The organism is Streptomyces himalayensis subsp. himalayensis (genome assembly GCF_013778455.1).
GTDB lineage: Bacteria > Actinomycetota > Actinomycetes > Streptomycetales > Streptomycetaceae > Streptomyces > Streptomyces himalayensis.
The window spans coordinates 230,687-431,066 of sequence record NZ_JACEHE010000003.1 but is presented as its reverse complement, the minus strand read 5'-3'; the positions used below and the strand labels follow the sequence as shown (position 1 = coordinate 431,066).

The 200,380-nt window shown below is 70.3% G+C and carries 173 protein-coding genes, 1 tRNA gene and 7 pseudogenes (1 of these 181 only partly in view); 104 read left to right on the top strand and 77 right to left on the bottom strand.

Annotated features, from left to right (window positions below; genetic code table 11):
* Positions 1-602 precede the first annotated feature (602 nt).
* The 3 genes from H1D24_RS08345 to dgoD all read left to right on the top strand — a co-directional run bounded on the left by H1D24_RS08345 (position 603) and on the right by dgoD (position 3,789).
* Positions 603-1,652, top strand: a complete 1,050-nt coding sequence (locus tag H1D24_RS08345; RefSeq protein WP_181656732.1) for a LacI family DNA-binding transcriptional regulator — start codon at positions 603-605, stop codon at positions 1,650-1,652.
* The gene (locus H1D24_RS08340) at positions 1,649-2,416 is read left to right on the top strand and encodes an SDR family NAD(P)-dependent oxidoreductase (protein ID WP_181656731.1); all 768 of its coding nucleotides are present in this window, start codon (positions 1,649-1,651) and stop codon (positions 2,414-2,416) included. Before H1D24_RS08345 ends, H1D24_RS08340 begins: the two co-directional genes overlap by 4 nt.
* 227 nt (positions 2,417-2,643) lie before the next feature.
* On the top strand, positions 2,644-3,789 hold the full coding sequence (dgoD, locus tag H1D24_RS08335; RefSeq protein WP_181656730.1) for a galactonate dehydratase: 1,146 nt from the start codon (positions 2,644-2,646) through the stop codon (positions 3,787-3,789).
* 425 nt (positions 3,790-4,214) lie between these two features.
* On the opposite strand, the pseudogene H1D24_RS08330 reads toward dgoD, so the two are convergent.
* Together H1D24_RS08330 and H1D24_RS08325 are read right to left on the bottom strand one after the other, a co-directional pair.
* A pseudogene (locus H1D24_RS08330) lies at positions 4,215-4,606 on the bottom strand (NADPH-dependent FMN reductase); the annotation flags it as partial.
* 49 nt (positions 4,607-4,655) lie between these two features.
* The gene (locus tag H1D24_RS08325; RefSeq protein WP_181656729.1) at positions 4,656-5,627 is read right to left on the bottom strand and encodes a pirin family protein; all 972 of its coding nucleotides are present in this window, start codon (positions 5,625-5,627) and stop codon (positions 4,656-4,658) included.
* Positions 5,628-6,056: 429 nt separating this feature from the next.
* On the opposite strand from H1D24_RS08325, the gene H1D24_RS08320 reads away from it, so the two are divergent.
* Complete coding sequence (locus H1D24_RS08320) at positions 6,057-6,524, top strand: MarR family winged helix-turn-helix transcriptional regulator (RefSeq protein WP_181656728.1); 468 nt, start codon at positions 6,057-6,059, stop codon at positions 6,522-6,524.
* 91 nt (positions 6,525-6,615) lie between these two features.
* Here H1D24_RS08320 and H1D24_RS08315 read toward each other — a convergent pair whose 3' ends face one another.
* Complete coding sequence (locus H1D24_RS08315; RefSeq protein ID WP_181656727.1) at positions 6,616-6,987, bottom strand: DoxX family protein; 372 nt, start codon at positions 6,985-6,987, stop codon at positions 6,616-6,618.
* Between the two features lie 369 nt (positions 6,988-7,356).
* Here H1D24_RS08315 and H1D24_RS08310 point away from each other — a divergent pair, with 369 nt between their 5' ends.
* The 4 genes from H1D24_RS08310 to H1D24_RS08295 all read left to right on the top strand — a co-directional run bounded on the left by H1D24_RS08310 (position 7,357) and on the right by H1D24_RS08295 (position 10,956).
* Positions 7,357-8,364, top strand: coding sequence for a pirin family protein (locus H1D24_RS08310; RefSeq protein WP_181656726.1), 1,008 nt, complete (start codon positions 7,357-7,359; stop codon positions 8,362-8,364).
* 314 nt (positions 8,365-8,678) lie between these two features.
* A complete protein-coding gene (locus H1D24_RS08305; RefSeq protein ID WP_181656773.1) occupies positions 8,679-9,146 on the top strand; it encodes a MarR family winged helix-turn-helix transcriptional regulator in 468 nt (155 codons plus the stop codon).
* Between the two features lie 145 nt (positions 9,147-9,291).
* The gene (locus tag H1D24_RS08300) at positions 9,292-10,398 is read left to right on the top strand and encodes an LLM class flavin-dependent oxidoreductase (protein WP_181656725.1); all 1,107 of its coding nucleotides are present in this window, start codon (positions 9,292-9,294) and stop codon (positions 10,396-10,398) included.
* Between the two features lie 126 nt (positions 10,399-10,524).
* Positions 10,525-10,956 (top strand): tetratricopeptide repeat protein, encoded by a 432-nt coding sequence (locus H1D24_RS08295; RefSeq protein WP_181656724.1) that lies wholly within the window; start codon positions 10,525-10,527, stop codon positions 10,954-10,956.
* A 268-nt stretch (positions 10,957-11,224) separates the two neighbouring features.
* Here H1D24_RS08295 and H1D24_RS08290 read toward each other — a convergent pair whose 3' ends face one another.
* Positions 11,225-11,605, bottom strand: a complete 381-nt coding sequence (locus H1D24_RS08290; RefSeq protein WP_258563916.1) for an HAD family hydrolase — start codon at positions 11,603-11,605, stop codon at positions 11,225-11,227.
* Positions 11,606-11,818: 213 nt separating this feature from the next.
* Here H1D24_RS08290 and H1D24_RS08285 point away from each other — a divergent pair, with 213 nt between their 5' ends.
* The 4 genes and pseudogenes from H1D24_RS08285 (at position 11,819) to H1D24_RS08270 (ending at position 16,122) form a co-directional block, all read left to right on the top strand.
* Positions 11,819-11,956 (top strand): hypothetical protein, encoded by a 138-nt coding sequence (locus H1D24_RS08285; RefSeq protein WP_181656723.1) that lies wholly within the window; start codon positions 11,819-11,821, stop codon positions 11,954-11,956.
* A gap of 229 nt (positions 11,957-12,185) precedes the next feature.
* Positions 12,186-13,313 carry a LacI family DNA-binding transcriptional regulator gene (locus H1D24_RS08280; RefSeq protein WP_181656722.1) on the top strand — a complete coding sequence of 376 codons (1,128 nt, stop codon included), beginning with the start codon at positions 12,186-12,188 and terminating at the stop codon, positions 13,311-13,313.
* Positions 13,314-13,689: 376 nt separating this feature from the next.
* Positions 13,690-13,913 (top strand): annotated as a pseudogene (locus H1D24_RS08275) (carbohydrate ABC transporter permease); the annotation flags it as partial.
* 34 nt (positions 13,914-13,947) lie between these two features.
* Positions 13,948-16,122, top strand: a complete 2,175-nt coding sequence (locus tag H1D24_RS08270) for a beta-galactosidase (protein WP_181656721.1) — start codon at positions 13,948-13,950, stop codon at positions 16,120-16,122.
* Between the two features lie 137 nt (positions 16,123-16,259).
* Here H1D24_RS08270 and H1D24_RS08265 read toward each other — a convergent pair whose 3' ends face one another.
* Together H1D24_RS08265 and H1D24_RS08260 are read right to left on the bottom strand one after the other, a co-directional pair.
* On the bottom strand, positions 16,260-16,652 hold the full coding sequence (locus H1D24_RS08265; protein WP_181656720.1) for a VOC family protein: 393 nt from the start codon (positions 16,650-16,652) through the stop codon (positions 16,260-16,262).
* Entirely contained in the window at positions 16,649-16,951 is a 303-nt protein-coding gene (locus H1D24_RS08260) for an ArsR/SmtB family transcription factor (RefSeq protein WP_181656719.1), read from the bottom strand. Before H1D24_RS08260 ends, H1D24_RS08265 begins: the two co-directional genes overlap by 4 nt.
* A gap of 401 nt (positions 16,952-17,352) precedes the next feature.
* Between H1D24_RS08260 and H1D24_RS08255 the strand changes: the two genes are divergently transcribed.
* Positions 17,353-19,134, top strand: coding sequence for a hydroxysqualene dehydroxylase (locus H1D24_RS08255; RefSeq protein ID WP_181656718.1), 1,782 nt, complete (start codon positions 17,353-17,355; stop codon positions 19,132-19,134).
* Positions 19,135-19,403: 269 nt separating this feature from the next.
* Here the strand turns inward: H1D24_RS08255 and H1D24_RS08250 are convergent, their stop codons facing one another.
* From H1D24_RS08250 to H1D24_RS08235, 5 genes are all read right to left on the bottom strand, one after another.
* Positions 19,404-19,964 (bottom strand): TetR/AcrR family transcriptional regulator, encoded by a 561-nt coding sequence (locus tag H1D24_RS08250; RefSeq protein ID WP_309484248.1) that lies wholly within the window; start codon positions 19,962-19,964, stop codon positions 19,404-19,406.
* Positions 19,961-21,397 carry an MFS transporter gene (locus tag H1D24_RS08245; RefSeq protein ID WP_374064183.1) on the bottom strand — a complete coding sequence of 479 codons (1,437 nt, stop codon included), beginning with the start codon at positions 21,395-21,397 and terminating at the stop codon, positions 19,961-19,963. The genes H1D24_RS08250 and H1D24_RS08245 overlap by 4 nt, the downstream gene beginning before the upstream one ends.
* Before the next feature lie 178 nt (positions 21,398-21,575).
* Entirely contained in the window at positions 21,576-22,607 is a 1,032-nt protein-coding gene (locus H1D24_RS08240) for a DNA polymerase IV (RefSeq protein WP_181656716.1), read from the bottom strand.
* Between the two features lie 67 nt (positions 22,608-22,674).
* Positions 22,675-22,800 carry a hypothetical protein gene (locus tag H1D24_RS42205; protein ID WP_258563915.1) on the bottom strand — a complete coding sequence of 42 codons (126 nt, stop codon included), beginning with the start codon at positions 22,798-22,800 and terminating at the stop codon, positions 22,675-22,677.
* Positions 22,797-24,026, bottom strand: a complete 1,230-nt coding sequence (locus H1D24_RS08235) for an HTD2 family dehydratase (protein WP_258563914.1) — start codon at positions 24,024-24,026, stop codon at positions 22,797-22,799. The genes H1D24_RS42205 and H1D24_RS08235 overlap by 4 nt, the downstream gene beginning before the upstream one ends.
* 189 nt (positions 24,027-24,215) lie before the next feature.
* On the opposite strand from H1D24_RS08235, the gene H1D24_RS08230 reads away from it, so the two are divergent.
* Positions 24,216-25,418 (top strand): acyl-CoA dehydrogenase family protein, encoded by a 1,203-nt coding sequence (locus H1D24_RS08230; RefSeq protein WP_181656715.1) that lies wholly within the window; start codon positions 24,216-24,218, stop codon positions 25,416-25,418.
* Between the two features lie 408 nt (positions 25,419-25,826).
* On the top strand, positions 25,827-26,933 hold the full coding sequence (locus H1D24_RS08225; RefSeq protein ID WP_181656714.1) for a sugar ABC transporter substrate-binding protein: 1,107 nt from the start codon (positions 25,827-25,829) through the stop codon (positions 26,931-26,933).
* A 101-nt stretch (positions 26,934-27,034) separates the two neighbouring features.
* On the opposite strand, the gene H1D24_RS08220 is transcribed toward H1D24_RS08225, so the two are convergent.
* Genes H1D24_RS08220 through H1D24_RS08205 form a run of 4 tightly spaced genes read right to left on the bottom strand, consistent with a single transcriptional unit; the run spans position 27,035 to position 30,935 of the window.
* Positions 27,035-27,784: a triose-phosphate isomerase gene (locus H1D24_RS08220; RefSeq protein ID WP_181656713.1), complete on the bottom strand. Its 750-nt coding sequence runs from the start codon at positions 27,782-27,784 to the stop codon at positions 27,035-27,037.
* Between the two features lie 9 nt (positions 27,785-27,793).
* Positions 27,794-28,252 (bottom strand): ribose-5-phosphate isomerase, encoded by a 459-nt coding sequence (locus H1D24_RS08215; protein ID WP_181656712.1) that lies wholly within the window; start codon positions 28,250-28,252, stop codon positions 27,794-27,796.
* Positions 28,249-29,991: a dihydroxyacetone kinase family protein gene (locus H1D24_RS08210; RefSeq protein WP_181656711.1), complete on the bottom strand. Its 1,743-nt coding sequence runs from the start codon at positions 29,989-29,991 to the stop codon at positions 28,249-28,251. Before H1D24_RS08210 ends, H1D24_RS08215 begins: the two co-directional genes overlap by 4 nt.
* A complete protein-coding gene (locus H1D24_RS08205) occupies positions 29,988-30,935 on the bottom strand; it encodes a sugar phosphate isomerase/epimerase family protein (protein WP_181656710.1) in 948 nt (315 codons plus the stop codon). The genes H1D24_RS08210 and H1D24_RS08205 overlap by 4 nt, the downstream gene beginning before the upstream one ends.
* Before the next feature lie 115 nt (positions 30,936-31,050).
* Between H1D24_RS08205 and H1D24_RS08200 the strand changes: the two genes are divergently transcribed.
* From H1D24_RS08200 to H1D24_RS08180, 5 genes are all read left to right on the top strand, one after another.
* The gene (locus tag H1D24_RS08200; RefSeq protein ID WP_181656709.1) at positions 31,051-31,788 is read left to right on the top strand and encodes a GntR family transcriptional regulator; all 738 of its coding nucleotides are present in this window, start codon (positions 31,051-31,053) and stop codon (positions 31,786-31,788) included.
* 285 nt (positions 31,789-32,073) lie between these two features.
* The gene (locus H1D24_RS08195) at positions 32,074-33,039 is read left to right on the top strand and encodes a tripartite tricarboxylate transporter substrate binding protein (protein ID WP_181656708.1); all 966 of its coding nucleotides are present in this window, start codon (positions 32,074-32,076) and stop codon (positions 33,037-33,039) included.
* The gene (locus tag H1D24_RS08190; RefSeq protein WP_181656707.1) at positions 33,036-33,578 is read left to right on the top strand and encodes a tripartite tricarboxylate transporter TctB family protein; all 543 of its coding nucleotides are present in this window, start codon (positions 33,036-33,038) and stop codon (positions 33,576-33,578) included. Before H1D24_RS08195 ends, H1D24_RS08190 begins: the two co-directional genes overlap by 4 nt.
* Positions 33,575-35,227 carry a tripartite tricarboxylate transporter permease gene (locus H1D24_RS08185; protein WP_181656706.1) on the top strand — a complete coding sequence of 551 codons (1,653 nt, stop codon included), beginning with the start codon at positions 33,575-33,577 and terminating at the stop codon, positions 35,225-35,227. The genes H1D24_RS08190 and H1D24_RS08185 overlap by 4 nt, the downstream gene beginning before the upstream one ends.
* Entirely contained in the window at positions 35,224-36,240 is a 1,017-nt protein-coding gene (locus H1D24_RS08180) for a 4-hydroxythreonine-4-phosphate dehydrogenase PdxA (protein WP_181656705.1), read from the top strand. The genes H1D24_RS08185 and H1D24_RS08180 overlap by 4 nt, the downstream gene beginning before the upstream one ends.
* Positions 36,241-36,356: 116 nt before the next feature.
* Here H1D24_RS08180 and H1D24_RS08175 read toward each other — a convergent pair whose 3' ends face one another.
* From H1D24_RS08175 to H1D24_RS08135, 9 genes are all read right to left on the bottom strand, one after another.
* On the bottom strand, positions 36,357-37,109 hold the full coding sequence (locus tag H1D24_RS08175; protein WP_181656704.1) for a FadR/GntR family transcriptional regulator: 753 nt from the start codon (positions 37,107-37,109) through the stop codon (positions 36,357-36,359).
* Between the two features lie 10 nt (positions 37,110-37,119).
* Positions 37,120-38,166, bottom strand: a complete 1,047-nt coding sequence (gene denD, locus H1D24_RS08170) for a D-erythronate dehydrogenase (protein WP_181656703.1) — start codon at positions 38,164-38,166, stop codon at positions 37,120-37,122.
* A complete protein-coding gene (otnI, locus tag H1D24_RS08165; RefSeq protein WP_181656702.1) occupies positions 38,163-38,966 on the bottom strand; it encodes a 2-oxo-tetronate isomerase in 804 nt (267 codons plus the stop codon). The genes denD and otnI overlap by 4 nt, the downstream gene beginning before the upstream one ends.
* Before the next feature lie 35 nt (positions 38,967-39,001).
* Complete coding sequence (locus H1D24_RS08160) at positions 39,002-40,306, bottom strand: MFS transporter (RefSeq protein ID WP_181656701.1); 1,305 nt, start codon at positions 40,304-40,306, stop codon at positions 39,002-39,004.
* Between the two features lie 50 nt (positions 40,307-40,356).
* A complete protein-coding gene (locus H1D24_RS08155; protein ID WP_220136486.1) occupies positions 40,357-41,067 on the bottom strand; it encodes a class II aldolase/adducin family protein in 711 nt (236 codons plus the stop codon).
* Complete coding sequence (otnK, locus tag H1D24_RS08150) at positions 41,064-42,344, bottom strand: 3-oxo-tetronate kinase (protein WP_181656700.1); 1,281 nt, start codon at positions 42,342-42,344, stop codon at positions 41,064-41,066. Before otnK ends, H1D24_RS08155 begins: the two co-directional genes overlap by 4 nt.
* A gap of 1 nt (position 42,345) precedes the next feature.
* A complete protein-coding gene (gene ltnD / locus H1D24_RS08145) occupies positions 42,346-43,263 on the bottom strand; it encodes an L-threonate dehydrogenase (protein ID WP_181656699.1) in 918 nt (305 codons plus the stop codon).
* A gap of 278 nt (positions 43,264-43,541) precedes the next feature.
* Positions 43,542-44,924: an acetamidase/formamidase family protein gene (locus H1D24_RS08140; RefSeq protein WP_258563912.1), complete on the bottom strand. Its 1,383-nt coding sequence runs from the start codon at positions 44,922-44,924 to the stop codon at positions 43,542-43,544.
* 194 nt (positions 44,925-45,118) lie between these two features.
* The gene (locus H1D24_RS08135) at positions 45,119-45,856 is read right to left on the bottom strand and encodes a FadR/GntR family transcriptional regulator (protein WP_181656698.1); all 738 of its coding nucleotides are present in this window, start codon (positions 45,854-45,856) and stop codon (positions 45,119-45,121) included.
* Between the two features lie 801 nt (positions 45,857-46,657).
* Here H1D24_RS08135 and H1D24_RS08130 point away from each other — a divergent pair.
* The 5 genes from H1D24_RS08130 (at position 46,658) to H1D24_RS08110 (ending at position 57,097) form a co-directional block, all read left to right on the top strand.
* Positions 46,658-49,420, top strand: coding sequence for a SpoIIE family protein phosphatase (locus H1D24_RS08130; protein WP_181656697.1), 2,763 nt, complete (start codon positions 46,658-46,660; stop codon positions 49,418-49,420).
* Positions 49,421-49,555: 135 nt separating this feature from the next.
* A complete protein-coding gene (locus H1D24_RS08125) occupies positions 49,556-52,054 on the top strand; it encodes a SpoIIE family protein phosphatase (RefSeq protein WP_181656696.1) in 2,499 nt (832 codons plus the stop codon).
* 189 nt (positions 52,055-52,243) lie between these two features.
* Positions 52,244-53,032: an SDR family oxidoreductase gene (locus H1D24_RS08120; RefSeq protein WP_309484246.1), complete on the top strand. Its 789-nt coding sequence runs from the start codon at positions 52,244-52,246 to the stop codon at positions 53,030-53,032.
* Between the two features lie 74 nt (positions 53,033-53,106).
* The gene (locus tag H1D24_RS08115; protein ID WP_181656695.1) at positions 53,107-54,903 is read left to right on the top strand and encodes an acyl-CoA dehydrogenase; all 1,797 of its coding nucleotides are present in this window, start codon (positions 53,107-53,109) and stop codon (positions 54,901-54,903) included.
* Positions 54,904-55,255: 352 nt separating this feature from the next.
* Complete coding sequence (locus H1D24_RS08110) at positions 55,256-57,097, top strand: ABC transporter ATP-binding protein (protein ID WP_181656694.1); 1,842 nt, start codon at positions 55,256-55,258, stop codon at positions 57,095-57,097.
* A 177-nt stretch (positions 57,098-57,274) separates the two neighbouring features.
* Here the strand turns inward: H1D24_RS08110 and H1D24_RS08105 are convergent, their stop codons facing one another.
* The 3 genes from H1D24_RS08105 to H1D24_RS08095 all read right to left on the bottom strand — a co-directional run bounded on the left by H1D24_RS08105 (position 57,275) and on the right by H1D24_RS08095 (position 59,687).
* Positions 57,275-57,973 (bottom strand): 2-phosphosulfolactate phosphatase, encoded by a 699-nt coding sequence (locus H1D24_RS08105; protein ID WP_181656693.1) that lies wholly within the window; start codon positions 57,971-57,973, stop codon positions 57,275-57,277.
* Positions 57,974-58,057: 84 nt separating this feature from the next.
* Positions 58,058-58,666, bottom strand: a complete 609-nt coding sequence (locus H1D24_RS08100) for a nitroreductase family protein (protein WP_181656692.1) — start codon at positions 58,664-58,666, stop codon at positions 58,058-58,060.
* A 466-nt stretch (positions 58,667-59,132) separates the two neighbouring features.
* On the bottom strand, positions 59,133-59,687 hold the full coding sequence (locus H1D24_RS08095; protein WP_258563911.1) for a cupin domain-containing protein: 555 nt from the start codon (positions 59,685-59,687) through the stop codon (positions 59,133-59,135).
* Between the two features lie 263 nt (positions 59,688-59,950).
* On the opposite strand from H1D24_RS08095, the gene H1D24_RS08090 reads away from it, so the two are divergent.
* The 13 genes and pseudogenes from H1D24_RS08090 to H1D24_RS08030 all read left to right on the top strand — a co-directional run.
* A complete protein-coding gene (locus tag H1D24_RS08090) occupies positions 59,951-60,418 on the top strand; it encodes an RrF2 family transcriptional regulator (RefSeq protein WP_181656691.1) in 468 nt (155 codons plus the stop codon).
* Positions 60,415-61,350 (top strand): DsbA family protein, encoded by a 936-nt coding sequence (locus H1D24_RS08085; protein ID WP_181656690.1) that lies wholly within the window; start codon positions 60,415-60,417, stop codon positions 61,348-61,350. The genes H1D24_RS08090 and H1D24_RS08085 overlap by 4 nt, the downstream gene beginning before the upstream one ends.
* A 703-nt stretch (positions 61,351-62,053) precedes the next feature.
* Positions 62,054-63,676 (top strand): ABC transporter substrate-binding protein, encoded by a 1,623-nt coding sequence (locus H1D24_RS08080; protein WP_181656689.1) that lies wholly within the window; start codon positions 62,054-62,056, stop codon positions 63,674-63,676.
* On the top strand, positions 63,673-64,788 hold the full coding sequence (locus tag H1D24_RS08075; RefSeq protein WP_181656688.1) for an ABC transporter permease: 1,116 nt from the start codon (positions 63,673-63,675) through the stop codon (positions 64,786-64,788). Before H1D24_RS08080 ends, H1D24_RS08075 begins: the two co-directional genes overlap by 4 nt.
* Complete coding sequence (locus H1D24_RS08070; RefSeq protein WP_181656687.1) at positions 64,785-65,831, top strand: ABC transporter permease; 1,047 nt, start codon at positions 64,785-64,787, stop codon at positions 65,829-65,831. Before H1D24_RS08075 ends, H1D24_RS08070 begins: the two co-directional genes overlap by 4 nt.
* Positions 65,815-66,993, top strand: a complete 1,179-nt coding sequence (locus tag H1D24_RS08065) for an ABC transporter ATP-binding protein (protein WP_309484245.1) — start codon at positions 65,815-65,817, stop codon at positions 66,991-66,993. Before H1D24_RS08070 ends, H1D24_RS08065 begins: the two co-directional genes overlap by 17 nt.
* Entirely contained in the window at positions 66,990-68,105 is a 1,116-nt protein-coding gene (locus H1D24_RS08060) for an ABC transporter ATP-binding protein (RefSeq protein ID WP_309484244.1), read from the top strand. Before H1D24_RS08065 ends, H1D24_RS08060 begins: the two co-directional genes overlap by 4 nt.
* A 76-nt stretch (positions 68,106-68,181) precedes the next feature.
* The gene (locus H1D24_RS08055) at positions 68,182-69,339 is read left to right on the top strand and encodes an LLM class flavin-dependent oxidoreductase (RefSeq protein WP_181656685.1); all 1,158 of its coding nucleotides are present in this window, start codon (positions 68,182-68,184) and stop codon (positions 69,337-69,339) included.
* Positions 69,336-71,807: a molybdopterin-dependent oxidoreductase gene (locus H1D24_RS08050; protein WP_181656684.1), complete on the top strand. Its 2,472-nt coding sequence runs from the start codon at positions 69,336-69,338 to the stop codon at positions 71,805-71,807. The genes H1D24_RS08055 and H1D24_RS08050 overlap by 4 nt, the downstream gene beginning before the upstream one ends.
* On the top strand, positions 71,804-73,183 hold the full coding sequence (locus H1D24_RS08045) for an acyl-CoA dehydrogenase family protein (RefSeq protein WP_181656683.1): 1,380 nt from the start codon (positions 71,804-71,806) through the stop codon (positions 73,181-73,183). Before H1D24_RS08050 ends, H1D24_RS08045 begins: the two co-directional genes overlap by 4 nt.
* Positions 73,184-73,185: 2 nt before the next feature.
* Positions 73,186-74,325, top strand: coding sequence for an LLM class flavin-dependent oxidoreductase (locus H1D24_RS08040; RefSeq protein ID WP_181656682.1), 1,140 nt, complete (start codon positions 73,186-73,188; stop codon positions 74,323-74,325).
* Positions 74,322-75,110, top strand: coding sequence for a serine aminopeptidase domain-containing protein (locus H1D24_RS08035; protein ID WP_181656681.1), 789 nt, complete (start codon positions 74,322-74,324; stop codon positions 75,108-75,110). Before H1D24_RS08040 ends, H1D24_RS08035 begins: the two co-directional genes overlap by 4 nt.
* Before the next feature lie 112 nt (positions 75,111-75,222).
* Positions 75,223-75,300, top strand: a pseudogene (locus H1D24_RS08030) (hypothetical protein); the annotation flags it as partial.
* 49 nt (positions 75,301-75,349) lie between these two features.
* On the opposite strand, the gene H1D24_RS08025 reads toward H1D24_RS08030, so the two are convergent.
* Positions 75,350-75,859 carry a P-loop nucleotide/nucleoside kinase family protein gene (locus H1D24_RS08025; RefSeq protein ID WP_181656680.1) on the bottom strand — a complete coding sequence of 170 codons (510 nt, stop codon included), beginning with the start codon at positions 75,857-75,859 and terminating at the stop codon, positions 75,350-75,352.
* Between the two features lie 158 nt (positions 75,860-76,017).
* On the opposite strand from H1D24_RS08025, the gene H1D24_RS08020 reads away from it, so the two are divergent.
* Positions 76,018-77,169, top strand: coding sequence for an acyl-CoA dehydrogenase family protein (locus tag H1D24_RS08020; protein ID WP_181656679.1), 1,152 nt, complete (start codon positions 76,018-76,020; stop codon positions 77,167-77,169).
* Here the strand turns inward: H1D24_RS08020 and H1D24_RS08015 are convergent.
* The 6 genes from H1D24_RS08015 to H1D24_RS07990 form a co-directional block, all read right to left on the bottom strand.
* Positions 77,163-77,717 (bottom strand): PaaI family thioesterase, encoded by a 555-nt coding sequence (locus tag H1D24_RS08015; protein WP_181656678.1) that lies wholly within the window; start codon positions 77,715-77,717, stop codon positions 77,163-77,165. The genes H1D24_RS08020 and H1D24_RS08015 overlap by 7 nt on opposite strands.
* A 16-nt stretch (positions 77,718-77,733) precedes the next feature.
* Positions 77,734-78,708 (bottom strand): LLM class flavin-dependent oxidoreductase, encoded by a 975-nt coding sequence (locus H1D24_RS08010; protein ID WP_181656677.1) that lies wholly within the window; start codon positions 78,706-78,708, stop codon positions 77,734-77,736.
* Positions 78,705-81,146 (bottom strand): bifunctional acetate--CoA ligase family protein/GNAT family N-acetyltransferase, encoded by a 2,442-nt coding sequence (locus tag H1D24_RS08005; RefSeq protein WP_181656676.1) that lies wholly within the window; start codon positions 81,144-81,146, stop codon positions 78,705-78,707. The genes H1D24_RS08010 and H1D24_RS08005 overlap by 4 nt, the downstream gene beginning before the upstream one ends.
* Positions 81,147-81,181: 35 nt before the next feature.
* Positions 81,182-82,261, bottom strand: coding sequence for an amidohydrolase family protein (locus tag H1D24_RS08000; protein WP_181656675.1), 1,080 nt, complete (start codon positions 82,259-82,261; stop codon positions 81,182-81,184).
* A 145-nt stretch (positions 82,262-82,406) separates the two neighbouring features.
* Entirely contained in the window at positions 82,407-83,369 is a 963-nt protein-coding gene (locus H1D24_RS07995; protein ID WP_181656674.1) for an electron transfer flavoprotein subunit alpha/FixB family protein, read from the bottom strand.
* Between the two features lie 114 nt (positions 83,370-83,483).
* Entirely contained in the window at positions 83,484-84,245 is a 762-nt protein-coding gene (locus H1D24_RS07990) for an electron transfer flavoprotein subunit beta/FixA family protein (RefSeq protein WP_181656765.1), read from the bottom strand.
* Positions 84,246-84,409: 164 nt separating this feature from the next.
* Here H1D24_RS07990 and H1D24_RS07985 point away from each other — a divergent pair, with 164 nt between their 5' ends.
* Genes H1D24_RS07985 through H1D24_RS07955 form a run of 7 tightly spaced genes read left to right on the top strand, consistent with a single transcriptional unit; the run spans position 84,410 to position 91,407 of the window.
* Positions 84,410-85,732 carry a phenylacetate--CoA ligase family protein gene (locus H1D24_RS07985; RefSeq protein ID WP_181656673.1) on the top strand — a complete coding sequence of 441 codons (1,323 nt, stop codon included), beginning with the start codon at positions 84,410-84,412 and terminating at the stop codon, positions 85,730-85,732.
* Positions 85,732-86,463, top strand: a complete 732-nt coding sequence (locus H1D24_RS07980) for a hypothetical protein (protein WP_181656672.1) — start codon at positions 85,732-85,734, stop codon at positions 86,461-86,463. Before H1D24_RS07985 ends, H1D24_RS07980 begins: the two co-directional genes overlap by 1 nt.
* A gap of 2 nt (positions 86,464-86,465) precedes the next feature.
* Positions 86,466-87,377, top strand: a complete 912-nt coding sequence (locus H1D24_RS07975; protein WP_181656671.1) for an SDR family oxidoreductase — start codon at positions 86,466-86,468, stop codon at positions 87,375-87,377.
* A 1-nt stretch (position 87,378) separates the two neighbouring features.
* Complete coding sequence (locus H1D24_RS07970; RefSeq protein ID WP_181656670.1) at positions 87,379-87,912, top strand: Zn-ribbon domain-containing OB-fold protein; 534 nt, start codon at positions 87,379-87,381, stop codon at positions 87,910-87,912.
* Positions 87,909-89,057 carry a thiolase family protein gene (locus H1D24_RS07965; RefSeq protein WP_181656669.1) on the top strand — a complete coding sequence of 383 codons (1,149 nt, stop codon included), beginning with the start codon at positions 87,909-87,911 and terminating at the stop codon, positions 89,055-89,057. The genes H1D24_RS07970 and H1D24_RS07965 overlap by 4 nt, the downstream gene beginning before the upstream one ends.
* 17 nt (positions 89,058-89,074) lie before the next feature.
* Entirely contained in the window at positions 89,075-90,295 is a 1,221-nt protein-coding gene (locus tag H1D24_RS07960; protein ID WP_181656668.1) for an acyl-CoA dehydrogenase family protein, read from the top strand.
* On the top strand, positions 90,292-91,407 hold the full coding sequence (locus H1D24_RS07955) for an acyl-CoA dehydrogenase family protein (protein ID WP_181656667.1): 1,116 nt from the start codon (positions 90,292-90,294) through the stop codon (positions 91,405-91,407). Before H1D24_RS07960 ends, H1D24_RS07955 begins: the two co-directional genes overlap by 4 nt.
* A gap of 62 nt (positions 91,408-91,469) precedes the next feature.
* On the opposite strand, the gene H1D24_RS07950 is transcribed toward H1D24_RS07955, so the two are convergent.
* From H1D24_RS07950 to H1D24_RS07925, 6 genes are all read right to left on the bottom strand, one after another.
* Positions 91,470-92,627: an acyl-CoA dehydrogenase family protein gene (locus H1D24_RS07950; protein ID WP_181656666.1), complete on the bottom strand. Its 1,158-nt coding sequence runs from the start codon at positions 92,625-92,627 to the stop codon at positions 91,470-91,472.
* Between the two features lie 28 nt (positions 92,628-92,655).
* Complete coding sequence (locus tag H1D24_RS07945; RefSeq protein WP_181656665.1) at positions 92,656-93,198, bottom strand: DoxX family protein; 543 nt, start codon at positions 93,196-93,198, stop codon at positions 92,656-92,658.
* Positions 93,195-94,106, bottom strand: a complete 912-nt coding sequence (locus H1D24_RS07940) for an SDR family NAD(P)-dependent oxidoreductase (RefSeq protein WP_181656664.1) — start codon at positions 94,104-94,106, stop codon at positions 93,195-93,197. Before H1D24_RS07940 ends, H1D24_RS07945 begins: the two co-directional genes overlap by 4 nt.
* A 3-nt stretch (positions 94,107-94,109) precedes the next feature.
* The gene (locus H1D24_RS07935; RefSeq protein ID WP_181656663.1) at positions 94,110-95,276 is read right to left on the bottom strand and encodes a CaiB/BaiF CoA transferase family protein; all 1,167 of its coding nucleotides are present in this window, start codon (positions 95,274-95,276) and stop codon (positions 94,110-94,112) included.
* 113 nt (positions 95,277-95,389) lie between these two features.
* Complete coding sequence (locus tag H1D24_RS07930; RefSeq protein WP_181656662.1) at positions 95,390-96,169, bottom strand: enoyl-CoA hydratase/isomerase family protein; 780 nt, start codon at positions 96,167-96,169, stop codon at positions 95,390-95,392.
* A gap of 11 nt (positions 96,170-96,180) precedes the next feature.
* Positions 96,181-96,936, bottom strand: a complete 756-nt coding sequence (locus H1D24_RS07925; protein ID WP_181656661.1) for an SDR family NAD(P)-dependent oxidoreductase — start codon at positions 96,934-96,936, stop codon at positions 96,181-96,183.
* An 85-nt stretch (positions 96,937-97,021) separates the two neighbouring features.
* Between H1D24_RS07925 and H1D24_RS07920 the strand changes: the two genes are divergently transcribed.
* The 6 genes from H1D24_RS07920 (at position 97,022) to H1D24_RS07895 (ending at position 103,748) form a co-directional block, all read left to right on the top strand.
* Positions 97,022-98,164, top strand: coding sequence for an acyl-CoA dehydrogenase family protein (locus tag H1D24_RS07920; protein ID WP_181656660.1), 1,143 nt, complete (start codon positions 97,022-97,024; stop codon positions 98,162-98,164).
* A 111-nt stretch (positions 98,165-98,275) separates the two neighbouring features.
* Positions 98,276-99,766, top strand: a complete 1,491-nt coding sequence (locus H1D24_RS07915; RefSeq protein WP_181656659.1) for an aldehyde dehydrogenase family protein — start codon at positions 98,276-98,278, stop codon at positions 99,764-99,766.
* 38 nt (positions 99,767-99,804) lie between these two features.
* Positions 99,805-101,409, top strand: coding sequence for an AMP-binding protein (locus H1D24_RS07910; protein ID WP_258563910.1), 1,605 nt, complete (start codon positions 99,805-99,807; stop codon positions 101,407-101,409).
* Positions 101,410-101,413: 4 nt separating this feature from the next.
* Complete coding sequence (locus H1D24_RS07905) at positions 101,414-102,565, top strand: thiolase family protein (RefSeq protein ID WP_181656658.1); 1,152 nt, start codon at positions 101,414-101,416, stop codon at positions 102,563-102,565.
* Positions 102,562-102,981 carry a Zn-ribbon domain-containing OB-fold protein gene (locus H1D24_RS07900; protein WP_181656657.1) on the top strand — a complete coding sequence of 140 codons (420 nt, stop codon included), beginning with the start codon at positions 102,562-102,564 and terminating at the stop codon, positions 102,979-102,981. Before H1D24_RS07905 ends, H1D24_RS07900 begins: the two co-directional genes overlap by 4 nt.
* 17 nt (positions 102,982-102,998) lie before the next feature.
* Entirely contained in the window at positions 102,999-103,748 is a 750-nt protein-coding gene (locus H1D24_RS07895; RefSeq protein ID WP_309484243.1) for a FadR/GntR family transcriptional regulator, read from the top strand.
* Between the two features lie 27 nt (positions 103,749-103,775).
* Here the strand turns inward: H1D24_RS07895 and H1D24_RS07890 are convergent, their stop codons facing one another.
* From H1D24_RS07890 to H1D24_RS07880, 3 genes are read right to left on the bottom strand one after another with little or no spacing between them, the layout of a single operon-like run.
* Positions 103,776-104,798: an LLM class F420-dependent oxidoreductase gene (locus tag H1D24_RS07890; RefSeq protein ID WP_181656655.1), complete on the bottom strand. Its 1,023-nt coding sequence runs from the start codon at positions 104,796-104,798 to the stop codon at positions 103,776-103,778.
* Positions 104,795-105,955: an acyl-CoA dehydrogenase family protein gene (locus H1D24_RS07885; RefSeq protein ID WP_181656654.1), complete on the bottom strand. Its 1,161-nt coding sequence runs from the start codon at positions 105,953-105,955 to the stop codon at positions 104,795-104,797. Before H1D24_RS07885 ends, H1D24_RS07890 begins: the two co-directional genes overlap by 4 nt.
* 34 nt (positions 105,956-105,989) lie before the next feature.
* A complete protein-coding gene (locus tag H1D24_RS07880) occupies positions 105,990-106,787 on the bottom strand; it encodes an enoyl-CoA hydratase/isomerase family protein (protein ID WP_258563909.1) in 798 nt (265 codons plus the stop codon).
* A gap of 77 nt (positions 106,788-106,864) precedes the next feature.
* On the opposite strand from H1D24_RS07880, the gene H1D24_RS07875 reads away from it, so the two are divergent.
* The 3 genes from H1D24_RS07875 to H1D24_RS07865 all read left to right on the top strand — a co-directional run bounded on the left by H1D24_RS07875 (position 106,865) and on the right by H1D24_RS07865 (position 110,965).
* The gene (locus H1D24_RS07875) at positions 106,865-107,743 is read left to right on the top strand and encodes a crotonase/enoyl-CoA hydratase family protein (protein ID WP_181656653.1); all 879 of its coding nucleotides are present in this window, start codon (positions 106,865-106,867) and stop codon (positions 107,741-107,743) included.
* 33 nt (positions 107,744-107,776) lie between these two features.
* Positions 107,777-109,378, top strand: a complete 1,602-nt coding sequence (locus H1D24_RS07870) for a GMC family oxidoreductase (protein WP_181656652.1) — start codon at positions 107,777-107,779, stop codon at positions 109,376-109,378.
* A gap of 171 nt (positions 109,379-109,549) precedes the next feature.
* The gene (locus H1D24_RS07865) at positions 109,550-110,965 is read left to right on the top strand and encodes a family 1 glycosylhydrolase (protein ID WP_181656651.1); all 1,416 of its coding nucleotides are present in this window, start codon (positions 109,550-109,552) and stop codon (positions 110,963-110,965) included.
* Here H1D24_RS07865 and H1D24_RS07860 read toward each other — a convergent pair.
* Together H1D24_RS07860 and H1D24_RS07855 are read right to left on the bottom strand one after the other, a co-directional pair.
* On the bottom strand, positions 110,944-111,444 hold the full coding sequence (locus H1D24_RS07860; RefSeq protein ID WP_181656650.1) for a MaoC family dehydratase: 501 nt from the start codon (positions 111,442-111,444) through the stop codon (positions 110,944-110,946). The two genes, H1D24_RS07865 and H1D24_RS07860, sit on opposite strands and share 22 nt — an antisense overlap.
* A gap of 25 nt (positions 111,445-111,469) precedes the next feature.
* Entirely contained in the window at positions 111,470-112,291 is an 822-nt protein-coding gene (locus tag H1D24_RS07855; protein WP_181656649.1) for an enoyl-CoA hydratase/isomerase family protein, read from the bottom strand.
* Between the two features lie 109 nt (positions 112,292-112,400).
* Between H1D24_RS07855 and H1D24_RS07850 the strand changes: the two genes are divergently transcribed.
* The 4 genes from H1D24_RS07850 to H1D24_RS07835 are packed head-to-tail and all read left to right on the top strand — an operon-like array spanning position 112,401 to position 116,011.
* Positions 112,401-113,519, top strand: coding sequence for an acyl-CoA dehydrogenase family protein (locus H1D24_RS07850; RefSeq protein WP_181656648.1), 1,119 nt, complete (start codon positions 112,401-112,403; stop codon positions 113,517-113,519).
* A gap of 34 nt (positions 113,520-113,553) precedes the next feature.
* Positions 113,554-114,732: an acyl-CoA dehydrogenase family protein gene (locus H1D24_RS07845; protein WP_181656647.1), complete on the top strand. Its 1,179-nt coding sequence runs from the start codon at positions 113,554-113,556 to the stop codon at positions 114,730-114,732.
* Positions 114,729-115,256, top strand: a complete 528-nt coding sequence (locus tag H1D24_RS07840) for a nuclear transport factor 2 family protein (RefSeq protein WP_309484242.1) — start codon at positions 114,729-114,731, stop codon at positions 115,254-115,256. The genes H1D24_RS07845 and H1D24_RS07840 overlap by 4 nt, the downstream gene beginning before the upstream one ends.
* Complete coding sequence (locus H1D24_RS07835; RefSeq protein ID WP_181656646.1) at positions 115,256-116,011, top strand: SDR family NAD(P)-dependent oxidoreductase; 756 nt, start codon at positions 115,256-115,258, stop codon at positions 116,009-116,011. Before H1D24_RS07840 ends, H1D24_RS07835 begins: the two co-directional genes overlap by 1 nt.
* Before the next feature lie 146 nt (positions 116,012-116,157).
* Here the strand turns inward: H1D24_RS07835 and H1D24_RS07830 are convergent, their stop codons facing one another.
* A complete protein-coding gene (locus H1D24_RS07830) occupies positions 116,158-117,369 on the bottom strand; it encodes a CaiB/BaiF CoA transferase family protein (RefSeq protein WP_181656645.1) in 1,212 nt (403 codons plus the stop codon).
* A gap of 147 nt (positions 117,370-117,516) precedes the next feature.
* Here H1D24_RS07830 and H1D24_RS07825 point away from each other — a divergent pair, with 147 nt between their 5' ends.
* The 6 genes from H1D24_RS07825 to H1D24_RS07800 all read left to right on the top strand — a co-directional run bounded on the left by H1D24_RS07825 (position 117,517) and on the right by H1D24_RS07800 (position 122,416).
* Positions 117,517-118,008, top strand: coding sequence for a PaaI family thioesterase (locus H1D24_RS07825; protein WP_181656644.1), 492 nt, complete (start codon positions 117,517-117,519; stop codon positions 118,006-118,008).
* Positions 118,009-118,012: 4 nt separating this feature from the next.
* Positions 118,013-118,858, top strand: coding sequence for an enoyl-CoA hydratase-related protein (locus H1D24_RS07820; RefSeq protein ID WP_181656643.1), 846 nt, complete (start codon positions 118,013-118,015; stop codon positions 118,856-118,858).
* Positions 118,859-118,943: 85 nt separating this feature from the next.
* A complete protein-coding gene (locus tag H1D24_RS07815) occupies positions 118,944-119,396 on the top strand; it encodes an FAS1-like dehydratase domain-containing protein (protein ID WP_181656642.1) in 453 nt (150 codons plus the stop codon).
* Positions 119,393-119,815 (top strand): MaoC family dehydratase, encoded by a 423-nt coding sequence (locus H1D24_RS07810; RefSeq protein ID WP_181656641.1) that lies wholly within the window; start codon positions 119,393-119,395, stop codon positions 119,813-119,815. The genes H1D24_RS07815 and H1D24_RS07810 overlap by 4 nt, the downstream gene beginning before the upstream one ends.
* Before the next feature lie 26 nt (positions 119,816-119,841).
* Positions 119,842-121,299, top strand: a complete 1,458-nt coding sequence (locus H1D24_RS07805) for a class I adenylate-forming enzyme family protein (protein ID WP_309484241.1) — start codon at positions 119,842-119,844, stop codon at positions 121,297-121,299.
* Positions 121,292-122,416 (top strand): serine hydrolase domain-containing protein, encoded by a 1,125-nt coding sequence (locus H1D24_RS07800; protein ID WP_181656639.1) that lies wholly within the window; start codon positions 121,292-121,294, stop codon positions 122,414-122,416. The genes H1D24_RS07805 and H1D24_RS07800 overlap by 8 nt, the downstream gene beginning before the upstream one ends.
* Positions 122,417-122,489: 73 nt before the next feature.
* Here the strand turns inward: H1D24_RS07800 and H1D24_RS07795 are convergent, their stop codons facing one another.
* A complete protein-coding gene (locus H1D24_RS07795; RefSeq protein ID WP_181656638.1) occupies positions 122,490-123,671 on the bottom strand; it encodes an amidohydrolase family protein in 1,182 nt (393 codons plus the stop codon).
* 116 nt (positions 123,672-123,787) lie between these two features.
* Positions 123,788-124,591 (bottom strand): FadR/GntR family transcriptional regulator, encoded by an 804-nt coding sequence (locus H1D24_RS07790; protein WP_181656637.1) that lies wholly within the window; start codon positions 124,589-124,591, stop codon positions 123,788-123,790.
* 208 nt (positions 124,592-124,799) lie between these two features.
* Here H1D24_RS07790 and H1D24_RS07785 point away from each other — a divergent pair, with 208 nt between their 5' ends.
* Both H1D24_RS07785 and H1D24_RS07780 read left to right on the top strand, forming a co-directional pair.
* Positions 124,800-125,606, top strand: a complete 807-nt coding sequence (locus H1D24_RS07785; RefSeq protein ID WP_181656636.1) for an enoyl-CoA hydratase-related protein — start codon at positions 124,800-124,802, stop codon at positions 125,604-125,606.
* On the top strand, positions 125,603-125,989 hold the full coding sequence (locus tag H1D24_RS07780; RefSeq protein ID WP_258563908.1) for a DUF2889 domain-containing protein: 387 nt from the start codon (positions 125,603-125,605) through the stop codon (positions 125,987-125,989). The genes H1D24_RS07785 and H1D24_RS07780 overlap by 4 nt, the downstream gene beginning before the upstream one ends.
* 295 nt (positions 125,990-126,284) lie before the next feature.
* Here H1D24_RS07780 and H1D24_RS07775 read toward each other — a convergent pair whose 3' ends face one another.
* Together H1D24_RS07775 and H1D24_RS07770 are read right to left on the bottom strand one after the other, a co-directional pair.
* Positions 126,285-127,646: a 6-phospho-beta-glucosidase gene (locus tag H1D24_RS07775; RefSeq protein ID WP_181656635.1), complete on the bottom strand. Its 1,362-nt coding sequence runs from the start codon at positions 127,644-127,646 to the stop codon at positions 126,285-126,287.
* Positions 127,643-128,395, bottom strand: a complete 753-nt coding sequence (locus H1D24_RS07770; protein ID WP_181656634.1) for a DeoR/GlpR family DNA-binding transcription regulator — start codon at positions 128,393-128,395, stop codon at positions 127,643-127,645. Before H1D24_RS07770 ends, H1D24_RS07775 begins: the two co-directional genes overlap by 4 nt.
* A 329-nt stretch (positions 128,396-128,724) precedes the next feature.
* Between H1D24_RS07770 and H1D24_RS07765 the strand changes: the two genes are divergently transcribed.
* Genes H1D24_RS07765 through H1D24_RS07755 form a run of 3 tightly spaced genes read left to right on the top strand, consistent with a single transcriptional unit; the run spans position 128,725 to position 131,889 of the window.
* Complete coding sequence (locus H1D24_RS07765) at positions 128,725-130,002, top strand: extracellular solute-binding protein (protein WP_181656633.1); 1,278 nt, start codon at positions 128,725-128,727, stop codon at positions 130,000-130,002.
* A gap of 1 nt (position 130,003) precedes the next feature.
* Positions 130,004-131,059, top strand: coding sequence for a carbohydrate ABC transporter permease (locus tag H1D24_RS07760; RefSeq protein ID WP_181656632.1), 1,056 nt, complete (start codon positions 130,004-130,006; stop codon positions 131,057-131,059).
* 50 nt (positions 131,060-131,109) lie between these two features.
* Entirely contained in the window at positions 131,110-131,889 is a 780-nt protein-coding gene (locus H1D24_RS07755) for a carbohydrate ABC transporter permease (RefSeq protein ID WP_181656761.1), read from the top strand.
* 17 nt (positions 131,890-131,906) lie between these two features.
* Here the strand turns inward: H1D24_RS07755 and H1D24_RS43530 are convergent, their stop codons facing one another.
* Positions 131,907-133,178: an acyl-CoA dehydrogenase family protein gene (locus H1D24_RS43530; RefSeq protein WP_181656631.1), complete on the bottom strand. Its 1,272-nt coding sequence runs from the start codon at positions 133,176-133,178 to the stop codon at positions 131,907-131,909.
* Between the two features lie 113 nt (positions 133,179-133,291).
* On the opposite strand from H1D24_RS43530, the gene fabG reads away from it, so the two are divergent.
* The 5 genes from fabG to H1D24_RS07725 are packed head-to-tail and all read left to right on the top strand — an operon-like array spanning position 133,292 to position 138,796.
* The gene (gene fabG / locus H1D24_RS07745) at positions 133,292-134,038 is read left to right on the top strand and encodes a 3-oxoacyl-ACP reductase FabG (protein ID WP_181656630.1); all 747 of its coding nucleotides are present in this window, start codon (positions 133,292-133,294) and stop codon (positions 134,036-134,038) included.
* Positions 134,039-134,088: 50 nt separating this feature from the next.
* On the top strand, positions 134,089-135,339 hold the full coding sequence (locus H1D24_RS07740; RefSeq protein WP_220136484.1) for an acetyl-CoA C-acetyltransferase: 1,251 nt from the start codon (positions 134,089-134,091) through the stop codon (positions 135,337-135,339).
* A gap of 1 nt (position 135,340) precedes the next feature.
* Entirely contained in the window at positions 135,341-136,780 is a 1,440-nt protein-coding gene (locus H1D24_RS07735) for an OB-fold domain-containing protein (protein ID WP_181656629.1), read from the top strand.
* Positions 136,777-137,985: an acetyl-CoA acetyltransferase gene (locus tag H1D24_RS07730; RefSeq protein WP_181656628.1), complete on the top strand. Its 1,209-nt coding sequence runs from the start codon at positions 136,777-136,779 to the stop codon at positions 137,983-137,985. Before H1D24_RS07735 ends, H1D24_RS07730 begins: the two co-directional genes overlap by 4 nt.
* A gap of 16 nt (positions 137,986-138,001) precedes the next feature.
* A complete protein-coding gene (locus H1D24_RS07725; protein ID WP_181656627.1) occupies positions 138,002-138,796 on the top strand; it encodes an SDR family NAD(P)-dependent oxidoreductase in 795 nt (264 codons plus the stop codon).
* A 100-nt stretch (positions 138,797-138,896) separates the two neighbouring features.
* On the opposite strand, the gene H1D24_RS07720 is transcribed toward H1D24_RS07725, so the two are convergent.
* Positions 138,897-141,656: an ABC transporter permease subunit gene (locus H1D24_RS07720; protein WP_181656626.1), complete on the bottom strand. Its 2,760-nt coding sequence runs from the start codon at positions 141,654-141,656 to the stop codon at positions 138,897-138,899.
* Positions 141,657-141,859: 203 nt separating this feature from the next.
* On the opposite strand from H1D24_RS07720, the gene H1D24_RS07715 reads away from it, so the two are divergent.
* From H1D24_RS07715 to H1D24_RS07700, 4 genes and pseudogenes are all read left to right on the top strand, one after another.
* Positions 141,860-143,098, top strand: coding sequence for an ABC transporter substrate-binding protein (locus tag H1D24_RS07715; RefSeq protein WP_181656625.1), 1,239 nt, complete (start codon positions 141,860-141,862; stop codon positions 143,096-143,098).
* A 289-nt stretch (positions 143,099-143,387) separates the two neighbouring features.
* Positions 143,388-144,005 (top strand): annotated as a pseudogene (locus H1D24_RS07710) (ABC transporter ATP-binding protein); the annotation flags it as partial.
* A gap of 99 nt (positions 144,006-144,104) precedes the next feature.
* Positions 144,105-144,566 (top strand): PaaI family thioesterase, encoded by a 462-nt coding sequence (locus tag H1D24_RS07705; protein WP_258563907.1) that lies wholly within the window; start codon positions 144,105-144,107, stop codon positions 144,564-144,566.
* Positions 144,567-144,689: 123 nt separating this feature from the next.
* Complete coding sequence (locus H1D24_RS07700) at positions 144,690-146,033, top strand: hypothetical protein (protein WP_181656623.1); 1,344 nt, start codon at positions 144,690-144,692, stop codon at positions 146,031-146,033.
* A 28-nt stretch (positions 146,034-146,061) separates the two neighbouring features.
* On the opposite strand, the gene H1D24_RS07695 is transcribed toward H1D24_RS07700, so the two are convergent.
* Positions 146,062-147,258 carry an RNA-guided endonuclease InsQ/TnpB family protein gene (locus H1D24_RS07695; protein WP_181656622.1) on the bottom strand — a complete coding sequence of 399 codons (1,197 nt, stop codon included), beginning with the start codon at positions 147,256-147,258 and terminating at the stop codon, positions 146,062-146,064.
* A gap of 156 nt (positions 147,259-147,414) precedes the next feature.
* On the opposite strand from H1D24_RS07695, the gene H1D24_RS07690 reads away from it, so the two are divergent.
* On the top strand, positions 147,415-148,836 hold the full coding sequence (locus H1D24_RS07690) for an acyl-CoA reductase (RefSeq protein ID WP_181656621.1): 1,422 nt from the start codon (positions 147,415-147,417) through the stop codon (positions 148,834-148,836).
* A 14-nt stretch (positions 148,837-148,850) separates the two neighbouring features.
* Here the strand turns inward: H1D24_RS07690 and H1D24_RS07685 are convergent, their stop codons facing one another.
* Complete coding sequence (locus H1D24_RS07685; protein WP_181656620.1) at positions 148,851-149,267, bottom strand: AzlD domain-containing protein; 417 nt, start codon at positions 149,265-149,267, stop codon at positions 148,851-148,853.
* Positions 149,268-149,282: 15 nt separating this feature from the next.
* The gene (locus H1D24_RS07680) at positions 149,283-149,546 is read right to left on the bottom strand and encodes an acyl-CoA-like ligand-binding transcription factor (protein WP_374064185.1); all 264 of its coding nucleotides are present in this window, start codon (positions 149,544-149,546) and stop codon (positions 149,283-149,285) included.
* A 278-nt stretch (positions 149,547-149,824) separates the two neighbouring features.
* Here H1D24_RS07680 and H1D24_RS07675 point away from each other — a divergent pair, with 278 nt between their 5' ends.
* Complete coding sequence (locus H1D24_RS07675; protein WP_181656619.1) at positions 149,825-151,093, top strand: CaiB/BaiF CoA transferase family protein; 1,269 nt, start codon at positions 149,825-149,827, stop codon at positions 151,091-151,093.
* Between the two features lie 76 nt (positions 151,094-151,169).
* Positions 151,170-152,339: an acyl-CoA dehydrogenase family protein gene (locus H1D24_RS07670; protein ID WP_181656618.1), complete on the top strand. Its 1,170-nt coding sequence runs from the start codon at positions 151,170-151,172 to the stop codon at positions 152,337-152,339.
* Positions 152,340-152,385: 46 nt separating this feature from the next.
* Here the strand turns inward: H1D24_RS07670 and H1D24_RS07665 are convergent, their stop codons facing one another.
* The 4 genes from H1D24_RS07665 to eno form a co-directional block, all read right to left on the bottom strand.
* Complete coding sequence (locus H1D24_RS07665; protein WP_181656617.1) at positions 152,386-153,324, bottom strand: LysR substrate-binding domain-containing protein; 939 nt, start codon at positions 153,322-153,324, stop codon at positions 152,386-152,388.
* Positions 153,325-153,472: 148 nt separating this feature from the next.
* Entirely contained in the window at positions 153,473-154,570 is a 1,098-nt protein-coding gene (locus tag H1D24_RS07660; RefSeq protein ID WP_258563906.1) for an alcohol dehydrogenase catalytic domain-containing protein, read from the bottom strand.
* 30 nt (positions 154,571-154,600) lie between these two features.
* On the bottom strand, positions 154,601-155,104 hold the full coding sequence (locus tag H1D24_RS07655) for a carboxymuconolactone decarboxylase family protein (RefSeq protein ID WP_258563934.1): 504 nt from the start codon (positions 155,102-155,104) through the stop codon (positions 154,601-154,603).
* Positions 155,022-156,344 (bottom strand): phosphopyruvate hydratase, encoded by a 1,323-nt coding sequence (gene eno / locus H1D24_RS07650; protein WP_258563905.1) that lies wholly within the window; start codon positions 156,342-156,344, stop codon positions 155,022-155,024. The genes H1D24_RS07655 and eno overlap by 83 nt, the downstream gene beginning before the upstream one ends.
* A 570-nt stretch (positions 156,345-156,914) precedes the next feature.
* Here eno and H1D24_RS07645 point away from each other — a divergent pair.
* Positions 156,915-157,481 carry an NADPH-dependent FMN reductase gene (locus H1D24_RS07645; RefSeq protein WP_258563904.1) on the top strand — a complete coding sequence of 189 codons (567 nt, stop codon included), beginning with the start codon at positions 156,915-156,917 and terminating at the stop codon, positions 157,479-157,481.
* A 153-nt stretch (positions 157,482-157,634) separates the two neighbouring features.
* Here the strand turns inward: H1D24_RS07645 and H1D24_RS07640 are convergent, their stop codons facing one another.
* Positions 157,635-158,690 (bottom strand): LacI family DNA-binding transcriptional regulator, encoded by a 1,056-nt coding sequence (locus H1D24_RS07640; RefSeq protein WP_181656613.1) that lies wholly within the window; start codon positions 158,688-158,690, stop codon positions 157,635-157,637.
* Between the two features lie 659 nt (positions 158,691-159,349).
* Complete coding sequence (locus H1D24_RS07635) at positions 159,350-160,618, bottom strand: MFS transporter (protein WP_181656612.1); 1,269 nt, start codon at positions 160,616-160,618, stop codon at positions 159,350-159,352.
* 770 nt (positions 160,619-161,388) lie between these two features.
* On the opposite strand from H1D24_RS07635, the gene H1D24_RS07630 reads away from it, so the two are divergent.
* From H1D24_RS07630 to H1D24_RS07615, 4 genes and pseudogenes are all read left to right on the top strand, one after another.
* Entirely contained in the window at positions 161,389-162,393 is a 1,005-nt protein-coding gene (locus H1D24_RS07630; RefSeq protein ID WP_181656611.1) for a C-terminal binding protein, read from the top strand.
* Positions 162,390-163,466: a phosphotransferase family protein gene (locus H1D24_RS07625; protein ID WP_181656610.1), complete on the top strand. Its 1,077-nt coding sequence runs from the start codon at positions 162,390-162,392 to the stop codon at positions 163,464-163,466. Before H1D24_RS07630 ends, H1D24_RS07625 begins: the two co-directional genes overlap by 4 nt.
* A gap of 114 nt (positions 163,467-163,580) precedes the next feature.
* Positions 163,581-164,111, top strand: coding sequence for a cupin domain-containing protein (locus H1D24_RS07620; protein ID WP_181656609.1), 531 nt, complete (start codon positions 163,581-163,583; stop codon positions 164,109-164,111).
* 35 nt (positions 164,112-164,146) lie between these two features.
* Positions 164,147-164,592 (top strand): annotated as a pseudogene (locus H1D24_RS07615) (beta-xylosidase family glycoside hydrolase); the annotation flags it as partial.
* 22 nt (positions 164,593-164,614) lie between these two features.
* Here H1D24_RS07615 and H1D24_RS07610 read toward each other — a convergent pair.
* Positions 164,615-165,043, bottom strand: a complete 429-nt coding sequence (locus tag H1D24_RS07610; RefSeq protein WP_181656608.1) for a PPOX class F420-dependent oxidoreductase — start codon at positions 165,041-165,043, stop codon at positions 164,615-164,617.
* Between the two features lie 215 nt (positions 165,044-165,258).
* Here H1D24_RS07610 and H1D24_RS07605 point away from each other — a divergent pair, with 215 nt between their 5' ends.
* On the top strand, positions 165,259-166,512 hold the full coding sequence (locus H1D24_RS07605; RefSeq protein WP_181656607.1) for a serine hydrolase domain-containing protein: 1,254 nt from the start codon (positions 165,259-165,261) through the stop codon (positions 166,510-166,512).
* A 454-nt stretch (positions 166,513-166,966) separates the two neighbouring features.
* Here the strand turns inward: H1D24_RS07605 and H1D24_RS07600 are convergent, their stop codons facing one another.
* A complete protein-coding gene (locus H1D24_RS07600; protein ID WP_181656606.1) occupies positions 166,967-167,746 on the bottom strand; it encodes a glucose 1-dehydrogenase in 780 nt (259 codons plus the stop codon).
* The gene (locus tag H1D24_RS07595) at positions 167,743-168,915 is read right to left on the bottom strand and encodes an LLM class flavin-dependent oxidoreductase (protein WP_181656605.1); all 1,173 of its coding nucleotides are present in this window, start codon (positions 168,913-168,915) and stop codon (positions 167,743-167,745) included. Before H1D24_RS07595 ends, H1D24_RS07600 begins: the two co-directional genes overlap by 4 nt.
* Before the next feature lie 213 nt (positions 168,916-169,128).
* On the opposite strand from H1D24_RS07595, the gene H1D24_RS07590 reads away from it, so the two are divergent.
* Positions 169,129-169,689, top strand: a complete 561-nt coding sequence (locus H1D24_RS07590) for a PadR family transcriptional regulator (RefSeq protein ID WP_374064184.1) — start codon at positions 169,129-169,131, stop codon at positions 169,687-169,689.
* Between the two features lie 99 nt (positions 169,690-169,788).
* On the opposite strand, the gene H1D24_RS07585 is transcribed toward H1D24_RS07590, so the two are convergent.
* From H1D24_RS07585 to H1D24_RS07570, 4 genes are all read right to left on the bottom strand, one after another.
* On the bottom strand, positions 169,789-170,871 hold the full coding sequence (locus H1D24_RS07585; RefSeq protein ID WP_181656603.1) for a mechanosensitive ion channel family protein: 1,083 nt from the start codon (positions 170,869-170,871) through the stop codon (positions 169,789-169,791).
* 255 nt (positions 170,872-171,126) lie between these two features.
* Positions 171,127-171,789: an HhH-GDP family DNA glycosylase gene (locus H1D24_RS07580; protein ID WP_181656602.1), complete on the bottom strand. Its 663-nt coding sequence runs from the start codon at positions 171,787-171,789 to the stop codon at positions 171,127-171,129.
* 78 nt (positions 171,790-171,867) lie between these two features.
* Entirely contained in the window at positions 171,868-172,203 is a 336-nt protein-coding gene (locus H1D24_RS07575; protein WP_181656601.1) for a DUF3140 domain-containing protein, read from the bottom strand.
* A gap of 50 nt (positions 172,204-172,253) precedes the next feature.
* Positions 172,254-172,736, bottom strand: a complete 483-nt coding sequence (locus H1D24_RS07570; protein WP_181656600.1) for a Dps family protein — start codon at positions 172,734-172,736, stop codon at positions 172,254-172,256.
* Positions 172,737-173,071: 335 nt separating this feature from the next.
* On the opposite strand from H1D24_RS07570, the gene H1D24_RS07565 reads away from it, so the two are divergent.
* From H1D24_RS07565 to H1D24_RS07545, 5 genes are all read left to right on the top strand, one after another.
* Positions 173,072-173,452: a VOC family protein gene (locus H1D24_RS07565; protein ID WP_181656599.1), complete on the top strand. Its 381-nt coding sequence runs from the start codon at positions 173,072-173,074 to the stop codon at positions 173,450-173,452.
* A gap of 119 nt (positions 173,453-173,571) precedes the next feature.
* Positions 173,572-174,600, top strand: a complete 1,029-nt coding sequence (locus H1D24_RS07560; RefSeq protein WP_181656598.1) for an NAD-dependent epimerase/dehydratase family protein — start codon at positions 173,572-173,574, stop codon at positions 174,598-174,600.
* 103 nt (positions 174,601-174,703) lie between these two features.
* Positions 174,704-175,399 (top strand): type 1 glutamine amidotransferase domain-containing protein, encoded by a 696-nt coding sequence (locus H1D24_RS07555; RefSeq protein ID WP_181656597.1) that lies wholly within the window; start codon positions 174,704-174,706, stop codon positions 175,397-175,399.
* Positions 175,400-175,770: 371 nt separating this feature from the next.
* Positions 175,771-176,544 carry a sulfite exporter TauE/SafE family protein gene (locus H1D24_RS07550; RefSeq protein ID WP_181656596.1) on the top strand — a complete coding sequence of 258 codons (774 nt, stop codon included), beginning with the start codon at positions 175,771-175,773 and terminating at the stop codon, positions 176,542-176,544.
* A 215-nt stretch (positions 176,545-176,759) separates the two neighbouring features.
* On the top strand, positions 176,760-177,500 hold the full coding sequence (locus H1D24_RS07545) for a cobalt-precorrin-6A reductase (protein ID WP_181656595.1): 741 nt from the start codon (positions 176,760-176,762) through the stop codon (positions 177,498-177,500).
* 36 nt (positions 177,501-177,536) lie between these two features.
* Here H1D24_RS07545 and cobF read toward each other — a convergent pair whose 3' ends face one another.
* Both cobF and H1D24_RS07535 read right to left on the bottom strand, forming a co-directional pair.
* Positions 177,537-178,319, bottom strand: coding sequence for a precorrin-6A synthase (deacetylating) (gene cobF, locus H1D24_RS07540; RefSeq protein WP_181656594.1), 783 nt, complete (start codon positions 178,317-178,319; stop codon positions 177,537-177,539).
* 221 nt (positions 178,320-178,540) lie between these two features.
* Positions 178,541-179,080, bottom strand: a complete 540-nt coding sequence (locus tag H1D24_RS07535; RefSeq protein WP_181656593.1) for a DUF309 domain-containing protein — start codon at positions 179,078-179,080, stop codon at positions 178,541-178,543.
* Positions 179,081-179,507: 427 nt separating this feature from the next.
* On the opposite strand from H1D24_RS07535, the gene H1D24_RS07530 reads away from it, so the two are divergent.
* Positions 179,508-179,581: transfer RNA gene (locus H1D24_RS07530), tRNA-Pro, on the top strand.
* Between the two features lie 31 nt (positions 179,582-179,612).
* Here H1D24_RS07530 and H1D24_RS07525 read toward each other — a convergent pair.
* The gene (locus H1D24_RS07525; protein WP_258563903.1) at positions 179,613-181,013 is read right to left on the bottom strand and encodes a tyrosine-type recombinase/integrase; all 1,401 of its coding nucleotides are present in this window, start codon (positions 181,011-181,013) and stop codon (positions 179,613-179,615) included.
* A 194-nt stretch (positions 181,014-181,207) separates the two neighbouring features.
* On the opposite strand from H1D24_RS07525, the gene H1D24_RS07520 reads away from it, so the two are divergent.
* Together H1D24_RS07520 and H1D24_RS07515 are read left to right on the top strand one after the other, a co-directional pair.
* Positions 181,208-181,444 (top strand): FitA-like ribbon-helix-helix domain-containing protein, encoded by a 237-nt coding sequence (locus H1D24_RS07520; protein ID WP_181656592.1) that lies wholly within the window; start codon positions 181,208-181,210, stop codon positions 181,442-181,444.
* Positions 181,441-181,839: a type II toxin-antitoxin system VapC family toxin gene (locus H1D24_RS07515; RefSeq protein WP_181656591.1), complete on the top strand. Its 399-nt coding sequence runs from the start codon at positions 181,441-181,443 to the stop codon at positions 181,837-181,839. Before H1D24_RS07520 ends, H1D24_RS07515 begins: the two co-directional genes overlap by 4 nt.
* A gap of 293 nt (positions 181,840-182,132) precedes the next feature.
* Here the strand turns inward: H1D24_RS07515 and H1D24_RS07510 are convergent, their stop codons facing one another.
* From H1D24_RS07510 to H1D24_RS07495, 4 genes and pseudogenes are all read right to left on the bottom strand, one after another.
* Positions 182,133-183,395 carry an SWIM zinc finger family protein gene (locus H1D24_RS07510; RefSeq protein ID WP_181656590.1) on the bottom strand — a complete coding sequence of 421 codons (1,263 nt, stop codon included), beginning with the start codon at positions 183,393-183,395 and terminating at the stop codon, positions 182,133-182,135.
* A complete protein-coding gene (locus H1D24_RS07505; protein ID WP_181656589.1) occupies positions 183,392-186,328 on the bottom strand; it encodes an SCO1167/SCO6262 family helicase in 2,937 nt (978 codons plus the stop codon). The genes H1D24_RS07510 and H1D24_RS07505 overlap by 4 nt, the downstream gene beginning before the upstream one ends.
* Entirely contained in the window at positions 186,325-188,685 is a 2,361-nt protein-coding gene (locus tag H1D24_RS07500) for a plasmid pRiA4b ORF-3 family protein (protein ID WP_181656588.1), read from the bottom strand. Before H1D24_RS07500 ends, H1D24_RS07505 begins: the two co-directional genes overlap by 4 nt.
* Positions 188,686-189,133: 448 nt before the next feature.
* Positions 189,134-189,981: pseudogene (locus H1D24_RS07495) on the bottom strand (helix-turn-helix domain-containing protein).
* Positions 189,982-190,209: 228 nt separating this feature from the next.
* Here H1D24_RS07495 and H1D24_RS07490 point away from each other — a divergent pair.
* A complete protein-coding gene (locus H1D24_RS07490) occupies positions 190,210-190,749 on the top strand; it encodes an NADPH-dependent FMN reductase (RefSeq protein ID WP_309484240.1) in 540 nt (179 codons plus the stop codon).
* Here the strand turns inward: H1D24_RS07490 and H1D24_RS07485 are convergent.
* Positions 190,736-190,879: a hypothetical protein gene (locus H1D24_RS07485; RefSeq protein ID WP_181656587.1), complete on the bottom strand. Its 144-nt coding sequence runs from the start codon at positions 190,877-190,879 to the stop codon at positions 190,736-190,738. The two genes, H1D24_RS07490 and H1D24_RS07485, sit on opposite strands and share 14 nt — an antisense overlap.
* A 630-nt stretch (positions 190,880-191,509) precedes the next feature.
* A complete protein-coding gene (locus tag H1D24_RS07480) occupies positions 191,510-192,151 on the bottom strand; it encodes a tyrosine-type recombinase/integrase (protein WP_181656756.1) in 642 nt (213 codons plus the stop codon).
* On the opposite strand from H1D24_RS07480, the gene H1D24_RS07475 reads away from it, so the two are divergent.
* From H1D24_RS07475 to H1D24_RS07450, 6 genes and pseudogenes are all read left to right on the top strand, one after another.
* Positions 192,130-192,600 (top strand): aminotransferase class I/II-fold pyridoxal phosphate-dependent enzyme, encoded by a 471-nt coding sequence (locus tag H1D24_RS07475; protein ID WP_309484239.1) that lies wholly within the window; start codon positions 192,130-192,132, stop codon positions 192,598-192,600. The genes H1D24_RS07480 and H1D24_RS07475 overlap by 22 nt on opposite strands.
* Positions 192,601-192,618: 18 nt before the next feature.
* A complete protein-coding gene (locus H1D24_RS07470) occupies positions 192,619-193,293 on the top strand; it encodes a 4-carboxy-4-hydroxy-2-oxoadipate aldolase/oxaloacetate decarboxylase (RefSeq protein ID WP_181656586.1) in 675 nt (224 codons plus the stop codon).
* A 476-nt stretch (positions 193,294-193,769) separates the two neighbouring features.
* Positions 193,770-195,323, top strand: a complete 1,554-nt coding sequence (locus H1D24_RS07465; protein WP_181656585.1) for a purple acid phosphatase family protein — start codon at positions 193,770-193,772, stop codon at positions 195,321-195,323.
* Positions 195,324-196,508: 1,185 nt separating this feature from the next.
* Positions 196,509-197,045 (top strand): annotated as a pseudogene (locus H1D24_RS07460) (Gfo/Idh/MocA family protein); the annotation flags it as partial.
* Between the two features lie 265 nt (positions 197,046-197,310).
* Positions 197,311-198,210 carry a sugar phosphate isomerase/epimerase family protein gene (locus tag H1D24_RS07455; protein WP_309484238.1) on the top strand — a complete coding sequence of 300 codons (900 nt, stop codon included), beginning with the start codon at positions 197,311-197,313 and terminating at the stop codon, positions 198,208-198,210.
* A gap of 108 nt (positions 198,211-198,318) precedes the next feature.
* Positions 198,319-200,380 carry the 5' portion of a PQQ-dependent sugar dehydrogenase gene (locus tag H1D24_RS07450; RefSeq protein WP_181656582.1) on the top strand. Its footprint extends 62 nt past the window's final position, so the window shows 2,062 of its 2,124 coding nt (coding positions 1-2,062); its start codon is at positions 198,319-198,321; its stop codon lies off the right edge, out of view.

Here is a 200,380-nt window from a genome sequence, read left to right as displayed (position 1 = left end):
CCCCGAGCCGTCATCGACGGAAGCGGCACAGCCGGACAGCGCGGCCGCGCCGAGCGCGGCACCGGAGAAGGTGAGGAAACGACGTCTGTCGAGAGACCCTGTGGTCGGGACGGACATAACTGGACAGCCTTTCGTGCGGGACGTATGGGAATGCGGAGTTGCCGCGGGGAGGAGCGGCAAAGGGACACGGGGTAGGGGCGTGGGGACGGGTATCGGGCGCGAAGCGCCGGGCTAACTCGGCCGTGGCGCGAGATGTCCCGGACCGGGCGCGCACACGGCTGTCGTGCACGTGTGTCGGCACCGCATCGTCCGACCGCGACGGCGACGGTGGTCGCGTCCGCGGTGACCTCCCGGGGTGCCTTGTAGCGCACCCCGCCCATGGCCGGTTATCCGGCGTTGACACTGCTGCGTTCACATGGGCAGGTTTATGCGGCTCTGCCCAGACAAGTCGTCTATTTCCGTCCGAGGAAACCGGTTGACTCGAACTTTGGCGAACGTTAAGTTGCAGCGCCAGAAGGTGTCAAGAGGTCACTAACGGATCAGAACGCGCCACCGCCGCACACGCCGAGCGGCCCCTGGCGCTTACCGGAAAGGGGGTGTACATGCCGGAACAGCCCGTCAGGGCCAGGCTGGTGGACGTGGCGGAGAGAGCCGGAGTCTCCAAGGCCACCGTGTCCAAGGTGCTCAACGGCAGGCAGGACCTGTCCGTGCGGCCGGAGACGCGCCGACGCGTCCATGAGGCCGCCGAGGCGCTCGGTTACCGGCCCCATTCGGGGGCCCGGGCGCTGGCCGGCGCCAGCACGCACGTACTGGCCCTGCTGGTCCCCGCCCTCGGCAACCCCACGTACGTCACCATCGCTCGCGGTGTCTACCAGCGCGCCCGTCAGCTCGGCTATCTCTCCCTGCTGGCCGAGGACTTCGACGGTCAGGAAGCCGACGAGTCCTTCAACGACCTGGTGCAGGAGGGCAGGGTCGACGGGCTGCTCGTCGCCTCGGCCCGCCCCGGCCACCCTTTGCTGGACACCCTGAGCCGCAGCCCGGTCCCCCACGTCTTCCTCAACCGCGCCGTGGCGGGATCCGGCCGCAACGTCACGATGGATGTCGCCCGCTCCAGCGTGACCGCGCTCGACCACTTGCACGGCCTCGGTCACCGCGCAGTCGGCCACATCGCGGGTCCGCCCGGGATAACGCCCAGCGAGGTCCGCAAGGAGGCGTTCCTGCGCCACGCCGACGCACTCGGGCTGGATGCGGCTCCGGTCGCCTCCGGGGACTTCACCGAGGACGGCGGCGGTTTTGCGGCGCGGGAACTGCTGCGCCCCACCGACGGTGGCGAGCGCCCGCCGGTCACCGCCGTCTACACCAGCTCGCTCGCCCAGGCGATCGGTGCCATGGCCGCGATCCGGGAGCTCGGCCTGAGGATTCCGGAGGACGTCTCCGTGATCGGCAATGACGACCTGCCCGTGGCCGCGCACCTCCATCCCCCGCTGACCACCGTGGCGATGCCCCTGTACGAGCTGGGTACCGCGGCCGTGGACGCCCTGGTGGCCACCATCGAAAGTGCGCCGGTGGGAGACGTCGTCGTACCGACCGAGCCGCGGCTGGTGCTGCGCGGCTCCACGGCCAGACCGCCAGGACCAGGAGTAACGCCATGACCGTCGCCGCCGCACCGGCGCGTTTCACGGGCCGTACGGCCCTGCTCACCGCGGCCGCCTCCGGCATCGGGGCGGCCACCGCCCGTCGGCTGGCGGCGGAGGGAGCGTCGGTCCTCGTCACCGACGTGGACGCCAAGGGCGCCCATCGCGTCGCCGAGGAGATCCGCGCCGCAGGAGGGCGGGCGCAGGACCAGCGCCTCGACGTCACCTCGCCGGGCCAGTGGGCCGAGGCCGTCGCCGAGGCCGAGTCCTGGACCGGGCGCCTCGACGTGCTCCACCTCAACGCCGGCCAGAACCTGCCCGGAGCGGCACACGAACTGGACGACGCCGTCTGGCACCACCAGCTGCGGCTCTGCCTCGACTCCGTCTTCTACGGTGTCCGGGCCGCCGTGCCCCTGCTCAGGACAGCCAGGGGCGCGGTGGTGATCACCTCGTCCGTGCACGCGGTCATCGGCTTCAAGGGCTTCCCCGCGTACGCGGCGGCCAAGGGCGGGATCGACGCCCTCGTCCGCCAGCTCGCCGTCGAGTACGGCGGGCAGATCAGGTTCAACGCCGTCCTGCCCGGAGCCGTGGCCACCGGCCTGTGGGCCGAGGTACCCCCGGAGTACAAGGCGCAAGCCATCGCACGCACCCCCGTCGGCCGGCTCGGCGCCCCCGAGGACATCGCCGCCGCCGTCGCCTTCCTCGCCTCCGAGGACGCCGCCTTCGTCACCGGCCAGAACCTGCTCGTGGACGGTGGCCGCAGCATCAGCTCCCAGGAGTAGGCCGCCCTCGCTCGTTCCTCGCGGGACCCCTGCCCGCTCCAGGCACGACCCGGCCTCCGCATCCCGGGGGCCGCCGGCGCCCACACAGCAGCCACTTCCTCACAGCTCAACTCTCCTTCCGGAGCGGGCAGTTCCTCTCACCCGCCCCAACCACACCGACTCACCCGCCCGCCGTCTCGCCCAGGCCCCGCCCGGCCGTACACAGCACAGGACCGGAGGTCCACCCCATGAAGATCACTGGATACGAGCTCTTCCTCGTCGAACCGCGCTGGCTCTTCCTGCGCGTCGATACCGATGAGGGCATCTCCGGCTGGGGCGAGCCCATCGTCGAGGGCAAGGCCCAGACCGTCGCCCGCTGTGTCGAGGAGATGTTCGACTACCTGGTCGGTCAGGACCCCGCCCGCATCGAAGAGCACTGGCAGGTGCTCGCCAAGAGCGGCTTCTACCGCGGCGGCGTCGTCCTGAACAGCGCCCTGGCCGGCATCGACCAGGCACTGTGGGACATCGCCGGCAAGACCCACGGCGTCCCGGTCCACCAGCTCCTCGGCGGCCACGTCCGCGACCGAGTGCGCGTCTACGGCTGGGTCGGCGGCGCAACCCCCGAGGAACTCTTCGAATCGGCTGCCGCGCAGGTCGCCAAGGGCATGACGGCGGTCAAGCTCAACCCCTGCGGCCAGCTGGAGCCCCTCGCCGCGCCCGCCGCGATCAACGCCATCGTGGACGGGGTGACCGCGGTCCGCGAGGCCATCGGCCCGGAGCGCGACCTGGCACTCGACTTCCACGGCCGGTTCAGCGGGGCGATGTCCCGCCGCGTACTGCCCCTGCTCGAGCCCCTGCTGCCGATGTTCGTCGAGGAGCCGGTGCTGCCGGAGTTCTCCCAGGACCTCGGCGCCGTGGTGCGCTCCACCTCCATCCCCATCGCCACCGGCGAACGGCTCTACTCGCGCTGGGACTTCCGCTCGGTACTCTCCGACGGCATCGCCGTGGCCCAGCCCGACATCAGCCACGCCGGAGGCATCTCCGAGACCCGCCGGATCGCCGCGATGGCCGAGACCTACGACGTCCTGGTGGCCCCGCACTGCCCGCTGGGCCCGATCGCCCTCGCGGCCAGCCTCCAACTCGACTTCGCGATCCCCAACTTCCTCATCCAGGAACAGGCACTGGGCATCGGATACGGCGACAGCAGCGGACTGCTGGACTACCTCGTCGACACCACGCCCTTCACATTCCGCGACGGCTACATCGACCGCCCGACCGCTCCCGGTCTCGGCATCACCATCGACGAGGACGCGGTCCGGTCCGCCGCCGAACGGGGCCATCGCTGGCGCAACCCGGTCTGGCGCAACACGGACGGCTCACTGGCCTCCTGGTAGCCCGGGACAGCCCCGCCCGGGCGGTCGCATGAAGCCGAGTCCGGCCCCCAGGGCGTCCGCCCGCCAGGTTCCGGGACCACGGTCGGGAACCCAACACCGGTCCGGACGTATCACCCGCCGCGGCGAGAACGCCGAACAAGAGGCCTTGCCTTTCGAACAAGAGGCCTTGCCTTGGCGGTGGGGGCGTGGGGTGGGGCGGGCTGGATGCTGATGCCGAGGGTTTCGCAGGCGAGCGGTGAACGCCCGGGAGAGGAAGACCTTGCCCCCGGTCCACGACGATCGTCTCCGGCAGGACGACCGGCCGGGCCGCCGCTCCCGCTAGGCGCTCGTCAAGGCTCGTCAGCTGCCGGTGAGGCAGCGCCCGGCTATGGTCCATGCGCAGGATGTTCGGCCAGGTGGCGCCGGGGCCGGTGAGGGACGGTGCCGCCGACGACCAGCCGCAGGTGCTCCACGGCCCAGGCGCCGCCGACCCCGCCGTACGACACGAAACCGGCCGCCTTGTTGTTCCACTCGTTGTACAGGTAGTCGATGGCGTTTTTGAGCACGCCGGACGTGCTGTGGTTGTACTCCGGGGTGACGAAGACGAACCCGTGAAGCAGGCGGTCTTCTCCGCCCACTTCTTCGTGTGCTCGCCCTGGTACTGGCCCATCGACGCGGCAGCGGCTCAGTCCAGGTGCGGCAGCGGGTAGTCACGCAGGTCGACGAGGTCGAACTCCGCGTCGTTGCGCCGGGAGGCGATGTCGTAGACCCACTTGGCCACCTGCTCGCCGTTGCGGTTGGGGCGGGTGCTGCCGAGGAGGATGCCGATCCTGGTCAATGAACTCCCCCTTGACGGTGTTCCTGGTTGGGCTGTCACGTACGGAAGTTCAGGAAGTGTGGGGAAGATGCTGGGCGGGGATGACGCCGAGTCGGCCCGCCTGATAGTCCTCAAAGGCCTGTTGCACCTCTTCGGGCGTGTTCATTACGAACGGCCCGTACTGGACGACGGGTTCGCGGATGGGGCGGCCTCCCAGTACGAAGAGCTCCAGCTTGGCGGCGCGGGACTCCTGGACATGGTCGGCGGCCAGGCGCAGTGCGTCACCCGCGCCGAAGGCGGCGAGCCGGCCCTCCCGGATCGGGCGGGCTTCGCTGCCGACCCGTCCGTGGCCCGCCAGGGCGTAGACCAGCGCGTTGTAGGCGGGGTCCCACGGCAGGTCGACCTGGGCGCCGGGTTCGATGGTGAGGTGGGCGACGGTGATCGGGGTGTGGGTGACGCCCGGGCCGGTGTGCCCGGCGATGTCGCCGGCTATCACGCGGATCAGCGCGCCGCCGTCGGGGGTGGTGACCAGTCCGGCGTGTTTGCCGCGGATGTCCTGGTAGCGGGGCGGACTCATCTTCTTTGCCCGGGGCAGGTTGACCCACAGCTGCACACCGTGGAACACCCCGCCGCTCCTGACGAGCCGCTCCGGCGCCTTCTCGATGTGCAGGATCCCGGCCCCCGCGGTCATCCACTGGGTGTCGCCGTCGGTGATGAGGCCGCCGCCTCCGTTGGAGTCCTGGTGTTCCACGGCGCCGTCGATGAGGTAGGTGACGGTCTCGAATCCGCGGTGCGGATGCCACGGGGTGCCCGTGGCATCTCCCGGCGCCTGCTCGACCTCGCCCATGTGGTCCATGTGCACGAACGGATCAAGCTCCGGCAACGGCACCCCGGCGAAGGCCCGGCGCACCGGAAATCCCTCACCCTCGAAGCCGTGCTGCGCCGTCGTCAGGCGGCGGACGGGCCGGTAGCCCGTGCCGACCGGGTCAAGCTCCGGCAGGCGCGGCAGGACCAGCACGTCGTCCACGGTGATGGCAGGCATGGGTGTGTCCCCTCTCTTGCGGTTGCGTCAGGCCGTCAGGCCATCAGAAGGCGTGCGGTCCGAACCGGCCCCAGGCGACGAGGCTGGGCAGAGCTGGATCACCTCGGCGCCGGCGCGGTCACCGGTCTTGCGGACCAGGCAGCCGGCCAGCAGGCGTGGGCGGGGTGAAGGCCGGAGCGCGCCAGGCCCCGGTCCGTGACGAGCGCGAACCATCACCTCGGGTGGACCGGTCGGACCTGCCGGTCCCAGGGTGTCGGAGGAAGGGGAATGGGCCCGGAGGCGCGGCCGGGACGGTCAGGGCGGACAGGTCATGCCGCGCCTCCGGAGTCGTGGTGCTGCCCTTGGAGGGCCCTGCGGGGCTGGGGCGATCATGTGCCGCCAGACCCGTGGCAATTTTGGTGAAGTGTCAACTACGTTTACACTTTCTTCATGGAAGAGACGGTGCGGTGGCTGACGCCAGACGAGCAGCATGCATGGCGGAGCTTTGTCCGGTTGCATGAGAGGCTCGGGGGTCGTTTGTCGCGTTTGTTGCAGGCCGAGTCGAGTTTGTCGGCTGCTGACTTCGCGGTGCTGGTCAATCTGACGGACGTGCCGGAGGGGCGGCAGCGTTATCAGGATCTGGCCCGTGCGCTGGAGTGGGAGAAGAGCAGGATGTCCCATCACATCGCGAGGATGGCCGGCCGGGGGCTGGTGGTGCGGGAGGAGTGCGCTGAAGACGGGCGCGGCGCGTTCGTGGTGATCACGGAGGCGGGGCGTGCGGCGATCGAGGCTGCTGCCCCGCTTCATGTCGAGGCGGTGCGCGAACTGTTCCTCGACCATGTCACGCCGGCAGAACTGCGAGTGCTGGCCGAGGTCTCTGATCGCGTAGTGGGCAAGCTGGACGAGGACGTGTCCTGACCCGGGAAGACGGCCGGCCGGACCCGGTGATGCGTGGTCCGGGTGTACCGTACCGGCCGTCGCCGAGTGGCCGGTACGGCCCAGGTGCAGGTCACATCGCGAGCCCGAGCGTCACGGCAGTGGCCACTGAGACGGCAATGAGAACGAGGGGGGCCATGGCGTTCCCCCGCGTGGCCGGGTCGGCGTAGTCGCCGGTCTTGGCGTGGAAACCCACGGCGCCGACCATCGTGATGGCGAAGCCGATGGCGGCCGCGATGCCGAGCGGCTGCCAGAAGAGGCCAACGATCAGGCCCACCGCGGCGGCGACCTCGGCCAGTCCGATGAAGCGGACGAGGCCCGCGCTCAGCCCCATGTGCGACTGCAGCCCGGCGGAGACGTCGCCCTTGAGGAGTGCCTTGGGTGCACCCGCGGCCAGCGTCACAAGGGCGAGGAGGACGCTGAGAACAGCGGCGGTGACGTACATGGGGTTGTTCCTTCCGTGCGGCCCACGCCGGGACGGAGTGGACGCAGTGGTGGTTGATTCATCAACCAGAACTCTAGGAAAGGCATAGATGACTCGTCAATAAAATTGCGAGCCATTTCGTCGTGTCCGGTGATCCGGCGGTGCGGTGGGCGAGCCCGTGTGCCGGTGGTGCCTACTCCTCGCGGAGTGGCCGGCGCCGGACGCTTGGAAGATCCCGCGCAGTGCGGGTCCGGGTGGTGGAGTGCTCACTGTGGGAACCCTGCGCGCCCGCCGAGGCCGGCCCGCGCGCCGGATGCGCGTTGTGGCCATCAGCCTGCCCTCGTGGCATGGTAGTTGATGTGACAACTAGACCGTGTGAAAGGTGGCCCAGTGAGCAATGTGGAAACGGAACCTGCGGAGCTGAGGTGCGGAGCCCTGGCGGACGACGGAGCCCTGGGGGACGACGGCCGGCAGGCCGGAACGCCCCTGGTCCATGTGCTGTCGGCGCGGGAGGTGCCCCTGGGCGGTCCGCGTGCGATGCGCGTGCGGCGGACGCTGCCACAGCGGACCCGGACGCTGATCGGAGCCTGGTGCTTCGCGGACCACTACGGCCCCGACAATGTCACCACGACGGGCGGCATGGACATCGCCCCGCATCCGCACACCGGTCTGCAGACGGTGAGCTGGCTGTTCAGCGGGGAGGTCGAGCACCGCGACAGTCTCGGCACCCGCGCCTTGATCCGGCCCGGCGAGATGAACCTCATGACCGGCGGATACGGCATCTGCCACTCGGAGATCTCCACCTCGCGCACCACCGTCATCCACGGCGTGCAACTGTGGGTGGCGCTTCCTGAGGAGCACCGGAACGCCGATCGGGACTTCCAGCACTACGTTCCCGAAACCGTGCGGATCAACGGGGTGGAGATCAGGGTCTTCCTGGGCTCGCTCGCCGGAAGCACCTCCCCGGTGCGGACCTTCACGCCCCTGGTCGGTGCAGAGATCACCCTCGAACCGCTTGCGGCGATCACCCTCGCCGTGGACACCGCCTTCGAGCACGGCCTTCTCGTCGACAGCGGGGACGTCCGCCTGATCGACACCGTGCTGCGCACGGCCGAACTCGGCTATGTTCCCTGCGGCGCCGACGCTCTGACAGTGGTGAACGAGTCGGACGGTCCGGCGCGGGTGATCCTGCTCGGGGGTCCTCCTTTCGAGGAGGAGATCGTCATGTGGTGGAACTTCATCGGACGCAGCCACGAGGACATCGTCCGGGCCCGAGAGGACTGGGAGGCATCCTCCGGCCGTTTCGGCGCCGTCGAGGGCTTTCCGGGTGATCGCCTTCCCGCGCCGACCCTGCCGAACGCCATCATCACCCCGCGCCGGAATCCCCCGCACCGCTGACCTCCTGCGAGAGGCACTTCATGAGCCAGTCTCCACCCCCTCGGATCGTCGAGCGGGTGGACGCGGAGCACCGGTACGAGATCCTGGTCGACGGCTGGCGTGCCGGTCTGACGGCCTACGGCGTCCAGGCATGCCGAGTTCGCCGACATCACCGACCCCGTGACCCCCGACGCCCCTGCGGTGGCTGGCGCCGGACCTGGGCTGACGGGGAGGGCTGCGTGCCGGCAGGCCGCGCCCTCCAGTCCCGGCCGCCGTTCCGTTCCCTCAGGATGTAGGTGACAAGTCAACGATCGGATAGACTCGTACTCGTGCCTATGAAGGAGACGCCACGATGGCTCACTCCGGCGGAGCGGGACGGCTGGCGTGGCCTGACCCGGATGTGGGAAAGGCTCAGCGGTCGGGTGGCTCGCCACTTGCAGTCGGAGTCCAGCCTCTCCACCGCCGAATACACGGTGCTCGTCCACCTCACGGATGCGCCCGACGGCCGTAGGCGCACTGCGGATCTGGTCGGCAGCCTGGAGTGGGAGAAGAGCCGGATGTCGCACCAGGTGTCCCGCATGATGAAGCGGGGTCTGGTCGTCCGGGAGGAGTGCCCTCAAGACGGGCGCGGCGCGGTCGTGGTCATCACCCCGGCGGGACGGGATGCGATCGCGGCGGCCGCGCCCCGCCATGTGGAGGCCGTTCGCCGTCTGTTCGTCGATCCACTGACTCCGGAGCAGCTCCGGGCGTTCGCCCGCATAGCGAACCGCGTTCTCGAGCAATTGGATGAACGGCCCATGTAGGACGGGTGGCCGGGCGGGCCGGTTGGCGTCCGGGCGGACCGGTTGGCGTCCGGGCGGGCCGGTGGGGGTGGAATAGGGACGCCTCGGGGCGCGTTGCAGAGGCATAGTTGATTCGTCAACCGCATGGAACGAAAGGCTGAGGACGATGCAGTTCGGCATCTTCACCGTGGGTGATGTGACCAGTGATCCGACCACGGGCCGTGCGCCGACCGAGCACGAGCGGATCAAGGCGATGGTCACCATCGCGCAGAAGGCCGAAGAGGTGGGGCTGGACGTCTTCGCCACCGGCGAGCACCACAACCGGCCGTTCGTGCCGTCGTCCCCGACCACGATGCTGGGGTGGATCGCCGCGCGCACGGAGCGGATCATCCTGTCCACGGCCACCACGCTGATCACCACCAACGATCCGGTGAAGATCGCCGAGGACTACGCGATGCTGCAGCACCTGGCCCACGGCCGCGTCGACCTGACGATGGGCCGCGGTAACACCGGCCCCGTCTACCCGTGGTTCGGCAAGGACATCCGCGACGGCATCAACCTCGCCATCGAGAACTACGCCCTGCTGCACCGGCTGTGGCGCGAGGACATCGTCGACTGGGAGGGGCGCTTCCGCACCCCGCTGCAGGGCTTCACCTCCACGCCGCGGCCCCTGGACGACGTACCGCCGTTCGTCTGGCACGGGTCCATCCGCTCCCCGGAGATCGCCGAGCAGGCCGCGTACTACGGCGACGGTTTCTTCCACAACAACATCTTCTGGCCCAAGGAGCACACCAAGAAGCTGATCAACCTGTACCGGGAGCGGTACGCGCACTACGGCCATGGCAGCCCCGAGCAGGCCATCGTCGGCCTCGGTGGCCACGTCTACATGCGACCCAACTCCCAGGACGCCATCCGCGAGTTCCGCCCGTTCTTCGACCACTCACCGGTGATGGGCGGCGGGATATCCATGGAGGAGTACATGGAACAGACTCCGCTGACCGTTGGTACCCCCGAGCAGGTCATCGAGAAGACGCTCACCTTCCGCGAGCACTTCGGCGACTACCAGCGCCAGCTGTTCATGGTGGACGGCGGCGGAGTCCCGCAGAAGGCCGTGCTGGAGCAGATCGACATGCTCGGCGAGGAGGTCGTACCGGTGCTGCGGAAGGAGTTCGCCAAGAACCGGCCGGCCGACGTGCCCGACGCCCCCACCCACGCCTCGCTGCTCGCCGCGCGCGACGCGGAGCGCGCGCCGACCGCCGAACCGGCGGCCTGAGAACCGCACGACCAGAGACCGCACGTACGGATGTCTCCGAGGAGTGGGGCACGGCCGATGACGGGCGTACCGACGGTCTCGCTTCCCGGATCGTCCCGTGTACGCAGCAGTGGGAATGGAGGAACGATGACCGACAACTTCAACGAATACCTGGCGAACGACGGAGTGGCACCCGACCGGTGGGCCAGCGCCCTGCACCTGTTCGACAACGGCGCCGGCGTGCCGCATGAGGAGACCACCGCCGAACGCTGGGAGCGGGCCCAGCTGCTGTTCGAGGCCAGGGACTACATCGGTGCCGCCCGGCTGCTGGCCGTCGTCGTCGAGGAGGTCCCGGAGCAGACCGGCCCCCGGCTGCTGCTGGCCCGCGCCTACTACCACTCCGCACAACTGCGGCGCGCCGAGGAGCAGTTGCGCGAGGTCATCGAGCGCAATCCGGTGGAGCACTACGCCCACCTGATGCTGGGCCGCACCCTGCAGCGCCAGGGTCACCAGGACGAGGCGGAGCCCTGGCTGCGCATGGCCGCCGCGTTCGCGGGTGAGTTTCCGGACGACGACTGAGGGCGCGGGCGATGCGTTTGTGGGCGGCGGACACTGGTTGACCAGTGTCCGCCGCCCACATGTTGCCGTGACATCGGAACGTGGAGGCGTCGCTCCTCGATGGGTCGGTGCACGATGTGCGCGCGGTACCGGGATGCCGCTCGATGTGGAATCGCCGTACCCCGGACCGCCGATGTCATGACGACCGCCGCACGATCGGCCCCGCGGGCGGTCACCGGGGCCCGTCGGCGGGGCTCTCGCCGACGGGCCGCACGGCGGTCTTCCGGGGCTATCGGTGTGCGCGCGCGTCGACGAACCCTTCCAGCACCTGCGCCACACCGTCCTCGTCGTTGGAGGGCGCGCGATGACGTGCGGCCGCGAGGACGTCCGGGTGGGCGTTGGCCATGGCGTACGAGCTTCCGACCGCGGTGAGCATGGGGAGGTCGTTGGGCATGTCGCCGAAGGCGGCGATCTCGTGGCGGGCGATGCCGAGGCCGCTGCTCCACCGGATCAGGGTGGTGGCCTTCGTGACGCCAGGCGCGCTGAACTCCACCAGCGACAGTCCGGTGGAGTGGGTGGTCTCGGCGGTCAGGCCGGCGATGCGTCGTGCCTGCTCGTAGAAGTCGTCGAGCGGGAGTGTCGGGTGGTGGGCCAGGACTTGATGACACATCAACCATCATTGACGTGTCAACTACCCTCTTGGCTATTGCGTTGGTGGACTCGGCCGTCCGGCGATCAGCTGTCGTGTCGGTTTCGTATTGGATTTCGCGGCGCCTCCCGGTCTTGCGAGAACGCCTCCTGTGGGACTCGTGTGGCCTGCTTGCCATGCCGCGCCACTGAGAGTGGTTGATGCATCATCCTGCTGAAACGGATCTGGCCCACCGTGGAAGCACAGATCAACCTCGCCAGCACGGTCGACGAGATCACCCGGTCCGACCCCGACCGCGCCCTGCATGTCGCAACGCTTGGCCCGGGACGCTGTGGCGCCGAGCGCAAGGGGGTCGAGGGTGGCACGGGCTGACGTGCGTGGGCACGGCGCCCTGGGGGTGTTCGTTCCTGCCGGTGGCTCGCGAACACGTTGGATCGTGCCGGCGGGCTTGCCGTAATGGTGCGCGAAGTCTTGACACGTCCTGTTCCACTGCGTAGATATGACACCGCAGTCATGACAGCGCAGTCACACGGTTGACCGGCTGTAGGACGACTGGCCGTGACTGGCTGGGATTCGAGCCACCGGACATCGGGAGACTCCTATGACGCGAGTGGGAGGACGGGGCGGGAGTGCTGCCGCGCCGCGCAGCGTGGACGTGGCCCGGTTGGCCGGCGTCTCGCAGAAGACGGTGTCGCGGGTCTTCAACGGCGAGCGGTACGTGTCCGACGAGGTGCGTCGGCGGGTGCTCGAGGCCGCCGAGGATCTCGGCTACCGGATGAACAGCGCGGCCCGGGCACTGGCCTCTGGCCGCTCCCGCACCATCGGCGTGGTCACGCTGGGGACCGCCTTGTACGGACCCGCCTCGTTGCTCATCGGCGTCGAGCGGGCCGCCCGGGACGCGGGGTATGCGGTCCGGGTGGTCAACACGCTGGAGGGCGACCCGGGGGGCGTCGCCGGGGCCGTGGAGTCACTGCTCGAGCAGGGCGTGGACGGCATCGTCGTATCCGAACCGATCGACGAGGGATCGGTCTCGCTCAGCGTCGACGTGCCGGTCCTCGTCCTCGGTGCGCCCGCGGCGTTCGGCGGCTCCCGGACGGTGGCCGCAAGGGTCGGCGCCGAGTCCCTGGCGAGGGCGGCCACCGAACACCTCCTGGAGCTTGGACACATGACAATCCATCATCTCGCCGGTCCACAGCGGTGGTTCGCCGCCCGGGATCGTCTCGAGGGCTGGCGAGCGGCATTGTCGGCACGCGGCAGGGAACAGCCTCCCGTGATCGCGGGCGACTGGTCGGCCGCGTCCGGCTACGCGGCGGGCCGCGAGTTCGCCTCCGCCGGTGACGTCACCGCGGTGTTCGCCGCCAACGACGACATGGCCATCGGTCTGATCCGCGCACTGACGGAAGCCGGCCTGCGGGTGCCGGACGACGTCAGTGTCGTCGGCTTCGACGACATCCCCGTCTCCGCCTATGTCACTCCTCCACTGACCACGATGCGCCAACCCTTCGACGCCGTGGCGCACGAGGGGCTCCGGCTCCTGGTGCAGGCCATCGAGAAACCGGACGCGGAGCCGGCACCGGCGAACGATCCGCCGGTCGAACTCGTCGTCCGCGCCTCGACCGCACCCCCACCGGCCCGGAAGGCCCCGGCACGCGGGCGGCGCACGGCTTCCCGCTCGGGCGGCTCGGCACACGCACCGCCGGCCGGGGACGGACCGCCCACCACCGACTGATCAGCGCTCATCGGCCCGAGCGGCACCCGCTCGTGGCCGGGGGTGAGCCGCCTGCGCTCACCGCCACTCACAAAGCTCCCCGACCGTGGACTTCCGCTGTACGGCACGGGACGCGCGTGCCGGCCACCACAGCCCGCGCGACGCAGTCCCGAACATGGCGACCCCCATGCCCGGTAGCGACGTCGGTGCCTCACCCTCCTCACATCTCTCCCTTCCCCACCCGTTCGACACGCCTTCGCCAGGCGCTCCGTCCCTCTGCCCACCGGCGGGAGTTCACCATGTCCCGATCCTTCGTTCCCACGTCCTCCATGAGCCGTCGTCGGTCCCTCGCCACGACCGGCGCGGTGTCCTTCGGCGCCGCGCTCGCCGCGTGTAGTTCCTGCCGCTGATCATGCTCAACGACCCGAACCTGTACCCCATCACGGTCGGCCTCTCCTCCTGGGCCGCCCAGGCGCAGAACAGCGGCGCCGGCGCCAGCAGCGACATGCTCCGCTCGTCGTCACCGGCTCCCTGATCTCCATCGTCCCGCTCGTCATCGCCTTCCTCCTGCTCCAGCCCCACTGGCAGAGCGACCTGGCGACCGGAAGCGTCAAGCAGTAGCCCACTCATCACTCGTTCCTCTGGAGGCTCCTCCATGGCGGATCTGCCCGCCCGCGTCCTGTTCGGCGCCGCGTACTATCACGAGTACACGCCCGCGTACGACACTGAACTCCGGCCCGACGAACGGCTCAAGACCGACCTCGACCTGATGGCCGAGGCAAACTTCACCGTGATCCGGGTGGGCGAATCGGTCTGGTCGACCTGGGAGCCGGAGAACGGGCGCTTCGACCTCGACTGGCTCCAGCCGGTCCTCGACGGCGCCCACGAGCGCGGCATCTCCGTCATCATCGGCACCCCGACGTACGCGGTGCCGCCGTGGCTGGCCCGGCAGTACCCGGAGATCGCGGGGGAGTACGCCACCGGGAAGCGCTTCGGCTGGGGCGGGCGCCAAGAGGCCGACTTCACCCACCCCGCCTTCCGCTTCCACGCCGAGCGGATCATCCGGAAGATCGTCCCCCGGTACGCCGACCATCCGGCGGTCATCGGCTGGCAGGTGGACAACGAACCGGGCGTGCACCTCTTCCACAACCAGGGCGTCTTCCAGCGCTTCGTCGACCATCTGCGCGACGAGTACGGGGACGTCGAGACCCTCAACCAGGAGTGGGGCCTGGTGTACTGGTCCCACCGGCTGTCCACCTGGGCCGACCTGTGGACGCCGGACGGCAACGCCCAGCCCCAGTACGACGTCGCCTGGCGGGAGTTCCAGGCCCGCCAGGTCACCGAGTTCATCGGCTGGCAGGCCGACATCGTCCGCGAGTACGCCCGCCCCGAGCAGTTCGTCACCACCTGCATCTCCTACACCAGGCAAGGCGTGGAGGACGACGAGCTGTCCGCCCGGCTCGACATCGCCTCCGGCAACCCGTACTACGACATGCAGGACGGTCTCCTGCTCCCCGACCCCACACCTGACGACCACCAGCAGATCTGGAAGACCACCGGCGTCTGGTCGATGTACCAGACCGCGGACTGGATGTTCTCCTCCCGCCAGGAGCCGTTCCTGATCACCGAGACCAACGCCCAGTGCATCGGCGCCCCGTGGGACAACCGCCCCGCCTACGACGGTCAGTGGCGGCAGGCCGCATGGGCGCACGTGGCGCGCGGCGCGCGTATGATCGAGTACTGGCAGTGGCAGACGCTGCGCTTCGGCGCCGAGACCTACTGGGGCGGTGTCCTTCCCCACAGCGGCCGGCCCGGCCGCGCGTACGCCGAACTCGCCCGCTTGGGCGCCGAGTTCGAGAAGGCCGGCCCACTCGTCGCCGGGCTCGAGCCGGACGCCGACATCACGATGGTCTACTCGACGCCGAGCAAGTGGCTGATGCAGAAGCACCCACCGCTCGCGACCGCCGACGGCGACCCCGACCCCGCCGCCTACCACCGCATCTTCGACCCCTTCTACCGGGGCGCGTTCGAGGCCGGCCGTCAGGTGCGGATCGTGCACGCCCGGCAGCTGCACGACCCGCGCGGCGAAAAGGAGGGCATGGTGCCGGATGAGGCCGTACGCCGTCACCCCGTGCTGGTCGTACCGGGGTTGTACATCGCCGCCGACGCGACCCTCGACTGGCTCGCGGCCTATGCCGAAGCGGGCGGCCACCTGGTCCTGGGCCCGCGTACGGGATACGCCGACCACGAGGCCCGGGCCCGGCACGAAGCGGTACCCGGACGCCTCACCGAGGCCGCGGGAGTCACGTACGACGAGTTCAGCAACCTCGCGCGCGACATCCCGGTCCACCCCGTGACCGGCAACCCGCTGCAGCTGCCGCAGGAGGCGACGGCGACCCGCTGGGCCGACGGCCTGACCGTGACCGACGCCGAGACGCTGGCCGCATACGACCACCCGCACTTCGGCCGCTGGCCGGCCATCACCACGCGCCGCCACGGCGAGGGCCGCGTGACCTACGTCGGCACGATCCCCGGCCGGGCCCTCGCCCGCGCGCTGGCGACATGGCTGACACCCTCCGCACGCCACGGCTGGCGGGACCTCCCGGAATCGGTCACCGCGACGACCGGTACGTCCCCCGACGGGCGCCGCGTCCACGTCGTCCACAACTGGAGCTGGGAGCCCGCCCGTGTCGCCGCCCCCGTGGAGCTGACCGACGTCCTGGACGACAGCGCGGTCGCTGCGGGGGCCGAACTGGAGCTCGGTGCATGGGACGTGCGGGTGTTCGCCACGGGGCGCGCAGGCGGCCCGGTCGAGAACGAGCTCGTCTGAACTGCGGTCCGAAGGGCGTCACCGCGACGGACGACGAAGAACTGAGCATCACCCCTGGTCATGGCCCACGCCGCCGGCGAGTTTCAGGGCGGGGGTCCAGTCGCCACCGCGGCATGGCCCCGCACGCGGCCGACCGCCTACTGCGGCTGTGTCGCGATCTGGATGAGGTTGCCGCAGGTGTCGTCGAAGACGGCGGTGGTGACGGGGCCCATCTCCAGGGGCTCCTGGATGAAGCGGACGCCGAGGTCGCGCAGGCGCTCGTACTCCGCCTTCACGTCGTCGACGGCGAACTGGGCGAGCGGGATGCCGTCCTTGACGAGCGTGTCGCGGTAGGTCTTGACGGCCGGGTGGCCGGCGGGCTCCAGGAGGAGTTCGGTGCCGTCGGGCTCGTCGGGCGAGACGACGGTCAGCCACCGGCCCTTCTCGCCCACCGGGACGTCGTGCTTCTTCACGAAACCGAGGATCTCGGTGTAGAAGCGCTCGGCCTTTGCCTGGTCGTCGACGAAGACGCTGGTCAGACGGATCTTCATGAGGTGCTCTCCTCCGGTTCGGATGTGTCGGGCACGAGCCATCGCTCGGCGATCTGCCGCAGCGGGGCCGTGTTCAGGTCGTGGAACTTGTAGCGGCCCTCCCGCCTGGTCTCGACGAGCCCGGCGGCCTCCAGCACGGCGAGGTGCTGGGAGACCCCCTGGCGCGAGATGCCCAGCTGATGCTTCATGCTCAGTCGCGAGCAGATCTCGAACAGTGTCTGTCCCGACTTCTCCGCGAGCTCGTCGAGGATGGTGCGGCGGGTGGGGTCGGCCAAGGCTTTGAACAGGTCGTCGGCCACGACCACAGGATAGGCAATTGCTCACTTGCCTATCAAATCGAGGTGCGCCGCGTCCCGAGTCGGCCCGCCGTCGGCGGGCGCAGGCCCGCGGGCAGCGAGGACGCGCTAGGTGGACCGGGCGGCTTCGGGGCGGCCGGTGGCGAGCTGGACGGGGATGAGCTGCTGGTCGAGGGCCTTGTTGGTCGTTCTGCGCTGAACGGCATCGGCACCCTTCCCGGTGAATCTTTGCCCCGTCAGCCAGGGGTATCGGGGGACGCGGCACGTGCACAGGGCCTCCGTGCGTGCGAGGCTCGTGCAGATCAAGTGCCGCACTGCGCCCACTGGTTCACCGACGTGCGAAAGATGCGAACGTGGCGAGACAGGCGTTCCCATCTTGCGGGCGCTTCTCTAGCGTCCCGGCGATGACGTCGTCGAGCGGGGAGGACACGATGCCGGGACGCAGGCAGGTGCTGGGCTGGGGTGGATCACTGGCGGCAGCCGGGGCACTCGGACTCCGGCCCGCGAAGGCGACCGCGGCGCAGCGGACCCGCACGAGAGTGGCCGTACTCGGCGGCGGTATCGGCGGCCTGACCGCCGCCCACGAGCTCGCCGAGCGCGGCTTCGACGTCACCGTGTACGACCGGCGCGCGGAATGGGGCGGTAAGGCGCGCAGCCTCCCGGTGACCGGCACGGCCACCGGTGGCCGCCGCGACCTGCCCGGTGAACACGGCCATCGAGGCTTCTTCGGCTTCTACTCCAACCTTCCGGACACCATGCGACGCATCCCCTTCGGCGACCGCACACACGGCGTCTGGGACAACCTCGTCACCGTCCCCTACTTCGCGTTCAACAGAGACAACGGCAAGGGCGACCTCTACCTCCCCACCATCCCGCCCGACAGGCGCACCCTCGACCCCGCCACCCTCCCCCTCGTCATCGAGGGCCTGTTACGCACCATGCCCCAGCTCCTGCCGCACGAATGCGCCTTGCTCGGCCGGAAACTCGCCATCCTCATGACGAGCTGCGACGAGCGTCAGTTCGGGCAGTGGGAGCACACCGGCTGGCTCGACTTCATCGAATCCGAGGGCAAGTCGGACTTCTACCAGGTGATGTGGGGCGGCTCGGCGAAGGTCATCCAGGCTCTGCGCCCCGAGACCGCCAGCACCCGGACCTGCGGGCAGGGCATCTCGAAGATCCTCTACTCCATGCTCGGGATGGGGCCCGACGGCCCCTTCGACCGGATCCTCGACGGCCCCACCAGTGAACGCTTCATCGACCCGTGGGTGCGGCACCTCACATCGCTGGGAGTCCGCTTCGTCACCGGGCATCTCGTGGAGTCCCTCGAACTCGGCTCCGACGGCCGTATCACGGCCGCCCACGCCCGCACCGCGGCCGGTCCCGCCCGGATCGACGCCGACTGGTACGTGGCCGCTCTCCCCGTGGACCGCGTACGGCAGTTGTGGTCTCCCGAGATCCGGGCGGCCGATCCTCAACTCGCCAGGATGGACCGACTGCGCACCACGTGGTGCCAGGGCATCATGTACTACCTCAAGGAGACCTTCCGCGGCCCCATCGCCCACCTCAGCCTCATGGACTCCCCGTGGGCACTGTGCCCGGTCGGGCAGTCCCGCTTCTGGTCCGAGCCCTTCACCGAGACCTGGGGCGACGGCGTGGCCGCCGAATCCCTCTCCGTCGTCATCTCCGACTGGGACACCCCCGGCCCCCTCTACGGCAGACCCGCCAAGGAATGCACCCCGAAGGAGATCTCCGAGGAAGTCTGGGCGCAGATGAAGGCAGGCCTCGAGGACGACGGCGACGTCGTCCTCCCCGACGGCATCGTCCACTCCTGGTTCCTCGACCCGGCCGTCACCCGGACCGCCGGCGGCAGGCTCGAGAACGACGACACCTACTTCCTCAACGACGTCTCCTCCTGGGAACTGCGTTCCGAGGCCGTCACCGCCATCCCCAACCTCTTCCTCGCCGGCGACCACGTACGCGCCCACAGCAACCTCGACTTCACGACCATGGAGACCGCCAACGAGACCGGCCGCCGCGCCGCCAACGGCGTGCTGGAGGCCGCCGGAGCCGACGGCGCCGACGAGGTCCGTCTCTTCGGCGGCGCCGAACCACCTGGCTTCGCCGAGCTGAAGGCTGCCGACCGGATCCGCTACCGGCTGGGCCTGCCGCACGTCCTCGATCTCTGAGGACGAAGCCACCGCGTAACGGCTGCCCGTGCTAGGTGATCGTCTGCGGCTGAGGATTCCGATTCGGGCAGGGGTGTCTCCGGTTTCGGGCGACCTGGGGACCTCATCGGGCCCTCGGAATGGTGCACCCCTCGGATGTCTCCTGCACGACGGCACACTGCAACGGCACCCCCCAAGCCCCGTGGCTTGCCCGCTGTCCGAACGCCGCCTGCTCGTCGATGACGCGGGCCGGCCTCCCCTACCGGCGGATTGACGGATCTGCCGGCTGGTCAGCCCTCGCCGGCGAGCGTGTCTCGCAGCAGCGTGACCAGGTCACCGGATTCGGCTCGGCCGAGTTCATCGAATGCGCCCGATCGGCGTCCCAGCAGTACCCCGATGAATGCCGCCACGACGATCTCGGCCCGCAGCCGCGGCCGGTCCAGCCCCTCGCGGGTGAAGCGCTCGAGCAGCGGCTCGACCAGTCGGGCGTGCAGTGCCGCTCGGGCCGCGTCCTGGGCCGCGGGGTCGCTGTGCGGCTGGACGGCGACCTGGGTGATGGGGCCGGGGCCGCGGAGGTCGACCCGCTCGAGCAGTTCGAGGAGCCGGTCCGGGTCCAACAGGTCGGTGGGAACCGCGTCGCCGGTCGCGTTCTGCAGCGTGGCCACGTACAGCTGCGTCTTGTTGCCGAAGTAGCGCGCGATGAGCGCCGCGTCCACTCCCGCGCGCTCTCCGATCTCGCGGACCGTGGTGCGGTCGAAGCCGCGCTCGGCGAACAACTCGCTCGCCGCCTGCAGCAGCAGCTCACGGCTGCGCGCGGCGTCGCGGCGGCGCGCCGGCATGTGGTCGCTCACCGGTCGACCGAGGTGTGTCGCGGGCCGCCCGCCTGGGGAGGCAAGGGGCCGGCGTCCGCCTGCTCCGCCGGCTTCTGCGTACCCGCGGTCAGCACGGTCCGCGTGCCGCCGCGACGCGACCGGATCAGGAGGTAGCTCACCAGGGCGGCCGTGGCCACCCACACAGCGCAGGCCAGCAGTCCGGCCGACCGGTACCCGTCGTTCGAGGGCAGTGCCTCGCCCGCGGCGGTGTGGGCCTGGAGCACCACCGCGCTGAGCGCGCTGCCGGTCGAGTAGCCGATGTACTTCACGACGTGATTGAAACTCATCGCGCTGCCGGTTTCCTGCGCCGGCACCGCACCCACGATCAGTGCCGGCATGACCGAGACGGTGATGCCGATACCCAGCCCGGCCAGGGCCATGGTGACGAACACCTGCCACAGGCTGTGGCGGGCGAACACGAAGGACAGCACGGCCACGAGGGAGATAAGGCAGCCCAGGGGCAGGAGCAGGGCGAGCGGGACGGTGCGGCTCAGGACGCGCACCAGCCGGCCGGCCAGCAGGCTGCCCGCCGAGAACGGAACCAGCACCAGGCCGGTGACGACGACGGAGGCGCCGAAGCCGTAGCCGGCGCTCGTCGGCGTCTGCACGAAGCGGGTCACCAGTGACATCAGCAGGTACATTGCCACGCCGCCCACCACCGCGGTGAGGTTGGCCGCGAGCACCACCCGGTCCCGGACCAGCCGTACGTCCACCAGGGGATGCGGCGTACGCAGCTCATGGGCGACCCACCAGACCAGCAGCAGGACCGACACGACGGCCAGTACGAGCAGACGGGCCGACGACCAGCCCCAGTGCCCGCCCTGGGTGAGCGCGAACAGCAGCCCGGCCATGCCCCCGGCCAGCAGCGCGGCGCCGAGCACGTCCAACCGGTGCGCCGGGCGCTGCGGCGACGGAGGCAGTACGACGATGGCCGCTGCCAGAGCCACGGCCGCGGCGATCGCCGCGAACCAGAACCCGGCGTACAGGCCGAAGTACTCCGCGAGCAACCCGGTCACGGGATAGCCGAGACCGATGCCTGCGGCGGCCGTGAGCGACAGCGTCGCAACCGCCGACCGCGACCGCTCCGGCGGCAGGGCGTCACGGGCGGTGGCCATGGCCAACGGCGTGAGCCCGATCCCGAGACCCTGGAGCGCCCGGCCGGCGATCAGCGCGCCGAAGCCCAGCGGCAGAGCCGCCAGCACGCTGCCCACCAGCACTGCGGCCAGGCCGGTGAGGATCACCTTCCGGCGGTGCGGCCCGTCGCCCAGGCGCCCCATCGTCGGGGTGGCGACGGCGCCCACGAGCATCGTCACCGTGAGCGACCACTGCGCACTGGACATGGACACGTGGTTCACCGCAGCGATCGTCGGGATCAGCGGAGCGCCGAGGCTGCTGACGATCGCGACGAGCATGCCGAGGCAGATGAGTACCGGGACCAGTGCCCGTTGCCGGTGGGGGGATGGGGTGCGTGTTGGTTGCACAGAGGGGCCAATCTTGTCATCAAGTGATGTCATCGCCTGATGACATACTACCGCGCCATCGCGGCAGGGCGGTCTCCCCCAGTGGCTCAGCGCTCGTGGATGACTTGTCCTACGTCTCGCGGAATTCGGCGCGCACGCCGAGGAGGCGTACCGGGCGGTCGTGCTCGAACAGTTCCAGCACTGCCAGCGCCGCGCGCTCGATCTCGGCGGGGTCGCTGGTCGGCGTGGGCAGGGTGACGCTGTGGGTCTGCGTGAGAAACGGCGCGTACCGCACCTTCACCGCGACGCGTTGCGCCGGTCGGCCTTCGGTGGCCACATCCTGTGCCACGCGTCTGGCCAGGGTGGCGACGTGTTCGCCGATCTCGGAGCGGTCGGTCAGGTCGTGCTGGAAGGTGATCTCGCGGCTGCGTGAGCGCGGAACGTAGGGAGCGCCACTGACCTCGGTGTCACCCGCACCCAGTGCGAGCATCCGGTACCACGGCCCCTGCACCGGGCCGAACCGGGCGGCGAGCTCGTCCGGGTCGGCCCTCGCCAGCTGGGCGACGGTGAGCAGGCCCGCCTCGGCCAGCCTTCTCGCGGTCTTGCTCCCGATGCCCCACAGCGCGTCGGTCGGTCGCTCCGCCATGACGGCCGCCCAGTTGTCCCGGGTGAGGCGGTACGTACCGGCCGGCTTGGCGAACCCGGTGGCCAGCTTGGCACGCAGTTTGTTGTCTCCGATGCCCACCGAGCAGGACAGCCCGGTCGCGACCCGCACGGCCTCGCGTATCTCGGCGGCCATGGCCTCGGGGTCGTCGATGTGGGCTCCGAGGAATGCCTCGTCCCAGCCGAGTTCCTCGACGACCACCGGAAACCGGCGCAGCGTGGCCATGAACTGGTCGGAAACCCGTTGGTAGGCCGGCGGATCCGAGGGCAGGAACACCGCTTCGGGGCAGCGCTTGGCCGCCGTACGCAGCGGCATGCCGGATTGGATGCCGAACTCGCGCGCCTCGTAGGAGGCCGTGGCCACCACCCCTCGCTGGGTGGGGTCGCCGGAGCCGCCGACCACCACCGGCCGTCCACGCAACTCAGGCCGGCGAGCCATCTCCACAGCGGCGATGAACTGGTCGAGATCGACGTGCAGCACCCAGTCCCTGCCGGACACGCAGTTCAGTATGCGTCCTCTGCCCGTGTCGCGCCCGCCGCGCCAGCCCTGACGGACCGCGTTTGGATCAGATCGTGGGGCACCCGAGGTCGGCGCCGGAGGAGGCTGCCTTGGCGAAGCGGTCGGGCCGGTCGCCGGGGACGAAGAGCAGGGTCTGTGCGGCGGCGATACGGTCGCTGTACGGGTGGATCATGCGAAGGTCACCTCGGCGGTGGCGTGCCGGGGCTCGCGGTGGGTGGCGATGCGCAGCCGGGCATGGTCGTCGGTGGGCGTGCCGTCGGCGAGGAGGTGCTCGCCGACGAACGCCGGCCGGTGCAGCCGGTACGACAGCGACCGTACCTGGCGTTCCGGGGCGTTTGTGCGGACCAGGTCCAGCATGAGCAGGGCCAGCAGCGGGCCGTGCACGACGAGGCCGGGATAGCCCTCCACGTCGCGGACGTACGGGGTGTCGTAGTGGATGCGGTGGGCGTTGGCGGTGAGCGCGCTGAACCGGAACAGCAGGGTCTCGTCCGTGTGCAGGCGTAGCTGCCACGGGCCCTCGGGCTCGGGTACGGCCGAGTCGTCGAGCGCGGCCGGGTGCTGCGGCGCCGAGCCGTCGCCCGACCGGTAGACGATGTCCTGCTCCTCGACCAGGCAGGTACGGCCCTTCTGCCGGAACTCCTGGCGTTCGGTGACAAACAGCAGTTCGCCGCTGCGGCCCTGCTTGGGGGTGACTGCCGCTAGGCTGCTGACGCGTTCGGCCGGTTCGCCGAGGCGCAGGGGCTCGATGATCTCGCACCGTCCGCCGGCGAACATCCGCCGCCGGTCGGGGATGGGTGGCAGGAAGCGGGCGTCGCGCAGGTGTCCGTCAGGGCCGAGCGCCTGCTGGGGCGCCCAGTGCAGGAAGTACAGCCACTGCCACAGCGGCGGCAAGGGATCACCGGACTCGGCGGCGGTGTCGGGGAGGTCCAGCAGCGCGGACAGGGCCGCTGCCGGACCGGGCTGCAGGGCGTCCTCGTCCGTGACCCGTTCGGGTTGCCATGACTCCACGTAGGAGGCGAGGGGGGCGGGCATGGGCTTCTCTTCCTTGTGCGGAGGGGAGCGGTGCGGTGGGCAGGTCAGTGGAGCGGTCGTCGGTGGAGCGGCCGTCGGTGGGGCGGGCGTTGTGGGGACCGCCCCCGTCTCCTCCAGCAGGGAGGTGCGGGACGGTTCGCGTACGACAAGGGTGGCAAGGAAGGTCAGGCCGATGCACGCGGTGACGTACCAGAAGAACACGGTCTCGTGTCCGCCCTTCTTCAGAGCCAGCGCGATCGGTTCCGTCAGTCCGCCGAAGGTGGCGGTGACCAGGGCGTGCGGCAGGCCCACGCCCAGCGCCCGGACCTTGGTGGGGAACATCTCGGCCTTGATGATGGCGGCCAGCGTCGAGTACCCGCCCCTCATCCCGCCAGTTGATCTGGTCGGCGCGGCCCCCCCGCATGGGTGCCGTCCCGGCCGAGGGTGAGCACACCGAGAGCATCCTGGCCGAACTCGGTTACAGCGGGGACGAGACGGCTCGTCTGCGTGCCGAGCACCTCGTCTGACCATCTGCCCGCGAGGCGTCAGGGCCATCCAGCAAGGAGGCGTCACAGCATGAGCACCCTCGACATCCTGTCCGAGGACGAGCAGTTCATCGTCAGGACGGTGCACGACTTCGTCGACAAGGAGGTCAGGCCGGTCGTCCAGGAGTTGGAGCACGCCGACACCTACCCCGAAGCCCTGATCGAGCAGATGAAGCAGCTCGGGATCTTCGGCCTCGCCGTCCCCGAGGAGTACGGTGGCACGCCGGTCTCCACCCCTTGTTACGTGCTGATCACCGAGGAGCTGGCGCGGGGCTGGATGAGCCTGGCGGGTGCGATGGGCGGGCACACCGTGGTCGCCAAGCTGCTGCTGCACTTCGGCACCGAGGAGCAGAAGCGGCGGTACCTGCCGAGGATGGCCACCGGGGAGATCCGGGCGACCATGGCGCTGACCGAACCAGGCGGCGGCTCGGATCTGCAGGCCATGCGTACGGTCGCCCGCAGGGACGATGGGGGTACCTCCCGCGCGAGCGAAGCCGAGCGTGGGGGAGGCTATGTGGTGAACGGTGCGAAGACATGGATCACGAACTCCCGCCGCTCACAGCTGATCGCGCTGCTGTGCAAGACGGACCCGGCGGCGAGCCCCGCACACAAGGGCATCTCGATTCTGCTGGCCGAGCACGGACCGGGTCTGACGGTCTCCCGCGACCTGCCCAAGCTCGGCTACAAGGGCGTGGAGAGCTGCGAGCTGTCCTTCGAGGACTACCGGGCTCCGGCCGACGCCGTACTGGGCGGCGTGGAGGGTAAGGGCTTCGCGCAGATGATGAAGGGCCTGGAGACCGGCCGCCTCCAGGTCGCCGCCCGCGCCCTCGGCGTCGGCCGGGCGGCATTCGAGGACGCGCTCGCCTACGCGCAGGAGCGGGAGTCGTTCGGCAAGCCCATCTGGAAGCACCAGGCCATCGGCAACTACCTGGCGGACATGGCGACTTCACTGACCGCGGCCCGCCAGCTCACCCTGTACGCGGCACGGGAGGCGGAGGCGGGACGGCGGGTGGACATGGAGGCGGGGATGGCGAAGCTGTTCGCCTCCGAGACGGCCATGCAGATCGCCCTCAACGCCGTCCGCATCCACGGCGGTTACGGCTACTCGACCGAATTCGACGTGGAGCGTTACTTCCGCGACGCACCGTTGATGATCGTCGGCGAGGGCACCAACGAGATCCAGCGGAACGTCATCGCGAGCCAGCTGGTGAAGCGAGGAGGACTCGACGCATGAGGATCGTCGTCCGAGTGACAGCACGGGCTGCAGATCTCCGAGAACTCCAGGACATCGCAGGGCGTGCGACACAGGCCGCGCAGCTGCCGCGACAGCTCGGCAGGCCTCAGCCCGCGCCCAGGCCGTTGCCGCACGCGCGGCAACCGCGCGGAGCCCGCGCGCACCGCGCAGCTTCGCCGCGGGGGAGCGGGTCGCGTGCGCCGGGCCTCCGCGTGGCGGAAGGGCGGGGTGGATGCCGTGGCATCCGCCCGCCGGTGCCGTTGCACGCTCCGGCCTGACCGCCAGCGGGCACCGCGCGCCGGCACAGACACCGAGCCGGGGGCGACAGACGCCCCCTCCGGTGCTGGTGCGCGTGCCCGCTGGCGCCGGGGCCACTCGCGCGGTGGACTGGTGGGGGAGGCGGGTGACATGCATGCGCGTCTGTGGGGTGCTGTCCGCGTCGTGGCCGCTGTGTCGTTGGCCGTCGGCCTCGGCGCCTGTGGGCAGTCCGACGAGTCCGGCGGTTCGGGCGAGAACGCCTCCGGCAAGCAGTTGAAGATAGGGCTGCTGCTCCCGGGTTACGGGGGAGCCACCCGCTGGGCGCAGTTCGACAAGCCCCTGGTCGAGGCGAAGATCAAAGATCTGTGCGGCGACTGCACGGTGGCATACGCCGACGCCGGGCTGAACGCGGCCAGGCAGCAGCAGCAAGCGGAGGCGATGATCATCAAAGGAGTCGACGTCCTGATCCTCGCTTCCGTCAACTCCGAGACGATCCGCTCCACGATCAACAAGGCGCACGAGGCGGACATCCCGGTCGTCGCCTACGACCACCTCGCGGAGGGGCCGATCTCGGCATACGTCGGCTTCGACGCCCGCCGCATCGGCGAGCTCCAGGGCGAGGCACTTCTCAAGGCGCTGGGCGACAGGGCTCATGACAGCCAGATCGTCATGATGAACGGCGACCCCATCAACCCGGACGCAAGAGAGTTCAAGATGGGTGCACTCTCTGTCCTCGAGGGCAAGGTGAAGATCGGCAAGGCCTATGACACGCCCGGGTGGGAGATCGAGACCGCCCACGGCAACATGACCGACGCCGTCGCCGACCTCGGCGCGGACAGGGTCGACGGTGTCTACGCCGCCAACGACTGGCTCGCCTCGGGCGTCATCTCGGCCCTCAAGGCCGCCCATATCAAGCCGCTGCCGCCCGTCGTCGGCCAGGACGCCATTCTCTCGGCCTTGCAGCGCATCGTCAGCGGTGAGCAGTACATGACCGTCTACAAGCCCTACAAGCTTCAGGCCGGCGCCGCGGTGGAGATGGCCCTGGCCCTGGGCCGCGGCGAAGGACTGGACCGCATCGCAAAGGACACAGTCAGCAGCCCCACCACCGAGGACATCCCTGCCGTCGTGCTCACCCCGGTTGCCGTGACCCGGCACAACATCAAGGACACCGTCGTCAAGGACGGACTGTACACGATCGACCAGATCTGTACCCCGGAGGTCAAGCGGGCTTGCGATGAGGCCGGACTGACGTCGTAGGCCACAATCCTCCGGTGGACACGCTGACTGTGCCCGGCTGACTTCCGTGGGGTGTCGTCGCAGTGCTCCGCCCGCTCTTCTTGGTGGGCTCCGCGCGGCCCTCAGCCGCCCACCACCGCCCGTGCGGTGGCCAGAATGGACAGGAAGCCGTCCACGTCCCAGGCGGCCCGGCCGACGAACAGCCCGTCGACGCCCGGTACGCGCAGCAGCGTCCCGGCGTTGGACTGATCGACCGAGCCGCCGTACAGGACGGCGGCGACCCGGTCGCCCCACTTGGCGCTGAGCGCCGCGATGACGTCGGCGATCTCGTCGGGGCGCGGCTGACGGCCGTGCTCGCCGATCGCCCACACCGGCTCGTACGCGATGAGGACGCGGGAGGTGTCAGCCAGCCCGTCCAGGGCCTCGGCGACCTGGCCCAGGACGTGCTCCACGGAGTCACCCCGGGCGAACACGTCCGCGCTCTCTCCGCAGCACAGCAGCGGGATCAGGCCGTGCCGCAGGATCGTCCGCACCTTCAGCGCAACGGTGGCGTCCGTCTCCCCGAAGTGCTCGCGCCGCTCCGAGTGGCCGATCTCGACGATGCGGGCACCGGCGTCGGCTGCCTGCGGCACCGAGATCTCACCGGTCCACGCACCGGCGTCCTCCCAGTGCGCGTTCTGCGCGCCGACGAGCACAGGTGAATCGCCGCCGAGCACCGCGGCCACCTCGGCGATCGACGTCGCAGAGGGGATCACGAACGGCTGGACGCCGGGGACGCCGTCCCGGCCGACTTCCGTGCGCAGCCGCGCGGCGTACTCCGCGGCCTGCGCCCTGGTCTTCGTCATCTTGAAACTAGTTCCGATCCACAGCATGACGGACCGTCACCTCCGGTCGTACGAGCAGATCGCGGCGACCTTCGCGGCGGACGGCGACGTGTCGTCGAAGCGGTAGCCGAGCCACTCGCGAGCAAGTCGGCGCGCGAGCTCCAGGCCGACGACGCGCTGGCCGAAGCACAGCACCTGGGCGTTGTTGGAGAGCACGGCCCGCTCGACGGAGAAGGAGTCGTGGGCGGTGACCGCGCGGATCCCCGGCACCTTGTTGGCGGCGATGGCCACGCCCAGACCGGTGCCGCACACCAGCAGGGCGCGGTCGGCCCTGCCTTCGGCGACGAGCCGCGCGGCGTCCACGGCGACGTGCGGGTAATCGGTGTCCTGTCCCGCGCTGATGCCGACGTCGACGACCTCGGCGACGGCCTCGTGCGCCTCCAGGTCCTTCTTGAGGGTTTCCTTGTAGTCGTAACCGGCGCTGTCGGAGCCGACGACGATACGCAGGGGCTTCATCGGGATTCCTCCGTGAATTCGGAGCGAAGGGTGTCGCCGAGGGCGGTGACGACCAGCGCGAAGGAGACGGCACCGGCGTCCGGGGTGCCGAGGCTGCGGTCGCCGTGGGTGCGGGCGCGGCCGCGTCGGGCGGTGATCGCGGCGGTCGCCTCGGCGGCCCGGGTGGCCGCCTCCGCGGCCTGCGTCCAGGCGGCGCGGAAGCCGGCCCCCGGCAGGGCGGCCTCCAGCCGGTCGACGAACGGCACGGCCGCGTCGACCAGTGTCTTGTCGCCGGGCGTGGCTCCGCCCAGCCGCATCACCACGTCCACGGCGGCGCGTACGCCGGCGGTGATCCGCTCGGGACCGGGCGTGTCCGTGTCGCCCAGCAGGGCGCCGAAGGCGGTGAGCGCGGCCCCCCACAGGGCACCGGAGGTGCCGCCGGCCCGCTCGGACCACGCCGCACCCGCCCTGGCCAGAGTGGTACGCGCGCCTGCCCCCAGGCTGACGGCCTGTGCCGCCGCTTCCGCGGCCGCCTCGGCCCCGCGCCGCATGCCGATGCCGTGGTCGCCGTCCCCGGCCACGGCGTCGATGTGGCCGAGGCGCGCTTCGTGGGCGGTGACGGTGTCGCGTACCACGCGCAGTGCGTCGGTGATGCGGGCCGCGGCTGAGTGGGAGGCCTTGCTGCCGGCGACGACCGGGGGCAGTTGGTGGATGTGCGAGAGGTCGTCGGTGCGCTGTGGACCCGGGGTGACCGCGCCGCGGCGGAAGGCGGGGGTGAGCGCGGGCGCCGTCCACAGGTCCCGCAACTCCTCGTCGAGGAAGGTGAGACTGAGCGACAGGCCGGCCATGCCCAGACTGGTGACCTGCTCGCCGACCTCGGGAGCGACGACGTCGATTCCTTCGGCGGCGAGGCGTTCGGACACGCGTCGGAAGACGATGAACAGCTCCTCGTACTTGGTGGCGCCGAGGCCGTTGAGGACCACCGCGGCCCGGTCGGCGCCGCCGACCGCTGCCGACGCCTGCTTGGCCTCCGCCAGCAGCCCGTCCACGAGCAGGTCGGCGACCTCGTCGGCAGACGGCAACGCCCGTTCCTCGATGCCCGGCTCGCCATGGATGCCGAGACCCACGCCCATACGCCCGGACGCCACGGTGAACAGCGGGCCGTCGCCGCCGGGAAGGGTGCAGCCGCTGAACGCCACGCCGAAGGAGCGGGTGGCGTCGTTGGCCTTGCGGCCGATGCGCTCCACCTCGTCGATGGCCATGCCGCTCTCTGCCGAGGCGCCGAGGACCTTCATCACGGGAAGATCGCCGGCGATGCCGCGGCGCCTTGCGGGGTCGTCGGCGGGGCCGGATGCGATGTCGTCGGTGACGCGCAGCACGCGTACGTCGATGCCCTCGGCGCGCAGCTGCTCGGCGGCCTGCCCGAAGTGCAGGACGTCCCCGGCGTAGTTGCCGAAGGCGAAGACCACGCCGCCGCCGGTGTGACAGGCCCGGGCGACGGAGCAGATCTGGGAGGCCGAGGGTGAGGCGAAGATGTTGCCGCAGGCGGCGCCGTGGGCGAATCCCGGGCCAACCCAGCCGGCGAAGGCGGGGTAGTGTCCTGTGCCGCCGCCGATCACCACGGCCACCTGGCCGGCGGGCGTGGCGGTGGCGCGTACGACGCCTCCGTGGACGGTGTGTATCAGGTCGCGATGGGCGGCGGCGAAGCCGCTGAGGGCCTCGTCGGCGAAGGACCGCCGGTCGTTGTGCAACAGGGTCATGACCGCTCCGCCAGCTTCACGGAGAGGATCTTCCGCAGGTAGTCACGGTTGCGGGCGGACACGCTGAGGCCGTCGCCGCCGTAGTGCTCGACGCAGATCGGGCCCTCGAAGCCGGCGTCCAGGGCCAGCTCGACGGCCTGCCGGTAGTTGATGACGCCGGACTCGGCGGGGGCGGGCACGGTGAAATAGGCGCCCGTGGCCGGGTCGTGGTCGCGGTAGTAGTTCTTGATGTGCCAGTAGTTGGCGTACGGCAGCACGGGGGTCAGAAGCTCCTCCCAGTGCGGCACGGGGCGGTGCAGCCGCACCAGGTTGGCCACGTCCGGGTTGAGGCCGACGTTGGGCAGACCGATGTCGCGGACCATCCGCACCGCGCTTTCCGGCGACCCGAGGTAGGTGTCCTCGTACATCTCCAGCGAGATCTGCACGCCGAGCCCGGCGGCGCGCTCGCCGACGGCCCGGAACCTCTCGACGGCCAGGGCCCGTATCCGCTCGTCGCCGTCGGGGTCCCGGCCGCCCTGTTCGTGCCAGAACCACACGGCCTCGCGCTGAGCGGACGTCAGGGGCCGGTGCAGGCCCGCACACACCGTGCCGACGCCGAGTTCGGCCGCGGCCTCCACCGTGCGCAGCAGGTACTCGAGGTTTGCGGCGGCGGTGTGGGGATCGGGGTCGATGACGCTGCGGCGGGCCGTGGTGACGGCCGTGAGGCCCAGCTCTGCCTCCTTGAGAGTTCGGGCGAGCTCCGTCAGGCGCTCGGGGGAGAGGTCCCCGGGGCGCAGCCAGGTGTCGGTGAGGTCGACATGGTCGAAGCCTGCGGCGGCGACCTCGCGGAACACGCGTGCCCAGTGCCGGGCTGGGGCGTCCTGGACGCTGCGTCCGTCCTTGGTGGTGTTCGGGAACTGCAGTAGCGCCGCGCCGATGGGCCAGCTGTCTGCCGAGTAGGACATCGTCGTCTCCGTCGATCCGCCGTCCGAGCGAGCTCTTGGATCGTGGACCATATAGGATCTTTTATGTTCTCGATAGAGCAGGCGGAAGGATTTCCTCGCGTAGGATCACCTCGAGATGAACAGAAGCGACGCGAGCAGGGAGGGCACCGGCCGGAGCCCGAACAGGGCGCCCGTGGTGCCCCGGCGTGCCCTGCGTGACGGTGTGTACGACGCGATCCTGGAGAAGCTGCTCGACGGATCGACCCCGCCCGGCAGCTCCATGTCGATCGACTCCCTCGCCCGCGAGCTGGGGGTGTCGCCGACGCCCGTGCGCGAGGCCCTGGTGCAGCTGGAGAACACCGGGCTGGTCTCCCGCGTGGCCCTCAAGGGCTACCGCGTGGCGGAGCCGCTGTCACCGGGCCAGATGGCCGAACTCCTCGATGCCCGCACGGTGCTCGAGGTGGCCGCCGTCGAACGGGCCGTGGCCCACACCGATGACCTGGTGCCGGAGTTGCGCGCCGCCCACGCCCAGCATGTGCTCAGCGCACACCGGGTGAGGAAGCTGCGTGGCGAGGGGGGCCAGCCGCCCGACTATGCCGACCTGCGCGAGTACTTCACGGCGGACTGGGAGTTCCACCTCACCATCATCCGCGCCGCCGACAACGGATTCCTGCTCCAGCTGGTCGAATCGCTCAGCGCCCATGTGCACCGGCTGCGCCAGACGGTCGACCACGGCGACATGGACCTCGACGAGGCCGTGAGCGAGCACGCGGCCATCCTCGCCGCCTTCGAGTCCGGCGATCCGCAGCGCCCCGTGGAGGCGATGCGTGCACACATGTCGGCGCTGGCCCGGCGAGCGGCCGTCGATCTCTAAGCGGTCTCGGGGCGTGCCTCACTTCCCCGAGACCGCTTAGCCGCACCGCGGCACCACACACGCGAGGGGCGCGCCAACAGGGCGCGCCCCTCTGGTGTTGCGGGTGCCGTGATGCGTTCGCGCGACGCCGGGCGCCGGCCCATCGGATTTTCCTCGGGCTCGCCTCTTGTCACGCCGATGGGGGCACCGTACCGTCAAGCCGCATATCCAATAGGATCTCTGATGTTGCGTGGTAAAAGCAGTCGCTCAGGGATCCCACACCTTCCCGACGCAGGAAGGCTGACGATGAAGTCACCGCTGCGCATCCCGCTCGTCCTGACGAGCGCCACCATGCTGCTCACCGGATGCTCCTTGGCGAACGCCAAGACCCCGGTGGGCGAGGACTGGAAACCACGAGGCTCGGTGTCGGCGCTGGTCGCCTTCGCCCCGGGCGGCGGGAGCGACCGCTCGGCCCGGGTGCTCGCCCAGAGCCTCAACGAACTCGACGCAGGGTTCGACGTCAATGTCGAGAACAAGGAAGGCGGCTCCGGGGCGGTCGGCTGGGCCACCTTCATGTCCGAGAAGGGAAACGGAAACGCCCTGCTCGTCGCGGAATCGGCGCTGAACACACTGCCGATCGTCTACGACGTGCCGTTCACCTACCGCAGCTTCACACCTCTGGTGATGTTCGCCAAGGACTCCCGGATCGTCGTGGCCCGCAAGAACTCGCCGTACTCCACCTGCGCCGAACTCGTCCGGGCGAGCGCGAAGAAGGCGGTCAAGACCGGCTCCAGCGGCAAGACCGGCGCGGACTCACTCGTCATCGCGGAGTTCAAGAAGAGCGGAGGAAAGTTCTCCGTCGTTCCCTACGGCTCCACGGGAGAGGTCCTGACGGGCCTGCTCGGCGGGCAGATCGACGTGGCCCCGGCCAGCGCCGCGGCAGCCAAGCCGTACCTGGAGAGCGCGGACTTCAAGGCCCTGTGCACGCTGACCGCGAAGCGCTACGACGACCCCGTCCTCAGCAAGGTCCCCACCGCCAAGGAGCAGGGACTCGATGCCGAGGTCCTGATCTGGCGAGGTGTCTTCGCCCCCGCGGGCATCAGCGATGTGCAGCGCCGCTACTGGATCAAGGCCATCCAGCGCGCCCTGAAGTCCGGAACCTACCGCGACTACATCAAGACCGACCTGCTCATCCCCGCCGACACGGACGGGCAGGACTTCGCACGCTACCTCGACGCCTATGACAAGCAGGTACGGGAGGTGTTCAGATGAGTACCCCGGCCGGTACGGAGCGGCCCGCCCGCCGCCGACCCGTTCTCGTCGCCTACTGCGTCCTCGCCGCTGTCGGCGGTGCGTTCTTCCTGGGTTCCTTCGCCTATCCATGGACGAATCCGGAGGACGGCACGATCGGGGCCGGTGCCCTGCCCCGCGTTGCCGGGCTCCTGATGTTCGTCCTCTCCCTGGCACTGATCCGTCAGGAGACCGGCACCGGGTCGGTGCTCGAAGGCGACGGCCATGTGGCCGAGACCGCCGAGCACACCCCGGAGGAGGCCCGCCGCATCCGCGCCAAGCTGCTCGTCGTCACCCTGACCATGGCGGCCACGGCGCTGTTGATACCGGTCCTCGGCATGCTGCCCGCCCTGACGGTGATGACCCTGTTCCTCACGGCCGTTGTCGAGCGCCTGCCGCTCCCGCGGGCCGCCGCGGTGTCGGCGGGTGTGTTCGGGGTGTCGTACCTGCTGTTCATCGTGGTGCTGCAAGTCCCGCTGCCGTTCGGCCTGTTCGACGCCACCACCTGGAGCGTGCTGTGATCGACAACATCGTCACCGGCTTCGGGGCGGCGCTCAGCGCGGAGAACCTCCTGTGGTGCTTCGTCGGCGTGCTGCTCGGCACCGTCATCGGCATCCTGCCGGGCCTGGGTTCCGCCACCGGTGTGGCCATCCTCATCCCCGTCACGCTCACCTTCGACCCGCTCACCGCACTGATCATGCTCGCCGGCATCTACCACGGTGCGCAGTTCGGAGCCACGATCACCGCCATCCTCATCGCGACGCCCGGTGAGGCCTCCTCCGTGGTCAGCACGCTCGACGGCTACCGGATGGCGCGCAACGGCCGGGCCGGGCCCGCCCTGGCCGTCTCGGCGCTGGGAGCCTTCGTCTCCGCGATGGTCTCGCTGGCTGCCCTGGCGGCCGTGGCGCCGTTCTTTGCCCGGCTGGCACTGGACTTCGGGCCGCCGGAGATGCTGGCGGTGATGATCCTGGGGCTGTGCACCATCGTGGTGTTCTCCGGGAGGAACCTCCTGCTCGGCATGGGCCTGGGGTTGCTCGGTGTGCTGATCGCCTGCATCGGCGTGGACGTCGGCAGCGGCACGCCGCGGTACACCTTCGGCCAGATCTCCCTGTTCGGCGGTGTGCCGTACGTCGAGGTCATGATCGGCCTGTTCGCCATCGGCGAGCTGCTGAACCAGCTGCACATCGGACTCGCCGAGCCGGTCAAGGCCCGGTTCCGGGATCTGATGCTGACCAAGGAGGACCTGAAGCGGGCCGCCCCGTCCACCGCCCGCGGCACCGTCGTCGGCTTCCTGCTGGGCTGCCTGCCCGGTGCCGGCACGACGCTCGCCTCGTTCATGGCGTATGGCGTGGAGAAGAAGCTGTCCAGGAACCGCCGGAAACTCGGCAGCGGAGCCATCGAGGGTGTCGTCGCTCCGGACGCGGCCACCAACGCCGCCTCCAACGCGAACTTCGTTCCCACGCTGGTGCTCGGCGTGCCCGGCGGCGCCACCACCGCCGTCCTGCTCGGAGCCTTCCTGATCTACGGCATCCAGCCCGGGCCGCTGCTCTTCGAGAACCAGCCCTCCCTGGTGTGGGGCCTGCTCGCCTCGTTCTTCATCGGCAACGTGATCCTGCTGGTGCTGAACCTGCCGCTGGCTCCCGTCATGGCGCAGCTGCTGCGCGTGCGCTACTCGATCATGTACCCGCTGATCATCGCCACCAGCCTCATCGGCGCGTACTCGGTCAAGAACAGCATGCTCAGCGTCTGGATCGTGATCCTCTTCGGTCTGGTTGGTTACGCGATGAAGCGCCTGAACTTCCCGGTGGCTCCCCTCGTCCTGGGACTGGTCATCGGACCACTGTTCGAGAAGGCTCTGGTGCAGACCTCGGCGCTGGCCGCAGGGGACAGCCTGGTGCTGCTCTCCAGCCCGACCGCCGTGGGCATCCTGGTGCTCGCCCTCGTACTGGTGGCCGGACCGGCCGCCGTCAAGAGCCTTCGCCCGGGCCGCCGCGCCACCCATCCCGCCGAAGCGGACACCGGATCAGATCCCGCAGCCGGTGACACCGCTCCGCTTGTTGCGGAAGCCGCCCTCGGGGCCGGTCGGGCAAGGGGCGACGACGACAGCACGCACCCGCGCCCCGACCGCGACCGCGATCGCCCCGACACCTCGACCGAAAGGCGCTCATGAACACCGCACAGGCCACCGAGCTCCGGCCCCGCGTCGCCGTCACCCTCGGCGACCCCGCCGGCGTGGGACCGGAGCTGATAGCCAAGCTCCTGTCCCGTCCCGAGAACGTCGCAGCCGCCGACATCCTGCTGATCTCCGACGAGACAGAGCTGCGTGACGCCGGTGAGGACGCGAAGTGCCCCATCGAGTACGTCACCGAACCCACCCCCGGAAAGCCGCTGCTGTACGACAACAGTGCCGGGCGCCCGGTCGAGGTGTTCGAACGTAGGGCGGCCACCGAGGCCGGCGGCCGGTGGGCGCTCGGCAACCTGCGCCATGCCCTGGAGCTCGCGAAGAAAGGCGACGTGGACGCCATCCTCTTCGCCCCGCTCAACAAGTCCTCACTGCACCTGGCCGGCATGCGGGAGAACGACGAACTGCGCTGGTTCGAAATCATTCTCGGCGCCGAGGACTACACCTCCGAACTCAATGTCCTGCCGGGACTCTGGACGGCCCGGGTCACCTCGCACGTCTCCCTGGCCGAGGTCGACGCCGGCATCACCCGCGAGAACGTGGCCGCCGCCGGCCGGCTGCTGGACAAGGTACTGCGCGAGTCCGGCATCGCCGCGCCCCGCATCGGTGTCTGCGCCCTGAACCCGCACGCGGGTGAGAACGGCAAGTTCGGCCGCCACGAACTCGACATCATCGCCCCCGCGATAGGCGACATGGAGCGAGACGGCATCGACGCCAAGGGTCCGTTCCCCTCGGACACGATCTTTCTCCGCGCCAAGGCCGGCGACTTCGACGGCATCCTGACCATGTACCACGACCAGGGGCAGATCGCGATGAAGCTCATGGGCTTCGACGGCGGCGTCACCGTCGCAGGCGGCCTGTCCGTTCCCATCTGCACGCCCGCACACGGCACGGCCTTCGACGTCGTCGGCAAGGGCATCGCCACCACCGGTTCGATCCAGAACGCCTTCGACCTCGCGGTCAAGATCGGGGCCCGCCGCCGGGCTGCGTCCTCGCTCTGATCCCTGAATCCCTTGCGTCACAGCCGAGTTGAAGACGCCCACCGGTCCCCGGCTTTCCATCAGGGGACCGGTGAGTCACTGGCTCGTGGCCCGCGTCCGCGCCGGACGCCCGCGCGTCAGGGAGCGGCGTCGAGATCCACGTCGAGGTCCTCGGTCTCGGTCCAGAACCTCTCATCCGCATCCTGGAGCCGAGCCGCGGCGTGCTTCATATGGTGCCGCGCGGCGTCGCGTGCCGCTGTGGCGTCGCCTGTTTCGATCGCGGCCACGATGGCGTGGTGCTCCTGCCGGACCGCTTCGATGAAGTCTCGCCGTCGCGCCTCGTTCGCGCGCGTGACGCGGATCCCGCTGCGCATCACCTCGCCGAGGTAGCGCACCGTCGAGACCATCACGGCGTTCCCGGTCGACTCGGCGATGGAGCGGTGGAAGGCGAGATCCTCGTCCACGCCGTCGCCGCCGGCCGCGACCGCCGAGTCGATCGCGTCCAGGGCTTCCCGCATCCGGGCGACGTCGTCAGGTGTGGCGCGCTCGGCCGCGAGACCGGCGGCCTCGCCCTCCATGGCGCGGCGTACCTCCACGATCTGCAGCACTTTGATCTTGGTGCCGGCGGCCTCGGCCTCGATGTCGAGCGGGCGTGTGCGCCGTGGCATGACGAACACGCCGAGACCCTGGCGCGGTTCGACCAGGCCCGCGTTGCGGAGCCTCGACACGGCCTCGCGCACCACCGTGCGGCTGACGCCCAGCTGCTTGACCAGCTCGACCTCGGTCGGCAGCTTGTCGCCCTCGGCCAGGCGCCCCGACTCGATCTCCTCCGCGAGGACAGCGGCGACCCGGTCCGCGAGCCGGACCGGACCGGTCACCTTGGAAAACATGCTTGTCAGTCTATCGATCCGTCCCCGACCGCCCCGCCGCGAGGTGTGTGCCGACCACGACGGCGTCGGCGTGGTCGGCGAGGTAGTCCCGCACCACCGATTCGAAGCCCGGGTCGGGCTGCAGTCCGAGCGCGGTGGCGCGCGCGTTGTCGAAGACGGCGGGCCACGAGCCCACGAGGGCCTCGACGCCTGCGTCGGGTGTGATCGTCACCAGGTCGGCGACGGCGTCCCCGGCGACACGCCGCAGCGTGGCCAGCATCTCGGCCACCGAGACCGTGAGCGCCGGAAGGTTGACCGGCAGCCCGCCGTCGAGCCGGCCCGGTCCCGTACCGCGCTCCACTTCGGCGACGCGGAGGATTCCCTCGACCGTGCGCCGTGGCGAGGCCAGGGCCACCCGCAGGCCGGGATGGACCGGGCAGGTCGCCGGGAGGCCCGCGAGGGGCTCGCGGATGATGCCCGAGAGGAAGCCGGAGGCGGCCGCGTTCGGTTTGCCCGGCCGTACCGACACGGTCATCAGGCGGGCGACGCGTCCGTCGACGAAGCCGCGGCGGGTGTACTCCGCGACCAGCTGCTCGCAGACGAACTTCTGCGTCCCGTAGCTCGACCTCGGCGTGGGCAGGGTCGACTCGCTGACCACCGGGGGCAGCGGCAGCGCCGGGTCGGAACCGTAGACCGCGACGCTGCTGGAGAACACCACCCGCGGCGTCGGACCGCCCGCAGCCGACTGTGCCCGGGCGGCTTCGAGCAGCGCGCGTGTCACGTCGACGTTGGCGCTCATCCCGAGGTCGAAGTCGGCCTCGCACTCGGCCGAGACCGCGGCGGCGAGGTGGATCAGCACATCCACCGGCTCCGCGAACACCTCGTCGAGACGGTCGATCAGATCGCCCTGAACGATGTCCACGAGCGGGTCGGCCGCCGCCGGCGACTCGGACGGCACCATCCGGTCGGCCAGCACCAGCCGGTCGATCGGTACGCCACGGAACGTACGCGTCTTGAGCAGCGTGCCGGCGACGAGCCGTCCCAGGAAGCCGAAGCCACCCGTGATGACGATCCTCATGCGTTTTCTCCTCGGTAGTCGGTCAGCCAGGCGAGACCCTCGCTCGTGCCGGCGCGGGGGATGTACTCGCAGCCGATCCACCCGTCGAAGCCCAGGTCGTCGATGACGCCGAACAGGTGGCGGACGTTGAGCTCACCCACGTCGGGCTCATGGCGGTCGGGCACGCCCGCGATCTGCAGATGACCGACCCGCCCGGTCGGTACGTCGCGGCGCAGGGTCGCGGTGAGGTCGCCCTCGACGATCTGGCAGTGGTAGAGGTCGAGCTGCACCTTGAGATTCGATGCGCCCACGTCCCGCACCACGGCGTGGGCGTCGGCCTGCCGGTTCAGGAAGTAGCCCGGCATGTCGCGGCCGTTGATGGGCTCGACCAGGATGTCGACGCCCATCGTGGCGGCCCGTTCCGCGGCCCAGGCGAGGTTGGCCAGATAGGTGTCGCGGTGCTTGGCCGACTGTGCCGGCGTCGCGTCCGGCTGCACCAGCCCGGCCATCACGTGCACCCGCGTGCAGTCCAGCTCTGCCGCGTACTGCAGAGCCAGGTCGATGCCGGCGCGCATCTCCGCCTCGCGTCCGGGCAGTGCAGCGATCCCGCGCTCACCGTCATCCCACGCCCCGGGGGGTGCGTTGAAGAGCACCTGCCGCAGGCCGTTGTCGTCGAGCCGGCGGCGCAGCTCCTTGGCGTCGTACGCATAGGGGAAGAGGTACTCGACGGCCTCGAAGCCGTCCGCCGAGGCCGCGGCGAAGCGGTCGAGGAAATCGTGTTCGGTGTACATCATGGACAGGTTCGCGGCGAACCTCGGCATGCTGGCTCCTGTGTTCGGACCGAGACCGGACTCGGTCAGCGGTTGACGACCTGCTTGTTGGTGGTGAGCACCGCGGCGGCGCCGACGACGAGGGTGAGCGCCAGGATGTACATGGGGAGCGACGTCGAGCCGGTGGCGTCCTTGACCGCGCCGATCATGTAGGGACTCACGAAGCCGGCGAGGTTGCCCACCGAGTTGATCGCGGCGAGGCCTGCCGCGGCGGCGGCGCCGCCCAGGAACGCCGTGGGGAGCGACCAGAACAGCGGTGCGCAGGTCAGCACGCCCGCCGCGGCGAAGGACAGCGCGGCCAGGGACAGTGCGGTCGAGCCGGCCCACCCGGCGGCCAGCGAGAATCCGACGGCGCCCATGAGGCACGGGATGACCAGATGCCACCGGCGCTCGCGGCGCTTGTCCGCCGACCGGCTGAACAGGTTCATCGCGACGAGTGCCGCCAGGTACGGGATGGCACTGAGCGCCCCGATCGCCAGGTTGCCCTTGATGCCGGTGGACTCGACGAAGGTCGGCATCCAGAAGGTCAGGGCGTACTGGCCCATCACGAAGCAGAAGTAGATGAGGCACATCAGCCACACCTTGGGCTCGCGGAAGGCGTCCCAGACCCGGCCGTGCACCGTCTGGTGCGCGGCGTCCTCGGCGATGGCCCTCTCGACGACGTCCTTCTCCTCGTCGGTGAGCCACTTCGCGCTGCGCACACTGTTGTCGAGGTAGAACAGCGTGACCACACCGATGATGAGTGCGGGGATCGCCTCGAGCAGGAACATCCACTGCCATCCCTCCCAGCCGTTGACGCCCTGGAAGCGGTCCATGATCCAGCCGGAGAGCGGGTTGCCGAAGATGCCGGCCACCGGGATGGCCGACATGAACATCGCGATGACACGGGCACGACGGCGGGACGGGAACCAGTAGGTGCAGTAGAGGATCACCCCCGGGTAGAACCCCGCCTCCGCGGCACCGAGGAGGAACCTCAGGACGTAGAACGTCGCCTCGTTGGTGACGAACATGAACGACGCCGAGACCACGCCCCAGCTGATCATGATGCGGGCGATCCAGGTGCGGGCGCCGACGCGCTGCAGCATCAGGTTCGAGGGGACCTCGAAGAAGAAGTAGCCGATGAAGAACAGGCCGGCACCGAGGCCGTACGCCGCCTCGCTGAACCCGAGGTCGTCGGACATCTGCAGCTTCGCGAATCCGACGTTGACCCGGTCCAGGTACGAGACGACGTAGCAGAGGATGAGGAAGGGGACGATGCGTCGTACGACCTTGCGGAAGACGGCGTTCTCGCGGGCGAGGTCGGTGACCTCGGTGGTTATAGGCATGGACATGACCGAATCCTTTTGTGCGGCTCAGGGGATTCTGACGGGCGAGGAGCTGGTCACCACGCGGCGGCGAACGTGGACCTCAGTTCGTCGAGTGCGTGGGTGGGGAGCGGCTCGGGTCGACGGTCGGTCAGGAGCCAGAGACGTGCCGTCTCCTCGAGTTCTTCGAGGACGGCGAGGGCGGTGGCCGCGTCGGGGCCCCAGACGACGGGGCCCAGCCGGTCGAGCAGCACGGCCCTGATCGGCGTCCCGGTGCTCGCGTGGTCGGCGATCCGGGCGGTCACCAGGTCGGCCACACGCGGGTCGCCGGGCCGGTGGTAGGGGATGAGCGGGACGTGCCCGACCTTCATCACGTAGTAGGGCGTGATGGGCGGGAGCACGTCGTCCTGGCTCCACACGCCGGCCAGGGTGAGCGCGACCAGGTGCGTGGAGTGGGTGTGGACAACGAACCGGGCCGTGGGGTCGGCGGCGTAGATGCGTCGATGGAGCGTGAGGGTCTTGCTGGCGCGGTCGCCCGCGATCTGCTCGCCACGGGCGTCGACCAGCGCGAGGCGGTGGGGTTCGAGAAAGCCCAGGGCGGCGTCGGTGGGAGTGATCAGATGGCTGTCGCCGATCCGGGCACTGATGTTGCCGGCGCTGGCGTGGACGTAGCCCCGGGCGAACAGGCTCGTGCCCACCCGGACGATCTCGTCGCGTGCCTCGTCGACGCCCTCGTCGCGTATGTCATCGCCTGTCTCGTCGAGGGCGATGCCCGGGTACTGCGTCATGAGGCCTCCTCGTCCAGGAGGGCGAACGAGGTGGTGAAGAAGTCGGGGCCGCCGAAGTTGCCCGACTTGAGCGCGATGTGGAGCGTGTCCCCGCCGGGAAGGGGAGCCGCGCACCACGGCACACCGGGGGCGATCTGCGGTCCGATACGGAGCCCGGTGATGCCGAGCGCCTGAACGACGGCTCCCGAGGTCTCGCCGCCCGCGACGACGAGTTGGCGGACCCCGCGCTCGACGAGCCCCTCCGCGATGCGGGCAAGGGTCTGCTCCACGAGCTCACCGGCCTCGGCGGCGCCGAGCCGGCCCTGGACGGTCCGGACCATGTCGGGCGACTCGGTGGAGTAGACGAGCACCGGCCCGTCGTCCAGGTGCGCATCGGCGAGGGACAGGGCCTGGCCGACCACGTCCTCCCCGGCCGCGACACGCAAGGGGTCCACGCTGTACGCGGGCCGGCCGCTGCGCAGGTACTGAAGGACCTGACGGTTCGTGGCGACGGAGACCGATCCCGAGACGATGGCCCGGCGGCCGCCTGCCTGGGGCAACCGTGCTGCGGCGCTGGACGGCTTGAAGCCCCAGTTCGCGGGCAGGCCGATCGCCAGACCCGAGCCGGCGGTCACCAGGGGCAGCCCCTGGACCGCCGCGCCGAGGCGCAGGAGGTCGTCGTTGGAGACGGCGTCGACGACGGCCATCCCGGCGCCGTCCTCGCGAAGGGCGTCGATACGGGCCCGGATCGCCTTCGCGCCGTCGGCGACGACCCTGTGGTCGATGAGGCCGACCGCTCGCGTGGTCTGCGCGCCGAGGACGGAGACCAGGTTGGAGTCGGTCATCGGCGTCAGCGGGTGGTGGCGCATGCCGCTGTCGCTCAACAGCACGTCACCGACGAAGAGATGGCCCTTGAAGACCGTGCGTCCGTTGTCGGGGAACGCGGGCGTCGCGATCGTGAAGTCGGTGCCCAGTGCGTCCATCAGTGCCTCGGTGACCGGCCCGATATTGCCGGCCGGCGTCGAGTCGAAGGTGGAGCAGTACTTGAAGTAGATCTGCTCGGCACCCATGGACCGCAACCAGGCGAGTGCCCGGAGCGAGGCCTCGACGGCGTCGGCGGCCGGGACGGTCCGCGACTTGAGGGCGATGACCACGGCGTCCGCGTCCATCGTCTGCTCGGCGTCGGCCGGCGGCACACCGATCGTCTGGACCACGCGCATGCCCGCGCGCACCAGGTTGTTGGCCAGGTCCGTGGCGCCGGTGAAGTCGTCGGCGATGCACCCGAGTCGGATCCCCATGTCAGCCCTCCACCGGCTTGGGCAGGTCGACCCCGGGGAAGATCTTGATGACCGCGCTGTCGTCCTCGGCTCCCAGACCGGACGCCGATGCCTGGAGGAACATCTGGTGGGCGGTCGCGGCCAGGGGGAGCGGGAACCGCTCCGGCCGGGCGGAGTCGAGCACGAGTCCCAGGTCCTTGACGAAGATGTCGACCGCGGAGAGGGGCGTGTAGTCACCGGCGAGCACGTGCGCCATGCGGTTCTCGAACATCCACGAGTTGCCGGCGCTGTGCGTGATGACCTCGTAGAGCGCCTCGGCGGGAACGCCGGCCTTGATGCCGAGGGCCATCGCCTCGGCTGCCGCGGCGATGTGCACACCCGCGAGCAGCTGGTTCACGATCTTGACCTTCGAGCCGAGTCCGGCACGCTCTCCCAGGCGGTAGACCGTGCTGCTCATGGCCTCGAGCACGGGGTCGGCGACCGCGTACGCCGCGGTGGAGCCCGACGTCATCATGGTCAGCTCGCCGACCGCCGCACGCGCGGCGCCACCGGAGATGGGAGCGTCCAGGTAGAGCACGCCCTTCTCGGCCAGGCGCCCCTCGAGTTGGGCAGACCAGGCCGGGTCGACCGTGGAGCACATCACGAAGACGGCGCCCTCGCGGAGCCGGTCGGCTGCCCCGTCCGCGCCGAACAGCACCGACTCGACCTGCGCAGCGTTGACCACCACGCTGAGCAGGACGTCCACCGCGGCTGCCAGGTCGCCGGCGGTGGCGAACGCGGTCCCACCGTCACGGGCGAAAGTCTCGGCCACATCCGGTCGCAGGTCGTGGACCCCCACGTCGTAGCCCGCGTTCCGGAGGCTGCGGGCCATGCCCAGACCCATGGCTCCGAGTCCCACCACGCCCACGCGCGGCCGTGCAGGCCTGTCCTGGTCGTTCATGCCAAATCCTCATCTTGCTGCGCCGTGGCGCAACCGGCTCGGTGAAGAGATCAGGTCATATGATGACCTGAGGATCTTGTTTGGCATACTGTGATGTCGGTCACATGGATGGTGGTCGAGGGAGCGGGGATCAGACCGCCCGCCGTTCGGCTGGCGTCGTCGTCGACGAGCGAGGCGCAGCAGGGGCCGCCCTGCTGGTGCACGAGTGAGGGCCGGCCTGCCCCCGGATGACCAGGGGCCGGCCTGCCCGCGCATGACCGGCCCCTCGCGCGCGGTGTTCAGGCGTCGAAGTGGCCCTTGCTGATGACCCCGTGGACGCCGACGGTGCGGTCGACGACCTGGGACACCTCGAAGTCGGCGGCCGCCGACAGGTATGCGTACGCCACCGGGCGTTCCATGCCGAGGTCGTGCTCGAGGAAGTCCAGTGCGTTGACCACGGCGCGCCGCATAGCGGTGTCGAGGTCGTTGCCCTGGCCGTTCTGGATGCCGTCGGGGTCGGACAGGCCCACGGCCACCCATGCGTCGGGGGTCTCGGCGAACGGGTAGTGGAATGCGACGGACGGGGCGTCGCCGGAGCCCTTCTTGCACACGGTCAGCCGGAAGGTGGTGCGCAGCGAGCCTTCCATGGCCGTGAGCGCCACCTCGCCGTTCCCCATGGCCATGTGCGGGTCACCGGTGTAGAACAGCGCACCCTCGGCGAAGACCGGGACGTAGAAGGTCGAGCCCTGCGTGAGCAGGTTGATGTCGATGTTGCCGCCGCCGAGGGTCGGCGGTATCGAGTTGAGCTCGGGTGCCGTGAGGCTGTCCGCAGATGCGAAGGCGACGCCCATCATGCCCATGTGAGGGCGCAGCGGGAAGGCGACTTCATGTGAACCGCCGTACGTCATCACGCCGTTGATAGCTCCGCCGCTGCCCCGCCGGACCGGTGTGAACAGCGAGACGTTGCCATAGCGTTCGGGGTCACCGGTGGACCGTCCGTCGGTCGAGACCGGAGGCATGACCTCTTCGGGGGTGATGCCCGCCGGAGCCGAGCCGCCCGCCTGGCGGGCCAGCGCGCCCTTGCCGTGGCGGCTCGACACGACGCCGTAGGGCACGCGCGGCATGAGGGACAGCATCTCGATCTTCAGTACGTCGCCGGGCTCGGCGCCCTCGACATGGATCGGGCCGGTGACCACGTGGGGACCGTCGACATCGAAGTTGCGGGTGGTGCGCTCGTAGTCGCGGGCAATGGCGACCGCGTCGTCGAGCACCTGACCGGCGGGCACACCGTGACGCGCGAAGTAGGCCTTCGGGTCGCGCCCTTGGTCCTCGAGAAGGCCCTCATGGGAGAGCGTGTCGACGGTCACCGTCTCGCCGGAACGCATGCGCAGCACCGGCTTGCTGCCGAGCGAGGGAACGTACCCCCAGCGGACCTGCTCAGGGAGAGAAGGAAGGTAGTGCCTGCCCTGCACCGGCCCCTTGCCGGGCTGGAGAATTTCCTTGGGGAGCACGGTCGCGGGCGCCTTCGCAGGCTTCGCCGTCTGTGCCATCGCCGTGGAGGGAAGCGTCGCCGCGGCGCCCGCCGTGGTCACGGCGGTGGCGGCGGCCAGGAACCTGCGGCGCCCGAGCCGGGAGACGAGCAGCTCCCGAGCCTTACCGGGATCCATGGGGGAGGTGTTCATGAGCCATCCATTCGTGGTGTGGAGTGATCGGTTCCCGGCATGGCTTGGCGCACGTGAGCAGTCCCGTATCGATGGCGGGTGCGTGCAGGCGTAATTGCCGGGGATCGCGCGGCCGTGCGGGGTGGTCGCGGGGGAGCGGACGCGGGCGAGGAAAACGCGGGGAGAAAGGGTGAGACGAGTGAGAAGGGGGGAGGTCAGTCCTGCTCGGCGGAGGCCGCGCCGTCGTGGCGCGTGCGCCGGATCACCTGGTCGATGTCGGCCAGATGCATGATCATCGCCTGGGATGCCGCTACCGGGTCACGGGTCTCGACCGCGTCACGGATCGCCTGATGACCGGCCAGGGACTTACGGCGGCCCGCCCGTGTGCTGTGGGAGTCCTTGCGCACCGGGGTGGTCCATGAACTGACCATCGTGGTCAGCGCGGTGAGCAGCGGGTTGTGGCTCGCCCTGGCCAGGGTCAGATGGAACTGGATGTCCAGTTCGAGCGATTTGGCCGCCAGCAGGTTCTCGTCCGTGGCGTGCAGGATGTCGTCCATCTGCAGCAGGTCGGCGCTGGTCGCGCGCACTGCGGCGAATTCGGCGATCTTCGGCTCGATGACCGTCCGCAGCTCGGCCACGTTGGCCAGTTCCCGGTCGTCCTCGGCCACGTCGGCCAGCCTCGCGTAGAGATCGTCGACCTGGGTGGGCGGTGCCAGCACGATGGTGCCTCTGCCCTGCCGCCGCTCGATGAGGTGCTTGGCCTCCAGCTGGTGCAGGGCTTCCCGGAGCGAGGTCCGCGACACCGACAGCGACTCGGCCAGTTCACGCTCCGCCGGCAGCCTGTCGCCCGGTCCGAGTTCACCGAGTGCGATCAGCTGTTCCAGGTGGGCGACCAGCGCGTCGCTGACGCTGTGGGCACGGCTGCGCAGTGGCGGAACCTTCGCTACTGCCATGCCCTCGACCTCCTTGCCCAGAGTGCAGCCAGCGTACCGTGCCCGATCACCCCGGCCAGGTGGTCCCACCGGCGATGGCGTCCCGTACCGGCAGTGATCCACGATCATGTGCACCCCCCGAAGGCGCTCTTGCGGATCAGGCAATGGACACCTTTGGGCAGGAGGAGGCGCATGGAGGGGTCCTCTCAGGTGACAGGTGCAGGGGATCGATGCATTGGTCGGACCAATCGCGTAGTCACCATAGGCGCACCTCGCGGGCGCGACATCGGTCGGACGTCAATCGTCATGGTGTTCTTACTCGGGCGTAACAGACTTCGGAGGTCAAGCGGGGTTCCCCGCTCCCGGGCGGGATCTGGATCACGAGCCAGCGGATTTTTCTGGTTGCCTCCGCGCCCGGCGCAGTGCAAGACCCGATGCAGCTCAGAGGTGGCGTATGCAAGGTCGACCGGTATCCGACCCGGGGCCTGGGAGTGACAGAAAACACTATTTAGTGTATGAAAAACGACATTCGACATTCTGTTCTGGGTGCACCTCGCGGTCATCCGGTCCAACACTGTGATGATCAGAGCCGACGGAGTGCCTGTGAAATGGCTGAAACCCCCTCGGGACTCCCGGGGCGTCCCCGCGGTCCGTAGCGCGGGGACGGAGCAGGAGCACGATGGCCCCACCCCGTCCGGCAGGACGGCCGATGATCTCGCCAGGCAGTTCAGGACGGCCGATGATCTCGCCAGGCAGTGGCGGCACGCCGGCGCGGATGCCGCCGAGCCACTCGTGCGGACGCTCCAGAGCGCCGTGTCCGGCATGAATGCGCAGGGAGCCGCCGTACACCTGCTCGAACGCCATCGGCCGCGGTTGCGCCTGCTGGCCATGGCCGGTCTGCCCCCGGCCTTCGCCGAAGCCTGGGACCAGGTGTCTGTCGACCGGAATCTGGCACCGGCGGAAGCGGTGCGGCGCAGCTGCCCGGCAGGGCGGACGGACGCGCCCGACCAGCTCGGCAGCATTCCAGGCCCTGATGCACCCTGCCCTCGCGGCGCCCGTGTCCTCGTTGTGCCGCTGGGTCCGGACACGGCCCCGGTGGGAACCCTGTCGGTGCTGCTGGACCGCGGGCAGGAGCCGGGCGAGGCCCGGCTTTCCCTACGGGCGGCGGCCATCCGGCTGCACGGCCACCTCGCAGGCCCGCCCCGAGGCCGGGGGCCCACGACAGCAGACACGCCGTCGGGGTCCGGCGAAGGGCAGGGGTGGATGCTGGATGCGGCCCAGGTCGGCACGTACGACTGCGATGTCCGCACCGGTCAGCTCTTCCTCGACGAGCGTGCCTGCCTGATCCTCGGCCTGAACCCGGAAACCTTCGACTCCAGGTACGAGACGTGGGCGCAGATGGTGCACCCGGAGGACCTTTCCCCGGTCTCGTTGCCCAAGGCGGTGGTGGGGCGCTACGACTGCGAGTACCGGGTCACGCGCCCGGCCGGTGACATGCGCTGGATACGGGCCGGCGGGCTTGTCCTGCCCGGGCCCGACGGCCGGCCGGGTCGTGCGGTGGGGACGCTCTTCGACAACACGGGGAGCCACGCGCCCCCGGACGGCATCGCGTACAAGCTGGAGCACCCTGCCGACGGCGTGGTCCTCACCGGCGCCGACGGGCGGATCACCTACGTCAACGTCCAGGCCGAGGGGATGCTCCGGACCTCGCGGAGCGATCTGCTGGGACGGATCCTGTGGGAGGCCGTGCCGTATCCGGGCGAGCCCGGTCTCGAGGCCCGTTGCCGTGAGGCCGCCGCCACCGGTCTGCCCACGGAATTCGACGTGCATGTCCCGGCTCTGGGCACGTGGTACGGCCTTCGGATCACCTCGCGCGAGGACGGACTGACGCTGTCGCTCAGCGACATCACCGAGTCGCGGTTGCGGGCGGCGGAGCGGGTCCGGGTCGAGCACGGGGCGGCGCTGCGGACCACGAGGACCCAGGAACTGACCGCGGCGTTGTCCGAGGCGGTCACCGTGCAGGACGTCGTGGACGCCGTCGGCGATCACCTCCTCACCCCGTTCGGGGGGACCGGTCTGGTGGTCCAGACCCTGGAAGGGGACCGCCTGCGTGTGGTCGGTCACGCCGGCTACTCGGAGAGTTTCCTGAGCGTGCTCGAGTCGGCTCCCGTGACCCAGGTGTCGCCCACCTCCGACTCACTGCGCACCCGCACCCCCGTCTTCATCGGCTCGGGCGCCGAATACGGCCGTCGCTATCCCCACCTGAAGTGGCGTATCGGCCCTTCCGGCATGCAGGCGTGGGCCTTCCTGCCACTGATCGTCTCCGGAAGGCCCATCGGCTGCTGCATCATCGCCTTCCGGGAGCCGGGGCAACTCGACGAGGAGGAGCGCGCGCTGCTCGCCGCGCTGAGCGGCCTGGTGGCGCACGCCCTGGAACGAGCCCGGCTCTACGACGCCGAACATGCCCGCGCCGTGGAACTGCAGCGCGGCCTGCTGCCCCAGGTCCTCCCACAGGTGCCCGGCGCGATCACAGCGGTCCGCTACCTGCCCGCCAGTGAGGGCCTGGAGGTCGGCGGCGACTGGTACGACGTGATCCCGCTGTCCGGCGACCGGGTCGCCCTGGTCATCGGCGACGTGATGGGGCACGGCCTTCCCGAGGCGGCGACCATGGGCCGTCTCCGTACCGCGGTCCACACGCTCGCGGACCTGGAAATGACGCCCGAGGACCTCCTCACGCAGCTCAACGACCTGGTCTCGCGCCTCGGTGAGGACTTCTACGCCACGTTCCTCTACGCGATCTACGACCCCACGGCCCGCACGGCGACCTTCGCCCGGTCCGGGCACCCGCCCCCGGCGCTCGTCCATCCGGGCGGAGAGATCGACATCCTGGATCTGCCGAACAATCCGCCCCTCGGCGTGGGGACCCCGCCGTTCGAGACGGTCGAGCTGGAGCTTCCCGATCAGAGCCTTCTCGCCTTCTACACCGACGGACTGGTGGAAACCCGCGGCCGGGACATCGAAAGCGGCATCAACGCGCTCAGCACAGCTCTCACGGACGCACTCGCCGACCCGCTGACAGGTACCGAGACCACTTCTCAGCTCGACCGGCTGTGCGAAACCCTCACCACCGCGCTGACCAGCCCGAACGGCGCGGAAGACGACGCGGTCCTCTTTCTCGCCAGGCCATGCGGCCTGCCCCGCGAGCACGTCGCCGACTGGGCACTGCCCGACAGCCCCCTTGCCGCCGGCGAGGCACGGAGCCTGGCAGCCGCCCAGTTGAGGGCCTGGCGGCTCGAGCCTCTGGTCGACATCACCGCACTGCTCGTGAGCGAACTGGTCACGAACGCCGTCCGCCACGGACGGGGCCCCATCCGGCTCCGCCTGCTCCGCAGCCAGTCGCTCGTCTGCGAGGTGTCCGACGGCAGCACGACCACTCCCCGGGTCCGCCGCGCGGCGGAGACCGATGAGGGCGGACGTGGACTGGCCATGGTCACGCTTCTGGCCCAGCGCTGGGGCACCCGGCACAGCACCCACGGCAAGACCATCTGGGCGGAGCAGCCCCTCCCACCCGCGGCCGTGCAATAGCCGATCACAGGGTCCTGCGGCGGCTCCGGCACCACCTGGCATGTGATCAACCGGCATGTGATCAACGACCGGGGCGAGCCCGTACAAACCGAGCCATAGACTGGGAAAGAGCGTTGCCACCCGACAGGGCCGACCATGAGCGCAACCCGATCGAGGCGGCGCGTCGGATGGGGCCTGACGCGCCTTACGGTCGTCGCGACCAGCCTGCTCGCACTGCTGATCGGCCTCGCTTTCAGCGTGCTGCTGTGGGCGATCAGTGATACGCGCGAGGCCGCGGGCGCGAGGAAGCAGGTCCGGGCGGCACTCTTCGAGTCCGGGCACCTCGAAAGGCTCGTACTCGACGTCGAGACGGGCGAGCGCGGCTTCCTCATCACCAAGCAGGAGCGCTTCCTCCAACCGTGGGAATCGGCCAGGGCTGCGTTTCCCGGACAGGCAGAGGAGCTGTTGCGCGACACCGAGGGCTCTCCTGAGCTGCGGACCCTGGCGCATGGGATCACCCGTGACGCGGAGTCCTTCATCCAGGACTACTCCGTTCCCCTGGTCGATGCCGCAAGGCAGGGCGATCCCGCCGCATCGAGTGTGGAGACGACGGACGAGGGCAAACGGCGCGTCGACGCGTTGAGGGCCCAGTTCGACCGTTTCGAGATGGACGCGCGCTCCCTCCTGGCGGCGCGGGAGCAGGCCGCCGAGGACAAGCTTCAGTTGGCGATCGATGCGGCGACGGCCGGACTCGCTGGATCGGTCGCCCTCGTGGTCGCCTACACCGGATATCTGACACGCGCGGTCGTCCAACCTGTCCGTAAGGCGGCGTCCGTCGCGAGCCGCCTCGCGGGCGGAGACCTCTCAGCCCGCATGCCCCAGACCGGTGGCGGGGAGATCGGCGAGCTCGCGGTCGCGTTCAACGCCATGGGGGATTCGCTGGAGGAGAGCCACAGGCTGACAGAGGTCGCGCACCGACGCCTCAAGCTGCTGTACGACGCCAGCGTGGCGGTGGGCACCACCCTCGATGTGAGACGGACCGCGCAGGAGCTCGTGCAGGTCGTGGTCCCCGGGTTCGCCGACTTCGCCACCGTCGACCTGGCCGTGTCGGTCGTGCGGGGCGACGAGGAGCCGCCAGGGGAGCGCGCGACCATGAGCCGGGTCGCCGTCGGCGGCATAAGGGACGCCCCTCCACTTCACCCGGAGGGCGCGCTCGTCACATGGGCTCCGATCACGCCCCAGGCCCGCAGCTTCGTCAGCGGGCTCGCGACGGTCGAGCCCGATCTGCGGGCTTCCGCCGCATGGCAGTCCGCCGACCCGGAAGGGGCCCGCCGGATCCTGGACCACGGCATCCATTCGCTCATCACGGCTCCGCTGTGCGCCCGGGGCGTACCCATGGGCGTCGTCACCTTCTGGCGCTCGCGGCAGCCCAGGCCGTTCGAGGCCGCCGAACTGTCCTATGCGGCGGAGCTGGCCGCCAAGGCCGCCGTGGCGATCGACAACGCACGGCGCTACACCCGCGAGCGCGACACCGCGCTGACCCTGCAGCGCAGTCTGCTGCCGCAGCGGCTCCCGGCGCAGTCGGCGCTGGAGATCGCCTCCCGTTACCTGCCTGCGGGCTCACAGGCCGGAGTGGGCGGCGACTGGTTCGATGTGATCCCGCTGTCCGGCGCCCGCGTCGCCCTCGTCGTCGGGGACGTCGTCGGCCACGGCATCCACGCCTCCGCCACCATGGGCCGACTGCGCACCGCCGTACGCACCCTGGCAGACGTCGACCTGCCACCCGACGAGCTCCTCACGCACCTGGACGACCTGGTCATCCACTTCACCGGCGATGAAGAGGCCGATATGGCACACGGCGACGCGGCCGCATTCGGCGAACTGGGAGCCACATGCCTGTACGCCGTGTACGACCCCGTCTCGCGCCGTTGCACCCTGGCCACAGCCGGCCACCCGCTGCCTGTCGTCGTGGCTCCCGACGGCATCGTGGAGCTCGTGAAGGGCCCCATCGGCCCGCCACTCGGCCTCGGCGGCCTGCCCTTCGAAACGATCGAGCTCCACCTGGCCCCGGGGAGTGTGCTCGCCCTGTTCAGTGACGGCCTGATCACATCCCGCGGCCGCGACGTCGACCAGGGCATCTCCGCCCTGTGCCGCGCGCTGGCCCTGCCCACGGCGTCGCTGGAGGAGACCTGCGACACCGTGACCGACGCCCTCCTCGACGGCCGCCCGGCCGACGACGTCGCCCTTCTCGTCGCGCGCACCGGTGCCCTGTCGCCGGACCGGGTCGTCACCTGGGACGTCACAGCCGACCCGGTTCAGGTCGCACACGCCCGGACGCTCGCCACCGACCAGCTCCACGCATGGGGGCTCGCCGAAGTCGAGTTCATCACCGAACTCGTGGTCAGCGAGCTGGTCACCAACGCCATCCGTTACGGCGCTCCCCCGATTCAACTGCGGCTGATCCGCGACCGCGCGCTGATCTGCGAGGTCTCGGACGGCAGCAGCACCGCACCCCATCTGCGGCGGGCCCGGGTCTTCGACGAGGGCGGCCGCGGCCTGCTGCTGGTCGCCCAGCTCACCCAGGGCTGGGGCACCAGACAAACCGCCTCCGGCAAGACCATCTGGTGCGAACAGACACTGCCGGGCAGTGTCTGAGGAGATCGGCAGCTACGAGCTTCGCGACTTCGCCGTTGTGCTCGACGGCGCCAGGTGACCGCCGAGCACCAGGGGGACGTCACCGTCGTCGCCGCGTCGCGGACGGGCTGGTTGACGCGTTCTAAGCGACTGCTTAGTATCCGAGGGAGTTCGCGTCTGCCTGCCCCATCACCGCCCCTGGAGTCCGCCGTGACCTCACTTTTCTCCGTCTCCGGCAAAACCGCCCTGGTCACCGGAGGGTCCCGCGGTATCGGACTGATGATCGCCCGTGGCCTGGTCGAAGCCGGGGCCCGGGTCTACGTCAGTTCCCGCAACGCCGCCGCGTGCGAGGAAGCCGCACGTGAGCTCTCCGCGCTCGGCGAGGCGAACGAGGCGAACGAGGCGATCGCGCTGCCCGCGGACCTGTCGCGCGAGGAGGAGTGCCACCGGCTCGCCGCGGAGATCGCCGACCGGGAGGACCGGCTCGACATCCTGGTCAACAACGCCGGCGCCACCTGGGGCGCACCCCTGGACGAGTTCCCGGTCAGCGGCTGGGACAAGGTGATGGACCTCAACCTGCGCAGCCCCTTCCTGCTGACCCAGGCGCTGCTGCCGCTGCTGCGCAAGGCCGGCTCCCATGACGACCCGGCACGCGTGATCAACGTCGGCTCCATCGACGGTCTCCACGTGAGCCCCCTGCCGGCCTACTCCTACGCGGCGAGCAAGGCCGGACTGCACCACCTGACCCGGGTCCTGGCCAAGGAACTCGGCCCGCAGGGCATCACCGTCAACGCGATAGCCCCCGGCCCGTTCGAGTCGAAGATGATGGCCGCCACACTGACGGCGCACGGCGACGCCCTGGCCGAGTCCGCTCCGCTGCGCCGGATCGGACGCCCCGACGACATGGCCGGTGTGGCGGTCTACCTGGCCAGCCGGGCCGGAGCGTACGTCACCGGCGCGGTGATCCCCGTCGACGGCGGCATCGGCACCACCGTCTGAACCGCCGCCAGGACACGTACTCGTACCCGTTCCCCGTACCCGCTGCCGCCGCCCTCCCCGATCGGACCCACGCCATGGACTCCCTGCTGCTCTCCCGCCGCGACCTCGACTTCCTGCTCCACGACTGGCTGGACGTCACGGCCCTGACCGGCCGCGCCCGCTACGCCGACCACGACCGGGACACCTTCGACGCGGTGCTGGACCTCAGCGAGGCCATCGCGACCCGGCACTTCGCCCCGCACAACAAGAAGAACGACGCCGAGGAGCCCCGCTTCGACGGCGAGCGCGTGCACATCATCCCGGAGGTCAAGGAGGCGCTGAGCGTCTTCGGCGAGGCAGGCCTGACCGGCGCCGCCATGGACTACGAGGTCGGCGGGCAGCAACTGCCCACCGTGGTCGCCAACGCGTGCACGGCCTGGTTCCAGGCCGCCAACGTCGGCACCGCCGCGTATCCGTTCCTCACCATCGGCAACGCCAACCTGCTGCTCGCGCACGGCAGCAAGGAGCAGATCGACACCTACGTGCGGCCCATGGTCGAGGGCCGCTTCTTCGGCACCATGTGCCTCTCGGAGCCGCAGGCCGGCTCGTCGCTGGCGGACATCACCACGCGGGCGGTGCCGGGGGACGACGGTACGTACCGGATCACCGGAACCAAGATGTGGATCTCCGGTGGCGACCACGAGCTCAGTGAGAACATCGTCCACCTGGTGCTGGCCAAGATCCCCGGCGGGCCGGCGGGCGTGAAGGGCATCTCGCTGTTCATCGTGCCCAAGTTCCTGGTCGAGCCGGACGGGGACCTGGGGGAGCGCAACGACGTGGTGCTGGCCGGCCTCAACCACAAGATGGGTTACCGCGGCACCACCAACACACTGCTCAACTTCGGCGAGGGCCGGCACACTCCGGGCGGCCCCCCGGGCGCGGTGGGCTACCTGGTGGGTGAGGCCCACCACGGGCTCGCTTACATGTTCCACATGATGAACGAGGCCCGCATCGGCGTCGGACTCGGCGCCACGGCGCTCGGCTACACCGGCTATCTGCACGCCCTCGACTACGCACGCACCCGCCCGCAGGGCCGCCCGCTGACGGGCAAGGACGCAGGCGCCCCGCAGGTCCCCATCATCGAGCACGCCGACGTGCGCCGGATGCTGCTGGCACAGAAGAGCTATGTAGAGGGCGCCCTCGCGCTCAGCCTCTACTGCAGTCGCCTGCTCGACGAGGAGCGCACCGCGGAGCAGGAGTCCGAGCGCGCCCGCGCCCGGCTGCTGCTCGACGTCCTGACGCCCATCGCCAAGAGCTGGCCGTCGCAGTGGTGCCTGGCCGCCAACGACCTCGCCATCCAGGTGCACGGCGGCTACGGCTACACCCGCGAGTACAACGTCGAGCAGTTCTACCGGGACAACCGCCTCAACCCCATCCACGAGGGCACTCACGGCATCCATGGGCTGGACCTGCTCGGCCGCAAGGTCGTCATGGGCGGCGGCGCAGGCCTGAAGCTGCTGCTTGAGACCCTCTCGGCAACCGTCGCCCGGGGCACGGAGACCGGTGGCGAGGCGGCTGAGCTGGCCGCCCGCCTGGAGCAGGCCGCGGCCCGCGTCGAGCGGACCACCGGCAAACTCTGGTCGACCGGAGACCCCGCGACCGCCCTGGCCAACGCCTCCGTCTATCTGGAAGCCGTCGGCCACGTGGTGCTGGCCTGGATCTGGCTGGAGCAGTTCCTCGCGCTCAAGGACGACGCGGACGACTTCCACGAGGGCAAGCGACAGGCGGCCCGGTACTTCTTCCGGGTGGAACTCCCCCGTACGGGGCCGCAGTTCGACCTGCTTTACAGCCTGGACCGCACCGCGGCGGAAAGCCGTACCGAGTGGTTCTGATCCATGGCCCCGCGGGACAGCTGTCCTGAGTGGTACTGATCCACGGCCCCGCGGTCCCTGTCATCCCCAGGGATCGCACCTTTGTGCGGCGTGCCGCCGGCTGAGAAAAACGCTTGGACTCCGCGGGCGCCGTCGCGGGAGACTGCGGTTTCTGCCCCGCGCGTACTCGCACGGTGGCGCCGCCCGCGCCACCCGCGAGCTGCGCGCGGGCTCCGTCGTCGTGCCCCGGTCATCGGAGGACGACCCGAGCGAGGGCACTCACTCGAACCGAAGCTCCGCGCGGCCAGTGAGGGCAACGGCTTCTCCGCGGAGAAGCATGTGGCGGGCTGCCGCACGACCACAAAGGGTTGGGATGGGATCGCCTGAATCGCGCGAGGTTCCGCCGGGCAAGGGCTCGGTGCTCCTCGCACTTCGTTATTACGGACGGGAGTTAGCCCGGCTCCGGCGGTGGACGGTGCCCGCGCTGCTGCTGCCGGCGCTGGGCAACATCGGCCTCAACTACATCGCGCCGCTGGTTGTCGCGAAGCTCGTCGGCCGAATCGCCGGCGACGCCGGTATCACCATCGGCTCGACGCTGCCCTACGTACTCGGCTTCGCGGGCGTCCTGCTGCTCGCGGAGGCGCTGTGGCGCATCGGCCTGCACTGCCTGAACCGCCTTGACGCCCTCGGTATCGAGCATCTGTACGTGATCGGTATGGACGAGTTGTTCGCCAAGGACGCCGTGTTCTTCCACGACAACTTCGCCGGGTCACTGACCAAGCGGGTCCTGAGCTTCGCCTCCCGCTTCGAGGAGTTCGTCGACACGCTGACGTTCTCGGTCGTGGGCAGCTTCGTGCCGCTGATCTTCGGGTCGGTGGTGCTGTGGCGCTACGAACCGCTGCTCGTGGTCGGGCTCCTGGCGATGATCGCCCTGACGGCGCTGTGCGTGGTGCCCCTCATCCGTCGGCGCCAGGCGCTCGTTCGCCAGCGCGAGGAGGCGATCGCCCGGGTGTCGGGCCACGTCGCCGACAGCCTGATGAACATGGACACGGTCCGGGCGTTCGCCGCCCAGGAACGCGAGGCAGCCGAGCACCGGTCCCGCGTCGCGGAGTCGCGGCGGCTCACACTGCGGTCGTGGGACTACGGCAACCTGCGCATCGACACGCTGGTCGCGCCGATGTCCGTGCTGACCAACGCCCTGGGCCTGCTGCTCGCGGTCGCGCTCGCCGGGGGCGGACACGGTGTGGAGGCGGTCGTGGTCGCCTTCACGTACTACACCAACGCGACGCGGATCATGTTCGAGTTCAACCAGATCTACCGTCGCCTGGAGAGCTCGATGACGGAGGCCGCGCAGTTCACCGAACTGCTGCTGAAGCCGCCGACCGTGCTCGACCCGGAGTCGCCGGAGCCGCTGAAATCGCGGGGCGCCGCCATCCGCTTCGAGCAGGTTACCTTCGCCCACGGGGGAGGGAAGCCGCTCTTCGAGGGCCTCGACCTGGCTGTGCCCAGCGGGGCGAAGATCGGTCTCGTCGGCAGGTCCGGCGGCGGCAAGACCACGCTCACCCGGCTGCTGCTGCGCATGACCGACATCGACGGAGGGCGGATCCTGATCGGGGGCCAGGACATCAGCAGGCTGCGCCAGGCCGACCTGCGGGGCCTGATGGCCTACGTGCCGCAGGACCCGGCGATGTTCCACCGCACGCTGCGGGACAACATCGCGTTCGCCCGCCCGGACGCCACCGACGCCGAGATCCGCCGCGCGGCCGAGGCGGCGCACGTCACGGAGTTCGCCGACGCGCTGCCGGACGGCTTCGACACCATGGTGGGCGAGCGCGGTGTCAAGCTGTCCGGCGGACAGCGCCAGCGGGTGGCCCTCGCCAGGGCGATCCTGCGCGACGCGCCGATCCTGCTGCTCGACGAGGCGACCAGCGCCCTGGACTCCGAGAGCGAGATCCTCGTCCAGGAGGCGCTGTGGCGGCTCATGGAGGGGCGGACGGCGCTCGTGGTGGCGCACCGGCTGAGCACGGTCGCCACCATGGACCAGCTCGTCGTCCTCGACCGCGGACGGATCGTCGAGCAGGGCTCGCACCAGGAGCTGCTCACGGCGGACGGCGCCTACGCGAAGCTGTGGCAGCACCAGTCGGGCGGCTTCCTCGACGACAGCCCTGCGCGGGCCGACAGCGCCGCGCGGGCCGACCTGCGCTTGAAGTTCTGACCCGGGTCGCACCGGGTCAGAACCCGCCCTCCGAGGCGATCAGCGATGGGGCGGGGCCGATGTCGAGCTGGTCGACGCGGACGGCGTATGGCATGGGTAATGTGACGGGGCGTTCGGTAGTGGGGGGATAGGCCCGGATGGGTCACCTGGTCCTGGTGCTGGGTGGGATCCAGACTGCTACGAACCCGGTGCCGGCGGCATCACCGGACGTACGACCATCAGAGAGTCCTCCCGCGACGCCCTCAGCGCAAACGGGAACGCGTCCACCTCGAGGCACAGCGCGACATCGTCGGGATGAATCCCTTGGTATCCACGGCGCAGGCCGTCGGTGAGATCGGCGGCCGCCCGGGACCGCCCGGCCCGGCTGACGAACTCGGCGGCCTCGGCCCGGACATCGCCGATCCGTCGAGCGACATAGTGCGCACACGCCAGGTCTTCGTCGGCGTTCCCGTCCTCGCCCGTGATCACGAACGTCACATCCTCACAACGCTCGGCACGCAGCAACCGGGCCGTCGCGTCCGCCACCACGAAGCTCGCACACAGCACCAGCGAGGCGTCCCCGACAGCCAGCGCACCCACCGTTCCAGCAGTGGTCTTCTGCACCACGGTCCGGCCCGTCAGGTCCATGTCCCGTACCAGGCCTGGTGAGTTGACCGCGTCGAAACCCGGAACAGGCGCACCGTCCTTGAGGGCAACCCAGTCCGGATTTCCGCGCGTCAGCTCAAGGGCCGCATTCAGGGTCTCCGCGAGGACGATCTTCTCGGCTCCCCGCGCGAACGCCCAGGCCGCCACAGTGAAGGCTCGCATGACGTCGACGACCACAGCCACGGACGGAGCCTCGGCCAGGTCGGGTATGCCGGCAAACCGGAAGCTCATTCGATCAGCATGTCGCACCTGGATCTCCTCCAGGACCTCCGGCCGCCGTTCGACTTGAATCCGTATGCGCGCATGTGTGTCCGCTCAACCGTCGTGCCGGACCGTAAGCGGATTGCCCCAGCTCTCCGCGAAGAAGGTGTCCGCCAGGGGGCGCCGCTCGCGGGCGGCGGTCTCGCGGTCGCGCAGTTCCTGCGGGAGGAGTTCCGCCGGGGCCAGGGACCCGATCGCGGTGATGGAAAGCGGCCGGTAGCCGTCCGGGATCCCCAGCGCCGAGCGCAGCTGCTCGGGGTGGAAGCCGCCCATCTGGTGGGCATGCAGCCCCAAGGCGTGTGCCTGCACCGCCAGTTGGGCCACGGCGAGCCCGGTGTCGTATGCGGCGCCGTGGTGCGGCGTGCCGTCCTCAAGGCGCTCCGCCGCCACCGCCGCGACCAGCAGCGAACTCTGCCCCGCCCAGAGCCTGTTGCCGGACATGAGGGTGGAGAAGATCTGCTCGTACGTGGTGTCGCCGCGCCGGCCGACCAGGAAGCGCCACGGCTGAGAATTGCGCGCGGAGGGCGCCCAGCGGGCCGCCTCAAGGAGCGAGAAGAGCTCCTCGTCGCTGATCGTGTGCGTGGCGTCGAAGGAGCGCGGGCTCCAGCGCTCGGCGAGCAACGGGTGGACGGCCACGGCCATGTTCGCGGTGCGGGGAGACATGCTGATGCCTTTCCTCGATGGGTCGATGGGTCGATGGGTCGATGGGGTGAAGTGTGGGGGCCTGTCCTGCCGTCAGTTCAGTGATGAGCGAAGCGCGCTCCGACCCAGCCGGCACCGGTCCAGGCCGATGCCGTGACTGTTCACCGCCTCGGTCAGGAAGACAGCCGGGCGGCCGAGGCCACGACGGCCTGTATGAACGGGGCCGGGCGGGGCGTGGCATGAACAATGCCGGGCGGGGCGTCGCGTTGAACGGAGCCGCGAGGCGGCGGCAGGACGCCTGGGGCGCGGCGTCAGCGCCCGGCGGGACACGCCGTGGTCGTGACGCGCACGAAGTCGACGTGGCGGCGGGTCACGAGCACGGTCATGGGGTCAGCAAAGCACAGCCGCTGCAGACAGCACCAGTACTCCCGGTACCGGCTGACCGATCCGGGCCCCACGCTTGAGAGCGTTCTGCTGAGAGCGCTCTTCAGTCCCTGCCTGGTTCCTTGCCGAGGACGTAGAGCTCGGGCAGGTTGACCACGACGGCCTCCTGGGTGCTGCGGGCGATCACCACCACGGCCTCCTCGTCCGGGCTCGGGTTCTCCTCGCGGTGCGGGACGAACGGCGGTACGAAGATGTAGTCGCCCGGTGCCGTGCGGATCCGGATCTCCTCGGGCGTGCCCGAGGAGTCGTCGAGGAACACGAACTCCGGGTGGCCCTTCACGACGTGGATCGCCGTTTCGGAGGCTCCGTGGTGGTGGTTGGAGGAGGCGGTGTCGGGGGCGACATGGGTCTGCCCCATCCAGATGCGCTCGGAGCCGACGGTCCGCCCGCTGATCGCGGCGAAGCGGCGCATGCCGCCGGTCTGGGCGGTGTCGCCGTCGAGCGCGTCGGCACGGATGTGGTGCAGCCGGGCACGCAGCGGCAGCGCGCTGCCGTCACCGATGCGGTCGTGGCCGTTGTCCGGAAGGTGCGGATGGAAGGCGTCCTGCTGGGTGGGGGCGGCTTCGTCGGACGGCTTGGGCGGGGTGTGCGGGGCCATGGGAGCGAGTCCTGCTCGTCGGGGCGGGCCGGGGCGGCCGGGCCGGAATGGGGCGGGCGCCCGCCGGTGTGGAGGCCGGGCAGATGCTGCGGAAGGCCGCAGCAGGGGCTCATCGACCGAGGGCGTGCGCAAGATCCTTGAGATGACCGTAGAGAGCCCGGGAAATGGATGTCAAGATGTGTCCATTGTCGCCGACCTGGCCGTACCGCGGTCCCTGCAGGGTCGGCCGATGCTGGAACCGACGCTTCGGGAAGACGGTGCACATGCAGATCTCTGCCAGGGCGGACTATGCGGTGCGGGCACTCGTCGAGCTCGCCGCCGACAGTGCGCGGCCGCTGACGTGCGAGGGCATCGCCTCGGCGCAGGACATCCCGTTCCGCTTCCTCAAGTCCGTGTTCCGCGACCTGCGGTCGGCCGGTCTTGTGCGCAGCCAGCGCGGCTGCGAGGGAGGTTACTGGCTCGGTCGGGACGCGGCCACCATCACGGTCGCCGAGGTGATGACGGCCGTCGACGGCGAGTTCTTCACCGTACGCGGCGTACGCCCTGAGGCGCTCGGCTATCCGGGTGCCGCGTCCGGCCTGCCGGACCTGTGGCGCGGAGTCGAGTCCGCCGCACAGGCGCTGCTCGCGCGGACGACCATCGGTGACCTCGCCGAGCGTGGAGCCGGTGCGGGAGCTGAGGACGGTGGGGCCGGGAGGGCGCGCGACGCCTCTGCGGCTGTCACAGCATGAGTACGCGGGGTGCGAAGACGGGCGAAGCAGGGACGGACTCCGCTGCCCAACCGCTCGTACACGTCACCGAGTTCACCGACCCCGCCTGCCCGTGGGCCTGGGGCTCCGAACCGGTCTTCCGTCTGCTGCGGCACGGCTTGGCACCTCACCTGCGTTGGCGGCGGGTGTTCGGCATCCTCTTCGACGAGGACGACGACCCGGCCCCCGACTCCGATGCCGAGGCGCGCTGGTACGAGGGATTCATCAAGGGCGTCGCCGAGCACACGCACGCACCCTATGCCGCCCGTCTGCACTGGCTGAGCCGCACCAGCTGGCCCGCGTCCATCGCGGCCAAGGCCGCCGAGGCACAAGGTGAGCGGGTGGCGGAGCGCGTACTGCGCCGGCTGCGGGAGACGACGTTCGTGCTGGGCATGCCTGCGGACACTCCGGCGGGTGTGGAGGAGGCCATACGCGGTGTTCCGGGGCTCGACATCCGGAAACTGCTCGACGACCGGACGGTGGCCGACGCGCGTGCGGCGGTGCGGGACGACTGGGCGGAGACCCGCAGGCCCCTGGCCGAGGTGTGCGATCTGCAAGGGCCGGGGCCGCATCCAGGGCGCGCCAAAGAGGTGGGCGACGGGCGCCGCTATGCCCTGCCGACGCTGTTGTTCGACGGCCCGGGCGGGCGGATCTGCGTACCGGGGTGGAGGCCCCTGACGAGCTACCTCCAGGCGGCTGCCGCGGCGGCCGGGACACCGCTTCCCGCTCCGGAGGCCGTGTCCCCCGAAGCGGCGTTGAACCACTGGCGCAGCGTCACCCGGCGCGAACTCCAGTTGCTGACCGGCGCCTTGGAGCCGCCGCACGGTGCTACCGTGGTGGAGACGGCGAACGGGCCGTTGTGGCTGCACCCGGAGGAGGCCGAGACCCATCCGGCGACACGCCGGACGAGCTGATGTCGCGTCGTCGTCGGCCGGAGCGGTTTCCGGCCGCCGTTCGCCCGAGAGCGATGTCGGCAGCCGACGTGCGAACGCCCTGCATCGGCCGGGGGATTGAGCGAACGCGCAGGTCGCCGGGGTCTCGGACAATGAGACACCTAAAGGTGTCCATTGACAGTGGGGGTGCGCAGCCGTGAGGATACGAGACATGCTTTCGCTGCATCCCGGCGTGGTCTGCCGCTACGTGGACTATCGACGCACCTCCAGCGCGCTCTGTCGCTGACCCGGTCCGGTCGGCGCCTTCCGCACCCTGGATCTGGGGACTCCCGCCCGGCGCTGCCTCGTTGGACAGCGCCGTAGCCGGTAGAAGGCCCAAGGGGCCTGAAAACCATCCCTGTTTGTGACGCATCACCTATTCCGCATCAGATGATCGGCGCCCTGAACAGCGCACCTCTGACGCGGAGTGCGGTGCGGCGGTGCGTGCCCGCGGCCATCCAGACGCTCCGCCTGACGCCCACAGGCGGATACGCCGGACCGTCATCGCCGGACGCCTTCGTCTGCCACCGCCGACCTCTCCCGGGCTGCCTCCGTATGGCATCCCGTTCGCCCGTCCTGCCTCCTGTCATCCCTCGCCTCCCCGCCCGCGCCCCGCCGACCGGGCGCTCCACGGCCCGCCCGCGTACCCGTCTCACAACGGCGCGGCCCAGAAAGGTGCGCTTCCATGCCGAAGTTTCGCTCGCCCTCCACCTCGGAACCGTCCCGCCGGTCGCCTTTCGAGGGTGCTGACGCGGACAGCCCGCGCCACGACAGTCTTCCGGCCCTGAAGGCCCTGGACCGGCGTTCCTTCCTCGGACTGTCGCTCGGAGCCGGGGCCACCCTCGCCCTGACCGCCTGCGGAGGACAGTCCACCTCGGCCGCCAAGAGCGACGGCGGAACCCTCAAGTGGGGCTGGGCGCTGCCCACTTCATGGGACCCGGTCACCTCGTCGGCCGGGTGGGACGTGCACGCGCTCTCCCTTGTCTATGCGGCGCTGACGAAGCTCGACCCCAAGGGCGTCGCCGTGCCCGCCCTGGCCAAGTCGTGGAAGTACAACGACGACGGCACCGTCGTGACCTTCACCCTCCGTTCGGGAGAGACGTTCAGCGACGGCAGCCCCATTGACGCCACCGCCGTGAAGAAGAGCCTCGAGCGAGGCCGCGACTACGAGAAGTCCCTGGTGGCCGCCCAGCTGATCGGGGTCGAGAAGGTGACCGCGCTCGACGAGCACACCATCGAACTGCGGCTGGCCGCACCCGACTTCCAGATTCCCGCCCTGCTCGCAGGCAAGACCGGCATGATCGTCAACCCGAAGGTCCTCGAGAAGGACGCCGCGAGCCTTTCCACGAAACCCGCCGGCGCCGGGCCGTACACCCTCGTCTCGTACGTCGAGAACTCCAAGGCGGTCCTGCGCCGCAACCCGGCCTACTGGGACGCCGGCCAGATCAAGACAGAGAACTTCGAGCTCCACCCGCTTCCTGAGCCCTCGACGGTCGTCGCGGCGCTGCAGTCCGGGCAGTACAACGTCGCACAGATACCTGGCAGCCAGGTCAAGGCCGCCAAGGCCGCCGGCCTGGAGGTCCAGGTCATCCCGTCGATGGTGGTGGCCGTCCTCGATGTGCACATCGGCAAGAAGCCCTTCACCGACCCGGACGTCGCCCTTGCCCTGAAGTACGCGATCGACCGCGAAGAGCTCCTGAAGACCGCTGCCTTCGGCTACGGAGAGGTCACCCGCCAGCCCTTCCCCAGCGGCTATGCGGGCCACGACGACGCGCTCGACAAGCTGTTCCCGTACGACCCGGAGAAGGCCAAGGAGCTGCTGGCCAAGGCCGGCTATGCGGACGGGCTGAAGATCACGCTGTCGGCGCAGAAGGCCGAAGGCGTCCCGGAGCTGATCCAGGCTCAGCTGAAGAAGGTCGGGATCACCGCAACCCTTGAGGCCATTCCCTCGGACCAGGCCACGCAGATCGTCTACATCCAGCGCAGCAAGGCCCTGTACGTCGACCAGTTCGCGGGACGCGACTCCGCCACGCAGGCCTTCCAGGTGCTCTTCGGCGAGGAAGGATTGATGAACCCGGGGCGCACCACCTCATCCGAGCTCGAGAAGGCTCTCGACGTCGTCCGCCGTACGCCGCTCGACGCGCCGGAGTACCCGGAGGTGCTGCAGAAGGCGACGGGCATCGCGGTGCGCACCATGCCGAACGTGTTCCTGTACACCGTGCCGCGCATCCTGGCCCGCAATCCCAAGGTCTCCGAGATCCCGGCCTACACCGTCGTCCAGCGGTTCGAGGGGGTCACCGTCTCATGACCGCTCCCGCAACGCTGACCGGCCGGGGCCCGGGGCATGCAGGCCGGGGGCCGGGCCTGTCTCCCGCCGGGCCGGCAGCACGGCCGCGCGTACGGGAGTCGCTGTTCAGGCGCCTCACCGCGGCGCCCCGCCCGCTCGGCCGACTCCTTGTCGTCACCGCCACGGTGTTCGTCCTTGCCTCCCTGCTCACCTTCGCACTCGGTGCTCTGTCCGACGCCAACCCGGCCGCCGCCGTCCTCGGCGACCTCGCCACACCGGCCGACATCGCCCGGATGGAAGCCCAGTTCGGCCTGGACCGCCCGCTGTACGTGCAGTACGTGACATGGCTCGGGAGCGCTCTCAGCGGTGATCTCGGCGTGTCGTGGTTCACCGGTGTGCCGGTGGCGGACAGCATCGCGCAGGCACTGCCCGTCGACCTGTCCATCGCCGGCCTCGCACTGCTGCTCGCTGTGGTGATCGGCGGAGGCGCCGGTATCGCCGCGGCTCTCCACAGCGGTGGCCGTATCGACCGGACCGTCACGCTCGTCTGCTCGGTGCTGTCGACTCTTCCGCCGTTCCTGATCGGCATCGTGCTCATCGTCGTCTTCGCCGTGCAGTTCGGCGCGCTGCCCACGGGCGGCTACGAACCGCTGAACGCCGGGGTCGGGCAGTGGCTGCGGTACGCGATCCTGCCCGCCTTCGCGCTGAGCCTGGACGCCGCCGCCTCCATCGCCCGGCAGCTGCGCACCTCGCTGGTGGGGGCCCTGCGCGAGAACTACGTCACCGGCGCCGAGATGCGTGGATACTCCGCCCGCAGGGTGCTGTTCGGGCATGTGCTGCGCAATGCCGCAGGACCGGCGCTGACCGTCCTCGGCATGAGCGTGCCGGTGATCCTCGGCGGTGCCGTCGTCACCGAGAAGATCTTCAATCTGCCAGGGATCGCGCAACTGTCGTTGCAGGCGGCGGAGCGGCACGACATCCCCGTCGTCCAGGGCGCCCTCCTGGTCACCGTGGCCGTCGTGCTCGTCGCGAACGTCGCGGTCAACGCCGCGCTCGCCGCGCTCAACCCCGCCGCACGCAGGAACAGGGGCGGACGCGCCCGGACCGCACCGGCCGAGGGAGGCGGCGCATGAGGGTTCTCCGTCTCACCTGGCGCCAGCGCTCGGCCCGTATCGCGCTGGCCGTGCTCGCCGTGGTCGCGGTGCTCGCCGTCGCCGGCGGTGCGTTCGCGCCCGACGACCCGCTGGCCCAGCATCCCGCGGACATGCTGCAAGGGCCCAGCGCCGCACATCTGCTGGGCACCGACTATCTCGGACGGGACGTCCTCAGCAGGCTGATCGCCGGTACCGGGCTGTCGATCGCCGGTGCGCTGGAGGCGGTGGCGGCCGCGATGCTGCTGGGCGTCATCCCGGGCGTCGCGTCCGTGTGGCTGGGCCGGACCGTGGAGTGGACCACGCAGCGGGCCGCCGACACATTGATGATCATGCCGTTCACGGTCTTCGCGATCGCGGTGGTCGGGGCGCTGGGCAACGGCATGCACCAGGCGATGCTGGCACTCGGCGTGCTGTTCGCACCGTTGTACTTCCGCGTCACGCGGGCGGCAGCGCTCGGCCTGAAGCAGGCGCAGTACGTGGAGGCCGCCGAGCTGATGGGCGCGTCGCGCTGGTGGATCCTGCGCACCCACGTCTGGGGCAAGATCCTCCCGACCATCGCGGTGACCACGGCGCAGACGGTCGGGCAGGCCCTGCTCGTCGTATCGTCGCTGACCTTCCTCGGTCTCGGTGTCCAGCCGCCCGCGCCCACGTGGGGCGGGATGCTCGCGTCCGACCTCGGCTATCTGGCTCAGCAGCCCTGGGCGCCGCTCATCCCGGGCGCCGCGATCATGATCACCGTCGGTGCGCTCAACCTGCTCGCGGACGCGATCCGCGACAGCGGAGCTCCCACGGCCGATGAGCTGGGGAAGCCGCCGAGGGCCGAGGGCACGGCTCCTGCCTTGGTGACCGAGGACCGTGAACCACTCAACTCCCCGGAAACGCAAGGACGTTCCGCGAATCGTGCGACGCCATCGGAGGATCCCGAGCTGCCGTCTGAGGACCATGCCAACGCGGCGGCGACCGTCGCGCGGACCCACATCGAACAGCCAGAGGAGGCCGAGCACCGTGTCACGACCGGCTGAAGCAACGGTTGAGCCGCTGCGTGCGGAGAGCGCCCCCAGCACCGGCGCGCACACCCACGTGCCCGCCTCCGCGGCCCCCGTACTCACCGTCGAGGGCCTGGACGTCACCATCGGCCGAACCGTACGAGCCGTACGCGACGTGTCGTTCAGCCTGGCGCGCGGTGAAGCGGTCGGCCTGGTGGGGGAGTCGGGCAGCGGCAAGAGCCTGACGTGCCGCTCCGTGCTGGGAGTGCTGCCGCCCGGATGCCGGGTCGCGGACGGACGGATCACGCTCTCTCCCAGCACGGACACGGCCGCAGACGGGGCCACGGATGCGGACGTCGCCACGCTGCCGGCGTCCGAGTCCGCCGAACTGACGGCGCTCCCCCGCAAGCAATGGAACGCGATACGAGGCCGCCGCATCGGCGCCGTCTTCCAGGACCCCGCCTCGTACCTCAATCCCTCGCTCACTGTCGGCGGCCAGCTCGCCGAGCAACTGCGCGTGGGACGGGGCCTGTCGCGGTCCGAGGCATACGCCCGCGCCGTGGAACTGTTCGCCGCCGTCGGACTGCATCGTCCCGCCGAGCTCTACCACCAGTACCCGCACGAGCTGTCCGGCGGCATGCTGCAGCGCGTCCTCATCGCCATCGCCGTCTCATGCGAACCGGAACTCCTCATCGCCGACGAGGCGACCACCGCTCTCGACGTCGTCATCCAGGCAGAGATCCTTGAACTGCTCCAGAGCCTCCGCAAGGAACAGGGCCTCGCGCTGCTCCTGGTCACGCACGACCTCGCCGTGGTCGCCGAGAGCTGCGACCGCGTCGTCGTGATGTACGCGGGCGAGATCGTCGAGGACGGCCCGACCACCGAGGTCCTGGCCGCGCCCGCGCACCCGTACACCGAAGCGCTGCTGCGCGTTGCGTCCATCGGCGACTGGGGGCGCCGGGAACTCGACATCATCCCCGGCCGACCGCCCGAGACGGGCGCGGACCTGCCGGGCTGCCGCTTCGCCGACCGCTGCGCGTACGTGACGAAGGAGTGCACCGCCGGGCCCGTCGCGCTGCGCACGCTCGACGGCGGCCGCCGGGCGCGCTGCCTGCGCCCCGCCGGCCCGTCCGGCGAGACACGCTCGGCCGCCGCGGCCGACCCCGGCCTGCCTGTACCGCAAGGAGCGGCCCTGTGAGCAGCACCCTGGCCACCGACCGCAGCGCAGAGGCCTCCGAGTCCGGCAGCACGGCGCCGCTGCTGGAGATCACGGGGCTCGGTGTGTCCTACGGCCGCCGGGCTGTCGTACGCGGCTCGGCCCGGCGCACGCGTGTGCTGGCCGACGTCGGCCTCACCGTGCGGGCGGGGGAGATCGTCGGCATCATCGGCGAGACCGGTTCCGGGAAGACGACGCTCGCACGCGCCACGGTCGGACTGGTCCGCCCCGACGCGGGCAGCATCCAGTTCGACGGCCGCGACCTGACTGCCCTCGGCCGGAGCGAGCTGCGGGACTTCCGCCGCTCGGGACGCGTCCAGTACATGTTCCAGGACCCGCTGCGGTCCCAGGACCCCGACCTCACTGTCCGCCAGATCGTGGCCGAGCCGTTCGCGGCGATCGGCGCGCTGAGCCGCCAGGAGCGAGCGGTGCGGGCCGAGGAGGCGCTGAGCCTGGTCGGACTGGACGCCGCGGAGATCGGGTCGCGCACCCCCGGGCAGATCTCCGGCGGACAGCGCCAGCGCGTGTCACTGGCCCGGGCGATCGTCACCCGGCCGCAGCTGCTGCTCAGCGACGAACCCGTCAGCGCTCTGGACGCCTCCAACCGCAACCTCGTCCTCGGCCTCCTCGACCGGCTCCGCCGCGAACTCGGGCTCGCCGTCGTCGTCATCTCCCACGATCTCGGTTCCCTGGCGGGGATCGCCGACCGAGTGGCCGTCCTCTACCGAGGCCGACTCGTCGAACAGGGGCCCATCAGCGAGGTGCTGGAGTACCCACGGCATCCGTACACGGCGCTGCTCACCGCCTCCGCACCCAGCGTGCGCTCCGGACACCGGCTGCTGCCTGCGGAGTTGCGTGCACCGGTGGGACGCGACCCGTGGCCGGACGACGTGGGCTGTGTCTTCGCGCCGCGCTGCCGGTTCGCCGACGACGCATGCCGCACGGAGCCACGACCGGCGGCCGTAGGAGGACCTTCGGTGCCGCAGGACCACGAGAGCGGGGCGCCCGAAGCATCGGCCGGAGACGAGGCCTCGGCCGCGGGGCACACCGTCGTCTGCCACCACGCCGGTTCGTGGCGCGCGCGTCTCGGCTGAGCCGCCCTTCGCAACGGCACCCGGCGTATCCGCCGCCCCGCCCCCATCCCTTCGACCATCCCGGAGTCACGCCACCATGGCCATCGAATTCATAGGCTTCGCCGCCACCCAGGAGACCAGCGAGAGCGGTCCCGCCACACCCACCGCCACCCGCAACGGCGGCTCCCCGCAGCCGGTTGCGGGCCACGCCCCCGGTCCCGTCGTCCAGCCCGACTACGTACGCGAGGTCGCCCGCGTTCACGAGGCGTCCGGCTTCGACCGGGTCCTGGTCGCCCATTCCTCGGCGAGCCCCGACGGCTTCACCGTCGCCGACCAGGTCCTCACCCACACCCAGGGCCTTGGAGTCCTGCTCGCGCACCGCCCAGGCTTCGTCGCCCCGACGCTGGCAGCCCGCAAGTTCGCCACCCTCGACGCCTTCCATCCCGGACGGGTCGCCCTGCACGTCATCACAGGCGGCGACGACGCCGACCAGGCCCGCGACGGCGACTTCACCGACAAGCCGACCCGATACCGCCGCACCGACGACTTCCTGGACGTGGTCCGCAAGGAATGGACCGCCACCGAACCCTTCGACCACGACGGCGAGTTCTACCAGGTCAAGGGCGGCTTCTCCGCCGTGCGTCCCGCCGCACCCATCCCCGTCTACTTCGGCGGCGCCTCCGCCGACGCCATCCGCGTCGGCGGCAAGCACGCCGACGTCTACGCCTTCTGGGGTGAGCCGCTGGCCGGCATCGCCGAGCGCATCCGCGAGGTGCGGGCCGCTGCCGCACCGTACGGCCGCAACCCGCGGTTCAGTGTCAGCCTGCGGCCCATTCCCGCCGCGACCGAGACAGAGGCATGGGAGCGCGCCCGGGAGATCCTGCGGCTGACCAACGAGCGCTTCGGCGAGCTGCGCAAGGCCTTCAACATCGACCACAGCGAGCAGCGCGGCTCCCAGCGCCTTCTGGAGTACGCGGCTCAGGGCGAGGTACACGACAAGCGGCTGTGGACCGCGATCGCGAAGACCACCGGTGCGGCGGGCAACTCCACGGCGCTGGTGGGCAGCTACGAGCAGGTCGCCGAATCCCTGCTGGACTATGTGTCCCTCGGCGTCACGACCCTGCTCATCCGCGGCTTCTCCCCGCTCGCCGACGCCCGGGACTACGGCAACCTCATCGACCTGGTCCGCTCGGGAGCCGCACGCGATGCGCGTACCACCCCCGCCGCGCTGGAAGACCCCGTGGTGCGCGCATGACACCCTCCGCATCCGCCGTTCGTGCGGCCGCTCGGACGCCCGTGACCCCGCATGTGCCCACCACCTCGCACTGGGGCGCGTACAGCGTGCGCTCCGACGCGGACGGCCGTCTCGACATCCGGCCGCATCCCGCGGACCCCGCGCCGTCCCCGCTGCTCGGCAACATCGACGGGGCGCTGCGCCACGCCACCCGCGTGCGCAGGCCCGCGGTGCGGCGTGGCTGGCTGGAGCACGGTCCCGGCCCGAGCCGGGCACGCGGGCGCGAGCCGTTCGTCGAGGTCACCTGGGACGAGGCGCTCGACCTCGTCGCGGCCGAACTGGCCCGCGTACGCGACGAACACGGCCCCCAGGCGGTGTTCGGCGGCTCCTACGGCTGGGCGTCGGCCGGCCGCTTCCACCACGCGCAGAGCCAACTGCACCGTTTCCTCGCCCAGTTCGGCGGATACACCGCGTCCCGTAACTCCTACAGCCTCGGCACCTCGCTCGTCCTGCTTCCCCACCTGGTAGGGCGAGCGGGCACCGATGCCGTGCTGCGTGCTGCGTCCAGCTGGCCGACGCTGGTGCAGCACACCGAACTGATCGTCGCGTTCGGCGGCATCCCGGCGAAGAACGTGTACGTGACCCCTGGCGGCGTCACCCGGCACCGCACCCCCGGTCATCTCGCCGACCTCGCCGCCTCGGGCACCCACATCGCGCTGATCAGCCCACTGCGGGCCGACCTGCCGGATGGGTCGGACAGCACGTGGTACCCGGTCGTTCCCGCCACGGACACCGCTCTCATGCTCGGCCTCGCGCACACTCTGCTCACCGAGAACCTGCACGACCGTGCCTTCCTCGACCGCTGCACCACCGGCTTCGACACCTTCGCCCGCTACCTCGACGGCCGCACGGACGGCACGGCGAAGAGCGCCGACTGGGCCGCCCACATCTGCGGTCTCGACGCGGACGACATCCGCCGGCTGGCCCGGCGCATGGCCGCATCGCGCACCCTGGTCACCGTCACCTGGTCGCTGCAGCGCATCCAGCACGGCGAGCAGCCCGTATGGGCGGGCCTCGCCCTCGCCGCGATGCTCGGCCAGATCGGCCTGCCCGGCGGCGGCTTCGGACACGGCTACGGCTCGATGGGCGACGTCGGCGACCACGGCCCTCAGATGCGGCTGCCGTATCTGCCCCAAGGACGCAACTCCGTCGACGAGTTCATCCCCTGCGCCCGCATCGCCGACATGCTGCTGCACCCTGGCGAGAGCTACGACTACGACGGCGAGCGGCGCACCTACCCCGACATCCGGCTCGTCCACTGGGCCGGCGGCAACCCCTTCCACCACCACCAGGACCTCGGACGGCTGCGCCGTGCCTTCGCCCGCCCCGACACCATCGTCGTCCACGAACCCCATTGGACGGCCACCGCACGCCACGCCGACATCGTCCTTCCGACCACCACCTCACTGGAACGCGAGGACTTCGGCGGCGGACGGCGCGACACCCATCTGATCGCCATGCACCGAGCCGTCGACCCCGTGGGCGAAGCCCGTGACGACTACGCCATCCTCGGGGAGCTCGCCGCCCGCCTCGGGTTCGGAGAGCGCTTCACCGAAGGCCGTACGCCGCGCCGGTGGCTGGAGTACCTGTACGGCGAGTGGCGCGGGGAGCTGAGCCGCACCACCAGTGCGGACGTTCCCGGCTTCGAGGAATTCTGGGCGGCCGGGGAGTACGAACTTCCCTCCGGGCCAAGCGACTTCACTCTCTTCGAGGAATTCCGCCGGGACCCGGACGCCTTTCCGCTGGACACCCCGAGTGGTCGTATCGAGATCGCCTCGGCCGCGATCGCGGCTCTCGGGCTCGCCGACTGCCCGGGGCACCCCGTCTGGCTGGAGCCCGACGAATGGCCTGGAGCCGTCGCTGCCGAGCGCCACCCTCTGCTGCTGATCGCCAACCAGCCCGCCACCCGGCTGCACAGCCAGTACGACGTGGGCGCGCACAGCATGGCCTCGAAGGTCGCCGGGCGCGAGCCGGTCGAACTGCACCCCGACGACGCCGCGGTGCGCGGCATCCGCGACGGCGACGTCGTACGCATCTTCAACGACCGTGGCGCCGTCCTCGCCGGAGCCCGGATCAGCGACGGGCTGCGCCCCGGCGTGCTGCGGCTGCCCACCGGTGCGTGGTTCGACCCGGCTCCCGACGATGGCGACGGAGACGGCGATGTGCCGCTGTGCCTGCACGGCAACCCCAACGCCCTCACCGCCGACGTGCCCAGCTCCCGGCTCACCCAGGGCTGCACGGGGCAGCACGCCCTCGTCCAGGCGGAGAGGTACGAGGGCGAGGCGCCGCCCGTGACGGTGCGGCGCCCGCCACCGCTCCAGGACGGCGCATCCGTGCCGCGCCATGCCAGTGGCCCCCGATCAGCCGAAGGCGGCGACCGAGCCCACGCCGACCACCTCACTCATCCCGACCGGCCGGAGACCCCATGACACGTACTGGCCAGACCACCGACCTGACCGCCACCGGCCGCCCCGACGGGGACGGATCTCGTGCCGGTCGGCCCAACGCGGACAGCTCCCACACCGGCCGCCCGGGCACCGACGGCCGACGCACCAGCCACCCGGACGAGGACGGCCCCCTTACCGGCCGCCCCGACACACAGGGCCGGGGCACCGACCGCTCCGCTCTCGCGCTGCCACCCCTCGATCTCGACCGTCTCCCCGACGTCGCCCGCGGCCTCGCCGACCGTGCCGCCGAACACGACCGCGACGCATCATTCCCCACCGAGGGCATCGCTCTCGTTCACGAAGCAGGGTTGCTCACCGCGACCGTCGCGCCCAGGTACGGCGGCCCGGGCGCGGGCCTCTTCGACACCGTCCGCATCCTGCGCGCTCTCGGCGCCGGCGATCCGGCCGTCGCCCTCGTCACCGCCATGACCCTGTTCGTACACGCCGGGGAGGCCCGCAACCCGAGCTGGCCCGCAGCCGGCTACGCCGAGTTCCTCACCGAAGCCGCCACGCGCCCTGCCCTCGTCAACGCCCTGCGCGTCGAGCCGGAGCTCGGCAGCCCGGTACGCGGCGGCCTGCCCGCCACCACGGCACGCCGCGACGGCGACCACTGGGTGCTGACGGGCCGGAAGATCTATTCGACGGGCGCGGTCGGACTGAGCCGCATGCTCGTCTACGCCCGCACCGACGAAGACCCGGTACGCGTCGGCTCGTTCCTGGTCCGAGGCGACAGCCCAGGGCTGTCCATCGAGCCGACCTGGGACCACGTCGGGCTCCGCGCCAGCCGCAGCGACGACGTGCTGCTGGACGGCGTCCGCGTGCCCGTCGACGAGGTCGTCGGCCTCACCGAGGCGCGCGCCGCCGCTCCCGGTGCCCGCCAGGACGCGGCAGCCGGAGCGTGGAACGCTCTCGGACTCACCGCCCTGTACCTCGGCGTCGCCGACGCCGCCCGCGACTGGCTCATCGGCTTCCTCCATGAACGCGTCCCCACCGGGCTCGGCGCAGCGCTGGCCACGCTGCCCCGGTTCGAGACCGCCGTCGGTGAGATCGAGAGTGCTCTCACCGGGGCCGCCGTCCTCGTCGAGTCCCTCGCGGCGCGCGTCGACGCGGGCGACCCCGATGCCCCGGCCCAGGCCGGCATCGCCAAGGTCCTCGGCACCCGCGCCGCCATCGGCGCCGTCGAACAGGCCCTGCAGCTGACCGGCAACCACGGCCTGACCCGCGCCAACCCCCTCCAACGCCACTACCGCGACGTGCTCTGCAGCCGCGTCCACACACCGCAGGACGACGCCGTCGTCACCGCCGTCGGCCGCGCCGCACTCGACCACCACCGCCCCACCGCAGTGAAAGGCACGTGACCATGACCAGCCCGTCCGTCGAGTTCATCGGCATGATCGGCACCCAGGACGCCTCCGAGACCCGGCCTGCTGCCGGCCCGGTGATCGACCCGGCGTACACGACACGCTTCGCCCGCGCCCACGAGGACGCCGGCTTCGACCGGATCCTGATCGGCTACAGCTCCACGCGGCCCGACGGCTTGCAGGTCGCCGCGTACGTCGCTGCCCGCACCGAACGCCTGGGCCTGCTCATCGCCCACCGGCCCGGTTTCATCGCCCCGACGCTGGCCGCCCGCAGCTTCGCCAGCCTCGACCAGTTCACCGAGGGCCGCGTCGCCGTGCACACCATCACCGGCGGCAACGACACCGAACAGCGCCGGGACGGCGACTACCTGGACAAGGACGAGCGCTACGATCGCACGGACGAATACCTGGGCATCCTGAGGCGCGCCTGGTCCTCCTCCGAGCCCTTCCGCCACGAAGGCCGCCACTACCGCTTCGAGGACTACGCGCCCGGCGTGCTGCCGTACCGGCCCTCGGGCATCCCGCTGTACTTCGGCGGCTCCTCGCGGGCCGCGTACCGGGTGGGCGGCAAGCACGCCGACACGTTCGCGCTGTGGGGCGAGCCGCTCGCCGAGACCGCCGAACAGATCGCATCCGTCCGCGCGGCCGCCGAAGCCGCGGGCCGCACGGAACCGCCCGGCATCAGCGTCTCCTTCCGCCCCATCCTCGGCCCGACCGAGGAACTCGCCTGGGAGCGCGCGCACCGCATCCTCGACACCATCAAATCCGGTTCCGGTCGCCCCTTCTTCGACCAGGCCCCCCACCACAGCGGCACCCCTGCTCCTCAGAACACCGGATCCCAACGCCTGCTCGCGGCCGCAGCCAAGGCCGACGTGCACGACCGCTGCCTGTGGACACCCACCGCCACCGCGACCGGCGCCGGCGGCAACACCACCGCCCTCGTCGGTACGCCGGAGACCGTCGCCCAGGCACTGCTCGACTACGTCGACATCGGAGTCACAACGATCCTCATACGCGGCTACGACCCGCTCGACGACACCATCGACTACGGCCGCCACCTGCTGCCGCTCGTCCGCCAGGAACTCGCCCACCGCGCCGCCACCGCTGCGCCCCTCACCTCCGCCGGAAGTGCCCGATGACCGACCTCGCCACCACTCCCACGGCCCGTACCGCCACCGCTCACAGCTGGCAGCCGCCCGCCGGCATCGCTCCGAGGGGCACCCTCGTCGTCCTCCCCGGGCGCGGTGAACACGGCCTCGTCTACGAGCGGTTCGGCCGCCGCCTGTCCTTCGACGGATACGTCGTCCACGCACTCGACACCACGCCCGAGCACCACAGCGACGACGTCCTGACCGCCACGACGCAGGCCGTGGGCCCCGATCCCGTCGCCCCCGTCGTCCTGATCGGCAGCGACACCGGCGCCCTCCAGGCCCTCCACGCCGCGACGGCCGCCGAGCCGACCCGTCCGACTCTCCACGGCCTCGTCCTTGCCGGAACAGCCCCCACCACCGGTACTGGTTCGGCCCACGCCGATACGGACACCGCCTCGGACTGGGATGCCGAGCTCAACGCACGCACGGCCTGCCCGACCCACCGCCAGAAGCTGACCGCCGACCCGGACTTCGCACGGGGCCGGCTCACCGGCCCTGTACCGCACCACCTCCTCACCGACGCCCTCCCTGACGTCCCCACCCTGGTCCTCCACGGCGCCGCCGACCCGCTGACGCCCCTGGAGCAGGCCCGCACCCTCGCACACCGCCTTCCCAGCGCCACGTTCGGTGTCCTGCACGAGGGCCTGCACGACGTCCTCAACGACGCCTCGCACCGCACCACCGCTGCCACCCTCGTCCAGTGGCTGGAGCGGCTGCGAGCCGATGCGGAACTGCGCCCGATTCTCACCATCGAGCCGCTGAACAAGCGCTGACCGAGACACCGGGCGAACAAGCACCACACGCATTGCGGACTGTCGCCCGCCCGTCCTGGGCGGGCCCCGTCCCACACCCAGTTGAAAGGGAAGCGGCACGACCACCACCTCCATGAGGCGAGACGGCCGGGCCACGCTCACCGAACTTCAGGCGGCCACAGGCCTGTCCGAGACCGTCGTCAAGAGACGTCTGGAGCGGCTGCGTGGTCCGCCGCAGCACAGGCCCTGTGCCCACAGTTTCAGCAGCGCCCGTCCACCACGGCAGCCAGAAGCGACGCCACCGACTCCTCGGGCCCCTGTCCCGCGGTGTCGACCACGATGTGGTCCCGGTCCCACGGCTCGTACTCGCGGTCGAGGACCTGCTGCCAGTCGGGCAGCGGCAGATCCGGGATGTCCACCGACCGCGAGGTCACGCGGCGCCTGTGCTCGGCCCGATCCGAGCAGACCACCTCCACCTCGACGGCGGACACACCTGTCCTGACGGCCGTGTTGCGCCAGGCGTCACGCGTGACGGCCAGGGGATTGACCGACTCCGCGATCACGGTCAGGCCCTGCCGCAGATGCTCCTCGGCCAGGGCGTATCCGACGACGTATCCCACGGGCCCCACGGGATGCCGGGCCAGGCCGGAGCGGACGATCGCCTGCTCGATGGTGTCGATCCGGAGATGGACAGCCCCGAGCCGCGCGGCCAGCAGGCGTGCGAGGGTGGTCTTGCCTGTGCCGGGCAGGCCGCCGATGACGATGAGCATGCGGTCATCCTGCCGTGAGTCGTCGGCGCAGCCGATCCGGGAGGCGCCGACCGTCCCGCCGGGCCGTCCGCCTCCGCGTGGAGAAGGGCTCCCCGATGTCCTATCCGCTAACATAGAATAATTAGATAGATGAATCGGCGAGTGCGCGAGGAGTGGCCGTGGACTTCGGGCTGACCGACGAGCAGGACATGTTGCGCGCGACGGCACGGCAGTTCGTCGCCGACGTGTGCCCGGCCGAGAAGGCGAAGCAGTGGGACGAGGAGGGTGTCGTACCGCCGGAGCTGTTCCGGGGCATGGCCGAGCTCGGCTGGTTCTCGCTTCCGTTCAGCGAGGAGGAGGGCGGCGACGGCGGTGGGCCGCTCGAGCTCATCCTGATCGCCGAGGAGCTCGGGCGGGCCAGCTTCGACGTCGCCATGTGCTACATCGGGGTGCTCATCCCCGGGATCACCGTGTTCCGGTGGGGCACCGAGGCGCAGCGCGAGTTCATCCGCAAGCAGGTCATGACCGGACGCCACCGCCTCGCCGTCGGCCTCAGCGAGCCGGACAGCGGGTCCGACGCCGCGGCGCTGCGCACCACCGCCGAGGACCACGGCGACCACTTCCTCGTACGCGGCCAGAAGGCGTGGTGCACGGGCGGCGGCCTGCCCGACACCACCATCGCGACCTACGTGCGTACGGGATCCCGCGAGCCCAAGCACGGCGGTATCAGCCTGCTGCTCGTCGACCCCTCGACGGACGGTGTCGAGGTGCGCAGGACGCCGACGCTGGCCCGGCACATCCTGGGCACCAACGAGGTCTTCTTCAACGACGCGCTGGTGCCGAAGGAGAACCTCGTCGGTCCGCGCGACGAGGGCTGGAAGGTGATGCTCTCCAACATCGAGCTGGAGAAGGTGATCATCACCGGCGGCTATCTGGGCGCCGCCCAGGCCACCCTGGACGAGATGCTGGAGTACGCGCGCACCCGGCACGCCTTCGGCCGTCCGATCGGGAACTTCCAGGCGCTCGCCCACGCCATGGCCGATCTGCAGACCGAGATCGACTCGGCCCGGCTGCTCGCGTACCGCGCCGCGTGGCTGCTCGCCCAGGGCAAGCCATGCACGCGGGAGGGGTCGATGGCGAAGCTGAAGGGTTCGGAGACGTACGTTGCGGCCGCCCGTCTCGGTATGCAGGTCTGCGCAGGGCACGGCTTCTCGACGGAGAGCGTGATGAGCTTCCGGTACCGGGAGTCGATCGTGGCCACCATTTCCGGGGGGACCAGCCAGATCCAGCGCAACGGCATCGCCCGCAGCATGGGGCTGCGGTCCTACTGACCTTCCCGATCTGCCTCTTGGCCGGCCAGCCACTCCTCGTGCCGCGCGAAATGGCCCCGGTCCCGAGTCACCCAGATCCCGGAAGCCCGGGCCAGCACGGCCCGGGCCGGGAGCAGCACCATCTCGCCCGCGATGTACCAGCGGGAGCCCTCCCGCCGCTCGACCCAGGCCCTGACCTCCAGCGGCCGTTCCACCGGCACCGGTTTCACAAAGCTCACGGTCAGTTCAGCCGTCACGCTCAACACCTTGTGGAGTAGCGGCAGATGGCCGAGGCAGTCGTCCAGCACGGCCGCGGTCCAGCCGCCGTGCGCGACATTGGGTCCGCCCTCCTGGTCACGCGGGCAGGCGAGCTCGAACCACGCCACGCCGTCCTCGTCGAGCCGTTCGCGCTCCAGACCCAGACGGCAGGAACCGGCGACGTGGCAGGCACCGCACAGGGCCACCCCGCCGGGGGTGCGGGGCGGCTCCTGGAAGTCCGCCCCTGCCCAGTGCGCGGCCGACGTCGTGGCTCCGGTCTCACCGGAGAAAGAACCGGCTCTCGTCGACATGGTGGAACTCCTCGTGTCAGGCATCGGCAAGCAGCGGACGCAGCTTCCCGGCGATGAGCTGGACCTGGCGGGCGATCATGTCCTCGGGCATCCCGGCCAGCGAGGCCCACAGGAACACCCCTTCGACCGGCAACCCTGCCACGTACGCCTTGATGGCGTCGGCGGTCTCCTGGGGTGTGCCGTAGAGGAACTGCCCCACGCCGGTCGCGCGCAGCCCCGTCTCCCGCCACTTCTCGGGGTCGATGGGGCGGGGGACGGGCTGGTCCGTCCCCTCCACCATGTACCGGCGGTAGCTGTCCCACTGGTACGCCAGGTGCTTGCGGACCACCGGCCAGTCGCCGTCGGGGTCCTCGGTGACGAACGTGGTGAACGACCCCTGCATGCGGGCCGCCGACATGTCGTACCCGCTCTCCGCGAGCCCTTCCCGGTACGGCGTCAGCAGAGCGGGGTTGAGGGACAGCAGCCCGGTGCCGAGCCGGCCGGCCCGGCGGGCGCCCTGCGGGCCCTGGTAGCCGAGCCAGATCGGCAGCGGATCCTGGACCGGGCCGGGGGTGACCAGGGACTCGGCCCACAGGCCGCGGATCTCCCGGACGCGTTGGTCGGTCGTGGAGTAGCGCTTGCCGAGATCGGCTCCGTACAGCCGGTACTCGGGCACGCGGTAGCCGGTGCCGAGTCCGAGGTCCAGGCGGCCGTCGCTGATGATGTCGACGATCGCGGCCTGTTCGGCGATCTCGGGGGCCGCGTGCAGCGGTGCGGGGATGACCGCGGTGCCCAGGCGCACCCGGCGGGTGCGGGCCGCGGCCGCTGCGGCCATGGTGAGCGGCTGCGGAAGGTATCCGTCCTCGAAGCCGTGGTGTTCGGAGAACCAGACGGAGTCGAGGCCCAGCCGGTCCGCCTCCTCGCACATCTCCAGGGCGAACCCGTACACCCGGGACCAACTCTGCCGCCACGGCGGAGGATTGCGCATATCGAAGTAGATGCCGACCTTCACGAGGGGCCACCTCCAGTTGTGTTCTCCGACAGCCGGATCGTCGCGCGAGAGACGGCGACCCCTTGCCCGGGCGGCAGCAGCCGCACCGGACGCAGCTCCAACGCCTCAATTTCGGGGAGGTCCTCGACCATCGCCGAGAGCCGCAGGACTGTCTCCTCCAGTGCCGCCAGGTCCACACCTGGGCCGCCTATCCGGCCGTCCAGCAGCGGGGCCGCCCGCAGCGAGCGGACCATCTCCCGGGCGTCGCGGTCGCTGAGCGGGGTGACTCGGTACGCGACGTCGGCCATGAGGTCGGCGTAGTCCCCGGTGAGGCCGAACGCGACCACCGGGCCGAAGACCGGGTCGGCGCTGACGGAGAGGAACGCGTCCGGGCCGCCGGAGCCCGGCTCGTGGTCCCCCATCGCGATTCCGTACGAGTCCAGCAGCTCGGCCGCGATCTGCGCGGGGACGGGTCCGGGAGCGCACCCGGCGACCAGCGACCGGGCCCGCTCGACGTAGACCCCCGCGAGATCCGGTACGACACCCGCCGGGGTGCTCCGCCATGCCTGGTAGGCCGCCGCGTGTCCGAGCGAGGCCGCCGCCGACTCGGGGAACGCATAGGTCGGTACGACCAGTTCACCCCGGTGCAGAAGATCGGCGACGCCCGCGCCGCCCAGGAAGCTGGCCACGACCGGCTTCGAGGGTGCGGCCGCGGCCGCGTCGAGGATCGCCGACGCCACCTCGTCGGGCTTGTCGGCCAGCGGCGGCATGAAGAGGACGATGGCCGCGTCGATGTCGTCGTCGGCCAGTACGGCGTCCAGCGCCTGCCGGTAGTGCGCGGCGGTGGCCGTGGGGGTGAGGTCGATCGGGTTGGCGACGTCCGCCCGGGCCGGGAGGGCCGAATGCAGCCTCTGCCTGGTGTGTTCACCAAGTGCCGGTACGCACAGTCCGCTCGCCGCGCATGCTCCCACGGTCAGGGCGGCGGGCCCGCCCGCGTTGGTGATCACTGCGACCCGGTTCCCGGGCGGGGGAGGCTGGTGGGCGAGCAGCAACGCGACGTCGAACAGCTCCTGGAGGCTGCGCGTACGGATCACACCGGACTGGGCGAAGAGCGAACTGACCGCCGCGTCCCCGTGCCCGGGGTGCCTGCCGTCTCCCGGGTGGACCGCGATGATCGGCTTGCGCGGCGCGACGCGGCGGGCGATGCGGGCGAACCGTCGCGGATTGCCGAAGTGCTCGACGTGCAGCAGGACCACCGAGGTCTCGGGGTCCTCCTCCCACCACTGGAGCAGGTCGTTGGTGGACACGTCCACGGCGTGGCCCACCGACACGAAGCCGGAGAAGCCGAGACGGAGCCGTCGGGCGAAGTCGAGCACCGCGAGGCCCAGCGGCCCGGACTGGCTGGACATCGCCACCCGGCCGGGCGTCGGCAGGGCGGGCGAGAAGGTCGCGGCGAGCCGCGCCGCGGGCGTCGTGTTGACCACGCCCATGCAGTTCGGGCCCACCAGCCGCATCCCGGAGGCACGGGCGAAGCGGGCCAGCTCAAGCTCGGTCTCCCGTCCGGCCGCACCGGTCTCGCCGAAGCCGGTGGAGACGACGACCACCGCTTTGACGCCGGCCTCCGCACACTCCCGTACGACGTCGGGTACGGCCTCGGCCCGTACCGCCACCAGCGCCAGGTCCGGCGGCTCGGGAAGATCACGGACGCTTGCGTACGCCCGCGCTCCGGCAATTTGCTCGGCCCCCGGATTGACCGGGTACACACTGCCGCGGAAACCACCCCGCAGCAGGTTGGCGACGATCTCGTGACCGATCGTCAGCGGGCTCCGGTTGGCGCCGATCACCGCGACCGACCGCGGTTCGAGCAGCGGTCGCAGGGAGCGCCGTACGGCCGTGTGCTCGCGCCGCTCCGCCCGGGCCAGGGCCTGGGCCTGCGGATCGATGGCGATCTCGAAGTGGACTATCTGGCCCGGCGGACCCATCTCGACGCGGTAGCCGGAGCTGAGGAACACGTTGATCATGCGGGTGTTGTCCGCGAGGACATCGGCCTCGAGGACCCGGATGCCCCGGTCGCGGGCGGCAGCGGCGATGTGCTCCAGGAGCAGCCTGCCGAACCCCTCGCTCTGGTGGTCGTCCCGGATGGTGAACGTGACCTCCGCGTGGTCCGGTTCCTCCGGGTTGCGGACATAGCGCACCAGGCCCGCGATCTCGTCGCCTGCCAGGGCGACGAGCGCCAGCTCGTTGAGGTAGTCCACGTGCGCGCCACGCCGGATCACGTCGTCGCGGACGCGGACGACCGGACCGAGCGAGCGGTAGGCCAGGGTCGCCCGCGACAGGCCGCCGACGAAGGCGACCAGGCGGTCGGCGTCCTCCGGCCGGATGGGCCGGACGAAGGTCGACCGCCCGGTCCTGACGAGTCCGGGCTGTTCGAGGTCCTCGGGATACGGGGGAGTGGTCACGGGTTCGTGCGGCGCCCCGGCGTCGTCGACGCCGCTCAGACGGCCGCCTCCCGGGGAGTCTGCTCCGGCAGGCGGAAGAGCTCGTTGAAGGTGCCGCGCGTGACGCGTTCGCGGATGTCGTCGGACACGCCGTCGAACAGGTCGTGGAGCGTGGACTGCGTGTGGCCGTACGTGCCCTCCAGATGGGGGTAGTCGTCGCCCCACATCACGTTGCGGTAGCCCGTCGCCTCGACGATCTCCACCGAGCTCTTGTCGTGCTGGAACGAGGCGTACACCTGCTGCCTGATGATCTCGCTGGGCAGCCGGCTCAGCTTCGGCCGTACGAACATGCCGTGCTGGCGGTAGGCCTCGTCCATCCGGTCGCCGATGGCCGGCACCCATCCCGCGCCGCCCTCGGCGATGAGGATGCGCAGGTCGGGGTGGCGGTCCAGGGCACCGCCCGCGACCATGTGGGACACGACGCGCATGCCCGGGTAGGTCGTCTCCATATAGTTGACGACCGCGCCGCCGGGCCCGCGGAAGACGACGTTCTCGCCGCCGGTGCCGATGTGGAAGCCGAGCACCAGACCGGCCCGCTCGGCCGCGGTCCACAGCGGCTCCCAGCGGTCGAGGGCATACTCCTCGCCCGGCCGGGTGGCGCACGGCAGGAAGACCGACTGGAAGCCCAGCTCCGCCACGCGCTCCACCTCGGCGACCGCGTCCTCGATGTTCGCCGTCGAGACGCAGGCGGGGGTGATGACGCGCTTGTTCTTGCCGAGGATCTCGGCGTGCGCCCAGTCGTTCCAGGCCCGTACGGTCTCCCGGGCGAGCTCCCGGTCGGTGATCGAGACCAGCCAGAACCCCATGGAGGGAAAGGCCAGTTGGCCCCAGACCCCCTCCTGGTCCAGGTCCTTCAGCCGGACGTCGAGGTCCCGGGCGCCCGGCGGCCGCATGGCGTCCATGAAGTCGTTGAGCTGGCGGTCGATGCGCTCGCCGTCGATGTAGAGCACCTCGTACTTGTCGCCGCGCTCACTGCGCGGCGCCCGGTCGGCGAGGCGGGGCGGCAGGGCCTCGGTCCAGAGGTCGTCCGGTTCCAGCACGTGGGAGTCCCCCGAGTTGACCCAGATCTTCGTCATGGCGCTCCTTCGGACGAATGGACGCAATCAGTTAGCGATTTTAAGTGTATCGGCGACCTTGTGGAAGGCCGGGAGGGCGGAGATCAGCTGCGGAGTACGGAGGTCAGCTGCGGAGTACGGAGGTCAGCCGCGGAGTACGGCGAGATCAGCCGCGGCGCCGCTCGATCTCCTCCACCAGTTGCGGTAGCACCTTGAAGAGATCGCCTACGACGCCGTAGTCGGCGAGGTCGAAGATGGGGGCGTCCTCGTCCTTGTTGACGGCGACGATGGTCTTGGAGGTCTGCATGCCCGCGCGATGCTGGATCGCGCCGGAGATGCCGGCGGCGAGGTAGAGCCCCGGGGAGACCTGGGTGCCCGTCTGGCCGACCTGGTGACTGTGCGGGTACCAGCCTGCGTCCACGGCGGCGCGGGAGGCCCCGACGGCCGCGCCCAGTGCGTCGGCGAGACGCTCGATGACGGCGAAGTTCTCGGCGCCGTTCACGCCGCGGCCGCCGGAAACCACGATGTCGGCCTCGGTCAGCTCTGGGCGGTCGCTGCGCTCCCGTGGCGCCCGGGACAGGACCTTGACGGCGGCGGAGGCAGGGCCGAAGGTGACATCCCACTTCTCGACGGCGGGTGTGACGGGGGCCGGTTCGGGGGCGGTGGCGTTTGGCTTGACCGTGATGACCGGTACGCCCTGGGTGACATGTGCCGTCACCTGGTACGTCGCCGCGAACACGGACTGCTCGGTTACCGGACCGTCCTCGTCGGCGGTGACGTCGATGGCGTCGGTGATGAGCCCTGACTCCAGGCGGAGCGCGACCCGTGCGGCGGTCTCCTTGCCGTCCGGGCCGGAGGGCAGGAGTATCGCCGCCGGGCTGGTGCTCTCGGCGATCTGGGTGAGCGCGTCGACGGCCGGAGTGACGAGGAACTCCTCGACCTCGGGCGCGTCCACGACGTAGACCTTGTGCGCGCCGTACCGGCCGAGGACCTCGGTTGCGGTGTCCGCTCCCTGCCCGAGGAACACGGCCGACGGCTCGCCCAGACGGCGTGCCAGGGTGAGCAGTTCGAGGGTCGGTTTGCGTACGGCGCCGTCGGTGTGGTCGACGAGTACGAGGATCTCGGCCACGGTGATGCACTCCTCCTGTTGGTGACGTCGGTGACGTCGGTGACGTCGGTGACGTCGGTGACGTCGGTGACGTCCGTGACATGGGTGACGTAGGTGACGTGGTGACGCGTCCGGTCAGATGAACTTCTTGGCGGTGAGGAACGTGGCCAGCCCCACGCCGCCCGCACCGTCGTCGGCGACGATCTCCCCCTGAGTGCGCGGCGGGCGCTTGGCCGCGGTGTCCACCGCCGAACGCGCACCGGTCCGCCCGACCTGCTCGGGAGCGATACCGAGGTCCGCGAGGTCGAGGGTCTCCAGCGGCTTCTTCTTCGCGGCCATGATCCCCTTGAAGGACGGGTAACGGGCGTCGCCGGAACGGTCGGTCACCGACACGACGGCCGGAAGGGTGCCCTGGACACGTACGGTCGCGGAATCGCCCTCGCGGCGGCCGGTCACCGCACCGTCCTCGATCGCCAGCTCGTCGAGGTGGGTGACGGCCGGGACGCCAAGCCGTTCGGCCAGCAGCGCCGGTACGACACCCATCGTGCCGTCCGTCGAAGCCATCCCGCAGACGACCAGATCGAAGCCGTGCCGCTCGATCGCCCTGGCCAGAACGAGTGAGGTACCGAACGCGTCGCTGCCCTCGATGTCCTCGTCGCTGACGTGGACCGCCGAGTCGCCTCCCATGGCCAGTGCCTTGCGCAGCGCGTCCTTGGCGTCGTCGGGGCCGATGGTGAGGTAGGTGATGTCGGCGTCGACGCCCGACTCGGCGACCCGCAGGGCCTGCTCGACCGCGTACTCGTCGAGTTCGGACAGCAGTGAGTCGACCGACTCGCGGTCGGTGTTGCCGTCCTCGGTGAAGGTGCGGTCCGCCGTAGCGTCGGGCACGTGCTTCACGCAGACAACGATCTTCACAGCGCTCTCCCCTGGGTTCAATGAGTGTTAATAGTTAACTATATCGAGCGAGGGGGCGCGAGAGTCACCCGAGAATCCGTCGAATTGGTTGACTGATTGCGCTGATAGCTGGAAGATCTGGTCAGCTTAGGCCGCAAGGAGGCGCCATGGTCGGTGACAGGGACACCGGTGACAGGTACTTCGAGCCACAGGTGGAGACCATGCCCCGCGAACAGCTGCGGGCGCTGCAGGAGGAACGGGTCCTGGAGCTCGTGGAGTACGCCTACGGCAACTCGCCCTTCTACCGCGAGCTCTGGGACGAGCACGGGGTGCACCCGCGTGACATCCGCTCCCTTGAGGACTTCCGGGCGCGCGTCCCGTTCATCACCAAGGACATGGTGCGCGCCTACCGGGCCCGCACCGGCGACCCCTTCGGCGGTCTGCTCTGCGTCCCGACCGAAGAGCTGACCTCGGTCTCCTCCAGTTCGGGCACGACCGGCGACCCGGAGTTCTTCGCCGAGATCTGGGAGGACGCGCCGCCCCTGGTCACCGCACAGGTGCGTGACCTGTGGGAGCTCGGCCTCAGGCCGGGGGACCGGGTGCTGAGCCCGCCCGGCACCTTCCGCAACCTCATGGACCCCGGCTACCAGGCGCTGGGCGCGGTGGTGATCGAGGTGGACACCTGGATCGGGAAGATGCACGAGGTCGTCGAGGCCCTCCGCACCTACCGGCCGGCCTACATCCAGATGATGTATCCGCAGATGGTGGAGCTGGAGCACCTGGCCGAGAAGGTGGATCTGAAGGAGGCGTTCTCCTCCCTCAAGGGCGCCTCGTGCGCCGGGCAGCCCCTCAGCCGGAAGATGCGCGAGCGGATTCGCGACGACTGGGGCATCGACGTCTACGAGTACACCAGCGCGGCCGACACCGGCACCGCCTGGGAGTGCCGCGAGCACGACGGCTTCCACCTCTGGGAGGACACCGTCTTCGCGGAATGCATCGAGGTCGAGGAACACGGATGGCGCGACGTCCAGGAGAGTGACCTCGGTGAACTGGTCGCCACCGACCTGGACAACCGGGCCGCACCGCTGATCCGCTACCGCAGCGAGGACCTCGTCCGCCTCTCGCGCGGCCGCTGCGGCTGCGGGCGCACCCACGCCCGTATGTGGGTGGCCGGACGGCGCGGCGACGAGACGCTGGTCCAGGGGCGCTCCGTGGTCCTGCGTGACATCTGGAATGCGGTGGAGGACCAGCCGGAGACCGTCGCGGGCGTGTTCCAGATCGTCCGGGAGCGGCGCGAGGTCGACGAGCTGCGGCTGCGCGTCGGCTACGACCCCGAGCTCACCGGCGATGTCGACGCGCTGGCCGGGCGGTTGGGTGAGGCCGTGCTCGAGCGGACCGGGGTCAAGCCGGTGCTCGACATGCGCACCGAGGAGGACCTGTTGAACACCATGACCAGCGTCGCCAAGTTCCCCCGGGTGGTGAAGAGCTGATGGCACGCGCCGACACTCTCGCCCGGGCCAAGGAACTGGCCCGGCCCGAACTGGCCTACCTCGTGCGCTTCCCCGCCGCCGACGGCATGAAGGACATGGAGCTCACGTGGGCGGAACTCGCCCGCGACACCAAATGGGTCACCGAACGGCTGCGCGGGCACGGCTTGGCCGCCGGTCAGCGGGCGCTGCTGACCACCTCCGGATTCGAGGGGTTCTGGGGCCATACGGTGATCGGCGCCCTGCGTGCGCTGCGGGTGCCATACGGCATCGCCGAGGCGATGGGCTGGGACCACCGCCGCACCGCGGTCTTCCACCGCGAGCTGGATCCGGACGTGGTGATCGGCCTGTCCGCGGAGACCCTGGAGGGACTCTCCGGTTCGGCTGACATCGGCGAGATGTTCCGGTCGACGTCGGTCGTGCTGGCCCGGCCCGCCGCCGTACCGGTGCTCCGCGGGGCGGGCGTTTCCGCTTGCCTCATGTCCGCCGTGGGCCCTGCCCTCGCACTGGAGTGCCCCGAGCGGTGCGGCGCGCACGTCAACGCCGCCGAGTGGCGGGTCGGCGAGCGGGACGGAGAGCTGGTCATCGCGGCGGGCGAGGGCCGCCGGTCCCGGCTCGCCGAAACTCCCCTGGGTATTGCGGGCCGGGTGGAGACAGGAAAGTGCGCCTGCGGCAGCGAGGACCCTCGGGTCCTGCTCGCCGAGGCGGGCCCCACGTCGTCATCGAGGAGTTGAGGATGTCCCAAGGAGTGGTCGACGGCCGTGTCGTGGTCGTCACCGGCGCCGGCAACGGGATCGGCCGGGCGCACGCCCTGGCGTTCGCCGCGCAGGGAGCGAAGGTCGTGGTCAACGACCTGGGCGGCTCGCGCGGCGGAGCGGGCGCCTCGGCCGGGCCCGCCCAGGCCGTCGTGGACGAGATCGTCGCGGCCGGTGGCGTGGCGGTGGCCAACACGGACGACATCTCCACCTGGGAGGGCGCCGGTCACCTCGTCCAGCAGGCAGTGGACACCTATGGCGGGCTTGACGTGCTGGTCAACAACGCGGGCATCCTCCGGGACCGGATGATCGTGTCGATGACCGAGGCGGACTGGGACAGTGTGCTCGCCGTCCATCTCAAGGGCAGCTTCGCCACCCTGCACCACGCCGCCGCGTACTGGCGCAAGCGCGCCAAGTCCGGTCAGAGCAACGACGCACGGGTGATCAACACGACCTCTCCGTCCGGCATCTTCGGCAACCCGGGCCAGTCGAACTACGGCTCGGCCAAGGCGGGAATCGCGAGCCTCACCATCATCGCCGCGGCCGAACTCGCCCGCTACGGCGTGACGGTGAACGCCATCGCGCCGACCGCGCTCACCCGGCTGACCGAGGACATCGAGATGATGAAGCGGGCCGCCGAGACCCAGGACCTGACCCCGGAGGCCATCTCACCGCTCGTAGTGTGGCTGGGCTCTGCCGCCTCGCGCGAGGTCACCGGTCGGGTGTTCGGCGTCGTCGGCAACCGGATCACGGTACTGGAGGGCTGGGTCAACGGACCCGGCGCGAGTACCGAGTCCCGGTGGACGCCCGAGGAGCTCTCCTCCGTCGTTCCGAACCTGGTGGCCAAGGCGGCTCCGAACGCCGACGCCCTGGGCAACCGGAACGGGGCGTGAGATGACGACGACGCAACGGCCGGTCGCGGAGGGCTTGTTCACCTGGCCGCCCTCCGCCGCCGCAGCGCCTCGGCTCATCGGTTCCGAGTGCACGGCGTGTGGTGACGTGAGCTTCCCCGCGGCCACGCACTGCCTGCGGTGCGGCGGCGAGGAGTCGAAGGAGCGGCTGCTGTCGGACCGCGGGACGCTGTGGACGTACACGACCCAGAACTTCCGCCCGCCGTCCCCGCCGTACGACGGCCCCGAGGCCTTCGAACCGTACGCGGTCGGGTACGTCGAGCTCCCCGGCGAGCTGCTGGTCGAGGGCCGCCTCACCGAACCGGACCCGGAGAAGCTGAGGATCGGGCAGCAGATGCGGCTGACGCTCGTGCCCTACACCGTGGGGGCCGACGGCACCGAGGTCATGACGTTCGCGTTCGCCCCGGCCGAAGAGTTCGCCCCGGCCGAAGAGTTCGCCCCGGCCGAAGAGTTCGCCCCGGCCGAAGAGTTCGCCCCGGTCGAAGAGTGCGCCCCGGCCGAGGAGGAGGAAAAGTGACCGAGGCCGTCATCATCGGGGTGGGGCTCCACCCCTTCGGCAGGTTCCCCGGAAAGCCGGCGCTGGACATGGGCGCGGACGCGGTACGGCTGGCGCTCGCCGACGCGGGCGTGACCTGGCCGCAGATCCAGGGCGGCTATATCGGCAGCTACGAGGTGGCCAACCCGGACGCGATCGTCGGGCGCCTCGGCCTGACCGGAGTGCCGCTGCGCGGGGTGTTCAACGGCTGTGCGACGGCCGGTACCGCGGTGGCACTGGCCGCCCGGGCCATCGAGACCGGCGAGCACGACCTGACCATCGCCATCGGCCTGGACAAGCACCCGCGCGGTGCGTTCGCCGCCGATCCGTCCGTGGCGGGCATCCCCTCCTGGTACGGACAGACCGGGATGTTCCTCACCACCCACTTCTTCGGCATGAAGATCAACCGCTATATGCACGACCACGGCATCTCCCACGAGACGCTCGCGCGCGTGGCCTCGAAGAACTTCCGCAACGCCGCCGGCAACGACAAGGCCTGGCGCCGCACCCCGCTGTCGGCCGACGAGGTCCTCGCCTCGCCGGTCCTCAACTACCCGCTGCGCCAGTACATGTACTGCGGCCCGAACGAGGGCGCCGCGGCCATCGTGCTGTGCCGCGCTGACCAGGCCCACAAGTACACCTCCACACCGGTACGGGTCCGGGCCACCGCCCTGCGCAGCCGCAGGCTCGGCGCCTTCGAGGTGCAGAGCCCGTCGTTCCCGGTCGGTGAGGTCGTGGAGAGTCCGACCGTGGACGCCGCCCGGGCGGCGTACGAACTGGCGGGCATCGGTCCCGAGGACGTCGATGTCGCCCAGCTCCAGGACACCGACGCCGGGTCGGAGATCATCCACATGGCCGAGAACGGCCTCTGCAAGGACGGCGAGCAGGAACGCCTCATCGCCGAGGGCGCCACCGAGATCGGCGGCCGGCTCCCGGTCAACACCGACGGCGGTCTGCTCGGGAACGGCGAGCCCATCGGCGCCTCCGGACTGCGACAGATCCACGAGATCGTGCTCCAACTGCGGGGTACCGCGGGGGACCGGCAGATTCCAGGCACGCCCCGCGTCGGCTACACCCACCTGTACGGCGCGCCGGGCGCGTCGGCGGTGACGATCCTCTCGACCTGAGAGCACAGGGAACCGCTATGGACCAGGACATGCAGGACTTCGCCGCCGAGGTGCGCCGCTTCCTCGACGCGCACGCGGCGAAGGCCCCCGACCGCACCGCCCTCACCTGGGGCGAGGGCGACGACACGATGGCGTACTTCAGCAGCCTCCCGCCCGAGGAGGAGCGGGAGCACGTGCGGCGGGCGCGGGAGTGGCAGCGGATCCGCTACGAGAACGGCTTCGGCTGGATCACCGGACCGCCCGAGTACGGCGGCCGCGGCCTCACCCCCGTCCACGACCTGCTCTATGACGCCATCGAGTCCGAGTACGACGTGGCCGACACCGGCGTGCTCAGCGTGGTCGGCCTGGGCATGATCGGCCCGACGATCCTCGCCCACGCCCAACCACACATAAAGGAACGGTGGCTGCCCGCGATGTACCGCGGGGACGCCATCGCCTGCCAGCTGTTCAGCGAACCCGGCGCCGGATCCGACCTGGCGAGCGTGGCGACCAAGGCCGTACGCGAAGGCGACAACTGGGTGCTCAACGGGCAGAAGGTGTGGACGTCGGTCGCCCAGCACAGCGAGATCGGCCTGGCGCTGACCCGCACCAACCCCGACGCGCCCAAGCACCGGGGCATCACGGCCTTCCTGGTCCCCATGGATGCCCCTGGCGTCGAGGTCCGGCCGCTGCGCCAGATGACCGGCGGGGCCGACTTCAACGAGGTCTTCCTCACCGACGTACGCATCCCCGACGACCACCGCCTCGGCGAGGTGGACGGCGGCTGGACGGTCGCCCTGACCACCCTCATGAACGAGCGCAACACGGTCGGCACCGAGGGCGCGGGCCCGGTGGCCGCCGCCCTGTCCCCGGACCGTCTCTCGGCGCTGATGCGGGCAACCTGGACCTGGGACGACCGCGCCCTGCGCGCCCGCCTCGCCGAACTCCTCGTGGACGCCGTGGCCACCGGCTACCTCAACGCACGCGCCCAGCGCACCCTGCGGGCGGGGATCGCCCCCGGCCCCGAGAGGTCCGTCGCCAAGCTGATGTACGGTCAGAACCTGACAAGCGCCGCGCACTTCGTGTCCGAGTGCCTCGGGCCGCGGATCATCGCCGACACTGGCCAGTGGGGCACGTACGCCTGGTCCGAACTCCTTCTGGCCACCCCGGCGTTGCGGATCCTCGGCGGCACCGAGGAGATCATGAAGAACATCCTCGCGGAACGTGTCCTCGGCCTGCCGAAGGAGGCACGCGCATGAGCGCCGACGAAACCGAGTTGAGGGAGCTTCGGGCGTCCGTACGGGAGTTCCTGGAGGCCAAGTCACCAGAGGAGGCCGTACGGAAGCTCATGGAGAGCGAGCCGCGCTTCGACCCGGCGGTATGGGCCCAGGCGGCCGACCAACTGCGCCTGCCGGGCCTCGTGATCCCGGAGGAGTACGGCGGTGACGGCTTCGGCCTCGTCGAACTCGGCGTCGTCATGGAGGAGATGGGCCGCGCCCTGCTGTGCGCGCCCTTCTTCGCCACCGTCGTCCTGGCTGCCCAAGCCCTGCTGGCCTCGGGTGACAGCCAGGCCTGTGCGCGCCACCTCCCCGGCATCGCGGCCGGGCGGACCACGGCCACCCTCGCCGTCGCCGAGGACAGCGGCTCCTGGGACCCCGCCCTGATCTCCGCACGCGCCGTGCCGGACGGGGACGGCGGCTGGAAGCTGAGCGGCCGCAAGTGCTTCGTCATCGACGGCACGACGGCCGATCTGATCCTCGTCGTCGCCCGCACCGTCGCCGGCCCTTCGCTCTTCGCCGTGGACCGGTCGGCCACCGGGGTGGCGGCCGAGGCGATGGAGACCCTCGACGCCACCCGGGCGATGGCCTGGCTGACGTTCGACGCCGTGCCCGCGACCCTCGTGGGCGCGAACGGAGCCGGCGGGCGCATCATGGCCAAGGTCCTCGACATCGCCACGGTCGCCCTGGCCGCCGAGCAGGCGGGCGGGGCGCGCAGATGCCTGGAGATGAGCGCGGAATACGCCCGTACCCGCCATCAGTTCGGCCGGCCGATCGGCTCCTTCCAGGCCGTCAAGCACAAGTGCGCGGACATGCTCGTCCAGGTGGAACTCGCGGAAGCCTCGTCCCGGGAGGCGGCGCGCCTCGCCGCCGAGGGCTCCCCGGACTTCCCGGTCGCCGCGTCGGTGGCGCACGCGTGCTGCTCACGGGCGTACATGTTCGCGGCCATGGAGAACATCCAGGTCCACGGCGGCATCGGCTTCACCTGGGAGCATCCGGCCCATCTGTACTTCCGGCGGGCCAAGTCCTCGCAGCTGCTGTTCGGCGGCCCTGCCGTGTACCACGAGCGGCTGCTGGACCGCCTCGGCATCTGACGACCGTACAAAGGAACGCGAAGGCCCCGGGATGTTCCCCGGGGCCTTCGCGTTGGTGCCCCTCAGCCGCGCGCGGCCTCGCCCAGCAGCGCCTTGGCGATGATGACCTGCTGGATCTGGCTGGTGCCCTCGTAGATGCGGAACAGCCGGGCGTCACGGTAGAAGCGCTCCACCGCGACCCCGCGCATATAGCCCGCGCCGCCGTGGACCTGCACCGCGCGGTCCGCGACCCGCCACACCATCTCGCTGGCGAAGTACTTCGTGCAGGACGGGCCGATCTTGGTGTCCGTACCGGCGTCGAAGGCGCGGGCGGCCTCCAGGACCGTGGCGCGGCCTGCGTAGTAGTCCGTCATCGAGTCGGCGATCAGGCCCTGGACCAGCTGGAAGGAGCCGATGGGCTTGCCGGACTGCTTGCGGGTGCGGGCGTACTCGACCGATTCGTCGACCAGGCGCTCGGCCATGCCCACACAGAGGGCCGAGATGTGCACCCGGCCGTGAGCGATGCAGCCCATCGCGGTGTTGAAGCCGCGGTTCAGGCCGTCCTCGCCGCCGACGAGGGCGGAGGCCGGGACGCGTACGTCGTCGAAGTACACGTCCGCGGTCCACGCGCCGAACTGTCCCATCTTGTGGTCCTTGGGCGCCACGGTGAGGCCCGGGGTGCCGGCCGGGACCAGGAAGGTCGAGATGCCGCGGGTGCGCGGGGCGTCGGGGTCGGTGCGGGCGAAGACCATGAAGACGTCGGCGAGCGGGGCGTTGGTGATGTAGCGCTTGGCGCCGTTGATCACCCACTCGTCGCCTTCCAGGTGAGCGCGTGTCGTCAGTGTCGACGGGTCGGATCCGGCCTCGGGTTCGGTGAGCGCGAACGACGCCAGTACGTCACCCGAGGCGATCCTCGGCAGCCACTCGGCCTTCTGCTCCTCGGTGCCGCCGACCATCAGGACGTGTCCGGCGATGCCGTTGTTGGTGCCGAACATCGAACGCAGCGACGGGGTCGTGTAGCCGAGCTCGAACATGAGCTGGGCCTCTTCGTACATCGACAGCCCAAGACCGCCGTACTCCTCCGGCAGCGCGAAGCCGAACAACCCCATCTTCTTGGCCGCCTCGCGGATGTCCGCGGGCATCTCGTCCTTCTCGTCGATCTCCGCCTCGAGCGGCACTACACGCTCCCGGACGAAGCGCCGGACCTCGGACAGCACCGCGCTGAAGTCAGCCGCGTCCATGTCGACTCCCTTGTTGACCTTGGTGGCCTTATCGATCTGTTTCTGACTCGTCCGGCTTCTGGTCCGGCTTCTGGTCCGGCTTCTGTTCGGGCCGGTAGCACGCCGCCAGCAGGGCCGCCGCGCTCGCCGTCCCGATTCCCGCTGCCAGCAATGCCGCCATCGCGCCGGCGCGCTGCCGTCGCAGCAGCCTGTCGAGCGAGTACCTGCCGTTGCCCAGCGCCGCCAGTGCGACGGCCGCGCCGCCCACGACGCCGACGTACTCCCAGCCGCCCTTGAAGACGAAGAAACCCTTGCCGCGGTGGTCGGTGCGGGCCGCCACGGTCATCAGGCCGACGGTCGCCGCCGCCGGGAGAGGGTTGGCTGCCCCCAGAGCGATGCCCACCCCCGCCGCCATCTCGGTCCCGGCCGCCATACGGGCATGCACCTCGGCGGGCTTCAGACCGAGCGCCTCGAACCAGCCCGTCGTGCCTTTCAGCCCGCCCGGACCGGCGATCTTGTTCCAGCCGTGGGCGAAGAGCATCGGGCCGAGCGTCGCGCGCAGGGCGAGAGCGGCGATGTCGTGGCCCTTCACTGGCCCACTCCTGTTGCCCGCCCGGCGGGAGCGACACCGTACAACTGCGGTACCGCCTCGACGAGTTCCTCGTAGGTGAGGGCCTTGCCGGACTCGCTGGGGTGGACGCCGGTGACGGTCCAGCCCTGCAGGCGGTTCAGCCGGTTGCCCTCGATGCGCAGAACCTGGCCGGTCAGCCACGCCGCGGCATCGGAGGCCAGGTAGACGACCACACCGGAGGCGTTGGCGGGATCGCGCGGGTCGAAGTCGCCGTCGGCCTCCAGCGATGTGCCGACGGGCAGCCCCTCCGTCATCCGCGTGGCCGCGATCGGCGAGATGGCGTTCGCGGTGACGCCGTATCGGCGCATCTCAAGGGCGGTGAGGACCGTGAGTCCGGCGATCCCGGCCTTCGCGGCGCCGTAGTTGGACTGGCCCTGGTTGCCGAACAGCCCGGTCCCGGACGTCGTGTTGATCACGCGGCCGGTGACGGGCTCACCCCGCTTCGACGCCTCGCGCCAGTACGCGCACGCGTGCCGGGTGAGCGCGAAGGTGCCCTTCAAGTGGACGGCGATCACGGCGTCGAACTCGGCCTCGCTCATCGAGAACAGCATGCGGTCGCGCACGATGCCGGCGTTGTTCACCACGATGTCCAGGCGGCCGAACTCCGCGACCGTGTCCGCCACCATCGCCTCGGTAGCCGCCCAGTCGGTGACCGACGAGTGACTGGCCACCGCCCGGCCGCCGAGCTTGGTGATCTCGGTGACGACGTCGTCGGCGGGGGAGTCGCCCGTCCGTTCGCCGTGCAGTCCGGAGCCGAGATCGTTCACCACCACGGTCGCGCCGGCCTCGGCGAGCGCCAGGCAGTGCGCCCGGCCAAGACCTCTCCCGCCGCCGGTCACGATGGCGACCTTGTCATCGAGGATGCCCACGCCCTACCTCCCTGTTCGACCCAGCTCGTTGAGTACTTCGTCCGTGTGTTCGCCCAGCGTCGGGGCGCCGGAGCGCGGCTTGTCGTCCACGCCCCAGAAACTGACCGGGGTGGCCACCGTCCGCAGCGGCGGCGCGTCGCCCATGCCGGGCTGTTCGACGAAGGCCCCCACCGCCTCCGCCTGCGGATCGGCCGACACCTCCGCCAGGGTCTGCACGGGCGCCCACCACACGCCCTCGGCGTCGAACCGCTCCGCCCACTCGGCCAGGGGCCGCTTCGCGAACTCCGCGTCGAAGGCGGCGATCAGCTCACGTACGTGGCCACGCCGGGCCTTGCCGGTGGCGAACCGCTCGTCCTCCGCCAGGTCCTCGCGGCCGAGCGCCTTGACGACGCCGGGCCAGTGCCGGTTGCCCTCCAGGCCGACCAGCCAGAACCAGCGGTCGTCGGCGGCCCGGTAGCAGTTGTAGAGCGGCGACTCGTGCTCCGTACGCGGGCGGGTACGGCCGCGTTTGCCGAAGAAGTTCTGCAGGGCGAGGTCGTTTCCGTTGGCGTACGTCCCGGAGCGGAGCAGGGACACGTCGACCACGCCGCCCTCGCCGGTGCGTTCCCGGCGCAGCAGCGCGGCCAGCACGCCCGCCACCAGGTTGGACGCGGCCGTACGGTCGCCCAGGCCGGGGCGGATGCCCGGCGGCGGCTCACCGGCCGGGTTGAGCATGGCGGCGATGCCGGGGCGGGCCCAGAAGGCGGAGACGTCGTACCCGGCCCGGTCGCGCTCGGCTCCCGTCCAGCCGTACCCCGTCAACGTGCCGATGACCAGGCGGGGATGCCGGGTCCGTATCGCGTCCGGGGCCAGCCCCAGCCGCTCCAGGGCGCCGGGGCGGAGGTTCGTGACGAACACGTCGGCCCGCTCCAGCAGCCGCTCCAGTGCGTCCTTGCCCTCATCGGACCGAAGGTCGAGGACGATCCCGCGCTTCCCGCGGTTGTCGGTCTCGAACGGTGGTTCGCTGTCGATGTCCTGGCCGACGTGCCGGAGCGTGTACCGGTTGGGGTCGCCGGTCGGCGCCTCGACCTTCACCACGTCCGCGCCCCAGTCGGCGAGCATGGTGGCCGCGGCCGGTGCCGCCACCCACATGCCCAGCTCGACGACGGAATAGCCCTCCAGTGGCCGCACGGCCCACCTCCACGCCGGTTTCTGGTCCGGATCTGCCGGGTCTCTCGGGGTGCTCGCTGCACGCCGCGACAATCACTGCAAGCCGCGAAAATCGCTACAGGTCGCGGAAATCGCTACACGCCGCGGAACTCTCCCGGGCGGCGCTCCCGGAAGGCCTTCAGCCCCTCGGCCCGGTCCTCGGTGGAGAACAGCACCGAGACGGTCTCGCGCTCGTACGCGATCGCCGCCTCCAGGTCCATGCCGAGCCCGTGGTTGATCAGCCGCTTGCCCGCCGCGAGCGCCAGCGGGGCCCCTGCCGTCAGCTTGGCGGCCAGGGCTTCGGCGGCGGCGAGCGCACCGCCGGGCTCCGCCACCTCGTTCACCAGCCCGAGCTGCCACGCGCGCTCCGCGTCGATCGGTTCGCCGGTGAGGATCATCTGCTTGGCGATCGGCGTCGGCAGCAGTCGCGGCAGCCGTTGAGTGCCGCCCGCGCCCGGCAGGACGCCGAGCTTCATCTCGGGCAGGCCGAGCCGGGCGCCGCGCTCCGCCACCCGCAGGTCGCAGGAGAGCGCGAGCTCCAGGCCCCCGCCGAAGGCGAACCCGTGGACGGCCGCGACCGAGGGCTTGGGGAAGTCCTCCAGGAGCGCGTACGCCTCGGTCAGACGGCCCACGAAGGCACGGAACTGCCCGGGCGCAGTGAACGACTCGATCTCCCCGAGGTCGGCCCCGGCCGAGAAGGCGCGGCCCTCTCCCGCCAGCACCAGGGCCCGGACGTCGTCATCACCCCGCACGTCCTCCAGAGCCTGCTTCAGCTGTTCCACCGTGTCCGTGCCGATGGCATTGAGCCGCTCGGGACGGTCCAGGGTCAACACGGCGATACGGTCGCGGACTTCGACGCGCAGCACACTTCCCACGTCGGACCCCCTCAGACCATCGTGAGGCCGCCGCTGACCGAGAGCGTCTGCCCGGTCATATAGGCGGCGTCGTCGGACGCGAGGAAGGCCACCACACCGGCGATCTCGCCCGGCTGGGCGACGCGGCGCAGCGGGATCGCCCGTACGGTGGCGTCGTACATCTTCTGGCTGTACTCGGCGACCTGGCCGAGCAGCGCCGTGTCGGTCGGCCCCGGGCAGACACTGTTCACTGTGATGCCGTGCCGGGCGACCTCGCGGGCCAGCGCCTTGCCGAAGGCGATGACGCCGCCCTTCGTCGCGGAGTACACCACCTCGCCGGACGAGCCGACCCGGCCGGCATCCGAGGCGATGTGGATGATCCGGCCGCCTCCGCGCTCGATCATCGAGTCGAGCACGGCCCGGGTCATCGTGATGGTGCCGCGCAGATTGACGGAGATGATCCGGTCCCAGGTGTCCTCGGTGCTGTCGACGAACCGGCCGATGACATCGACGGCCGCGTTGTTGACCAGGACGTCCACCGGGCCGAGTTCCGCGGTCACCCGCGCCACGGCGGCGCGTACAGCCGCGCTGTCGGAGATGTCCGCGCCCACACCCATGGCGCGCACCCCGTACCGTTCCGCAAGTTGTGCCGCGACCTTCCCGGCGGCCTCCGCGTCCACGTCGCAGACGGCGACCGAGGCTCCGGCGGCGGCCAGTGCATCGGCGATCGCCTCGCCGATGCCCCGGCCCGCTCCGGTGACGAGTGCCACCTTGTCCCGTACGCTCACGCGCCCTCCCTCGCCCAGGTCCCGATACAGAGCTATCGTATAACTACTTCAGCTAAATAAGCGAGATCTACGAGTGGAGCCGAGCATGCGCCGTACGATCTTCACCGAGGAGCACGAGCTGTTCCGGGAGACCGCCCGCACGTACTACCTGCGCGAATGCGCCCCGTATGCCGAGCAGTGGGAGCGTGACGGCCAGGTGAGCCGGGCCGCGTGGGCGGCCGCGGGCAAGGCCGGACTCATCGGCTGGCAGTTCCCGGAGGAGTACGGCGGACAGGGGATCTGGGACTTCCGGTACAACGCCATCATGGCGGAGGAGATGCATGCCACCGGCTCGGTCGGCATCGGACTCGGGCTGCAGAACGACGTCATCCCGCCCTATCTGACGCACCTCACCACTCCCGAGCAGAAGGCCCGTTGGCTCCCCGGAGTGGTGAGCGGCGAGACGATCTGCGCGCTCGCACTGTCGGAGCCGGCCGCAGGATCCGACCTCAAGGGCATCCGCACGACCGCCCGCCGGGACGGCGACGAGTGGGTGATCGACGGATCCAAGACCTTCATCACCAACGGCATCCTGGCCGACCTGGTCATCGTCGCCTGTAAGACCGACCCCGACGCCGGGCACAAGGGCATCAGCCTGATCGTCGTCGAGCGCGACGCCGAGGGCTTCGAGCGGGGGCGCAAGCTCGACAAGGTCGGAATGAAGGCCCAGGACACCGCCGAACTCTTCTTCCACGAGGTGCGCGTCCCCGCCGAGAACCTCATCGGGCAGGAAGGGCGCGGCTTCTACCACATGATGGGCAACCTTCCGACCGAGCGGCTCGCCATCGCCGTCGCTTCGCTCGCCTCGGCCGAGCGGGCCTTCGAGCTGGCGCTGGAGTACGCCAAGACCCGTACCGCGTTCGGTCAGCCCATCGGCGAGTTCCAGGCCAACAGGTTCGCCCTCGCGGACATCAAGGCCAAGCTGGGTGCCGCCCGCGTCTATCTGGACGGCTGCATCATGGCTCTCTCCCAGGGCGAGCTGACGGCCGAAGAGGCCGCCGCGGCCAAGTACTGGACCTCCGAGACCGGCTGGGAGGTCGTCGACCGCTGCATGCAGCTCTTCGGCGGCTACGGCTACGTCAACGAGTACGAGATCGCACGCATCTGGCGGGACAGCCGGGTCCAGCGGGTGTTCGGCGGAACGTCGGAGATCATGCAGGAGATCATCGGGCGGTCGCTGGGGCTGTGATCCGGTGTGTCTCGAGGTCCGCGCAATCCATTGACTACCTTGGGTTAAATAGGTTAGCTATTTCCCGTTGAGGATGAGCGGACGGCGCCGGACGGGTTCGAGGAGGCATCCGTGGTCACGGTTGATGTGAAGCTGCACCAGGACAGGGCCGAGCACGACCTGCCGCGACCACGGCTGGTCATCGGCGGCAAGGACGTCACCGACGCGAGCGGCGGACTCTACGAGCACAGGAACCCGGCGACCGGTCTGGTCCAGGCGCACGTCCCGCTCGCGGGCGCGGCCGAGGTGGACCGGGCCGTGGCAGCCGCACGCCAGGCCTTCGAGGTGTGGGCCCCTATGCGGCCCGCCGAACGCCGCCGGCTGCTCACACGCTTCGCCGGGCTGCTCCGCGACCACATCCCCGACTTCGCGGCGATCTGCCCGCTCGAGAACGGCGTCTGCATAGGCGGCTGGGCGGAGAACGTCGGGCCGCACGTCGCCGAGTGGACCGAGTACTACGCCGGCTGGGCCGACAAGATCGAGGGCATGGTCGGCGCGGCCTACAGCCCGCACGAGAACGTCGAGTACACCATCGCCGAGCCGTACGGCGTCATCGGCCACATCATCACCTGGAACTCGCCCGCACTGTCCCTGGCGATGAAGGTCCCGCCGTCGCTCGCCGCCGGAAACACCGTGGTCATCAAACCGGCCGAATCCACGCCGTTCTCCGCACTGCTCTTCGCCGACCTCGCCCGCGAGGCGGGCATCCCCGAAGGCGTCATCAACGTCGTCACCGGGCTCGGCGACGCGGGTGCGGCCCTGGTGACCCACCCAGGCGTGGACAAGATCTCCTTCACGGGCGGGCCCGTCACCGCGCGCCGCATCATGGCGGACGCCGCGCTGAGCCTCAAACCGGTCGTCTTCGAGCTGGGCGGGAAGTCCGCCAACCTGCTCTTCGCCGACACCGACCTGGACACCGTCGTGCCGTACTGCGCGGCCTTCGCCATGAGCAACACCGGCCAGGGCTGCGCGCTGCCCACCCGGCTGCTCGTCGAGCGTCCCATCTACGACGAGGTCGTCGCGCGCGTCGCCGGAGTCGTAGCCCACCTGCCCGTCGGTGACCCGCTCGACACCGCCACGTACATCGGACCGCTCATCAACGAAGCCGCCCGCGACCGCGTGCAGGGCGTGATCGACAAGGCGGTCGAGGGCGGTGCGGGACGGCTCGTGTTCGGCGGTGATCGCATCGACTCCGACGGGTACTTCGTGTCCCCGACCGTCTTCGCGGACGTGGACAACCGCAGCGACCTCGCGCAGCAGGAGATCTTCGGTCCGGTTCTGGCCATCACCCCGTTCGACACGGAGGACGAGGCCGTCGCGCTCGCCAACGACACCGAGTACGGTTTGTCCGCCTACATCCAGTCCCGCGACATCGCGCGCGTCAACCGCCTGGTGCCGCGGCTGAAGGCCGGGACGGTCTACGTCAACCCAGGTCCGAACCCCATCACCTCGCCTGCCACGCCGTTCGGCGGCGTCGGGATCAGCGGGTTCGGCCGGGAGGGCGGCAAAGCCGGTCTGGACGAGTTCATCAACGTCAAGGGCGTGGGCATCAGTCGCGTCTGACGGCGCACCCCCCTTTCGAAGCCTTGGGAGCCAACCGCATGCTGAGTTCTCCCGGGGGTTACCCCCCGAACCCCCGCGCCCGCCGCATGACGTTCGGCGACATCATCCGTGAGCACCGAAGGTCCTACCCCGACGGCATCGCCCTCGTCGACGGCGACGTTCGCCTGACCTGGCCGCAGCTCGACGAGCGCACCAACCGGCTCGCCCATGCCCTGACGGACGCGGGCGTCGGTCCCGGCGACCGGATCCTGTGGCTGGGGCAGAACTCCTTCCGCATCTGGGAGCTGCTCGGCGCCGCCGGGAAGATCGGCGCCATGGTCTGTCCCGGCTACTGGCGCTGGGCCGCCCCCGAAATGGCGTTCGCCGTCGAGGACTTCGACCCCCGCGTCATCGTCTGGCAGGACGAGGAGATCGGCGACACGGTCAGCAAGGCCCGGGCCGAGCTGGGCAGCGACCACCGGGCGTTGTGGCTGCAGCACGACGCAGAGGGCCCGGACACCTACGAGTCCTTCCTGGTATCCGGCTCGCCCGAGGACCCGGCGTTGGACGTCGACCCGGACTCCGCGCTCCTGGTCATCTACACCGCGGCGATCTCCGGGCGGCAGTCCGGATCGATGCTCTCGCACCGCAACCTCCTCGCGATGGGCGCGAGCGCCGCCTGGATGGGCGACATCGGCCAGGAGACCGCCTTCCTCGGCGCCGGACCGATGTTCCACATAGGCAACTACCAGTTCTGGGGAGTCCCGGCCTTCGTCCACGGCGGCAAGAACGTCATCGTCCGCCGCGTGATCGCCGAGGAACTGCTCCCGCTGCTGGCGGCGGAGCAGTGCACCCACGCGTATCTGATGCCCCCGACCATCGCGCAACTCGTCGCGTTGAACCGCGAGGCGGGCCACGACCTGTCCCACCTGCGGGCGAGCGTCGCCGCCCCGCTGTGGCAGGGCACCGTTCCCACCGACCAGAGCCGGTTCACCCGCAACGGCGGCGGCGAGGGCCGCGGCTACGGGCAGACCGAGGTCACCGGATTCGCCGTGACCGGCGCCTACGGCGGCACGGGCACCGGCAACGCGGGACGCCCCGGCCCCTTCACCGCCGTACGCATCCTGGACAGCACCGGCAAGGAGTGCGCGGTCGGCGAGGCCGGCGAGATCTGCGTCCGCGGCGACCTCGTGCACCTCGGCTACTGGAACCGCCCCGAGATCAACGAGGAGCGCTTCCGCTTCGGCTGGTGGCACACCACCGACCTCGGACGGCGCGAGCCCGACGGCACGATCAGCTTCCTCGGGACGACGACCCGCATGCTCAAGTCCGCGGCCGAGAACATCTTCCCGGCCGAGGTCGAGAACTGCATCGAGTCGCACCCGGCCGTCAGGGAAGCCGCCGTGATCGGCGTGCCCAACGAGCGCTGGGCTCAGGACGTCAAGGCCGTCGTGGTGCTCCACCAGGACGCCGAGCCGGTCACGGCCGAGGACGTCATCGAGCACTGCCGCGCCCGTATCGCCTCGTACAAGAAACCGAAGACGGTGGAGTTCGTCGACGCACTGCCGCGCACGAAGGACTTCGCCAAGGACTACGAGGCGCTCGACGAGCGCTTCGGCGGCGGTGGCTATCCCGGCGGCGACACGCTGGGCGCGGGACGGTGACTTCGTGAACGGTCGCCAGCCTGTGGTCGTCGGCGTGTACGCCACCGAGCAGGCGCTCTCGCTCCCGGCCCGCGATGCCATGGATCTCGCCCTCGAGGCGGTGCGCGGCGCGATCGAGGACGCCGGGCTGACTCCGGCGGACGTCGACGGGGCCCAGGTCGACTGGCCAGGCCCCGGCGGCGTACCCGGTGAGGGCAGCTCCTGGGCGCGCGTGCTCGGCCGGGACCTGCGCTGGACCAGCGACTCGATGCTCGACAACGCGGGCTCCCGGGGACTGCTGAAGGCGGCGGCAGCGGTCCGCGCCGGATTCGCCGACACCGTCGTGGTCGGCGGCTGCAAGCTGGTCTCGCGCGGAGCGGGACCCGTCGGGGCCGGTGTGCCGCTGGAGTTCGCCGACGTGTGGGGCAGCTATGTCGTCGCCCAGTTCGCGCTGGTGGCGGCCCGGCACATGCACGAGTACGGGACGACGTCCCGTCAGCTCGCGGAGGTCGCCGCCACGATCCGCAACAACGGCACCACGAACCCGGAGGCGATGATGTACGGGCGCGGCCCGTACACCGCCGACGACGTGCTCGCCTCCCGCATGGTGGCCACACCGTTCCACCTACTGGACTGCTGCATCGTCGGCGAGGGCGGGGCCGCACTCGTGGTGACCACCGCCGAACGGGCCCGCGACCTGCCGCACCCGGCCGTCGCCGTACTGGGCGGCGGGATGGAGTACCACCAGTCCGCGTACGCCAACCCGGCGCTGTACCGAGAGGTCGGGCAGCTCGGCCGGGACGCCGCCACCCGGGCTTACGCCATGGCCGGAATCGGCCCGCAGGACGTGGACGTCTTCGCCCTCTACGATCCCAACTCCTTCGAAATCATCAGGCAGTTGGAGGTACTTGGTGTGTGTGACGAGGGAGAGGGCGGACCACTGGCCGCCAGTGGCGCGATCGCCGTGGGCGGCAAGCATCCCGTCAATCCGGACGGCGGCTGTCTGTCGTACGCGTGGAACGGGACGCAGCAGATGACGCTGAAAGTCGTCGAGGCCGTACGGCAGTTGCGCGGCAGTGCGGTGCACCAGGTCGAGGGCGCGGACCTCGCGGTGGTGGGCAACGCCGGGTCGGGGGCGCAGCACTACGAGATGAGCGTGCTGGGGAGGATGCGATGAGCCGGCCCGTACCCGTCCCCACCTCGCTTTCCGAGCCCTTCTGGGAGGCTGCCCGCGGCGGCGACCTGGTCATCCCTTACTGCCCGTCCTGCGACCTGCGCTTCTTCGTACCCGAGCCCGCCTGCCCCGGATGCATGTCGCGGGACTGGCGGTACGTGCCCAGCGCGGGCCGGGGCACCGTCTACTCGGTGACCGTCGTCCACCGCGCACCCGGCCCCGGCTTCGACACGCCGTTCGCGCTCGCCGTGATCGACCTGGACGACGGCGCCACCCTGCTCTCCCATGTCGACGCCGGCGATCCGGACGACGTCGTCATCGGCATGCGCGTACGCGTGGACTTCCGGCCGTTCACGGACGAGATCACGCTGCCGTACTTCGTTCCGGACACGAGACCCGAGCGACCGACAACCGAATGAGGGCGGAGGTGGGCGCGGTGGCGAACACGCCGGTACGGGTCCCCAAGATGGCCGAGCTGGTGGCGGCACAGCTGCGCCGCAAGATCGTGCGCGGGGAGCTGGCGGAGGGGGATGCGCTGCCGGCCGAGACGGCGCTGATGGCGGAGTTCGCCGTCTCACGGCCGACGCTGCGCGAGGCGTTCCGGGTGCTGGAGTCGGAGTCGCTGATCAGCGTGCGCAGGGGCGCCCGGGGCGGGGCGCGGGTGCAGGTCCCGGAAGGCACGGTGGCGGCCCGCTACGCGGGAGTGGTGCTGGAATACCGGGGCACGACCCTCAAGGACGTCTACGACGCACGCACGGTGATCGAGGCGCCGTGCGCCGGCCTGCTGGCCGAGCGGCGCACGGACGAGGACCTGGAGCGGTTGCGGGACGCGGTCGCCGAGGCCGAGGGGCTCATGGACGATCCGTCGGCCTTCATCCGCGCCCATATGGAGTTCCACGCCCTCGTCGTCGAACTGGCGGGCAATCAGACGCTGAGCGTCCTCAACGGCATGGTCCGGCACATCATCGACCAGGCGAACTGGTCCCATGTCGACCTCGACGCCGGCAGCCCCGAGAACATACGGGCCAACCGCAGGGGCTTCCGCGCCCATGCGGCGCTCGTCGACCTGGTGGCCGCCCGCAGGGCCGAGGCCGCCGAGGACCTGTGGCGCGTCCACCTTCAGGAGGCCGAGGACTACCTGCTGCAGAACAGGTCCATGACGACCGTCCTGGACCTGCTCGGCTGACCGTCGTCAACTGCCCCGCCGGTCCCGTCAGCTGCTCCGCAGCTCCTGCACGATGGGCTCCCACACCTCGGCGTCGATCTCGTACGCGGTGTAGAACGACACGCGGTCGACCAGCGTCCCGTACCGGCGGTGGATCTCGGCCGCCACGCGCTCCGGCTCCGCCACCACCGCGAAGGTGTGCAGTACGTCGTCGTCGACGAGCCGGCCCATCGCCTCCCACTTGTCCTCGCGCGCGGACTTCGACAACGCGTTCAGCTCGTCGCCGAGTTCGCCCCAGCCGTGCAGCTCCAGGACGCCGCGATAGGCAGGGGTGCTGCCGTAGAAGGCGATCTGACGCCGGGTGCCGTCCACCGCGCGGGCCATCTCCTCCTCGGTCCGGCCCGTCGCGGTCAGCAGCAGATGGGAGACGGAGAAATCGGCCCGCGTACGGCCGGACTGCACCAGACCGGCTTCGACGGTCGGCAGGGTGACCTCCCGCAGATACCGCTCGGTGGTGAAGCCGTGCGCGAGCAGCCCGTCCGCCACCTCGCCCGCCACCTTGGTCATCGCCTCCCCGACGGCGGCGACGTAGACCTTCGGCGCGCCACCGGTGGCGGGCGGCGGGGAGAAGAACGGCGCCATCAGCGTGTGCGTGTAGAAGTCGCCGCGGAAGTCGAGCTTCTCGCCCTCGTTCCAGGCGGCCCAGATGGCGCGCAGCGCGCTCACGTACTCCCGCATGCGAGCCGCCGGCCGGCTCCACGGCATGGAGAAGCGCCGCTCGATGTGCGGCTTGATCTGGCTGCCGAGGCCGAGCGCGAAGCGCCCGCCGGAGTAGGTCTGCAGGTCGTGCGCGGTGTACGCGAGCTGCATAGGGGAGCGGGCGAAGGCCACCGCGATGGCCGTACCGACCTCGAGGCGGTCGGTGTGCTCGGCCGCGAGCAGCAGCGGCAGGAAGGGGTCGTGCTTGGACTCCGAGGCCCACAGGCCGTCGTAGCCGGCCTTCTCGTGATGCCGGGCCTCCTCGACCACCTCGGCGGTGCCCCACACATTGAGCTTGCCGTCGACCTTCATGCCGTTCCTCCGACTGTGTCCATGCCCATGCCCATGCCCATGCCCATGCCGATGCGCTGTGCGAGCCGTTCCCGGTGGTACGCCGGGTCGCCGAACAGCAGTTGTGAGGTCTTGGCCCGCTTCAGATACAGATGGGCCGGGTGTTCCCAGGTGAAGCCGATGCCCCCGTGGACCTGGATGTTCTCCGCCGCGGCCTGCACGCAGGCGTCGGAGCAGAACGCCTTGGCCAGGCTCGCCACGGCGGGCAGCTCCCGGTCGTCGCCCTCGGCCGCGAGCAGCGCGTAGTGCGCGGCGGCGCGGGCCGACTCCACCTCGAGGAGGACGTCGGCCAGAAGGTGCTTGACGGCCTGGAAGGACCCGATGGCCCGCCCGAACTGGTGCCGTACCTTGGCGTACTCCACCGCCATGTCGAGCGCGCGAGAGGCCACCCCTACCTGCTCGGCGGCCAGCGCCACCGCAGCCCGGTCGAGCACCTCCGACACCAGGTCCCAGCCGTCGCCGTGCGTACGCAGTCGGGTCGCCCGTACGTCGTGGTAGTCGAGGCGTGCCTGCCGCCGGGTGGGGTCCATCGTGGGCAGGGGCTCCCGTGTCAGCCCGGCCGCGTCGCCGTCCACCCAGAACACTCCGATGCCGTCGCGGGTGCGGGCCACGGTGAGGACCACATCGGCGGTGGCGCCGTCGAGTACGAATGTCTTGTGCCCGGTCAGCAGCCAGCACCCCGCCGATTCACGGGCCGTGAGCTGCACCGCCTCGGCGTCCCAGCGGGCCGAGTCCTCGGTCAGGGCCAGCGTCGCCACGAGCTCGCCGGAGGCCAGCCCCGGCAGCAGCCGCTTGCGGGCGTCCTCGTCGTCGCAGCGCAGCAGTGTGGTGGTCGCCAGCACCGCCGAGGAAAGGAACGGCGCGCACAGCAGCGCCCGGCCCATCTCCTCCATGACCACACCGACTTCGACCGGTCCGCACCCGGCGCCGCCGTACTCCTCGGGAACGGCCAGTCCCTGGAGACCGAGCTCCGTCCCCATCCGGCGCCACAGCGCCCGGTCGAAGCCCTCCGGGGTCTCCATCAGGCGCCGTACCTCGTTCTCCGGCGAAGTGTCCGCCAGGAACGCCCTCACCGTGCGCCGCAGTTCCTCGTGCTCGTCACTGAACGCGAAGTCCATTGCCGTGTACTCCTCTCCCGAACTTCTCTCGGGCTCAGCGACGGCCGCGCGAGGCCATGATCCGCTCGACGGCGGCGATGTGGTCCGGCCCATGCATGGTGTCCCGCTCGGCGAGCAGGGCCGGTTCCATCACGGTGTCGAGGGCCTGTTCCAGGTGCCGGTTCACCGCCAGCTTGGTCTGGCGCAGCGACTGCACGGGCAGGGCGGCCAGCCGACCGGCCAGGTCCATGGCCTCGTCCAAGAGCTTGTCCTTGGGCACGGCACGGTTGGCGATACCCAGCCGGACCGCGTCCTCGGCGCTCACCCGGTCGCCGAGGAACAGCAGCTCCTTCGCCCGAGTCAGGCCGACGAGCAACGGCAGGACGTAGGCGCCGCCGTCGCCCGCGACGAGCCCGACCTGGACGTGCGGGTCGGCGATGTAGGCGTCGTCGGCGATCAGCACCAGGTCGCTCAGCAGGGCCAGGCTGCAGCCGAGGCCCACGGCGGGACCGTTGACCGCCGCGATCACGGGGAGCGGGCAGCGGACCATGCCGGTGATGATCCGGCGGGCCTCGTCGACCTGCTGCTCCCGGTAGGCGCTGTCGCGCTGGACCCGCGTCATGGTGTCGAGGTTGCCGCCGGCGCTGAACGCCCGGCCGCGCCCGGTGAGCACGACCACGCGCGCCTCCGGGTCGGCGGCGAGGCCGTCCCACACCGACGCGAGGCCGGCATGCAGCTCATCGCTCATCGCGTTCCGCTGCTCCGGCCGGTTCAGCTCCACCAGCCGGACCGGCCCGACGGCCGTCACCACCAGATCCGCCATCAGATCCGTCCTCTCAACCGCCGTAGGCATGACTCAGTCAGTAGAGTTGAATGGTATAACTAATTCAGCTTTCTGAGAACCAGCTCGTGGGGTGACGGAGGACGCGTATGCCGGAGCAGGAGTACGAGCGAGAGTACGAGACCGTGCGGGCCGAGGCGGTGGACGGGATCCTCACCGTCACCCTCAACCGGCCCGAGAAGCTGAACGCCTTCAACCCGCAGATGATGCGGGACCTGCTCGACGTCCTGGACGCGGCCGACGCCGACGACGAGGTCCGCGTGGTCGTGGTGACCGGCGCCGGTCGCGGCTTCTGCGCGGGTGCCGACGTCAGCTCCGGTGGCTCGTCCTTCGACCACCGCAAGGCCGGTGCCTGGCACCGGGACACCGGCGGCCGGGTCGCGCTGCGGATCTTCTCCTGCACCAAGCCGGTGATCGCGGCCATCAACGGCCCGGCGGCGGGCGTCGGGGCCAGCATGACCCTGCCCATGGACATCAGGCTGGCCTCGACATCGGCGAAGTTCGGCTTCGTCTTCGCGCGGCGCGGCATCGTTCCGGAGTCCGCCGCGAGCTGGTTCCTGCCGCGGGCCGTGGGCATGCAGCGGGCCATGGAATGGGTGGCGACCGGCCGTGTCTTCGGCCCCGACGAGGCTCTGGCGGCCGGGCTGGTCCGTTCCGTCCACCCGCCGGAGGAACTTCTGTCGGCGGCGTACGAACTCGCCCGGGAGATCGCCGAGAACACCTCGGCGATCTCGGTCGCCCTGTCCCGCCAAATGATGTGGCGGATGCTGGGCGAGCCCCACCCGATGACCGCGCACCGGCTCGACTCGCGGATCATGAGCCAGATCGGCGGCGGCCCGGACCCCACGGAGGGCATCGAGTCGTTCCTCGCCAAGCGTCCGCCCGCGTTTCCGGGCCGGGTCAGCAAGGACATGCCGGCCATCTACCCCTGGTGGCCGGAGGAGGAGTTCCGGCCCTTCGGCGAGTAGGCATCACTGGAACAGCTGGAACAGGGGGAATTGATGACAACGTTCGACTACATCGTGGTGGGCGCCGGCTCGGCGGGATGCGTGCTCGCCCACCGCCTCTCAGAGGACCCCAGGACGTCCGTGCTGCTGATCGAGGCGGGCGGCAGGGACACCACCCCGCTGATCAAGATGCCCAAGGGCTTCGGCAAGCTCCTGGGGGATCCCCGGTTCGCCTGGCGCTACCCCGTAGAGCCGGTGGGTCCGACACGCCGGGTCGAGCACTGGGTCCGGGGCAGGACACTCGGCGGATCGAGCTCCGTCAACGGCATGGTCTACAACCGCGGTGACCGCGCCGACTACGACGAGCTGGAGCGGCTCGGCAACCCAGGCTGGGGCTGGGACACGATGCTCCCGGTCTTCAAGAAGATCGAGGACAACGCACTCGGCGCCTCCGAAGTCCGGGGCAAGGGCGGGCCGCTGCACGTCTCCACCGCGCGGAAGCCCGAGCCGCTGTGCGAAGAGGCCATCGCCGCCGGGACCGGACTCGGCTGGAGCCGCACCGACGACCTCAACGCGAGCGACGACGAACGCATCGGCTACACCATGGCCACCATCAAGAACGGACAGCGGTTCAGTGCCGCCCGTGCCTTCCTGCACCCGGTCGAGCACCGGCCGAACCTGACCGTGTCCGTGGACACCCTCGTGACGAGAGTCCTGACGGAGAACGGCAGGGCCGTGGGCGTACGCGCCCGCAGCAAGGGCCGGGAGGCCGACTTCCGCGCCCGACGCGAGGTGATCCTCTCTGCGGGCAGCATCGCCACGCCGAAGATCCTTCAGCTCTCAGGCATAGGCCCGGCGGAGACGCTGAAGGCCGCGGGCGTCGACGTCCTCGTCGACAGCCCGCACGTCGGCGGCAGGATGCGCGAGCACCGCTGCTTCGTCGTCCAGTACCGCCTGAAGCACAACCTCGGTTACAACAAGGCACTGAGCACGCCGCTGCGGCAGGGCCTGACGGGCATGAAGTACCTCGCGACCCGCCGCGGACCACTGGCCGCTCCCGCCTTCGACGTCATCGCCTTCTTCAAGACCCGTGCCGAGCTCGCGCGCCCCGACGCGCAGTTGCTGATCGCGCCGGTCTCTCTCCTGCCCGAGGTCCCCGGTAAGGAGACGGGCGTCGAGCGCGAGCCCGGGGTGATGGGCCTCGGCTACATCCTGCGGCCCACCGCCGAGGGGAGCCTGCACATCACCTCGGCCGACCCCGAAGCGCCCCTCACGATCACGCCGAACTACTACGGCTCCGATCACGACCGCGCTGTGGGGACCGCTCTCTTCCGCAGGATGCGGGACCTCTTCGAAACCGAGCCGATCGCCGCTCGGATCACGGCCGAGACGCTACCGGGCCCCGCGGTACGGGAGGACCAGGAGATCATCGACGCCGGCCTCGAGCACGGGCGCTGCGGCTACCACGCCGTCGGGACCTGCGCCATGGGCCCGGCCGAGGACGACGTCGTCGACGCTCAGCTGCGCGTGCGCGGCGTCGAGGGCCTGCGGGTCGTCGACTGCTCGGTCATGCCGATCATGGTGTCCGGCAACCTCAACGCGCCGATCATGGCCATGGCCTGGCGAGCGTCCGACCTCATCCTCGGGACGGCGTGACCGAGGCCGCCGCCGACGTCATCGCCGCACTTGCGACGCAGGCCGAGACGCCGACTGTACGGACTGACGAGATCTGACCGAAACATTGTCGTAGCGTCCCCGCAGTGTTAGCGTCCGGTCGGCGGGCATTCAGTTGAATGCGCTAAACCATTCATCGCCTGGACGGTGACCATGAGCGATGGTTTTCTGCACGAATCCTTCCGCGGTGTCGACTGGGGAGTCGCCACCGCGGACGCCATCGCGGCTCCCGCGCCGCCCCTGCCGGAGAGGGGCGGGCACTTCCGGCAGTGGACCGACGACATCCGGCACGTGGTGGGCGCCACCACGGAATCGCACCGGATGGTCGCCGGATGGCAGCAGCTCCAGCCTGACGGCCCCGGCACCTGGGACCGTGACGCCCTGGATCGCTGCGACCGCGCGCTCGACTTCATGCTCGAGAACGGTGTGAGGCCCAGCCTCACGCTGCTCCACCGGTCACTGCCGCCCTGGCTGGACGCCTCCGGCGGCTGGCTCGCCCGCGACACCGCCGAGCACTTCGCCGCGTACGCCGCCGAGATGGGCCGCCGCTTCGGGGACCGGGTGGAGCGCTGGATCACCTCTACGGACCTGGCCGGGCCCACGCTCGCCGATCACGTGGCGGGCATGTACGGCCCGGGCGGGGGCATCGGCCGGGCGGGGCTGCCCGCGGTCCACCACATCCTGCTCGCCAACGGCCTGGCGGTCCGGGCCCTCAGGGCTGCCGGCGCGAGCGGCCGGATCGGGACCACGGTCACACTCGTCGGCGGATACACGGCCACCGACGACCCCTTCGACCGCCTCGCTCTTGAGCGCCTGGAAAGCTGGACCAACCGCCTCTTCCTGGACCCTATGCTGCTCGGCGAGCACATGGTGACCGAGGACGACGTCTCACCGGTCGAGGCCACCGGCTGCGTACGCCCCGGCGACCTGGAGATCATCGCGACCGCACAGGACCTGCTGGGTCTGTCCTGGCACACCCCCTTCCGCGTCACCGCACCGGAGAACCTGCCCCGCGTACTGCCGACCACGAAGTGCCTGAGCGCCCTCAACGAGGTGAACCGCCTGCTCGCGCGCCTCGGTTTCGCGATCGTCCCCTTCGACGACGTGGAGACGACGGCGTACGGCTGGCCCATCCTCCCCGAGGCGCTCGCCGATGCCGTCGCCGGCCTCCACGAGCTGTACGGAGACCTTCTGCCGCCGCTGTCCGTCATCGACAACGGCATGGGTGATCTCGACCTGGTCGACGAGACGGGGCACAGCGACGACACTCGCCGCCGGACCCTGCTGCGCGCCAGGCTGTCCTGGCTGGCCCAGGTCGTCTCGTGCGGTGTGAACGTGTGCGCCTACGAGTACTGGTCGGTGCTCGACAACCTGGAGGCGAAGTTCCGCTACACCCGCCTCTACTCGATGGCGGTGCCGGACCATGAGCCCCCACCGCGCCCCCCGATGCCGTCCGACTGGATGCACCGAGGAGCGTTCGCCGATGCCGTCGTACCCGGCGGAGGACCGGCAGCGGGACTGACCCTGGTGCCGGCCGCTCCCCGGGGTCAGAGCGTCGGAGCCCCGTAGTCCTTGCCCCGGATCAGCCGCACCGGGGTGTAGACGAGCACGTCCTCGTCCCGCTGGTTGCGTACGGTGATCCGGCTGGTCACCACGCCTCGGCCGGGCTTGCTGGACGGGCGGGAGTCCGTCGTCTCCACGATGGCGTACAGGGTGTCGCCGACGTACACCGGGCCCTGCACGGTCAGTTCCATGTGGAGGAAGGCGAGGCCCGTGCCGTGCAGCACGTTCGTCTGGAGCACGAGCCCTTCGGCGATGCAGTACGTCAGCGCCCCCGGCACCAGCCGGCCGGTGTAACCGCCGTCCGCGGCGTGCGAGGCGTCCCAGAAGAGCGGCTCGTTGAAGCCACCCCAGGTGATGAAGTTGACCAGATCGGTCTCGGTGATGGTGCGGCGGGCGGTCCGGAAGATCTGCCCCTTCGGCATCTCCTCGTATGTCATCCCTCGGACCAGCGGAGGGATCTCGGTGGTGGTGTCCTCGTGTGTCATAGCGGTCTCCTCATGCATCCGTGCGTCACAGGTCGAGCGGGTGCTTGCTGCCCACGCCCTCGAAGTCCGGGGCACGCTTCTCCCGGTGGGCGGCGAGCCCCTCCGTGACCTCATGCCCGCCGAACCCGAAGAACTCCAGCCCCAGAGAGGCCTCGAAGAGCGGCTGGGCCGTGCGGTACCAGTGGTTGAGGGATCGCTTGGTCCAGCTGATGGCGCTGGCGGGCCCGGCGGCCAGGGCGGTCGCCACACGCAGGCCCTCGGCGTGTACGTCCTCGTCGTCCACGCACTTCGACACCAGCCCGATGCGCTCGGCCTCCTCGCCGGTGAGCGTCTCGCATGTCAGCAGGTAGTACTTGGCCTTGGCCATGCCGCACAGCAGCGGCCAGCAGATGGCGGCGTGGTCACCGGCCGCGACTCCGAGGCGCGTGTGACCGTCGACGATCTTCGCCTTGCGCCCGGCGATGGAGATGTCCGCCAGCATCCCGATGACCAGACCCGCACCGACCGCCGGACCGTGGATCGCGGAGACCACCGGCTTGGAGCAGTTGATCACCCCGTACACCATGTCCCGGGCCTCACGCATCACCCGGGCACGCACCGCGTAGTCCTCGGTCATGGCCTCGATGGAATTGAAGGTCCCGCCGGCCGAGAACGCCTTGCCCGCTCCCTGCACCAGGACCGCACGGGTCTGCTCGTCCCGGTCGACGACCGGCCAGATGTCGGCCAGTTCACCGTGCATCCGGGGATCCACCGCGTTGAGGTTCGGGGCGTCGAGCACGATGCGGAGCACGCCGGGCGCGGGCCGCTCGAAGGTCAGGCTCGTGAACTGGTCGTAGAGATCGGTCACGTCGCGCTCCTGGTCGATTCAGTGCGGATACTATAATTATCTAACTGTATCGTGGAGTGGGTCGACAAGCGGGCCGACGAGTGGGCACACCGAGGACGGGAAGCTCGGCATGGATCTCACCTTCAGCGAGGAACAGGACGAACTGCGCAAGGTCGTACGGTCGTTCCTCACCAAGTACTCCAGCGAGGCGGACGTGCGCCGCCTGGCCGCCGACCCTCGGGGCTACGACCCCGGCGCCTGGCGGCGCATGGCCGCGGAAATCGGCCTGCAGGGACTCGCCGTACCGGAGGAGTACGGCGGATCCGGCTTCAGCTACATCGACCTCGGCATCGTCTTCGAGGAGGCGGGCCGTGCACTGCTGTGCGGGCCGTACTTCGCCACCGTAGCCCTGGCCGCCGAGACGCTGCTGCGCTGCGACGACGAGCAGGCCCGACGCGACCTGCTGCCGGGCATCGCGTCCGGGGAGACCATAGCCACGCTGGCGCTCACCGAGGACGGCGGCCGCTGGGACGAGCCGGGAATCCGGCTCACCGCTCTTGAGACGGCGGGCAGGTGGCAGCTGACCGGCGTGAAGACCTACGTCATCGACGGACACGTCGCCGACCTGCTCCTGGTCGCCGCCCGCACACCCTCCGGCATCAGCCTGTTCGCGGTCGAGGCCGACGCACCGGGCCTCACCCGGGCGCTCCTGCCCACCCTCGACCAGACCCGCAGGCAGGCCCGGGTGGAGTTCACGGACACCCCCGCCCGTCTGCTGGGCGGCGAGGGTGAGGCGTGGCCGGTGCTCGAACGCACCCTCGCCACGGCCTCCGTACTGCTGGCCGCCGAACAGGTCGGGGGAGCCGCTGCCGCCCTGGATGCCGCGGTGGAGTACGCCAAGATCCGGGTGCAGTACGGACGGCCCATCGGTTCGTTCCAGGGGATCAAGCACAAGTGCGCCGACATGCTCGTGGAGATCGAGTCCGCCCGCTCGGCCGCGTACGGCGGACTGTGGGCACTGGACGCGGGAGACGAGAGCGAGATCGCCGTCTCAGCGGCCCTGGCCCAGGCCTTCTGCTCGGAGGCCTACGTGTTGGTCGCCGGCGACAACATCCAGGTCCACGGCGGCATCGGCTTCACCTGGGAGCATCCCGCGCACCTGTACTTCAAGCGTGCCAAGAGCTCCGAGGTGCTGCTCGGCACGCCCTCGTACCACCGGGAGCTACTCGCCGCCCGGCTCGGCATCTGATCATCGGCGTCTGGTCATCGGCAAAGGAGCAGGTATGGAGCTGGACTTCGGGCCCGCCGTACGCGACTTCCGCGACGAGCTGCGGGACTGGCTGGCGGACCACCTCGTGGGGGAGTTCGCCGAGCACCGGGGCGTGGGCGGCCCCACCGACGGCGCGGCCTGGGACGTCCGCCTAGCCTGGGACCGCGAACTCTCAGCCGGGAACTGGCTGGGCGTCGGCTGGCCGAAGGAGTACGGCGGACGCGGGCTGGGACTCCTTGAGGAGATCGTCTTCGAGTACGAGTACGCCCGTGCGAACGCTCCCTACCGGGCCACGGTCAACGCCATCGACCTGCTAGGACCGATGCTCCTCAAGATGGGCAGCGAGACACAGAAGAAGCGCTTCCTGCCCCCGATCCTCGCCGTCGAGGAACTGTGGGGCCAGGGCTTCAGCGAACCCGGCGCCGGGTCCGATCTGGCCTCCGTGCGAACCCGGGCCGAGCGTGATGGCGACGACTGGGTGATCAACGGGCAGAAGGTGTGGACCTCCTTCGGCATGCACGCCGACTGGCTCTACGTCCTCACCCGTACCGACCCGGACTCCCAGCGGCACAAGGGCCTGACCATGCTGCTCGTCCCGACCGACCAGCCGGGCGTGGACATCCGGCCCATCCGCAACCTCGCCGGCCAGGACGAGTTCGCCGAGGTCTTCCTCTCCGACGCACGCACCGGCGCGGACATGGTCGTGGGCGAGGCCGGCCAGGGCTGGCGCACGGCGATGGGCACGCTCGGCATCGAGCGCGGCACCACGCTGCTGCCCCAGCAGCTCACGTTCGAGAGGGAAGCCGAAGCGCTGATCGACCTGGCCCGTGAACGTGGCGCGCTCGACGACCCCATGCTGCGCCGCCGGATCGTCGACGCCTGGATCTCCGTACGCATCATGCGCACCACCAACATGCGGACCATCGCCGAACTGACCGCCGGTCGGGCGCCGGGAGCGCAGGCCACCACGGCGAAGCTCTACGCCTCGACCCGGCACCAGCAGCTCGGGCACCTCGCCATGGAGCTGGCCGGACCCGCCGGGCAGATCGTCGGCGAGGACTACGGCCTGGACACCCGGCAGCGCTCCTTCCTGCTCTCCCTCGCGGAGACGATCTACGGCGGGTCGAGCGAGATCCAGCGCAACATCATCGGGGAGCAGGTCCTCGGTCTGCCCAAGGAACCCCGGCCGTGAGCGCCGCCGAAGGCGGGTCGCTGGAGCACCGCATCGACCGCATCGAGTCGCACCTGGCCATCCAGCAGCTGCCGGTCCGCTACGCGCTGGCCGTGGACGCGCGCGACCTCGACGCCTGGGTCGGCTGCTTCCGGCCCGACGTGGACATGGGGCGCCACGGCTGGGGACGGCAGGTCCTGCGGAAGCACATCGAGCCCCTCGTCCGCGGTTTCCACCGGTCGGTCCACCAGATCTGCGGCCACCGGATCGAGTTCACCGGCCGCGACACCGCGACCGGCTCCGTGTACTGCCGGGCCGAACACGAGGTGGGCGACCGGTGGATCGTCATGGCCATCCGCTACCTCGACGACTACGCGCGCGTGGACGGCGAGTGGTACTTCTCCCGGCGCCGTGAGCAGCACTGGTACGCGGCCGATGTGACCGAGCGCCCCCAGGCCGTGGGATTCAACGGCTGGGAGGGATCCGGCGAACCGGCGCTGCCCGACGCCTTTCCCTCCTGGGCACACTTCTGGAAGGAGACGTGATGACACGGTTGTCTGGGAAGACAGCACTGGTCACCGGCGGAGGGCAAGGCGTGGGCCGCGGCATCGCGCTCGCGCTGGCCGCCGAGGGGGCGGCCGTGGTGATCACCGGCCGTACCGAGAGCAAGCTGAAGGACACCGCCGGGGAGATCGCCGAGCGCGGTGGGAGGGCGCACACGGTGGTCGGGGACGTGGGTGAGCGGGACGACGTCGACCGTATGGTTGCCGAGACGGTACGGGAGTTCGGCGGGCTGGACGTGCTCGTCAACAACGCGCAGACCTCGGTCCAGCGCCGGCTGGAGGAGACGTCGTACGACGATGTCGAACTCACGTACCGCAGTGGCCCGTTGGCGGTGTTCCATGCGATGCGGGCCGCCCTGCCCCATCTCAAGGCGAGCCGTGGCAGCGTCGTGAACCTCGGCTCCTCGGCGGCGGTGCAGGGCGAGGCGACGTTCGCGGCGTACGCGATGGCCAAGGAGGCCATCCGGGGGCTGACGCGGGTCGCCGCGCGGGAGTGGGGTGCGTACGGGATCCGCGTGAACGTCGTCTGCCCGGCCGCGCTGAGCCCGGCGGCGGAGGCGTACTTCGCCGCGCATCCGGAGAACGCCGAGCGCGTGCTTGCGGGCATTCCGCTGGGGCGGATGGGGGACCCGGAGGGCGACATCGGCCGGGCGGTGGCCGCGCTCGTCAGCGACGACATGGCGTATCTGACCGGGGCGACGCTGATGCTGGAGGGTGGGCGGACGCTGATCGGGTGAGGCAGGGGGATATTTCAGCCCGTCCGGCGTTTGAGGAGCGGGGGTCCGGGGGCCGGCCCCCGAAACGGGGTCCGGGGCGGAGCCCCGGGGATGGGACGGGTAGGGGCGGCGGGGCGAACAACCTGCCATGCGCCCCCCAACCCACCTCACACAACCCCCCACGCCCGTAGCTCCGCGAGCTGATGTTCCGTCACCCCGGCCAGTCGGCCGAGGACGTCCGCCGTGTGCTCGCCCAGCGCAGGCGGCGCGGCGTACCCCTCGACCGGAGTCGCCGTGAACCGGATCGGATTGGCGAGCAGCGGCAGCCGCCCCGACACCGGGTCCTCGACCTCCACCAGCATCCCCCGGTGCTGGATCTGGGGGTCGGCGAAGACCTCGGGCATCTCGTTGAACGGGCCGGCCGGAACGTCGTGTTCGTCCAGTACGGCCAGCCATTCGTCCCGGGTCCGCGTCCGCATGATGTCCTCCAGCACCGGCAGGATCTCCTCGCGGTGGGTGATCCGGGCGGAGGTCGTGGCGAACCGCGGGTCCTGGAGCAGGTCGGTGCGGTCGGCCGCCGCGCAGAACGCGGCGAACTGCTTGTCGTTGCCCGCGACGAGGAAGAGCGGCCTGTCCTTGCACATGAAGGCCTGCGACGGGATGCCGCCGTAACCGCCGTTGCCGCGCCGTCGGGGAACCTCGCCGGAGACCAGGTAGTTCATCGCGAAGTGCGACAGCGAGGCCAGCCCGCAGTCCAGCAGGGACAGATCGATGAACTGGCCCTGCCCGGTGGCGTCCCGGTGCCGCAGCGCCGCCAGTACCGCGGTGGCGGCGTAGAGCCCGGTGAGGATGTCGACCATGCTGACGCCGACCTTCATCGGCTCGTCGGGGTGTCCGGAGACGCTCATCATCCCGGACATGGCCTGGAAGATGCCGTCGTATCCGGGGCGCTGGGCATAGGGCCCGGACTGGCCGAAGCCGGTCACGGAGAGATAGACCAGCCGCGGGTTCACCTCCCGCAGGCTCTCGTGGTCGAGTCCGTATTTCGCCAGCGTCCCGGCACGGAAGTTCTCGACCAGGACGTCCGACCGGGCGGCGAGGGCACGGATCAGGGCCTGCCCCTCGGCGGTGGCGTGGTTGACGGTGACCGACTGCTTGTTGCGGTTGCACGAGAGGTAGAACGCGGCGGTGTCCGTCCGCTCGCCCTCGGGGCCGTCGGCGAAGGGCGGGCCGTACGCGCGTGAGTCGTCGCCCGTTCCCGGCCGCTCGATCTTGATCACCTCTGCGCCCAGGTCGGCCAGCATCTGGGTGGCCAGGGGTGCAGCGAGGATGCGGGACAGGTCGAGGACGCGTATCCCCGCCAGGGCGGTCGACGGCATCGAGGGCCTCCTTCTGCAACACGCAAGAATGAGTTATATAAATAATACATCTGCGGCTTGGCTGTGCCCCCGTATGATTGCCTGAACTATCCAAATCATGTAACTATATCGAGCGGCTGGCGGCAGCCGAGACCGGAGGGCGTGCGGATGACCGTCGCGGCGAGGACCCTCACCGACCAGGAACAGCGCGAACGCCGTGAGTGGTTCCGGGCCCGCTGGGAGCGCGGGGTCAAGTTCAACCGCGGTTGCGGTATGCGCGTGCTTCGCTGGGACCCGGACGGCGTCGAAGTGGCGCTTCCCTACGCCGAGGCACTCTCCGCCCACGAAGGCGTCTTCCACGGCGGAGTGATCTCGGCGCTCATCGACACCGCGGGCGCGGGAGCCGTGATCGCCGGGCACGACTTCGAGAAGGGGAGTCTGCTCAGCACCGTGTCGATGTCGGTGCAGTACCTCGCGCCCGCCCGGGGCCGGGAGGCGGTCGCGTACGCGCGGTGCGTCAGGCGTGGCCGCAGGCTGCACTTCGCCGATGTCGACGTGACCGCCGACGGACGCATCTGTGCCCGGGGGCAGGTGGTGGTGACCATCTCCGGGGAGCGGCCGGGCGTCGGCGACCCCATCGAACCGTTGACGGAGGAGTGACGTGATGTCCGAGGAGTCCGCCCAGGACCTGGTGTTGTACGAGGTCGACAAGGACGGCGTCGCCACCGTCACCCTCAACCGCCCCGAACGCAAGAACGCATGGAGCATCCCCATGGAGCGCCGCTTCTTCGCGCTCCTGGACGAGGCCGCGAACGACCCCGCCGTCCGTGTCGTGGTCATCACCGGGGCGGGCAGGGCGTTCTGCCCGGGAATGGACGTCCAGCGACTGGAGCAGAACTCGCAGCCGGGCCAGTCCCTGAACCTCCAGGCCCGCGTCCCCATGTACAGCAGGCGGAACATGCCGAAGCCGATGATCGCCGCCATCAACGGCGCCTGCGCGGGCATCGGCCTGGTCCAGGCGCTGATCTGCGACGTCCGCTTCGCCGCCCGCGGGGCGCGCTTCACCACGGCCTTCACCCGCCGTGGCCTGGCCGGCGAGTACAACATGCCGTACGTGCTGCCGCGCGTCATCGGCCTGGAGAACGCGCTCGACCTGCTGCTGTCCGGCCGGGTCTTCGACGCCGACGAGGCGAAGGAACTCGGCCTTGTGAGCCGTGTCGTGGAACCGGAACACCTGCTCGACGCCGCACGCGCCTACGCCCGGGACATCGCCCGCAACTGCTCCCCGCGCGCCATGGCTGTCGTACGCCACCAGGTGTACGGCGACCTCGACCGGAACTTCACCGACGCCCTCGCCCGCTCCTACTCCGCCATGGAGTTCTTCGCGGGCTCGCCTGACTTCCGCGAAGGCGTGGCCAGCTTCATGGAGAAGCGCGAGCCGAAGTTCGAGGGGCTGCCCCCGGACTTCGACCCCGACGAGGCGACCCGCGACGCGTTCCTGCCGTACTGACCCGGCTGACCCGACTGACCTGCCGTACCGACTGCCATACCGACCTGCCGTATCGACCTGCCGTACCGATCGAGGAGACTGGACGATGACAGGGCAGCCGTTCCCCGTCGAGGCCGGGCACATCATGATTTTCGCCCGTGCCATCGGCGACGAGAACCCGGCCTACCAGGGCGAGGCCGCGCTCGCCCCGCCCACCTTCACCATGGCGAGCGCCCACTATGACCCCGACTACCACCTGCGGCCCAAGCCGGGCGAGGAGTGGTTCGGGTCCGGCCGAGGCCCCGGGGTGATGGCCGAGGGTGGTGGAGGGCTGCACGCCGAGCAGCACTTCGAGTACCACCGCCCGGTGGGCGCCGGCGAGACGCTCTACGCGCACACCGTCCCCGGACGCAGCTGGGAGAAGCAGGGCCGCACCGGCCGCCTGCTGTTCAGCGAGCGCATCACCGAGTACCGGGACGCCGACGGCGAGCCGGTCGTCAGCGCCGTCACCGTGGCCGTCGTGCCCGAGGGCCCCGCAACCCGTAAGGACACCCGATGAGTCTGAGCGTCGATGAGATCAAGGTCGGCGAGACCCGCGAGGGCGTGCTGGTCGAGGACCTGAAGCGCACCCGGATCGTGCAGTACGCCGGCGCGTCCGGCGACTTCAATCCGCTGCACACCGACGAGAAGTTCGCCGTCGAGGCCGCCGGATATCCCGGCGTCTTCGCCCACGGGATGCTGACGATGGGCATGACCGGGCGTGTCCTCACCGACTGGGTGGGCATCGAGTCGCTGCTGCGCTTCGGGGTGCGCTTCAAGGCCCAGGTCTGGCCCGGCGACACCCTGACCGCCACGGCGACCGTCGAATCCATCGAGGACACGCCGACCGGACCGGTCGCCCACTTCTCCCTGCGTACCGTCAACCAGGACGGCGCCGAGGTGGTCACCGGCACCGCGACGGTCCGCTTGGAGCCCTGAGCCGGATGGCCGGCGCGCAGGAGGCAGTGACGGCAGCAGCCACCTGGACCGCCATGGTGAGTCGTGCCTACGACCATGCCCGTCCCGCCGTCCGGTTCGGTGACCTGACCTGGACCGGACGCGAGCTCCTCGACCGGGCGGGCGGCGCGGCGGACTGGCTGGACACGCTCGGCCTCGACCTCGACCTCGAACCCGGCGAACCGGTGCCCGCGCTGGTCGCCACCTCCGCCGACGCCCTCGCGCTGGTCATCGGCGGCGCAGGCTCCGGCCATCCGCTCGCCCCACTCGGCGTCCGCATGACCCCGTACGAGATCGCCACGGTGGTCAAGGCGACGCGGGCCGAAGTCCTCTTGGCCCAGCCGGAGTTCGCCGAGCTCGGCAGGCAAGTCGCCGAGCTGTCGGGTCGGCGGCTCGCCGTCGTCCCCGAACTGCACGCGAGCGGTCGGGCGCTGACCGCAGAACCCGACGCGCTCGCCGCCGTCCTGCACACTTCCGGGACGACGGGCATCCCCAAACCCGTCCCCATGACCCAGCGACGGCTGGCCGCCCGCGCCCGCGTCAACGGACTGCTGTGCGCGCTCGACCCCGACAGCTTCTACGGAGGCAGCGCGCCCTTCCACCACATCGCGGGCCTCGGCAACATCGCCGTCGCCCTCGCCGCCGGCGCGGTGGTCACCGGACTGCCCCGCTTCACCGTCGAGGGCTGGGCTCTGCTGCGGGAGCTCGGGACCACGCACACGAGCATGGTCCCGGCGATGCTGGAGACGCTGCTGGCGGCCGGTCAGGCACCCCACGAAGCGCTACGAGTCCTCCAGTACGGCGGCGCGCCCATCCGCCCGGAAACACTGCGGCGGACGTACGACGCGATGCCCGGCGTCCGCATGCTCAACATGTTCGGACAGACCGAGGGCTCGCCCATCAGCGTGCTCACCCCCGAGGACCACCGCGAGGCGGTCGCCGGACGCACCGAGCTCCTGCGCTCCGTCGGACGGGCCGCCCCCGGCGTGGAGGTGCGGGTACGGGATGCCAGTCCGGACGGCGTCGGCGAGATCCTCGCCCGCGCCGACCATCTCTTCCGGGTGGACGCGGGCGGCTGGCTGCACAGCGGCGACCTGGGCCGGGTGTCGCCGGACGGCTACCTCTACCTGTCGGGCCGGCGGAGCGACATGATCATCCGCGGCGGCGAGAACGTCCACCCCCTGGAGGTCGAGACGGTCCTGGCCGCGCATCCCGGCGTCGCGGACGTGGCGATCACGGGCGCTCCGGACGAGCGGCTCGGCCAGACCGTCGTCGCCTTCGTCGTGCCGGCCGACCCCGACGCCCCACCGGAACCGGCGGCGCTCAGGACGTACGCCCGCGCCCGGCTGTCCGGGTTCAAGGTCCCCGTCCGCTGGTGGTTCGTGGACGACCTGCCGCGCAACGCCAACGGCAAGGTCGTACGGCGGGGCCTGCGGGAGCCGTACCAAGGAGGAATCCATGATTGACCACTCGGTTGTCAGCCCGGTCACCGTGGGCGTCGACCCGCACCGGTTGGACGTGCTCCTGCGCCGGATCCGCCTGGAAGTCGACCACGGGCCGCTGCCGTCCGCCCAGGTCGCCGTCGCCCGGGGCGGCCGGCTGGTGGCCTTCGAGACGTGGGGCGACGCCGACCCGGACACGCGGTACATCCTGCAGTCCGTCGGACGGTCGATCGTCGCGGGCGTCGTGTGGAAGCTGATCGGTGAGGGACTCTTGGATGTGAGCGAGCAAGTCGCCGCGATCATCACTGAGTTCGCACCGAACGGGAAGGAGACGGTGACGGTCGAGCAGGTGCTCACGCACACCGCCGGATTCCCCTTCGCGCCGCTCGGCCATCCGAAGATGCTGGACCGGGAGCAGCGGCTCGCCGCCTTCGGCCGCTGGCGGCTCGACTACCCGCCGGGCAGCCGCTTTCAGTTCCATCTCACCTCGGCTGCCTGGCTGATCGCCGAGATCGTCGAGCGGCGTACGGGCCTGCCCTTCGCCGAGTATCTGCAGGAGCGGATAGCGCGGCCGCTCGGCCTGTCGTCGATCGAGCTCGGCGTCCCGGTGGACCGGCAGCCGGGCACCGTCGCCCCGATGATCGCCACCGACCGCACCAGCGACGACGAGGAGGCCGACCCCTGGGGACCCTGGTATCTGTCCGATCCGCGCGTCCTGGCGGCGGGAGAACCCAGCCACGCGCTGGTCGCCACCGCCGCCGATGTCGCGCTGTACTTCCAGGCGCTGGAGCACTCGGGCCTGTGGAAGCCGGAGGCGGTGGCGGAGGGCTCCCGGATCCGGCTGACGGACCACCCGTACGGTGAGCAGATCTATGGAGGCGGCAGCGGCAGACGTACCAGCATGGGGCTGTTCGTTACCGTGGCCGGGCCTGACGCCGGCAGCCAGTTGCCGTCCACCGGCTCGCCGTCGCTCTTCGGCAGCGCAGGAGCCGCGTACCAACTGGGCTTCATGGACCCCGAGACCGGCCTGTCCTTCGCCTGCCTCAGCAACGGCTACCCGCTCGCGGGCTACGACCACTCGCGGCGCGGCACGGCACTGCTGATGAACCTGGCGAACCTCGCGGCCGACCTCGTCGACTGAGTTTCCCCGGCGGACATGGAGCGGGCCCGGTACCGATTTCGGTACCGGGCCCCGCTCTACTGGATCGTGACGCTCAACGGCTGATCAGCTGCTGAGCGTTGTTGTACATGATGTCGTCCTGGACCGACTCGTCGAGCCCCGAGAGGAGCTTGCGGTAGTCGGCCGGGTTGGCGATGCCCTCCGCGTGGGGGAAGTCCGAGCCCATCACGATGGACTCGTGGTACCCGAGGCGCTTCACCAGGCCCGGGATGTCGTCCTCCGGGTAGGGCACCACGCGGACGTGCTTGCGGAAGATCTGGCTGGGGCGCTCGTCCAGCTGACCGCCGATCCACGGTCCGTTGCGGCCCATGCCGCGGCTCTTGTCCATGTGGCGGACGAAGTGCGGCACCCACTCGGCGCCGAACTCGGACACCAGGACGTTGATGTCGGGGAAGCGCCCGAAGAGGTTGTCGAAGATCAGCGCGGACAGCGTCTCCTCGATGGGGCGCTGGCCGTAGGTGTTCATCCACTGCCACGCGGACATCCGGAAGTGGATCGGGCTCGGGTCGTGGCCCCAGGCCGGGGCGACGTGCGAGTTGTAGTAGAACTCGCTGATGTGGTAACAGACGCTTGCCTTGGCCTCGTTGACCAGCTTCCAGAACGGGTCGAAGTACGGGTCGCCCGGCGAGCGGCCGTACTGCGGCCCGGTCGGCAGCATGATGAACCGGGCGCCCTGCTCGAGGACGTACTCCAGTTCCTTCACCGCGTGGTCCAGATCGCGCAGGGACAGCAGGGCGGGGGAGTAGATGCGGTCCTGGTGGTTGAAGCCCCACACCTCGTTCATATAGCGGTTGAACGAGTGGTAGTTGGCGTAGAGCGGCTCGACGCCCTGCACATACTCCTCGGCGACCAGCGCCCAGCCGCCCGGGTACATGATCGTCTGGTCCAGGCCCTGCTCGTCCATGACCCGCAGCCGGGCGTCGCGGTTCTGGTACGCCTCGTGCATCGGCTCGAACTGGTACGTCTCGTCGGGGTTGCCCGACGCCATCGCCTTGAGCATCTCCTTGAGCGAACCGGGCCGGTAGACCTGCCCGAACTCCGGCTCGAGGCAGACGACGATCCGGTCCCCGGCGAGGATGACCTCGCGGCCGTCCGGCAGCGTCACCGGGGCCACTGCCTGCCCGAGGAACTCCTTCGGGAGATAGCGGGTGAACGAGTCCCGTTCCTCGTACATGTGCTGGTCGCAGTCGAAGATGCGCTTGCGCTGTTCGGCCATGGCCGTCGCCTCCGGACCCCAGAGCTATCTATTCAGTACGCCTCCTATAATTATCTAACTGTTTCCAGGCTGCAAGGGGTGATGACGATATGGCTCGGAGGTGTTCGGTCTGGCGGTCAGTCGATGAGTTCGAGCACCGTCTTGGGCCCTGCCGCGTTCACGACGTCGTCGGCGCCCGAGATGTGGCGCTGCCACAGCTTCTCGGCCTCGTCCGCCTTTCCGGCCTCGATCATGCCGACCAGCCGGACATGGGCCCGGTGTCCCTTGAGGGCCTGGGCCTTCTGGGTCTCGGCGTCGGCGGCGGCCGCGGTGTACGAGGCGTTGGCCCGGTCGATGATGGTGCGCAGCATGCCGCAGAGGAGGATCAGTGTCTGGTTGCCGGTGAGTTCGACCAGCAGGGCGTGGAAGGCGTCCTGCGCGTCCACCAGGGCGAGAGGGTCGTCCAGGACGGCCTTCTCGGCGGCGACCGCGTCGCGCAGCCGCTTGATGTCGGCTGCCGTGTGCTTGGTGGCGAGCTGGCGCGCGCAGGGCGGCTCGATGAGGGCCGCGGCGCGGTAGACGTCGCCCAGGGTGGCGCCGCGGTACTCGAGAATCAGGCCGGCGAAGCGGGCGGCGACATCGGCGTCGGGGGCGCTCACCCGGGCGCCGCCGTGAGCCCCGCGGCGTACCGTGATCAGGGACTCCGACTCCAGGACGCGGAACGCCTCGCGCAGGGTCGGCCGGGAGATGCCGAACTGCTCCATCAGCCCGGACTCCGGCGGCAGTGCGTCGCCTGGCTTCAGCTCGCCCCGCACGATCTGGCGGCGCAGGTGGCCTGCGACCAGTTCGGCGGTCTTCGGTACGCGCACCTGGCGTCCGACGCGGCCGCGGGCGGGGGTGGGCACGGTCGGCGTCTCTGCTGCGCGGGCGGCCTCGGCCACGGTGGAGTCTCCTCGTATATAGCAAAATGAATCTGCTTAGTGCATCGAGGGTACCAGGGTCAAGGCTGAGTGATCGGTCTCCTGGATGCGATACCACTGGTCTCGAGGTGGCCCTTGGAGTGGCCCTTGGGGTGGGCCTTGGGGTGGCCCTTGGTATATAGATGATTCATCTAGCTATAATCCGAACGGCCTCGTGGGAGTGACCTCGATGACCGAGAACCCGACCCCGGTGATCCTCACCGACCTCACCGACGACGGGGTCATGCTGCTCACCCTGAACCGGCCCGAGCGGCACAACGCCTGGACCCTGGAGATGGAGCTGCTCTACAACGAGCTGTTCGACCTCGCCGAGGCGGATCCCCGCGTGCGGGCCGTGGTCCTCACCGGGGCCGGGCGCAGCTTCTGCCCGGGGATGGACATGAGCGTGCTGGACGGAGCATCGTCCGGCGCCAGGCCGTGGCCGACCGACGAGCTGCCGCCGCGCACCCGGCCCATGTCCTTCCCGAAGCCCGTCGTGGCTGCCGTGAACGGCGCCTGCGCGGGCATCGGATTCAACCAGGCGCTGATGTGCGACGTGCGGTTCGCCGTGCGCCACGCCAAGTTCGCCGCCGCCTTCAGCGCACGCGGCCTGGTGGCCGAGGACGGTGTGTCGTGGATCCTGCCCCGGCTCGTGGGATACGGGAACGCCAGCGATCTGCTGCTGTCCTCGCGCCGGATCACCGGGACGGAGGCTCTGGCGATGGGCCTGGTCAACCGCCTGGCCGAGCCTGAGGAGCTGCTGCCGACGGCGATCGCGTACGCGACGGAACTGGCCCGCTCGGCCAGCCCGTACGCGATGTCCCTCATCAAGCGGCAGCTCGCCGACGACCAGTCGAAGACCTTCACCGAGAGCCGCGACAGCGCCGCCGCGCTGCTGGCCACGGCGAAGCGCGCCCCGGACTACCGTGAGGGAGTACGGAGCTTCATCGAGCGCCGGCAGCCGGAGTTCGCGGCGCTGGGGGAGGTGTCGGCATGACGCGCGCCGAACTCCCGCTGCACCGCCGTTCGATCACCGTCACCGCCCATGAGGAGGATGACGACGAGATCTCGGTCGAGGCGGAACTGCGCGACGAGCGCCCTTGGGAGGAGCCGCCGGGCGGCGTCGTCCACCGGATGGTGCTCGCGGTACGGATTCGCCTCGCGGACATGGTGATCGTGGCCGCCGATGCGGACATGCGGACCTTCCCGCACGCCGAGTGCCCGCGGATCACCCCGGCCTTCGACAGCCTGGTCGGGCTCAGCGTCGCCGCCGGATACAACCGGGCAATCCAGGAGCGGTTCCGCGGGGTGTCCGGCTGCTCGCACCTGTACGAGCTGGCCCGCGTGCTCGGTCCCGCCGTCGTACAGGCGGCCATCTAGGCGCGCGCACGTCGCCGTGCCGCCGCCGGCAAGGCGACCCACGACCCGCGGTCGACCGCGGGCGTGCTGAACAGCTGCCACATCTGGGCGCCGGATGGAGTGGGCCTGCGCAAGCTGGACACGGGCTGGCGTCCGGGCACCGGGCCGCGCCCGGTGCCGCCGCTCGAGATTTTCGAGGGACGGGAATCGAGCCCGTCCGGCCCCTGACTTCGGGCCCGAGAAGCGGCTTGGGGGACAGCCGCTCCCGCTCCTCCTGCCGCTCGACGAGCGGCACTCCGGGCAGCGCTGCGGACGGTCACCGGCCCAGGTAGGCGAGTTCGGGGAAGTGGCGCTGGTAGGCGCCCAGCAGGCGCTTGGCGACGGCGTACGAGTCGATCAGCGGGTGGATGGTCAGCGCCTTGACCGCGTGGGCGCGGTCTCCGGTCGTGGCGGCGTGGATGACCGCGCGCTCGACCGCCTTGACCGCGCACACCAGGCCCGTGCCGTGGTCGGGCAGCGGGGCTCCGGCGATGGGGTGGGCGCCGTTGGCGTCCACGTGGCAGGGGACCTCGATGACGGCGTCGTCGTCGAGGACGGGGATCCGGCCGCGGCCCCGGACGTTGAGGATGAGGGTGGCGCGCTCGTCCAGGGCGATGGCCCGCATGAGGGAGAGCGCCACCTTCTCGTAGCCTCCGGACTCCAGGTCGCAGGAGTCGCGTTCGCCCATGCCGACGGCGTCGCGGTTCTCGGCCATATAGGTGGTCTCGCGCTCCAGGCGGGTGGCGTCCCAGGCGTGCCAGGCGGCGCGGGGTGCGGGCGGCGCGGTGTCGGCGGTGCTCATGGAGTCGTAGAAGCGCTGCTGCTGGGAGTGGAGGAAGGCGCCGCGGGTCTGTTCGGCGGCCCGCGCGGAACCGACCGACTCGCGGTTGAAGTAGTAGTAGTGCAGGTATTCGTTGGGCAGCGCGCCGAGTGTGCGCAGCAGGTCGGCGCCGAAGAGCTTGCCCTCCTCGAAGGAGGTCAGGGCGGCCTCGTCCTCGAACAGGGACGGCAGCAGGTCCCGGCCGTCGGCGTACAGGCCGCGCAGCCAGCCCAGGTGGTTCAGGCCCACGTAGTCCAGGCGGGTGCGCGCCGGATCGATGCCGAGCGCCCCGGCCACCCGGCGGCCGAGGCCCACCGGGGAGTCGCAGATCCCGATCACGCGGTCGCCGAGGTGGGCGGTCATGGCCTCGGTGACCAGGCCGGCGGGGTTGGTGAAGTTGATGACCCAGGCGTCGGGGGACAGGGCGGCAATGCGGCGGGCGATGTCGAGCGCCACCGGGACGGTGCGCAGCCCGTACGAGATGCCGCCCGCGCCCACGGTCTCCTGGCCCAGCACCCCCTCATCCAGGGCGATGCGCTCGTCCGCCGCGCGTCCGGCGAGGCCTCCGACGCGGATGGCGGAGAACACGAAATCGGCTCCGGTGACCGCCTCGTTCAGGTCGGTGGTGACGGTGACGGCCGGCGGGTCGGGGTGTCCGGCCGCCTGGTCGGCGAGGACCTTGCGGATGGTCGTGAGCCGGGTGGAGTCCAGGTCGTACAGGGTCAGGTGGGTGACGCGTCCTTCGCCGCGGTCGCCCAGCAGCGCCCGGTAGACCAACGGCACCCGGAAGCCGCCGCCACCCAGAATCGTGAGTCTCATACTTCGACCACCTCAACTCCCGCCTCGCGCAGTCGGCTACAGGTCTTCTCGTCCCCAGGGGCGTTGGTCACCACGACGTCGAGGTCCTCAGGCCCGCACACCCGGGCCATTCCGGTGCCGGGGAACTTGCCCGCGTCCGCCACCAGGACCACCTGGGCGCTCGCGGCGATCATCGCCCTTTTGACGGGCACCTCGACGGCGGTGGTGTCCAGCACCTGGCCGTCGGGGCGGATACCGCTGGTGCCGAGGAACAGCCGGTCGGCGTGGATCTGCCGCAGGTTGTCCTCGGTGAGGAACCCGACCAGGGAGCGGTAGTCGCGCCGGACCATGCCGCCCAGCAGGATCAGCTGGACGTCCTTGTCGTCCTGGAGCTCCTCGTAGACGGCCAGGCTGCTGGTGATCACGGTCAGGGACCGGCCGTGCAGATGGCGGGCCACCCGGTGGGCCGTGGTGCCGATGTCGAGCAGCACCGTCTCTCCGTCCCTGACCAGATCCGCGCACCAGGCGGCCAGAGCATCCTTGGCCTCGACACGGACCGCGGCCACGTCGGCGAACGGATCGTCCTCACCTACGAGGGGAGCTGCGCCGCCGTAGACCCGCTTCAGCAGTCCCTCGTCCTCCAGTTGCACGAGGTCGCGCCGGATGGTGGCCTGGCTGGCCCCCACCTTCTCGGCGAGGGACGTCACCGTGGTGGGCCCGTCAGCGCGCAGGACGCGCAGGATCAGCTGATGTCGTCGGTCCGGGAGCATGGCGCTGACCATACTCGTCAGAGTCGAGCAAAGTCACGCATGGATTGACTGTTATCTGCTTGAGCCTTGTCAAAGCCGCGCACAGCGTGCAATCTCTTGCGTAATTCGAGCCAGGCCCGGAAACCCACTCCGGTCGGCCGAAGCCAGGGAAACGGCGTCTTCGCCGCCACCAACGCGTCGGCACCGTCCGAGAGGACCACGTCGCCTGCTCCGGGCAGCGAGGTGTGCTCGGGGGACGCCGCCGCCCCTCAACTGCCGGATACCCGCCGCCCCGCCGTCGCCCACGCTCGCAGGTCCTCGCCGGACACGCCGAATACTAGGAGAAGACCGTGGACCTTTCCCGCAGACGATTCCTCCAGGCCGCCGTACTGACAGCCGCCGCAGCAGGTGCCACCGCCGCGTGCGGCGGCGGCACCGGTGAGAGCGGCAGCAAGGACAGCAAGAACCTGAAGTTCTGGTACTGGGCGGGCGGCCTGAGCGACAAGGTCGTCGCCGACGCCGAGAAGCAGTTCTCCGACGTCAGCCTGAAGACGTCCGTGATCGGCGGCGACTTCAAGACCAAGCTGCTCACCGGTATGAAGACCGCCCAGACCGCCCCGGACATCACCGGCATCAAGGGCGAGGACATCGCCTCCTTCCTGCCCAACGCTGGCCGCTTCCTCGACCTGAACTCCCTCGGCATGGACAAGCTGGCCCCGGAGTACCTGTCGTGGAAGCTGAAGCAGGCCACCACCCAGGACGGCAAGCTCATCGGCTTCCCGATCGACATCGGCCCTTGCGCGATGTACTACCGCGAGGACCTCTTCGCCAAGGCGGGGCTGCCCACCGACCCGGCCAAGGTCTCCTCCGAACTGTCCACCTGGGACGCCTACTTCGAGGCCGGTGTCGAACTGCACAAGGCCGTGCCGAAGACGTTCCTGGTCAACAACATCGGCGCGGTGTTCAGCATGGCCGTCGGCCAGGGCACCTCGCGGTACATCGACGCGGACAACAAGTTCATCGGCGATCAGGACCACATCCGCACCGCCTGGACCACGGCCGTGAAGCCGTACACCCTCGGCATCGACGCCAAGATCAACGACAACACCTGGAACGCCGCCATCGGCAACGGCACCCTGGGCACGGAGATAGGCGCCGCCTGGCACGCGCTGGACATCTCCAACGCCGCCCCGGGCACCAAGGGCAAGTGGCGGGTGGCCAGCCTGCCGAGCGGACCGTCCAACCTCGGTGGATCCTTCCTGTGCCTCCCCTCGACCTGCGCCAACCCCGAAAAGGCCTTCGAGATCATCAAGTGGATCCTCAGCCCCGAGAACCAGGCCCGCGGCTTCACCGACGCGGCCCTGTTCCCGACCGCACCCGCCGCGTACGAACTGCCGGCACTGACCGGCGGCGACGCCTTCTTCGGCGGCCAGAAGACCATCGAGATCTTCGGCCCGGCGGCCGAGAAGATCCCCGCCGCCTACGAGGCCCCGGCCGACGCGGCGGTCTCGGCCGCCTACTTCAACGAGTTGACCAACGTCGAGGCCAAGGGCAAGGACCCCGAGACCGCCTGGAAGGACGCGGTCAGCCAGGCAAAGCAGATAGCCCAGCGGCAGGGAGTGAAGTGACATGTCGTCAAGCCCGGTAGCCGGTCCGGCCGCCACCGGTCCGTCCTCGGGACCCGCCACCGGACCCTCGGGGCAGCCGGCCCCGGACCGCCACCGCGGTCCGGGGCGGCCCGGCCGCCGGATCCGGCCGGTGTCGGCCGGGGGCCGGCGCGGGCCGCGACGCGGGATCGCCAGGTACTTTCCGCAATATCTGGCGGTCTCGCCGTACTACCTGATCTTCTCGGTCTTCATGCTCTTCCCGATGCTCTACACCGTGTATCTGGCGTTCCAGAAGTGGGACGGCATCGGGGAGATGCAGTTCGTCGGGCTCCAGCAGTTCCGCTTCCTGTGGGACGACCCGGTGTTCTGGCTGTCCCTCCGCAACACCGTGGTCATCTGGGTGCTGTCCACCGTGCCGATGCTCTTCATGGCGCTGGTGCTCGCGGTGCTGGTGAACTCCGTCCGGCGCTTCACGGCCTTCTACCGGGTCGCCCTGTTCATCCCCAGCATCACCTCGCTGGTGGCCATCGCCATCTTCTTCGGCGCGATCTTCAGCAACAACTTCGGGCTCATCAACGCCATCCTGCAGTCGATGCACCTGTCGGCCGTGCCATGGCTCAGCAACGAGTGGACGATCAAGCTGGTGATCGCGGCGCTGATGACCTGGCAGTGGACCGGCTACAACGCCATCATCTACCTGGCCGGCCTCCAGGCGATTCCCTCGGAGCTGTACGAGGCGGCGAAGATGGACGGGGCCGGACCGGTGCGGATCTTCTTCTCCATCACGATCCCCATGCTGCGGCCCATCATCCTGTTCACCGTGGTCGTCTCCACCGTCACCGGCCTGCAGAGCTTCACCGAACCCCAGGTGCTGTTCGGCAGCGACGCGTCGACCAACCCCAACTCCGGCGGGCCGGGCCAGGCGGGCCTGACCACGCTGCTGTACTTCTACCACCAGGCCTTCGACAACAACGACTTCGGTTACGCCGCCGCGATCGTCTGGGCCTTCTTCCTGCTGATCCTGCTCATCGTCACCATCAACTGGCGCCTGGTGCAGCGTAAGGAGCGACGGCCGTGAACAGCCAGAACCGCAAGCGCCTGAGGGGCCTGAGCGTCCATGTCGTGCTGATGATCTGTGTCGTCATCTCGGTGTTCCCGTTCTACTGGATCATCGTCATGGCGACCAACACCTCGCAGGACATCTACAGTTACCCGCCGAAGCTGTGGTTCGGCGGCAACCTGCTGACCAACATCCAGCACCTGTTCGACAAGATGGACTTCTTCGGGTCGCTGTTCAACACGGTGATCGTGGCGGTCTGTACGACGCTGCTGGTGCTGTTCTTCGACTCCCTGGCGGCTTTCGCCTTCGCCAAGTACGAATTCCCCGGCAAGAAGTTCCTGTTCGGCCTGCTGCTGGCGATGTACATCCTGCCGACCCAGCTGGCGATCATCCCGCAGTACGAGATCATGGTCCAGCTGGGCTGGCTCGGAACGCTCAAGGCGCTCATCGTGCCCGCCGCCGCCAACGCCTTCGGCATCTTCTGGATGCGCCAGTACACCAGCACCGGCGTCCCGGACGAACTGCTCGACGCGGCCCGGATCGAGGGCGCCGGGTTCTTCCGCCAGTACTGGCACGTGGTGCTGCCGTGCGTCCGCCCGGCCCTGGCGTTCCTCGGCATCTACACATTCATCGCCGCCTGGAACGACTACATCCTGCCGCTGGTGATGCTGGTCAACCCGGACGAGCTGACCCTCCAGGTGGCGCTGGCGCAGCTGTACGCGGGCCACTCGACCGACTACAGCATGGTGATGTCCGGGGTGCTGCTCGCGGTCATCCCGCTGGTGCTGGTGTTCACCTTCTTCGCGCGCGGTTTCATCGCCGACGCCACGAAGGGAGCCCTGCGCTGACGGCAGCCGGCGGATGATCAGACCCTCGGCTCCCGCGGAAGCCCGAGCACCTTCTCCGCGAGGATGTTGCGCTGCACCTGCGACGTCCCCGCGTAGATGGTGCCCGAGCGGGCGATCAGGTACGTCGTCGACCAGGACGCCGAGGAGTTCGCCGCGCCGGGGTCGTCGGTGCGGTACGTACGCAGGGGCGGCCGCCCGACCGGCACCTGGCCGTGCAGGCCCATGATGTCCATCGCCAGGTCGGTGACCTTGGTGTGGTACTCGCTCCAGTACAGCTTGGCGATCGACGACTCGGGCCCTGGCCCGGCGCCCTTGAGCCAGCCGGTGAGGATCCGGTAGCCGAGATAGCGCATGATCTCGACCTTGGACCAGCACCAGGCGATCCGCTGCCGGATCACCGGATCCTGGTCCTTCCCGTACAGTCGCGCGAGCTCGACGAGGCGCTCCACCTCCGCCTTGAACAGGATGGGGTTGGTCGCCGCCTCTTCCCCGCGCTCCACGCCCAGCAGGCTCTGGGCCACCGTCCAGCCGTTGTCGACGCCGCCCACCACGAGATCGGCCCGGGTGCGGGCGCCGTTGAAGAAGACCTCGTTGAAGTGCAGCTGGCCGCTCATCATGCGGAAGGGCCGCACCTCGACGCCAGGCTGGTGGAGCGGGACGAGGAGGAAAGAGATGCCGCGGTGCTTGGGGGCGTCGTGGTTCGTGCGGGCCAGGACGAAGATCCAGTCGCTGTGGTGGGCGCCTGAGGTCCACACCTTCTGGCCGTCGATGATCCATTCTCCCCCACTCTCGGCTTCGCTCGAGCGGGGGGACCCCCATGAGCGGGAGGTGCCCCCACCGTCGCGTACCGCGCGAGTCCTGAGCGAGGCGAGGTCCGAACCCGCGTCCGGCTCCGAGTACCCCTGACACCAGGTGTCCTCGCCGCTGAGGATGCGCGGGAGGAAGTGGGCCTTCTGCTCCTCCGTGCCCCAGCGCAGCAGCGTGTTCGCCAGCATCTTCACGCCGAACGTGTCCTGCGGCAGCCCGAACGGCACACCGGCCAGGGCCAGTTCCTCCATCAGGACGACCTGGTGGAGCTTGGACAGGCCGCGGCCGCCGTACTCCTCGGGCCACGTGAGCGAGAGATAGCCGCGCGTGGCGAGCCGCCGGCGCCAGTCGCGCGCGAAGGCCCAGGCGGCGTCCTCGTCGAGGGCGCCGATGCCCTTCCAGTCGGCCGGGAGGGCGTCGGAGAGGAAGCCCTTGACCTCGCTGCGGAACGCCTCGGTCTCCGGGGGATAGCTGATGTCCACCTGTACTGCCTCCTGGTTCGGCCAGCCCTTCGCCGTGTTGATAGTTTCAGCGTAATGGGTTATCTATTTTAGAGGAATAGCGAGGAGCAGCGGCGAGCCAGGGGCGGGCTGACATGGGACTGCTGGACGGCCGTAACGCGGTGATCACCGGCGCCGCGCAGGGCATCGGCTTCGAGATCGCCGGCGTACTCGGCGGCGAAGGCGCATCCGTCGTCATCGGCGACATCAACGAGGACGCCGCGGCAGAAGCCGCCGAACGTCTTGCCAAGAACGGCGTGGCCGCCACCTCGCTGCGCTGCGACGTCACCGACGAGGACGAGGTCGCCGCTCTCGTCGCCCACGGCACCGACACCTTCGGGCCCGTCGGCGTCATGGTCAACAATGCCGGGATCACCCGGGACGCGACTCTCCGCAAGATGGCCCTCGCCGACTTCCGCGCCGTCGTCGACGTCCACCTCACGGGCGCCTGGAACGGCACCCGGTACGCCGCCGAGGCGATGCGTGCGCACGGCCAGGGCGGCAGCATCGTCAACATCTCCTCCATCGCCGGCAAGGTCGGCAACTTCGGGCAGACGAACTACAGCGCGGCCAAGGCCGGACTCGTCGGCCTCACCAAGGCGTCCGCCAAGGAGCTGGCCCGGGCCGGGATCCGGGTCAACGCCGTACAACCCGGACTCATCCGCACCGCGATGACCGAGGCGATGCCCCAGGCGGCCTGGGACGCGAAACTCGCCGAGATCCCCATGGGCCGCGCGGGCGAACCCGCCGAGGTCGCCCAGGTCGTGCTCTTCCTCGCCTCCGACATGGCGAGCTACATCACCGGAGCCGTGGTCGAGGTGACCGGCGGCCGGTACATGTGACCGGCGGCCGGTACGTGTGACGACCCTTCCCCTCATGAAAGGCCTGACCGATGCCCGCCCTCCTGCGTGACGCGGTGATCTGCGAACCCGTGCGTACTCCCGTCGGTGGCTACGGAGGCGTCTTCCGCGACGTGACGGCGGCCGAGCTCGCGGCCACGGTCGTACGCGCCGTGCTGGAGCGCACCGGTGTGCCCGCCACCGCCGTGGACGACGTACTCCTGGGCCAGTGCTACCCCAACGGCGAGGCCCCGGCCATCGGCCGCGTGGCCGCCCTCGACGCCGGACTGCCCGTGCAGGTGCCGGGACTGCAGATCGACCGCCGCTGCGGCTCCGGACTCCAGGCGATCATCACCGCGGCGATGCAGGTGCAGACCGGCGCGAGCGACCTCGTGCTGGCAGGTGGCGTGGAGTCCATGAGCCAGGCCGAGTTCTACACCACCGACGTCCGCTGGGGCGTGCGCGGCGCTGGCACCACGCTGCATGACAGGCTGGCCCGCGGCCGGGTCACTTGCGGCGGCGTCAACCACCCCGTCCCCGGCGGCATGCTGGAGACCGCCGAGAACCTGCGGCGCGAGTACGCCATCCCCCGCGAGGAACAGGACCGGCTGGCCCTGCGCTCGCACGAGAAGGCCGTCGCGGCCCAGCGGGAGGGACGCTTCACCGACGAGATCGTGCCCGTGAGCGTACGGACCAGGAAAGGCGAGACGGTCGTCGACACGGACGAACACCCGCGGCCCGACTCCTCGTTGGAGAAGCTCGCGAAGCTGCGTCCCGTGCTCGGCCGTCAGGACCCGGAGGCGACCGTCACCGCAGGCAACGCCAGCGGGCAGAACGACGGCGCCGCCCTCTGCATCGTGACCCATCCCGAGCGCGCGGCCGAGCTGGGTCTGCGCCCACTGGGCCGCCTGGTCTCCTGGGCCGTCGTGGGCGTGCCGCCGGAGACGATGGGCATCGGCCCCGTGCCCGCGACGGCCAGGGCCCTGGAGCGGGCGGGGCTGAAGCTCGCCGACATGGACCTGATCGAACTCAACGAGGCCTTCGCGGCCCAGGTGCTGGCCTGCACCCGCGAATGGGGCCTGACCGAGGCCGACTTCGAGCGGTTCAACGTCAACGGCTCCGGCATCTCGCTGGGCCACCCCGTCGGCGCCACCGGCGGCCGCATCCTCGCCACCCTGCTGCGCGAACTGGACCGCCGCGAGGCCCGCTACGGCCTGGAGACCATGTGCCTCGGCGGAGGCCAGGGCCTGGCCGCGGTCTTCGAACGGCCGACGGACGCAACCAACGCTCATGGAGGACGCTGATATGGCCGGACTGATCGCATACGGCGCCTACGTGCCGTACCACCGCCTCGCGCGGGCCGATGTCGCCGCCGCACTCGGCACCCAGGCGGGCAAGGGAACCCGCGCGGTCGCGGGCTACGACGAGGACACCACGTCCATGGCCGTCGAGGCGGCCCGCGGCGCCCTGGCCCGCGACGGACTCCGCCCCCGTATCGGCCAGCTCTTCCTCGCCACTGCCGCACCCGCCTACGTCGACAAGACGAACGCGACCGCCGTCCATGCCGCGCTCGGCCTCGACGAGCACGTGCTCGCCGTCGACATGGCGGGCTCCGTGCGCTCAGGCCTCGGCGCTCTGGTGACCGCCGCCCGCTCCCCGGTCCCGACCCTGGCTGTCGTCTCCGACCTGCGCACCGGCCTGCCCGGCGGCACCGACGAGGTCGCGGGGGGCGACGGCGCGGCGGCCTTCGTCTTCGGCGGACACCGCAACGGCGCACCCGTCATCGCGGAACTGCTCGCCCACGACACCGTCAGCGACGAGATCCTCGAGCGCTGGCGCCTGCCGGGCTCGCCCGCCTCCCGGGTCTGGGAGGAGCGCTTCGCGGAGGAGATCTACGTGTCCCTCGCGGGCAAGGCGCTCAGTGCCGCGCTCGACCAGGCGGGACTGGACACCGGCGCGGTCGACCACTTCGTGGTCTCCGGCCTGCACGCGCGGGCCTGTGCGGCGATACGGCGTACGGCAGGTGTCCGGCCGGAGGCGGTGGCCCCCGACCTCACCGGGGCGATCGGCAACGCCGGCACCGCCCAGCCCGGCCTGCTCCTCGCCGACGTCCTCGACCGCGCCCGGCCCGGCGAGGTCATCGCGCTCGTCGTGCTCGGCGACGGCGCAGGAGTCGTGCTGCTGCGCACCACCGACGCGCTGCCGACGCACCGCAGCCCCCGCCCGGTCGCCGCACAGATCGCCGCGGGCAGCGCCCCAGTGCCGTACGCCACCTACCTCTCCTGGCGCGGTCTCCTCGACCGTGAGCCGCCCCGCCGACCGGACCCCGAGCCGCCCTACGCCCCGCCCGCGCACCGCCGCAACGGATGGAAGTACGGCTTCGTCGCGTCCCGCTGCGAGAAGTGCGGCACCCGGCATCTGCCGCCGGACCGGGTGTGCGTGTCGTGTCGGAGCGTCGACGCCATGACCGACGAGCCGATGGAGCACGTGCGCGGCACCGTGGCCACCTTCACCGTGGACCGCCTGGCCCACACTCCGAGTCCGCCGATGCTCGTCGTGGTCGTCGACTACGACGGCGGCGGGCGGTTCCGCTGCCAGCTGACCGACGCGACCGAGGCCGACGCCGTCATCGGCGCCCGGGTGGAGATGACCTTCCGGCGCACCGTCACGGCGTCCGGCATCCACAACTACTTCTGGAAGGCCCGGCCGGTGCGCACGGGCGAGGCTGAGGAGACACGCGGATGAGCTCGCACGGAATTAGGGACCGGGTCGCGATCGTCGGCATGGGCTGCACGCCGTTCGGCGAGCACTGGACCCGCTCGGCGGACGACCTGCTCGTCGACGCCGTGGGCGAGGCGGTGACCTCGGCCGGCATCACGCTCGACGACATCGACGCGTTCTGGTTCGGCACGCAGGCGTCCGGTGTGTCCGGGCTGACCCTGAGCCGGACGCTCCGCCTGCCCTGCAAGCCGGTCACCCGCGTGGAGAACATGTGCGCAACCGGCTCCGAGGCTCTCCGCAACGCCTGCTACGCGGTGGCCTCAGGCGCGTACGACGTGGCGATGGCGGTCGGCGTGGAGAAGCTCAAGGACTCCGGTATGTCGGGCCTGTCCGGCACCGCCATTCCGGGCGCGGGCGACGACAGCCGGGGGGAGATCACCGCCCCGGCGAACTTCTCCCTCCTCGCCCCTGCGTACGCCGCCAAGTACGGTCTTGCGGAAGAGGAGATGAAGGACGTCATCACCCGTATCGCCTGGAAGAACCACGTCAACGGGGCCCGCAACCCCCGCGCACAGTTCCGCAAGGAGGTGCCGCTGGAGCGCATCCGGTCGGCCCCGATCGTCGCGGGCATGCTCGGCGTGTTCGACTGCTCGGGGGTCTCCGACGGTTCGGCCGCCGCGATCGTGGTGCGTGCCGAGGACGCCTACAAGTACACCGACAAGCCGATCTTCGTGAAGGCGCTGTCCTTCGTCGCAGGACCGGCGGACGGCCTCCTCGACCCGGAGTACGACTTCACCACCTTCCCCGAGGTCGTGGCATCCGCCCAGGAGGCGTACCGGCAGGCGGGCGTCACCGACCCGCGCGCCGAGATCGCGCTCGCCGAGGTCCACGACTGCTTCACTCCCACGGAGCTGGTGCTGATGGAGGACCTGGGCTTCTCCGAGCGCGGACAGGCCTGGAAGGACGTCACCAGCGGGCTGTTCGACCTGGACGGCTCACTGCCGGTCAACCCCGACGGGGGCCTGAAGGCCTTCGGCCACCCCATCGGCGCCTCGGGCCTGCGGATGATGTTCGAGGCGTGGCTCCAGCTGAGGGGCGAGGCACCGCCCGAGCGGACCGTGCGGACGCTGGCCGAAGGGCGCTCGCTCGCCCTGACGCACAACCTGGGCGGCGGGCCCGGCGAATGCGTCTCGTTCGTGTCGGTCGTCGGCAGCGAACTCACCGACTGAGAAAGGCAGTTCAACCATGGGGCGACTCGACGACAAGATCGCCATCGTGACCGGAGCCGCGTCCGGCATCGGCGCGGCCACCGCACGCCGCGTGGCCGCCGAGGGCGCGCACACGGTGGTCGCCGATCTGAACCTCGACGGTGCGAAGGCGGTGACGGAGGAGATCCGCTCCGCCGGAGGATCCGCGACGGCGGTGCCGGTCGACCTCGGTGACACAGAGAGCGTACGGGCCATGGTGGACGCGGCGGTTCAGGCGTACGGCGGCCTCGACGTCCTGCACAACAACGCTGCCGCCACGCACCTGGCCGCCCGCCAGGACCTCGCCGTCATGGAGGCCGACCCGGCGGTCTGGGACGACACCATGCGCATCAATCTCCGCGGCACCATGGTCGCGATCCAGGCCGCGGTCCCGCACATGATCGCGCGCGGGGGCGGCTCCGTCGTCAACACCACGTCGGGATCCGGGCTCTCCGGCGACCTGCGCAACCCCGCGTACGGCGCCTCGAAAGCCGCGCTGATCAACCTGACCCAGTATGTCGCCACCCAGTACGGCAAGCAGGGCGTGCGCTGCAACGCCGTCTCTCCCGGGTTCATCATCACCGAGGCGAAGTCCGGGTCGGCGTATGACGGCATCAAACAGACGATGCTGCGCCACCACCTCACGCCGCGCCTCGGGCGGCCGGAGGACATCGCCGCCGCGGTGGTGTTCCTCGCCTCCGACGAGGCGGCCTTCATCACCGGGCAGACCCTGTGCGTGGACGGCGGGCTGCTGGCCCACCAGCCGTATGTGGCGGACCTGCGTCCCGAGTGAGCGAACCGCGATGAAGGCGCGATGGATGAAAGCGCGATGGCCGGAGAGCTTCCCGAGGAGCCTCTCCGGCCATCGCGCTCGTCGCGCTCTGTGCGGTGCCCTACGCGCTGACCGGGTCCCCTTCCACCCCCGGCGCGGTCTCGCCGACCGCTTCCTCCGGCGACAGATCGCCCAAGTAGGCCGCCCGTACGGCAGGATCGCGGCGTACCTCGTCCGGAGTGCCGACACTGATCCGGCGTCCGAAGTCGAGGACGACGACCTGATCGCAGACGCTCATGACCATGTCGACGTCGTGCTCCACGAGGAGCACACCCATGCCCCAGTCCTCTGCGAGTCTGCGGACGAGGCGGGCCAGTTCCCGGGTCTCGTCGTCCGACAGCCCGGCGGCGGGCTCGTCGAGCAGCAGCACGGACGGCGAGGTCGCCACCGCGCGGGCGATGGCCAGCAGCCGGCGCTCCCCGTACGAGAGGTCGCCCACCGGCCGGTCCAGACTGCCGTCCAGGCCGAACTCCCTTACCGCCACGAGGACCTGCGCGGGCAGCGGGCGGCTGCCGGGGCGTATCAGGTCCATCAGGTACGCTCCGGGGCCGGGCCGGTCGCAGGCGGCGTACAGGTTGTCCAGGACGGTCATGTCCTCGAAGAGCTCCAGCGACTGGAAGGACCGGCTGAGCCCGGCCTGAGCGCGCCGGTGCACCGATACACCGGTCACGTCCCGGCCGCCGAGGCTGACGCTGCCGGACGCGGGCCGGGTGAATCCGGTGACGGCATCGATGGCGGAGGTCTTGCCCGCGCCGTTGGGGCCGATGAGGCCGACGATCCGGCCGGGTTCGATGTCGAAGGAGAGGCCGTCGACGGCGGTGACGCCGCCGTAGCGTACGGTCAGGTCCGTGACCTGGAGGGGGAGGGGCGTCGCGCGCTGTACGTCGGCTGCCTCCGGCGCGAGGTGCCCGAGCGGTGTGGTCGCGGTCGCCGAGGGCCGCCCGGACCGCCGTCGCACCAGTCCCCGCTCGACCCCGGCCGCCTGCCTGCCGAGCTCCTGGCCGATCCCGTCCTGGTTGCCCACCAGTGTCAGCAGCAGAATCACCCCGCCGATCAGCGGCATCCACTCGCTCAGGCCCGGCAGCACCAGGTCCCCGAAGCGCGCGCCGACCGTGCCGGCGGCGAACGTGGCGCCGAACAGCGGGCCGACGAGGAAGCCGACCCCGCCGATGACGGCGAGCCCGAGCGCGGTGATGGAGTCGAAGCTCGCGAAGTCGGTGAAGACCACGGAGGTCGAGCGGAACCCGGTGAGCACCCCCGCGAGCGCGGCGACCGCCGCGGACAACCCGAACGCGTACAGCTTCGTGGCGCGGACGCCGATACCGAGGGCGGCGGCGGCCCGCTCGTTGGCCCGGACCGCGATCAGCCGGCGCCCGGTGCGGCTGCGCCGGACGTTGGCGACCACCAGCGTGGCGCCGACGAACAGCAGCAGCACCAGGGCCGCGTACCGCTGGGGATGGTCGACGCCGGAGATGTCGATGCCGAAGAGCGTCTGGTTGCCGATGGCGATGCCGTCACTGCCCGGTGTGGTGGCGAGGTCGGTGTTCTGGAACACCATGACCTCCAGGGTGGTGCCGAGACCGAGCGTGATGATCGCGAGGTTGACGCCCCGGGTACGGACCGCGGGCAGAGCGAACAGCAGACCGATCGGGACCGTCCCCAACACACCGGCGAGCAGCGCGAGTTCGAAGGGCCAGTCCCAGTCGGCCACCGCGTGCCCGGCGATGAAGGCGCCGGTCCCGGCCAGTGCGTAGGCGGCCAGGGAGACCTGCCCCGCGTAACCGGTCACCACCACGATCGACAGGATGATCAGCGACAGCACCAGGGTGTTGGTGATCGCGTCGGCCCACAGCGGCGAGGACACGTTCACCAGCAGCAGTGCGACCGCGACCGTGACGGCCAGTGCCACCGGCCGTACGCGTCCGCTGCCCAGCGCGGGCAGCCGGTCGAGGAACGTGCCGCGCATGGGCAGCGCCCGGCCGCGCGCCACCAGTACGAGTGCGATGACCAGGAACGGCACCGACGCGGCCAGTCCTGTGACGTTCGTTCCGAAGCGGGTCAGTTCGGACTGTACGACGCCGATGACGATGCCGCCCGCCAGGGTGACGGGGAACGACGAGAAGCGTCCGACGAGGGCGGCGGCCAGCGCACTGAGCAGGAGCGTGGTGAGGCCTGTGACCGACAGGCCGATGACCGGCACGATCAGGATCGCGGTCAGCCCCGCGAGCGCCGAGCCGAGCCCCCAGTTGGCGGCGGCGATCAGATCCGCCGACCAGCCGAGTGCGGAGGCGGCGCTCTGGTTCTCCGCGACCGCGGTGGTGCCGAGCCCGAACATGCTGCGCTTGTAGAGCAGATGAAGCACGACGGTGATGGCTACCGCGATTCCGAGCAGCCAGATCCGGTCCTCGGACACCGTCGCCCCGGCGACCGTCAGCAGGTCGGTCGGGAGTTTGCCGGACACGAGCTGCACACTGTCGCCGTAGCGTTTGACGGCGGCGGCGGTGAGCACGATGAACACCGCCAGGGTGCCGACGAGCCGGGCCAGCGAGGAGGCCCTGCGCAGCGGGCGCATCACCAGCAGATGGGTGAGCACCCCCAGCGTCCCGGCCACCAGTACCCCGCACCCGACGGCGGTCCAGTAGGGCACGCCGTGCTGCACGGCGAGCTCCCATTGCACATAGGCCGCGGCCATCCCGATCGCGCCGTGCGCGAAGTTCAGGACGCCGGAGCCTCGGTAGATCAGCACGATGCCTTGCGCGGTGAGCGCGTACAGCGCACCGAGGCCGAGGCCGAGGAGCGCGAAGCGCAGGATGTCGTCCACCAGAGAACCTCCAGGGCTCCATGAGTAGCGAACGCCGGTTGGCCCGGCAAGACAGATAGAACATTTATTTAGATAATTTCGGCAAGACTACTTCTCTAACCAATCGACTCCCTCCATGCTGTTCGCCATCTCGGCAACGCCCATCCGGGCTCCCCCGGCTCCTTCGATCGAGCAGGGGGACCCCACATCCCCGCGGAGGGATCATGAACGACTCACCCCGACGCAGAACCGTCGCAGCGAGCTGTCTCGCGATGACCGGAGTGCTGCTTGCCGCCGGGTGCGGCGGCGGAGAGGAGTCCGTCGGCAGCACGTCGGCGTCCTCACTGACCGGCGCACCGGTCAAGGTGATGGTCTGGGCACCGGAGAACACCCAGGGCAGCGCCCAGCCCGGTGTCCGCGTCACCGCCCAGGCGTACGAAAAGTGGATCAACGACAACGGCGGCATCAAGGGCGGTCCCCTCAAGGTCATCACCTGCAATGAGAAGGGCGACCCCGACGAGGCCGAGAACTGCGCCCAGAAGGCGGTCAGTGACGGCGTGGTCGCCGTGGTCGGCTCCTACAGCCTCGCGGGGGACCGCTACATGCCGATCCTGGAGAAGGCCGGCATCCCCTACATCGGCGGGACCGGCGTCTCGGCCGCGGAGTTCTCCAACCCCCTGTCCTTCCCGGTCAACGGCGGCACGCCCGTCGTCTTCACCGCCCATGGCCAGCAGCTCGCGGAGGAGGGCTGCAAGAAGATCTCCGGAGTGCGGTACGACGTCGCGGCCGCCGCGATCGTCATCAAGTTCCTCACGCTGGGCGCGACCTCCGCCGGCGCGAAGGCGCCGAAGGACCTGAAGGTGCCCCTCACCGCCACCGACCTCGCTCCGCAGGTGGCCGCCGCGACCAAGGACAGTGACTGCGTGAGCGTCATCCTGGGCACGCACTCGGACCTCTTCGTGAAGGCGTATCTGCAATCCGGGGACAAGACCAAGGTCGGCAGTGTCGTCGGCAACCTCACCCCGGAACTGGCCCAGAGCACCGGAGGCAGTTCGAGCCCGCTGAACGGCGCCGCCATCACCGGGTACTACCCGCCCATCTCCGACGCCGCCTGGAAGGACGGGGTCGCGGCCACCAAAGGCAAGGACGTAGACCTCTCCAACGGCGCCAACGCCACGACCTGGGTGGCGTTCAAGGTCTTCACCGAGGCTGCTGCACAGCTGCCGAAGATCACCTCCAAGGCCCTCGTGGAACAGCTCAACACAACCAAGGGCATCGACACCGGCGGGCTGACTCCGGCGCTGAACTGGCAGTCGTCGACGGCCCTGCCCCTGCCGGGCCTGAACCGCATCCACAACACCACCGCCACCGAACTGGTGCTGAAGGACGGCAGGATCGAGTGGGCCAAGTCCGGTTCGACCTTCGTCGACGTCCGCAAGGCGCTCACGACACCGGCCGGCTGACGGCCCCGCGGTGCGGCAGCGCGGGCCGCACGGCCGACGACGGGCCATGCCCCGAGCCGGCCGGTGGCCCGCCGCCGAACGCAGTGGCGAAGCCCCGTGGCCTCACTTGAAGCCCGCCTCGTCCGCGACATCCGCCCGCATCGCAGCACCCGGGAAAGGAGAGAAACCCGTGTCCACCGTTGCACACGACCGTCCCGACGCCGTGCCCGAGACAACCTCGGGCGCACTCATCGCGACCAGCTCCCTGTCCGCCGGATACGGCACCCAGCCCGTCGTACGCGACCTCGACATCGAGGTACGCCCCGGCGAGGTCGTCGCGCTGCTCGGCCCCAACGGCGCGGGCAAGAGCACGACGCTCCGAGTCCTCGCGGGCGACCTGGCCCCGATGAGCGGCGAAGTCCGCTGGCTGGGCGAGCCCAGCCGGGCGCCACTGCACCGCCGCGCCCGCCAGGGCCTCGCGTACGTCGGTGAGCGCGCGGTCTTCACCCGCCTCGACACCGCCGACAACCTGCGGGTCGGCCGGGTGGAGGCCGCCCGGGCCCTGGAGCTCTTCCCGGAGCTGGAGAAACGGCTGGGCACCGGCGCAGGGATGCTCTCCGGCGGCGAGCAGCAGATGCTCTCGCTGGCCCGGGCACTGTGCCGGGAACCCCGCCTGCTCCTCGCCGACGAACTGTCGCTCGGCCTCGCCCCCTTGGTGGTCGAGCGTCTGCTGCGCGCGGTGCGTGAAGCCGCGGACCGGGGGCTCGGCGCACTGCTCGTCGAACAGCACGTACGCAAGGTGCTGGACATCGCAGACCGTGTGTACGTCGTGCGCCGCGGCCGCGTCGTCATGACCGGCACCCCGCAGGAACTGCGCGGCAACCTGGACGCGATCGAGTCGTCCTACCTCGCTGACGGCCGCTCATGACCGGAGGCCTCGGCGTCCCGCCGGGCAATGAGGCCGGGGCTGTCGTTGCCCTGACGTCACTCGGTCGTAAGGGGACCGTGCGAGCCTGCCGTGATGGACATGACGGCACTGGCACGCGACCTGCTGGAGCCCGTACCGGCCCACCGCACCGCCGGTGTCACGGTGCTCCGGGCCGCTGACGGCGCGGCCGAGGTCGCGTTGGAGACGCCCGGGGCGCTCACCAACGTCATCGGCTCGCTGCATTCCGGCGGGCTCATCACCCTCCTCGACGCGGTGGGGCTGGGTGCGATCATCGTCGCGAGTGCGGCCTCCGCCGACTTCGAGGGGGTCGTACCTCTGGGCAGGGCCGCGTCCCTGGAGTTCCTCGCCCCCGCGCGAGGCCGGCTGGTGGCCCGCTGCCGTCTCTCCGACGAGGCACAGCACGCCCTGCGTCCGCTCCTGTCGGGTGAGACCGACCGGGCGCGGCTCTCCACGCACGGCGAGATCACCGACGCGTCGGGAACGCTGGTGTGCCGCGGCGGCTTCGACTGGAGTGTCCGGCGGATGCCGTCCTCCGGCTGAGGTTCGAAACGAGGATCGGCCGGCCGCGTGGTGCACGGGACTTGACGGTCCTTGGGCGGCACTCCTACCGTCCATTGAGCTAGATAATTAACCTTACATGCCTGATATTGAAGCGGGGTTGCTGTGGCAAGCGCACGCGAGCAGATACGGGCCCTGGTCGTCTCCGGCGACACCTTCGACAAGCCGGCGAAGGAGGTGCGAGAGCTACAGCTCGAAGCAGCGAGGGAGGCCTTCCACTCCCACCGTGAGCGCATCCCGCTGCTGCGCACGCGTGCCGAAGAGACCGGCGTGCACGAGATCACCGGTCCCGAGGACCTCGTCCCCATGCTGTTCTCGCACACCAGCTACAAGTCGTACCCCGTCTCGCTGATCGCCGGCGGCCGGTGGGACCGGCTCCTGCGCTGGTACTCGACCGTCTCGGTGGTCGAAGCGGACGACGTCGACGTCGACGGCGTACGCGACATCGACGAGTGGACCGAACGCATCACAGCTGCCGGTCATCGCCCGTACATCACCAGCGGCACGTCCGGGAAGGTCTCCTTCCTCAACTGCGACGCAAGCGACCTGAAGTTCCTGCACGACATCCTTGAGCACCTCACCTGCTGGCCCGACCCCCTGCCGCCCAAGCCCACACGCCGGGGTTACCTGCTCGCTCCGGCGAGCGGCCCGATGCGCTCCATCGACGGTTTCCGGTGGCACGCGGAGGTCTTCGCCCGACCCGGCGAGACACAGCTGCTGACCGAGGACACGCTGCGGGTGTCCGAGCTGATGAGCAGCGCGCTGCTGCGCCGGCGGATGGCGGAGGGCACGGCGACCCCGCAGGAGATCAGCGCCTTCGAGACCGCGTCCGAGGCCCGCGAGGAGGAGCTGGGCGCGGCCGTGACGCGGATCGTCGACGACATCGTCGCGCACCGCGACGAACCGCTGTTGATCGCCGGGATGAACAACCAGCAGTTCACCGTGATCCAGGCCCTGCGGGCCCGCGGCATACCCGACGGAGGCCTCCACCCGGACACGCTGGTGCTCAGCGGCGGCGGCAACAAGGGCCGTGCGCTACCCGACGACTACCAGCAGCAGTTCGCCGCCTTCTACCAGGGCGTACGACGCGTGCGCAGCTACGGCATGACGGAGCTCCAAGGCTCCTGCCCCGCCTGCGAGAAGGGCAAATACCACGTACCGCCGTGGGTGATCCCGCTGGTCCTCGACCGGAAAGGCGAGACGCTACTAAACGCCGAACAGGGGGTCGTGGAGGGGCGGTTCGCCTTCCTGGACGTCTCCCTGGAAGGCCGCTGGGGCGGCCTGATCACCGGTGACCGGGTCCGGCTGGACTTCTCGTCCTGCGACTGCGGCAGGTCAGGACCGGTCATCCTGCCGGACATCCAGCGTTACGGGGACCTCGGCGGCGACGACAAGATCACCTGCGCCGCGACACTCGACTCCTATGTGCGGGGAATGATCCACGGTTGACTTCCTCCCCTCCTAAAGGAGGGGATTCCTACGGCTCGCGCCGTAGGGCTTTCTGCTTCGTCGCTGACTGCCTGCCCGGAGTTCTCCGTTGAGGTCTTACGCCAGCTCCACAGACAGATACCGCCAGCCCGGCGGCCAGAAGGTTCTTCGCCGCGTTCACGTCCCGGTCATGGGTCGCGCCGCAGCCACACGTCCAGGTGCGGACGTTCAACGGCATCTTCTCCTGCAGTGTGCCGCAGGCATGGCACAGCTTGGACGATGGGAACCACCGGTCAACGGCGATCACCTCCCGCCCGTACCAGGTAGCCTTGTACTCCAGCATGCTCCGGAAATCCGACCACGCCGCGTCCGAGATCGCGCGAGCCAGTCTCCGGTTCCTGACCATGTTGCGCACGGTCAGGTCCTCGATCACGAGCGTTTGGTTCTCACGCACGAGCCGAGTAGTGATCTTGTGCAGAGTGTCGCGGCGCCGATCGGCGATCCTCGCGTGGATAAGGGCGACCTTCTGCCGGGCCTTCGCACGGTTGGCCCCGTCGCCCCTGGCCTTGCGGGACAGTTCCCGCTGGGCCTTCACCAGCCGGGCACGGTCCTTGCGTTCATGCCTCGAATTGGTGATCTTCTCGCCCGTCGACAGCGTCAGCAGATGCTCGAGACCCGCGTCGATACCGACCGCCCCACCGCTGGTCGGAAGCCGCTTGACGCCCGGATCCTCGCACAGCATCGACACGAACCAGCGGCCCGCCGCATCCCGGGAGACCGTCACCGTGGACGGTACCGCGCCCTGCGGGAGCGGACGGGACCACACGATGGCAAGAGGCTCCTGCATCTTCGCGAGCGTCAGCACACCGTCGCGGAACGCGAACGCGGAGCGTGTGTACTCGGCACTGACGCGGGACTTCTTCCGCGACTTCAAGCGCGGATACTTCGCCCGCTTCTCCCAGAACGCAACGAACGCACCTTGCAGGTGTCGCAACGCCTGTTGCAGCGGAACGCTGGAGACCTCGGACAGGTAGGCCAGTTCTTCCGTCTTCTTCCATGCTGTGAGCATTGCCGACGTGGCGTTGTAGTTGACCCGCTCGCCCCGCTGCCACGCTCTTGTGCGGGCGTCCAGCGCCATGTTGTAGACCTTCCGCACACACCCGAACGTGCGCGACAGCTCAGCCGCCTGCGCATCGGTGGGATAGAAGCGGTACTTGAACGCCCGCTTCACGTGTCCGGTCACCATGACTCACAAACTAGCATGCCAACTTGTGGCGGCCTGCGGAGAGTTGGGAATGTACGGAGATCCGTCCTAACGGCGAATCACCTTCTTCTGCCCTGCTCCGCAGGAGTCCCTTTCCTCCCCGGCCTGAATGCTGGGGCATCCATGGAGGTTTCCCGAATGAGCGACACGACGCTTCACGGAACCGAAGCACCCTCGCGGCAGGACGGAACCGGACCGGTGTCCGTGGTGCATGTCGTCCGCGGCAACGTCGACCAGGGCCCGCACATCGGCCACGGCAGGTCAGGCGCGGCCTTCACGGCGCCGGCACTCGACCTGGACCGTCTCGTGTGGCCCCGTACCGAACCCGGGCCCGCCTTCCATGTGCCGAGCGCGGAGATCGTCGACCTGCTGGTGGAGACCGGCGAGGCCCTGAAGGCGGACCGGGAAGGCCTGCTCGCCGAAGCCCTGGACCGTATGGCACCGGTCAGCCCGCTCCCCAGGGAGGTGCTCGAACGCGCCTACGCCGTGCTGTGGCGCACCTTCCAGCGGCCCGGCCTGTACGCCCAGATCGACCACGAGCTCGGCGGAGCGGACGTGCTCGACGGCTGGCGCGAGGTGCGGCTGCCCGAGGGTCGGATCGCTTCCACCCGCGCGTTCCCGCCGCGTCTGGTGCACATCATCGCCGGCAACGCTCCCGGCGTGGCGGCGATGTCCGTCGTCCGCGGTGCCCTCACCAAGGGCGTCAACCTGCTGAAGCTGCCCTCGAACGACCTGTTCACCGCGACCGCCATCCTGCGCACGATGGCGTCGGTGGCGCCGGGCCACCCTGTGGTGCGTTCGTTCTCCGCGGTGTACTGGCGGGGCGGCGACGAGACGGTGGAGAGCGTGCTGTTCCGCCCGCAGTTCTTCGACAAGCTGGTGGCCTGGGGCGGCGAGGCCACGATCCGCGGGGCCCTGAAGTACGTCGGTCCCGGATTCGAGCTGGTCTCCTTCGATCCCAAGACCTCCATCTCGATGATCGGCCGCGAGGCCTTCGGGTCCGAGGAGGCCCTGGCTCAGGCTGCGGACGCGGCCGCCGCGGACGCCACCTTCTTCAACCAGCAGGCGTGCGTGGCCAGTCGCTTCCAGTTCGTCGAGGGTTCCCAGGAGGACGCCGACCGCTACGCCGCGCTGCTGTGCGAACGCCTCGGCATCGCACGGGAGTTCAGTTCGGCCGACGGGCCGCGGGTCGCCTCGGAACTCCGCGAGGAGATCGACATACTGCGGTCTCTGGCGCCCGAGTACCGGGTCTGGGGCGGGTACGACGGCCGGGGCCTGGTCATCCGCTCGCCGGAACCGGTGGACTTCCACCCCGACGGCAAGATCGTCAACGTCGTTCCGGTCACCGCGCTGTCCGAGGCCGTCGCGCATGCAGGCGTCGCCACACAGACGGTCGGTGTCTACCCCGATGCACGCAAGACGGAGCTGCGCGACGCCCTCGCCTGTGCCGGGGTGCAGCGCGTGGTGTCGCTCGGCAGGGCGGGCGGAATGCCACAGGGCCTCTCCCACGACGGCTTCTACCCCCTACAGCGGCTCGTGCGCTGGGTGAACGACGAGTGACTCCGCCTCTCCGTTCAACTGGCCTCTCCTCGGGAACGGCGAGGCGTCAGAGGGTCGTTGACGAGGGCGTAGACGGCGGTGCCGATGCCGACGCTCAGGATCGTGCGGCGGCCGGAGGCCAGGTGTACGGCGGCGGTGACGGCGACCGCGAGCAGCGCGTAGAGCGTCGCGTGCGGTTCGGCGGCGATGGTGCCGTGCAGGGCGGTAACGGCGAGGATTGCGAGAATGCCCACCGGCATCCACAGCGACAGCTGCCGCACGAGCGCCGAGTCGCGCAGCGTGCGCAGCACCGCGAAGGGCAAGGCGCGCAGGGCAAGAGCGACGCCGAGCAGACCGCCGCCGACCCAGTAGGTCTCGCAGGCACTGCTCTGGGCGCCGACGCCACCTCGCGGCGAGCCCGCTCTCGATGTCGCCGACCGGCTGCGTGACACCGGTGGTACCGCCGCTCACCCTTGTGTCAGTGCGGCGAAGGCCTCGTCCAGGAGGTCGACGAGGTCGAGGCGGCCGTCGGAGGCGGTCCAGTGGTCGATGGCGACATTCAGGCAGTCCAGCGCGGCGGCGGCCCGTACTGATTCGCCGAGCGTCGCGGGCTGCGACGAACCGTGGCGTTCGGCCAGGGCCTGGGCCAGGCCGGGCTGCCAGCCGTGCTGCTCCTTCAACTGCCGTGCGCACAGGGCAGGGGTGGCCCGGACGAGACGCGTGGTCGCCAGGGCGCCGGCCGGGTCCTGGTGGTGGGGTGCCGCTGCCAGTCACGCGCAGACAGGCCGATGGCCACCACGAGTCCTGCGGCGACGGTCTCCAGCGTCCCCGCGAGCAGTGGTGCCGCCGTGAGCGTAATCCGGCCACAGCCTCGCTGACCTGCTCGTACAGAACGTTTTCCGCGCACAAAGATGCGTGAGTTCGTCGTTGACCTGCCGCACTGAGGGGGGTCAGGCTGATCGCGCCCGGGGCAGGCCCGGTGGCCGAGGACGATCATCAGGAGGCAGGCGTGAGTACCAAGGACGGCCCCCCGGGCGACGGTTCCGGCGCTGACGGGGGAGCGGGGCGAGGCGCACTGGCAGGGCTGCGGATCGCGGACTTCTCCCGTGTCCTCGCGGGACCGTACGCCACCATGCTCCTGGCCGACCTCGGGGCCGACGTCGTGAAGGTCGAGCGGCCCGGGACGGGCGACGAGACCCGCGAATGGCGTCCCCCCGCGGACGAGAACGGCACGTCGACCTACTTCCTCGGCGTCAACCGGAACAAGCGCTCCGTCGCCCTGGACCTGACCAGCGAGACGGGACGCGAGCGGGCACGTGCGCTGATCGCCGAGTCCGACGTGCTGGTGGAGAACTTCCGTCCCGGCACGATGGACCGGCTCGGGCTGGGATACGCGGATCTGCGAGCTCGCCATCCCCGCCTCGTCTACTGCTCCGTCAGCGGATTCGGGGCCGACGGCGGCGCCGCGATCCCCGGCTACGACCTGCTGGTCCAGGCCGTCGGCGGGCTGATGAGCGTGACGGGGGAGCCCGACGGCGAACCGGTGAAGACCGGGGTCGCCCTCGTCGACGTGATCACCGGTCTGCACGCGACGCTCGGCATCATGGCGGCCCTGCGGCACCGGGACGCCAGCGGCGAAGGACAGCGCGTCGAGGTGAGTCTGCTGGGCTCGTTGCTGTCGGCGATGGTCAACCAGGCCTCGGGCTACGCCGTCGTCGGCGTCGTACCCGGACGGCTGGGCAACGCCCACCCCAGCATCGCCCCGTACGAGACCTTCCCCACCGCGGACCGCCCGCTCGCACTCGCGGTCGGCAACGACGGGCAGTTCGTGGCGCTGGCCGCGGTCCTCGGGTGCCCCGGCCTCGCCGACGACGACCGCTTCCGCACCAACCCCGGCCGGGTGGCGCACCGTGAAGAGCTGCGGAAGCTGCTGGGCGAACGGCTGCTGACCGCAGGCGCCGACCACTGGTCCGCCACCCTGCTCGCCGCGGGGGTGCCCGCGGGCCCGGTCAACACGCTCGACGAGGCGTTCGCCTTCGCCCACCGGCTCGGGTTGCCCGGCATCGTCAGCATCCCGGCCACGGCCCCCTTCCCGGCGGACGGATCGGCGGACGGATCAGAGGACGGATCGGCGCCCGCGCCGGTGTCCCGGCAGGTCGCCCACCCCATCGCGCTGAGCGAGTCACCCGCGCAGTACCGCCTGCCGCCGCCCGGTCTGGGCGAACACACGGCGGAGCTCTTCCGCCGCACCGCCGACGACACCCCCGAAACCGCATGACCGCCACCCCTACGCAACCGCACAGACTCACCCGCAACGCTGCTCTTCGTTCTCAACAGTCCCGGAGGAACCCCTGATGCCCCACCTCAACCCCATTGACGCCCTGGAACTCGACAACGAGCTCGACGACGACGAACGCCTCATCCGTGACACGGTCAGCGTCTTCGTCCGTGACCGAGTGACCGAGCATGTGGCCGACTGGTTCGAGGCGGGTACCTTCCCGACTCGCGAACTGGGCCCTGAACTCGGCCAGTTGGGACTACTGGGCATGCACCTGGAGGGCTACGGCTGCGCCGGTGTCAGCGCCACCGCCTACGGTGTGGCCTGCCGCGAACTGGAGGCGGCCGACTCGGGACTGCGCAGCTTCGTGTCCGTGCAAGGCTCGCTGGTCATGTTCCCCATCCACCGCTACGGCTCCGAGGAGCAGAAGCAGGAGTGGCTGCCCAAGCTCGCCTCCGGTGAGGCGATCGGCTGCTTCGGGCTCACCGAACCCGACCAGGGCTCCGATCCCGGAAACATGCGGACCCAGGCCAAGCGCGACGGTGACGACTGGATCCTCAACGGCACCAAGATGTGGATCACCAATGGCTCGGTCGCCGACATCGCCGTGGTCTGGGCCCGCACCGAGGAGGGCATCCGCGGCTTCCTCGTACCCAAGGACACCCCGGGCTTCACCACCAGCGAGATCCACAAGAAGCTGTCGCTGCGCGCGTCCGTCACCGCCGAACTGCACCTGGAAGACGTACGGTTGCCCGCCTCGGCGGTGCTCCCGGGCGTGACGGGTTTGAAGGGACCGCTGTCCTGCCTGTCCGAGGCGCGCTTCGGCATCCTGTGCGGTGTCGTCGGCGCGGCCCGCACCTGCTATCTCTCGGCTCTGGAGTACTCCACGACCCGCGAGCAGTTCGGCCGGCAGCTCGGCGGCTTCCAGCTCACCCAGCAGAAGCTGGCCCGGATGCAGGTCGATCTGGTGAACGCCCAGCTGTTGGCCCTGCGCCTGAGCAAGCTGAAGGACGCCGGGAAGCTGCGCCCGGAACAGGTCAGCCTCGGAAAGCTCGCCAACGTCCGGGCCGCACTCGACACCGCCCGCACGGCCCGCACCATTCTCGGCGCCAACGGCATCACCACCGAGTACCCGGTGCTCCGGCACGCCAACAACCTGGAGACCGTGCTCACTTACGAGGGCACCGAGGAGATCCACACCCTCGTCGTCGGCCAGTCCGTGACGGGCATCGCGGCGTACCGCTGAAACGCGCCGGGCAGGTCGGTATGGGCCGGCCTGCCCGGGGACCACCTCACCTCAGGAAAGTCATATGAGCTTGAGGATCGTTGTTTGCGACCGTGACGGCCGCCGCCTCCCGCAGGCGGCGGATCACGCCGCGTACCGCCGGCGAGGTCTCGCCCTTGCGGTACGCGCCGACCAGCCGGGTGGTCAGCCGTACGTCCGCGAGCGGACGACAGGTGACCCCCGGTATCTGCACGCGGCGCAGCGAATCCGGCACCAGAGCCACGGCGAGACCGCCGCCCACCAGTGTGAGAGCGGCGATGAAGTCCCGTACCGGAGGAGCGACCTGGGGGCTGAAACCACCCTGGTCGGCCACCTCGAGGATCTGGTCGCGGCAGCCGTACTCCTCGTCGAAGTGGGGGGCCACGAACCGCTCGTGGCACAGCTCCGCCGCCGGCACGGCCTCGTACGCCGCCAGAGGCGAGCCGGCCGGTAGCGCCAGGACGACCTCCTCGGTGAGCAGACAGGTGGCCGTGACTCCCGGCGGGTACTCCGGCCTCCAGCGCAGGAAGCCGACGTCGATGTCCCCGCAGGCCAGGGCCTCCAGCTGGGCCGGTGTCTCCAGCTCGCGGACCTGCACCGTGAGCTGGGTTCCCGGGGCCGCACACCGAGTGAGGACGTCGGTCAGCACACCCGAGAAGGCGGCCGAGGCCACGTAGGCGATCTCGGCATGTCCCAGCTCCCCGCGGCCGGCCCGCCGGCCCACGGCCTCGGCACGGGCGGCCTGGGCGAGCGTGCGCTGCGCCTCCTCGAGAAACAGCCGCCCGGCGCTGGTCAGCGCCGGGCGGCTGCGCCGTCCGCGGTCGATCAGGCGTACGCCCAGGTGCGACTCCAGCGCCCTGACTTGGGCACTAAGTGCTGACGGAGCCAGATGCAGTCGGTCCGCCGCCTTCGCGAAGTGCAGTTCCTCCGCGACGGTGACGAACGATTCCAGCCAGCGCAGTTCCACCGGCTCCTCCGTCCTGCTGAGTCTGTGCCAACGAGAGCATCGAACAGGAAATCACCCCGCGGCGGGCAGGAACGCCGCGGGGTGAGTACGGGGGCAGGGCGCGGGGAGCAGTCCCCGCCCCGGCTCGGGGAGCAGTCCCCGGCCCGGCTCAGGGAATGACGACGTAGTTGCTGAATCCGCCGTCGCGGTCCTCGAGTCCCGAGATCGCCTCGTTGACCCTGGCCAGCGGGAAGGGCTTGGACTCCAGGTACGACAGGTCCAGGGCGCCCGTGCCCACCATGTCGGCGAGTTCCTGCCCCTGCGCGGTGGTGAACCAGTTGGAGCCGATCAGCTGGACCTGCTCGTCCATGAGCCACTTCACGTCCACGGGCAGCCGCTCGGCCACACCGCCGACGTTGACCACCCTGCCGCCCCTGCGGACTCCCTGCATGGAATCCAGCATCGTCTCCACCGGTGCCCTGGCTCCCAGCGCGCTGATGACGAAGTCGGCGCCCTCGCCGCCGGTCAGCGACTTCGCCCACTCACCGGAGGAGCCCTCACCCAGCCTGAACACCTCGACCCGGTCCGGATCCAGGTCCTTGACGCGCTTGAGGAGTGCCTCGTTGCGGCCGGTACCGAGGACCCGCGACACACCGGACGCCAGCGCGAGGACGGTCGAGGCGACACCGAGGGTTCCGGTGACCCCGTCGATGAGCGCCACCTGGCCCGGTCCCGCAGCGGCGTTCTTGAGGGCTCCGTAGGACGTGCCGATGTAGCCGAGCTTTCCGGCCTGCTCGAACGTCATGTTGTCCGGGATGTTGACGATCGAGTACTGGGGTGCGGTCATGTACTCCGCGAAGCCGCCGTAGGGGTAGAGGTCGAAGATCCGCTGGCCGTCACGCGACGTGCTGAAATAGCCGTTCAGGGTGAAGTAGCGGCATCTGCTGAGCTCACCTCCGCGGCACACCTGGCAACTTCCGCAGGACCGTAGGGGATTCACGTACACCCTGTCGCCGGGCTTGGTGTTGATCACCGCCTCGCCGACCGCCTCGACCACGCCGGCGGCGTCCAGGCCGAAGATGGCGGGGAACCTGGGCAGCGGCTGATGGGGGAACCAGGTGGGCCAGTTGTTGATCACGTTGGCCATGTTCGGCACGATTCCGCAGGCCTTGACCCGCACCAGCACATCGGTCGGTCGCGGCGTCGGCACATCGATCGTGTCCACCGACATGGGCTCACCGAGCGCATGCAGTCGTGCAGCGAGCATTTTCGCCATTGAAATACTCCTTGAAATTGCCTACGGACGCGGGTCCGCGAACGGGTTCGGATAACCGCTCTCAAGATCGATGTCCAACAGGCCCATGATGCGGACGCCGGAGTTGTACCAGGCGATGGACAAGGCGAGTTCGACCATTTGCTTGTCGGTCAGATGCGCAGCGGCGGCACGCCATGTCTCCTCGGAGACATCGACCACGAGTGTGGACTCCTTGGCAAGACGCATGACGGCCTTCTCCACCTCGTCGAAGACATCGGCAGATTCGAAATCGGCAACCGCCGCGAGCTGCTCCTCGGTGAGCCCGGCCTTCATCCCGTGGGACTGGTGATGCGCGACCTCGTACGCCGACCGCGTCGCGTGCCCCACGGTCAGGATCGCCAGCTCCCGGAGCCTGGGACTGAGTTCGCAGGCCCGCAGCGCGTTGGCGTAGGTCAGAAAGGCGTCAAGTTGTTCCGGCGCGCCCGCGAGGGCGAGGAAGATGTTCGCCGTCGGTACCTTGCGTTCGGCCTCGAGCCGGTCGTACAGGGGCCCCAGCGCCTCGTCCGCGTCCTCGCGGTGCAGATAGGGAACTCGTGCCATGGCATTTCCTGTGGGGCGAAAAGGTCAGTTTGCGGACTGTTCGAGCAGGAACCGTTCGAGCGTCATCGGATTCGGCTTTTCGGCCGGTGGGATCTGCGGCACTCCCACGAAGGGCGACGCTTCGAAATACCACTTCTCCAGGAGCCTCCGTGACCGTCCCGGCCTGGTTCGGCTTGACGAGCACCGCGTTGGCCGCCTTGCCGGCCGCGGCCGCCTCCACCCGCTGTGCGCTCGTCACCAGGAAATCGTCGCCGATCACCTGGCAGCGGTCGCCGTACAGCCGGGTGAACTCCACCATGCCCTCGTGATCGTCCTCGCCGAGGGGGTCCTCGATGGACAGGATCGGATAGTGCTCGATCCAGCGCCCGAGCATCTCGATCAGCGCGCCGGTGTCCAGGGCGCGATCATCGAGAGCCAGCGTGTACTTCCCGGCGCTGCCGAACTGCGAGGCCGCGATGTCCAGGGAGATGCCGACCTGGGACGAGGGGCCGAAGCCTGCGGTCTCGATGGCCAGGGTCAGCGTCTCCAGTGCCTCCTCGTTGGAGTCGAACGCCGGCCAGAAGCCCCCTTCGTCGGCCACACCGCCGGTCTTCCCGGCCTTGCGCATCAGACGTCCGGCCGCCCGGTAGATCTCCGCGGTCCAGTCCAGGGCCTCGGAGAAGCTCCCTGCCGCGGGACAGACCACCATGAAATCCTGCACGTCGACACGCCGGTCCGCGTGGGCGCCGCCGCCGAAGATCTGGATCTCCGGCAGAGGGATCCGGACCGGACGTCCACCCGACAGATGGAGCCACAGCGGCTTGTCCGCCGATGCGGCGGCGGCGTGCAGCACGGCCATGGACGTGGCCACGATCGCGTTGCCGCCGAGACGGCTCCGGTCCGGGGTCCCGTCGAGGTCCACCAGCAGCCGGTCGACCGACTCCTGGTCGGTCGCATCCTGGCCCTTGAGAGCGGGCGCGATCTCGTTGTTCACCGAGCCCACCGCACGATGGACGTCGAGCCCGCCGAAGCGGCTGCCGCCGTCGCGCAGGTCCAGGGCTTCCCCCTGGCCCGTCGAGGCGCCGGCCGGAGCGATCGCCCGCCCGACCGCACCATCCGTGATGTGGGCCTCGACCTCGACGGTCGGCCGGCCGCGTGAGTCCCACACCCTGCGGCCGTACAGCTTGGCGATCCGCGCGTCTGTCATTGCGGTGCAACCTTTCGGGATCTGAACCCTCAGTGATGTCCGGGGCCGCTCGTCGGGCGACGGCCGTCCGTTGCCGTACCGGCGGCGGACGAGCGTGCGCGGGCATGAAGCCGCCGCGCTGCGTGGAACCCGCCCGTCGCAGCGGCGGCTGTCGGGACGGCAGTCGGTGGCAGTCACCCGCCATCCGTTGGATCGGCGGGCATGTGCTGGGCGCGAGCGACGCGTTGTACGGCTCTTGTCGTCGCGGGGCCGGTCGACAGTGGACAGGAAGGGCGATGGCGAGGATTTCTCGCCTGCCGCGGCTCTTGAAGTGCTAACGATAGCGCAATGGTGCGAAGGGCGGGTGTCATGCGTCAAGAGGCAGGTGGCACTTCGCTTGAGTCGCTGGGCATCGCCCGCCGTCGGGCATTGGCTGGGGTGTATGTGAGTGCTATCGTTCGCACACTCAGTGCGATTCCCGGAAGACTCCGGTGGCCCACGCTCTCCCTGGGAAGGCGGACAGCACTGGGAGAGCGCGGGCCCCGGGCCGGAACGCAGCCGAACGGAAAGCGAGCCCCCGATATGGCACCGATGACCCTCACCACTGTTGTCGCCAGCACACGTCCCGGACGTGTGGGCAGGTCCGTCGCGGACTGGTTCACCGCGCGCGCCGCGGAGTACGACGAGTTCGAGTCGCACGTCGTCGACCTGCGTGAACTCGCTCTTCCCTTCTACGATGAGCCGCATCCGCCGGCCCTGCGGCAGTACACGAAGAGCCACACCCGGGAATGGAGTCGGATCGTCGACAGGTCTGACGCCTTCGTCTTCGTCACCCCGGAGTACAACGGCGCCTTCCCGGCCTCCTTGAAGAACGCATGGGACTACCTCGTCGTGGAGTGGCAGCACAAGCCGGCCGGTTTCGTGAGCTATGGGGGTGTCTCGGCCGGCACGCGTGCGGTGCAGATGTCCAAGCAGGTCGTCGCGAACCTCAGGATGCTGCCGATCGGTCCCACTGTGAGCATCCCGTTCATCAGCGAAGTCATGGACGACGGCGCGTTTCGGGGCGGCAAGATACATGATGCGGCGGCCGAGCAGATGCTCGACGAGCTCGAGCGTACGGCTCGCGTCATGCGCAGGCTGCGCAACACAACTCCCTGACTTGAGCGGGAGGTTGGTCGACCCGGAGGGGCTGACCGGGGACGACCGTGCCGCCGGTCAGCCGGAGTGGTGGACGACCGTGCCGCCGGTCAGCCGGAGTGGTGGACGACCGTGCCGCCGGTCAGCCGGAGTGGTGGACGACCGTACCGACGCTCAGCCGGCCTGGGAGGAGGGCCGACCGCCGCGACGGGCGCGGGCCGGGCCGCTGGGCGGTGCTGTGCTGCCGCGCACGATCAGTGATCCCGGCGAGACGGAGGTGTACGGGCCGTCGTTGCCGGGTTTTGTCGTGAGGCGGCGCATCAGCCACAGCGCGCAGCCGGTGGCCATCTCCTGGATGGGCAGGCCGATGGTGGTGAGTCCCGGGCCCCACCAGGAGAATCCGGGTTCATCTCCGAACCCGACCACGGACAGCTCCTGGGGCACCTTCACGCCCTGCTGGGAAAGTTCCTCCAGGACGCCCAGGGTGAGCTGGATGGATCCGAGTACGAGCCCGGTGGGTGCCGACGGGCCCTCCAGCAGTCGGCGTACCGCCTGACGGCCGTGGTCCACGTCCGACGGTGGTCCCAGTTCGGCCAGGCCGGCGTCGTCGGGCAGGCCGCCTTCGCGCAGGGCGCTGCGGAAGCCCTTGAGGCGCTCGGCGCCGGTGGGCAGTTCGACGGGACCGCCGAGGTAGGCGATACGGGTGTGTCCCTGTGCCACCAGGTGGGCCGTGGCCTGTCGCAGCGCCTCGTAGTCGTCCACGCCGAACCACTGGGAGCCCAGCGATGGGTGTTTGCGCAGCAGCTGCAGGTGCGGCACCGCGCGCAGCAGTTTGACGGAGTCGTTGTGAGGGCGCGCGGTGGGAACGATGATGATGCCCGCCACGCGGCTCGCGGACAGCTCGCGCAGATGCCGCAGCTCGACCATCCTGTCGTCGTCGGTCTCCGAGAGCATGAGCTGGAAGCCCTGCGCCTCCATGTTCTTGGACAGCTCGTGCGCGATGGTCGAGTAGAAGCTGTTGCGGATGTCCGGGATCACCAGCGCGACCACGTTGCTCGACGCGCCCCGCATCATCCGTGCGGCGCGGTTGGCCACGTATCCCATCTCGGACGCGGCCTGGCGGACCCGGAACTTGGTCTCCTCGCTGATACGGCTGTCGTCAGCGAGTGCTCGGCCGACCGTCGAGACGGAGATCCCGAGGCGTTCGGCGATGTCCCTGGTGGTGATCACGTGGTGGCGCCCCCTCGAGTGACTGATCCCGGTACCCGTTACTGTCTGTATGCCAACGATAGCATTGACGTCGCGCTCCGTGGTCGAGCTAGTGGTCGGAGAATCGGGCACCGGCTTGGTCATTATCTCTGCGCTAACGTTAGCACTGCTGGCGGAGTCATGCGATCGCCCGCGGTTTCGGTGGTCGCGGAGGTTTCCTTGCGGATCGTCAAATGCCCCGTGGGCGGCGTGCGTTACTGCCGACGACTCGAATTGGCGATGTCGAGAAAGCCCGCCATGCCAAGGGGTCCGAAGCCCTTGAGTACGTACTCGGCTGCCCGTGCTCCAATGACGTCGACGACGACCGCATCATCGAGCGCAAGGAATGCAATTCGGGAAACACACAACCGGCCTCGGACGAACCACGCAAAGGTTCGACCGAGGCCGGTTGCGTCGCACTGATGTCCTTCGCCGTGAACCTCGCCCAGGCCCCATCCCCACGAGGCCGCATAGCGGTCCCATCCCCACGATTGCCGCGAGCCGCGAGCCGCGAGCCGCGAGCCGCGAGCCGCGAGCCGCCAGTCGGCCGCAGGTCCGCGGGTCCGCGGGTCTGCAGGTCGGCGGGTCCGCAGGTCCGTGGGTCAGCAGGTCCGTGGGTCAGCAGGTCCGCAGGTGCGCCGCTAGCGGACCGCGTTGTTGAACCGCGAGGTGCGGACGAAGGTCATCGCGAGGACGCCGGCCAGCGGGAGGAGCGTGACCTGCAGCAGCCCCGCCTGGCGCCAGCCGAAGTTCTCCACCAGGGTGGCGAAGATCAAGCCGGAGAACGCGGCTGTTCCGTAGTAGCTGGTGACGAACAGACCGGAGGCACGTCCGATCTGTTCGGGGCGGACGGCCCGCTGGATCGCGCTGTTGGTGTTGGGGTAGAGGAAGCCCAGGCCGAAGACGCCCATGAGGAAGGCGAGCAGGCACTGCCAGCCGACTCCGCCGTGCAGCTGGTAGATGCAGACGCTGATGACGGAACAGGCCAACAGGCTGAGGATCAGCAGATTGCGCTGGTTGACGCGGTCGCCGAGCCACCCGCCGAAAATGGCCAGCATGCCGCCGAAGCCGAGGAAGCTCATGGCGAGTGCGGCCTGTGCCGGGGTGAAGTGCAGGCTGGTGATGAGGAACGTCGGATAGAGGCCGATGAACCCGTAGATGGCCACACCGCTGACGATGGAGTGGACGGCCAACGCGATGGTGTTGCGGTTGTAGGGGGATTCGGGCATGTACTCGTAGGTCCTGCTCGAGACGACCTGCTCGACGCTGCGCTCGGTCAGACCGGTTTTCACCGCGAAGACCGCGATGGCGGCGATCACCAGCCCGGCCGCCCCGAACAGGTAGAAGGGCGAGTGCCAGGAGCCGTGCGTGTTCATGAGCCGGACGCCGATCAGCGGACTGATGAACACGCCGAGGGAGTAGCCCGCGCCGATGATGCCGAAGGCGAGGCCTCGTCGTCGGGCGAAGTACGCGCCGACAGCCGCGAAGATGGCGGCGGACTGCATGCCCTCGCCGAAGCCGGAGAGGACCCGGTACGCGGTCATGTCGGCGAAACCGGAGGCCAGTGGAGTGGCCATCGTGCCCAGGGAGTAGATCACGATGCTGACCAGTAGCACGGTCTTGCGTCGGAAACGGTCCAGAAGATAGCCCGCCGGCAGGCCGGCCAGCGCCATGCCGAGGGTGAAGTTCGTCGCCAGCAGCCCGCCCTGCTCCAGCGAAAACCCGTACTCCTCACGGATGTTGGGCAGCAGGGGAGGGAGTACCTGGCGGTCCATCGCGTTGATCATGTACGACAGGGTCAGCACCAGGAAGCCCACTGCGACCAGGGTGCGGCCGAGCGGGGCCTCGTCGATGTCCGCCTTGTTCGGGGCGGGTGCGGCACTCGTGTCGAGTTGCGCTGCGTGATTCATGGCGGCTCACTCCTATGGGAAAGGGCCACGGCAGGCCGCGGCAGATCCATCGCGGTTCGGGCGATGATGAGAAGCGGTGAGCTGAACACGGACTTGAGTCGGCGACTGCGCTGATGTCGCCGTATGGATGAGAGGGCGGCGGGCTGCCGCGCGATCGACCGCCGCGCGTGAATTCCAGCCGTATATCGCCCGTCGGGGACGTCCGTGGCTGTGGCGTCTTCGACAACCGGACCTTGTGCGGACACTTGTCGGCCACACGGTCATGGGCTCGCAGAAACCATGAAGCGAAGTCCCTGGCGCGTCAAGATGTGAGCACCGGATTTCTTTGGCGGCCCTTGAATTCCTTGTAGGCACCGCGTGGTGGCGCTCGAAAGGCGGACCTGCTGCGGTGTGGTGCGGCTGCGCGGCGAAATGGCGGACGTCCGGCTCTTGACGCGTTGAGAGGCCTGAGTGCTATCGTTAGCACAACGTGGCTGTGACAATTTGGTTCGATGTGCCCCGGCATCCTGTGATCAGTACCAGGGGCGTACCGTGGCGTCCCCCGCTCCGACCACGAGTCGGCGAGCGCCAGGGACACCCGACGCAAGCCCAGCGACCCACTCTCCACCCCATGCGTGGCCAACTCCACCCCATGCGTGGCCATCCGGCGGCCCCACCGGGCACAAGCCGGCGGCCCGCCGGGTGGTGATCAGACCTGCTGACCCGATGTGCCCCAGCGAGATCCCCGTCTCGCCGCTGCGAGCCGCACGATTCTGCGAGGACGACCTGCTATGAAACCACCGAGCCGCCCGGGCACCGTGCTGCTCACCGACTACGCCTGGCCCGACGACACCGTCGAGCGATCGGTGATCGAGGAGGCGGGGTACACACTCGTGAGCGGCCCCGCCGAGCCCGCGACCGCCGAGACCATCGAGGAACTGGTCGCCGAGCACCGGCCCGCCGGGATCCTCACGTGCTGGGCACCCGTCTCCGCCACCGCGGTCGGGGCGTCCCCGGACCTGCGGATCGTTGCCAGACTCGGCGTCGGCCTGGACAACATCGCCGTGGATGCCGCCACGGAGCGAGGCGTCTGGGTCACCAATGTGCCGGACTACTGCGTCGAGGAGGTCTCGGACCACGCCGTGGGCATGGTGTTGGCCTGGACGCGTGGACTGGCGGTGTGCGACCGGCAGGTCCGCTCGGGCAGATGGGACCCCGCCGGCGCCCGGCTGCGCCGGCTGTCTACGCTGACCTGCGGCGTCGTCGGCTACGGGCGAATAGGGCGCGCCACCGTGCGCAAGCTGAGTGCCTTCGGCTGCAGGATCCTGGCCCATGACCCCTATCCGCCCCGGGATGCTGCGGGGGTGGAGATGGTGGAACTGGAGGAGTTGCTGTGCCGCAGCGACGTGGTGATCCTCCATGTGCCGCTGACGCAGGACACGCACCACCTCGTCGGCACCGAGCAGCTGGAGCTGATGCCGCCGGGCGGTCTGCTGGTCAACGTCAGCAGGGGAGGCCTGGTGGACACCGACGCGGTCGTCAAGGCGCTGGCCAGCGGCCACCTGGGCGGAGCCGCCTTCGACGTACTGGAGACCGAACCGCACGTCCCTGCCAGGCTGCTGGACCAGCCGGGCGCGATACTCACGCCACATGTGGCCTTCTCCTCCGACGCCTCGGTCACGGAGCTGCGCCGCCGAGCCGCCGAGGAGGTCGTCCGGGTACTGAGGGACGAGGCGCCGGCCCATCCCTGCAACAGTCCCCGCGATGCAGCTGCCGGATCGGGTGCGCGGCGATGAGTACGAGCCCCGTGCCCCCGAACGACGCTCCCCATGCCCCGGAGCCGCCGGTCCCCGAGCCGGCGCTGACCGATTTCCTGCTGGCCCACAAGCTCGCCGCGCCCGGCGAAGTCGCGCGCTGGACTCCGCTGGCCGGGGGCGTCTCGTCCGATCTGTGGCGGGTGGACCTGCCGGGACGTTCCCTGTGCGTCAAGCGGGCCCTGGCCACGCTTCGGTTCGCGGCCGACTGGCAGGCCCCGGTGTCGCGCAACGCCTACGAGTGGGCATGGATGAGGTTCGCGGCCGAACACCGGCCGGAGAGCGTGCCCGTGCTGCTGGCGCATGACGCCGAGGCCGGTCTCTTCGCGATGGCGTATCTGCCCCCCGAGCGATACCCGGTGTGGAAGGCGCAGTTGCTCGACGGCGAGGTGAAGGTGGCGACCGCGGCAGCCGTCGGTGAGGTGCTCGGCAGCCTGCACGCGGCGAGCGCGGGCGACGCCGCTCTGGCGGCGGAATTCGCCACCGACGAGAACTTCCACGCGCTGCGCATCGAGCCGTATCTACTTGCCACCGCGGCCGCGCACCCGAGTCTGCGCGACATTCTCCAGGGCCTCGCCGACCGCACGGCCACCACACACCTGGCCCTGGTGCACGGCGACGTCAGCCCGAAGAACATCCTCGTCGGCCCCCTCCAGCCGGTGCTGCTGGACGCCGAATGCGCGTGGTACGGAGACCCTGCCTTCGACCTCGCCTTCTGCCTCAACCATCTGCTGCTCAAGAGCCTGGTGGTGCCCGGCCGCCGCGCCGAACTCCTGCGGTCCGCCCGTGTTCTTGCCGAGGAGTACTTCCGCTGCGCCGACTGGGAGCCGCGCGCCGCTCTCGAGGCACGGGCCGCGTCGATGCTGCCGGCGCTGCTGCTCGCGCGCGTGGACGGCAAGTCCCCGGTGGAGTACCTCACCGACGACCGGCGCAAGCAGTTCGTACGCACCGTGGCGTCGGCACTGCTCAGTGCATTCGCGCCCACCGTGGAGGACGTACTGGACGCCTGGTGGGCCGCCCTTGAGGAACTCGCCACGGAGAGTCGGGCGGTCTGAGCGTCCCCGACCACGGGCACCAGGGCTGAGGATGCCCACCGCGGGCCCACCGAGGAGACCCACCCGACCGAGGAGACCCACCCGACCGAGGACACACCCACCAAGGAGACACACATGCGCAGAGTCGTCACCGGCCATGACGAGAACGGGAAGTCGATCGTCGTCAGCGACGGCCCCGTCCCCCGCAGCCGCGAGTTCACCAGTCTGCCGGGCTGGGTGTCCACCGTGCCGTGGGCCACCGAACCCGGCGAACCCGTCAGCCGGACCGGGGAGGACCCCACGCCGAAGCTCGCCAGCCTGCTTCCGGCGCCCGGCGGTACGCGCTTCATCGTCATCACCATGCCGCCGGACACCGCGATGGCCGACCCGACGTTCGACCCTGTCGCCTACGACCGGGAGCAACTAGCCGATTCGCCCGGCATCGCGGAACTCATGGAGCCCGACGGCATGCACACCACGCCGACCGTGGACTACGGCATCGTGCTGCAGGGAGACGTCGCCCTCGAACTCGACGACGGTCGGCTCACCCCGCTCTCGGCAGGGGACATCGTGATCCAGAACGGCACCCGCCACGCCTGGCGCAACCGCAGCGACCGCCCTGTGACCATGGCGTTCGTGCTCATCGGCGCCGAGGCCGACTGCTGACAGGGCACGCCGGTACGGGTCGCCGGTGGTCCGGGGTCAGCCGTTCTGCAGGCCGTGCCGGGCTCTCCGTACGCATGGACGAGGCGCACCACTACGACATCGAGGTCGGCGGGGGAGAGGCGAGCGTGATCGCCCGGATCGGACCGCTGCGTCAGGCCGTCGGCCGGCGACCGGTGCCGCCGTAGCCGGTCACCCTGGTCATCGACGTACGTACGACCGACCTGCTGCCCCCGACCATCACCTCCGCCGAGCACGCGACGAGCGAACCGCTCGGCGTCGAGCCCAACGGACCGGACACCATCGCGTTCTCACTCGGTGGAGCAGAACCCGTCCGTCTCGCCGAACTCGATGGCCGCTATGTGTCGACCGAGGTCGTACGGGCTTCACCGGCCGCGTGATCGGCATGTACGTCACCGAAGGCACCGTGGCCTTCGACTGGTTCGACTACCGGCGGACGAACGGTTCCGACACGAAGGGGTGACACCGGCCGAGGGCCTCTTGGGTCAGCGAGCGCGCGGAATGCCGTACGCGCGCTCCACATGCAGCCGCAGGACGAGGCGGCGGTCGCGCACCATGGCCGCGCGGTAGTCGTCCCAGTCGGGATGTTCACCGCGGACGTCGCGATAGAGCCGGACGAGTTCCTCGACGGTCTCGTCGTGAGGCTTCTGAGCGACGGGCGTGAGTTCAGCGGTGCCTTCGACGACGGTGTAGGCCCATCGGTCCTCGCTGGTCACGTGGTAGGAGGCCCGCGCGTCCCGGCGCAGATTGCGCGTCTTCGCGCGGTCGTCCGTGAGCGAGACCCGGATGATCCGTTCGTCGGGGTCGTACGCGTGGTTGACGTTCCACAGTTGCGGCCGTCCGTCGCGCTTGAGGGTGACGAGCACCCCGCCGTCGTACTCGGAGAGCAAGCTGAGGAGCGCATCCTGAGTCATGCACTGCTCAACGCGGACGGACCCGCCGGGAATTCCGTCGCCCGAGCACAGCGGGGCGTCAGCGCACGCGTTCAGGCGCTTGCCGGCGCAGGAGCATCAGAAAGGTCAGGAACGTCGGCAACACACGGGACGGTTTCCAGCCGTTTACGAGACGATGAAGTGCGTGGTCCGAGAGCGCGGCGCGGTTTTGCACCTTGATCAGGCGGAGGCGAGCGATGGCACAGCTGCGGCGAGAGGGAACGACGGCACGGCTGCGGCAAGAGGTGGAGCCGGCCGAGGCCGGGCTGGATGCGGAGGCACTGGAGCGGCTGGACCGGCACTTCGCCCGCCTCGTCGATGAGGGCCGGATGCCGGGCTGTCTGGTGGCGCTGGCGCGCCATGGCAAGGTCGCGCATGTCACGGCGTACGGCTGCCGCAACCGGGAGGCCGCACTGCCGGTCGAGACGGACACCCTGTGGCGGATGTACTCGATGACCAAGCCGGTCACATCCGTCGCCGCGCTGATGCTCTGCGAAGAGGGGCTGATCGGACTCGACGACCCTCTCGCCCGCTATCTGCCCGCCTTCGCCGACCCCCAGGTGTACGACGGCGGGGAGGGCAACGACATCAAGACCCGCCCGGCCGAGGGGCCCATCCGCATCCGGCACCTGCTGACCCATACCGCGGGCCTGACCTTCGGCTTCTACTACTCGCATCCCGTGGACGGCCTGTACCGGGCCGCCGGCCTGGAGTCCTCCGTGCCATCGGGCGCGGACCTGGCGGAGACCTGCGACGTGTACGCGAGTCTGCCGCTGCAGTTCGAGCCGGGGACGCAGTGGAACTACTCCGTCGCCACCAATGTGCTGGGACGCGTGATCGAGGTGGCATCGGGTCGGCCGCTCGACGAGTTCTTCGCCGAGCGGATCTTCGGCCCCCTGGGCATGCCGGACGCCGGATTCTGCGTGACGGAGGATCAGGCCGAGCGGCTGGGCGAGCTCTACGGGGAGAACGCGGACGGCAGCATCTCCGCCATTGCCGGTCTGCCGCTGCACGGGCGGCCACGGTTCCTGTCGGGCAGCGGCGGCATGGTGGCGAGCGCCCTCGACTACCACCGCTTCATGGAGTTCCTCCGCCGGCGCGGCGAACTGGACGGCACGCGTCTGCTGTCCCCGTCGACCTTCGACGCCATGGTGTCCAACCAGCTCCCCGGCGGCGCCGATCTCCGCACCTTCGGCAGCCCCGCCCACGCCGAACCCGGCAACTCGGGGATCGGCTTCGGCTTCGGCGTCTCCGTCGTCGTGGACCCGGACATCACGCAGGCACCCTCCCACCTGGGCACCTACGGCTGGAGCGGAGTCGCGACCACGACCTTCTGGGTCGACCCGCAGAAGGACCTGACGGTGCAGTTCCTGACACAGGTACGCCCGACGACGTCCCACACCCTCTACGCCGACCTCAAACGACTCGTGGACGAGGCGATCGTCGGCTGAGAGCGATGCAGACTCGCGCGATGAAGCGCCACAGCCTCCCCGCGGTCCTGGCCGGTCTCTGCGCGACGGCGCTTCTGGCCGGCGGATGCCCGGGGGGTGACGGAAGGGGCCGGCCCAGGAGTCCAGGCCGGCGTCCGCGACCCCGTCCCCGACGTCGTCCTCGGAACCGGCCAACCGCGACACCGGCGAGGTCAACCGGGACGACGTGAACGGCGACGGCAAGGCCGACGTCGTCGTCAACGGCTGGTAGAACTACCCGAAAACCGGCCCTTCCACCAGCGACCGGCACTTCGTCAGGACGAAGGACTTCGGCGCAGGCTGACCAGCGGCTGCCGCGCGCAGAGGGCCCAGACGGTCATACCGTCGGCCACCTTCCACTTACGGCGGATTCCACGAGCACACACCGGGTGCCCGTGTCCGGTGTCCCACTGCGGGCGGGTTCGGCCATGGGACGTCAGTCTCCCTGAGCGTCGGAAACGGTTGTCCCGGGCGGAGTGGGGCCGGCGCTCCAGCCGCCGTCGACGGCGATCTCCGCTCCGGTGAGATACGAGGCCGAGTCGGAGGCGAGGAAGGCGACGAGCCCGGCGACGTCCTCGGGCAGCCCGACCCGGCGCAGGGCGACTGCCTGGTGCTGGCCCGCACCGCGCGGTGGCGCGATTCCCGCGACCATGGGCGTGTCGATCAGGCCGGGGTGCACGGAGTTGACCCGGATCCCGTACTCACCGAGTTCGAGTGCAGCCGTCTTGGTGAGTCCGCGCAGCCCCCACTTCGACGCGCCATAGCCGCCCGTGCGGGCCAGTCCGGTCAGTCCGGCGACCGACGAGACGTTGACGATGGCGCCGCCGCCCGCGCGGCGCATGGGCTCCAGCACGGCACGGATGCCGAGAAAGGGCCCGACGAGGTTGACCCTGATAACCGACTCGAAGGACTCCGCGGTCTCCTCGGCGAGCGGCCCGCTGCGGTACACGCCCGCGTTGTTGACGAGGATGTCGAGCCCTCCGAACTCGGCGACGGCCGTGTCCACGGCGGCCGCCCACCGGGACTCGTCCGTCACGTCGAGCCGTGTGTAGCGGGCTGCGGGGCCGATGGAGCGGGCGACCTCGGTGCCCTCCCCGTCGAGGATGTCGCCGATCACGACACTGGCGCCGAGGAGGGCGAACAGCCGCGCCTCCGCCTCGCCCTGACCGCGCGCCGCCCCGGTGATCAGCGCCGTCCTGCCCTTCAGCGAGATCATCGGGCGGCCCCCTGTGGAGCCGCGGGCATGTGATCCGCCCCGCTGGGTGAGAAGTGCGGAATGACGTGTCGCCCCCACTGCCGGATGGTCTCCATGCAGACCTCCTGCGGCACGGTGCCCATCTGCACCAGGCACATCACCTCGTCCACGCCGGCCGCGCGCAGCCGCTCCACATACGCGATGGCGTCGGACGCGTCGCCGTAGGCGTGCTCGGGGTTGTAGACGGCGGTCGTGCTCGGCCGTACGGGGATGCGCGCCTCGTTCAGGCGGGCCACGACCTGCTCCGCCGCGGACCGCATCCGCTGCGCCTCCGTCTCGCTGTCGGTGTCGTCGGCGACCGCGTCGTCGGGCACTCCTCCGCCCCCGTACCAGTGCGCGATGGCCTGTGCGAAGAAGCGCTGCCCGCGTATCCCGACGGCGCGGGCACGCTCGCGGTCGTCGAGCACGATCGTCGGGCAGAGAGCCGAGAAGTGGTCGTTGACCTCGGTCGACACGAACTGTGTGCCGTCGCGTCCGGCCACGCACGAGTCGTAGAAGCGCTTCATCGTCGCGACCTCATCCGGCCCCGCGAAGCCCATCACCAAGGCCCCGACGCCGAGTTCTGCGGCCCGCGCGAGGGTCTGCTGCTTGCTGCAGGCCAGAAAGAGCGGCGGATGCGGACGCTGCACGGGACGCGGCAGTACGGGGTGCGGATCGATGTCCAGCAGCTCGCCGTGCCACTCGAGCTCCTCCTGCTGCCAGGTGCGGCCGATGATCCGCAGCGCCTCCTCGACCTCGGCCTGGGTGCGCTCCGGATCGACCCCGCACAGCGAGGTCTCCTGCCGTGTCCCGCCGCGACCTGCTCCGAGGTCCAGCCGCCCGCCGGACAACACGTCGAGCATGGCGGCGCGTTCGGCGACCCGCACCGGATGGTTGAAGCGGAACGGCATGCACACCACCCCGTGCCCGACCCGTATACGGCTGGTACGGGCGGCCACCCAGGTGAGGAAGACCTCCGGGGCGCTCATGTGCGCGTACCACTTGAGGGCATGGTGCTCGACGGCCCAGACCCGGTCGAAACCCATCTCCTCGGCGAGCACGGCCTGTTCCACACAGTCGCGGATGACCTGCTGCTCACTCTCGGGATCGGGGCTCGCCAGCTGAGCCTCGAAGATGACGGAGAACTTCACTGCACCTCCAGGGAGTTGCACGGATCTTGCGGAACCACTTACGGGGCTTTGCAGACCTTGCGCTGGTGCGGTGCGGCTATTTCAATTAGTCATATGACTACTCGTCAGGTCAAGGGGCTGGATGGGAATGGCGGTTCCGAGCCGAGCGGGTCCGATCCGGGCGGACCCCATGGTGGCGATCAGGGCGGGCGGCTGCCCGCCACGGCGTGGGCCGTGCTCGGTCTGCTGTCGTTCCCCGGCGAACGCACCGGATACGAGCTGAAGAAGTGGGCGGACGCGTCCCTGGCCTTCTTCTACTGGTCACCCGCGATCAGCCAGATATACGCCGAGCTGCGCCGCCTGGAGGCGCTCGGGTACGCCTCCTCGCGGGTCGCCGCCCAGGGCGATCTGCGCAACAAGCGGCTCTACGCGATCACCGAAGCCGGACGGGCGGCGCTGGCGCGCTGGGCGGACACCGCGGACGCCGGGCCCGCGGTGCTCAAACACCCGCTGGTGCTGCGGGTCTGGCTCGGACACCTCGCGGACCCCGACGGCCTGCGCAGTCAGCTGCGGGCACACCTTGAACGTACGCAGGAGCAGCTGCGGGAGATCGAGCGCGCCCAGGACGTCTCGCGCGAGATCGGCCACTGGCCGTACCCCGAGGTGGCGCTGCGCTGGAGTGAACGGCATCACCGGGCGGAGCTGGAGCTGGCCGAGGCCATGCTCGCCGATCTCGAGCGGTTGTGGCAGGCGGGGGAGGAGGCGTACGGCGGCCAGGCCGCCGGCGGGGGGTGATGGAGGGAGCGTACGGAAGGGGGTGTACGCCCGCGGGGCGAACGAAGAGGCGGGCCGGCGGCACTTCGTCCGGCCCCGGTCCCGCCCCCGCCGTCGTCGCTACTTGATCAGTTCCGTCGCCTCGCGCTGGTGCGGGATGGCCGACGTGGGTAGTTCCGCCTGCTGGACGGTCACCGTGCGCCGCGGGGCGGGGACCGAGATGCCCTCGGCCCGGTAGCGCTGGTGCAGGCGCTTGATGAACTCGTGCTTGATCCGGTACTGGTCGCTGAACTCGCCGACCCCCAGGATGACCGTGAAACCGATCCGGGAATCGCCGAACGTGTGGAAGCGCACGGCCGGTTCATGGTCCGGAACGGCGCCGGTGATGTCGGTCATGACCTGCTCGACGACCTCGTTCGTGACCCGTTCGACGTGCTCGAGGTCGCTGTCGTATCCGACGCCCACCTGGACCATGATCGACAGCTGCTGTTCAGGACGGCTGTAGTTGGTCATGTTGGTGCCGGCGAGCTGGGCGTTCGGGATGATCACGAGGTTGTTCGACAGATTGCGCACCACGGTGTTGCGCCAGTTGATGTCCTCGACATATCCCTCCTCACCGCTGCTCAGCCGGATGTAGTCGCCCGGCTGCACCGTCTTGGCGGCGAGGATGTGCACGCCGGCGAAGAGATTGGCCAGGGTGTCCTGCAGCGCCAGAGCGACCGCCAGACCGCCCACGCCCAGCGCGGTGAGCAGGGGTGCGATGGAGACGCCGAGGGTCTGCAGGATGACGAGGAAGCCCATCGCCAGGACCACGACCCGCGTGATGTTGACGAATATGGTGGCCGATCCCGCGACTCCCGACCTGGACTGCGCGAGGGAGCGCACCAGGCGGGTGATCACCCGGGCCGCGGTGAGAGTGGCGGCCAGAATGAGCAGTGCCGTCAGCGTCACATTGACGTTGTGTCCGACTCGGGCGGTCAGCGGTAGCGCCGTCGCCGCCACCGCCGCCCCCGCGGCTATCGCCGCCCAGGGCGCCAGCGTCCGCAGGGCGTCGACGATGACGTCGTCTCCGCTCCACCGCGTTTCGCGCGCTCGTTCGCCCAGCCAGCGCAGGAGCGCGCGTAGCAGCACGCCCGCCGCGATGCCGGCGGCCACCGCGATCCCGGCGACGATCAGGTCGTGGAGTGTGAGGGCCCGGTTCATTCTCTCTCCAGTGCGGCGGTGTTGGGTCACGTCGGAACGAATACGAATATGCGTCCGATGCGATCGCCCATCCTGCCGTATGCGGGAGAGAGCGCGGCGAGTGGGCCCGCGTGCGCTTGGTACGAGGCCGCAAGTCCTGACAGTCCCTCAAAGTGTCGTGGGCGGCCGCTCAAAGTGTCGCATCGTAGCGCGGCCGAAGGTGGGTCCTTTCGCTCACCGCCTCAGTCCCCGTCCCTCTCTCTGTGCCGGTCGGTCTTAGTCCCCGTCACTCTCCTCTGCCGCGCGCTTGCATTCCTCGGCCACGTTCTTGTCCACGGCCGCGCGCACAAGTGCCGCCGCGAACACCGCGGGTTCAGCGTCCCCGGCCAGACGCGCCAGCTTCGGCGGAGCGTCCGGCAGGCCCAGGCGCTTCGCTCCCTCCCGGGCCTTGGCATCCAGGTAGGGAGACGCCTCGGGCCAGACGGCCTGCACCTCGCGCAGGAAGATGTCCGCTCCGGCCGGGCCGAGTCCCGGCACCTCCTGCAGCAGACCGCGCAGCTTGTCGAGGTCGCCGCCCGCCTCGTCGCGCATGCGGCGCAGATCGCCTCCCCACCTGTCGAGGACGAGCTGCGCGCCGTCCCCGAGCTGCGTGGCCGTGCGTTCGTCGTAGCGCCGGTAGCCGCCGCGGCCGAGGGCGTCGACCCGCTCCTGCCAGTCGGAATCGGCCATGCGGCGGGGGTCGCGCAGCCCGGCTTCCCGCAGCTCCCTGGCCGATGCGACGGCGGCGCTGCTGCGGATCCGCGCACTGAGCAGACAGGCCAGAACGAGAGTCTGGTAGAGCGGCTGCGGGGTGTTCTTGAGCCGGATGCCCGCGTCTTCGGTGAAGGTGTGACCGTAGGACGTGAGCAGCTCCTTGATCACTTTCTGCTGGGAGGGCATGGCACGCCTCCTCGTCTCACCCCGGCTTCTCGAGCCCCGACTTCGCGCGCCCGGGCTTCTGTTCCGCTCCCGCTTCTGTCACCCCGGCTTCAGCGGGTCATGCCCCAGGGTCATCAGGCGGTGGCGTCGGTGCTCGTCGCCGGCCTCGGGTTCGTTCTCCGTGTCGCTGTGCGCCGTGACGGTGTCCACGACCTTGTACATGGCCTCGATGTCGGCGTCGGTGAGGTCCGTACGGCGCTTCTGCAGGATCGCGAGGACGTGCTGCCCCAGAGGGTCGCCCGCCTGGTCCGGCAGGGGTTCGGTGTCGTCGTCCGCCTCGCTGACCCTGAGCCAGGCGCTCAGCTCCTGCGAGGTCATGTTCACCACGCGATGGAACTCGTCCCACAGCGCGTCGAGTTCGAGTGCATCGGTCATCCGGGATCCTCGGGTGGGTGGTGACAGGCCGGTGCGTAACGGACTCGTTCCTACGCCCGCAGTGGCGAGTCCTCGGCCTGGAACATCCAGTGCTGCTTCTCGAGCGTGGCCGTGATGCCGATCAGGAGGTCCTGTGTGACGAGGTCCGCCTGCTCGGTGGCCGCGATGTGCTCCCGAAGCCGTCCGATCATCGTGCCCAGTGCGTCGACGAGGAGCTCCACGACCTCGGTGTCCTGCAGCCATCCGTCCTTCGCAGCGGGCAGGGCGCCGGCCGAGGCGACGGTCTCGGGACGGCCGTCGGGCGAAACGCCCAGTGCGGCCGCGCGTTCCGCCACGGCATCCGCGTACGACCGTGCCGCATCGACCACCTCGTCCAGCTGCAGGTGGATGCTGCGGAAGCGCGGGCCGACGATGTTCCAGTGGGCCTGCTTCGCGATGAGGGACAGCCCGAGCAGATCCACCAACGTGCTCTGGAGTGCCTCCCCGGTGGTCTTGAGTGCCGTGTCGGGGAGCGTGCTCTTCACAACGGCCATTCTTCCCATCTCCTTCGGGCGCGTCGGGCGTACGCCGATCACGTGGCTCATGCGGATCGCATGGATCGCATGGATTGCACGGATCGGATCGCATGGATTGCACGGCGTACTGGGGCGCGCCTGTCGGGCGTACGACTCACTCGGTTCAGACGGTCGGGTGCCCGGAGGACGCGGGGGAAAACCGGAGCGCGTGAGCGGAAGCAGCGCCCCATCCGTGAAGCGGAAGCAGCGCCCCATCCGTAAACCCGGGAACGAACCTGAGCGCCCCTCTTGTTTGGGCGCCTCCTGTTTGGGCGCCTCGGCCGGTGGCACCCGGGGTGGCAGGGAGGAGCCCCATGACCGTTCGCAAGACGACTGTGCTCGTTCTCGACTGCGCGGAGCCGGAGCGGCTCGCGGAGTTCTACGCCGGCCTCCTCGGCGGTACGGCAAGGCTGGGGAGGGACCCGGACTACGTGGAGGTGGCCGGGCAGGACGGCGTCTTCCTCGCCGTGCACCGGGACCACGGATACGCGCCACCGACCTGGCCGCGACCCGAGGACTCGCAGCAGGCACATCTGCGCATCCTGGTCGAGCCCGGAGACATGGACGAGGCCGAGCGGGAGGCGGTCCGCCTCGGCGCCCGGCCCATCGTGACCAGGGACAACGGCGGTCCGCGGGACGAGCGCACCTACGCCGATCCTGCCGGGCACTCGTTCGCCCTGGCGGCACGTCCGTGAGAGTCATTTGCTAATAAATCGGGCAATTGTCCTTTGGCGGCAGTGGGCACCCGGTGACTGCCCGGGCGGCTGGCGGTACGGCGCCTGAGAGCGCAGAGCGTTTCCGAAAGGAGCGGATCGTGAGCAGCACTTCCGGAAAGAGGATCGTGGTCACCGGAGCCACCGGGAACCTCGGTACCAGCCTGCTGCAGAGCCTCGCCGAGGACGAGACGATCGACTCCGTGCTGGGACTCGCACGCCGGGTGCCCGACTGGACACCCCCCAAGACCGAGTGGGCGTCGGCGGACGTCGCGAAGGAGGAGACCGACCTCACCCAGCACTTCCGGGGAGCGGACGCGGTCGTCCATCTGGCCTGGCAGTTCCAGCCCGCACGTGACCCGGCGGCGACATGGCGTACCAATGTCCTGGGCAGCGTGCGCGTGTTCCAGGCAGTCGCGGCCACCGGCGTTCCGGTGCTGGTCCACGCCTCGTCGGTCGGCGCCTATTCGCCCAAGGCGAAGGACGGCGCCGTGGACGAGTCCTGGCCCACGCACGGCTGGCCCGAGGCGGCGTACTGCCGTGAAAAGGCCTATCTGGAGCGGACGCTGGACGCATTCGAGCCGGAGAACCCCGCCATCCGCGTGGTGCGCCTGCGGCCCGCCTTCATGTTCAAGCAGGAGTCGGCGAGCGAGCAGCGCCGCCTGTTCGCGGGTCGGTTCATGCCCGGGCAGCTGGCCCGGCCCGAGCTGCTCCCGGTCGTACCGGATATCCCGGGCCTGCGGTTCCAGGCCCTGCACACCGAGGACGCGGCACGCGCCTGCCGACTGACCCTGAGCCGCACCGTCCAGGGCGCCTTCAACCTGGCCGCGGAACCGCCGATCGACGCCCTGGCGCTCGGCGAGCTGTTCCACGCCCGGGTCGTACGGGTGCCGACCCGCGCGGCGCGGTCCGCACTGGCCGCGGCCTGGGGCCTGCACCTGGTGCCGGCGTCACCGCAGCTGTTCGACGCGGTGATCAGGCTGCCGCTCATGGACTGCTCACGAGCGCGGGACGAACTCGACTGGCGGCCCCAGCACACCGCGATCGAGGCCCTCGAGGAGCTGCTGCGCGGTATGCGCAGGGGTGCCGGTATGCCGACACCGCCGCTCGCGGGGAGCAAGGCCGCGTGACGCGACACGCTCAGGGTCATCGATCCGGCGATCCGCGGGTAGCACTGTAGGGACCACCGTACGCAGCAGGCACGTCGCAGCACCGCAGGGAGCAACAGAACTCATGGCGAAGATCCTTTTCGTGGTCACCGGCTCCGACCACTGGACGCTGGCCAACGGCACCGAGCACCCGAGCGGCTTCTGGGCCGAGGAGGCCGTCGTCCCCTACGAGGCCTTCAAGGCCGCCGGCCACGAGATCACGGTCGCCACCCCCGGCGGCGTCGTGCCGACCGTCGACCGGGCGAGCCTGGCCCCCGAGTTCAACGGCGGGCAGGAAGGCGCAGAGCGCATCGCCAAGGGCCTGGAGTCCTTCACCGAACTGCAGGGTCCCGTCAGCATCGAGGACGTCGACCTGGACGAGTACGACGCCGTCTACGTCCCAGGAGGCCACGGCCCCATGGAGGACCTGTCCGCCGACGCGGCCTCGGGCGCGCTGCTGACCCGGGCACTACGGTCGGGCAAGCCGCTCGCCGTCGTCTGCCACGGCCCCTCCGCGCTGCTTGCGGCCAGGAACCCGGACGGCACCTCACCCTTCGCGGGCTACCAGCTGACCGCCTTCACCAACGTCGAGGAGACCCAGGGCGGCTTTGCGGACAGGGCGAAGTGGCTGCTGCAGGACCGCCTCGTGGAGATGGGCGCCGACTTCCAGGAGGGCGAGCCATGGGCGCCGTTCGTGATCGTGGACCGCAATCTGTTCACAGGCCAGAACCCGGCCTCGTCCGCGCCGCTCGCGTCCGAGGTGCTCAAGGCGCTGGGCTGAGGCCGGGCGGCATGCGGTAGCCAACGGGTACCGCGCGGGTCCACGGGCATCACGGGGTGGCCGACGGGCATGACGGGCATCATGCGAGTCTGCGGGCATTTCGCGGTAGCCACGGGCGTCACGCGGTAGTCCGCGGCGTCACGCGGTAGTCCGCGGGCATCGCGCGGTAGTCCGCGAGCATCGCGCAGTAGCCGTCGTCGGGCGGTGGCGGTGATCAGGCGGTGGTGACGGTCTCGCGGTGGTGACGTCGCGCGGCGGTCGTGGTCCCGTGGTGGTGATGACCCCGCGGTGGTCGTGGTCCCACGGTGGTGGTGATCACGCGGGACGCCCCTTACGCGGCGGGATCGCCGGTGCATAGCATCGGTTCCCGCATGGACACGATCACACTCTGGCACATCACCCCGTGGGAGTTCGCCGCTCTCGCGGCGGCAGCCGCGCTCGTCGGCTTCTCCAAGACCGCCGTGAGCGGTGCCAACACCGTCAGCCTCGCCATCTTCGCGGCCGTACTGCCCGCCCGTGGTTCGACCGGCGTGCTCCTACCGCTCCTCATGGTCGGCGACGTGCTCGCCGTGCTCACCTACCGGCGGCACGCCCACTGGCCGACCCTGTGGCGGCTGTTCCCGGCCGTCATCGCAGGGGTGCTGGCCGGCACGGTGTTCCTCATGTGGGCGGGCGACGGTGCCGTGCGTACGTCGATCGGCGCGATCCTGCTGCTGATGGCGGCTGTCACGGTGTGGCGCAGGCGCCGGGCCACCGAGGAGGCGCCGGACGAGCAGGGGAGAAGGCAGGCAGGGCGCGTCAAGGCCCGCTCGTACGGTGTGCTCGGCGGGTTCACCACGATGGTCGCCAACGCCGGCGGCCCGGTGATGTCGATGTATCTCCTCTCGGCGGGCTTCCGGAAGCTGAGTTTCCTGGGCACGTCGGCGTGGTTCTTCCTGATCGTCAACGCCTCGAAGGTGCCCTTCAGCGTCGGCCTCGGCCTGATCGACGGACACACGCTGCTGCTGGACGCCGCCCTCGCGTTGTTCGTCATCCCCGGCGCGTACCTCGGCAAGATCATCGCTGACCGCATCAACCAGCGTCTGTTCGAGCAACTCGTGATCGCGGCGACCGTGGTGGGCGGGGTGCAGTTGCTGCTGCGGTGAGCAAGCGGAGAGGCTGAGCTCGCGTGCCAGTCCGGGCCTGCGTACCGGCTGGGCTCGCGTGGCGTCTGGGCTCGCGTGGTGTCCGGGCCTGTGTGTCGGCTGGGCTCGCGTGCCGACTGAGCCCACGTGTCGGCTGAGCTCGCGTGCCGGTGGGCCCGCGCCCCGTCACAGCCCCGTGTGCCGCGCCGCCCCGCCGTCCCCGTACGCTCGACGGCATGTCTGCGCACGTCCTGGTCCTCGGCGGCACGACCGAGGCCCGCGAGCTCGCTGCCGCGCTGGCGGTGCGCCCAGGGGTACGGGTGACCACCTCGCTGGCCGGGCGTGTGTCCCGGCCGGGAGCGCTTCCTGGGGACGTACGCATCGGGGGATTCGGCGGCTCCGAGGGCATGGCGGCGTGGCTGCGCGAGCATGACGTGGACGCCATCGTCGACGCCACGCACCCGTTCGCAGCCACCATCAGCGCCCATGCGGCGCGGGCCGCGACCACCACCGGCGTACACGCCGTCCTGCTGCGCCGACCGGGCTGGGAGGCAGGCCCGGGCGACTGCTGGCACGCGGCAGCGACGCTCGCCGAAGCCGCGGCGCTGCTCCCGGACCTCGGCCGACGCGTCTTCCTGACGACCGGGCGCCTGGGCCTGGCGGCCTTCGCGCATCTGGACGACCATGAGTTCCTCGTACGCTCGGTGGAGGCGCCCGAGCCGCCCCTGCCACGCCGCACCCGGATCGTGCTCGCCCGCGGCCCGTTCACGACGGACGGCGAGGCAACGCTGATGCGCGACCACCGCATCGATGTCCTGGTCACCAAGGACAGCGGCGGCGCGGCCACGGCGCCCAAGCTCACGGCCGCCCGCGCACTCGCCGTCCCTGTCGTCATCGTCCGGCGACCCCCCGCCCCGGACGGGATGGCAGTGGTGCCGGACGTCGCGACGGCCCTATCCCACCTCGGGCTGGGATGACCCCGCGCCCCGGTCGGACCCTCCTCCGTAACCCAGTTACCGCTCATCCCGTAGGCGCCTGCGGAGCAGATACGTGTCCATGATCCAGCCCTTGCGCGCCCGGGCCTCCGCGCGGGCGCTCGTGATGCGCGGCGCCGCCTCGGCGAGCGGGCCGGATATGAGGATCTCGTCAGGCGTACCGATGTAGGCGCCCCAGTAGATGTCCATGTCGTCGTCCGCGTCCGCGTACTGCCGGAACACCTGGTGGGCGTCCAGCATCACCACCACGTCGTCGACGCCCTCGGGGAAGCCCTCCGCCAGCCTGCGGCCCGTGGTGATCTGCACCGGCCGGGCGACCCTGTTGAGCCCGGTCCGGTGCCTGGCGGCCAGCGCCGAGACACTGCTGATGCCCGGCACGACGTCGTACGTGAAGGTCACCGCGCCGCGCTCCAGGATCTCCTCGAGGATGCCCAGCGTGCTGTCGTAGAGGGCGGGATCGCCCCACACGAGGAAGGCACCGCTCTCCTCCGCGCCCAGCTCGCGGGTGATCAGATCCTCATAGATGTCGGCGCGGCGGCTGCGCCAGTCCCCGACGGCGGGGGAGTAGGCCGAGCCGCCGGCGGCCCGGTCGCGGTCCGGATCACGCGCCTCGACCAGGCGGTACGCACCGTCCGGTATGTGGGCGTCGAGAATGTCACGGCGAAGCTGGACGAGGTCCGACTTCTCCTCGCCCTTGTCCAGGATGAAGAACACATCCGTGCTCCTCAGGGCCTTGACCGCCTGCAAGGTCAACTGTTCGGGATCGCCCGCACCGATGCCGATGACATGAATCTTTCGCACGCCCCGAGTCTGCCCCACGCCACTGACAACCGACGCACCGGCCGGGCTACGACTACTGGCAGCCGCAGGCCGGCGGGGCCCGCGGGGCTCTGCGGCCTTCGGGATGCGCCGCATGTCCCTGTGTCGCGGATCCCTCGATCTCGTGGTCACGCGGAGCCCGCCACCTGACGGTCACGCGGAGCCCGCCACCTGACGGTCACGCGGAGCCCGCGACCTCACGGTCACGCACGGTCCGCCGTACCCCCAGCCCCACGCAGCCGCGGGGCCCACACCCCGGCATCGACGGCCACCCCGTCCCGCTCCACCGCGTCCGCCAACTCCCGCGCCCACCTGCAGAGTCCCAGCACGCCAATCCCGTACGGCTCGTCCTGCCCCGCGGCCGAGCGCCACTCCTCGATGCCGGCCGCGCCGCGCCGCAGCAGCCGCGCCCCGCCCGTCGCGTTACCGCGTGCCGCATGCGTGAGCCCCACGGCGAGCTGCGCCAGCCCTCGCCACAGCGCGCGCTCCTCCGCGGGCCCCGACTTCCAGGCGTCCTCGAACACCTCGTGGGCGTGGAACGGTTTGCCCGCGTCCAGCAGTGACTGTGCCTCGGCGACCGTCTCGCCGGGAGTGCGCGTCACTCCTTCCGGTTGCCGGGCGACCCCCTCCGTCCCGTACGGCAACGGCCGTCCAAGACCGTCCCGCGGCCGCGCGTTGCGTGCGCGGCCCTCCGTGTCGCGGTCTCGTCCACCGCCCGCGTCGGCCTGAGGTGCTGTGCTCATACGGAGATTCTCGCGCGCCCCACCGCTGCCTGCCTGCCCCGACCCTGGAACGGCCGCGGCGCCGTCCGCGGTCGCTCAGCTGCTGTGGACCCGGCTCGATGAGATGGACGGGCGAGCAGACCTCCGCTTCCACTTCCACGCCCTTGTCGCCGCCGAGCTGGATCCCGACGTCGCGCACGCTTGGACCGTGGTGCGGTGCATCGACTACCGCCTGTGGGGACTGGGCGCCGGCTTCACGGAGGATCCGCTGCGATACGAAGCCGTAGTTGATGTCTTCGCCTCGGAGGGCCGACAGCATCGGCTTCCCGTTCCCTCACGCTCGCCGGCCGCAGATCGCCACCCTCCGCGTACTGACTTCGAAGCACCCTCTGACGTGAGGTAATGTTCTGTCTGCGCGATCACGCGGAACACCCGTGGGGAAGCGCACCGGGACGTGGCGCAGCTTGGTAGCGCACTTGACTGGGGGTCAAGGGGTCGCAGGTTCAAATCCTGTCGTCCCGACTTTGCTTTTCGCAGGTCGGAGGTCGCCTTTTCAGAAATGGGAAGGCGGCCTTTCGTGCGTCCCGGGGTGTGGTGGTCGCAGTGTGGTCGCAGGCCAAGGTTGGGGCTGGTTCGCGGCGGCGCTGAAGGCGGGCGGGGCGGGGGAGCGGAGACGGCGGACGGCCTCGTGGAGGCGACGGATGTGGTCGCGTGGTGGTCGCAGCCACGCCGACCGGTCCGTCCGACTGCTGGTCGTCTCGGCTCCGGTGAGGGTGTGGTCGATGGTGTCGACGGCTTCGCGGGCGGCCTGCTGGGTGAGGTGGCTGTAGAGGTTCGCGGTGGTCGACAGGGTGGAGTGCCGCAGCGTCTTGGAGACCACGGTCAGAGGCACGCCCGCGGTGATGGTGATCGTGGCGGCCAGGTGCCGCAGGTCGTGCACGGTGATCCGCGGGACGCCGGCTTCCTCGGAGAGCCGGTGGAGCCGGTCGAGCACGAGGTGCGGTCCGAGCGGGTGGCCGTCGGGCCAGCAGAAGACCAGCCCGGCGAACGGATCGCTGGGGTCGCTGTGGGTTTGAGGTGCTGATCGTGCCCGGTGCCGGAGGGCGGCGGCGACGCGCGCTGAGATAGCCACCCAGCCGCGGCTCGATCGGGTCTTGGGTGTGGTGATGACCAGCCGGTTGTTGTCGACGGCGGAGAGTGTGGAGCGCACGTAGAGGATGCCGTCTCGCAGGTTCACGTCGTTCCAGTGGAGGCCAAGGGCTTCGCCCTTGCGCATGCCGGTACCGATGAGGAACTCGAACAGGTCGGCCATCTCGGGATCGGCCTGGTGGCAGTGGGCGAGAAAGCGGGCAGCCTCCTCCGCGGTCCAGATCCGCCGTTCCGGCGACGGCGGTCGGCGCAGGGCGGGTGGGCTGGCCGGGTTGCGCGGAAGGCGGTGCTGGCGGACGGCGTCGCCGAGCGCGCTGGAGAGGGTGGCCAGGCACCGGTAGAGGGTGGTCCGTCCACGGCCGACAGCAAGCTGGCCGGTGGCGAAGGCGGCGATGTGCCGGTGTCCGAGCTCGTCGAGCTTGAGAATGCCGAACGCCGGGATGAGGTCGTTGCGGACGTAGTCGCGATAGCGGGCCATCGTGGTCGGCTTCAGCACCAGGGCCTTGGCGGCCAGCCAGACGGTCAGATAGTCGGCCACGGTCTGGTTGGGGTCGCCGTTGAACCCGTCGGCCTCACACTCCAGGAATCGACGGAGCGCGGCCTCGGCGGCCTCGAGGCTGTCGAAGCCGCCCCTGCGGACGGTCGTCCGACGATGGTCGAGAGCGGGCATGTCGACGGCGAAGGTCCAGGTTCCGTGCTCGCTGTCGGTGAGCAGGTGAGAACAGCGAGCGCCGAGCTGGTGGCGCTGAGTGTCGCGGCAGCCACACCGGCGATAGACACGGCCGCGGCCGACGGCGGTACGCATGAGAATCGCCTCCAGGAGGCGGAGGAAGTGCCGACATCTCCAGCCTGCGACCACACGCGACCACCAAGCCTGTCACATCCGCGGTGACCAACGCGTTTCCCGTGTGAGCGCGACAAGTGCGTTGGTGGCGCCTCGCGCCAACCCTGGTACAGCAGTAGGTGGCGAATTGCTTGCTATGGGACTAAAATGCTTGCATGGCTACCATTCATGTACGCGAGGTGTCCGAAGACACCTTGACGACCCTCCGGGTTCGTGCGGCCCGGGCCGGGCAGTCCCTGCAGGCGTATGTCCGGCAGTTGCTCGACAGCGAGGCGGCCGCGCTCACCGCCGAGGAGGCCGCTCAGGAGGCGCGCAGCATCGCCTCGCGGGGGACGGTTACGGCTGACGACGTCGCGGACGCCATCGCCGAGATGCGTGAGGCGCGCGCGTGATCGTTCTGGATACCTCCGCCCTCGTGGAGTTCCTGGTTGGTTCGGACCCCGTCGCCGACCAGGTGCGGACTGCGGTGGCCGGGGAACGCCTGGCCGCGCCCCATGCCGTCGACCTGGAGTGCGCTTCGACGCTGCGTGGCCTGGTGCGCGGCAAGAAGCTTCCCGAGGACGAAGGGCTGCGGGCCCTGAACCTGCTCGGCCGCATGAACCTGCGGCGCTACGATCATGTGCCGCTGCTCCCGCGTATCTGGGAACTGCGGCACAACATGTGGCCGTACGACGCCGCGTATGTGGCGTTGGCTGAGTCCCTGCGAGCGGACCTGATCACGGTGGACGGGAAGTTCGCAGGAGCACCGGGGCTGCGGTGCACCGTCAGGAATCTGCGAAGGGGGTGACGGAGCCCGGCCTCACCATGGAGGTTGAGACCGCGGCATGGTGGGGCTCGTGAGGCTGCTGTGTGAGGCGTTGGCCTCCCCGGTGCCGACGCCGCGACGCCGGGTGCGGGTCTCGCCGTGCATGAAGCCGTACAAGAAGCCCGTTGATGCTTGGTTGCGGGCCGACGCGGACGTGCCGCGCAAGCAGCGGCACGTTGTCAAGCGGATCGCCGCTCGGAAGCACTGCTCCAAGGCCACGGTCACCCAGCTCATGCGGATCGGTTGGCGAACTGAGGCGGGAGTCTGTGGTTGTGTCAGCGCGGCGCGGTGGCGGTGCGGGCTGCGAGGAGGGCGGCGACGGGGTCGGCGGTGGCGGGGGCGCAGGGCCACCATTCGGCGCCGCGGTCTTCCTGGGTGTAGGGGTGCCAGCGGTTGTCGGGGCCGAGGCGGATCTGGACGCCCTCGTCGTCGGCGGTGAGGCGGTTGCGCCAGGCGCGCAGCCGCACCGTGCCGACGGTGTCGTCCGCGTTGTCGGGGTCAGCGAGGGCGGTGCGGGCGGCGGCCATGGCGGCAGGGTCGGGGGTGAGGGGCCCCCGGGCGACGGCGACGCCGGCGGGTCCGCCGTGGCGCAGGGCACGGACCAGGCGTGCGAAGTCGAGAGGGGGCAGGCCGGTGGCGCGTGTGAGCTGGTGGAACCAGTCCTCGCTGATGCCGGTCGCGGCGAGGCGTACGGCGTCCTCGAGCGGGGTGCAGGTGAGCGAGGCGGTGTGCCCGGCGGCGAGGCGGCGGGCGCGCTGAGCGGTGTCATGGGTGAGTGCTTCGAGATCGTCGAGGGTGAAGGGGGCGCCGGGCGGAGGCGCGGTGGTGAGGGGGTGAGGGGCCGCCTCGGGTTCGCCGGGCGCGCCCTCGGCCGTCTCGGTGGCGGGCGGGGTGAAAACGTCGCTGAAGGAGGCGAACGCGTCGCGGGCGGGCACGCCCTGGCCGGGGGGCATGTCGGCGGTTTGTGGTGCGGTGTTGGTGCGGGCCTGACGGCGGGTGCGCAGCGCGCCGAGGACCGCTTCCTTGGTGCGGCCGCGGAGGGTGAAGAGCCAGAAGGGGTCGTCGTCGAGATGGGCGGCGGTGGAGTAGCACAGGGCGGCGGCGTGTTTGCAGGGGTAGCCCCAGTCGGGGCAGGAGCATTCCGGGTCGAGTTCGTCCGGTTCGGGCAGCAGGGGGACGCCGGCGGCGCGGGCGTCGTCGACGAGGTCGGCGGGCATCTCGCCGTCGAGGAGTGCGGCGGTGCGGCCGGCCTGCGCGGCGATGGCGTCGAGGAGGGTGTTCCACTGGGCGTCGGTGAGGACGCGCAGGTGCACTGCGGCGTCGTACGGCCAGGGGGCGCTGCCCTCGACCTCGGCGCGCAGCACGCCGGGGGCGGCGGTGACCGGGCCGACCATGCCCTTGCGGGCGTAGGTGCGGCCGCGGGAGAGGCGGCCGACGTCGAGGGTGGAGGCCTCCAGGGCGTCCACCCAGGCCTGGCCCCACCAGGTGGCGGCGAAGGCGCGGCTGCCGGTGCGGGGGGCTTTGCGTGCGGGGGTCATGCGTCGGCTCCGTGGGACAGTGCGACGAGTTCGGCGAGGTCGGCGTCGGAGAGTTCGGTCAGGGCGGCCTCGCCGGAGGTGACGATCTGGTCCGCGAGGGCGCGCTTGGCGCCGAGCAGGCGGGCGACCTTGTCCTCGACGGTGCCCTGCGTGGTGAGCCGGTGGACCTGGACGGGGCGGTCCTGGCCGATGCGGTAGGCGCGGTCGGTGGCCTGGTCCTCGACGGCGGGGTTCCACCACCGGTCGTAGTGGACGACGTGAGTGGCGCGGGTGAGGTTGAGGCCGGTGCCGGCCGCTTTCAGGGAGAGGAGGAAGACGGGGAACTCGCCCTGCTGGAAGGCGGCGACCATGTCCTCGCGCCGGGGTACGGGGGTGGCACCGTGCAGGTAGCGGGCGCGGATGCCGCGGTCGGCGAAGTGCCGCTCAAGGAGCCGGCCCATCTGCGTGTACTGGGTGAAGACCAGGGCGCTGTGGTCTTCGGCGACCACCGTGTCGAGCAGTTCGTCGAGGAGTTCCAGCTTGCCCGAGCGGCCCGGCAGTGGGCCGGTTTCGCGCAGGTAGTGGGCTGGGTGGTTGCAGATCTGCTTGAGCGCGGTGAGGAGTTTGAGTACCAGCCCTCGGCGGGCGATGCCGTCCGCCTTCTCGATGAGGGCCATCGTCTCGCGGACCTGCGCCTCGTACAGGGCGGCCTGCTCGCGGGTGAGGGTGATGGGGTGGTCTGTCTCCGTCTTGGCCGGGAGCTCGGGGGCGATGCCGGGATCGGACTTGCGGCGGCGCAACAGGAACGGGCGGGTGAGACGGGCGAGTTGCCCGGCGGCCTGCCGGGCCTGTTCGGCGGTTTCCTCGTCGCCGTCCGCACCCAGTGCGCCGCGCTCGATGGCTTTGGCGAAGCGGTCGCGGAAGGCGGACAGCGGGCCGAGCAGACCGGGGGTGGTCCAGTCGAGCAGCGCCCACAGCTCGGAGAGGTTGTTCTCCACCGGGGTGCCGGTGAGCGCGACGCGGGCGCGGGCGGGCAGGGCACGCAGCTCGCGGGCGGTGGTGGCGTACGGGTTCTTGACGTGCTGGGCTTCGTCGGCGGCGACGAGCGACCACTTGACGGCGGCGAGCCGCTCCCGGTCTTTGCGCAGCACTCCGTAGGTGACCAGGACGAGCTCGTCTCCGGCAAGGTGGTCGAGGGTGCGCTCACCGCCGTGGTAGCGGCGCACGGGGACGGCGGAGGCGAAATGGGCGGCCTCGCGCTGCCAGTTGCCGAGCAGCGAGGCCGGGCAGACCACGAGGGCGGGGCCCGCGGTGTCGGGCTGCTCCTGGCGGTGCAGGTGGAGGGCGAGCAGGGTGACGGTCTTGCCCAGGCCCATGTCGTCCGCGAGGATCCCGCCGAGCGTCAGGCGGGTCATGTCCGCCAGCCAGGCCAGGCCGCGTTTCTGGTAGTCGCGCAGGGTGGCCGTCAGGCCCTCCGGTACGCGGATCGGGGCGCGGGCGTCGGGGTCGCGCAGCCGGGCGACCAGCTCGCCGAAGGCGCCGGCCGCTTCCACCGCCACGCGCTCGCCGTCCCATTCCACCTCGCCGGTGAGCACCGCCTGGAGGGCGTCGAGCGGGGCGAGGCCGCGGGTGCGCTGCCGCTTCAGGCGGGCCACCAGCCGTGGATCGGCGACGACCCACTGGTCGCGCAGCCGGACCAGCGGGCGGCGGGCCTCGGCGAGCAGGTCGAGCTCGCCCTCGGTGAGTTGCTCGCCGCCGAGCGCCACGTGCCAGGAGAAGTCGAGCAGGGCGTCGCGGCCCAGCAGGGTGTCCACGGTCGCGCCGGGCGCGGTCGCCGCCCCGATCTCCGCCCGCATCTCAAGGGCCTTGACCAACTCGCGCGGCCAGTGCACGCACACACCCGCCGTACGCAGCGCGTTGGCGGCATCCCCCAGCAGCTCCATGGCCTCCTCGTCGTCGAGCCCCAGCGCGCTGGGGGCGGCTTCGGCGAGCAGGCGGGTCAGCGGCTGCCAGGCGCGGGCGGCGCGGCGCAGCGCGAGCAGCGCCTCGGCCTCGGCGTGCGGGCCAAGCAGGCGCTGCGTGCGCACGGGGTCGGCCCACAGCTCCGCGGCGTCCAAGACCAGCGAGGGGTCGGCCGCGGTGCGCAGCTGCAGCACGGCCTGGAAGGCGCGGCGCCGCCCGGCCGGGGGCTCCACCCGCAGCTCCACACCGACCTGCGCGGCCCGCTCGGAGGCGGCTTCGGCCGCCCACTCGGCCAGCCCCGGATGCAGGGCGGTCGCGCGGTCGGCGTACGGATTCCCGGGCGCGGCCCAGCGCGCGGCCGGGGTGCGCGGCAGGGCGTCCGCGAGCGCGTCGCAGAACTCCCGTACCAGGGTGGCCGGTTCGGCGATCTGCGGCACTGTGCGGTCCGTCTGGGGCGCGGGGAGGTTGTGGGCGTGCGGGGGCAGAGCGGCGGCCAGCGCGTCCAGGTCCCGCCGGCCACGCGCGCCGGGCGGCCCGAAGCGCCAGGTGGGGTACGTGTCGGAGGTCAGCGCCGGGTACAGGCGCCCCTCGCCCAGCAGCTCCAAGGCGCGGCGGGCGACGGCCGCCCATGCGGCGAGCGACGGGTGTACGGCGGCCTCGGAAGGATCGAGCAGGAGGGCGAGCGCACCACCGGGGTCGAGCGCCCACCCCTCGACGGTGCGGGTGCGCACCCCGCCGCCGTGCGGCAGGACCAGCTCGAGCCGGACCCGCTCCACCGCCTGAGGTACGGCGGTCGAGGCGGGTACGGGGCGGGCAGCAGCGGAGGGCCGGTAGAGGACCAGACGGCCGAGCCGGGCCGGCTGCCCCGGTTCGGCCGGCGCGAACACGGCGGCCCAGCCGCCGGCGGCAAGGTGCTCGCGTGCCCAGGCCGCGGCAGCGGGGTCCGCGAGCGGCACGGCATCGGTGGTGATGTCCCGGACGAGTCGGCTCACGCGGCGCTCCCCGCCTTGAACGCCGCCTTCCGCAGCCGCTTGGCCAGGGCCTTGTCGAGGGGCTTGACGGCGTCGGCCAACGCGCCGAGCACCTCGCCGGCGTGCGGGTGGCCGGCGCGCCACAGGTCGTCAGCGCGTTCGGCCACCTGGTCGAGCGGACGCTTCCCGTCCTCGGGACCGGCCAGCAGCCTTTCGCGTAGTGCCTGTTCGCCCGCCTTGGCGAACGGCAGAGCGCCGTCCACCAGCATCCACTCCAGGCCCCACGGGGCTTGCCCCTCGGCGGGTTCTCCGATCCGGCGCAGCATGGACGCTGCCGCGTGCGCGCAGCCGGTGACCTGGGAGACCGCGGCCTTGCGCAGCACTGCCTTCACCCGCCCGGTGCGGTCCGCTTCCAGTACGGCGGCCAGCACCCGCGGGGCTTGAAGCCGGCGCAGCGCGTCGGCCGGCTCCGTACCGTCGCAGGCGTCCACCACCTGCACCGCCGCGTCCGCCGTGGAGCGCGCCGCCAGCCAGCCCTCCACCTCCGCCGCCGCATCCGTCTCGGAGGGGTACGAGGCGAGCGCGGTCAGCAGGTCGCGGGCGTCCGCCTGGGCCAGCGAACCGATCACCGGCGCCGGGACGCCCACCTGCACCAGCAGCGCGCGCAGACCCGAGCGGCCCAGCGGGGTGAGCCTGAACCGGCCGGCGGGCAGTGTGCTCGGCCCGCCGCCGTCGAACAGCAGGGTGAGGGAAGCGTCCAGCGGCGGTTCGTGGCCTTCGCGCTCGGCGGCGCCGAACAGCTCCAGTGTCCCCGCGGTGTCGTGGTATTGGTCGACGAGCAGCGCCGACACCAGCCGCCGGGCCGGACCCTCGGGCAACCCCTCCAGGCCGCCGGTGAAGTAGTCGGCGACATTCAGCCACTCCCCGTCGGGCAGCCCGTACGCCGCGAGCAGCATGAGGAACACCAGCGGCGGGACCTCGTCGGTCAGCGCCCGCAGCGGCGCCACACCGCCCAGTGGCCCGTCCAGCGCGGGGAAGTTGAGGGAGAGTTCGATCGCCGCGCCCGCCGCCGCCCCCTGCCAGGCGGCCAGCAGCGCGGCGTCGTCGTCCTGGTCCGGCAGCTCGTCGCCGGCGTGTGCGCGGTTGGCATCGACCTTGACGAAGCCGCAGCTCAGCGCCCATTCCCAGGGCAGGTCCACCAGCTCCATGTCGGCTGCGCTGCGGATCTTCGCCAGCCGTGCAGCCCGCCCCTCGGGATCGCCCCATTCCTCAGGGTCGATGCGCCACAGCTCGGCCTCCTCCACGGCCTGCCGGGCGAGCTTCGGCCGCAGCAGCCCCTTCGGGGTCAGCTCTCTCCCGCCCGTCTCCCGCCACCGCCCTTCTGCGGAAGCCCTTCGGGCCCTTCTTTCTCCGCCGCACCAGTGTCCGAGCCGCACCGCCGCCATGAACGCGGGCCCCTCGCGCACCGCGCGAGCCAGCTCCGCCTCGCCAGGCAGCCGCACGGCAGGGAGCCGGATGTCCGCGGCATCGAAGAGGTCGGACAGCGACTCGTCGAGGACGTCGGACAGCGACGCCTGTTCGCCCACCCCGTCTCCGTCGGTGAGCGGGACCGCGCCGCCGGGCAGCGGGTGCAGACTGCCGCACTCGCAGCGGTACGTCCTCGGAGGGGCCTGGCGCCCACCCGCCTCGCCGCACCCCTTGCGCCGCGTGCCCGCCGCCCGCCGCAGCGGCACTTGCGTAAGCTCCCGGGTGAGCTCGGCGGGGTCGAAGGCAGCCGGGTCGAAGCCCTCCTCGTAAAGGCCCACCAGCACCTCGTCACGCAGGCTGTCGTACTCCGCCCACTCCTCACCGCCGTGCCGGACGACCGTGGGGATCGGGCGCTCCCCGTCCTCGTACCGCTCCAGCAGCTCGGCCAGCCCCCACACGCCGCCAAGGTCCTCGGCGGGGGGCATGGCCCGCCGCCCGCCTATGCACAGCGCGCGCTCCCCGTCGCCCTCCTCGGCGGGGTGTACCGCCTCCACCGCGATCCGGTGCAGCCAGTCGTCGCCGAAGTCGTAGGTGTAGTCCATACGGTCGCCGGTACGCGGCAGGACGTCCACGAGGGCGGCCTCTTCCTCGTCGAAGACCGGGACGCTGGCGTCTTCTGGCGGGGCGTACCGCCCGCCCGAGCGGTCCTCGAAGGCGTGCAGGTGCATGTTCTCCCAGCCGAACGCCACCTGGATTACGTCGTGCAGCGACCCCAGCGTGATGTCCGAGGGCACCACCAGCCGTCGCCACACCGGCGGTTTCACCCCCTCCAGACCGACCTTGAGCTGGTGGACGGAAGGAATGTGCTCGGCGGAGCTGCGCTGCGCGGCCATGGCTTGAGGGCTTCCCACTTGTCGAAGGCATACGCGTCGGGGCACACAGCGTGCCCGCCACTGTACGCCGAACGGATGGCCAGGTCATTCTTGCAGCCGGGAGCAGTCGGCTCGGTCGCTTGACGGAATCCCCCAGTCTCACTTGCGCGCGGGCCGCATCTTGTGCGGGGCTGCCGCGGCACGCAGTGTTTTGTTTCGCCGAGCTGCCGTACGAGGACGCGGCCGCGATGAGGTCGATGAACGGGACCTTCGCCGGGCGCAGCGGTTCCCGGACCCGTCGGTCCGAGCCCGATCACTGCCAACAGCTCGTCGCTGACCTCCCACGGCCCTGGCCGCGCCACCCCGGAACCCCACGGTGTGATCAACCTGACGCCCACGGGGATCCAGGCGAACTGCGTGCTGCGGAAGGCACAACGCCGTTACCTCCGCCCCGTGCAGTTCCTCGCACACGCCGATGGCTGCCCGCTCAGACTGCCCGGAGGGCGCCTGGGTGACGGCCGGTGAGGCGGTCGAGCGCGGCGGCGGTCGCGTCGTCGGCCGGTAGGTGGACGACGAGCCGCTGGTCGTCGTCGGCGGCCAGTTCGAGCGTTTGTATGCCAGCCGCAACTCCTCCACCTCCGGATGGACCACCCGCATGACTCCGCTCACCCGCGGCAGCCCCGGCAGTGTCTCCAGCCGCCCGGCGAACTCCGCCCCGCACGACAGGGCCAACTCGTTCATCAACGCGCCGACATGGGCATCGGACTGTCCCGGCCCCTGCTTGAGGGCTGCGACCTGTTCGTCGGCGACTTTGTCCCAGTCCGGGTAGGCGGTGCGCGCCCGCGGATCGGTGAAGACGAAGCGCGCAAGGTTCGGTCGGCCGCCGTCCAGCACCCCGTTCGGCTCGGCCAGCCGCCGGTACCCGTCCGTGCAGGCCAGGATCCCGTTCAGCCGGTTCAGCACCACAGCGGGCGCCGGTTCCAAGCGGTCGAGCAGCGCCCGCACGGTGGGCCTCACCACCCTGTTCGGCCCGGCCCCGCCCATGCAACTGAAGCCTGCGTCAGCGCCCTTGGCGAGCCGGTGCAGGTGGACCCGCTCGCTGGCGGTGAGCCGCAGCGCGTCCGCCAGCGCCGACAACACCTGCGCCGACGGCCGCCGATCCCGCCCCTGCTCCAGCCTGGTGACGTACTCGACGCTGACCCCGGCAAGCGTCGCCAACTCCGCGCGGCGCAGTCCGGGGGTACGGCGGCGCGGCCCTGCAGGCAACCCAACCTCGGTCGGCGTAACGGCCTCACGGCGCAGGCGCAGGAACAGGCCCAGCTCGTTGTCGCTCACTCGACGAACGTAACACCCGGTGTCGTACCGGATCGTGGCCTGCCACTACCACTCTCCGCGCGGCCTTCCTCCTCCTCCTCCTCCGCCCGCCCGGCAGCTTGGAGTTGCGCGGGCCCCGCCTGGGGGTCAGCCACCCAACCACCCCGTAAGAGGAGCACAACCATGCCCAGTGAGCGGCTGAACCTCGCAGTGATCGTCGGCAGCGTCCGGTAGGGGCGCTTCGGCCCGGTGGTAGCAAACTGGTTCATCGAACAGGCTGAATGGCAGGGCGAGTTCGCGGTCGACCTGATCGATCTGGCGGACACCGACATTCCGCTCGAACTGCCGTCCGTGCCGTCGGCGATGCAGCCCGAGCTGCCCCGTCCCGCCGGGATGGCCGGACTGACCCGGCGGCTCAAGGCTGCCGATGCAGTCGTCGTTGTGACGCCCGACTACAACCGCAGTTTCCCGGCCTCCCTGAAGGCCGCCATCGACTGGCACTACACCGAGTGGCAGGCCAAGCCGATCGGCTTCGTCGGCTACAGCGGAGCCAGCGGCGGCCTGCTGGCGATCGAGCAACTGCAGCAGGTCTTCAACGAGTTGCAGGCCCACACCGTCCGCGACTACGTCTCCTTCCCCCGCTACTACCTGCTCTTCTCCCCGGACGGCACACTCCTCGACCCGGAGGGCCCGGAAGGCGCCGCCAAGGTCATGCTCGACCAGCTGCTCTGGTGGGGCTCGGTCCTCCATGACGCCCGCCGCGACCGCCCCTACGTCACGAGCCGGTAACTCCCTTCGCGGCCCCCGCTGGCGCGAGCAGCCGCTCGACCGCACCAGCCGGGAAGGCGGCGGAGCGGGCCGCGGTCTCCACGGCCCGCTCCATCGGGTCGGCGAGGAGACGCAGCAGAGCCGCCGGCACCAGCAGGCTTGGGTGATCGGCAATCGAGCGGCGGACGGAACCTCGTCAACCGGCAGCCTCGCCGGAAGGCCGGGGAGGCGGTGGTCAGGGCCTGGATCGCGGGGCTCGGAATCGGTGGCGAGGCGCCGCAGGGTCTCCACCGGAAGGGTGGTCAGCCGACCGCCCGGCGAACCAGCCGCACTGTTGGGCGTGCTCCAACTGCTCGGCGATCTCTGGGGAGAGGTCCGAAACGCCATCATGTGTGCGACATTGGGGCTCTCGTCATCGAGCAGCCGGGCTCCGTCCACCAGGCCTCCCCCTCACTCTGGAGAGTAACGTCTACACCCGCGCCGTCGGCCTCGGCCCACTCATCGAACTCGAGGCGCGACCCACTCGCCGTCGAGCAGCGAGAGGGCATCACCGCCGCCCGTGTCCGCGAGTTCGTCGGCTGTTGCTGTCTCCAAGTGCGTCGGACGAGCCACTGTCGGAGCGGACGGGGCATCGATGTCCGGTAACCGGCTATGACTGCGTTCGCGGGCGCGGAACGGTTGCACAAGTCTTCAAACCGAGGTCGACCGCTGGGGGTCAAGGGGTCGCAGGTTCAAATCCTGTCGTCCCGACCAGCGCCTTCGCAGGTCGGAGGCCGTTTTCTCAGAGATGAGGAGGCGGCCTTTTCCGTGTTTGCGGCCGTGGTGGTCGCGGTGTGGTCGCATCGATGCCCTGCGGTTGGGATGCGGCGGGTGAACTGGCGGCCGGGACGGGGAGTAGACGGGGTTCGGCTGGCTGGCGAGCCAGGTTGAGTGGCCGCGGCGTGGTCGCAGCCAGTTGGGCCAGTGCCGGCGCGGTGACCGTCTCGGTCGGCGTGGGTGAGGGGGTGTCGATGGCGTCGACGGCGCTGCGGGCGGCCTGCTGGGTGAGGTGGCTGTAGATGTTCGCCGTGGTGGACAGCGTGGAGTGCCGGAGGGTCTTCGACACCACGGTCAGCGGGATGCCGGCGGTGATGGTGAGGGCGGCGGCGAGGTGCCGCAGGTCGTGCAGGGTGACGCGGGGTACGCCGGCTTCCGCCGCCAGCCGGCGGAAGCGGTCCAGGACCGTCTGCGGGCGCAGTGGTCGTCCGTTGGGGCGGCAGAACACGAGGCCGGTGTACTGATCCGTCGGGTCATCGGCAGTGTTGCGGGCGGCGGCGCGGCGTTCGAGGGCGGCCGCCACGCGTGGGGAGATGGCGACCCAGTTCTTGCTGCTGCGAGTCTTCGGCGCGGTGAGGACGAGCCGTGCGTTGTCGACGGCGGACAGGGTGTACCGCGATCAACACACTGCAGTCCCAGACTTCCTCCTGCCCCTCCTCCGTCAGCCAGGCCGCCGCTGCCGCCGCGCTCACGGGACCGCAGGACTACGTCGGGGAAACCGTGCGCGTCTACCGCGGACGCCGCGACGCCACCGTGAAGTTCATCAACGATGTTCCCCAGCTGAGCTGCACCGCCCCCGACGGAGGCTTCTACCTCCTGGTGAACTGCCAGGAGGTCATCGGCCGGTTCACACCGACGGGAAGCCGGATACGGAGCGACGAGGACTTCGCCCGCTACCTGCTGGACAGCCGGCAGGTGGCGGTGATCCACGGAGCCGCGTACGGCGCACCCGGTTACTTCCGCATCTCGTTCGCCACGTCGACCAACGTCCTCACCGGGGCGTGCGCGCGCATCGCGGCGGCTTGCGCCGGCCTGTCCCCGGCCACCTCCGTCTGATCCGTCCGAAAGGCCATCATGCTTCGCGGCAGCACCAAGTTCGAGCGGCCGGACGCCGCCGTGGTCGAGCAACTGAGTGCCCTCTCCTCGGCCACCATCCACGAGGCACAGGGCAGGCTCGGGGCCCTGGACTCCACCATCAAGCCGGTCGACCACCGCATGTCCCTGTGCGGCTCCGCCTTCACGGTCCAGTGCGCACCACGCGACAACCTGATGTTGCAGACCGCCATCGCCTACGTCCGCCCGGGGGACGTCATCGTCGTCTCCGCGGGCGCCTACGAGGAGGCGGGTTCCTTCGGAGACGTCCTCGCCAACGCATGCCAGGCCAAGGGCCTCGGCGGCCTGATCACCGACACCGGTGTCCGGGACACCGAGGACCTGCGCGCCCTGGGGTTGCCGGTCTTCTCCCGCAGCGTCTCCATCAAGGGCACGGTCAAGGAGACCATCGGACCGATGTGCGAGCCGGTCACCATCGGCGGGGTACTCGTCCACCCGGGAGACGTGATGCGAGCCGACGCCGACGGCGTGGTCGTCGTACGCCGCGAGGACGCCGCGGAGGTGGTCACCGCGTCCCAGGAGCGGGACGACGCCGAGGCGGGCTACATCTCCGCGTACCGAGCGGGCAAGACGGTCATCGAGATCTGCAATCTCACGCCGCTTCTCGCGGCAAAAGGGCTGGTGATCGAGGAGTAGCGAGGTGAGTCGCCGAGTGGCCCACCCTGGCACAGGACATGGCCGGAGACGAGAGTGCTGCCTTCCGCCCCGGCCCTGTCCTGCTGGAGTACCACCCGTAGTGCTCGGTTGGCGCGTCCCATCAGCCATGCTGCGGAAGGCGGCACGCAGACCAGCACACGCGCCGCGGCGCCCTTGTGGCGTTTGACGGGAAAGGTGGGGGCAACTCAGCGGACGGTGGCCGCGGGGGCGTGCGTCGTGGTATCCGTCGGTCGTTTTACGCTCATTTGACGCTCCGGCCACCCGAAACCGCGCACACGGGACTGAAAAGTATGCGCAGGTACCTCATGTGCCTGCTCGGTGCTGCGACAGTCACACCTGACGGTGACGCGCATCGGTGGTGCCCGGAAGAAGCGGCGGGAGCGCGGGGCCGGGCGTCGGGAATCGGCCACCCGCAGGTGGTTGCGTGTTCATCCAATGACCCTACGGTCCGCTCCATGGGTCATTCACATGCACACCGGCCGTACGTGTCCCGGCGGGACTTCCTTCGACGCAGTGCGGTCGTCGGCGCGGTGGGTGCTGCTGCCGCGGGTGGGGCGTGGTTCTGGCGCCAGCCCGCGTACGGGGCGGAGACTCCCGTTTCACAGGTCCATGTGTCCTTCGGCGCCGACGCGGCACGCGAGATGACGGTCAGCTGGATGACCCCGGGACCGGTACGCAATCCCTTCGTCCAGCTGGCGGACGACCGGGTCACCGCGCGGACCGTGCAGTACCCGGGTTACCCCGGCTACTTCCACCACGCCCGGCTGACGCGGCTGTTTCCCGGGACGAGCTACGGCTACCGCATCGGGCACGACGACAAGACAGTCACCCCGGCCAACGGCTTCACCACCGGGCCTCGGGGGCGGGAGCCGTTCACCTTCACGGCCTTCGGGGACCAGGGCACCGACCTGGCGACCACGGCCCAGCAGCCCATCCAGCCGAGTCTCAACACCAAGCTGGCGCAGTCGTTCAACCCGGCCTTCCACGCCATCGTCGGCGACTTGGCGTACGCCAACGGCGACCAGAAACTGTGGGACGAGTGGTTCGACATGATCTCGCCCATGGCCACCTCCACGCCGTGGATGCCGTGCATCGGCAACCACGAGATCGAGAGCCAGCTCGATGTGTTGGGAACCGGGGACAGCTGGGGCGAGTTGGGCTACGACCCCTACCTCACCAGGTTCTCGCTGCCCGGCAACGGCTACGACGACCTGCAGAACTGCTTCTACTCCTTCCGCTACGGCAGCGCCGTGTTCATCAGCGTCGACAACAACGACGTCAACAGCGAGATCAAGCACAACATCGGCTACACCGGAGGGCGGCAGCGGCAGTGGGTGGAGAAGGCCCTCGCCGCCGCGCACGCGGACAAGGGCGTCGACTTCATCGTCGTCCTGATGCACCAGGCCGCCTTCAGCTCCTCCTCCCGGCACGGCTCGGATGAGGGCGTACGCGAGGCGTGGCTGGAACTGTTCGCCCGCTACTCGGTCGACCTGGTGCTCCAGGGGCACGACCACAACTACGAGCGCAGCCATGTCCTGCGCGGTGACCAGGTCGTCGCCGATATCCCCAACCGGCTCGACCTGGGCACCGCGTACATCCTGTGCGGGAATGGCGGCGCGGTGCAGGACTCCTTCGACCCCGTGCAGCCGGCCTGGTCCGCGTACCGCCAGGCATTCAAGATCGGCACGCTGAAGGTCGAGGTGGACCCGCTCACCGCGGACGGAATGAGTCGCCTCACGCTCGGCGAGTACTGGGCGCTGGACGGCTCGCCCATCGAGGAGGGCATCGTCCTGGAGAAGCCGGCGAAGACCGCGGCGAAGCGGACTGTCGCCGCAGACGACGCCACGCAGAGCTCCAGCACGGGCGGTCGGCCTGCCGTCACGCTGCCCGCTGCCGACGCCCCTGCTGGAACGACCATGATCGGCGTGGAGGCGGCCGGGACCGCCGGGCTGGCCATGCGCATACGTTCGCGTGAGGAGGCCTTCGACGGGCGCGCCTCGCTCACCTGACGGGACCTCCTCGAACGGCCCTCGATGCTACCGGGCAGGAACCGTGGCCGGCCGTGCACGGGCAGAGCGGGGCTGGGAGTGATGCGGTCCGGCATGCCGCGTGCGCTGACTCCGCTGTGCAAACGCGCAACGGAATTTGCGGCGAGGCTGCCCGGGTTGAGCAGTTCCCCCGCCGCGAGGCCGAGAAGGAGCCTTGTGGCCCCGCACGTGCGGCCCGGGGCCGTCGTCCTCGCCGCCGCGGCCGCCGAGGAGTACGCGCGGGCTGCTGCTCGGCTCCGCCGTGTACGACATGGCGTTGGAGAAGCTCGACAATCCCGGTACACCTTCGGCAGCACGTCCGCCGTCGGCCCTGGCTGCCACCGCGGCACGGTCAGCACCCCGGCCACTCGCGTCTCCCACTCCCCGCCATCGGCGACGACACAGTCGCTGCAGCAAGTTGGACCGCCTCCCCGGCCTGCGTCGCCTCCGTCTCCTCGCAAGGAGTCTCAGCCATCAGCCTTGGCGACCGTCTCCTGCGTGACCACCAGCCGAGGACAGCACCACCGCTCTGCCTCCAGCCGAATCAACTCAGCGATGCCTGCTTCGCGTTCCTCCGCCCGGGCATGGGCCGTGGCCTTGCGGCCAACTAATCGCTGACCAGGAGTCATGCTCGTCGGGCAGAAGGGGGATCCGGGGGTCCTCTGCCGCGCCGGCTCGGGCGACTACCACTTCCTGATGAGCGGGTAGGTCCCGGCTTGTTCGGGCCGCTCGAGTACGGAGCCCTGGTGGTGCTCGGTAGGGCGCAAGCGGTGCCGTCCGCGCTGACGCCGGCGTCCGGTGCTCCGCGGGCACGAGCGGCGTGACGCCCCATAACTTTGTCCAGCAGCAGGAAAAAGAAAAAGAATCATGGACGAAGTTCTTCCGCGACTTGTGGAAAGTGGCTACTTTCCTCACGAACTTCTGATGTGGAGGGGGCGACAGTGCTGTATACGCGAGCATGTCCTCCTCCGCGGTGTCGCTGGCTCGCCTCATCGCCCAGAGGAGCAACGACATGGGGGATCTGGTCGAGTGTGAGGTCCCGGCCTCCATCACGACGTACTCGGCCGTGGCCACCAAGACAACGTCGATCAATACCTCCCCGTCGGATTCGAGTGAGCCGTTCTGGTGCGCTCGGGTGCTGCGGCTGACGAATCGACAGGAGGCTTGATGGTGAAGGACGGTCGGCCGACGCTAGGCGTCGGCCTGGTGGGGTACGCGTTCATGGGAGCGGTGCACTCGCAGGCGTGGCGTTGCGTGGGCCGGATGTTCGACCTCCCCGTCTCACCGGCGATGACCGCGCTCTGCGGACGTGACCCCGACGGTGTGCAGAACGCCGTGGCGCGCTTCGGCTGGGCGTCGGTGGAGACCGACTGGCGTCGGCTGCTGGAACGCGACGACGTGCATCTGGTCGACATCTGCACGCCGGGCGACGACCACGCCGAGCTCGCCATCGCCGCGCTGGCCGCAGGTATGCAGGTGCTGTGCGAGAAGCCGCTGGTCAACACCGTGGAGGAAGCGGTCGCCATGACGGCGGTGGCCGAGCCGGCAGCGGAACGCGGTGTGCGGTCGACGGTCGGGTTCAACTACCGCCGGGTGCCCGCGCGCACGGTCGCCCGCCGACTCGTCAAGGCCGGCCGGCCAGGCACGATCCGGCACGTACGGGCCCAGTATCTGCAGGATTGGATCCGTGAGGGCGCGGACCCGACCCCGTCGTTCGCCGACGGACTGCAGGTGCAGCGTGTCCTTGCCGCGGAGGAACGCAGCGCCGACAACGGCAGCTGCCGGCAGCAGGTGGAGGGCGCGTACACCGTAGGAAAGGCGCGGTGACGGCGGACGACCGCGACATCACCTCGCTCGCCCAGGCCCTCGGCGGAACGTCCGGTTCGCACCAATCGAAGGAGAGACAGTGAGAGAGAGAAACCTCAGCCGTCGCGGATTCCTGAAGAGGACTGCGGGCGCGACTGTTGCCGTGAGCGCGGCTACCCTCGCCGGTTCGCTGCCCACTGCAGCCTTCGCGGAGACGAGCACCGGCAACGGGCGGTTGATTCCGCAGGGCAAAGTCGGTATCCAGCTCTACAGCGTGCGTGACAAGGTGCGGGACCTCGGATTCCGGCAGGTCTTCGAGGAGTTGTCGCGCATCGGCTACCAGGAGGTCGAGTTCGCCGGCTACACCTCGCCCGCCGAGCCAGGCATCACGGTCGAGCAGCTCCGGGGGCTCCTCGACGACAACGGGCTGCGGGCGGCGGGCAGTCACCGGAGTCTCAACGACTTCCGCACGAACCTGCAACGGGAGCTCGACCACGCCGAGATCCTCGGAATGCCGCACGTGGGCACGGCGCAGGCACCCTCCAACATCAACACGGTGGCCGCCTACCAGGCCGCCGCAGCCGAGTTCAACCAGTGGGGCGAGGCGGCAAGCGCCCGAGGAGTCAAGCTCTACCAGCACAACCACGCGGGCGAGTTCGCCTTCGCCACCGACCAGCCCGACGCCCGGCTCTACGACGTGTTCCTCGCCGAGACCGACCCGGACCACGTGTTCCTCGAGATGGACATCTACTGGGCCTACGTGGGCCAGCACCGCTACCCGGGATTCGAGCCGGCCGACTACGTGGCCGTTCACCCGCACCGCTACCCCCTGTTCCACGCCAAGGACGGCAAGGCCAACGAGGCGAACCCCAACGGCTACGACATCGTCGAATTCGGCACCGGCGACATCCCGTTCGATGAGTTCTACCGGAAGATCGGCGCGAAGAGCGCCCACCACAGCATGTGGGAGCAGGACAACGCGCCCAGCACCCAGCCCAACCCGCCCGGGTCGTTCGGCGCCGCCGAGCGCAGCTACCAGGCCATCGCGAACCTGCGCGGCTGAACACGGACGACCCAGCGGCCGGACCGTCACTGCTTCCCCGCCGCTGCCCCGGCGCGGATTGCGATCCGGCCACCATCTGACGCCCTCCACTGAAGGAGAAGCATCACCATGCTACGTACCACGGGACGGACGTGGCCGGCAGCCGCAGCACTGGCTGCCCTGACACTCGTCGCAACGCCGCCGATATCGGCCGCCGAGGAGAACGCGCCGCCGCCGGACTCCGCTTTCCAGAAGGTGACGCTCAACGACTCGCCCGGCGAACCCATGGACCTCGCCGTTCTCCCGGACGGGCGGGTGCTGCACACCACCCGCGCGGGGACGGTGTGGATGCACGACCCGGCCACCGGGCTGAACACACGGGCGGCGACCCTCGACGTCTACCAGCACGACGAGGAAGGCCTGCAGAGCATCGCGGTCGACCCCGGCTTCGGCAAGAAGAACAACTGGATCTACCTCTACTACTCGCCGCCGCAGAACACCCCGGTGGACGACCCCTCGACCCCGGGCGTCAACGAGGGTGACGCTCCCGCCACCGGCACGGCGGCGGACTGGGAGCGTTTCAAGGGCGCCATCCGGCTCTCCCGCTTCGAGTTCGCCCACGGCAAGATCGACGTCGCGAGGGAGCAGCGGATCATCGACGTCCCCGTCGACCGCGGCATCTGCTGCCACGTCGGCGGCGACATCGTGTTCGACCGTGACAGCAACCTCTACCTGTCGACCGGCGATGACACCAACCCGTTCTCGTCGGGCGGGTACACACCGATCGACGAGAGACCCGAGCGCAACCCGGCGTACGACGCCCAGCGCAGCTCGGCGAACACCAACGACCTGCGCGGCAAGATCCTGCGGATCCGGCCGAAGGACGGCGGCGGCTACGACGTCCCGGACGGGAACCTCTTCGCGAAGGGGGCGCCGAAGACGCGTCCCGAGATCTACGCGATGGGGCTGCGCAACCCGTTCCGCATCGAGATCAACCGGGAGAACGACGAGCTGTACGTCGCCGACTATTCGCCGGACGCACGGCAGGCGAATCCGAGCCGGGGCCCGGCCGGGCACGGCAAGTGGGCGATCGTGCGCAAGCCGGCCAACTACGGATGGCCGTACTGCGCGACCGCGGACATGCCGTACAACGACTACGACTTCGCTACCGGCACCTCCGGCGCGCCGTTCAACTGCGCGGCGCCGGTGAACGAGTCACCGCACAATACCGGCCTGCGCGAGCTACCGCGGGTCGCCCAGCCGGAGGTCTGGTACACGTACGGGCAGTCCGCGCAGTTCCCCGGCCTCGGCACCGGTGGGATCGGGCCGATGGCCGGCCCCGTCTACCAGTTCGACCGGCAGGCCACCCTGGGCCGGCACCCGGTGGCGTGGCCGGAGTACTACGACGGCGTGCCGCTGTTCTACGAGTGGACCCGCGACTACACTAAGGCCTTCCACCTCGACGCGAACGGGGACGTCTCGAAGATCGAGCCGATGCTGCCGTCGGTGACGTTCGACAATCCGATGGACATGGAGTTCGGGCCGGACGGCGCGCTCTACGTCCTCGAATACGGTGACGGCTACTTCCGGGAGAACCCGGACGCCCAGCTGGCCCGGATCGACTACGTAGGCCCGGACGGCAACCACTCCCCGGCGCCCGTCCTCTCGGCCGATCAGACCAACGGCAAGGCACCGCTCACCGTCGCGTTCTCCAGCGAGGGCACGAAGGACGCCGACGGCGACCGGCTGCTCTACGAGTGGCACTTCGACGCTGACGGCACGGTGGACTCCCGGGAGGCCAACCCGACGTTCACCTACAAGGAGAACGGCGTCTACCACGCGACGCTGAAGGTCACCGACATCGGCGGCCCCGAACGCGGGCGCTCGGCCGCCACGTCGGTCGAGATCGTGGTCGGCAACGAGGCGCCCGTCGTGGACCTGGTCAAGCCGGTCGAAGGCCAGCCGTTCCGCTTCGGCGACGCCGTGCAGTTCGAGGTCCGCGTCACCGACGACCAGCCGGTCGATTGCGCACGCGTGCAGGTGACCTACGTCCTCGGCCACGACCAGCACGGGCACCCGCAGACCACGGCCAGAGGATGCACCGGCACGATCCAGACCACGGTGCCGTCCGGGCACGACCCGGCGCAGGACAATCTCACGGCCGTCTTCGTCGCCTCGTACACCGACCCGG

Coding starts and splice junctions, on each gene's coding strand:
- H1D24_RS08345 (WP_181656732.1), top strand. CDS start 603: ATGCCGGAACAGCCCGTCAGGGCCAGGCTGGTGGACGTGGCGGAGAGA.
- H1D24_RS08340 (WP_181656731.1), top strand. CDS start 1,649: ATGACCGTCGCCGCCGCACCGGCGCGTTTCACGGGCCGTACGGCCCTG.
- dgoD (WP_181656730.1), top strand. CDS start 2,644: ATGAAGATCACTGGATACGAGCTCTTCCTCGTCGAACCGCGCTGGCTC.
- H1D24_RS08325 (WP_181656729.1), bottom strand. CDS start 5,627: ATGCCTGCCATCACCGTGGACGACGTGCTGGTCCTGCCGCGCCTGCCG.
- H1D24_RS08320 (WP_181656728.1), top strand. CDS start 6,057: ATGGAAGAGACGGTGCGGTGGCTGACGCCAGACGAGCAGCATGCATGG.
- H1D24_RS08315 (WP_181656727.1), bottom strand. CDS start 6,987: ATGTACGTCACCGCCGCTGTTCTCAGCGTCCTCCTCGCCCTTGTGACG.
- H1D24_RS08305 (WP_181656773.1), top strand. CDS start 8,679: ATGAAGGAGACGCCACGATGGCTCACTCCGGCGGAGCGGGACGGCTGG.
- H1D24_RS08300 (WP_181656725.1), top strand. CDS start 9,292: ATGCAGTTCGGCATCTTCACCGTGGGTGATGTGACCAGTGATCCGACC.
- H1D24_RS08295 (WP_181656724.1), top strand. CDS start 10,525: ATGACCGACAACTTCAACGAATACCTGGCGAACGACGGAGTGGCACCC.
- H1D24_RS08290 (WP_258563916.1), bottom strand. CDS start 11,605: ATGTGTCATCAAGTCCTGGCCCACCACCCGACACTCCCGCTCGACGAC.
- H1D24_RS08280 (WP_181656722.1), top strand. CDS start 12,186: ATGACGCGAGTGGGAGGACGGGGCGGGAGTGCTGCCGCGCCGCGCAGC.
- H1D24_RS08270 (WP_181656721.1), top strand. CDS start 13,948: ATGGCGGATCTGCCCGCCCGCGTCCTGTTCGGCGCCGCGTACTATCAC.
- H1D24_RS08265 (WP_181656720.1), bottom strand. CDS start 16,652: ATGAAGATCCGTCTGACCAGCGTCTTCGTCGACGACCAGGCAAAGGCC.
- H1D24_RS08255 (WP_181656718.1), top strand. CDS start 17,353: ATGACGTCGTCGAGCGGGGAGGACACGATGCCGGGACGCAGGCAGGTG.
- H1D24_RS08245 (WP_374064183.1), bottom strand. CDS start 21,397: ATGCTCGTCGCGATCGTCAGCAGCCTCGGCGCTCCGCTGATCCCGACG.
- H1D24_RS42205 (WP_258563915.1), bottom strand. CDS start 22,800: ATGATCCACCCGTACAGCGACCGTATCGCCGCCGCACAGACCCTGCTC.
- H1D24_RS08235 (WP_258563914.1), bottom strand. CDS start 24,026: ATGAGGGGCGGGTACTCGACGCTGGCCGCCATCATCAAGGCCGAGATG.
- H1D24_RS08230 (WP_181656715.1), top strand. CDS start 24,216: ATGAGCACCCTCGACATCCTGTCCGAGGACGAGCAGTTCATCGTCAGG.
- H1D24_RS08225 (WP_181656714.1), top strand. CDS start 25,827: ATGCATGCGCGTCTGTGGGGTGCTGTCCGCGTCGTGGCCGCTGTGTCG.
- H1D24_RS08220 (WP_181656713.1), bottom strand. CDS start 27,784: ATGCTGTGGATCGGAACTAGTTTCAAGATGACGAAGACCAGGGCGCAG.
- H1D24_RS08215 (WP_181656712.1), bottom strand. CDS start 28,252: ATGAAGCCCCTGCGTATCGTCGTCGGCTCCGACAGCGCCGGTTACGAC.
- H1D24_RS08210 (WP_181656711.1), bottom strand. CDS start 29,991: ATGACCCTGTTGCACAACGACCGGCGGTCCTTCGCCGACGAGGCCCTC.
- H1D24_RS08205 (WP_181656710.1), bottom strand. CDS start 30,935: ATGTCCTACTCGGCAGACAGCTGGCCCATCGGCGCGGCGCTACTGCAG.
- H1D24_RS08200 (WP_181656709.1), top strand. CDS start 31,051: ATGAACAGAAGCGACGCGAGCAGGGAGGGCACCGGCCGGAGCCCGAAC.
- H1D24_RS08195 (WP_181656708.1), top strand. CDS start 32,074: ATGAAGTCACCGCTGCGCATCCCGCTCGTCCTGACGAGCGCCACCATG.
- H1D24_RS08190 (WP_181656707.1), top strand. CDS start 33,036: ATGAGTACCCCGGCCGGTACGGAGCGGCCCGCCCGCCGCCGACCCGTT.
- H1D24_RS08180 (WP_181656705.1), top strand. CDS start 35,224: ATGAACACCGCACAGGCCACCGAGCTCCGGCCCCGCGTCGCCGTCACC.
- H1D24_RS08175 (WP_181656704.1), bottom strand. CDS start 37,109: ATGTTTTCCAAGGTGACCGGTCCGGTCCGGCTCGCGGACCGGGTCGCC.
- denD (WP_181656703.1), bottom strand. CDS start 38,166: ATGAGGATCGTCATCACGGGTGGCTTCGGCTTCCTGGGACGGCTCGTC.
- otnI (WP_181656702.1), bottom strand. CDS start 38,966: ATGCCGAGGTTCGCCGCGAACCTGTCCATGATGTACACCGAACACGAT.
- H1D24_RS08160 (WP_181656701.1), bottom strand. CDS start 40,306: ATGTCCATGCCTATAACCACCGAGGTCACCGACCTCGCCCGCGAGAAC.
- H1D24_RS08155 (WP_220136486.1), bottom strand. CDS start 41,067: ATGACGCAGTACCCGGGCATCGCCCTCGACGAGACAGGCGATGACATA.
- otnK (WP_181656700.1), bottom strand. CDS start 42,344: ATGGGGATCCGACTCGGGTGCATCGCCGACGACTTCACCGGCGCCACG.
- ltnD (WP_181656699.1), bottom strand. CDS start 43,263: ATGAACGACCAGGACAGGCCTGCACGGCCGCGCGTGGGCGTGGTGGGA.
- H1D24_RS08140 (WP_258563912.1), bottom strand. CDS start 44,924: ATGAACACCTCCCCCATGGATCCCGGTAAGGCTCGGGAGCTGCTCGTC.
- H1D24_RS08135 (WP_181656698.1), bottom strand. CDS start 45,856: ATGGCAGTAGCGAAGGTTCCGCCACTGCGCAGCCGTGCCCACAGCGTC.
- H1D24_RS08130 (WP_181656697.1), top strand. CDS start 46,658: ATGAATGCGCAGGGAGCCGCCGTACACCTGCTCGAACGCCATCGGCCG.
- H1D24_RS08125 (WP_181656696.1), top strand. CDS start 49,556: ATGAGCGCAACCCGATCGAGGCGGCGCGTCGGATGGGGCCTGACGCGC.
- H1D24_RS08115 (WP_181656695.1), top strand. CDS start 53,107: ATGGACTCCCTGCTGCTCTCCCGCCGCGACCTCGACTTCCTGCTCCAC.
- H1D24_RS08110 (WP_181656694.1), top strand. CDS start 55,256: ATGGGATCGCCTGAATCGCGCGAGGTTCCGCCGGGCAAGGGCTCGGTG.
- H1D24_RS08105 (WP_181656693.1), bottom strand. CDS start 57,973: ATGAGCTTCCGGTTTGCCGGCATACCCGACCTGGCCGAGGCTCCGTCC.
- H1D24_RS08100 (WP_181656692.1), bottom strand. CDS start 58,666: ATGTCTCCCCGCACCGCGAACATGGCCGTGGCCGTCCACCCGTTGCTC.
- H1D24_RS08095 (WP_258563911.1), bottom strand. CDS start 59,687: ATGGCCCCGCACACCCCGCCCAAGCCGTCCGACGAAGCCGCCCCCACC.
- H1D24_RS08090 (WP_181656691.1), top strand. CDS start 59,951: ATGCAGATCTCTGCCAGGGCGGACTATGCGGTGCGGGCACTCGTCGAG.
- H1D24_RS08085 (WP_181656690.1), top strand. CDS start 60,415: ATGAGTACGCGGGGTGCGAAGACGGGCGAAGCAGGGACGGACTCCGCT.
- H1D24_RS08080 (WP_181656689.1), top strand. CDS start 62,054: ATGCCGAAGTTTCGCTCGCCCTCCACCTCGGAACCGTCCCGCCGGTCG.
- H1D24_RS08075 (WP_181656688.1), top strand. CDS start 63,673: ATGACCGCTCCCGCAACGCTGACCGGCCGGGGCCCGGGGCATGCAGGC.
- H1D24_RS08070 (WP_181656687.1), top strand. CDS start 64,785: ATGAGGGTTCTCCGTCTCACCTGGCGCCAGCGCTCGGCCCGTATCGCG.
- H1D24_RS08055 (WP_181656685.1), top strand. CDS start 68,182: ATGGCCATCGAATTCATAGGCTTCGCCGCCACCCAGGAGACCAGCGAG.
- H1D24_RS08050 (WP_181656684.1), top strand. CDS start 69,336: ATGACACCCTCCGCATCCGCCGTTCGTGCGGCCGCTCGGACGCCCGTG.
- H1D24_RS08045 (WP_181656683.1), top strand. CDS start 71,804: ATGACACGTACTGGCCAGACCACCGACCTGACCGCCACCGGCCGCCCC.
- H1D24_RS08040 (WP_181656682.1), top strand. CDS start 73,186: ATGACCAGCCCGTCCGTCGAGTTCATCGGCATGATCGGCACCCAGGAC.
- H1D24_RS08035 (WP_181656681.1), top strand. CDS start 74,322: ATGACCGACCTCGCCACCACTCCCACGGCCCGTACCGCCACCGCTCAC.
- H1D24_RS08025 (WP_181656680.1), bottom strand. CDS start 75,859: ATGCTCATCGTCATCGGCGGCCTGCCCGGCACAGGCAAGACCACCCTC.
- H1D24_RS08015 (WP_181656678.1), bottom strand. CDS start 77,717: ATGTCGACGAGAGCCGGTTCTTTCTCCGGTGAGACCGGAGCCACGACG.
- H1D24_RS08000 (WP_181656675.1), bottom strand. CDS start 82,261: ATGACGAAGATCTGGGTCAACTCGGGGGACTCCCACGTGCTGGAACCG.
- H1D24_RS07985 (WP_181656673.1), top strand. CDS start 84,410: ATGGTCGGTGACAGGGACACCGGTGACAGGTACTTCGAGCCACAGGTG.
- H1D24_RS07980 (WP_181656672.1), top strand. CDS start 85,732: ATGGCACGCGCCGACACTCTCGCCCGGGCCAAGGAACTGGCCCGGCCC.
- H1D24_RS07975 (WP_181656671.1), top strand. CDS start 86,466: ATGTCCCAAGGAGTGGTCGACGGCCGTGTCGTGGTCGTCACCGGCGCC.
- H1D24_RS07970 (WP_181656670.1), top strand. CDS start 87,379: ATGACGACGACGCAACGGCCGGTCGCGGAGGGCTTGTTCACCTGGCCG.
- H1D24_RS07960 (WP_181656668.1), top strand. CDS start 89,075: ATGGACCAGGACATGCAGGACTTCGCCGCCGAGGTGCGCCGCTTCCTC.
- H1D24_RS07955 (WP_181656667.1), top strand. CDS start 90,292: ATGAGCGCCGACGAAACCGAGTTGAGGGAGCTTCGGGCGTCCGTACGG.
- H1D24_RS07950 (WP_181656666.1), bottom strand. CDS start 92,627: ATGGACGCGGCTGACTTCAGCGCGGTGCTGTCCGAGGTCCGGCGCTTC.
- H1D24_RS07920 (WP_181656660.1), top strand. CDS start 97,022: ATGCGCCGTACGATCTTCACCGAGGAGCACGAGCTGTTCCGGGAGACC.
- H1D24_RS07910 (WP_258563910.1), top strand. CDS start 99,805: ATGCTGAGTTCTCCCGGGGGTTACCCCCCGAACCCCCGCGCCCGCCGC.
- H1D24_RS07900 (WP_181656657.1), top strand. CDS start 102,562: ATGAGCCGGCCCGTACCCGTCCCCACCTCGCTTTCCGAGCCCTTCTGG.
- H1D24_RS07890 (WP_181656655.1), bottom strand. CDS start 104,798: ATGAAGGTCGACGGCAAGCTCAATGTGTGGGGCACCGCCGAGGTGGTC.
- H1D24_RS07885 (WP_181656654.1), bottom strand. CDS start 105,955: ATGGACTTCGCGTTCAGTGACGAGCACGAGGAACTGCGGCGCACGGTG.
- H1D24_RS07880 (WP_258563909.1), bottom strand. CDS start 106,787: ATGCCTACGGCGGTTGAGAGGACGGATCTGATGGCGGATCTGGTGGTG.
- H1D24_RS07875 (WP_181656653.1), top strand. CDS start 106,865: ATGCCGGAGCAGGAGTACGAGCGAGAGTACGAGACCGTGCGGGCCGAG.
- H1D24_RS07870 (WP_181656652.1), top strand. CDS start 107,777: ATGACAACGTTCGACTACATCGTGGTGGGCGCCGGCTCGGCGGGATGC.
- H1D24_RS07865 (WP_181656651.1), top strand. CDS start 109,550: ATGAGCGATGGTTTTCTGCACGAATCCTTCCGCGGTGTCGACTGGGGA.
- H1D24_RS07860 (WP_181656650.1), bottom strand. CDS start 111,444: ATGACACACGAGGACACCACCACCGAGATCCCTCCGCTGGTCCGAGGG.
- H1D24_RS07850 (WP_181656648.1), top strand. CDS start 112,401: ATGGATCTCACCTTCAGCGAGGAACAGGACGAACTGCGCAAGGTCGTA.
- H1D24_RS07845 (WP_181656647.1), top strand. CDS start 113,554: ATGGAGCTGGACTTCGGGCCCGCCGTACGCGACTTCCGCGACGAGCTG.
- H1D24_RS07835 (WP_181656646.1), top strand. CDS start 115,256: ATGACACGGTTGTCTGGGAAGACAGCACTGGTCACCGGCGGAGGGCAA.
- H1D24_RS07830 (WP_181656645.1), bottom strand. CDS start 117,369: ATGCCGTCGACCGCCCTGGCGGGGATACGCGTCCTCGACCTGTCCCGC.
- H1D24_RS07825 (WP_181656644.1), top strand. CDS start 117,517: ATGACCGTCGCGGCGAGGACCCTCACCGACCAGGAACAGCGCGAACGC.
- H1D24_RS07820 (WP_181656643.1), top strand. CDS start 118,013: ATGTCCGAGGAGTCCGCCCAGGACCTGGTGTTGTACGAGGTCGACAAG.
- H1D24_RS07815 (WP_181656642.1), top strand. CDS start 118,944: ATGACAGGGCAGCCGTTCCCCGTCGAGGCCGGGCACATCATGATTTTC.
- H1D24_RS07810 (WP_181656641.1), top strand. CDS start 119,393: ATGAGTCTGAGCGTCGATGAGATCAAGGTCGGCGAGACCCGCGAGGGC.
- H1D24_RS07800 (WP_181656639.1), top strand. CDS start 121,292: ATGATTGACCACTCGGTTGTCAGCCCGGTCACCGTGGGCGTCGACCCG.
- H1D24_RS07795 (WP_181656638.1), bottom strand. CDS start 123,671: ATGGCCGAACAGCGCAAGCGCATCTTCGACTGCGACCAGCACATGTAC.
- H1D24_RS07785 (WP_181656636.1), top strand. CDS start 124,800: ATGACCGAGAACCCGACCCCGGTGATCCTCACCGACCTCACCGACGAC.
- H1D24_RS07780 (WP_258563908.1), top strand. CDS start 125,603: ATGACGCGCGCCGAACTCCCGCTGCACCGCCGTTCGATCACCGTCACC.
- H1D24_RS07775 (WP_181656635.1), bottom strand. CDS start 127,646: ATGAGACTCACGATTCTGGGTGGCGGCGGCTTCCGGGTGCCGTTGGTC.
- H1D24_RS07770 (WP_181656634.1), bottom strand. CDS start 128,395: ATGCTCCCGGACCGACGACATCAGCTGATCCTGCGCGTCCTGCGCGCT.
- H1D24_RS07760 (WP_181656632.1), top strand. CDS start 130,004: ATGTCGTCAAGCCCGGTAGCCGGTCCGGCCGCCACCGGTCCGTCCTCG.
- H1D24_RS07755 (WP_181656761.1), top strand. CDS start 131,110: ATGATCTGTGTCGTCATCTCGGTGTTCCCGTTCTACTGGATCATCGTC.
- fabG (WP_181656630.1), top strand. CDS start 133,292: ATGGGACTGCTGGACGGCCGTAACGCGGTGATCACCGGCGCCGCGCAG.
- H1D24_RS07740 (WP_220136484.1), top strand. CDS start 134,089: ATGCCCGCCCTCCTGCGTGACGCGGTGATCTGCGAACCCGTGCGTACT.
- H1D24_RS07735 (WP_181656629.1), top strand. CDS start 135,341: ATGGCCGGACTGATCGCATACGGCGCCTACGTGCCGTACCACCGCCTC.
- H1D24_RS07730 (WP_181656628.1), top strand. CDS start 136,777: ATGAGCTCGCACGGAATTAGGGACCGGGTCGCGATCGTCGGCATGGGC.
- H1D24_RS07725 (WP_181656627.1), top strand. CDS start 138,002: ATGGGGCGACTCGACGACAAGATCGCCATCGTGACCGGAGCCGCGTCC.
- H1D24_RS07715 (WP_181656625.1), top strand. CDS start 141,860: ATGAACGACTCACCCCGACGCAGAACCGTCGCAGCGAGCTGTCTCGCG.
- H1D24_RS07705 (WP_258563907.1), top strand. CDS start 144,105: ATGACGGCACTGGCACGCGACCTGCTGGAGCCCGTACCGGCCCACCGC.
- H1D24_RS07695 (WP_181656622.1), bottom strand. CDS start 147,258: ATGGTGACCGGACACGTGAAGCGGGCGTTCAAGTACCGCTTCTATCCC.
- H1D24_RS07690 (WP_181656621.1), top strand. CDS start 147,415: ATGAGCGACACGACGCTTCACGGAACCGAAGCACCCTCGCGGCAGGAC.
- H1D24_RS07670 (WP_181656618.1), top strand. CDS start 151,170: ATGCCCCACCTCAACCCCATTGACGCCCTGGAACTCGACAACGAGCTC.
- H1D24_RS07660 (WP_258563906.1), bottom strand. CDS start 154,570: ATGCTCGCTGCACGACTGCATGCGCTCGGTGAGCCCATGTCGGTGGAC.
- eno (WP_258563905.1), bottom strand. CDS start 156,344: ATGACAGACGCGCGGATCGCCAAGCTGTACGGCCGCAGGGTGTGGGAC.
- H1D24_RS07645 (WP_258563904.1), top strand. CDS start 156,915: ATGACCCTCACCACTGTTGTCGCCAGCACACGTCCCGGACGTGTGGGC.
- H1D24_RS07635 (WP_181656612.1), bottom strand. CDS start 160,618: ATGAATCACGCAGCGCAACTCGACACGAGTGCCGCACCCGCCCCGAAC.
- H1D24_RS07630 (WP_181656611.1), top strand. CDS start 161,389: ATGAAACCACCGAGCCGCCCGGGCACCGTGCTGCTCACCGACTACGCC.
- H1D24_RS07625 (WP_181656610.1), top strand. CDS start 162,390: ATGAGTACGAGCCCCGTGCCCCCGAACGACGCTCCCCATGCCCCGGAG.
- H1D24_RS07620 (WP_181656609.1), top strand. CDS start 163,581: ATGCGCAGAGTCGTCACCGGCCATGACGAGAACGGGAAGTCGATCGTC.
- H1D24_RS07610 (WP_181656608.1), bottom strand. CDS start 165,043: ATGACTCAGGATGCGCTCCTCAGCTTGCTCTCCGAGTACGACGGCGGG.
- H1D24_RS07605 (WP_181656607.1), top strand. CDS start 165,259: ATGGCACAGCTGCGGCGAGAGGGAACGACGGCACGGCTGCGGCAAGAG.
- H1D24_RS07600 (WP_181656606.1), bottom strand. CDS start 167,746: ATGATCTCGCTGAAGGGCAGGACGGCGCTGATCACCGGGGCGGCGCGC.
- H1D24_RS07585 (WP_181656603.1), bottom strand. CDS start 170,871: ATGAACCGGGCCCTCACACTCCACGACCTGATCGTCGCCGGGATCGCG.
- H1D24_RS07580 (WP_181656602.1), bottom strand. CDS start 171,789: ATGCCCTCCCAGCAGAAAGTGATCAAGGAGCTGCTCACGTCCTACGGT.
- H1D24_RS07575 (WP_181656601.1), bottom strand. CDS start 172,203: ATGACCGATGCACTCGAACTCGACGCGCTGTGGGACGAGTTCCATCGC.
- H1D24_RS07570 (WP_181656600.1), bottom strand. CDS start 172,736: ATGGCCGTTGTGAAGAGCACGCTCCCCGACACGGCACTCAAGACCACC.
- H1D24_RS07565 (WP_181656599.1), top strand. CDS start 173,072: ATGACCGTTCGCAAGACGACTGTGCTCGTTCTCGACTGCGCGGAGCCG.
- H1D24_RS07555 (WP_181656597.1), top strand. CDS start 174,704: ATGGCGAAGATCCTTTTCGTGGTCACCGGCTCCGACCACTGGACGCTG.
- H1D24_RS07550 (WP_181656596.1), top strand. CDS start 175,771: ATGGACACGATCACACTCTGGCACATCACCCCGTGGGAGTTCGCCGCT.
- H1D24_RS07545 (WP_181656595.1), top strand. CDS start 176,760: ATGTCTGCGCACGTCCTGGTCCTCGGCGGCACGACCGAGGCCCGCGAG.
- H1D24_RS07535 (WP_181656593.1), bottom strand. CDS start 179,080: ATGAGCACAGCACCTCAGGCCGACGCGGGCGGTGGACGAGACCGCGAC.
- H1D24_RS07525 (WP_258563903.1), bottom strand. CDS start 181,013: ATGCGTACCGCCGTCGGCCGCGGCCGTGTCTATCGCCGGTGTGGCTGC.
- H1D24_RS07520 (WP_181656592.1), top strand. CDS start 181,208: ATGGCTACCATTCATGTACGCGAGGTGTCCGAAGACACCTTGACGACC.
- H1D24_RS07510 (WP_181656590.1), bottom strand. CDS start 183,395: ATGACCCCCGCACGCAAAGCCCCCCGCACCGGCAGCCGCGCCTTCGCC.
- H1D24_RS07470 (WP_181656586.1), top strand. CDS start 192,619: ATGCTTCGCGGCAGCACCAAGTTCGAGCGGCCGGACGCCGCCGTGGTC.
- H1D24_RS07465 (WP_181656585.1), top strand. CDS start 193,770: ATGGGTCATTCACATGCACACCGGCCGTACGTGTCCCGGCGGGACTTC.